Origin of the sequence: Ruegeria sp. A3M17, from assembly GCF_003318255.1 — a bacterium.
Taxonomy (GTDB): Bacteria; Pseudomonadota; Alphaproteobacteria; order Rhodobacterales; family Rhodobacteraceae; genus Ruegeria.
Map to the genome: position 1 here is coordinate 1 of NZ_QOCF01000035.1, position 229,865 is coordinate 229,865.

General features: G+C 58.0%; 220 protein-coding genes, 1 other RNA gene, 1 pseudogene and 2 riboswitches (1 of these 224 running past the window's edge). Of the genes and pseudogenes, 89 read left to right on the forward strand and 133 right to left on the reverse strand.

Features of this window, described 5'->3' with window-relative positions:
• Positions 1–165 precede the first annotated feature (165 nt).
• The 10 genes from DS906_RS18535 to ybgC all read right to left on the reverse strand — a co-directional run bounded on the left by DS906_RS18535 (position 166) and on the right by ybgC (position 9,633).
• Complete coding sequence (locus DS906_RS18535) at positions 166–741, reverse strand: sulfurase (RefSeq protein ID WP_113791565.1); 576 nt, start codon at positions 739–741, stop codon at positions 166–168.
• Between the two features lie 108 nt (positions 742–849).
• Complete coding sequence (gene ftsH / locus DS906_RS18540; protein WP_113791566.1) at positions 850–2,766, reverse strand: ATP-dependent zinc metalloprotease FtsH; 1,917 nt, start codon at positions 2,764–2,766, stop codon at positions 850–852.
• 76 nt (positions 2,767–2,842) lie between these two features.
• Positions 2,843–4,096, reverse strand: coding sequence for a tRNA lysidine(34) synthetase TilS (gene tilS, locus DS906_RS18545; protein ID WP_113791567.1), 1,254 nt, complete (start codon positions 4,094–4,096; stop codon positions 2,843–2,845).
• Positions 4,093–4,917 (reverse strand): tol-pal system protein YbgF, encoded by an 825-nt coding sequence (ybgF, locus tag DS906_RS18550; protein WP_113791843.1) that lies wholly within the window; start codon positions 4,915–4,917, stop codon positions 4,093–4,095. Before ybgF ends, tilS begins: the two co-directional genes overlap by 4 nt.
• A gap of 4 nt (positions 4,918–4,921) precedes the next feature.
• Positions 4,922–5,425, reverse strand: a complete 504-nt coding sequence (gene pal / locus DS906_RS18555) for a peptidoglycan-associated lipoprotein Pal (RefSeq protein WP_113791568.1) — start codon at positions 5,423–5,425, stop codon at positions 4,922–4,924.
• Positions 5,426–5,514: 89 nt separating this feature from the next.
• A complete protein-coding gene (tolB, locus tag DS906_RS18560; protein ID WP_113791569.1) occupies positions 5,515–6,834 on the reverse strand; it encodes a Tol-Pal system beta propeller repeat protein TolB in 1,320 nt (439 codons plus the stop codon).
• On the reverse strand, positions 6,831–7,931 hold the full coding sequence (locus DS906_RS18565; RefSeq protein WP_113791570.1) for an energy transducer TonB: 1,101 nt from the start codon (positions 7,929–7,931) through the stop codon (positions 6,831–6,833). The genes tolB and DS906_RS18565 overlap by 4 nt, the downstream gene beginning before the upstream one ends.
• Positions 7,932–7,940: 9 nt before the next feature.
• Positions 7,941–8,417, reverse strand: coding sequence for a protein TolR (tolR, locus tag DS906_RS18570; protein ID WP_113791571.1), 477 nt, complete (start codon positions 8,415–8,417; stop codon positions 7,941–7,943).
• A 1-nt stretch (position 8,418) separates the two neighbouring features.
• Positions 8,419–9,114 (reverse strand): protein TolQ, encoded by a 696-nt coding sequence (gene tolQ, locus DS906_RS18575; protein ID WP_113791572.1) that lies wholly within the window; start codon positions 9,112–9,114, stop codon positions 8,419–8,421.
• A gap of 111 nt (positions 9,115–9,225) precedes the next feature.
• The gene (gene ybgC / locus DS906_RS18580) at positions 9,226–9,633 is read right to left on the reverse strand and encodes a tol-pal system-associated acyl-CoA thioesterase (RefSeq protein ID WP_113791573.1); all 408 of its coding nucleotides are present in this window, start codon (positions 9,631–9,633) and stop codon (positions 9,226–9,228) included.
• 191 nt (positions 9,634–9,824) lie between these two features.
• Between ybgC and DS906_RS18585 the strand changes: the two genes are divergently transcribed.
• The gene (locus DS906_RS18585; protein ID WP_113791574.1) at positions 9,825–11,531 is read left to right on the forward strand and encodes a SulP family inorganic anion transporter; all 1,707 of its coding nucleotides are present in this window, start codon (positions 9,825–9,827) and stop codon (positions 11,529–11,531) included.
• 16 nt (positions 11,532–11,547) lie between these two features.
• Here DS906_RS18585 and DS906_RS18590 read toward each other — a convergent pair whose 3' ends face one another.
• From DS906_RS18590 to ruvC, 4 genes are all read right to left on the reverse strand, one after another.
• Positions 11,548–12,171 carry a hypothetical protein gene (locus DS906_RS18590; protein ID WP_113791575.1) on the reverse strand — a complete coding sequence of 208 codons (624 nt, stop codon included), beginning with the start codon at positions 12,169–12,171 and terminating at the stop codon, positions 11,548–11,550.
• Between the two features lie 63 nt (positions 12,172–12,234).
• Positions 12,235–13,254: a Holliday junction branch migration DNA helicase RuvB gene (gene ruvB / locus DS906_RS18595; RefSeq protein ID WP_113791576.1), complete on the reverse strand. Its 1,020-nt coding sequence runs from the start codon at positions 13,252–13,254 to the stop codon at positions 12,235–12,237.
• A 4-nt stretch (positions 13,255–13,258) separates the two neighbouring features.
• Positions 13,259–13,936, reverse strand: coding sequence for a Holliday junction branch migration protein RuvA (gene ruvA / locus DS906_RS18600; protein WP_113791577.1), 678 nt, complete (start codon positions 13,934–13,936; stop codon positions 13,259–13,261).
• Positions 13,933–14,430, reverse strand: coding sequence for a crossover junction endodeoxyribonuclease RuvC (gene ruvC, locus DS906_RS18605; RefSeq protein WP_113791578.1), 498 nt, complete (start codon positions 14,428–14,430; stop codon positions 13,933–13,935). The genes ruvA and ruvC overlap by 4 nt, the downstream gene beginning before the upstream one ends.
• A gap of 334 nt (positions 14,431–14,764) precedes the next feature.
• Here ruvC and DS906_RS18610 point away from each other — a divergent pair, with 334 nt between their 5' ends.
• Positions 14,765–14,977: a DUF1127 domain-containing protein gene (locus DS906_RS18610; protein WP_113791579.1), complete on the forward strand. Its 213-nt coding sequence runs from the start codon at positions 14,765–14,767 to the stop codon at positions 14,975–14,977.
• A 100-nt stretch (positions 14,978–15,077) separates the two neighbouring features.
• On the opposite strand, the gene DS906_RS18615 is transcribed toward DS906_RS18610, so the two are convergent.
• The 4 genes from DS906_RS18615 to DS906_RS18630 form a co-directional block, all read right to left on the reverse strand.
• Positions 15,078–15,422 (reverse strand): hypothetical protein, encoded by a 345-nt coding sequence (locus DS906_RS18615; RefSeq protein ID WP_109312601.1) that lies wholly within the window; start codon positions 15,420–15,422, stop codon positions 15,078–15,080.
• A gap of 103 nt (positions 15,423–15,525) precedes the next feature.
• Entirely contained in the window at positions 15,526–16,398 is an 873-nt protein-coding gene (locus DS906_RS18620) for a 50S ribosomal protein L11 methyltransferase (protein WP_113791580.1), read from the reverse strand.
• Positions 16,399–16,464: 66 nt separating this feature from the next.
• A complete protein-coding gene (locus tag DS906_RS18625) occupies positions 16,465–17,697 on the reverse strand; it encodes an MFS transporter (RefSeq protein WP_113791581.1) in 1,233 nt (410 codons plus the stop codon).
• Between the two features lie 79 nt (positions 17,698–17,776).
• A complete protein-coding gene (locus DS906_RS18630) occupies positions 17,777–19,972 on the reverse strand; it encodes a primosomal protein N' (protein ID WP_113791582.1) in 2,196 nt (731 codons plus the stop codon).
• 90 nt (positions 19,973–20,062) lie between these two features.
• On the opposite strand from DS906_RS18630, the gene fsa reads away from it, so the two are divergent.
• From fsa to DS906_RS18650, 4 genes are all read left to right on the forward strand, one after another.
• Entirely contained in the window at positions 20,063–20,716 is a 654-nt protein-coding gene (gene fsa / locus DS906_RS18635) for a fructose-6-phosphate aldolase (RefSeq protein WP_050603155.1), read from the forward strand.
• Between the two features lie 195 nt (positions 20,717–20,911).
• A complete protein-coding gene (locus tag DS906_RS18640; RefSeq protein WP_113791844.1) occupies positions 20,912–21,619 on the forward strand; it encodes a DUF484 family protein in 708 nt (235 codons plus the stop codon).
• Positions 21,616–22,536: a tyrosine recombinase XerC gene (locus DS906_RS18645; protein ID WP_113791583.1), complete on the forward strand. Its 921-nt coding sequence runs from the start codon at positions 21,616–21,618 to the stop codon at positions 22,534–22,536. Before DS906_RS18640 ends, DS906_RS18645 begins: the two co-directional genes overlap by 4 nt.
• A gap of 85 nt (positions 22,537–22,621) precedes the next feature.
• The gene (locus DS906_RS18650) at positions 22,622–23,317 is read left to right on the forward strand and encodes a phosphatidylcholine/phosphatidylserine synthase (protein ID WP_058273208.1); all 696 of its coding nucleotides are present in this window, start codon (positions 22,622–22,624) and stop codon (positions 23,315–23,317) included.
• Between the two features lie 3 nt (positions 23,318–23,320).
• Here the strand turns inward: DS906_RS18650 and DS906_RS18655 are convergent, their stop codons facing one another.
• From DS906_RS18655 to DS906_RS18685, 7 genes are all read right to left on the reverse strand, one after another.
• Positions 23,321–23,788 (reverse strand): hypothetical protein, encoded by a 468-nt coding sequence (locus DS906_RS18655; RefSeq protein WP_113791584.1) that lies wholly within the window; start codon positions 23,786–23,788, stop codon positions 23,321–23,323.
• 76 nt (positions 23,789–23,864) lie between these two features.
• Positions 23,865–24,320 (reverse strand): methylated-DNA--[protein]-cysteine S-methyltransferase, encoded by a 456-nt coding sequence (locus DS906_RS18660; protein WP_113791585.1) that lies wholly within the window; start codon positions 24,318–24,320, stop codon positions 23,865–23,867.
• Positions 24,321–24,401: 81 nt separating this feature from the next.
• On the reverse strand, positions 24,402–27,314 hold the full coding sequence (gene ileS / locus DS906_RS18665; RefSeq protein WP_113791586.1) for an isoleucine--tRNA ligase: 2,913 nt from the start codon (positions 27,312–27,314) through the stop codon (positions 24,402–24,404).
• Positions 27,315–27,478: 164 nt separating this feature from the next.
• Positions 27,479–30,178, reverse strand: coding sequence for a DUF2339 domain-containing protein (locus tag DS906_RS18670; RefSeq protein WP_113791587.1), 2,700 nt, complete (start codon positions 30,176–30,178; stop codon positions 27,479–27,481).
• A 200-nt stretch (positions 30,179–30,378) separates the two neighbouring features.
• A complete protein-coding gene (locus tag DS906_RS18675; protein WP_113791588.1) occupies positions 30,379–31,368 on the reverse strand; it encodes a YcjF family protein in 990 nt (329 codons plus the stop codon).
• Positions 31,361–31,816 (reverse strand): GNAT family N-acetyltransferase, encoded by a 456-nt coding sequence (locus tag DS906_RS18680; protein WP_113791589.1) that lies wholly within the window; start codon positions 31,814–31,816, stop codon positions 31,361–31,363. Before DS906_RS18680 ends, DS906_RS18675 begins: the two co-directional genes overlap by 8 nt.
• On the reverse strand, positions 31,813–33,228 hold the full coding sequence (locus DS906_RS18685) for a YcjX family protein (protein WP_113791845.1): 1,416 nt from the start codon (positions 33,226–33,228) through the stop codon (positions 31,813–31,815). Before DS906_RS18685 ends, DS906_RS18680 begins: the two co-directional genes overlap by 4 nt.
• 107 nt (positions 33,229–33,335) lie before the next feature.
• Between DS906_RS18685 and truA the strand changes: the two genes are divergently transcribed.
• The gene (truA, locus tag DS906_RS18690; protein WP_113791590.1) at positions 33,336–34,103 is read left to right on the forward strand and encodes a tRNA pseudouridine(38-40) synthase TruA; all 768 of its coding nucleotides are present in this window, start codon (positions 33,336–33,338) and stop codon (positions 34,101–34,103) included.
• On the opposite strand, the gene DS906_RS18695 is transcribed toward truA, so the two are convergent.
• From DS906_RS18695 to DS906_RS18710, 4 genes are all read right to left on the reverse strand, one after another.
• On the reverse strand, positions 34,100–35,059 hold the full coding sequence (locus DS906_RS18695; protein ID WP_113791591.1) for a nickel/cobalt transporter: 960 nt from the start codon (positions 35,057–35,059) through the stop codon (positions 34,100–34,102). The genes truA and DS906_RS18695 overlap by 4 nt on opposite strands.
• Positions 35,044–35,691, reverse strand: a complete 648-nt coding sequence (locus DS906_RS18700; RefSeq protein WP_113791592.1) for a DUF1007 family protein — start codon at positions 35,689–35,691, stop codon at positions 35,044–35,046. Before DS906_RS18700 ends, DS906_RS18695 begins: the two co-directional genes overlap by 16 nt.
• 74 nt (positions 35,692–35,765) lie before the next feature.
• The gene (locus DS906_RS18705; protein WP_113791593.1) at positions 35,766–36,572 is read right to left on the reverse strand and encodes a thioesterase family protein; all 807 of its coding nucleotides are present in this window, start codon (positions 36,570–36,572) and stop codon (positions 35,766–35,768) included.
• An 8-nt stretch (positions 36,573–36,580) separates the two neighbouring features.
• Positions 36,581–37,816 (reverse strand): acyl-CoA dehydrogenase family protein, encoded by a 1,236-nt coding sequence (locus tag DS906_RS18710; RefSeq protein ID WP_113791594.1) that lies wholly within the window; start codon positions 37,814–37,816, stop codon positions 36,581–36,583.
• 127 nt (positions 37,817–37,943) lie between these two features.
• On the opposite strand from DS906_RS18710, the gene DS906_RS18715 reads away from it, so the two are divergent.
• Positions 37,944–38,879: a glyoxylate/hydroxypyruvate reductase A gene (locus DS906_RS18715; protein ID WP_113791595.1), complete on the forward strand. Its 936-nt coding sequence runs from the start codon at positions 37,944–37,946 to the stop codon at positions 38,877–38,879.
• Positions 38,880–38,886: 7 nt separating this feature from the next.
• Here the strand turns inward: DS906_RS18715 and DS906_RS18720 are convergent, their stop codons facing one another.
• The gene (locus tag DS906_RS18720) at positions 38,887–39,243 is read right to left on the reverse strand and encodes a hypothetical protein (RefSeq protein ID WP_113791596.1); all 357 of its coding nucleotides are present in this window, start codon (positions 39,241–39,243) and stop codon (positions 38,887–38,889) included.
• 175 nt (positions 39,244–39,418) lie between these two features.
• Here DS906_RS18720 and DS906_RS18725 point away from each other — a divergent pair, with 175 nt between their 5' ends.
• The 3 genes from DS906_RS18725 to DS906_RS18735 all read left to right on the forward strand — a co-directional run bounded on the left by DS906_RS18725 (position 39,419) and on the right by DS906_RS18735 (position 41,706).
• A complete protein-coding gene (locus DS906_RS18725; protein ID WP_113791597.1) occupies positions 39,419–40,252 on the forward strand; it encodes a bifunctional allantoicase/(S)-ureidoglycine aminohydrolase in 834 nt (277 codons plus the stop codon).
• An 89-nt stretch (positions 40,253–40,341) separates the two neighbouring features.
• Entirely contained in the window at positions 40,342–40,665 is a 324-nt protein-coding gene (locus tag DS906_RS18730; RefSeq protein ID WP_058273193.1) for a hypothetical protein, read from the forward strand.
• 54 nt (positions 40,666–40,719) lie between these two features.
• Complete coding sequence (locus DS906_RS18735) at positions 40,720–41,706, forward strand: type I glyceraldehyde-3-phosphate dehydrogenase (protein WP_113791598.1); 987 nt, start codon at positions 40,720–40,722, stop codon at positions 41,704–41,706.
• A gap of 94 nt (positions 41,707–41,800) precedes the next feature.
• On the opposite strand, the gene DS906_RS18740 is transcribed toward DS906_RS18735, so the two are convergent.
• Complete coding sequence (locus tag DS906_RS18740; RefSeq protein ID WP_113791599.1) at positions 41,801–42,289, reverse strand: ureidoglycolate lyase; 489 nt, start codon at positions 42,287–42,289, stop codon at positions 41,801–41,803.
• The gene (puuE, locus tag DS906_RS18745) at positions 42,286–43,704 is read right to left on the reverse strand and encodes an allantoinase PuuE (protein WP_113791846.1); all 1,419 of its coding nucleotides are present in this window, start codon (positions 43,702–43,704) and stop codon (positions 42,286–42,288) included. Before puuE ends, DS906_RS18740 begins: the two co-directional genes overlap by 4 nt.
• A 161-nt stretch (positions 43,705–43,865) precedes the next feature.
• On the opposite strand from puuE, the gene uraH reads away from it, so the two are divergent.
• Complete coding sequence (uraH, locus tag DS906_RS18750; RefSeq protein ID WP_113791600.1) at positions 43,866–44,222, forward strand: hydroxyisourate hydrolase; 357 nt, start codon at positions 43,866–43,868, stop codon at positions 44,220–44,222.
• A 33-nt stretch (positions 44,223–44,255) separates the two neighbouring features.
• On the opposite strand, the gene DS906_RS18755 is transcribed toward uraH, so the two are convergent.
• Positions 44,256–45,179, reverse strand: coding sequence for a LysR family transcriptional regulator (locus DS906_RS18755; RefSeq protein ID WP_113791847.1), 924 nt, complete (start codon positions 45,177–45,179; stop codon positions 44,256–44,258).
• Between the two features lie 96 nt (positions 45,180–45,275).
• Between DS906_RS18755 and DS906_RS18760 the strand changes: the two genes are divergently transcribed.
• The 3 genes from DS906_RS18760 (at position 45,276) to DS906_RS18770 (ending at position 52,542) form a co-directional block, all read left to right on the forward strand.
• Positions 45,276–46,499 (forward strand): urate hydroxylase PuuD, encoded by a 1,224-nt coding sequence (locus DS906_RS18760; RefSeq protein ID WP_113791601.1) that lies wholly within the window; start codon positions 45,276–45,278, stop codon positions 46,497–46,499.
• A 215-nt stretch (positions 46,500–46,714) separates the two neighbouring features.
• Positions 46,715–48,463 (forward strand): autotransporter assembly complex family protein, encoded by a 1,749-nt coding sequence (locus tag DS906_RS18765; protein WP_233494841.1) that lies wholly within the window; start codon positions 46,715–46,717, stop codon positions 48,461–48,463.
• On the forward strand, positions 48,460–52,542 hold the full coding sequence (locus tag DS906_RS18770; protein WP_233494842.1) for a translocation/assembly module TamB domain-containing protein: 4,083 nt from the start codon (positions 48,460–48,462) through the stop codon (positions 52,540–52,542). Before DS906_RS18765 ends, DS906_RS18770 begins: the two co-directional genes overlap by 4 nt.
• 12 nt (positions 52,543–52,554) lie before the next feature.
• On the opposite strand, the gene DS906_RS18775 is transcribed toward DS906_RS18770, so the two are convergent.
• The 7 genes from DS906_RS18775 to ychF form a co-directional block, all read right to left on the reverse strand.
• Positions 52,555–53,076: a thioesterase family protein gene (locus tag DS906_RS18775; RefSeq protein WP_233494843.1), complete on the reverse strand. Its 522-nt coding sequence runs from the start codon at positions 53,074–53,076 to the stop codon at positions 52,555–52,557.
• Positions 53,060–53,866 carry a cyclase family protein gene (locus DS906_RS18780; protein ID WP_113791603.1) on the reverse strand — a complete coding sequence of 269 codons (807 nt, stop codon included), beginning with the start codon at positions 53,864–53,866 and terminating at the stop codon, positions 53,060–53,062. The genes DS906_RS18775 and DS906_RS18780 overlap by 17 nt, the downstream gene beginning before the upstream one ends.
• Before the next feature lie 111 nt (positions 53,867–53,977).
• Entirely contained in the window at positions 53,978–56,761 is a 2,784-nt protein-coding gene (gene fdhF, locus DS906_RS18785) for a formate dehydrogenase subunit alpha (protein ID WP_113791604.1), read from the reverse strand.
• A 13-nt stretch (positions 56,762–56,774) separates the two neighbouring features.
• Complete coding sequence (locus DS906_RS18790) at positions 56,775–58,478, reverse strand: NAD(P)H-dependent oxidoreductase subunit E (RefSeq protein ID WP_113791605.1); 1,704 nt, start codon at positions 58,476–58,478, stop codon at positions 56,775–56,777.
• An 85-nt stretch (positions 58,479–58,563) separates the two neighbouring features.
• Positions 58,564–59,445 carry a LysR family transcriptional regulator gene (locus tag DS906_RS18795; RefSeq protein WP_113791606.1) on the reverse strand — a complete coding sequence of 294 codons (882 nt, stop codon included), beginning with the start codon at positions 59,443–59,445 and terminating at the stop codon, positions 58,564–58,566.
• Positions 59,446–59,572: 127 nt separating this feature from the next.
• Complete coding sequence (locus tag DS906_RS18800; protein ID WP_113791607.1) at positions 59,573–59,980, reverse strand: hypothetical protein; 408 nt, start codon at positions 59,978–59,980, stop codon at positions 59,573–59,575.
• Between the two features lie 15 nt (positions 59,981–59,995).
• Complete coding sequence (gene ychF / locus DS906_RS18805; protein ID WP_113791608.1) at positions 59,996–61,093, reverse strand: redox-regulated ATPase YchF; 1,098 nt, start codon at positions 61,091–61,093, stop codon at positions 59,996–59,998.
• Positions 61,094–61,291: 198 nt separating this feature from the next.
• On the opposite strand from ychF, the gene DS906_RS18810 reads away from it, so the two are divergent.
• The 8 genes from DS906_RS18810 to DS906_RS18845 all read left to right on the forward strand — a co-directional run bounded on the left by DS906_RS18810 (position 61,292) and on the right by DS906_RS18845 (position 67,868).
• Complete coding sequence (locus tag DS906_RS18810) at positions 61,292–61,777, forward strand: acyloxyacyl hydrolase (protein ID WP_058273182.1); 486 nt, start codon at positions 61,292–61,294, stop codon at positions 61,775–61,777.
• A gap of 79 nt (positions 61,778–61,856) precedes the next feature.
• Complete coding sequence (trpA, locus tag DS906_RS18815) at positions 61,857–62,648, forward strand: tryptophan synthase subunit alpha (RefSeq protein WP_113791609.1); 792 nt, start codon at positions 61,857–61,859, stop codon at positions 62,646–62,648.
• A gap of 152 nt (positions 62,649–62,800) precedes the next feature.
• Positions 62,801–63,967 carry an alpha-hydroxy acid oxidase gene (locus tag DS906_RS18820; protein WP_113791610.1) on the forward strand — a complete coding sequence of 389 codons (1,167 nt, stop codon included), beginning with the start codon at positions 62,801–62,803 and terminating at the stop codon, positions 63,965–63,967.
• A 267-nt stretch (positions 63,968–64,234) separates the two neighbouring features.
• Positions 64,235–64,891: a 50S ribosomal protein L25/general stress protein Ctc gene (locus tag DS906_RS18825; protein WP_113791611.1), complete on the forward strand. Its 657-nt coding sequence runs from the start codon at positions 64,235–64,237 to the stop codon at positions 64,889–64,891.
• 257 nt (positions 64,892–65,148) lie between these two features.
• Positions 65,149–65,829, forward strand: coding sequence for an aminoacyl-tRNA hydrolase (gene pth / locus DS906_RS18830; protein WP_113791612.1), 681 nt, complete (start codon positions 65,149–65,151; stop codon positions 65,827–65,829).
• Between the two features lie 82 nt (positions 65,830–65,911).
• Positions 65,912–67,075: a serine hydrolase gene (locus DS906_RS18835; RefSeq protein WP_113791613.1), complete on the forward strand. Its 1,164-nt coding sequence runs from the start codon at positions 65,912–65,914 to the stop codon at positions 67,073–67,075.
• A gap of 9 nt (positions 67,076–67,084) precedes the next feature.
• Positions 67,085–67,462, forward strand: a complete 378-nt coding sequence (locus tag DS906_RS18840) for a DUF2237 family protein (protein WP_113791614.1) — start codon at positions 67,085–67,087, stop codon at positions 67,460–67,462.
• An 85-nt stretch (positions 67,463–67,547) separates the two neighbouring features.
• Complete coding sequence (locus tag DS906_RS18845; RefSeq protein WP_113791615.1) at positions 67,548–67,868, forward strand: antibiotic biosynthesis monooxygenase; 321 nt, start codon at positions 67,548–67,550, stop codon at positions 67,866–67,868.
• A gap of 53 nt (positions 67,869–67,921) precedes the next feature.
• Here the strand turns inward: DS906_RS18845 and DS906_RS18850 are convergent, their stop codons facing one another.
• The 8 genes from DS906_RS18850 to DS906_RS18885 form a co-directional block, all read right to left on the reverse strand.
• Entirely contained in the window at positions 67,922–68,545 is a 624-nt protein-coding gene (locus tag DS906_RS18850; RefSeq protein WP_113791850.1) for a bifunctional 2-polyprenyl-6-hydroxyphenol methylase/3-demethylubiquinol 3-O-methyltransferase UbiG, read from the reverse strand.
• 48 nt (positions 68,546–68,593) lie between these two features.
• A complete protein-coding gene (trpB, locus tag DS906_RS18855) occupies positions 68,594–69,841 on the reverse strand; it encodes a tryptophan synthase subunit beta (protein WP_113791616.1) in 1,248 nt (415 codons plus the stop codon).
• A gap of 67 nt (positions 69,842–69,908) precedes the next feature.
• Entirely contained in the window at positions 69,909–70,244 is a 336-nt protein-coding gene (locus tag DS906_RS18860; RefSeq protein ID WP_158541344.1) for a hypothetical protein, read from the reverse strand.
• A 46-nt stretch (positions 70,245–70,290) separates the two neighbouring features.
• Positions 70,291–70,932 carry a phosphoribosylanthranilate isomerase gene (locus DS906_RS18865; RefSeq protein ID WP_113791618.1) on the reverse strand — a complete coding sequence of 214 codons (642 nt, stop codon included), beginning with the start codon at positions 70,930–70,932 and terminating at the stop codon, positions 70,291–70,293.
• 9 nt (positions 70,933–70,941) lie between these two features.
• The gene (locus tag DS906_RS18870; protein WP_199528610.1) at positions 70,942–71,292 is read right to left on the reverse strand and encodes a lipopolysaccharide assembly protein LapA domain-containing protein; all 351 of its coding nucleotides are present in this window, start codon (positions 71,290–71,292) and stop codon (positions 70,942–70,944) included.
• 7 nt (positions 71,293–71,299) lie between these two features.
• Complete coding sequence (gene ihfB, locus DS906_RS18875) at positions 71,300–71,584, reverse strand: integration host factor subunit beta (protein WP_037310872.1); 285 nt, start codon at positions 71,582–71,584, stop codon at positions 71,300–71,302.
• 271 nt (positions 71,585–71,855) lie between these two features.
• The gene (gene rpsA, locus DS906_RS18880) at positions 71,856–73,532 is read right to left on the reverse strand and encodes a 30S ribosomal protein S1 (RefSeq protein WP_113791620.1); all 1,677 of its coding nucleotides are present in this window, start codon (positions 73,530–73,532) and stop codon (positions 71,856–71,858) included.
• A gap of 248 nt (positions 73,533–73,780) precedes the next feature.
• Positions 73,781–74,056 carry a DUF6525 family protein gene (locus DS906_RS18885; protein WP_233494844.1) on the reverse strand — a complete coding sequence of 92 codons (276 nt, stop codon included), beginning with the start codon at positions 74,054–74,056 and terminating at the stop codon, positions 73,781–73,783.
• A gap of 215 nt (positions 74,057–74,271) precedes the next feature.
• Between DS906_RS18885 and DS906_RS18890 the strand changes: the two genes are divergently transcribed.
• Positions 74,272–75,747 carry a sulfatase-like hydrolase/transferase gene (locus tag DS906_RS18890; protein ID WP_113791852.1) on the forward strand — a complete coding sequence of 492 codons (1,476 nt, stop codon included), beginning with the start codon at positions 74,272–74,274 and terminating at the stop codon, positions 75,745–75,747.
• A 95-nt stretch (positions 75,748–75,842) separates the two neighbouring features.
• On the opposite strand, the gene DS906_RS18895 is transcribed toward DS906_RS18890, so the two are convergent.
• Both DS906_RS18895 and DS906_RS18900 read right to left on the reverse strand, forming a co-directional pair.
• Positions 75,843–77,531, reverse strand: coding sequence for a tryptophan halogenase family protein (locus tag DS906_RS18895; protein WP_113791621.1), 1,689 nt, complete (start codon positions 77,529–77,531; stop codon positions 75,843–75,845).
• Positions 77,532–77,840: 309 nt separating this feature from the next.
• A complete protein-coding gene (locus DS906_RS18900) occupies positions 77,841–78,365 on the reverse strand; it encodes a hypothetical protein (protein WP_113791622.1) in 525 nt (174 codons plus the stop codon).
• A 218-nt stretch (positions 78,366–78,583) separates the two neighbouring features.
• Here DS906_RS18900 and DS906_RS18905 point away from each other — a divergent pair, with 218 nt between their 5' ends.
• Complete coding sequence (locus DS906_RS18905; protein WP_113791623.1) at positions 78,584–79,063, forward strand: YHS domain-containing (seleno)protein; 480 nt, start codon at positions 78,584–78,586, stop codon at positions 79,061–79,063.
• A gap of 24 nt (positions 79,064–79,087) precedes the next feature.
• Here the strand turns inward: DS906_RS18905 and cmk are convergent, their stop codons facing one another.
• The 11 genes from cmk to miaB form a co-directional block, all read right to left on the reverse strand.
• Positions 79,088–79,714, reverse strand: a complete 627-nt coding sequence (gene cmk / locus DS906_RS18910; RefSeq protein ID WP_113791624.1) for a (d)CMP kinase — start codon at positions 79,712–79,714, stop codon at positions 79,088–79,090.
• Positions 79,715–79,719: 5 nt separating this feature from the next.
• A complete protein-coding gene (aroA, locus tag DS906_RS18915; RefSeq protein WP_113791625.1) occupies positions 79,720–81,072 on the reverse strand; it encodes a 3-phosphoshikimate 1-carboxyvinyltransferase in 1,353 nt (450 codons plus the stop codon).
• 68 nt (positions 81,073–81,140) lie between these two features.
• On the reverse strand, positions 81,141–81,842 hold the full coding sequence (locus DS906_RS18920) for a tRNA (guanosine(46)-N(7))-methyltransferase TrmB (RefSeq protein ID WP_113791626.1): 702 nt from the start codon (positions 81,840–81,842) through the stop codon (positions 81,141–81,143).
• Between the two features lie 35 nt (positions 81,843–81,877).
• On the reverse strand, positions 81,878–82,672 hold the full coding sequence (locus DS906_RS18925) for a sulfotransferase domain-containing protein (protein WP_108860958.1): 795 nt from the start codon (positions 82,670–82,672) through the stop codon (positions 81,878–81,880).
• A gap of 37 nt (positions 82,673–82,709) precedes the next feature.
• On the reverse strand, positions 82,710–83,891 hold the full coding sequence (gene metK, locus DS906_RS18930; protein ID WP_113791628.1) for a methionine adenosyltransferase: 1,182 nt from the start codon (positions 83,889–83,891) through the stop codon (positions 82,710–82,712).
• 5 nt (positions 83,892–83,896) lie between these two features.
• A riboswitch (SAM-SAH riboswitch) is annotated at positions 83,897–83,945 on the reverse strand.
• Positions 83,946–83,987: 42 nt separating this feature from the next.
• Positions 83,988–85,484, reverse strand: coding sequence for an apolipoprotein N-acyltransferase (gene lnt / locus DS906_RS18935; protein ID WP_113791629.1), 1,497 nt, complete (start codon positions 85,482–85,484; stop codon positions 83,988–83,990).
• Positions 85,481–86,368 carry a hemolysin family protein gene (locus tag DS906_RS18940; protein WP_113791630.1) on the reverse strand — a complete coding sequence of 296 codons (888 nt, stop codon included), beginning with the start codon at positions 86,366–86,368 and terminating at the stop codon, positions 85,481–85,483. The genes lnt and DS906_RS18940 overlap by 4 nt, the downstream gene beginning before the upstream one ends.
• Before the next feature lie 36 nt (positions 86,369–86,404).
• Positions 86,405–86,899, reverse strand: a complete 495-nt coding sequence (gene ybeY / locus DS906_RS18945; protein ID WP_113791631.1) for an rRNA maturation RNase YbeY — start codon at positions 86,897–86,899, stop codon at positions 86,405–86,407.
• 39 nt (positions 86,900–86,938) lie between these two features.
• Positions 86,939–87,961: a PhoH family protein gene (locus DS906_RS18950; protein ID WP_108860953.1), complete on the reverse strand. Its 1,023-nt coding sequence runs from the start codon at positions 87,959–87,961 to the stop codon at positions 86,939–86,941.
• Between the two features lie 154 nt (positions 87,962–88,115).
• The gene (locus DS906_RS18955; protein WP_233494845.1) at positions 88,116–88,871 is read right to left on the reverse strand and encodes an outer membrane protein; all 756 of its coding nucleotides are present in this window, start codon (positions 88,869–88,871) and stop codon (positions 88,116–88,118) included.
• A 193-nt stretch (positions 88,872–89,064) separates the two neighbouring features.
• Positions 89,065–90,384 (reverse strand): tRNA (N6-isopentenyl adenosine(37)-C2)-methylthiotransferase MiaB, encoded by a 1,320-nt coding sequence (gene miaB / locus DS906_RS18960; protein WP_113791633.1) that lies wholly within the window; start codon positions 90,382–90,384, stop codon positions 89,065–89,067.
• 60 nt (positions 90,385–90,444) lie between these two features.
• Here miaB and DS906_RS18965 point away from each other — a divergent pair, with 60 nt between their 5' ends.
• Entirely contained in the window at positions 90,445–91,368 is a 924-nt protein-coding gene (locus DS906_RS18965; protein ID WP_369935355.1) for a hypothetical protein, read from the forward strand.
• Between the two features lie 29 nt (positions 91,369–91,397).
• Here the strand turns inward: DS906_RS18965 and DS906_RS18970 are convergent, their stop codons facing one another.
• Positions 91,398–92,195, reverse strand: a complete 798-nt coding sequence (locus DS906_RS18970; RefSeq protein WP_113791635.1) for a phytanoyl-CoA dioxygenase family protein — start codon at positions 92,193–92,195, stop codon at positions 91,398–91,400.
• An 86-nt stretch (positions 92,196–92,281) separates the two neighbouring features.
• Between DS906_RS18970 and DS906_RS18975 the strand changes: the two genes are divergently transcribed.
• Positions 92,282–93,172: a LysR family transcriptional regulator gene (locus tag DS906_RS18975; protein ID WP_113791636.1), complete on the forward strand. Its 891-nt coding sequence runs from the start codon at positions 92,282–92,284 to the stop codon at positions 93,170–93,172.
• A 1-nt stretch (position 93,173) separates the two neighbouring features.
• On the opposite strand, the gene irrA is transcribed toward DS906_RS18975, so the two are convergent.
• Positions 93,174–93,590 (reverse strand): iron response transcriptional regulator IrrA, encoded by a 417-nt coding sequence (gene irrA, locus DS906_RS18980; RefSeq protein WP_113791853.1) that lies wholly within the window; start codon positions 93,588–93,590, stop codon positions 93,174–93,176.
• A 188-nt stretch (positions 93,591–93,778) separates the two neighbouring features.
• On the opposite strand from irrA, the gene fabA reads away from it, so the two are divergent.
• The 4 genes from fabA to DS906_RS19000 are packed head-to-tail and all read left to right on the forward strand — an operon-like array spanning position 93,779 to position 96,594.
• Complete coding sequence (gene fabA / locus DS906_RS18985; protein ID WP_113791637.1) at positions 93,779–94,288, forward strand: bifunctional 3-hydroxydecanoyl-ACP dehydratase/trans-2-decenoyl-ACP isomerase; 510 nt, start codon at positions 93,779–93,781, stop codon at positions 94,286–94,288.
• Positions 94,289–94,319: 31 nt separating this feature from the next.
• Positions 94,320–95,549, forward strand: a complete 1,230-nt coding sequence (gene fabB, locus DS906_RS18990; RefSeq protein ID WP_113791638.1) for a beta-ketoacyl-ACP synthase I — start codon at positions 94,320–94,322, stop codon at positions 95,547–95,549.
• A 5-nt stretch (positions 95,550–95,554) separates the two neighbouring features.
• Complete coding sequence (locus tag DS906_RS18995) at positions 95,555–96,346, forward strand: enoyl-ACP reductase (RefSeq protein ID WP_108860946.1); 792 nt, start codon at positions 95,555–95,557, stop codon at positions 96,344–96,346.
• A 59-nt stretch (positions 96,347–96,405) separates the two neighbouring features.
• The gene (locus DS906_RS19000; RefSeq protein WP_113791639.1) at positions 96,406–96,594 is read left to right on the forward strand and encodes a hypothetical protein; all 189 of its coding nucleotides are present in this window, start codon (positions 96,406–96,408) and stop codon (positions 96,592–96,594) included.
• Positions 96,595–96,612: 18 nt separating this feature from the next.
• On the opposite strand, the gene DS906_RS19005 is transcribed toward DS906_RS19000, so the two are convergent.
• A complete protein-coding gene (locus DS906_RS19005) occupies positions 96,613–97,041 on the reverse strand; it encodes a peptidylprolyl isomerase (RefSeq protein ID WP_113791640.1) in 429 nt (142 codons plus the stop codon).
• A gap of 128 nt (positions 97,042–97,169) precedes the next feature.
• Here DS906_RS19005 and DS906_RS19010 point away from each other — a divergent pair, with 128 nt between their 5' ends.
• The 9 genes from DS906_RS19010 to DS906_RS19050 all read left to right on the forward strand — a co-directional run bounded on the left by DS906_RS19010 (position 97,170) and on the right by DS906_RS19050 (position 105,343).
• A complete protein-coding gene (locus DS906_RS19010; protein WP_113791641.1) occupies positions 97,170–97,856 on the forward strand; it encodes a haloacid dehalogenase type II in 687 nt (228 codons plus the stop codon).
• Positions 97,856–98,683 (forward strand): alpha/beta fold hydrolase, encoded by an 828-nt coding sequence (locus DS906_RS19015; protein WP_113791642.1) that lies wholly within the window; start codon positions 97,856–97,858, stop codon positions 98,681–98,683. The genes DS906_RS19010 and DS906_RS19015 overlap by 1 nt, the downstream gene beginning before the upstream one ends.
• On the forward strand, positions 98,680–99,654 hold the full coding sequence (locus DS906_RS19020) for a threonine/serine dehydratase (protein WP_113791643.1): 975 nt from the start codon (positions 98,680–98,682) through the stop codon (positions 99,652–99,654). Before DS906_RS19015 ends, DS906_RS19020 begins: the two co-directional genes overlap by 4 nt.
• Before the next feature lie 59 nt (positions 99,655–99,713).
• Entirely contained in the window at positions 99,714–100,502 is a 789-nt protein-coding gene (pcaD, locus tag DS906_RS19025; protein ID WP_113791644.1) for a 3-oxoadipate enol-lactonase, read from the forward strand.
• Between the two features lie 12 nt (positions 100,503–100,514).
• Complete coding sequence (locus DS906_RS19030; RefSeq protein ID WP_113791645.1) at positions 100,515–101,231, forward strand: alpha/beta fold hydrolase; 717 nt, start codon at positions 100,515–100,517, stop codon at positions 101,229–101,231.
• 79 nt (positions 101,232–101,310) lie between these two features.
• Entirely contained in the window at positions 101,311–102,510 is a 1,200-nt protein-coding gene (locus DS906_RS19035; protein ID WP_113791646.1) for a TCR/Tet family MFS transporter, read from the forward strand.
• An 81-nt stretch (positions 102,511–102,591) separates the two neighbouring features.
• Positions 102,592–103,686, forward strand: coding sequence for a Zn-dependent alcohol dehydrogenase (locus DS906_RS19040; protein ID WP_113791647.1), 1,095 nt, complete (start codon positions 102,592–102,594; stop codon positions 103,684–103,686).
• A gap of 24 nt (positions 103,687–103,710) precedes the next feature.
• Positions 103,711–104,943, forward strand: coding sequence for a mandelate racemase/muconate lactonizing enzyme family protein (locus DS906_RS19045; protein ID WP_113791648.1), 1,233 nt, complete (start codon positions 103,711–103,713; stop codon positions 104,941–104,943).
• Between the two features lie 109 nt (positions 104,944–105,052).
• Positions 105,053–105,343: a helix-turn-helix transcriptional regulator gene (locus DS906_RS19050; protein WP_113791854.1), complete on the forward strand. Its 291-nt coding sequence runs from the start codon at positions 105,053–105,055 to the stop codon at positions 105,341–105,343.
• A 3-nt stretch (positions 105,344–105,346) separates the two neighbouring features.
• On the opposite strand, the gene DS906_RS19055 is transcribed toward DS906_RS19050, so the two are convergent.
• A complete protein-coding gene (locus DS906_RS19055; protein WP_199528611.1) occupies positions 105,347–108,343 on the reverse strand; it encodes a cyclic nucleotide-binding domain-containing protein in 2,997 nt (998 codons plus the stop codon).
• 243 nt (positions 108,344–108,586) lie between these two features.
• Between DS906_RS19055 and DS906_RS19060 the strand changes: the two genes are divergently transcribed.
• The gene (locus DS906_RS19060) at positions 108,587–108,946 is read left to right on the forward strand and encodes a DUF3307 domain-containing protein (RefSeq protein WP_369935462.1); all 360 of its coding nucleotides are present in this window, start codon (positions 108,587–108,589) and stop codon (positions 108,944–108,946) included.
• A gap of 12 nt (positions 108,947–108,958) precedes the next feature.
• On the opposite strand, the gene DS906_RS19065 is transcribed toward DS906_RS19060, so the two are convergent.
• From DS906_RS19065 to DS906_RS19095, 7 genes are all read right to left on the reverse strand, one after another.
• A complete protein-coding gene (locus DS906_RS19065; protein WP_113791651.1) occupies positions 108,959–109,690 on the reverse strand; it encodes a hypothetical protein in 732 nt (243 codons plus the stop codon).
• Positions 109,691–109,746: 56 nt separating this feature from the next.
• Complete coding sequence (locus DS906_RS19070; protein ID WP_113791652.1) at positions 109,747–111,051, reverse strand: FAD-binding oxidoreductase; 1,305 nt, start codon at positions 111,049–111,051, stop codon at positions 109,747–109,749.
• The gene (locus DS906_RS19075) at positions 111,048–111,722 is read right to left on the reverse strand and encodes a TetR/AcrR family transcriptional regulator (RefSeq protein ID WP_113791653.1); all 675 of its coding nucleotides are present in this window, start codon (positions 111,720–111,722) and stop codon (positions 111,048–111,050) included. Before DS906_RS19075 ends, DS906_RS19070 begins: the two co-directional genes overlap by 4 nt.
• Complete coding sequence (locus DS906_RS19080) at positions 111,723–113,273, reverse strand: trimethylamine methyltransferase family protein (protein ID WP_369935364.1); 1,551 nt, start codon at positions 113,271–113,273, stop codon at positions 111,723–111,725. It lies immediately after the preceding gene.
• Between the two features lie 2 nt (positions 113,274–113,275).
• Positions 113,276–115,678: an FAD-dependent oxidoreductase gene (locus DS906_RS19085; protein ID WP_113791654.1), complete on the reverse strand. Its 2,403-nt coding sequence runs from the start codon at positions 115,676–115,678 to the stop codon at positions 113,276–113,278.
• A 112-nt stretch (positions 115,679–115,790) separates the two neighbouring features.
• Positions 115,791–116,420, reverse strand: a complete 630-nt coding sequence (locus DS906_RS19090; protein WP_113791655.1) for a glutathione S-transferase family protein — start codon at positions 116,418–116,420, stop codon at positions 115,791–115,793.
• 17 nt (positions 116,421–116,437) lie between these two features.
• Entirely contained in the window at positions 116,438–116,935 is a 498-nt protein-coding gene (locus DS906_RS19095) for a class I SAM-dependent methyltransferase (RefSeq protein ID WP_082649262.1), read from the reverse strand.
• A 233-nt stretch (positions 116,936–117,168) separates the two neighbouring features.
• Between DS906_RS19095 and DS906_RS19100 the strand changes: the two genes are divergently transcribed.
• Genes DS906_RS19100 through DS906_RS19120 form a run of 5 tightly spaced genes read left to right on the forward strand, consistent with a single transcriptional unit; the run spans position 117,169 to position 124,390 of the window.
• A complete protein-coding gene (locus DS906_RS19100; RefSeq protein WP_113791656.1) occupies positions 117,169–118,941 on the forward strand; it encodes an ABC transporter ATP-binding protein in 1,773 nt (590 codons plus the stop codon).
• Complete coding sequence (locus DS906_RS19105) at positions 118,934–120,844, forward strand: ABC transporter substrate-binding protein (protein ID WP_113791657.1); 1,911 nt, start codon at positions 118,934–118,936, stop codon at positions 120,842–120,844. The genes DS906_RS19100 and DS906_RS19105 overlap by 8 nt, the downstream gene beginning before the upstream one ends.
• Positions 120,845–120,858: 14 nt before the next feature.
• A complete protein-coding gene (locus DS906_RS19110) occupies positions 120,859–121,887 on the forward strand; it encodes an ABC transporter permease (RefSeq protein ID WP_113791658.1) in 1,029 nt (342 codons plus the stop codon).
• Positions 121,884–123,038 (forward strand): ABC transporter permease, encoded by a 1,155-nt coding sequence (locus DS906_RS19115; RefSeq protein ID WP_113791659.1) that lies wholly within the window; start codon positions 121,884–121,886, stop codon positions 123,036–123,038. Before DS906_RS19110 ends, DS906_RS19115 begins: the two co-directional genes overlap by 4 nt.
• Positions 123,035–124,390, forward strand: a complete 1,356-nt coding sequence (locus tag DS906_RS19120; RefSeq protein WP_113791660.1) for a CoA transferase — start codon at positions 123,035–123,037, stop codon at positions 124,388–124,390. Before DS906_RS19115 ends, DS906_RS19120 begins: the two co-directional genes overlap by 4 nt.
• Positions 124,391–124,478: 88 nt before the next feature.
• On the opposite strand, the gene DS906_RS19125 is transcribed toward DS906_RS19120, so the two are convergent.
• Positions 124,479–126,854 carry a mechanosensitive ion channel domain-containing protein gene (locus tag DS906_RS19125; protein ID WP_113791661.1) on the reverse strand — a complete coding sequence of 792 codons (2,376 nt, stop codon included), beginning with the start codon at positions 126,852–126,854 and terminating at the stop codon, positions 124,479–124,481.
• A 357-nt stretch (positions 126,855–127,211) separates the two neighbouring features.
• On the opposite strand from DS906_RS19125, the gene DS906_RS19130 reads away from it, so the two are divergent.
• From DS906_RS19130 to DS906_RS19160, 7 genes are read left to right on the forward strand one after another with little or no spacing between them, the layout of a single operon-like run.
• Positions 127,212–128,426 carry a glycosyltransferase family protein gene (locus tag DS906_RS19130; protein ID WP_113791662.1) on the forward strand — a complete coding sequence of 405 codons (1,215 nt, stop codon included), beginning with the start codon at positions 127,212–127,214 and terminating at the stop codon, positions 128,424–128,426.
• The gene (locus tag DS906_RS19135) at positions 128,423–129,670 is read left to right on the forward strand and encodes a glycosyltransferase family 4 protein (protein WP_113791663.1); all 1,248 of its coding nucleotides are present in this window, start codon (positions 128,423–128,425) and stop codon (positions 129,668–129,670) included. Before DS906_RS19130 ends, DS906_RS19135 begins: the two co-directional genes overlap by 4 nt.
• Complete coding sequence (locus DS906_RS19140; protein ID WP_113791664.1) at positions 129,670–130,746, forward strand: glycosyltransferase family 4 protein; 1,077 nt, start codon at positions 129,670–129,672, stop codon at positions 130,744–130,746. The genes DS906_RS19135 and DS906_RS19140 overlap by 1 nt, the downstream gene beginning before the upstream one ends.
• The gene (locus DS906_RS19145; RefSeq protein ID WP_113791665.1) at positions 130,743–131,327 is read left to right on the forward strand and encodes a histidine phosphatase family protein; all 585 of its coding nucleotides are present in this window, start codon (positions 130,743–130,745) and stop codon (positions 131,325–131,327) included. Before DS906_RS19140 ends, DS906_RS19145 begins: the two co-directional genes overlap by 4 nt.
• Positions 131,324–132,466, forward strand: coding sequence for a glycosyltransferase family protein (locus tag DS906_RS19150; RefSeq protein ID WP_113791666.1), 1,143 nt, complete (start codon positions 131,324–131,326; stop codon positions 132,464–132,466). Before DS906_RS19145 ends, DS906_RS19150 begins: the two co-directional genes overlap by 4 nt.
• Entirely contained in the window at positions 132,463–133,218 is a 756-nt protein-coding gene (locus tag DS906_RS19155) for a polysaccharide deacetylase family protein (RefSeq protein WP_113791667.1), read from the forward strand. Before DS906_RS19150 ends, DS906_RS19155 begins: the two co-directional genes overlap by 4 nt.
• Positions 133,219–133,232: 14 nt before the next feature.
• A complete protein-coding gene (locus DS906_RS19160; protein ID WP_113791668.1) occupies positions 133,233–133,709 on the forward strand; it encodes a class I SAM-dependent methyltransferase in 477 nt (158 codons plus the stop codon).
• Here DS906_RS19160 and DS906_RS19165 read toward each other — a convergent pair whose 3' ends face one another.
• Positions 133,710–134,849 (reverse strand): alpha-D-ribose 1-methylphosphonate 5-triphosphate diphosphatase, encoded by a 1,140-nt coding sequence (locus DS906_RS19165; RefSeq protein ID WP_113791669.1) that lies wholly within the window; start codon positions 134,847–134,849, stop codon positions 133,710–133,712.
• Between the two features lie 52 nt (positions 134,850–134,901).
• Between DS906_RS19165 and DS906_RS19170 the strand changes: the two genes are divergently transcribed.
• Positions 134,902–135,585, forward strand: coding sequence for a DUF1045 domain-containing protein (locus tag DS906_RS19170; protein ID WP_113791670.1), 684 nt, complete (start codon positions 134,902–134,904; stop codon positions 135,583–135,585).
• Here the strand turns inward: DS906_RS19170 and phnN are convergent.
• From phnN to phnG, 7 genes are all read right to left on the reverse strand, one after another.
• Complete coding sequence (phnN, locus tag DS906_RS19175) at positions 135,567–136,115, reverse strand: phosphonate metabolism protein/1,5-bisphosphokinase (PRPP-forming) PhnN (RefSeq protein ID WP_113791671.1); 549 nt, start codon at positions 136,113–136,115, stop codon at positions 135,567–135,569. The genes DS906_RS19170 and phnN overlap by 19 nt on opposite strands.
• Positions 136,112–136,795 (reverse strand): phosphonate C-P lyase system protein PhnL, encoded by a 684-nt coding sequence (gene phnL / locus DS906_RS19180; protein WP_113791672.1) that lies wholly within the window; start codon positions 136,793–136,795, stop codon positions 136,112–136,114. Before phnL ends, phnN begins: the two co-directional genes overlap by 4 nt.
• Positions 136,796–136,819: 24 nt before the next feature.
• Entirely contained in the window at positions 136,820–137,590 is a 771-nt protein-coding gene (phnK, locus tag DS906_RS19185; protein WP_113791673.1) for a phosphonate C-P lyase system protein PhnK, read from the reverse strand.
• Positions 137,587–138,447, reverse strand: a complete 861-nt coding sequence (locus DS906_RS19190; RefSeq protein ID WP_113791674.1) for an alpha-D-ribose 1-methylphosphonate 5-phosphate C-P-lyase PhnJ — start codon at positions 138,445–138,447, stop codon at positions 137,587–137,589. The genes phnK and DS906_RS19190 overlap by 4 nt, the downstream gene beginning before the upstream one ends.
• 366 nt (positions 138,448–138,813) lie before the next feature.
• On the reverse strand, positions 138,814–139,905 hold the full coding sequence (locus DS906_RS19195) for a carbon-phosphorus lyase complex subunit PhnI (RefSeq protein WP_113791675.1): 1,092 nt from the start codon (positions 139,903–139,905) through the stop codon (positions 138,814–138,816).
• Between the two features lie 3 nt (positions 139,906–139,908).
• Entirely contained in the window at positions 139,909–140,484 is a 576-nt protein-coding gene (gene phnH / locus DS906_RS19200) for a phosphonate C-P lyase system protein PhnH (protein WP_113791676.1), read from the reverse strand.
• Complete coding sequence (phnG, locus tag DS906_RS19205; RefSeq protein ID WP_113791677.1) at positions 140,481–140,942, reverse strand: phosphonate C-P lyase system protein PhnG; 462 nt, start codon at positions 140,940–140,942, stop codon at positions 140,481–140,483. Before phnG ends, phnH begins: the two co-directional genes overlap by 4 nt.
• A 103-nt stretch (positions 140,943–141,045) precedes the next feature.
• Here phnG and phnF point away from each other — a divergent pair, with 103 nt between their 5' ends.
• On the forward strand, positions 141,046–141,756 hold the full coding sequence (phnF, locus tag DS906_RS19210; RefSeq protein WP_113791678.1) for a phosphonate metabolism transcriptional regulator PhnF: 711 nt from the start codon (positions 141,046–141,048) through the stop codon (positions 141,754–141,756).
• A 104-nt stretch (positions 141,757–141,860) separates the two neighbouring features.
• Here the strand turns inward: phnF and DS906_RS19215 are convergent, their stop codons facing one another.
• The 5 genes from DS906_RS19215 to phnC all read right to left on the reverse strand — a co-directional run bounded on the left by DS906_RS19215 (position 141,861) and on the right by phnC (position 146,608).
• Positions 141,861–142,481: a chloramphenicol acetyltransferase gene (locus DS906_RS19215; protein WP_113791856.1), complete on the reverse strand. Its 621-nt coding sequence runs from the start codon at positions 142,479–142,481 to the stop codon at positions 141,861–141,863.
• Positions 142,482–142,505: 24 nt separating this feature from the next.
• Complete coding sequence (phnE, locus tag DS906_RS19220) at positions 142,506–143,873, reverse strand: phosphonate ABC transporter, permease protein PhnE (protein WP_113791679.1); 1,368 nt, start codon at positions 143,871–143,873, stop codon at positions 142,506–142,508.
• Positions 143,870–144,751 (reverse strand): phosphonate ABC transporter, permease protein PhnE, encoded by an 882-nt coding sequence (gene phnE, locus DS906_RS19225; protein WP_113791680.1) that lies wholly within the window; start codon positions 144,749–144,751, stop codon positions 143,870–143,872. Before phnE (DS906_RS19225) ends, phnE (DS906_RS19220) begins: the two co-directional genes overlap by 4 nt.
• A 67-nt stretch (positions 144,752–144,818) precedes the next feature.
• On the reverse strand, positions 144,819–145,721 hold the full coding sequence (phnD, locus tag DS906_RS19230) for a phosphonate ABC transporter substrate-binding protein (RefSeq protein WP_113791681.1): 903 nt from the start codon (positions 145,719–145,721) through the stop codon (positions 144,819–144,821).
• 65 nt (positions 145,722–145,786) lie between these two features.
• A complete protein-coding gene (gene phnC, locus DS906_RS19235) occupies positions 145,787–146,608 on the reverse strand; it encodes a phosphonate ABC transporter ATP-binding protein (protein WP_113791682.1) in 822 nt (273 codons plus the stop codon).
• A 164-nt stretch (positions 146,609–146,772) separates the two neighbouring features.
• On the opposite strand from phnC, the gene rpe reads away from it, so the two are divergent.
• Complete coding sequence (gene rpe / locus DS906_RS19240; protein WP_113791683.1) at positions 146,773–147,462, forward strand: ribulose-phosphate 3-epimerase; 690 nt, start codon at positions 146,773–146,775, stop codon at positions 147,460–147,462.
• A gap of 25 nt (positions 147,463–147,487) precedes the next feature.
• Here rpe and DS906_RS19245 read toward each other — a convergent pair whose 3' ends face one another.
• Positions 147,488–148,840 carry a tetratricopeptide repeat protein gene (locus tag DS906_RS19245; RefSeq protein ID WP_113791684.1) on the reverse strand — a complete coding sequence of 451 codons (1,353 nt, stop codon included), beginning with the start codon at positions 148,838–148,840 and terminating at the stop codon, positions 147,488–147,490.
• Positions 148,841–149,261: 421 nt separating this feature from the next.
• Between DS906_RS19245 and DS906_RS19255 the strand changes: the two genes are divergently transcribed.
• Entirely contained in the window at positions 149,262–149,603 is a 342-nt protein-coding gene (locus DS906_RS19255; RefSeq protein ID WP_113791686.1) for a RidA family protein, read from the forward strand.
• Positions 149,604–149,698: 95 nt separating this feature from the next.
• On the opposite strand, the gene tuf is transcribed toward DS906_RS19255, so the two are convergent.
• Genes tuf through rpsL form a run of 4 tightly spaced genes read right to left on the reverse strand, consistent with a single transcriptional unit; the run spans position 149,699 to position 153,925 of the window.
• A complete protein-coding gene (gene tuf, locus DS906_RS19260) occupies positions 149,699–150,874 on the reverse strand; it encodes an elongation factor Tu (protein ID WP_108861257.1) in 1,176 nt (391 codons plus the stop codon).
• A gap of 57 nt (positions 150,875–150,931) precedes the next feature.
• Positions 150,932–153,049 carry an elongation factor G gene (gene fusA, locus DS906_RS19265; protein ID WP_113791687.1) on the reverse strand — a complete coding sequence of 706 codons (2,118 nt, stop codon included), beginning with the start codon at positions 153,047–153,049 and terminating at the stop codon, positions 150,932–150,934.
• A gap of 18 nt (positions 153,050–153,067) precedes the next feature.
• A complete protein-coding gene (gene rpsG, locus DS906_RS19270) occupies positions 153,068–153,538 on the reverse strand; it encodes a 30S ribosomal protein S7 (protein ID WP_113791688.1) in 471 nt (156 codons plus the stop codon).
• Between the two features lie 15 nt (positions 153,539–153,553).
• A complete protein-coding gene (gene rpsL, locus DS906_RS19275; RefSeq protein ID WP_005621086.1) occupies positions 153,554–153,925 on the reverse strand; it encodes a 30S ribosomal protein S12 in 372 nt (123 codons plus the stop codon).
• A 385-nt stretch (positions 153,926–154,310) separates the two neighbouring features.
• Between rpsL and DS906_RS19280 the strand changes: the two genes are divergently transcribed.
• Positions 154,311–155,117 (forward strand): putative rhamnosyl transferase, encoded by an 807-nt coding sequence (locus DS906_RS19280; protein WP_113791857.1) that lies wholly within the window; start codon positions 154,311–154,313, stop codon positions 155,115–155,117.
• Here DS906_RS19280 and DS906_RS19285 read toward each other — a convergent pair.
• The 6 genes and pseudogenes from DS906_RS19285 to rplJ form a co-directional block, all read right to left on the reverse strand.
• A pseudogene (locus tag DS906_RS19285) lies at positions 155,102–155,972 on the reverse strand (DMT family transporter). The gene DS906_RS19280 and the pseudogene DS906_RS19285 overlap by 16 nt on opposite strands.
• 87 nt (positions 155,973–156,059) lie before the next feature.
• Positions 156,060–156,569: a macro domain-containing protein gene (locus DS906_RS19290; protein ID WP_199528602.1), complete on the reverse strand. Its 510-nt coding sequence runs from the start codon at positions 156,567–156,569 to the stop codon at positions 156,060–156,062.
• 81 nt (positions 156,570–156,650) lie between these two features.
• Positions 156,651–160,892, reverse strand: coding sequence for a DNA-directed RNA polymerase subunit beta' (gene rpoC / locus DS906_RS19295; RefSeq protein WP_113791689.1), 4,242 nt, complete (start codon positions 160,890–160,892; stop codon positions 156,651–156,653).
• Between the two features lie 49 nt (positions 160,893–160,941).
• Positions 160,942–165,075 carry a DNA-directed RNA polymerase subunit beta gene (rpoB, locus tag DS906_RS19300; protein ID WP_113791690.1) on the reverse strand — a complete coding sequence of 1,378 codons (4,134 nt, stop codon included), beginning with the start codon at positions 165,073–165,075 and terminating at the stop codon, positions 160,942–160,944.
• Between the two features lie 252 nt (positions 165,076–165,327).
• Positions 165,328–165,702: a 50S ribosomal protein L7/L12 gene (gene rplL / locus DS906_RS19305; RefSeq protein ID WP_037314964.1), complete on the reverse strand. Its 375-nt coding sequence runs from the start codon at positions 165,700–165,702 to the stop codon at positions 165,328–165,330.
• Positions 165,703–165,781: 79 nt separating this feature from the next.
• Entirely contained in the window at positions 165,782–166,300 is a 519-nt protein-coding gene (gene rplJ / locus DS906_RS19310) for a 50S ribosomal protein L10 (protein WP_058272482.1), read from the reverse strand.
• 481 nt (positions 166,301–166,781) lie between these two features.
• Here rplJ and DS906_RS19315 point away from each other — a divergent pair, with 481 nt between their 5' ends.
• Both DS906_RS19315 and DS906_RS19320 read left to right on the forward strand, forming a co-directional pair.
• On the forward strand, positions 166,782–167,756 hold the full coding sequence (locus tag DS906_RS19315; protein ID WP_113791691.1) for a phosphotransferase: 975 nt from the start codon (positions 166,782–166,784) through the stop codon (positions 167,754–167,756).
• 200 nt (positions 167,757–167,956) lie between these two features.
• Complete coding sequence (locus DS906_RS19320; RefSeq protein ID WP_158541345.1) at positions 167,957–168,958, forward strand: Hint domain-containing protein; 1,002 nt, start codon at positions 167,957–167,959, stop codon at positions 168,956–168,958.
• Positions 168,959–169,121: 163 nt separating this feature from the next.
• Here DS906_RS19320 and rplA read toward each other — a convergent pair whose 3' ends face one another.
• Positions 169,122–169,820 (reverse strand): 50S ribosomal protein L1, encoded by a 699-nt coding sequence (rplA, locus tag DS906_RS19325; RefSeq protein ID WP_113791693.1) that lies wholly within the window; start codon positions 169,818–169,820, stop codon positions 169,122–169,124.
• 1 nt (position 169,821) lies between these two features.
• Complete coding sequence (gene rplK, locus DS906_RS19330; protein ID WP_113791694.1) at positions 169,822–170,271, reverse strand: 50S ribosomal protein L11; 450 nt, start codon at positions 170,269–170,271, stop codon at positions 169,822–169,824.
• A gap of 312 nt (positions 170,272–170,583) precedes the next feature.
• On the opposite strand from rplK, the gene DS906_RS19335 reads away from it, so the two are divergent.
• Complete coding sequence (locus DS906_RS19335; protein WP_147235315.1) at positions 170,584–171,444, forward strand: hypothetical protein; 861 nt, start codon at positions 170,584–170,586, stop codon at positions 171,442–171,444.
• Between the two features lie 26 nt (positions 171,445–171,470).
• Entirely contained in the window at positions 171,471–172,205 is a 735-nt protein-coding gene (locus DS906_RS19340; protein ID WP_113791696.1) for a hypothetical protein, read from the forward strand.
• Positions 172,206–172,337: 132 nt separating this feature from the next.
• Here DS906_RS19340 and nusG read toward each other — a convergent pair whose 3' ends face one another.
• From nusG to ccoN, 11 genes are all read right to left on the reverse strand, one after another.
• Positions 172,338–172,871: a transcription termination/antitermination protein NusG gene (gene nusG, locus DS906_RS19345; RefSeq protein ID WP_058272488.1), complete on the reverse strand. Its 534-nt coding sequence runs from the start codon at positions 172,869–172,871 to the stop codon at positions 172,338–172,340.
• 200 nt (positions 172,872–173,071) lie between these two features.
• Complete coding sequence (secE, locus tag DS906_RS19350) at positions 173,072–173,269, reverse strand: preprotein translocase subunit SecE (RefSeq protein ID WP_108861189.1); 198 nt, start codon at positions 173,267–173,269, stop codon at positions 173,072–173,074.
• A gap of 68 nt (positions 173,270–173,337) precedes the next feature.
• Positions 173,338–173,496: a cbb3-type cytochrome oxidase assembly protein CcoS gene (gene ccoS, locus DS906_RS19355; RefSeq protein ID WP_058272490.1), complete on the reverse strand. Its 159-nt coding sequence runs from the start codon at positions 173,494–173,496 to the stop codon at positions 173,338–173,340.
• Positions 173,497–173,501: 5 nt separating this feature from the next.
• Positions 173,502–175,679 (reverse strand): heavy metal translocating P-type ATPase, encoded by a 2,178-nt coding sequence (locus DS906_RS19360; RefSeq protein WP_113791697.1) that lies wholly within the window; start codon positions 175,677–175,679, stop codon positions 173,502–173,504.
• 3 nt (positions 175,680–175,682) lie between these two features.
• Complete coding sequence (locus DS906_RS19365; protein ID WP_108861187.1) at positions 175,683–176,141, reverse strand: FixH family protein; 459 nt, start codon at positions 176,139–176,141, stop codon at positions 175,683–175,685.
• A 1-nt stretch (position 176,142) separates the two neighbouring features.
• Positions 176,143–177,570: a cytochrome c oxidase accessory protein CcoG gene (gene ccoG / locus DS906_RS19370; protein ID WP_108861186.1), complete on the reverse strand. Its 1,428-nt coding sequence runs from the start codon at positions 177,568–177,570 to the stop codon at positions 176,143–176,145.
• Positions 177,571–177,670: 100 nt separating this feature from the next.
• Entirely contained in the window at positions 177,671–178,546 is an 876-nt protein-coding gene (locus DS906_RS19375; protein ID WP_113791698.1) for a LysR family transcriptional regulator, read from the reverse strand.
• A 408-nt stretch (positions 178,547–178,954) separates the two neighbouring features.
• Entirely contained in the window at positions 178,955–179,818 is an 864-nt protein-coding gene (gene ccoP, locus DS906_RS19380) for a cytochrome-c oxidase, cbb3-type subunit III (protein WP_113791699.1), read from the reverse strand.
• On the reverse strand, positions 179,815–180,051 hold the full coding sequence (locus DS906_RS19385; RefSeq protein WP_113791700.1) for a cbb3-type cytochrome c oxidase subunit 3: 237 nt from the start codon (positions 180,049–180,051) through the stop codon (positions 179,815–179,817). The genes ccoP and DS906_RS19385 overlap by 4 nt, the downstream gene beginning before the upstream one ends.
• 11 nt (positions 180,052–180,062) lie before the next feature.
• Positions 180,063–180,791, reverse strand: coding sequence for a cytochrome-c oxidase, cbb3-type subunit II (gene ccoO, locus DS906_RS19390; RefSeq protein WP_058272496.1), 729 nt, complete (start codon positions 180,789–180,791; stop codon positions 180,063–180,065).
• 14 nt (positions 180,792–180,805) lie between these two features.
• A complete protein-coding gene (gene ccoN / locus DS906_RS19395) occupies positions 180,806–182,413 on the reverse strand; it encodes a cytochrome-c oxidase, cbb3-type subunit I (protein ID WP_113791859.1) in 1,608 nt (535 codons plus the stop codon).
• 195 nt (positions 182,414–182,608) lie between these two features.
• On the opposite strand from ccoN, the gene DS906_RS19400 reads away from it, so the two are divergent.
• Positions 182,609–183,448, forward strand: a complete 840-nt coding sequence (locus DS906_RS19400) for a universal stress protein (RefSeq protein WP_113791701.1) — start codon at positions 182,609–182,611, stop codon at positions 183,446–183,448.
• 46 nt (positions 183,449–183,494) lie between these two features.
• Here the strand turns inward: DS906_RS19400 and DS906_RS19405 are convergent, their stop codons facing one another.
• Positions 183,495–183,749 carry a GlsB/YeaQ/YmgE family stress response membrane protein gene (locus DS906_RS19405; protein ID WP_058272498.1) on the reverse strand — a complete coding sequence of 85 codons (255 nt, stop codon included), beginning with the start codon at positions 183,747–183,749 and terminating at the stop codon, positions 183,495–183,497.
• Between the two features lie 64 nt (positions 183,750–183,813).
• A complete protein-coding gene (gene fnrL / locus DS906_RS19410; protein ID WP_113791702.1) occupies positions 183,814–184,554 on the reverse strand; it encodes a transcriptional regulator FnrL in 741 nt (246 codons plus the stop codon).
• A gap of 64 nt (positions 184,555–184,618) precedes the next feature.
• Here fnrL and hemN point away from each other — a divergent pair, with 64 nt between their 5' ends.
• Together hemN and DS906_RS19420 are read left to right on the forward strand one after the other, a co-directional pair.
• Entirely contained in the window at positions 184,619–185,974 is a 1,356-nt protein-coding gene (gene hemN, locus DS906_RS19415) for an oxygen-independent coproporphyrinogen III oxidase (protein ID WP_113791703.1), read from the forward strand.
• Between the two features lie 177 nt (positions 185,975–186,151).
• On the forward strand, positions 186,152–188,080 hold the full coding sequence (locus tag DS906_RS19420) for an elongation factor G (protein ID WP_113791704.1): 1,929 nt from the start codon (positions 186,152–186,154) through the stop codon (positions 188,078–188,080).
• Positions 188,081–188,100: 20 nt separating this feature from the next.
• Here DS906_RS19420 and DS906_RS19425 read toward each other — a convergent pair whose 3' ends face one another.
• The 5 genes from DS906_RS19425 to DS906_RS19445 form a co-directional block, all read right to left on the reverse strand.
• Entirely contained in the window at positions 188,101–189,678 is a 1,578-nt protein-coding gene (locus DS906_RS19425) for an ABC transporter ATP-binding protein (RefSeq protein WP_113791705.1), read from the reverse strand.
• A complete protein-coding gene (locus DS906_RS19430; protein ID WP_113791706.1) occupies positions 189,675–190,781 on the reverse strand; it encodes an ABC transporter permease in 1,107 nt (368 codons plus the stop codon). Before DS906_RS19430 ends, DS906_RS19425 begins: the two co-directional genes overlap by 4 nt.
• Entirely contained in the window at positions 190,782–191,867 is a 1,086-nt protein-coding gene (locus tag DS906_RS19435; protein WP_113791707.1) for a microcin C ABC transporter permease YejB, read from the reverse strand. It lies immediately after the preceding gene.
• Positions 191,868–191,876: 9 nt separating this feature from the next.
• A complete protein-coding gene (locus DS906_RS19440; RefSeq protein ID WP_233494846.1) occupies positions 191,877–193,781 on the reverse strand; it encodes an extracellular solute-binding protein in 1,905 nt (634 codons plus the stop codon).
• 174 nt (positions 193,782–193,955) lie between these two features.
• Entirely contained in the window at positions 193,956–194,462 is a 507-nt protein-coding gene (locus DS906_RS19445; RefSeq protein ID WP_113791860.1) for a cytochrome c family protein, read from the reverse strand.
• A 119-nt stretch (positions 194,463–194,581) separates the two neighbouring features.
• On the opposite strand from DS906_RS19445, the gene DS906_RS19450 reads away from it, so the two are divergent.
• A complete protein-coding gene (locus DS906_RS19450) occupies positions 194,582–195,415 on the forward strand; it encodes a prephenate dehydratase (RefSeq protein ID WP_113791709.1) in 834 nt (277 codons plus the stop codon).
• A 12-nt stretch (positions 195,416–195,427) separates the two neighbouring features.
• Here DS906_RS19450 and DS906_RS19455 read toward each other — a convergent pair whose 3' ends face one another.
• Genes DS906_RS19455 through nudC form a run of 3 tightly spaced genes read right to left on the reverse strand, consistent with a single transcriptional unit; the run spans position 195,428 to position 197,410 of the window.
• Positions 195,428–195,895: a GNAT family N-acetyltransferase gene (locus DS906_RS19455; RefSeq protein WP_199528603.1), complete on the reverse strand. Its 468-nt coding sequence runs from the start codon at positions 195,893–195,895 to the stop codon at positions 195,428–195,430.
• A gap of 26 nt (positions 195,896–195,921) precedes the next feature.
• Entirely contained in the window at positions 195,922–196,389 is a 468-nt protein-coding gene (locus DS906_RS19460; protein WP_113791710.1) for an SRPBCC family protein, read from the reverse strand.
• 40 nt (positions 196,390–196,429) lie between these two features.
• Complete coding sequence (gene nudC, locus DS906_RS19465) at positions 196,430–197,410, reverse strand: NAD(+) diphosphatase (protein ID WP_113791711.1); 981 nt, start codon at positions 197,408–197,410, stop codon at positions 196,430–196,432.
• A 207-nt stretch (positions 197,411–197,617) separates the two neighbouring features.
• Here nudC and DS906_RS19470 point away from each other — a divergent pair, with 207 nt between their 5' ends.
• The 3 genes from DS906_RS19470 (at position 197,618) to rsgA (ending at position 200,772) form a co-directional block, all read left to right on the forward strand.
• Entirely contained in the window at positions 197,618–199,447 is a 1,830-nt protein-coding gene (locus DS906_RS19470; RefSeq protein WP_233494847.1) for a bifunctional 2',3'-cyclic-nucleotide 2'-phosphodiesterase/3'-nucleotidase, read from the forward strand.
• A 39-nt stretch (positions 199,448–199,486) separates the two neighbouring features.
• An RNA gene (gene ffs / locus DS906_RS19475) (signal recognition particle sRNA small type) lies at positions 199,487–199,585 on the forward strand.
• Between the two features lie 158 nt (positions 199,586–199,743).
• Positions 199,744–200,772 carry a ribosome small subunit-dependent GTPase A gene (gene rsgA / locus DS906_RS19480; RefSeq protein ID WP_113791862.1) on the forward strand — a complete coding sequence of 343 codons (1,029 nt, stop codon included), beginning with the start codon at positions 199,744–199,746 and terminating at the stop codon, positions 200,770–200,772.
• Between the two features lie 8 nt (positions 200,773–200,780).
• Here rsgA and DS906_RS19485 read toward each other — a convergent pair whose 3' ends face one another.
• On the reverse strand, positions 200,781–201,638 hold the full coding sequence (locus tag DS906_RS19485) for a serine aminopeptidase domain-containing protein (protein ID WP_113791713.1): 858 nt from the start codon (positions 201,636–201,638) through the stop codon (positions 200,781–200,783).
• A 144-nt stretch (positions 201,639–201,782) separates the two neighbouring features.
• A riboswitch (cobalamin riboswitch) is annotated at positions 201,783–202,003 on the forward strand.
• An 83-nt stretch (positions 202,004–202,086) separates the two neighbouring features.
• Between DS906_RS19485 and DS906_RS19490 the strand changes: the two genes are divergently transcribed.
• Positions 202,087–202,494, forward strand: coding sequence for a hypothetical protein (locus DS906_RS19490; RefSeq protein ID WP_113791714.1), 408 nt, complete (start codon positions 202,087–202,089; stop codon positions 202,492–202,494).
• 7 nt (positions 202,495–202,501) lie between these two features.
• Here DS906_RS19490 and DS906_RS19495 read toward each other — a convergent pair whose 3' ends face one another.
• Entirely contained in the window at positions 202,502–202,999 is a 498-nt protein-coding gene (locus tag DS906_RS19495) for a dual specificity protein phosphatase family protein (protein WP_113791715.1), read from the reverse strand.
• Between the two features lie 157 nt (positions 203,000–203,156).
• On the opposite strand from DS906_RS19495, the gene DS906_RS19500 reads away from it, so the two are divergent.
• From DS906_RS19500 to DS906_RS19520, 6 genes are all read left to right on the forward strand, one after another.
• Complete coding sequence (locus DS906_RS19500) at positions 203,157–204,908, forward strand: DNA polymerase III subunit gamma/tau (protein WP_113791716.1); 1,752 nt, start codon at positions 203,157–203,159, stop codon at positions 204,906–204,908.
• Positions 204,909–205,057: 149 nt separating this feature from the next.
• Positions 205,058–205,402: a YbaB/EbfC family nucleoid-associated protein gene (locus tag DS906_RS19505; RefSeq protein WP_113791717.1), complete on the forward strand. Its 345-nt coding sequence runs from the start codon at positions 205,058–205,060 to the stop codon at positions 205,400–205,402.
• A 64-nt stretch (positions 205,403–205,466) separates the two neighbouring features.
• Complete coding sequence (recR, locus tag DS906_RS19510; RefSeq protein ID WP_113791718.1) at positions 205,467–206,060, forward strand: recombination mediator RecR; 594 nt, start codon at positions 205,467–205,469, stop codon at positions 206,058–206,060.
• A 51-nt stretch (positions 206,061–206,111) separates the two neighbouring features.
• Positions 206,112–206,534 (forward strand): hypothetical protein, encoded by a 423-nt coding sequence (locus tag DS906_RS19515; protein ID WP_113791719.1) that lies wholly within the window; start codon positions 206,112–206,114, stop codon positions 206,532–206,534.
• A gap of 69 nt (positions 206,535–206,603) precedes the next feature.
• The gene (locus tag DS906_RS22655; protein WP_255415435.1) at positions 206,604–206,735 is read left to right on the forward strand and encodes a hypothetical protein; all 132 of its coding nucleotides are present in this window, start codon (positions 206,604–206,606) and stop codon (positions 206,733–206,735) included.
• Complete coding sequence (locus DS906_RS19520) at positions 206,732–207,220, forward strand: hypothetical protein (RefSeq protein ID WP_113791720.1); 489 nt, start codon at positions 206,732–206,734, stop codon at positions 207,218–207,220. Before DS906_RS22655 ends, DS906_RS19520 begins: the two co-directional genes overlap by 4 nt.
• On the opposite strand, the gene DS906_RS19525 is transcribed toward DS906_RS19520, so the two are convergent.
• On the reverse strand, positions 207,217–207,858 hold the full coding sequence (locus DS906_RS19525; RefSeq protein ID WP_113791721.1) for a ribonuclease T2: 642 nt from the start codon (positions 207,856–207,858) through the stop codon (positions 207,217–207,219). The genes DS906_RS19520 and DS906_RS19525 overlap by 4 nt on opposite strands.
• Positions 207,859–207,986: 128 nt before the next feature.
• Between DS906_RS19525 and DS906_RS19530 the strand changes: the two genes are divergently transcribed.
• On the forward strand, positions 207,987–208,748 hold the full coding sequence (locus tag DS906_RS19530; RefSeq protein ID WP_113791722.1) for a DUF1013 domain-containing protein: 762 nt from the start codon (positions 207,987–207,989) through the stop codon (positions 208,746–208,748).
• A 53-nt stretch (positions 208,749–208,801) separates the two neighbouring features.
• Positions 208,802–209,191, forward strand: a complete 390-nt coding sequence (locus DS906_RS19535; protein WP_113791723.1) for a hypothetical protein — start codon at positions 208,802–208,804, stop codon at positions 209,189–209,191.
• 38 nt (positions 209,192–209,229) lie between these two features.
• On the opposite strand, the gene DS906_RS19540 is transcribed toward DS906_RS19535, so the two are convergent.
• Both DS906_RS19540 and DS906_RS19545 read right to left on the reverse strand, forming a co-directional pair.
• Positions 209,230–210,258 carry a permease gene (locus DS906_RS19540; RefSeq protein ID WP_113791724.1) on the reverse strand — a complete coding sequence of 343 codons (1,029 nt, stop codon included), beginning with the start codon at positions 210,256–210,258 and terminating at the stop codon, positions 209,230–209,232.
• The gene (locus tag DS906_RS19545) at positions 210,251–210,559 is read right to left on the reverse strand and encodes a helix-turn-helix transcriptional regulator (RefSeq protein ID WP_058272522.1); all 309 of its coding nucleotides are present in this window, start codon (positions 210,557–210,559) and stop codon (positions 210,251–210,253) included. Before DS906_RS19545 ends, DS906_RS19540 begins: the two co-directional genes overlap by 8 nt.
• A 134-nt stretch (positions 210,560–210,693) precedes the next feature.
• On the opposite strand from DS906_RS19545, the gene DS906_RS19550 reads away from it, so the two are divergent.
• The 6 genes from DS906_RS19550 (at position 210,694) to DS906_RS19575 (ending at position 219,686) form a co-directional block, all read left to right on the forward strand.
• Positions 210,694–212,154, forward strand: coding sequence for a PLP-dependent aminotransferase family protein (locus tag DS906_RS19550; protein WP_113791725.1), 1,461 nt, complete (start codon positions 210,694–210,696; stop codon positions 212,152–212,154).
• Positions 212,155–212,278: 124 nt separating this feature from the next.
• Positions 212,279–214,054: a sulfoacetaldehyde acetyltransferase gene (gene xsc, locus DS906_RS19555; protein ID WP_113791726.1), complete on the forward strand. Its 1,776-nt coding sequence runs from the start codon at positions 212,279–212,281 to the stop codon at positions 214,052–214,054.
• Positions 214,055–214,058: 4 nt separating this feature from the next.
• The gene (pta, locus tag DS906_RS19560) at positions 214,059–215,081 is read left to right on the forward strand and encodes a phosphate acetyltransferase (RefSeq protein WP_113791727.1); all 1,023 of its coding nucleotides are present in this window, start codon (positions 214,059–214,061) and stop codon (positions 215,079–215,081) included.
• Between the two features lie 78 nt (positions 215,082–215,159).
• Positions 215,160–217,973: a molybdopterin oxidoreductase family protein gene (locus tag DS906_RS19565; protein WP_113791728.1), complete on the forward strand. Its 2,814-nt coding sequence runs from the start codon at positions 215,160–215,162 to the stop codon at positions 217,971–217,973.
• A gap of 91 nt (positions 217,974–218,064) precedes the next feature.
• Positions 218,065–218,814, forward strand: coding sequence for a 4Fe-4S dicluster domain-containing protein (locus tag DS906_RS19570; protein WP_108861155.1), 750 nt, complete (start codon positions 218,065–218,067; stop codon positions 218,812–218,814).
• Positions 218,814–219,686 carry a DmsC/YnfH family molybdoenzyme membrane anchor subunit gene (locus DS906_RS19575; RefSeq protein WP_113791729.1) on the forward strand — a complete coding sequence of 291 codons (873 nt, stop codon included), beginning with the start codon at positions 218,814–218,816 and terminating at the stop codon, positions 219,684–219,686. Before DS906_RS19570 ends, DS906_RS19575 begins: the two co-directional genes overlap by 1 nt.
• Positions 219,687–219,816: 130 nt before the next feature.
• On the opposite strand, the gene dapA is transcribed toward DS906_RS19575, so the two are convergent.
• A complete protein-coding gene (dapA, locus tag DS906_RS19580) occupies positions 219,817–220,689 on the reverse strand; it encodes a 4-hydroxy-tetrahydrodipicolinate synthase (protein ID WP_113791730.1) in 873 nt (290 codons plus the stop codon).
• A 133-nt stretch (positions 220,690–220,822) separates the two neighbouring features.
• On the opposite strand from dapA, the gene DS906_RS19585 reads away from it, so the two are divergent.
• The gene (locus tag DS906_RS19585) at positions 220,823–222,787 is read left to right on the forward strand and encodes a lytic transglycosylase domain-containing protein (protein WP_113791863.1); all 1,965 of its coding nucleotides are present in this window, start codon (positions 220,823–220,825) and stop codon (positions 222,785–222,787) included.
• Here DS906_RS19585 and DS906_RS19590 read toward each other — a convergent pair.
• Together DS906_RS19590 and mnmD are read right to left on the reverse strand one after the other, a co-directional pair.
• On the reverse strand, positions 222,761–223,630 hold the full coding sequence (locus tag DS906_RS19590; protein WP_113791731.1) for a DMT family transporter: 870 nt from the start codon (positions 223,628–223,630) through the stop codon (positions 222,761–222,763). The genes DS906_RS19585 and DS906_RS19590 overlap by 27 nt on opposite strands.
• Entirely contained in the window at positions 223,627–224,292 is a 666-nt protein-coding gene (gene mnmD, locus DS906_RS19595) for a tRNA (5-methylaminomethyl-2-thiouridine)(34)-methyltransferase MnmD (RefSeq protein WP_113791732.1), read from the reverse strand. Before mnmD ends, DS906_RS19590 begins: the two co-directional genes overlap by 4 nt.
• A gap of 49 nt (positions 224,293–224,341) precedes the next feature.
• Here mnmD and DS906_RS19600 point away from each other — a divergent pair, with 49 nt between their 5' ends.
• Positions 224,342–225,382 (forward strand): FAD-binding oxidoreductase, encoded by a 1,041-nt coding sequence (locus DS906_RS19600; protein ID WP_199528604.1) that lies wholly within the window; start codon positions 224,342–224,344, stop codon positions 225,380–225,382.
• Here the strand turns inward: DS906_RS19600 and DS906_RS19605 are convergent.
• The 4 genes from DS906_RS19605 to DS906_RS19620 form a co-directional block, all read right to left on the reverse strand.
• Positions 225,374–226,174, reverse strand: a complete 801-nt coding sequence (locus tag DS906_RS19605; protein ID WP_113791733.1) for a MaoC family dehydratase N-terminal domain-containing protein — start codon at positions 226,172–226,174, stop codon at positions 225,374–225,376. The genes DS906_RS19600 and DS906_RS19605 overlap by 9 nt on opposite strands.
• A gap of 49 nt (positions 226,175–226,223) precedes the next feature.
• Positions 226,224–226,766, reverse strand: a complete 543-nt coding sequence (locus DS906_RS19610; protein ID WP_113791734.1) for an NADPH-dependent FMN reductase — start codon at positions 226,764–226,766, stop codon at positions 226,224–226,226.
• Positions 226,767–226,880: 114 nt separating this feature from the next.
• Complete coding sequence (locus DS906_RS19615; protein WP_113791735.1) at positions 226,881–227,552, reverse strand: OmpA family protein; 672 nt, start codon at positions 227,550–227,552, stop codon at positions 226,881–226,883.
• A 108-nt stretch (positions 227,553–227,660) separates the two neighbouring features.
• Positions 227,661–228,350 carry a YafY family protein gene (locus DS906_RS19620; RefSeq protein ID WP_113791736.1) on the reverse strand — a complete coding sequence of 230 codons (690 nt, stop codon included), beginning with the start codon at positions 228,348–228,350 and terminating at the stop codon, positions 227,661–227,663.
• A 103-nt stretch (positions 228,351–228,453) separates the two neighbouring features.
• Between DS906_RS19620 and DS906_RS19625 the strand changes: the two genes are divergently transcribed.
• The gene (locus DS906_RS19625) at positions 228,454–228,639 is read left to right on the forward strand and encodes a hypothetical protein (protein ID WP_113791737.1); all 186 of its coding nucleotides are present in this window, start codon (positions 228,454–228,456) and stop codon (positions 228,637–228,639) included.
• A gap of 2 nt (positions 228,640–228,641) precedes the next feature.
• On the opposite strand, the gene DS906_RS19630 is transcribed toward DS906_RS19625, so the two are convergent.
• On the reverse strand, positions 228,642–229,289 hold the full coding sequence (locus tag DS906_RS19630) for an RluA family pseudouridine synthase (protein WP_113791738.1): 648 nt from the start codon (positions 229,287–229,289) through the stop codon (positions 228,642–228,644).
• A 97-nt stretch (positions 229,290–229,386) separates the two neighbouring features.
• Between DS906_RS19630 and DS906_RS19635 the strand changes: the two genes are divergently transcribed.
• Together DS906_RS19635 and DS906_RS19640 are read left to right on the forward strand one after the other, a co-directional pair.
• Positions 229,387–229,797, forward strand: coding sequence for a nuclear transport factor 2 family protein (locus tag DS906_RS19635; protein ID WP_113791739.1), 411 nt, complete (start codon positions 229,387–229,389; stop codon positions 229,795–229,797).
• 2 nt (positions 229,798–229,799) lie between these two features.
• Positions 229,800–229,865, forward strand: the beginning of a protein-coding gene (locus DS906_RS19640) for an SGNH/GDSL hydrolase family protein (protein WP_113791740.1). The gene runs 645 nt beyond the window's last position; 66 of the gene's 711 nt are visible here — the first part of the coding sequence; the start codon lies at positions 229,800–229,802; its stop codon lies beyond the right edge, outside the window.

Consider the following 229,865-nt stretch of genomic DNA (forward strand, 5'->3'; position numbering starts at 1 on the left):
TGGGCAAAACCCCCGGTTGAATTCCCTGCAAACCGGCGCAGCTGGGCCGGTGCTGGTCAATCCATACCGTTGTGTACAATCCCGATGGATAGAGATTCCGACATATTCATGCCATGAAACGGCGTAGCGTCATTTCACCGGTTTCAAATCGAAAACGCTTGACGCTTAGGGCGCCCAAGCCCGCTGATCGGGCACGAACAGCGTCATCCGATCCCCCAACCGCAGCTGTCCGGGTCGTTCCACCCACGCAGTCACACCCCTTCGGCCCTGTGCCGCAGGCTTGAAGGACGCCCCGTACCCGGGTTGATCGGCTTCGATCTCACGCCCGGGAATGACGCAGGGGCGGTTTTCCATATCCACGGTTATCGTGACACCGTCGCGGACCTGCAAACGCGAGGATGGCGGAAGGTATGTAAAGTCCGGAATGCCGCGCAACAGGATGCTGACGCCCAGAAACGAAGGGTCCAGCCGATCCAGCCCCATCTCTTTAGCAGTGGCGTCCATTTCCTCGGCGGACAGAACAGACAATTGGCGCACGTTGCGGATTTCGGTGCCTTGCGGATACAGATTCTTGACCCTGACACATGAGGTCCGGTTGAGACCCTCGTGCCGCTCGCCTTTGTCCCCTGAGAAATCCAGATCCAAAACATCGACAGCTTTGGCCCGGATTGAACCACCCGCGGGCACATGACCCAGCCAAACAACTTCACCCGTGAATTCTGTTTCTCGCAATACCGGCATTTGAAATCCCCTTCGGCTGCGGGCCGTCAAAATCGTACTAAAAGTCAGACCGGGCCAAATGAAAAGCTGAAAAGAAAAGACCCGGGACTTGGCCCGGGTCTGATTTCTTTATGCCGAAGGTTCCGGCTCCATCCCGCCGTCGGGCGGGGTCTTTTTGACCTTGGTCTTGGGAATGGCGGTAACGCTGGGCGCGCTGCCCTCATCCGGCTTATCACCCTCGTCATCACCATCGGTCGGCGATTCGCCATTCATGACACGCTTGATCTCTTCCCCGGTCAGGGTTTCGTATTCCAGCAAGCCTTGCGCCAGACGTTCCCATTCCTCGTTCTTGTCGGACAGGATCTTGTGCGCGCGCTCATAACCCTGCTGGATCAGGCGTTTTACCTCTTCCTCGATCAGCTCTTTGGTATGCGCTGAAACCGAGAAGCCAGCAGTGTTGCCCGAATAGCCATCATGCGCCTCGGCATAATCAATATTGCCGACCTTGTCAGACATACCCCAGCGCATCACCATGGCTCGCGCCAACTGGCTGGCCTGCATGATGTCACCGGCGGGGCCGTTCGAGACGTGATCTTCACCATATTTGATCACCTCGGCGGCTTTGCCTGCCATGGTCATGGCCAGCTTTTGCTCACATTCGTCGCGGTGATAGTTTAGACGGTCCATTTCCGGCAACGACACCACCATACCCAATGCGCCACCGCGCGGAATAATGGTCGCCTTGTAGACCGGATCGCACAGCGGCAGCGACAAACCGACGACCGCGTGACCAGATTCGTGATAGGCGGTCTTTTCCTTCTGGTCTTGCGTCAGCACCATCGAACGGCGCTCGGCGCCCATCATCACTTTGTCCTTGGCGTTCTCAAAGTCTTCCATGGTGACAAAGCGACGGCCAACACGGGCAGCCATCAGTGCGGCCTCGTTCACGAGGTTCGCCAGATCGGCACCCGAGAAACCCGGAGTACCACGCGCGATGATGCGCAGGTCGACATCGGGACCCAGAGGTGTCTTGCGCGCGTGCACGCCCAAGATCTTCTCGCGGCCTTTGATGTCGGGGTTGCCGACAGTCACGTTGCGGTCAAACCGGCCGGGGCGCAGCAGCGCAGGGTCCAGAACGTCCTTACGGTTGGTGGCCGCCAGAATGATCACACCCTCATTGGCTTCGAACCCGTCCATCTCAACCAGCAACTGGTTGAGGGTTTGTTCGCGTTCGTCGTTCCCGCCGCCATAACCGGCACCACGATGGCGACCCACGGCGTCGATTTCGTCGATGAACACAATACAGGGTGCATTCTTTTTGGCCTGTTCAAACATGTCACGCACACGGGATGCCCCGACGCCCACGAACATTTCAACAAAGTCCGAGCCCGAGATGGTGAAGAACGGCACACCCGCCTCACCAGCAATCGCACGGGCCAGCAGCGTTTTACCGGTGCCCGGAGGGCCAACCAGCAACGCGCCTTTTGGGATTTTGCCGCCAAGACGGCTGAACTTCTGCGGGTTACGCAGGAATTCCACGATCTCTTCCAGCTCTTCCTTGGCCTCGTCGATGCCTGCAACATCGTCAAATGTCACGCGGCCATGCTTTTCGGTCAGCATCTTGGCCTTGGACTTGCCAAAGCCCATCGCGCCGCCTTTTCCACCGCCCTGCATCCGGTTCATGAAATAGACCCAAACACCGATGAGCAGCAGGAACGGCAGCAGCGTGATCAGAAACGACTGGAAGCCGGATTGCTGTTGTTTAACTGCTTCGACCGGAATCTTTTCGTCAATCAGCAGTTTTGTGACCTCGGCATCGCCGGGTTTGATGGTGACATAGCTGGCACCGCTTTGCGTGGTATAGCGAATCTGTTCGCCATCCAAGGTCACATTCTTGACTTCGCCAGCTTGAACGGCCGTTACGAAATCGGAATAAGTTCTTTCATTGCCCTGAAGCGTTCCGCCTGGTCCGCTGAACAAATTGAACAGTGCAAGGATCAGCAAAAACAGAACGACCCAGAAGGCGATGTTACGAGCGTTGCCCAAGGAAAGTCTCCCAAAAGATTTCGGCAGATGGGGGTCTGCCGGGTTGCTCTATAAAATAGAGATGATTCAAGGAGGTTCAATGCGATAAAAAAGAAGAATGAAACTCGGGCGTTCCCGGGGCCAATTCAGCCGTCCATCCATTCAACAATCTGGCGGTTGGCGCTGACACCAGTTCATCCGCAAGCCAAACAGCGGGTGAAGCCAACAAGACCTGACGTGGTTTACCCAAGTCCCGCCAATCTGGAACCCTAGGCAGGCCCTGCTCTCCTAACGGGCGGATTTGCATACCAGCAGTCGAAGGTCCTGACAGAATCCAGCGTTTGTCCCACGGCTCGCCTGGGCGCGCGATTTCGCCCTGAACTGCGTTTAGCTCTCTGCAAATCCACGTTTTATTGACCTTTGGGACAAACAAACAGCCATTGATCGACGTACCGGTACCCTCTTCAACAGCCTTCACCGCCTGATCCACTGACGTTTGCCGTGGTGGATACCCCGCTCCGGCAATCCACGCGATGCAGCCGATCACAAGCCGACGCTGGATTTCCTGTGGCAAAGACTGAAAGGCGGCGCGATCCAAGCAAACATCACCGGATTCCACCACGACGATTTTTCGGGCGGATTCCTGCGTAAAACGCTCCAATGCCTCACGCGCTTGTGCAAGGTTTTCTGCGACTCGGGTCAAAGAACTGGCCGTGATCCCCAAATCCTTGAGGTCAGACAAGGCCTGCCGCGCCTTGATCCGGTCAAACCGAAGGTCCTGATTCGAGGGATCTTCGATCCAGCCAACATCCTGATCAGACAGATAGCCACGCAATGCTTGCCTTGTGACACCCAGCATCGGCCGCAACATCGTCACGCCATCCAAAATCCGTTCAACCGGCATGCCCGACAGACCCGTAACACCAGCTGCGCGGCCTAGTCGCATCAGGAAGGTTTCGGCCTGATCATCTGCTGTGTGGCCTAACGCAATCGCGCTGATCGCATTGCGGGTGGCCCATTCGGTCAACAGCCGATAACGCGCCTGTCTGGCCTGATCCTGAAGGTTCCCCTGACCGGCCCACCCTGTCCATTTCAACGTTTGATGCGAGATACCCAAACGCGCGGCAAGCTTGCCCACATTCTGCGCCTCGTCCGCGGATTCGGGGCGCAAACCGTGGTCAACGGTTGCCGCAAACAGCTCAACCTGCTCGTTTTGGGCAATATCATTCAGCAGCAAAAGCAAGGCGGTTGAATCGCCCCCGCCAGAGACAGCCACACCTAGGCGCGATGGAAGGATTCGCGGCAAACGCGCCCTAATCTCGGCGCGCAATTCTTCAGTGATTTCGGTCAAGAACAGCCCAGGCTTGCCATTTCCTGCGTGGCATTTGTGGCCGAGGTCGAAGACGGGAACCGCACGCCCACCTCGCCAAGGGTGATGCAAGCCTGATCGGTCTGACCCAGACGCCCCAGCGCCGATCCCAACTCAAACAGCGCCTCGGGTGCGAATGCACCTTCGGAATCGCCGGTAAAGCTGGCCAGAAAGGCCCGCGCGGCCTCACGCGTGTCACCGATCCCAACAAGCGCGCGCCCCCGTTTCAGGTTGGCTTCGGGTGCCAGCGGACTGCCGGGATACGAGGTTTCGAATGTGGTGAATTGCTCCGCTGCGGCCTGAAAGTTGCCATCCGCCAGCGCCTGTGATGCGGCATCAAAGTCCGCGCGCTCACCCACTGCAAGTTCACCTTGTTCCATCGACGTTGGCGCTGCCGGTGTTGCAGGCGCCGCAGCGGTGATTTCGGAATCGCCACCCAGCGTGCTTGTCGGCTCGCCCGAGATTTCGCAGCCCGTTTCCAATTCGCACAACCGGAATTCCATATCGCCGATCCGGTTGGTCCCATCGGTGACGATGTTTTGCACACGCTGGTTCAACTGCTCGGTCTGACGGGTCAGACGCTGCAATTCAGCCTCAATGGCGTCAACACGTTCCAGAACGGAACTGCCAGCCAGATTAGGCGCCGGAGATCCGGTGGTTGAAAACTCGCGCTTGAGGCGCTGAACCTCGACGTGCAGCACCGTAAGCTCCTGACGGATATCCGCCAGTGTTTGCTGATCCTGTGCACTTGCCACGCCAGCAGTCGCCACGACCGTAGCCAGAACCCATCCTGCAATTCGCATCATCTTACCCCAAAGTTGAACCGGTCAGGACCGTCACCGAACGACGGTTTTTGGAATAGCATTCCTCGGTGCTGCAAATCTCGATCGGGCGTTCCTTGCCGAAACTGACGGTGGTCAACCGGTTGCCCGCAACCCCACGTGAAATCAGGTATTCACGCGCCGCATTCGCGCGACGCGCGCCCAGGGCCAGGTTATACTCGCGAGTACCCTGTTCGTCCGCGTGACCCTCGATCGTGGCGACAAAATCTGTATTGGCCAGTAGCCAGTCTGCCTGTCCCTGCAATATCGTCTGCGCCTGCCCGGTCAGGGTCGATTGATCGACCTCAAACAACACGCGGTCACCAACAGTTTGCTGGAAATAGGCCGGTGATTGAGGGTCGCTGGGCGAACCCGGCAGGATCGAGCCGTTACCGCCTGCGCCACCGCCCAGTGCCGTAGGATCGTTATTGGTACAGGCGGCCACTACACTTAGCACGCCCAATGCTATGACTTTGCTCAATACATTCATTTCAGGTGCCTCGTCGTTTTATTGCTTTATTGCTGTCTCTGTTATCACAGTGCAGGAAATTTGTGAACTTTTCCAACCCCCTGCCCCGATCACTTCTGCAGAGGCCCCCAGGATGGGTCACTGCCGCCATCCGGGGTTCGCACCGGGCGCAGGTTCCGACCTGAGATATCCACCGAATACAATGTCGCCCGTCCACTTGCGCCCTGCGATTCACGGGTGAACATGATGACGCGACCGTTCGGCGACCATGTTGGCCCCTCATCCAGGAAGGACGAGGTCAGCAGCCGTTCCTCGCTGCCGTCCGTCCGCATGACGCCGATATGGAACCGGCCTTTGTTCTGCTTGGTAAAGGCGATCAGGTCACCACGCGGCGACCAGACCGGAGTGCCATAACGCCCCTGCTTAAAGCTGATGCGGGTCGCCTCTCCGCCATTTGAGGGCATGATGTACAGTTGAGGTGTGCCAGAGCGGTCGCTTTCAAACACGATCTGCGACCCATCCGGAGAATAGCTGGGTGCAGTCTCAATGGCAGGTGTGTTCGTCAGCCGCACGCTTTGCCCCGAGGCCAGATCCATTTTCCACAGGTCCGTGTTGCCGCCCTGAATCAACGAATACAGAATGGAACGGCCGTCGGGCGAAAAGCGTGGCGAAAAGCTCATGGTGCCGTCTTGTGTCTTCAATTCGGTCCGTTTGACGCGATCAACGTCCAAAACATAAATGCGCGGCTGACCGGTTTCATAGCTTGTGTACAACAGCCGATCGCCCGAGGGCGAAAAGCGTGGTGCCAGAACAATCGCGGCGCTGTCGGTCAGGTACTGAACGTTCGCGCCGTCATAGTCCATGATTGCCAGACGCTTCAGACGCTGGTTCTTGGGCCCGCTTTCGGACACAAACGCGACGCGGCTGTCAAAGTAACCGCTCTCGCCGGTCACACGGGTGTAAACCTGATCGGCCACTTTGTGTGCCATGCGCCGCCAGCCATCTGTGGTCCCGGAAAACTGCAGACCATTGCCCAATTCCTGACCCGAGAATACGTCCCAAACGCGAAATCGCACAGTCAGGCGCTTGCCCGAGACATTGACTGCACCTGTCACCAGGGCCTCAGCATTGATGGCCTTCCAATCGGCAAATTGCACAGGGGCTTCGAAATTGCTGACCCGACTGATGAACGCGTCTGAAGAAATTTCACGGAACAGTCCGGTTCCCGTCAGATCCGCCGCTACGACGCGCGATAAGTCGTTTGCGTATTGTGTGGCTGCTGGCCCGTCGGGCACGAAATTCGGCACCGCAAAAGGCAAGGGTTCGATAATCCCCTGATCCAGCTCAAGACGCAGGGGTCCGCTTTGCGCATACACTGGCGCTGCCAAAATTGTCAGGCCAAGCAACAGGCTGGTCAGAAATCTCATCATTTGATCCGCATCCTCTCGGGATTGAATGTAATCTCAATATCCCGCCATTGATCGTATTTGTCAGTAGGCAGGGTGTATCCTTTGGCCCCGCAGCGCAAAATCGCTCGCCGGGCGGCCTCGTAGGCTTGTCTTGCAGACGCGTCAGTCCCGCCGGAACTGTCGATCATTTGCAGTGTACCGCCGAGCACCTTGCCATCCGGTGTCAGCGAGAACCCGACCACAACGACCGTTTGCAGTGCGTCCGTGGACAAAGAACCAACGTTCCAGCACTTCGACACAGCCAGTCGCATGGCATCCTTCTCACCCGCAGTCAGGGGTGGGCCAGACGGTTCGCTGCTCTGCCCCAGCGCCTCGGCCAGTGCGTCGTTGATCGCGGTTTCATCACTTGGCGCGGGCTCTGGTTCGGTCGGTTCTTCGGTCTCAGCCACTTCGGGCTGCGCCGGCGGCGTTGGCCGGTTCGGTCGCACCAGCGGACGAGGAGAGCTGCGCGGCGCATATTCCTTGGCTTCTTCCGCCTCGGTCACGATTTCATCCGTGGCCTCTTCGGGTGCCGTTTGATCCTGCTGTTCTTGCTGAGTTTCAGCTCCCTCGTCCAGCGATACAGCCGGGGATTCAATATCATCTGGCGTGGCCTCGGGCGGCGGCGGCGCAACAGGTTCAGGCGCTACTTTATCCGCAGGCCGCGGCTGTGCCTCGGGCCCCGGCGGGGTGGGCAAAACGACGGCCTCGGGTTCCGGGGGGGCCAATTCGGGGGGTTGTTCGATCACGACCGGTTCAGGTGGAGGGGCCAGCGGTTCCGGTTCCAGCTCCGGCTCCGGCTCATTTGGCTCTGACACTTCAGGCGTCGGAGGTTCCTGCTCCACCGGTTCAGGGGTGGGGATTTCTTCTTCGGGCGCATCAGGCTGTTGCAGGGCGGCTGGCGTAGGCACCTCTGGCGCCGCACTCTGGGCCGTCATTGCTGCGAACTGTTCAGCCGAAATCACCGAGATATCCTGAACGGGCATAGGCAATGGTTCGGACCGGAAGGTGCCGCCAAACAGAGCCCACGAAATCAAACTGACATGGGCAATTGCCGAGATCTTGGTGCCGGTATCCACCGCGCGGCCTCACTCTCCACCTTCGTCCAGCGCAGGGCCGCCGGTGTCAGTCACCAGCCCCACATTGGAAAACCCACCTGCATTCAGCGCGCCCATAACCTGCATCACCTGCGCGTATGGGATTGCACCATCCGCCCGCAGGAACACCCGGTCGCTGCTGCGTTCTGCCGCGATGGCGCGCAGCTTGCCAATCAACTCTTCGCGGGCAACATCGGTGGTTTGAATCTGAACGCGCCCTTCGGCAGTCATCGTGACTGTCAGCGGCTCTTCGTTATCGCCCGGCAACGCGCTTGCCGCCGTTTTGGGCAAGTCCACCGGCACGCCAACGGTTAGCAGCGGTGCCGCCACCATAAAGATAATCAGCAACACCAGCATGACGTCTACAAACGGCGTCACGTTAATCTCGGCCATCGGCTGCGCGTGCCCGCGACGACGGCCGCGTCTGCGCCCGTTCCCGCCTCCGTTCTGCTGAACCGCCGCACCCATCTTAGCTGTCCAACTGACGCGACAGGATGGTGGCGAACTCGTCGGCAAAAGCCTCGTAGCCACCCACAATCCGGTCACTATCAGAACTGAGTTTGTTGTAGAAAATTACCGCCGGGATCGCAGCCAACAGACCCAGGCCCGTGGCCAAAAGCGCCTCGGCAATGCCGGGTGCCACAACGGCCAGGTTGGTGTTTTGCTGCTCGGCAATCTCGATAAACGCGTTCATGATGCCCCAAACGGTCCCGAAAAGGCCAATGAATGGCGCGGTCGAGCCGACCGTCGCCAAAATGGGCAATCCTTTTTGCAGTGTCTCGGACTCTTTGGCGATCGCGACATCCATCGAACGGTCAATCCGCGCAGTGGCCCCCGCAATCAGCCCGCCATCCGTTCGGTGCGACCTGCGCCATTCGATCATGCCAGCGGCGAAAATCTTCTCGGAACTGCCGTCGGGCTGCGATCCGATATGTTCGAACAGTTCATCCAGCGGGTTGCCGGACCAGAAGGCCTCGTCAAACACCTGCGCCTCGCGGCGGGCCGCGCGGTAGTTGATCAGCTTTTGAACGATAATGCCCCAAGACCAAACAGATGCGCCGATCAGCATCAACATCACCAATTTGACGATAAAGGTCGCGCGGGCATACAGCCCCCACATGGAGAAATCGATCTCCTGCGCCAGCGCCAGCGTTTCAGCTTCCATGAACCTGCTCTTTGTTTTTTGCCTGACGGCCGTTCGTTTGGCCTTGTTTTTCCAAACGCTATCGCAGTTGGTTATGAAAAGCCAACATAACCACCCCTGACCGACAAATTGTTACATCAATGCGCGAATCTCTGCCGGAAGGCGGACCGGCTTGCCCTGCGCATTCATGCAAACAGCAGTCACCGAGGCGCGGAAGATTTCGGTCTCACCCCTTTTGACCAACTGACCCATGGTCAGCCGCACACCAGAGATTGACGACAGCCAAGTTTCAACGATCAGCTCATCATCGAACTTCGCCGGAACCAGATAATCGGCCTCGATCCGGCGCACGACCCAGACGATCCCGCCATCGCGCATCGCGTTCTGATCATTGCCCAGAAGGCGCACATAGTCAGATCGCGCGCGTTCGATAAACTTGAGATAATTCGCGTGATATACGACCCCGCCCATATCGGTGTCTTCATAGTAAACCCGGATCGGAAAGATATGCTTGTGGGGCGCATCAGCTTCATTGGCCATGATATCAGGTCCGGTCTCTCAAATATGCAACGCGCGGGGCAAATCCTGCTCTGAAACAGATGCATGGTTGCCACGGGTCCTGCAATCCCCTTGTGGGGGCAAATTTCCCACCTTCCTAAGTCCGCTCTCGAAATTCGACGATTTGCCCTCTAGGCTTTCATACATACCAGGTGAATCCGACAGGAGTTTCAATGGCTAAAGGACCAAAAGAAGAGAGGATGTTCTTTCTTCCAGTCCTTCAGGGCGTCTTGCCGTTCAACCGCGCGACTTTGCCTGCGGAAATTTTGGCAGGCCTGACCTTCGCCTGCCTCGCGATCCCCGAGGTCATGGGCTACACAAAGATCGCAGGCACGCCGGTCGTGACGGGATTGTACACCATCCTCATCCCAATGGCGCTGTTCGCGCTGTTCGGTTCGTCCCGCCATCTTGTGGTGGGTGCGGATTCTGCCACGGCGGCGATTACGGCCTCAGCCCTGGCTGGCATGGCAGTGTCGGGTTCGTCCGAGTATCTGGCGTTGGCGTCCCTGTTGGCGCTGATGGCAGCTGTTCTGCTGATTGCCGCACGCCTTATCGGCTTGGGGTTTTTGGCTGATTTCCTATCCCGGACAGTTCTTGTCGGGTTCCTGACAGGCGTGGGCATTCAGGTCGCAACCGGTGAAATACCGGGGCTTTTGGGGATCGAAAGCGACGGTCACGGGACTATCGCCAAGCTTCAGGCAACCATTCAGAACATCGACCAGTCAAGCTGGCCCACATTGACGGTGGCGGCGGCGGTTCTGCTGATCGTCGTCGGATGCCGGCAGCTGTCACCGAAACTACCCGGCCCGCTAATCGCAATACTTGGGGTAATCCTGTGCAGCTGGGCGTTCCAATTCGCCGCATCCGGCATCGCGGTACTGGGCTCGGTTCCCAGCGGTTTGCCTGCGCTCTCTGTCCCGAACATGGATTGGAGCTGGACCCTGTTCAAACAATTGCTGCCAACCGCGCTGTCCATCTTCGTTGTGATCTTGGCCCAAAGTGCTGCAACCTCGCGGGCCTACGCGGCGCGTTACGAAGAGAAGTTTAGCGAGAACACAGACCTAATCGGCCTGGGGCTTGCCAATCTGGGGGCGGCATTTACAGGTACATTCGTGGTAAATGGCAGCCCGACAAAAACCGAGATGGTGGTCAGCGCAGGTGGTCGCAGCCAAGTGGCACAACTGACGACCGTCTTGATCGTCTTGGTGGTCATACTGTTCCTGACCGGCCCACTGGCCTACCTGCCGAATGCGGCACTGTCTGCAGTCGTGTTCCTGATCGGCCTTAAGCTGATCGACCTGAAAGGCCTGATTGCAATTTACCGGCAAGCTCGATCCGAATTCTGGATTGCTGTCGCCACGGCTGCTGTTGTTGTTATCGTGGGGGTCGAACAGGGCATCATCTTTGCGATGGTGCTGTCATTGATCGACCATACCCGCCGTGGGTACCGCCCCAAAAATTCAGTAATCGTCAAAACCAAAGACGGTGGCTGGCATTCGAAACCCATTTCCGTGCCAAACCAATTCGAACCCGGGCTTGTCATCTATCGCTTCTCTCACAGCCTGTACTACGCGAATGCACAGCGGCTTTCGGATGAGATTACGACAATCACCCATAATTCAGACAACAAAGTACAGTGGTTCTGTATCGAGGCCTCGGCCATCGATGACGTGGACTTCACCGCGGGCTACACGCTGCGCAATGTTCTCAATCTCCTGCAGGAGAAGAACATCAGGCTGGTTTTCCTCCTGGTCGAACCGCATGTCCGGTCTGAATTGGACAGGTACGGAGTGACCGATTTGGTGGGCGACGACGCATTTTTCGACACGGGAAGCGATCTATTGACCGCTTTCCAACACCGCAGCACATCCAAATCGTAGATTATCTCAGCTTAAATCACTGCGACTGCTGCATTCGTGCAAACAACCGCAAGCCATGCGCCGGGTCCTGCGCTGCCCCCGGCAAAACCGGATCATAGGCTGCCCGGATCAGCCCGGCGATATCGGGGCGCAGGACAGTCACTCCCTCGGCAACCGCCAGCGGCGATTGCGTTCTGAACGCAGTGTCCGACCACAGCAAAATGGCCTGCACCACCTGGCTGAGCGCTAAAGTCTCTGCTGGAATCTTGGACAGCTCTTTGTCCATGCGCAGGAAAACAAACGCAGCCCGGATCGAACCGTCCTCTTCAAAGCGAAACACCCGATACTGATTGGCATCCGCCGCGATCAGTCGATCGACCAAAGGGGTCAGATCGGGAACCAGCCGATCTAGATCGGGAACCTCCAACAATTCCTTCCAGTCGCGGAAAAAGAACACCATGCAGTTCGCACCAAGTTCCGGATCCGTTTCAGCCATCTTATGATCGGCCAGGCTTACCACGGCCTCAAATGCGCCCTTGACGGTGGTCAGAGTTTCCACCTCGACCCCAAAGACGATGGGCACGATGGGCCGCCCCCAACGCGCGAACAGAAACTCTCCGCTTTCACGGGTGAACAACAACTGAATGTCTTCGGGGGTCACGCCCTATCCTTCATCTTTTCGAAAATACTCTCGCCGACGGCATAAAATCTATGGGCCGCAGCTTCAACCAAACAGATCGTTTTGCCCCTTGGGGGCCGCCATACCCAGATGAGTCCAAGCCTTCTGCGCCAACATCCGCCCCCGCGGCGTGCGTTGGATCAGACCTTGCTGCAACAAATAGGGCTCGATCACTTCCTCCAGCGAATCGCGACTTTCCGACAACGCAGCCGACAGAGTCTCAATCCCGACCGGACCACCGGCATAGTTCTCAGCGATCAGCTTGAGGTATCGCCGGTCGGCACCATCCAAGCCCAGATTATCCACTCCCAACCGCGTCAGCGCGCCATCCGCCAGATCCAGTGTGATACGTCCATCGCCCTCGACGATGGCGAAATCCACCACCCGTCGCAGCAATCGCCCCGCGATCCGCGGGGTCCCGCGCGATCGGCGCGCAATCTCTCTGGCGCCCGCATCATCAGCAGGCGCGCCCAGTTTGCGGGCGTTGCGCGTAACGATCTCGTGCAACTCGTCCACTGTGTAGAACTGCAACCGCGTCGGAATGCCAAATCGGTCGCGCAATGGGGTGGTCAGCAAGCCCATCCGCGTGGTCGCACCAACCAAAGTAAATGGCTGCAGCTCAATCCGGACTGTGCGCGCCGCCGGACCTTCGCCAATCACCAGGTCCAGCTCAAAATCCTCCATCGCCGGATACAGAACCTCTTCGACAGCCGGGTTCAGACGGTGGATTTCGTCGATGAACAACACATCGCGGGATTCCAGATTGGTCAGGATTGCCGCCAGATCACCTGCTTTGGCCAGAACCGGCCCCGAGGTCATGCGGAAATTCACTCCCAACTCGCGCGCCATGATTTGCGCCAGCGTCGTTTTACCCAGACCCGGAGGGCCATGAAACAGCGTGTGATCCATCGCCTCGCTCCGCATACGCGCGGATTGGATAAAGATGCGCAGATTGGCCCGCGCCTCGGCCTGACCGATGAATTCGTCCAGCCCCTGCGGACGCAGGGCGCGGTCGTTGTCCTCGGGCAAGGGCTCGGGGCGCAATGTGGGATCGGCGTCTACCATTCAGTTACCCTTTCGGAGCCAGCAACTTGAGCGCCGCCCGGATCAATTCAGCCTCGCCTGCATCCGGCAGGCTAGCGGCCGCTTCGGCCACAGCCGAGGCCGCCTCAGACGGTCCGTACCCCAAATTGCCAAGGGCTGACAGTGCCCCGGCCGAAGCTGCGGCAGACCCCGAGGCAGGTTTGGTCGCCCGCTTGGGCACTTGTGCCGGTTCAGACAGCTCAACAACTTCCAATCCGGGGCCGTCCATCGCTTCGGTCACGGTCCCGCCCATAGCCATCACACCCGGCGCTTTGTCTTTCAGATCCAGCACGATCCGCTGTGCCGTCTTTGGGCCCACGCCTTTCGCCGCTTTGACGGCACCCCAATCCCCAAGCGCAATCGCCCGACTGACCCCATCCGGACCCAGCGCGGACAGAATGGCAAGCGAGACCTTGGCCCCAACGCCCTGAACCGAACAAAGCAGGCGATGCCATTCCTTTTCGACCAGGGACAAAAACCCATAAAGCTGCATCAGGTCTTCGCGCACTACCATATCGGTATAGATCGAGACAGCCTCGCCAACGCCCGGCAACGCGGCCATGGTCCGGTCCGAGCAGTAAACGAGGTATCCGACCCCACGCACGTCGATCAACACGTGATCCGCTGCGCGATAGTCCAATCGCCCGGTCAGTTTTCCGATCATGCCCGCACCTCTTTCACGCGCGCCTGCGGCGCTGCGCCGTAATATGAATGACAGATGGCAATCGCCAGCGCATCCGCCGCATCCGCCCCTTTGGGTTTACAGCCCGGCAGTTGCAATTTGACCATATGAAGAACCTGCTCTTTCTCGGCATGTCCAACGCCCACAACCGTTTTCTTGACCCGGTTGGGCGCGTATTCACCCACGGGCAGCCCTGCTTGCACCAGCGTCAGCAACGCCACACCCCGCGCCTGACCCAGCTTCAGCGTACCAGCCCCGTCCTTGTTGACGAAGGTCTGTTCGATGGCCGCCTGGTCGGGCTGATGTTCTGCAATGACTTCGACGATCTGATTGTACAGCGACAGCAAACGCTCGCCCAAATCGTCCCCGTCAGACTTGCATAGCCCGTTGGCGACGTGGCTCAGGCGGCTGCCATGCGATTCGATGACGCCCCATCCCAGGGTCCTAAGCCCCGGATCAATGCCTAAAATCCGCATGTTTCGCCTCGGCCTGCTCGAGTTTTTGTGATCTTTTTTACGGATTAGCACGAAGCGTGAACATTTTCCAAGCGAATTGACAGAGAGCACAAAAACGACAGACCTGTTTCACAGGCGACAAAACGGCCAGTTTGCGACAGGCAAAAGTCTGAAATCGACATGTTTCATGAAGCAAAAATGGCCAATAAATTAAGGGGTTCTAATGAATCTCGAGCTCTGCAAAAAACGCATAGGACAGTTGCAATTTCCGCTCTTGCACAGCCGATTTGGCAGCACTAAATGCCGCTCAGATCGAACGATCAAAACGTAAACTTAAACCAGAAGGAAACAGGATATGGCTGCACTGGACACCACCCGCACCACCACCGGCTCATTCGGCCTCGTCGGCCGTATCGGCGCAAATTTCGCATCGGTCGTAAACGCCTTTGTCGAATGGAATGACGCCCGCGTGACGCGTAACACGCTGAGCGGTCTGACAGATCGCGAGCTGGAAGATATCGGACTGTGCCGTGGCGATATTGACGTCGTGGCCGAAGGTCGTCGTTAAGATTTAACACACCCACTCATATGCCCCTTCCCTCCCTCAGGGGCAAAGCAGAACGCCGCGCATGCAGAATGCGCGGCGTTTCTGATTCATTCGCCTGATGTCAGGGCAGCAGCCGTGCCAGCTGTTCCGAAAGCATCAGCGATACCGGGTCGATTTGCATCACCCAGGCACCGGCTTGTTCGACCGAGGTGCCCTCGTTCAATGCGTCAACCCTGTATTGATAGCCCGAAGGCCCAAGGCTGGTGAGCAAGAACGTCTTGAATGCAAACAACCCAAGCAGACACATCAGAAGAACCTTCAGGGGCAAAGCTGACTTCACCCTCTGCGGTTTCATCACAACCAACCCGTCCTTGCGCATCGTCGCGCGGTAGCCACGGCTTAGTTTTGCGTGTTTCTTGCTCAGGCGATTCACGCGCTGATCAAATTCCAGTTGTTTTCCCGTCATGGCAGCCTCCAAAACCGCCCCCCGATTCCACGTTAAGACGGTAGAAACAGAATGCGACAAAATCGAGGCAAAACTCCAGAAAGCTCCAGCAAATGGCCCAAATTTAGCCCTGTTTGCTTAATATTAGCGTCGTCCACTCACCAATTTGGTCATTTCTCTCTAAATTAAACCCGTTTTGTAGATAAACGGAAACCACATCATCGGCTTGTTCGTTAAGGATTCCGGACAAAATTGCGTACCCACCGACGCGCAGATTCGCTGCGATTTCGGGGGCCAGAGCAACCAGTGGGCCCTTAAGGATATTTGCAAAAATCAGATCGTAGGGTGCGATCGCGCCCAGATCGGGATGGTCAAAGCCCGCCGCTTCCACGCAACGGACCTTGCCTGCCATTCCATTGGCATTCAGGTTGGCTTCGGCGACATCAACGGCCACTTCGTCGATATCACTGGCGATGATCTCACCTTCCCAGACCCGCGCTGCCGCCATGGCCAGCACCGCCGTGCCGCAGCCGATATCGGCCACTTTCGTAGCCGCGAATCCGTCATTCAGAAGATGATCCAGCGCCTTCAGACACCCCAAAGTGGTTCCGTGGTGGCCAGTGCCAAAGGCCATTGCGGCTTCGATCAGCAAAGGGATACGTCCTTCGGGCAATTTGTCGGCATCGTGGCTACCGTAAACAAAGAACCGCCCCGCTTCGACCGGGGCCAATTCCCGACGCACATGGGCCACCCAATCCGTGTCGGGCAGTTCCGATACCACGAAAGGCTTGGCCTCAAACGCGGCGGCCAGAACGGCCAGAGCGGTTTCGTCCGGAGTTTCCGTGAAATACCCACCGACTTCCCACAGGCCCGAACCATCCTCGACTTCGAATACTCCAACGCCGGTTGGTTCCGGATCCAGACGCTCCATTGCTTCGCCCAGCCCTTCGGCAGCTTTTTTACCAGTCAGTGTAGTCAGCGCAGTGAATGTGGGCATGGGGGCCTCCTGTATCAATTGACACAGCGCCTATGGCGATGGCCCACCAAGGTCAAGCATTGGCGCTTATTCGGCGGGTGCCGGCGCGTATTTCGACAAGATCGTTTCATTTCCCGGTTCCGGGTGGCGCGGGACCAGCAAGGACAAACCCAGCGAGATCATCGCCATCGCAGCGGCCAGCGCAAAGACTGCACCGGGTGAGATGACCCACAGCAGGCCTAGAAGCGCGGGAAGGAACACAGCGGCGATATGGTTGATCGTGAACGCCACGGCCGCTGTCGGTGCGATATCCGCAGGGTCGGCGATTTTCTGAAAGTAGGTCTTCAGGGCAAGCGCCAATGCGAACAGAACATGGTCGATCACATAAAGGGTTGCAGCCAGTACCACGCCCCAACCAAACCAGTAGATACCGCCATAGGCCGCAAAAACGATCGCCAAGCCGGTGTATTCGAAGATCAGCGTGCGGCGCTCACCGAACATCGATACAGCCTTACCCAGCATCGGAGCCGCCGCCATGTTGATCACCAGATTGATCAGATAAAGGCTGGTCAGTTCGTGTACTTCGAACCCAAACTTCTCGACCATCATGAAGCCCGCGAAGACAACAAAGATCTGCCGCCGCGCGCCGGCCATGAACTGTAGCGCGTAATACAGCCAGTACCGACGACGCAGGATCAGTTTCTTGGTCTGTGGAGTTGGCGAGTCAAACTGCGGAAATGCGAACAGACAGAACAGCGCCAACAGGGCGGTCACACCACCAGCGGCCATGAATACAATGTTGTAGGATAGATCAAACCGGTCCCAAGTCAAAACGATCAAGCCGTAGACTACTGCGGTCGCGGCTGATCCCATGGCAACAAGCCAGCCCAATACCTGCGGCGCGCGGTCCTTGGGCAGCCATTGCAGCTGCAGCGACTGATTCACTGTCTCGTAGTAGTGAAATCCGATCGAGCTGAAGAGGGTGACAAACAGCAACCCACCAAGGCTGGGAAACCATGCTGTCAACGCAGTTGCCACGCCCAGCATCATCAGCGAGATCATCGCCAGTACCTGCTCGCGCACGAAAATGATCACCGCGATCACGCCAACAGCAAGAAATCCGGGGATCTCCCGCACAGTGTGCAGTAACCCAATGTCGGCCCCGTCAAAATTCGCCACCTCAATGACGAAGTTGTTCAGCAGTGCGCTCCATGCATTGAACGCAATCGGCATCGTCAGTGCCATCACGAACAAGAGCGTCACAGGGCGGCGCCAGAACGGAAGGCTCTGCGCCTCGGACAGGGGCATCGGTTTCAACATGGGACTCCTCTACGCCCATTTTCAGATTTTGGCGAGGGCGAAGCAGCGGGCGCACAATCGGTCTGCGCTGATGCAGAGGTCAGTAGAAACTCTGCGGGTCGATATCCACGGTCAAACGCAGGTCGCCCTTCAGGCGCAAAGGCGCGATCCAACGGGCAATCGCGTCCTGAATCGGAGCGCCCTTGGGTGCCTTGACCAGCAATCGCACGCGGTGTCTGCCGCGAATCCGCGCGATCGGGGCCGGTGCCGGACCAAACACCTGCGCGCCGATCTCGCGCAGCGGCGCATCGTTTCGGGCCATTGCATTTCCGATATCAAAAACTGGTCCAACCTCAGGTCCGGACAGGACGATCCCGGCCATACGGCCGTATGGCGGCACACCCGCCGCCTGCCGTCCGGCGGCTTCGGCCTTCCAGAAGCCCTCTTCGTCACCTGAAAGAATGGCGCGAATAACCGGATGCTCGGGCTGGAATGTCTGCAACAGGGCCTGCCCTGGCTTGTCCGCCCGGCCTGCCCGACCCGCGACTTGCCGCATCAACTGGAATGTCCGCTCAGCGGCACGCAGGTCTGCCCCGTGCAGACTGAGGTCGGCATCGATTACCCCGACCAAAGTCAGATTGGGAAAGTTGTGCCCCTTGGCAACCAGCTGCGTACCGATAACGATATCGGCATCGCCCTCGGCAATCTCTTCGATCTTAGCCTTCAGGGCGCGGGCCGAGCCGAACAAATCGGAACTCAGCATCGCGATCTTGGCATCGGGAAACGTCGCCTCGGCCTCTTCCGCCAACCGCTCGATCCCCGGACCGACCGGGGCCAACTTGCCTTCGACGCCGCATGAGGGACATTCCTCGGGCATCGGCTTGGTCTCACCGCATTGGTGACACATCAGCCGTTTCAGAAACCGGTGCTCGACCATCCGCGCGTCGCAATGATCGCAGGCAATCTGTTCCCCGCAAGCGCGGCACAGGGTCACCGGCGCATATCCACGGCGGTTGATGAAAAGCAGCGATTGCTCACCCTTCTCGATCCGCTGCATCACCGCCTGCCGCAAAGACGGAGAAATCCAAGTCCCCGGTTGCATCTGTTCGGCCCGCATGTCGATGGGTTTCATCTCGGGCAACACTGCCGCCCCGAATCGCGAGGTCAGATCAACCCGGTCGTATTTTCCCGCCTCGGCGTTGGCCCAGCTTTCCAGCGAAGGTGTTGCGCTGGCCAGAATCACCCGCCCGCCACAAATGGCAGACCGCAGAACAGCCATGTCCCGCGCGCTGTAATGCACGCCGTCCTCTTGTTTGTAAGAGGTGTCGTGTTCCTCATCGACCACCACCAGGCCAAGGTTGCGAAACGGTAGGAACAAAGCTGACCGCGCACCAATCACCATTTGCGCATCCCCCTGCCCGACCATTCGCCAGACCCGGCGGCGTTCCGTCATGGTCGCGCCGGAATGCCATTCGGCTGGGCGTGCACCGAACCGCGCCTCAACTCGTGTCAGGAATTCCGCTGTCAGAGCGATCTCGGGCAGCAGAACCAAGGCTTGTCGGCCCATGCGCAGCGCCTCGGCTACAGCCTCCAGATACACTTCGGTCTTGCCCGAACCCGTCACGCCCTTAAGCAGCGTGGTTCCATATTCCCCGGACCGCTGGCCCTTCTGCAACTTCTCAACCGCCGCCGCCTGATCGTCGGTCAAAGCTTTGCCCGGTAAATCCGGATCCAGATGCGGATAGGGCAAATCGCGCGGGCTGTCTTCTTCCCGTACAGCGCCCTGCTTGACCAACCCTTTGACGACCGAAGACGTCACGCCCGCCTGTTCGGCGAGTTCTTTCAGGGTAAATGCAAGCCCGCCATAGTCGCGCAGAACCTCCAGTACTCGGGTGCGCGCGTCTGTCATCCGATCCGGCGCGCCATTGCCCAGCCGGTAAACCTTACGCATCGACGGCGGATCACCAAGCCCCGGCGCGCGCGTTGCCAGACGCAACATTGCGGGCATCGGCGTCAGAGTGTAATCGGCAACCTTCCCCAGAAACAGCCGCATTTCTTCGCGCATTGGCGCGACCTCAAGCACGCGGATCACAGACCGCGCCTTGTTCAGGTCGAACCCGCCCTGTCCCGGCCCCCAGACGACACCCAGAACTTTACGCGGCCCCAGCGGGACCTCTACGAACGCCCCCAGAAAACAGCCCCCCTCGGGCGCCTTGTAATCCAGCGTCCGGTCCAGCGGTTGTGCGGTCAGAACCGCAACCAGCTCTCCGTGGTCGAAATACTCCTGAGTGCTCAACGCTTATCCTTGGGCTCGGGGGTTCCAGCATGGGTCTCTTTGAGGTAAAGCCATCCGCGACCAAGGCCAACCCATCAAAGGACTGCCCGCATGAAATTCTTCGTAGATACAGCCGAGATCGACGCCATTGCCGAACTGAACGATCTGGGCATGGTGGACGGCGTGACCACCAACCCGTCGCTGATCCTGAAATCAGGCCGTGACATTCTGGAAGTGACCAAGGAAATCTGTGATCTGGTCGACGGACCCGTTTCGGCCGAAGTTGTAGCCACCGAAGCTGACGACATGATCGCTGAGGGCCGTAAGCTGGCCAAAATCGCGCCGAATATCGCCGTGAAAGTTCCGCTGACATGGGCTGGCCTGAAAACTTGCAAGACGCTCAGCGACGAAGGCCAGATGGTCAACGTCACACTCTGCTTCTCGACAAACCAGGCGCTTCTGGCCGCAAAGGCGGGCGCAACGTTCATCTCGCCCTTCATTGGTCGTCTGGATGACATCAACCTTGATGGCATGGATCTGATCGCGGATATCCGTCAGGTCTATGACAATTACGGCTTTGAAACCGAAATTCTAGCCGCTTCAATCCGCACCGTGAACCACGTGACCGACAGCGCCCGCATCGGTGCTGACGTGATCACCGCACCGCCTGCCGTGATCAAGAAACTGGCCGATCACCCGTTGACAGACAAAGGTCTGGAAACCTTCCTGGCCGACTGGGCCAAGACCGGTCAGAAAATCCTCTGACCCTTTGCGCGACCGCGCGGCACCGTTAGGTGCCGCGCCCGGCCCAACTGCCAAGCCTTGATCTTTGATCAAAGCTTCGCAGGCGGGAGCCGCAGGTCACAGTGGGAATGAAATGCACCGCCAATGCATTTTTTCCAAGGAAACCGCTATAACTCATGTTATAAGCCCCTCAACAAAAAAAAGACCGAGCGGGACATGAGCAGTAACACCAAACTCCAGGACAACTTGCGCGCCGCGATTCTGGCCAAACCAGACGCTGTGCTGGACGACAAGGACCTGATGCAGGCACTTGTGACGGCCAACGAACAGGCGCGCGGCGACAATGTCATCGACCTGCGCGGCATCGCCATGCAACGGCTCGAGGAACGGCTGGACAGGCTGGAAGACACCCACCGGTCCGTCATCGCCGCAGCATATGAAAACCTTGCGGGCACAAATCAGGTGCATCGTGCCGTTATCCGCATGCTGGAACCGGCCGAGTTCGAAGATTTCCTGCGCACGCTCGGCTCGGATGTGGTCGAAATCCTGCGCGTTGATCGCATCAAGCTGATTCTGGAATCCACAGCAACGCAGGATGACCCCGCCATCGACACTCTGGGCGGCGTTCTGTCCGTAGTCGAACCCGGCTTCGTGGACAATTACCTGACCTTCGACCGCGGCGGCCCCGCCCGCGACGTGGTTCTGCGCGAGATCCTCCACCCGACGCACAGAATTTTCGGGCCCAACGCAGATCACCTGCGGTCCGAGGCTTGCTTGCGGTTGGATCTGGGTGAGGGCCGGTTGCCGGGCATGATCGTGATGAGCGCAAGGGACCGCAATCATTTCTCGCCGCAGCTGGGCACTGATCTTCTGTCGTTCTTCGCTGGCGTCTTCGAACGCTCGATGCGCCACTGGTTGTCGTGAGCCTGATCTCACCCGCCTGCCGCAACGCGTTACAGTATTGGCTGGACAGCCTGAGCGCGCTGGCGGGGCGATCGGAAAACACCCAGGCCGCCTATCGTGGTGATGTCACCGATTTCCTGTCTTTTATGACACTACATCACAGTGAACAGCAGGGATTGGCAGCGCTGGCCCGGATCACCGTGTCCGACATGCGCGCCTGGATGGCCGATCAGCGCAGCACGGGAGTTGGCGCGCGATCGCTGGCGCGCAAGCTGTCGGCGGTCAAAAGCTTCTACCGATGGCTGGCCGAGCGGGAAGGCTTCGAACCCACCGCCGTCCTGTCCACACGCGCGCCAAAGTTTACTCAAAAACTCCCCCGCCCGCTGGCCGAAGACGCGGCGCGCGCGATGATCGACACGGTCGAACTTCAGTCGTCAAACGACTGGGTCTCGGCGCGCGACGTTGCTGTCGTTACATTGCTCTATGGCTGCGGTTTGCGCATATCTGAGGCGCTGTCCCTGTCAGGAAGCGACGCACCTTTGCCGGGTAGCTTGCGTATTGTGGGAAAGGGCGGAAAGGAACGCATCGTTCCGGTGATCCCGGTTGCCCGAACCGCCGTTGATCGTTATCTGCAGCTTTGTCCGCATCCACAATCCAAAGAAAAAGCCTTGTTCCGCGGAGTGCGGGGCGGTGCCCTCAATCCGCGCGCAATTCAGGGCGTGATGGCCAAGGCACGCATGCAGCTTGGCCTGCCCGCAACCGCCACACCACACGCTTTAAGGCACAGTTTTGCCACCCACCTGCTGTCTGCTGGGGGTGATCTGCGCGCCATTCAGGAATTGCTGGGCCATGCCTCGCTTTCCACCACGCAGGCCTATACTGCCGTGGATACGGCCCGACTGATGGAAGTCTACAACCGCGCCCACCCCAAGGCCTGATCCCAGGTCCCACGATGACGTCTAGGCTGTACCCTTACCCGGCTTTTAGTTTGCATCTGCAGCGCGCATCGTCCAAGAGACACAAATGACAATAAAACTCAAAGCCCTTTCCGTACATTTGTTCACCGCGACCGGCGCCGTCTTTGCAATGTTGGCCATGCTGGCCGCGGTCGAGGAAAAGTGGAGCCTTATGTATCTGTGGCTCGTGATCTCGTTCATCGTGGACGGAATCGACGGCCCGCTTGCGCGCCACTACCATGTCAAAAAGAACGCACCGGAATTTGACGGTGTTCTGCTGGACCTGATCATCGACTATCTGACCTACGTGTTCATTCCGGCCTTCGCGCTGTTCAAATCGGGGCTGATGGACGGTTGGACCGGCTGGTTTGCGATCATCGTGATCACCTTTGCTAGCGCCATGTATTTCGCGGACACGCGGATGAAGACCAAGGACAACTCGTTCTCTGGATTTCCGGGTTGCTGGAACATGTTCGTCATCGTGATCTTCGCGCTTGAGCCCAATTTCTGGGTGATCCTGCTGCTGGTGTCGCTGCTGTCGCTGGCGATGTTCCTACCGTTGAAGTTCATTCACCCGGTGCGGACGGAACGCTGGCGTAACGTGTCACTGCCGATCGCGTTCGCCTGGACGTTCTTCGCCGGTTGGGCGGCCTGGGTCGATTTCCATCCTGAAAGCTGGGCGCATTGGGGGTTGGTAATTACAAGCCTCTACCTGGTTTCAGCTGGTATTGCGCAGCAACTTGTCCCGCTGCGCAACAACTAAACGTTACAGGATTTCCTCAACCTCGAACTCAGTGCCGTTATGGGTGAATGCATCACCCTCTTGCAGACCGGTCATGGTCAGGTAGATCGGGCTTTGGGTTGAGATGCCCATATATGTCTTACCGTCGACCTCAAAGCGAGTCGTTGAGACACAGACCACGAAACGGCGGTTGTTGAACTTGACAACAGCGCCCGGCTGAACCCGGTCCGTCAGGCTGAAATCCGTGTTCTCGATCACATCAATCTTGGCGTGATGCGCGTGAACGGGCGCATCGAACGCTGCCGCCAGATCTGCATTCTCGCGTGAGGCGGCGATGTCATCCTTGTCATGCCCTTCGCGGTCGTCCAGCTGCGAGTCCTTGAGAAATGCGTCGTAATGCGCCTGCGCAGTTGCCAGTTCCTGCTCTTCCAGCGACATCAGGCGGTCTATGATGGCCTTTTTGCGAGCGGCCGGGTCTGTATGGGCGGTCATGCAATACGGTCCTTCAAATTCAGTAACTGATATAAGTTGGGCCGCGAACTCTGGGATTGCAACTGGTTTTCGCAGCTCAGATCAGCAGGCCCGCCGCGCGTTCATGGCGCAGAAGGGCCACTTTGGTCTCGACCCCACCATCGCCCGAGAACCCGCCCAGACCATTGGCAGACAGTACCCGATGGCAAGGTATGATCACCGGAATGGGGTTCGCGCCGCAGGCCTGACCCACCGGTTGCGGTGGTTGCCCAAGCTCTTTCGCGATGTCCCCATACGTTCGGGTCTCGCCCAGCGGAATGGCATACATCAGATCGCAGACATTGCGCTGAAAGTCTGACCCGGCAACACGATACGGCAGATCGAACCGTTCGAGACGCCCCTCGTTATAGGCGGCCAACTGTGCGGCGGCTTCCTGCAACAGAGGTGTGTCCGGCCCGTCGTCCTGGCCATCCCACACAAGGCGTGTGATGGCGCCATCTGTTTCTTCAATGCCAAGGCGGCCAAACTGCGTATCAACGGAAATCATCGGCATGGACACAGCGTTTCAGATCACCGGGGCCAGTGCAAGCGAGGAAAGAAAAACCCCCGGCAGTCACGCCGGGGGTTTATTTTTTTAGCCCAGCGCTTCGTCGCAGCGCCCACACACACCCGCGTGGGAATGCCGACCAACGTCCGGCAGGATTTTCCAGCAGCGCTGACATTTCTCGCCATCTGCTTTTTCGAAGACGACGCCCACCCCTTCGATTTCAGGCACGCGGAATGCCTCGGCTGGGGCCGGGTCGCCCGAAACGGTCAGGCCAGACGTGATGCACATGTCATCCACGTCAAAGGTTGCCAGCAGGTCGCGGGTGTCACTGTCCTCGACATGCACGATCGGCGCGGCCTCAAGGCTCGAACCGATGACCTTGTCCTGACGCTGGATTTCCAACGCAGCAGTCACGGCACGACGCACGCGACGGATTTTGGACATGCCAGCCTCTAGTTCGGCGTTGCGCCAATCGGTGGGTGTATCCGGAAAATCCACCAGATGGACCGAGCTGTCATCGCCGGGGAACCGCTCCAGCCAGACCTCTTCCATGGTGAAGACCAGAACCGGGGCCAGCCAGGTGGTCAGGCGGTGGAACAGGATATCCAGAACGGTACGGGCCGAGCGGCGGCGCAGGTTGTCGCCATCGCAGTACAGCGCATCCTTGCGGACGTCGAAATAGAACGACGACAGATCGACCGTGGCAAAGGTGAACACGGCGCTGAACACACCCTGAAAGTCGAAAGACGCATAGCCTTTGCGCACCTGCTCATCCAGATCGGCCAGACGGCTGAGAACCCAGCGTTCCAGGCGCGGCATATCTTCAGGCGCGACGCGATCCGCTTCGGTGAAGTCGGCCAGCGAGCCCAGCATGAACCGCATGGTGTTGCGCAAGCGGCGATAGCTGTCGGCGGTTCCTTTCAGAATCTCCGGCCCGATCCGCTGGTCGGCAGTGTAATCCGTCTGGGCAACCCACAGGCGCAGGATATCGGCACCATATTGCTCGATCACCTTTTCCGGCACGATGGTGTTGCCCAGCGATTTGGACATCTTGTTGCCCTTGGCATCCAGCGTGAAGCCGTGGGTCACCACGTTGCGATACGGCGCACGACCCTTGGTGCCGCAGGCCTGCAGCATCGATGAATGGAACCAACCGCGGTGCTGATCGGTGCCTTCCATGTAAACGTCTGCGATACCGTCTTCGGTGCCATCCTCACGGTCGCGCAGAACGAAGGCGTGGGTCGAGCCCGAGTCGAACCACACATCCAACACGTCGAATACCTGCTCGTAATCATCCGGGTTGGTGATACCGTCGAGGATCTTCTCTTTAAAGCCGTCCGTGTACCAGACATCTGCACCGTCTTTCTCGAACGCCGCCTTGATGCGGTTGTTGAGCTCTTCGTTGCGCAGCAGATAATCCGCGTCGGTGGGCAAGGCCCCTTTCTTGGTAAAACAGGTCAGTGGCACACCCCAGGCGCGCTGGCGGGACAGAACCCAATCCGGGCGCGCTTCGATCATCGAATACAGACGGTTGCGACCGGTCTGCGGCGTCCACTTCACCAGCTCGTCGATTGAGCGCAAGGCGCGTTCGCGGATGGAATCGCCCATCTGACCCATGCCGTCATCTAGCTTGCGGTCAACGGATGCAAACCACTGCGGCGTGTTGCGATAGATGATCGGTGCCTTTGAGCGCCAAGAATGCGGATAGCTGTGCTTGATCTTGCCACGCGCCAGCAGGCCCCCGACCTCGACCAGCTTGTCGATGACGGCCTTGTTCGCGTCACCTTCGCCGCCCTTGCGGGACAGGATGTACTTGCCGCCAAAGAACGGCAGATCGGCGCGGAAAGAGCCGTCATCCATCACGTTATAGGTGATAACCTGCTCAAGCATGCCCAGATCACGGTAGAGTTCGAATTCCTCCATACCGTGCGACGGCGCACAGTGGACGAAGCCGGTTCCTTCGGTGTCGGTTACAAACTCAGCCGCGCGGAAGTCGCGGATGTCGTCCCATTCGCCATTGCCACCTTCGGCCCCGGCCAGCGGGTGAGTCAGTTGAACGCCTGCCAGCTCATCCGCAGACACGTCACGTACGCGCGTCCACTGATCGTCGTTCAGGCGAGCGCGGCCCAGCACATCGGCGGCCAGATTGTCGGCCAGCAGGAACTTGTCTCCGGCACTAGCCCAGCATTCTTCTGGAGCTCCAGTGACTTCGTAGAGGCCGTAAGAGATGTCCTTACCGTACACGACCGCCTTGTTCGACGGCATCGTCCATGGCGTCGTTGTCCAGATCACAACAAACGCGTCATCCAGATCGCCCGCGTTCACGACCTCGAACTTCACCCAGATGGTGAAGCTTTCCTTGTCGTGATACTCGACCTCGGCCTCAGCCAGGGCGGTTTTCTCGATCGGCGACCACATCACGGGTTTCGAACCCTGATAAAGCGTGCCGTTCATTAGGAACTTCATGAACTCGTCAGCGATCACGGCCTCGGCGTGATAGTCCATGGTGATATAGGGGTCAGGCCAGTTGCCGGTGATGCCCAGACGCTTAAACTCTTCGCGCTGGACGTCGATCCAGCCTTCGGCGAACTTGCGGCATTCCTGACGGAAGTCGACAACGTTCACCTCGTCCTTGTTCTTGCCCTTCTTGCGATACTGTTCCTCGATCTTCCATTCGATCGGCAGGCCGTGGCAGTCCCATCCCGGCACATAGCGCGCGTCATGACCCATCATCTGATGGCTGCGTACGATCATGTCCTTGATGGTCTTGTTCAGCGCGTGGCCGATATGCAGGTGACCGTTGGCGTAGGGGGGGCCGTCATGCAGGGTAAAGGGCGTGCGGCCCTCTTTCTCGCGCAGACGGTCATAGACGCCGATCTCTTCCCAGCGATCCAGCCATGCGGGTTCGCGCTTGGGCAGGCCAGCGCGCATGGGGAAATCGGTTTTGGGCAGGTTCAGCGTGTCTTTGTAGTCAGGTGTTTCGGTCGTGTCGGCGCACATTGGGGGCGTCCTCAGGATGATCTTGACGTGTGTGGATCGAAGCGGTCAGTGCGAATTCTCAAGCACCTTTGCCCGGCGTCTCGCGATATCAGAGCGCCGGGGATATAATTCGAATAATGATGGCCATCCGGTCATACATGGCCGCGCTTATAGGACGCCCACGCCTAATGGTCCAGAGGTTCCGCCCCATGCGGCGAATGGCGTAGCGTTGCCCACCGATTCAGCCACGCCAAACCGGCCAGCGCGAGGCCCAGTGCCAGCAGTGAGAACACCCGGATAAGCCCCCCCAAACCAGCGATATCGACCAGGAACACCTTGGCCACGGTAAGCCCAATAACGACCAACCCCGCCTTGCGCATCATGTCCGACCGGCGGGCGAATGACTGGTAGAACAGCCCCGCACCGATCAGCAGTAAGGCCATGGTATAGGAGTAAAGCTCGGGCTGGGTCACGCCGTTGCCTTCATACATACCGCTGGCCCCTTGCCAAACATGGCGAATGGTCAGGCCCAGCCAGATTGCACCCAATGCCGCCGCCAGACCAAAGCACACCTGTTTCCATCGCGGGTGTAGTGCGGGCAGCCAAGCAGCCGACAGGGCCAAAACAATGGCGGGCAACAGGTAAGCCACGGCGAGGGTATTCAGTATTGGCACCCCAAGTACCGGATCAGCTTGCGCATTCAGCAATGGGTTCGCCTCGGTCAGCGCCTGCGACAGGCGAACAACACCATGTGCTGCAAAGAACAACGCCAGCCCATAGCGCGCATAATTCAGTTTCCCGCCCAGTTCGAACCGCCGCACCTGCGCGCAGGCCAGCAGCAGCCAGATCAAGGACAAAAGCCCCAACCCCCAGTGGCTGTCATGGGCACCGCCGTCGCCAAACCCTTCGAGCCAGCGCAGCAACAGCAAAGACAGCAAGATACCAGCGGTCGCCCAGGCAGCGCTTTCCAGAAGCAGCGCGATGACCGGACGGTTCAATGGGCGCAGGATGGTCCAAGCCGCAAGAAATCCAACAGCAGCTGTGGCATAGACAAGCGCCATTTCCGCGACCGGTGCCGAGTTTGCCCAATCCAGACCGGGGTTCAGTACAAGTCTGAGCGTGACAGTGAACACGCCTGCCCAGATGAACCAACCCATCGGTGGAAGATCAAAGCGCCGATCCAGCACCGCGGCGGCCACGATCAAAGCCACAAAAGCAATAGTCAGGGCAGCCGAGCTTAGGACAATCACGCAGGCAAAGGTCAGGCAGGACAAAGCTGACAAGGTCACCAAAGCCGCCCGCAGTCGGTTTTCGCCATCGATCCGTGCGAAGCGCCCGGCCAGAACGACCATCATCACCGCCAATGCAACCGCATGCAGCGCCCACGGATAGGCTCCGATGACCTCATCGGGATGCCATCCAAGCTCCAGCGCGATTGCCAACACCGGTGCAAAAACTGCGGCACCGCCCGCCCATACAGCCCGGTACTCGGTTGCGCGAAGCGATCGCCATGCCGCAAGGCCTGAGATCAATGCGCCCAAAGCCACCAACAGGGTGACCGCCCACGGGATATCAGCCTCGGCGGTTTCGGCATAGGTTTCGGCGAACCGGCGCGCGACGGCGCCATGGTCCCACCCATGGATCAGTACGAACCAAGTTAGACCAGCGGCGGGGAGTATGGTCAGGTCTTGCAGGGCCCGCGCTTGACTTGCCCAGGTCAGCAAACCCAGTGTCAAGCCTGCCAACAGCATGACACTCAGCCAGAATTCTGCCGCCGAGTCCGGCCAGTGTATCGCCAGGATTACCGTGGTGACGCTCACCGCACCAAAAGCAAGGCGGGTGGGAAACTCTGGCCACTGGAGGCCTTTTTGGATCGCAATGATTTCGCTGATCATGCGCCCCTCGTGATCCGGCCAGATCCGCCGCACGGGGATCGCGATCGCGATGACCGCCAATGCAGTTACGCCGACAAGATACCCCGGCTCGGTCGCGGGTGCCGAGAGCACCAAGAGCAGGCACGCGGAATAAGCCCCAACTAGCGTCAGAACGGATATCCACGCCCAGCGCCGCACGGTGTCGATCCCCAAGCCAAGGACGGCGATCACAAAGAAATAACCGTACAACCAGCCGGGATCGGTCGAAGTCCCGCCCACCACGAAGGGTGACGCAAACGCACCTATCAAACCGACGGCCGCCAGCAAAGGGCCGTGGAACCAGCCCAAAACAAGCCCCACAAGCGCAACAGCAATCATGGCGATTAGGGCCGCTTCGGGGCCAATCAGATCGTACAACTGCCTTGCAGCCAACAAGCCGCCGAACAGCGTCACCAGCCCTGCGCCGGAAGAGACCGATGGCAGGTAAGCCGTGGCTGAAGACTCGTCATCGCCATACTTCCGGCGGATCACCTCACCCACGCCAATCAGCGTCGCCCCGAACATCAGGGCCGCAATGACGCGCATCGTTGGCGACAATAGCCCGCTTTCGACCCCGTATTGGACCAGAAAAACACCCGCCAGCGCCAAAGACAGGGCGGAAACCGCGTAGAACCAGTTCTCTCGCAGCCAAGCCCCCAATGCAGCGATACGATCGTCACGCACTGTCATGGGTGCGGGTGCTTTCTGTGGCTCGGGTGCTGAGTCGCCCTCGTCCGTGACAACCTCGGGCGATTTTTGTTGGATGACCGGCCACGGAGAGCCCTTTTTTTCAACGACTTGCGTTGGTTCAGGGGCCGTCTCCTGCGTTGGCAAATCGCCCCCAAGCACGCGAATCTGCTGTTCAAGCTGCTCCACCCGGCGGCGCAGTCGAACCTGGGATACCAACAGAACAAGGATGGCCACCGGGATGGCTAGAACGATCAATCCAACGAGTACGAGCAGCGATTCCAACTGAGGCCTCCGGGCAAATGTGCCGACAAGCTAACCGGCTGTCGATCTGCGCAACAGTCCGAAAAACCGTGTTTTTTGCGGGCACCAACGATCAGTGTGACGTAGCCCTAGCCAAGTGGGGGCGATCTGTTGCTGGCTGTGTCCGTAATCGGCCATGGCTGGCTGACATCGATGTGCCAAGCAACTGAACCGTGGTCAGGTTACGTTTTGGAAAACAGGCCCGCCAGTGCGCGTTTGACGATGCTGCGGGTCGATGGCTTGTGCCGATCCGAGAAGGGCAGCGGACGGCAGACCTCCATCGCGGCGACCCCTACCCGCGCACTTAGCGCGCCGTTGACAAGCCCCTCGCCAAACCGGCGCGACAGCTTGCTGAGGATCGATCCGCCCAGAACCGGTTCCAGCAGGTCGTCCCCGACGGCCACGGCCCCGGTGGCCACAAGGTGCACGAACACGGCCCGCGTCAGTCGCCAACTGCCCAAAAACCCTGCACGCCCGCCATAGATTTCAGCGATGCGCCGGATCATCCGCAACGAAGCGGCCAGCGCGGTTGCAACATCCGCAAGCGCCAAGGGCACCAACGCCGTCACCGTTGCAACCTGCCGCGCGGCAGCCTCGACTTCGCGGCTGGCAGCGACATCCAGCGGGGCCAGCAACTCATCCTCGGCCAGGGTCAGCAGACCAGACGCGTCAAATTGTTCGTCGATCCGTTCGGACAGCCGATCGCGCCCCCAACGGGTTTCGTCTCGGCCTTTGTAAAACGAGATCAATCGGTTCGTGACTGCGCGTGCCTGCGCCAGATTGTCTTCGGCCAAGGCAGTATCGGCGGCGCGCCGCATCCCGTCCACACGGGACAACCGCCCGATTGCGGCCAGCTCGCGCACAGCGATGATCAATGCGACCAGCACCAGCGCTGCAAACAAACCCGTAATCACCCATCCTATGATCGGCGCGCGGAGAATCAGGGAATTCACAAAGTCCCAAGCCGCCACTGAAACAACAGCCCCAAGCGCGGCCAGCGCCAAACCCCAGAACCACCGCGACAGGGCCGAAGGTTTGCGCGCCGCCAAACGCGCCGCACCTTGCATCGCCTGACCCTGAGGCTGTGCGATATCCGGGACCGGAGGTGCTTGCGACACATCAGCCGCGGGTTCATCGCCCTCCAGATCAATCAGAACCGGCCCCTTAGCCATTGGCTGCTCCTTCACTGTTCCAGACATACTTTATGTCGGGAAGGTTCTCGTCATTGTCAGCGCCGTCGCTGCGTGCGACCTCGGCAAAGCCATTGCGCTCATAGAACCGGCGCGCTAGATGGTTGGCCTGAAACGCAAACAATGACAATTCGGATCGGCGGGACTTGGCAAGCTCAAGCAATTGCCGACCGATCCCTTGCCCCCGTGCGCCAGGTGCCAGGTACAGTGAGTGGATTTCGGCACCGTTGAGCGCCAAAACCCCGATCACACCCTCGTCGGTTTCGGCCACCGTCACCCAATCCAATTCAATCATACGGCCACAAAACGCGATGGTTTCCGCGCGTGAGTGCAGCTCCGGCATCCATTCGTTTTCGCGGGCGAACCCATGCAAAATCTCTCCGGTGGCACCGGCATCCGTGCTGCGGGCGGGGCGAAGAATGACATTCACAGCCGGTCTCCGATCAGGAACTGGGCCGCGCGGTCCAGTCGAATATGCGGCGGACCATCCCCGGGACGCAGGGTCAGGTGTGCCGGCGCGAAGGCCATGAACTCATAATCCTCGCCCAGCCAGCCTTCGGACCCGTTGCGCGCCGAGCCAAGCAAATGCGACGGGTCTTCGGGCAGATCACCGGGATAGAAAGCGGCCTGCTTGCCGCTGTCCAACAATGTACCTCGCACGCAGGGCAGCTCGGCCCCGTTATGCGTTCGAATTTCCTCAGTCGTTGCCCTTAACGAGGCCAGCGACAGCGCCGCCGTCTCTGCTCCGGCGAAACTTGCACGGTCGCGCGCATCTCGAGTCAGGGCCTCCATGATATTGGTCAGGCGATGGTGTTGCAGGTGATGCAGATGGTCCGCCTTGGTGGCCGCAAACAGGATGCGTTCAACCCGTTTGCCCAGCAGCAACTGGCTAAGCCACGCATTTCGTCCGGGCCGAAACGCCGACAGGATATCAGCCATCGCGCGACGCATATCCTCGACCGCCTGTGGCCCGTTATGGATCGCGCCCAGCGCATCCACCAGAACCACCTGCCGGTCGATCCGGGAAAAATGATCGCGGAAAAACGGTTTCACGACCTGAGACTTGTAAGCCTCGTACCGCCGGGCCATCTCGCGGTGCAGACTACGACGCAGGCCGTGGCCGTCCACGGGCAAGGGAGCAAATGTCAGCACCGGTGAGCCCGCCAGATCACCCGGCAGCAGGAACCGCCCAGGCGTGCAGTCGTAGAACCCTGCATCGCGCGCTGCGTTCAGGTACGAAGCGAATTCTTTGGCCAGTGATTGGGCCTTTGGTTCGTCGTGGCTGTCAGTTGGGTCAACAGCCATTGCTTGCGACAGAAACGCCGTGGCCTCGGTGCGATTGGCGATGCGCTCCAGCGTTTCCTGCGACCAGACCTCATAGGTTTTGTCCAGCAACGCCAGATCCAGCAGCCATTCGCCGGGGTAATCCACGATATCCAGATGGATGGTGCGTGGTCCCTGCAACCCTGACAAAAGCCCCGCGGGACGGGCTTTGAACGACAAACGCAGTTCTGACACTGCGCGCGTACTTTCGGGCCAGTGTGGCTGAGGCCCGGTCAGCGCCGCCAAGTGATTTTCGTAGTCAAACCGGGGCACGGTGTCGTCTGGTTGAGGCTGCAGGTATGCCGCGTTGATCCGCCCTTCTTGCTGCGCCACGAGGCCCGGCATCCGCCCTCGGTCCAGCAAGTTCGCAACCAGAGACGTGATGAATACTGTCTTTCCTGAACGCGCCAACCCGGTGACGCCCAGTCGGATCACCGGCTCAAACAATGCCTCAGACACGCGGTCACCCACGGATTCGACGCCGCGCGCCAGACTGTCTGCCAGAGATGAGATGACCAAACCGTCGCCCCGCTTTTTTCGTTTTCCCAAAGATAGGTAGCAGCTGTCGGACATACCAGCGCTTTCCCACTCTTGCCCGTTGCGGCACGGCGCGTTACCAGCAGCCCATGCCTAGATACGCGCTGAAAGTCGAATACCAGGGGAAACCGTTTGCCGGATGGCAGCGGCAAAAGGAATTGCCTTCTGTTCAGGGGGCAATCGAACAGGCCCTGTCGCGCATTCAGCCCGGCGATCACACCATTGCCGCAGCTGGGCGTACAGACGCGGGCGTTCACGCGCTGGGACAGGTTGCGCATTGTGATCTGGTCAAAAACTGGGACCCGTTTCGCCTGTCTGAGGCGCTGAACTATCACCTTAAACCGCAGCCTGTTGCCATCGTTAAGGCGGCACGGGTAAATGATGATTGGCACGCACGGTTTTCAGCGCTGAAACGGCAATACCTGTTCCGCATCCTGATGCGCCGCGCACCCGCTGCGCATGACGCCGGGCAGGTCTGGCGGATCAAACATCAACTGGACGTCGGCGCGATGCAGGCGGGCGCGGATATGCTGATCGGACGGCATGATTTCACCACGTTCCGATCCTCGATTTGCCAGGCCGCAAGCCCGGTCAAAACCCTGGATGAACTGCGGATCGAGGAAGCGGACGGCTTTTCCGGACCGGAGGTTCATTTTCACGTTCGCGCCCGGTCTTTCCTGCACAACCAAGTGCGCAGCTTTGTTGGAACGCTTGAACGTGTTGGTGCCGGAACATGGTCGCCCGAAGATGTACGGGATGCGTTGGAGGCCACCGATCGCGCCGCCTGCGGGCCGGTGTGTCCGCCGCAAGGGCTGTATCTGGCGCGGGTCGGGTACCCGGAGCCCGTGTTCGATTAAATCGCGCGCAACAGCAGACCGCTTGCAATCACGGCGATCAGCAACCCCGCCACCAGTTCAATCGTCGGAGCCAAGACCGAGGCAAATCGCGTCGCCGAGGCTGAGGCCAGCAGCCCTCCGCGCAGTCCGAACGAAGTCCACCCGACCAAGGTCGTGACGGTCGCTGTCCCCAGCGCCATGGCGAAAGCACCGGCAATGCCAACCATTGCGATGCCCATCTGCCAGGTCAGGATCAGAACAAACAGCGCTCCGGTACAGGGGCGCGCGGCAATTCCCGCGATCAGCACCGCGGCTTCGCGCAGGCTGCCAACTTGGGCCACTTCGTCGGCGGTAGGGCCATGGCGATGCCCGCAGTCTGCGCAGACGCCATGGTCATGGTCATGGTCGTGATGTTCGTGACCCTCGTCGTGCGGGTGGTGATGGTGGTGCGTATTCTCATGATGAAGCGCTTTTTCGCTACGATGACGCCGCGCAAAACTGCGAATGGACCGAAAGATCAGCCACAACCCAATCGCCGCGATAGCGCCATAGCTGATCGGGGCCATAACCCGTTCAGTGGTATCGACAAGGCTTGCCCGGGACATCTGGAACACCAGCACACCAGCATAGACCAGAACAACCGCAGTGACTGCCTGTCCCAGGCTGGACAACAAGCTGATTGCAGACAAACGCAGGAACGCCACGTTGCGTCCCAACCCATAGCCACCAATCAAAACCTTACCGTGACCGGGGCCGATGGCATGGAAAAAGCCGTAGGCGAAACAAACTGTCAGCAGCGTCGCTACAGCCTCGGGCTGTTCCGCGCGGGCTGCGCGCAGGGAACGTGCGATCTGATTTTGGAACTCGCGCTGCTCACCCGCAGCCCATGCGGCCAAGTGGTCAAAGCCACCGCTGCCCCAGAACCACAGCAGCAAACCAATGGAGATGGCGACAGGAATAATCAGGTACTTGGACATGAAAGGCGGATCTCGGACGCAAAGTTTTCCCCAACCAGCGGGATATCGTTTTCTTCAAGGTCATAGTCGGCATCCAGGGTCTGCAGGAACGCCTGCATCTGCGCCAGTTGCCCGTCAATATCCGCGTCAATCCGGTTGATCTGACAAGAGGTGGGTCCAGATACTGACACCGGGCGGGTCACTTCATAAGCCGTGTAGTAAGATTCATCATATGCTTTTGCGACGACTGCGGTCGCGGGTACTCCGCCGCCTTCCACCGCGCGCAGGTGGGTTGTCACGATACGGCCATCCTCGGTGGTCGCTTTGGCCTCCATCGGCCCCGACAAGACGACCGGCGCGCCATCGGCCAACACCACAAGATCGCCGTTATATCCTTCGACCCACTGGGCATCAAAGCCGGACAGAAACTTTTCTTCGCTCTCGGTCAGAATGCCATCAGAATCCTGATCCAGCTTCATGTCTTCAAGCTGAAACAGCGAGAAAAGCTCATCATACGCCCAAGTTACCCTGACATGGGTCAACTGGCCGCTATCATCCACAATAAATTCCAGCCCGGTGTCGATAAAGACATGCGGGTGGGCCAATGCCGGAACCGGCAGGCAACAGGAGAAAAGGGTTATGAGCCATCGCATAGGCGAAAGATAGGGGCTTGGCCCGTGCCCGGCAACGTGTTTCGGCAGACCCGTGCAGGAACTGGCCAAACCAGTCACTTCGGCGGGAACAAAACCAGTGTCTGCAACGCTGTTCCGACCGGGCCTTCGGTGTCGAACAGAACCGATTGCGACATCCCTATTCCTGAAGGTTGCCAATGAGATACGGACTGCGAGGCCAACCAGTCCGATTTGGGTTCACGATGAATCTGGACCGTCAGATCGGTGTTCATGAACCCCATCTCGGACGCCGGTGCATTCCACGAGATCCCGTTGCCACAATCCGCCAGCGGACATAGCGCCTGAATCGGCGATTGCGCCTCGCCCTCCAACAGCTTCGGGGTGCGCATCCAGATTGTCTTTGGACCGGCTTTCTGGTTGCCACCCTTGGGGTAGAGAATGTCCGAATGGTTTGCGAACCCCGGCAGGTCATGGCGCGTTTCGCCAATCGGAAACGGGCCGGTCACCGCATCGTCGAGTTCGGGCGTCGGCAACGTGATGTTCGGAACCGACCCCAAATCGCGACGCACCATGTGCATCGTGGTGGCCGTGGCACACAGCGTATCGTCCAGATCGTGCACCGCGACACGGGTTGTAGCCAGCGTTTTGGTGTGGCGCGTGGTCTCCGCCGCCACCCGCAGACCTGCTAGCGGCAGAGGGCGCAGCAAGTCCACGGTCAGCCGTGTCAGTATCTTTTCCGGCCCAACCTCTGTTTCGGCCGCGCGGACGATCAGCCCCGCGACCGGGCCCGCATGGCAATGATCCGCAGACCACGGCCCGCGCGCGGGATCATTGCCGACGAAAGCTCCGTCAGCCCGAACGTGGAAATAGGCTTGTTCCTTCAGATCCGGTTTCAGCACCATCTAGAACCTCAGACTTTTTCCTGCGTGTGCTTTTTCAACTCGGCCCGCGCCACCTGACGGCGGTGTACCGCATCCGGCCCATCGGCCAACCGCAATGTACGCACATGGGTCCAGGCCGTCGCCAGCGGCGTGTCCTGACTGACCCCCTGCCCGCCGAACATCTGAACGGCCTCATCGATGACTTTGAGTGCGACACGCGGGGCCACGACCTTGATCTGGCTGATCCAGGGTGCTGCCGCACGGGCATCGCCCTGATCCATGTACCAGGCAGCCTTCAGGCATAGCAAGCGCGCCATTTCAATCTCCATCCGGCATTCGGCAATAATATCGAAATTCGCCCCGAGTTGCGCCAGTTTCTTGCCGAAGGCTTCGCGCTGCAGCGACCGTTTGCACATCTGCTCCAGCGCCGTTTCAGCCTGACCAATTGCGCGCATGCAATGGTGGATACGGCCGGGCCCAAGGCGACCTTGCGCGATCTCGAACCCGCGGCCTTCGCCCAACAGGATGCTCTCTGCTGGCACCCGGACGTTGGTAAAGCGAATATGCATGTGGCCGTGCGGGGCATCATCGTGGCCGTAAACCTGCATTGGTCTCAGAACCTCGATCCCCGGCGCATCGGCAGGCACAACAATCATCGACTGCCGCTTGTGTTTGGGTTGCTCGCCGCCTGCCGTCTTGACCATGACGATATAGACCTTGCACCGTGGATCACCCGCCCCCGATGACCACCATTTTTCCCCGTTCAGAACAAAGTCATCCCCGTCCCGCACACAGGACATCGACACGTTCGTGGCATCCGATGACGCCACATCCGGTTCCGTCATCAAATACGCGGACCGGATATCGCCGTTCAGCAGGGGTTTCAGCCACTGCTCTTTCATCTCGCCCGTGCCGTAGCGCTCGAACACTTCCATATTGCCGGTATCGGGGGCCGAACAGTTGAACACCTCGGCCCCAAGGGGCGTTTTGCCCATCTCTTCGGCGAAGTAAGCATACTCGACCGTGGTCAAGCCAAAGCCCTTGTCGCTGTCGGTCAGCCAGAAGTTCCAAAGCCCGGAAGCCTTGGCTTTGGCTTTCAACCCTTCCAGGATTTCAGCCTGACGTTCGGTGTATTGCCAGCGGTCGCCCTTATCGATTTCGGCCTGGTATTCTTCTTCCAGCGGCATGATCTCATCCCGGATCATATCTGCCACACGTTGTAGCAGTGCGCGGTTCTCTTCGCGCAGACCGAATGACATGTTCATGAGCTTTCCTCCTCAGGCCCAAAGAGCGGGCTTTACCTTTGAACAGAGAATGACTTAGCTGCCGATAGAATGTCTAGCTGTGTGACGGAACGTCAACTCAATCAAAATGAAATTGCGAGGGTGATTCATGGCGCTATTGATCGAAACCGGTCTGACCGACTGGATAAGCGATGATGACATCGCCAAAACGATCCGAAACATCCACCCCGGCGCGGATGTGCGAACCCGGAAAACGATTGGAGATGCAAGCGAAATCACAATGATCGCTGTTGTCGGCCTGAACAACGACCACCCCAAACGGCTGCCAAACCTGCAACTGGTTCAGAAGCTGGGCGCAGGCGTCGAAACGATCGTCGGCAACCCAAACCTGCCCGATCACGTCCGTATCGCGCGGCTCAAACCCGATGCGCCGGCGCAGGGCATTGCCGAATGGTTCGTCGCCTATGTCCTTCACCACCAACGGAACATGGCCTTTCACGAAGCTGCCCAGCGCAAAGCAGAATGGGTGCCCAAAGCGCCGGTATTCACGCCGGACACCGTAGTGGGCGTTCTGGGCCTGGGCCATATCGGCGCCCGCAGCGCCAGGATGCTGCGCGCCATCGGATTTCAGGTCATGGGATGGAGCCGATCCCCGAAAGAGATCGAGGGTGTCACCTGCCTGCACGGCGAGGATGCGCTGCCGACGTTGCTAGGCCAATGCGACCACGTTTGCGCAATTCTGCCGTCCACCCCGCAAACCGTTGGCTTGTTCGATGCGCAGATGCTGGCCGCCATGAAGCCCGGCAGTCAGCTGTTGAACGCAGGGCGCGGTGATCTGATTGACGAAAATGCGCTGATCGAAGCCTTGGACCATGGAACGCCCGGCCACGCCGTTCTGGACGTAACCACTACAGAACCCTTACCGTCAGACAGTCCGCTCTGGGCACACCCCGGTGTCACAATCACTCCGCATGTTTCTGGCTGGCACTTAGGTGAAGCATTGGCGGACGTTGCCGAGAATTTCCAACGGTTGTCCGCAGGAAAGCCCTTACTGCACGGGGTCGACCGAACACGCGGCTACTGAGTCGAAATCAGGGCGTCAGAACCCAGTTCCCGCCGGCGTCCCGGCAGTTGCGGGTTCTGACTTCGCGTGATTGTTCGGCCCCCGCGGGTACGATGAAATGCTGAAGATGCACGCAATTGTCCCGGACCTCGCGCACCCGGACAGTGCCTTTTGATCCGGTATCATCGTTCGACCAAGTGCGCTCGGTTCCGACCTGAGGCGTTCCATCTGTCAACATCGCGTTGGTCGTGGCGTTGACGACACTATAGTCCTCGGGGCTCAAACCCATTTCTGCGATGATTCTCGAAAGTGGCTTGGCCTGTGCCAGTGAAACCGCGCCGATCACAACGGCTGCTGCAAAAAAGTGTGAAATCCAGGCTTTCATGATCTTCTCGCCTTGCTGAAATAAGTTTGGTCACAAGACTATACCGCCGGGGAACGGGGGCCAAGCCCCGCTGACCGACCTTCAAATAATACCGAAATAACCTATCGCGACTCGGGTGCTAGGACCTCCGGGCCAATCCCCGCATAGTGCCCCAAACACGAACCAGAGGCATGAAATGGCACAGCCCACCTATTATGCGCCCACAGGCGGACACCCCGGACAAGACCAACTGTTGACCGACCGCGCCATGTTTACCGAAGCCTATGCGGTTATCCCCAAAGGCACCATGCGCGACATCGTCACCAGCAACCTGCCGTTCTGGGAAGGCACACGGCTTTGGGTCCTGTCCCGCCCCCTCAGCGGATTCGCCGAGACGTTTTCGCAATACATCATGGAAGTTCAGCCCGGCGGCGGAAGCGACCACCCTGAAACTGACCCTCAGGCCCAGGGCGTTCTCTTTGTTGTCGAAGGTGAGGTGACCCTGACATTAGGTGGCACTGAGCATGTCCTCGATACCGGCGGTTATGCCTATATCCCGTCCGGATCGGATTGGACCCTGCACAACCGCGCCGAAAAAACCGCCCGATTCCACTGGGTTCGCAAAGCATACGAGGCCGTTCCCGACCTGCCTGCACCAGATCCGATCATCACCAACGAACGTGATGTATCGCCCGTCGAGATGCCCGGCACCGAGGGGCGCTGGTCCACAACCCGCTTCACCGATCCGCAGGATCTGCGTCATGACATGCATGTCAACATCGTCAATTTCGAACCCGGCGGTGTGATTCCCTTTGCCGAAACCCATGTCATGGAACACGGTTTGTACGTGCTGGAAGGCAAGGCGGTCTATCGGCTGAACCAGGATTGGGTCGAGGTAGAGGCCGGCGATTACATGTGGTTGCGCGCCTTCTGCCCGCAGGCCTGCTATGCGGGTGGGCCTGGGCGCTTTCGCTATCTGCTTTACAAGGATGTGAACCGGCACATGCCGTTGACACTGTCCAAACGCTAGGCTTTTAAACGCTTTATTTCGGTCAGGGGTTCACAGAAGCCTGTGAATCTGGTGAAATAACAGCAGTTTTTAGCACTGGAGATTGTTCAATGGTACTGCGTGTAACGATGCTGGCACTGGCAGCTGCAATTGGTTTGACGGCATTTGATGCAACACCTGTCGCCGCGAAGGAAGAAACAAAACAGGTTTCTGTCATGAGCCGTACCTGGGCGGTGACACAGGTCTCGGACGCTCCGGTCGTGTACCGTGCGACGCGCGACAACAACAACCTGAACCCCTTTGGCCCGCCGCCGCGCTTGCGCACCATTCAGGCCATAGCCGCCTTTCAGCAAGCGACTGGGTGCAGACCGATCGTGGCCAGCATGTACCAGAACATTTCGGGTCAGTTCTTTTCGCAGGTCAGCTGCAACTGACCATAGGTCACAACGGGCATTGAGCTATTGGCAGCGCGCTGCCATAGCTTGCGCATGAAACTTGCAATCAACGGATTCGGCCGTATTGGCCGCACAATCCTGCGGCAGCTGCTGGCTTTGCCGCAGGACACGGATATTGAGTTGGTTCTGATCAACGACATCGCCCCGCTTGAGACCTGCGCCTACCTGTTCAAATATGACAGCACCTTTGGCCCCTACGCCGGTGCAGTAGAACAGGGCGACGCGGCGATCGTCGTCGATGGGCGCACAATCCCTATGACGCACAGCCCCAATCTGGCACATGTCGATCTGTCCGGTGTCGACGTTCTGATGGATTGCACCGGCGTTGCCCGCACCTCGGATGTGGCCAGTCAGGGCCTAACCGCCGGGGCTCGCAAGGTGCTGATCTCTGGCCCCTCGCCCGCGACCGAAATCACAATCGTTCTGGGGGCCAACGAAGATCAGTTAGGCAACGCTCGCATCGTGTCCAACGCGTCTTGTACAACCAACGGGCTTGCGCCCTTGGTCAAAGTGTTGGACCAGATTGGCGGGATTGCGTCAGCCCATATGACAACGATTCACTGCTATACGAACAGCCAACCAATGGTGGACGCACCACGCGGCGATCTGGCCCGTTCGCGCGCCGGCGCGCTGTCTATGGTGCCCACCACGTCAAGCGCCACTCATCTGATCGACGAAGTCATGCCGCATTTGGCTGGCCGCATCTCGGGCGCTGCTGTTCGGGTCCCGACGGCCAGTGTATCCGCCATTGATCTGGTAGTGACACTGGATCGCGGAATGTCGCCTGGGTTGTTCGAAGCCGAACTGCGCGCGGCCGTCCAGACATCGCCCGTGCTAGGTTGGACAGATTCCCCTCTGGTCTCGTCAGACCTGCGTACACGGCCAGAGTCACTGGTTATCGCGGGACCCGAGACACGGATGGTCGGCGAACATCAGGTCCGTGTTTTTGGATGGTATGACAATGAGTGGGGATTTTCAGCGCGCATGCTGGATGTTGCCCGTCTTATGACAGATAGCTGAATTTGCGCGGGCGCAGCGGGCGGGCTCGCCCGCACGCTGCTTGGCCCAACGGGTCTCAAGCATCTTTGATGCGCATTGACCGGGCGGGAGAACCCTATCCGCCTATGATCTCAAACGGAGTGTCAAACCAGAACTCCTCCAGATTAGCCCCCCCACCAATCCGATCAATCACAGCGAATAAGCCGGGCCCGTGCAATGGGGTCAGCACCCCATGCCATGTGCCGCGAAAATAGTTCACACCCTGTCCTGGTTTGGTCACAAATGCCTGCGGATGTCCGGGCCGCCCGCCTTCATCCGGGGCCACGACAACCAGAAAAGGCTGATGTGTCATCGGTATGAAAGCCTGACTGCCATCAGGGTGACGCTCAACCATAACCAGTTGATAGGGCAAGGATCGCGGATTGGCTTTGAACAGGCTGATCCCGGCGCACCCGTCTGAAAAATCCAGTCGTGCCAGATCATGGTACCGGCCACATTGCCCCTGATTGATGATCTTATCCGGATCACCCGTCACTTCGATGACATCCCCAAACGGGGCAAATGCCGTGGCTGTCAACGGCGCGATCGTGACGCGCCCGGTCATGAGGGAAGAACGTCCCGCAACCGGAATTCGGCGATCCGCTCGACCTGACGGCAAGCCTCGGCGAATTCGGTGTCCTTATCCTGATCGATCCGCCGTTGAAACGCCTGAAGGATAGACGTTTTGTCGTGAACACGTACGGCGATGATAAACGGAAAGCCGAACTTCTCGGTGTATTTCTGGTTCAAGCCGGTGAATGTCGCACGCTCTTCATCTGTCAAAGCGTCCAACCCGGCCGAAGCCTGCTCGGACGTGCTTTCCTGCGTCAGCCGTTTGGCCTGCGCCAGCTTTCCGGCAAGATCCGGATGCGCGGTCAGGACACCCATCCTTTCGTCCGCAGAGGCGGAACGGAACATGCGGGTCAATGCGCTGTGCAGCCCTCCGGCCGTGTCATGGGCCGGTCCCAATTCCAGCTCATACGCCCGTTCAGCGATCCAGGCGGAATGCTCGAAGATGCCACCATACGCCGCCACGAACGCATCGCGATCCATCTGGGCAGGTTTCGGATGCGGCACCGCCGGATGGTGTTCCGCCCAGTGTTCGGCGATCTGCAACCGTGTTGCAAACCAGACATCAGAAAAGCCGCGCACGTATTCCAGAAACCGTTTCAACGCCATCACCCGGCCCGGTCGTCCGATCAGGCGGCAGTGCAAACCGATCGACAGCATCTTGGGCGCACCGGCTTCGCCCTCGGCATACAGCGCATCAAAGCTGTCTTTCAGGTAGGAATAGAACTGGTCGCCCGCATTGAAGCCCTGCGGCGTGGCAAAGCGCATATCGTTGCAATCCAACGTATAGGGCACGATCAACTGATCCCGCCCACCAGTCTGCATCCAGTACGGCAAGTCGTCCGCATATGTGTCGGCCACATAGGCAAAGCCACCCTCTTCCGCCACCAGCCGAACGGTGTTTTCCGAACACCGCCCTGTGTACCAACCGCGCGGGCGTTCTCCGACGACCTCGGAGTGAAGACGGATAGCCTCGGCGATTTGTGCGCGCTCTTCATCTGCGGGCATGTCTTTATGTTCGACCCATTTCAGACCATGGCTGGCAATCTCCCACCCCGCTGCCTTCATCGCGGCCATCTGATCCGGCGAGCGGGCCAAAGCTGATGCAACGCCATAGACCGTTATTGGCAAGTCCTGCATCAACCGGTGCAGTCGCCAGAATCCAGCGCGAGAGCCGTACTCATAGATCGACTCCATGTTCCAATGGCGCTGATCCGGCCATTGGGCGGCCCCCACGATTTCGGACAAGAACGCTTCGGACGCTGCATCGCCGTGCAGAACACAGTTCTCGCCGCCCTCTTCGTAGTTCAGCACGATCTGAACGGCCAGCTTTGCACCGCCTGGCCATTGGGCGTCAGGCGGGTTGGCACCGTAGCCAATCATGTCACGAGGATAGCGAGGGGGCTGCATGGCATCTTCCATTCTTAATCTTTTGAATAGCCTTACCCCAGAAACACGCCGATGATTATCAAATCAATCCGAACGCTGTTTCCGGTTCTTTCGGCATTTCCACTGTTTCAAACTTTGCGTCAGACTGTGACAAAGCAAAAGACAAATCAAAGGAGAGACCCGTGGCTGGCTATCTGACGACCCATGTTTTGGACACTGCACGCGGCTGCCCGGCTGACGGGTTGAAAATCGCACTCTATCGGGTGTCAGGGAACTCCCATCGCAAAATCGCCGAGATGGAGACCAATTCGGATGGGCGCACAGACAGCCCGATCTTGCCACAGGACTTGTTCAAAACTGGCACTTACGAACTGGTTTTCTCCGCAGGAGACTATCTGCGCGCATCGGGTCAGGCTGCTGATGACCCGCTGTTTCTTGATCAGGTGCCGCTCCGGTTTGGCATGTCTGATGCCGAGGCACATTATCACGTGCCTCTGCTGCTGTCCCCTTACGGCTATTCGACCTACCGGGGCAGTTAAACCGCGGAATGGGGCTGCCGCTAAGCCGAAGCTTTATGTATCAGCAGTTTCCGACCCACGCACGACCTTGCCGATCCGCGCAATCATGAAATCCATGAACAAACGCGCCTTGGGGTCCTGATGGCGGCGATGTGTGTATAGGCAGGCCATTTGCACAGATACCGGCGGCGTTTCGACCGCAACGGGAACCAGACGCCCCGAACTGAGGTGCTCAGCCACCTCAAAAACCGGTTTCATCGCGATCCCCTGCCCTGACAACGCCCAGTCTGTCAGCACATCCCCATCGTCACATTCAAACCGGCCAGAGACTGCGAACCGCTTGGGACCGTCAGGTGTCTCTAGCTGCCACTGAAACTCGGTCGCGCCGGGAAACCTCAGATTCAGGCATTCATGGCGCTGCGACACCAGGTCCGCGCCCGTTGCTGGCATGCCCCTGCGTTCGACATAGGCCGGAGCGGCACAAAGCACGCGCTGACAGTCGGCGATCTTGCGAATGCGCAAAGTACTGTCTTCGGGTTGGCCAATGAAAAAGGCCAAATCCAGACCTTCGGTCGTCAGATCAACAGATCTGTCCGTCAACCGCAAGCGCACATCGATCTCGGGATATTCCGCAAGAAAATCGGGCACATGCGGTGCCAAAACCCTGCGCCCCACCCCTAGTGGAGCAGCCACAAACAACGATCCACGCGGCGCTTCGGTCAGATGGACGACCTGCGCTTCGGCATCGTCCACCGCATCCAAAACAGCCACAGCACCGGGATAGAATGCCCGCCCCTGCTCTGTCGGACTGAGGTTGCGCGTCGTTCTTTGAAACAGGCGCACGCCCAAATGGTCTTCCAGCTGAGATATCCGCGCCGACGTCACCGCAGGCGAGATACGCAGGTCTCGCCCGGCGGCGGACATGCTGCCAAGGTCATAAACCCTGACAAAGGTACGGATGTTGTCGAGATAAGACATTTTTTCGTTTTTTTTGATACAGTTTGACAATATCAGGGAATACCGAAGAAAGTGCCCTTTGCCTAGTGTGACGGTAACCAATCGGAGAGCTTTCTCATGTACGACTTCGCCGTGTTCTGGGACTGGATGGCTTTTGCCGTGCGCTGGCTGCACGTTATTACCGCCATTGCCTGGATCGGATCCTCATTTTATTTCATCGCACTGGACCTTGGCCTGAACCGCGACATCCCCGGCCCGGCGGATGGAGAGGAATGGCAGGTACATGGCGGCGGCTTTTACCACATTCAAAAATATCTGGTCGCGCCCGAACGGATGCCGGAACACCTGGTTTGGTTCAAATGGGAAAGCTACGCGACCTGGCTCAGCGGGGCCGGGTTGCTGATGATCGTGTATTGGGTGGGCGGAGAGCTTTATCTGATCGACGCGCAGAAAGCCGATCTTGCGTTGTGGCAAGGTATTCTGATCTCGGCCGCCTCACTGACTGTCGGATGGCTGATCTATGACTTCCTGTGCAAATCGGGTTTGGGCGAACGTCCGACCCTGCTGATGGTGCTGCTGTTTGTGCTGCTGGTTGTTATGGGCTGGGGTTATAATCAGGTGTTTACCGGTCGTGCGATGATGCTGCATCTGGGTGCATTCACGGCTACGATCATGACAGCCAACGTGTTTTTCATCATCATGCCGAACCAACGCATCGTAGTAGACGATCTGAAGAACGGCCGTACACCTGACCCAAAGTACGGAAAAATCGCCAAGCTACGCTCGACGCACAACAACTACCTGACCTTGCCGGTGGTGTTCCTGATGTTGTCGAACCACTACCCACTGGCCTTTGCGACAGAATACAACTGGATAATCGCGGCTCTGGTCTTCCTGATGGGCGTGACCATCCGGCACTACTTCAACACGCGCCACGCACGGGCAGGCGATCCGACCTGGACATGGCTGGTCACCGCACTGCTGTTCATCGCCATCATGTGGTTGTCTACCGCCCCCATGTACAAACCCCTGGAAGAGGCCGAAGCACAGCCACTGACACCGTTTGAACAGAAATACGCTGCCGCTGACGGATTTGAAGAGGCCCATGACGTCGTTTTGGGACGCTGCTCGATGTGCCACGCACGCGAACCGGTGTGGGAAGGCATTCTGTGGGCTCCCAAGGGCGTGTTGCTGGAAACCGAGGGCGACATTGCCCGCAACGCCCAGCAAATCTATCTGCAGGCGGGGGTCAGCCATGCGATGCCCCCCGCAAACGTCACCTACATGGAGCCCGAGGACCGCGAGGCAATCATCCGCTGGTTCCGCAACGCTGGTTCCTGATCCCGAGACCGATCAATCACACAGGCCGCAAAATTCAGGCGACGCAGGATTTAGTCTTTTCCTGCAAGGACTCTGATGCTCTAACATGAACTTAATCAGCCGTTGCTTTGCACAAAACGGCAAATGTGATTTCGAGTTGAGGCAGTTGGAGCTATCAGATGTCGGGGAGCAGACCGCGCGCCTTTTTGAAGAGATGCCTTCTCGGCGCGATTGCAATGACCCTGCCGACCGCATTGGCCGCGTTGGAAACCACCCTGACGGCCCCGGGTGCCTCGAAAGAGCTTGTAGAGCGGATGGAGGAAACCTCCTCGGTTACGACGGCCGAATCCCGCGGGCTGGACACGCCGCTTGAGATCTTGTCAGCCGCGCTTTCGGATTATCGCACACTAGTCCAGATTCTCTATGACGAAGGGTATTTCAGCCCAGTCGTAAGCATCAAACTGGACGGAAAAGAAGCAGCCGAGATCAGCTCGCTCAGCGTACCGGCGCAGATCAATAGCGCGGTTATCACGGTCAACACCGGTCCCAAGTTCACCTTTGGCGAAGCCATCGTACAACCGACAACGCCGGAAACAGTTCTGCCCGAGGAGTTTGCGGTCGGCAAACTCGCGACCACCGGCGCCATCCAACAAGCCGCGTCCGCTGGCGTCCAGGGTTGGCGCAACGCGGGTCATGCCAAGGCCGAAGTCGAAGGTCAGACAGTCCTTGCCCGCCATGCCGAGGCCAAGCTGGATGCCGAGATCGACCTTACCCCCGGCCCGCGCCTGAGATTTGGCAAAATGATCATCAAGGGCGACTCCGATGTGCGCCATCGGTCGATCGAAAAGATCGCCGGCTTTCCGGCAGGCGAGGTATACTCGCCCGAGAAAATCCAGAAGGTCGGCACTCGGTTGCGGCGGACCGGGACCTTCAACGTGGTTTCGATTGAAGAGAGGGGCACTCCGAACCCGGACGGCACATTGGATTTCGACGCCACGTTTGAAGATTTACCCAAGCGCCGACTGACCTTTGGCGCCGAGATCGCGTCGCGCGACGGGGTAGACGTGACCGCGACCTGGACGCATCGCAACGTGTTCCGGCGTGCCGAACGCCTGCGGTTCGAGGCGGCAGTCCGTAATATCGGCGGTGCCGAGGATATCGATGGCCGGATCGGCTTGCGTCTGGACCAGCCCGATCGGCTTGGTCCCGATGACAACACTTTCTGGAACGCGCTTCTGGAACGGCGCAACACAGAAAATTACAATGTCACCGTTGCGTCGCTGGCCTATGGTGCCCGGCGCACGTTCTCTGATCGGCTATATGCCGAAGCCTCAGCCGGGTTTCAGTGGTCCAGCGCGGACGACGCCTATGGCGATGATCGCAGGTTCCGATATTTCATCCTTCCCTTGCGGTCGGAATGGGACGAGCGCGACAGTAAGGTCAGCGCAACGCGCGGCTTTTATCTGGACGCGCAGATCACGCCCTTTGCCGGTCTGTCCGAAACCGAAAGCGGCATACGCATGTTTTTCGACGGGCGTGGCTATACCAGCCTCGGCACCGGCGGACGGCTGGTTCTGGCCGGTCGCGTACAGCTGGGATCAGTGATCGGGCCGTCGCCGGACGGTGTAACACCAGACTTCCTGTTTTTCTCGGGCGGTGCCGGAACCGTTCGGGGCCAGCCTTACGAAAGCCTGGGCATCCCTGTCGGCACCGGTATTGCAGGTGGTAAATCCTTCCTAGGTCTGTCCGCTGAGGTGCGCGGCAAAGTCACCGAAGCCATATCTCTGGTCGGGTTTTATGACTACGGTACGGTGGACACATCCTCATTCATCGGCAGCGGCGCAGAATATCACGCCGGTGCCGGGCTTGGGGTGCGCTATGATCTGGGCGGATTTGGCCCGCTGCGGCTGGACCTTGCTGTACCTGTTCAGGGTGACACGGGCGACGGGCTGCAATTCTACATCGGGATCGGACAGGCATTTTGATTGGACGTCGCGCATATCCGTTACTGGTCTCGGGGCTGATGTTGTCTGCCCCTCTGCCGGTTGCCGCACAGGACGAAGACAGCGGCAGCATGCTGGAGAACTTTCTGCAGGATACGCTCTCCGGCGACGACCAGAACGTGACCGTCAAGGGCCTGCAAGGCGCGCTGAGCGCCCGCGCAACGATCGAAGAGATCACCGTCGCCGACGACGAAGGTGTCTGGTTGACCATCAAGGATGCCGAGCTTGACTGGAACCGTCTGGCGCTGATCCGCGGACGGTTTTCGGTCAACACTCTGACTGCGCAAGAAATCGACATTGCGCGTGCGCCCGGAACAACGACCAAGGAAGCGCCGCCTGCTTCGGTAGAGACACAGCCGTTTCAACTGCCCGAGTTGCCGGTTTCCATCGAAATCGGTGAGATTCGCGTGGATGATCTGTCCCTTGGTGAGCCGCTGATCGGTGTCGCGGCCGACCTGAGCGTGACAGGCAATCTGACGCTGGCAGATGGGGCGCTGGACACCAATCTGGATGTAATCCGACTGGATCGCGCAGGTGATGAGATCAAGCTGGCCGCTGGTTTCCAGAACTCAACAAGTGAGATCAATCTGGATTTGCAAGTGAACGAAGCCTCTGGAGGTCTGATTTCAACCGCGTTAAAAATCCCTGACAGCCCACCGATTGGCCTGACGGCCAAAGGCGCGGGCCCGCTGTCGGATTTCACCGCTGATATCGGGCTGAGCAGCGACAACCAGATGCGCGTTACCGGACAGGTTCAGCTTCAGGCGGCCGAAGGCGGCGCAGCGGATGGTATTGCGTTCACCGCTGATCTGAACGGCGATCTGACACCCTTTATGGGGGAGGACATCGATCCGTTCTTCGGCCCAAAATCACGGCTTTATGTCGATGGCCAGACCAAGCCCGAAGGCGCGCTGGACATCTCGGATCTGGAACTCACCACGCAGGCGCTGGATCTGAAAGGTGAATTGCAACTGGCTGAAGGCGGCACTTTGCAATTGGCCGCGCTGCAAGGGCGCATCACCCCGCCAGATGGGGAAGCTGTCGTTCTGCCGGTTGCAGGAGGCGACACATCGCTCAAGGCGGCACAGATTTCGGCGCTGTTTGACCGCCAGAACGGCAACCTTTGGGATCTGAGCCTGACGGCCAACGAATTCGCATCTTCGCAGGCCAAGCTGGGTGATGCCCGGATCACCGCACAAGGCACCCTGGATCAGGGCGAGGTTCTGACGGTCGATGGCGACGTACAAATCGCGGTCGGCGGAATAGACATGGCCGATGACGCGCTGACCACGGCTTTGGGCGATCGCATCACGCTTGATGGCCAATTCGACTATAGCAGCGACCAGTCCCTGAACTTGTCTGGATTCGAGCTTGTGGGCTCTGACTACACTCTGGCGCTGGATGCGCTGATTGCCGGGCTGACCAGCGGCTTGACGGTCGACGGAACGGCCAAATTGGACGCGACCGATCTGTCGCGTTTTTCGGACCTCGCCAAACTGGACCTTGGCGGGCAGGTCTCGGCCAGCGTAACCGGGAAAGGTTCGCCGCTGGAACGCAGCTTTGACGGCAAAGTCGTGGTTCAGGGCCGCGATCTGTCCACTGGTCGTGACGATATCGACCCGGTGATTGCCGGAAAGACCACAATCACTCTGGACGCCAGCCGCGGCACAGACGGCATAACAATCCGCGAATTCGATCTGGACAGCGAGGCTGCCAAAGCTGTAGCCAGCGGCGTTGTGACGACACCTGACGACAACCTGACCATTGATGGGCAGGCCCGTGTCAGCGCATCGGATTTGTCGATCTTCTCTGGCTTGGCAAAACGGGACCTTGGCGGTTCACTGCAGGCGACCGTGAGCGGCATAGGCACGGTGCAAACGCTGGAGTTTGACGGTACAGCCAGCGTGATAGGTCAAAACATAAAGACCGGCATGGCCGATATCGACCCTCTCCTGACCGGCAGAACCGAGATCGAATGGGACGGTTCCAGAACCGCAGACAGTATCGACATCCGCAGCGCCTCGGTGAATGGCCGCGCCCTTAGCGCACAGGTTCAGGCGACCGTAGACGACCCTACCGGAGATCTGTCGGCAGATGGCCAAGCGCAGTTGAATGTGCCGAACCTTTCCCTGTTTTCCGGGTTGGCCGGGCGTGATCTTGCCGGTTCGATCGCGGCAAACGTGCAAGGCAACGGTACCCTGTCTACCCGGGCATTCGATGTTCAGGGCAACCTTGATGCCAACGACATCCAAACCGGCATCGAGGCCGTGGACAAGCTGATCCAGGGCCAGACAACCCTGTCCGTAGATGCCCAGAATGGGGAAGATGGCCTTAGCATTCAAACGTTCCGCCTGAACGGAACGGCCATAACCGCCACGGCTTCGGGCAAGCTGGACCGTCAATCGGGCGGGCTGGATTTCTCGGTCCAGCTGGACGATCTGGCCCGGGTGTTGAACACGATGTCCGGTCCACTGACGTTAGATGGAAACGTTGCCCCGGCATCCAAGGGCGTGGAAGGTACGGTCAACCTGAATGGCCCCGACAGCTCGTACGCCAAGCTTGCCGGGACGGTGGACAGCGATGGGTCGGCTGATCTGGATTTTGACGCTAAATTTAACCGGATCGAGCGTTTTGTACCTGAGTTTCCGGGTACAGTGGCCGCCAATGGCAGCGCTAAGCGCAACAATGGCGTCTGGACAATCGACGCCCAGGCCGAAGGGCCTGCGGAGATTAGCGGCAAAGTCTCTGGTACCTTCGATGAAAGCTCCGGAGAAGCGGACATGAAAGCCGTTGGCGGCGTCAATCTTGGCATCGCCAATATCTTTATCACGCCCAACAAGATCGACGGCAGCGCTCGCTATGACCTGACCCTGTCGGGCAAACCCGCACTGGAATCCCTGTCCGGATCAATCACCACGTCAGGTACGTCGCTGGCAATCCCCGGCGCGGGACAGACGATCACTGGCATCAGCGGATCGGTCCAACTTGCAAATAGCCGCGCCACTATTTCCCTGAGTGGCGGACCACGGGCCGGCGGCAATTTTACCGTCAGCGGCCCAGTAGACCTCTCCCCACCATTCAATGCCAATATCACGACCGCCCTCAACAGCCTCGTACTGACCGATCAGTTGCTGTATGAAACCACGCTGAACGGGCAAATTGCGATGACCGGGGCGCTGGCGGGTAACAGCTCGATCGCCGGACAGATCACGTTTGGCGAAACCAATATCAACCTAGCGGCCGCATCAGGTGCCGTGGGGGCGGCACCCGTCCCGGATATCGTGCATGTGAATGAAAGCGGGTCAGGCTATGTGACCCGTGAACGCGCGGGCCTCGTCCAAAAGGAAGACGGCAATAAAAGCAATTCTCGTATCGCCCTGGATGTCAGTCTTTTGGCACCCAAGGCCGTGTTTGTCCGCGGACGTGGCGTCAACGCAGAGCTTGGTGGAAGAATAAACATCGGCGGCACCACGTCCTCGGTCATCCCATCGGGTCAGATCGAGCTGATCCGTGGTAATTTTGACATTCTGGGGCGCAGGCTGGCCCTGACCAAGGGCATTGTGACGCTGCAAGGGGACCTGACGCCCTATATCGAGTTCGAATCCTCGACCAGCACCTCTGACGGTACCGCAACGATCGAGATCGCCGGACCACTGGACTCGCCCGAGGTCAACGTCTTTTCCGACCCCGAGCGCCCAGCCGAGGAAGCGCTGGCTATGCTGTTGTTCGGCAATCGCTTCTCAGAATTGTCACCGTTCGTAATCGCTCAGATGGCGGCCTCGCTGGCGCAACTCAGCGGCGCTGGCGGAGACGCGACCAAAGGCCTGCGGGAGTCAACGGGCGTCGACACCGTGGACATCGGCGTGTCCGAAGGTGGTGCAGGCCGGCTCGGCGCCGGGGCGTATCTGAGCGACAACCTCTACACCGATTTCACCGTAAACACCGAAGGCGACACCGAGGTGAATCTGAACCTGGATGTTACCGACAGCTTCACCGTGAAAGGCACTGTAGATGGCCGGGGTGAGACCGGTGTTGGGGTCTTCTTTTCACGCGACTACTAAGCAGGCCTCAGCTCACTTTCTGCGGATGCCGATCGGGTGTCCGACCTCTGGGGCCGGGTCTAGCGCCGCATGATCCTTCAGCATACTCTGAAGACGTGCGACCGCCCAGTCCGGATAGGGAACCGACCTGCCGGTCGTATGGCTAACATTCATGAACAACGCTTCCTGCGTGGCGCAGATGGCGCCGTCTTTTTCAGACACCATCTGCGCAAAATAGTGGCCACGTTTGTGATCTGCGTCCAGCATCCGAAACCGGATGCTGAAGGCCTCACCTTCCAGTACTTCGCGTAGGAAATTCATGTGGGATTGCAAAATGTAAGGTCCCTGCCCCATCGCATTGACCTGTGCCTCACCCAGCCCAAGATGATCCATCATCAACAGCTCTAGCGCATTGTCGAAAGCGACGCCGTAGCAGCCCACGTTCATGTGACCGTTATAATCAATCCACTCGGGGCGCGCCTTGAACCCGCGGAATTCAAGCGGGGCATCATAGGGTCCGTCATGTCCGGCCAGCGTTTCAGGCGTCAGTTGCATCAGGTGCTCCTTCTTGGGTCTCAAAGATCGCAACCGCGCGGATGAATCCAGCTGAGGCCCCTTTGATCTTGAACGGGAAACAGGAAATCTCGAACCCAGTCGGCGGCAAGGTTTCAAGGTTCGTCAGTTTTTCCATGTGACAATAACCAACTTCCATCGAGGCCCGGTCCCCTTCCCAAATAATCGATGCATCTTGCGTTTCAGCATATTCCTGCGCGGTCAATGGAAACGGTGCGTCCCAGCTCCAGGCGTCAGTTCCGGTCACGCGAACCCCGCGTTTGGTCAGGTACAGCGTCGCCTCGCGCCCTATGCCGCATCCTTTGGCCAGATAGTCCGGATGCCCATACCGCGTGCCAGCCGAGGTATTCACGACGACGATATCCAACGGCTGCAATTCGTGGCCAATCCGTTTCAACTCGGCTTCGACGTCGGCGGCAGTCGCCACATAGCCATCGTCGAAGTGGCGAAAATCCAGTTTCACGCCGGGGTTCATGCACCATTCCAGCGGCACCTCGTCGATGGTGATCGCCCTCTCACCATTATTCATGGTCGAATGGTGATGGTAAGGCGCATCCAGATGGGTGCCGTTATGCGTGGCGATCTGAAGGCGTTCGATAGCCCAGCCCTCGCCGCCCGGCAGATCTTCTTTCCGCAGGCCCGGAAAGAAGGACATGACTTGTTCGGCGGTCTGGTCATGGGGCAGATATTCGATTTCCGGCAACATGATTGGCGGGTCCGACACGATGCCGGTTTCCAACGGAACGGACAAATCGACGAAGCGGCGCGGCATGTAAAACTCCTCCACCAAGACCGGTGACAGGGTTGGCCGCAGGTAAGCTGCTGTCAAGGAAAGAAAAAGGCGACCCAATGGGCCGCCTTTTTAATGGTGCACGTGGCGGATTTACTCCGCCGCGATGGCGTCTTCAATCTTTTCAACGCGAATGGCCGAGAACTTGAACTCGGGGATCTTGCCGTACGGGTCGATGGCCGAGTTGGTCAGAATGTTCGCCGCCGCCTCGACATAGGCAAACGGAATGAACACCATATCTTCGGCGATCGCCCGATCGGCTCGAACCATGATTTCGATCGAGCCACGACGCGTGGTCAGTCGGATCATCTCGCCCGGCTCGATCCCCATCAGTTTCAGCTGGCGCGGGTTCATCGAACAGTTTGCTTCCGGTTCCACAGCATCCAGAACGTTGGACCGGCGGGTCATCGACCCGGTGTGCCAATGCTCCAACTGACGACCCGTGGTGGCAATCATCGGGTATTCCTCATCCGGCGCTTCATCCGGCGGGATGACACTGGCCGGGGTGAACTTGGCCCGTCCGTCTGTCCGCGGGAAGCCATCACCGAACACGATCGCCTGTCCCGGATCGGTTTCACTGAGCGACGGATAGGTGATCGTCTCGGTCTCAAGCCGGTCCCAGGTGATGTTGTCGAGCGACGCCATGGTCAGCTTCATCTCGGCAAAGACCTCGGATACATCCGTGTAATCCCAGTTCAGTCCGATGCGTTGCGCAAGCTCAACGGTGATTTTCCAGTCCTCACGCGCCTCACCCGGAGGTGCCACAGCCGGACGCACACGCTGTACCTGACGGTTGGTGTTCGACACGGTACCGTTCTTTTCATACAGCGCCGAGGCGGGCAGGATGATGTCAGCATAGTTGGCCGTTTCGGTCAGGAAGATATCCTGCACGATCATCAGCTCCAGCTTGGCCAATGCTTCCCGTGCGTGACCAACATCAGGGTCGGACATCGCCGGGTTTTCACCTTGAATGTACATGCCCTTGATGTTGCCCGCATACGCCTGATCGATGATCTCGGTAACGGTCAGGCCCTTCTCGTTCGAGAAGTCGTCCGAGTTCCAGACATTGTTGAACTTGGCCCGGATGTCATCGTCCATAACCGACTGGTAATCGGGCAGGAACATCGGGATCAGACCCGCGTCAGACGCGCCCTGCACATTGTTCTGACCGCGCAACGGGTGCAGACCCGCGCCGGGTTTACCAACGTTTCCGGTCATCAGAGCCAGCGAGATCAAACAACGCGAGTTATCGGTGCCGTGGATGTGCTGACTGACGCCCATACCCCAGAAGATCAGACCTGCCTTGGCCTGCGCGAAGGTACGCGCGACACGGCGCAACTGATCCGGCTCAATGCCGCAAATCGGCGCCATTGCCTCGGGCGTGAAGGCGCGCAGATGCTCTTTCTCGGCTTCCCAGTTCTCGGTCCAGCGGTGGATGTACTGGCTGTCGTACAGTTCCTCTTCGACGATCACGTTCATGATCGCGTTGAGCATCGAGACATCAGCACCCGGACGGAACTGCAGCATCTCGTCCGCGAACTTGCGCATACCGACGCCGCGCGGGTCCATCACGATCAGCTTGCCACCGCGTTTGGTGAACTGCTTGAAGTAGGTTGCCGCCACGGGGTGGTTTTCAATCGGGTTCGCGCCGATGATGATAACCACATCCGAGTTCTCGACCTCGTTAAAGGTGGCGGTCACCGCGCCCGAGCCCACGTTCTCGATCAGCGCCGCCACGGACGAGGCATGGCACAGACGTGTGCAGTGGTCGACATTGTTGTGCTTGAAGCCCTGACGAATGAACTTTTGGAACAGATAGGCTTCTTCGTTGGTGCATTTGGCCGAACCAAAGCCAGCGACGTTGCGCGGATCTTCATCACGCAGCGCCTTCAGCTTGGTGGCCGCCAGATCCATTGCCTCTTCCCAAGTCGCCTCGCGGAAATGAGTGCCCAGATTGCCCGGATCGACATTCAACCCCTTCGCAGGCGCATCCTCACGCCGGATCAACGGCTTGGTCAGGCGGTGCGGGTGATGGATATAGTCAAAGCCAAAGCGGCCTTTGACACACAGACGGCCTTCGTTTGCCGGGCCGTTGATGCCTTCGACATATTTGACCTTGCCGTCTTTGACCTTCAGCGAGACTTTGCAGCCAACACCGCAGAACGGGCAAACACTTTCGGTTTCGCTATCGTAATCCTTGCTGTCCCCCTGCTGCTGATCGTCCAGCACAGTGGCTGGCATCAACGCACCTGTCGGGCAGGCCTGAACACATTCACCACAGGCGACACAGGTCGAATCCCCCATCGGGTCGTTCTGGTCAAACACCACTTGCGCGGTGTGTCCCCGACCGGCCATGCCAATCACGTCATTGACCTGCACGTCGCGACAAGCACGGACACAGAGGTTGCAGTTGATGCAAGCGTCCAGATTGACGCGCATTGCGACGTGGCTGTCATCCAACAGCGGGATTTTCTCGGCTTCTTTTGCCGGGAAGCGGCTGTCACTGACATCGTTCAGCTTGGCCATATCCCAGAAGTGGCTGGATTTATCGTGCGCCTCTTCGGGTTGGTCGGCGACCAGCAATTCCATGACCATTGCGCGCGATTTCTCGGCCCGGTCGCTATCGGTTTTTACCACCATACCCTCCGCCGCAGGGCGGATGCACGAGGCGACCAGAGTGCGCTCGCCTTCCACCTCGACCATACAGGCGCGACAGTTGCCGTCGGGTTTATAGCCCGGCTGCGGCTTGTGGCAGAGGTGCGGAATGGTAAATCCCTGCCCCTTGGCGGCTTCCCAGATGGTCCAGCCCTCGGGCACGGTGACATCATCGCCGTTCAGGTTGAAGGTGACGGTCTTGGTTGGGCTTGCATCAAGCATGGCTCTGTCTCCCTCAGATTTCGTCAGCGAAGTGTTTCATGACCAGGCGGATAGGGTTCGGGGCCGCCTGCCCCAGACCGCAGATCGAAGCATCGCCCATGACCTGGCACAGATCTTCCAGCAAATCCTGATCCCACTTGTCAGCCTGCATCAGTTTCACCGCCTTTTCGCAGCCTGCTCGGCATGGGGTGCACTGACCACAGCTTTCATCTTCGAAGAACCGCAGCATGTTCAGCGCGGCATCGCGTGCGGTGTCCTGATCGGACAGAACCACCACAGCGGCGGATCCGATGAAGGTGCCATGTGGCTGCAGCGTGTCAAAGTCCAATGGTATATCGTCCATTGACGCGGGCAGCAGACCCGAAGACGGCCCACCCGGCTGATACGCTTTGAAGGTCTGACCTTCGATCATGCCGCCAGCGGCCTCAATCACGTCCATAATGGTCGAACCCGCAGGCAGCAGGTAAACACCCGGCTTGGCCACCCGCCCCGAGATTGAATAGCTGCGCAGGCCCTTGCGACCATTTTTTTCGACAGAGTTCAGAATCTGTGGCCCTTCGCGACAGATCTTCGAGACCCAATACAGCGTCTCGACATTGTGCACCAAGGTCGGACGGTTAAAGACCCCGACCTGCGCCACAAACGGAGGACGGTGACGCGGCAAGCCCTTCTTACCCTCGATCGACTCGATCATCGCAGATTCTTCACCGCAGATGTAAGCACCAGCACCCCGGCGCAGGTCGATGTAACCCTTTTCGACGATCCTCGCCTCTTCCAACGCGGCAATCTCGCGGGCGAGGATTTCCAGCACCGCAGGATATTCATCACGCATGTAGATGAAGCAGGTCTCTGCCTCGACCGCCCAAGCGGCGATCAGCATACCCTCAAGGAAAACATGAGGCGCACGCTCCAGATAATAGCGGTCTTTGAAGGTTCCGGGCTCGCCCTCGTCACCGTTCACGGCCAGATAGCGGGTGCCTTCGTTCATACGAACAAAGCCCCATTTCTTGCCGGACGGGAAGCCAGCACCACCCAGACCGCGCAGGCCTGAGGACAGAACGTCTTCTTGTACTTTCTCCCAGTCGCCGCTCTCGCGCAGCTCTTTCAGCTTGGCGTAGCCACCGTTTGCCTCATAAGCAGCAAAGGTTTCGTATTCGGGCAGATGGGCGTGGGTGTCGTCGGCGGCAATTGCGGCCTGCACCTTTTCAGGGGTCGCATGGTCGATGTGGTTGTGACCAATCTCAAGCACCGGGGCCGTATCGCAACGCCCCATGCAGGGCGCGCGCACCACACGCACTTCGGATGCATCCAAGCCACCTTCCAGCGCCTTCTGCAACTGCTGGGCACCGGCCATTTCGCAGGACAGAGAGTCACAGACGCGGATCGTCAACGCGGGCGGAGGAACCTCGCCTTCTTTCACCACGTCGAAATGGGCATAAAACGTCGCGGTCTCGTAGATCTCTGCCTGACCGATCCGCATCTCAACCGCCAGTGCCGCGATATGGTCGGCGCTGATATGGCCGCATTCGTCCTGGATCAAATGCAGGAATTCGATCAGCAGATCGCGACGGCGCGGGCGGTCGCCCAGCAGGCGCACGATCTCGGCCTGCGCCCCATCTGTGAACTGACGGCCTTTGGGCGTATGCCGCCCTTTGCCTTTACCTGACTTCCAGACGCCCTTGGGTGCGCCTGATGGCTTGGTATCTAATGGTGCCATGATGCCCTCCGATTAAGGCTCCGTGTCTCATCAGAATAGCATATCGTCAAATCGCTTATCGCTATCGCACGATAACGACACCTTATCACCGTAAAGACGTCACCACAGCGCGCAAGGCTCCAACCGTCGGCAATTCAGGGTCTCGACTTAAGGTGGCCAGGCAAATCGGTTTACTTACAACAGGATCGACCAGAGGCAGCACTTTCGTACCCTTAAGATCACCCAGCGCCCGAACCAGAACGCGGGGCACAACGGTGGCTGCCAGCCCTTCACGCGCCATGACCATTGAGGCGGTAAAGCCACTGGTTTCGGCAACCACTTGGGGGTGGAGCCCCTGCTCAGCAAAGATGCGGTCCAGAATGCGACGGTTCTGCATCTGCGGCTCAAGCAGGCTGAGTGGAAACTCGGCGACCTGTGTCCACGGGATCGGCCCGGTTTCTTCGGTCATATGTGACGGGATCAACAGCACGTAAGTCTCTTCGTACAACGGCTGCACCTGCCGCAGGTCGGTGCCAATGCTGTCGCCATAGGTGATTCCCGCATCCAGACTACCTTCGTCCAACCGGTGCTGAATGGACGAGGCCGACATGGTTTCGATCCGTGTGACAACGCGCGGATGCGCCTGATGCAGCCGCTTGATCAGCCGTCCGGTAAAGGCAATCGCGGTTGGGATTACGCCCAGTTTGAGTGTCCCAGTAATCTCACCCTTCGAAGCCAGAACCTGCTGTTCCAACGCCTTTGTCTCATCCAGAATGCGTCGCGCGCGTTGGACGATCATCTCGCCTTCTTCAGTCAGACCCTGAAACCTGTTGGCGCGGCGCACGATTGAGACACCCAGCCGGTCCTCGAGATTCCGAATGCGCATGGAAAACGCCGGCTGAGAAATCCCGCATTCCTCGGCCGCCTTGGCAAAATGACGATGCCGCGCCAGAGCGTTGAGCAGTTGGAGGTCACGGATTTCGATCATTTGGAGTTTTCTCGGATGGTATGTTGCAAATTACACTATCGAGGTTTGGGCCAAAGAGAAAAGCGTGAGTATGTGGAGGGCGCACGGTCAGCGTACACTTATTCAACCGGAGTTCTGAGCCTGCTGTTCAAGGAAAAGGCGACCCGCCTTGCAAGCATTTCAACCGGCTTGAGACTTGATCCTCTTTCGAAAGCGCCATCCTTTTGCGCCCAAATATCAGACCCACACAGATGAAGTACCATCGAAAGAACCATGGGGCGACGATCGCCAATCCACCAACCCCCAGAACCGTTGAGGCTATTGCGCCAATCACGCCAGCGTTCTCAAGTAGCCAGACGCAGAAAATACCAACAGGGATCATGGGTAAAAAGAACCAAACCCATAACGTTCCAAATGTAAAAAAGCCCATAACAGGCACTTTCTTCGCAACTTTCAGTGCCCAAGCTTCATTGCGTGTGAAACGCAACTTCAGAGAGTGGGCCATCCTTCCAACAAGAGTGGAACAGTGAAGCGCAGTCTCATCAATCTCTGTCATGAAGTCGAGGTGTCCTCAGGTATTGAACAAAAAGTGCATCACATCGCCGTCTTTGACGATGTAGCCCTTACCTTCGGCCCGCATCTTGCCTGCTTCCTTTGCGCCTTGTTCACCGTTGGCAGCGATGTAGTCGTCATAGGCGATCGTCTCAGCGCGAATGAAACCTTTTTCGAAATCTCCATGGATCACACCAGCGGCCTGCGGCGCGGCGGTGCCCGTGCGGATCGTCCAGGCGCGGGCCTCTTTCGGGCCAACGGTGAAATAGGTTTCCAATTTCAGCAGGTCGTAACCCGCGCGGATTAGACGGTCGAGGCCGGGCTCTTCCAGACCCATTTCCTCCAGGAACATCTGCGCCTCGTCTTCTTCCAGCAGGCTGATCTCTTCTTCGATCTTGGCGCTGATGATGACGTGGGAATTGCCCTGAGCCGCGGCCATTTCAGCCACGCGCGCGGAATTTTCGTTGCCCTCGGCGGCTTCTTCCTCGGACACGTTGCAGACATAGAGAACCGGTTTTGTGGTCAGCAGCTGCAGCATCGTCCATGCCTTGGCGTCTTCGTCAGAGACTTCGACCAGACGCGCGGGTTTGCCGTCTTCCAGCATCGCCTGCGCTTCGGCCAGCAAGCGTTCCTGCTGCTGCGCCTCTTTGTCGTTGCCTTTCAGCTTGCGCACCAGATTGGCACGGCGCTTTTCGATGCTTTCCAGATCGGCCAACATCAACTCGGTCTCGATGGTATCGGCATCGGCCACAGGATCGACGCGGCCGTCCACGTGGGTCACATCGCCATCTTCGAAACAGCGCAGCACGTGCGCAATGGCGTCGGTTTCACGGATGTTCGCCAGAAACTGGTTGCCCAGCCCCTCCCCTTTCGAGGCACCCTTCACCAGACCGGCAATATCCACAAAGGTCATGCGCGTCGGAATGATTTGCTTGGAGCTTGCGATGGTGGCCAGCTTGTCCAGCCGGTCGTCGGGGACGGCCACATCGCCCACATTGGGTTCGATCGTGCAGAACGGGAAATTCGCCGCCTGCGCAGCTGCGGTTTTGGTCAGCGCATTGAAGAGGGTCGACTTACCCACATTCGGCAGACCCACGATTCCCATTTTAAAGCCCATGACGGCCTCCTGCATAGCATTCGAGCGCAGCTTCTATGCAGGTCGGGCACAATGCGCAAGCCAGCGGGCGCATTAGGTACGCAAGGGCGTTTTGACAACACAATTGATTGTCACGGCTTTGTGCGCTTGCTCACATTGAAATGAGAGCACTAGAATCACCAATTAGCAATTTAGAAAAATTGAATAGTGAATGCTGACATGAGATCTTTCGTTCTTGCCCTTGGGGTTCTTTTCGCCGCGACCTCCGCACACGCGCAATCAGTTGTCTTCGGTGCCGGATATGCAGATTTTTCCGAAAGTGACGCAAAAGACCAGGCCGCCTTTTCGGTCGAATACCATCACCGCCCTTTCTACGAGGCGACACGCCTGTCCGCGACATGGGGCGGTGCGCTGACGGTGGACGAAGCCGGTGACGTCCATGTGGGTGCTGGCCTGATCGGTACATATACCTTCGCTGAACGCTGGTTCGTAGAGGGCAGCGTCATGCCCGGCTATTTCTCTGAATCAGAGGAACTGAACGACCTGGGCGGCAGTTTCCAGATCCGCAGCCTGTTGGGCGTCGGTTATACACTGAACAGCGGCAACAAAGTCTCGGTGGCGATTACGCATAAATCCAATGCAAGCACGCAACAGGAAAACCCGGGCGTCAATTCCGTGCTGCTAAGATACCACCTTGCGTTCTAGGGGCCGCGCTGCGAACCGGGATTGATTTCTTTTCAAAGTTTCTGCACATCAGGTCTGAACCTGATTGCAAGGACAGCTTATGACCCGTATCGACGCCAAGTTCGCCGCTCTGAAAGAACAGGGAAAGAAGGCGTTCGTCGCCTATATCATGGCCGGTGACCCGGATTTCGAAACCTCGCTTGAAATCGTAAAGGGCTTGCCTGGCGCAGGTGTCGATGTCATCGAACTGGGCCTGCCCTTTACCGATCCGATGGCAGACGGCCCGACGATCCAAGCCGCCGGTCAACGCGCACTGGACAGCGGCATGACTTTGCAGCGGACTTTGGATCTGGCCCGAGCGTTTCGCGAAACCGACGACACCACTCCGATTGTGCTGATGGGGTATTACAACCCGATCTACAGCCGCGGTGTCGACAAATTTCTTGCAGATGCCAAAGAGGTCGGAATTGACGGTCTGATCGTCGTCGATCTGCCGCCGGAAGAAGACGAAGAACTATGCCTGCCCGCACAAGCTGCAGGTCTGAACTTTATCCGTTTGGCCACGCCAACCACCGATGACAAGCGCTTGCCCCGCGTTCTGCAGAACACATCCGGCTTTGTGTATTACGTATCGATCACCGGCATTACGGGTGCGGCCGAAGCCCAAGCCACAAATGTTGGCCCCGAGGTCGCCCGCATCAAATCCGCAACCGATTTACCCGTGATCGTCGGGTTCGGGATCAATACACCTGAAAAATCACAGGCAATCGCAACGGTTGCTGATGGTGCTGTGGTTGGCTCTGCTATCGTCAGCCAGATCGCTGCGGGCAAGCCCATCGGCGAAGTCTTGGATTTCGTGAAATCTCTGGCTGACGGCGCGCACTTGGCCTGAGTGAGGCCTGATCAATTTTCGACGCGGTCGGCCCTGTCCGGCCGCGTTTTTTGTTGCCCGGGGATACTGGCGTTGCCTCGCAACGTCCCAGCGTTGCGAGGGCCTCAAATGGTTGGTAACAAACATCACCAATACTGCGAAGGCCGAACCTCATGCCCGTCATTACCAATATCGACGATCTGAAACGTATCTACGAACGCCGCGTGCCGCGCATGTTTTTCGACTATGCCGAAAGTGGCAGCTGGACCGAACAGACCTTCCGCGACAACAGCTCGGATTTCGAAGATATCAGGCTGCGCCAGCGGGTCGCCGTGGACATGGACGGGCGCTCGACCGCATCGCAGATGATCGGGCAGGATGTTGCGATGCCGGTGGCTCTGGCCCCTGTTGGCCTGACAGGCATGCAGCACGCGGACGGTGAGATGAAGGCCGCAAAGGCTGCCGAGGAATTCGGCGTGCCCTTCACCCTGTCGACCATGTCGATCAACTCGATCGAGGATGTTGCAGGGCATACAAGCAAACCCTTTTGGTTTCAGCTTTATGCCATGAAGGATCAGGACTACGTCGGCCGCCTGATCCAGCGCGCCAAGGATGCCAAATGTTCCGCATTGGTGATCACCCTAGATCTGCAAATTCTGGGGCAGCGCCACAAAGACTTGAAAAATGGCTTGTCCGCGCCGCCGAAACTGACCGCCAAGACAATAGCAAACCTCATGACCAAATGGGCTTGGGGGATAGAAATGCTGGGCGCACATCGGCGCGAATTTGGCAATATCGTTGGCCATGCCGAGGGCGTCTCTGACGCCTCATCGCTGGGCGCGTGGACGGCCGAGCAATTCGACCCCAGCCTTGATTGGAAAAAGGTCGAAAAGCTGATGGAACAATGGGGCGGCAAGGTGATCCTGAAAGGCATTCTGGATGCCGAAGACGCCAGGATGGCAGCTAAACTGGGTGCCGATGCCATCGTTGTTTCAAACCACGGCGGGCGACAGTTGGATGGAGCGCTCAGTTCGATCCGCGTTTTGCCTGAAATCATGGACGCCGTTGGTGATGACGTCGAAGTCCATCTGGACAGCGGCATCCGATCCGGGCAGGACGTTCTCAAAGCGCTGGCACTTGGGGCCAAGGGTACTTACATCGGTCGCGCTTTTGTCTATGGGCTGGGTGCGATGGGCCAACAAGGTGTCTCGACTGCGCTGGATATTATCCACAAAGAGCTGGACACCACGATGGCCCTGTGTGGCGAGCGGGATGTGAGCAGTCTGGGTCGTCACAACCTACTGATCCCCGAAGGTTTCGGCGGCCGATGGCAAGCCTGATCTCGCAAAACCTTCCAGCAAACCATGTTAAAGGGGGCTCTGCCCCCACCGCAGCAAACTGCGATTCCCCCGGGATATTTTCTGCCAGATGAAGCAGGGGATCCGATCTTCATCTGGCCCCAAATATCCCGGAGCGCGAGGCAGAGCCTCGCAAAGTATGAAGACCCCTAAAAACCGCTTTCCAAACCTGACAAATCAAGCTAAGGACGCGGCTTCACGCGGGCATACAGCCTTGGAGGATGCCCGCCCTAACATTGGAGAATTATCATGGCTGGAGAGATTCCTGATCTCGTAGCTCTGGAACGGACGGGGACAGGCAAGGGCGCCGCTCGTCAGGCACGCCGCGACGGCATGGTTCCGGGCATCGTATTTGGTGGCGACAAAGAACCGCTGCCGATTCAGATCCCGTTCAACGAACTGTTCAAGCGCCTGAAGGCTGGCCGGTTCAAGTCGACCCTGTGGAACCTGAAGGTTGAAGGCCAGGAAGACGTTCGCGTCATCTGCCGCGACGTTCAGCGTGACGTCGTCAAAGACCTGCCGACTCACCTGGACCTGATGCGCCTGCGTCGGACCACCAAGATCGCCCTGTTCATCCCGGTTGAGTTCGTCAACGAGGAAGAAGCACCCGGCATCAAAAAGGGCGGCGTTCTGACGGTTGTCCGTCCGGAAGTCGAACTGCTGTGCACCGCAGGTGATATTCCTGAGAAGATCACAGTTGACGTCGCCGGCATGAACATCAACGACGTCGTCACTATTTCGTCGGTAGACCTGCCCGCAGGCACCAAACCGACCATCGACCGTGACTTCGTTATCGCGAACGTTTCCGCACCGACCGGTCTGGTGACGGATGATGACGAAGAGGGTGAAGAGGGCGAAGTGGCCGTAGACGAAGTTGAAGTCGTCGGTCAGGAAGCCGAAGAATAAGTTCAGGTTTCAGTATCTTGAATTTGAAACGGGGTTCCTTTGCGGCCCCGTTTTTTTTGTCGAATGCGGATCTTCGCACTAGCTTGCCGCCGGCTCCGACATTCGCTCAGGCGGGTTGAAATCACGGCCCATTCTGGCCAAGCGCGCCTCACCTGCTGCAGTTGGTGGCAGGCAATGGCAGACGAAGTCTCACTGGAATTCCTATCCAATTCGGGGCATGAGGAAGCAAGTCGTACAATGACGCGCGGAGCAGAACCATGAAACTATTTGTCGGACTGGGCAATCCGGGGCAGAAATATGCCCGGAACCGGCACAATATCGGCTTTATGGCACTGGACAGGATTTCCGACGATCACGGTTTCGGCCCGTGGAAATCAAAGTTTCAGGCAGAAATCGCCGAAGGGCGGTTGGGCTCGGAAAAGGTGCTGCTGATCAAGCCACAAACCTTCATGAACCGCTCGGGTCAATCCGTGGGTGAGGCGATGCGCTTTTATAAGCTGGACTCAACCGATGTGACCGTTTTTCACGACGAGTTGGATCTTGCACCCGGTACGGTGCGTGCGAAAGCAGGTGGAGGTCACGCCGGGCATAACGGTCTGCGGTCGATCCATGACCATATCAGCCCGGCCTATGATCGGGTTCGTCTGGGCATTGGGCATCCGGGCCGTAAGGAACTGGTCTCGCCTTATGTCCTGAGTGACTTTGCCAAGGCAGATTCGGATTGGCTTGAAGACGTCTTGCGAGGGGTTTCCGACGGTGCCGGTCATTTGGCAGATGGCGATGGTGGCAAATTCATGAACGCGGTTGCATTGCGCGCTGCGCCGCCACGGTCATCAAAAACCGCTGTGGCCACCTCGAAATCGGTCCCTGCAGCTGCGCCTGAACCCGAGGCGGATACCAGGTCAGCCATGCAAAAACTGATGGACAAGTTCAAGTAAGGCCAACGATGTTGCCGCTACGTCTCAATTGCGAACTGCGCCAGTCCGCGCTCCAATGCACACCAAAAGCTGGAGGTAACATATGCGAACCCTGATGAAATGGGTGCTGCGCATCGTTTTGATGTTGGTGCTGGCAGCAGTGGTTGTAGGCTATTGGAAGCGCGAAGAGATTCAGCGCCTGATGGCTGTGAACTCTTTGTTTTCCGAAGAAAAGATCGTTCACAACTTCTCTCACATGGATGACGCCTTCCTGACTGTCGACCTGCCAAGGGGGGAAGGTGCGACATTCGAACTGCCCTACGGCCCCGGTTTTGACCTGCCCGAGGGCACGGACAAATGGATCGAAGACCGGGCCGTCACCTCGCTGCTTGTCATGCAGGATGGGCAGATCAGGTTCGAAGAATACTATTTGGGGACCGCCCCCGAGGATCGCCGGATTTCCTGGTCGGTCGCAAAAAGCTATCTATCAGCCCTGTTCGGCATCCTGATGGCGGAAGGCGCCATCGAATCGCTGGACGATCCAGTGGTCAAATACGCCCCGAAACTGCAGGGGACGGCCTATGACGGCGCAACGATCCGCAATGTTCTGAACATGGCCAGCGGTGTGACATTCGACGAGGATTATCTGGACTACAATTCCGACATCAACCGAATGGGTCGCGTCGTCGCCCTGGGTGGAGAGCTGGATGACTTTGCTGCCTCGCTGAACGAAACGTTCGTCGAGCCCGGCGAGACATGGCAATATGTCTCGATCGACACCCACGTTATCGGCATGGTTGTTCGCGGCGCGACGGACCGGTCTGTGGCTGACTTGCTGACCGAAAAGATCATTGAACCCCTGGGCCTTGAACGCGACGGCTACTATGTCACCGACGGCGCTGGCGTGGCTTTCGTCTTGGGCGGGTTGAACTTCACCACTCGCGACTTTGCCCGGTTTGGACAGATGATCCTGCAAAACGGCGAGCACAACGGCCAGCAGATTGTACCCGCCGAATGGATCGCGGAATCTGTCTTTCCCAGCGCCCCGACCAAAGCCGGAAAGATCGGCTATGGCTACCAGTGGTGGATCCCCGTCGGCGCACATGAAGGAGAGTTTCTGGCCCGTGGCGTTTATGGTCAGTACATCTATTTCGACCAACCGCGCGGTGTTGTTATCGTTTCAACCGGAGCTGATCGCAGTTTCCGTGACGATGGCGTCAACGAAACAAACATAGAAATGTTCCGCACGATCGCCCAAAATCTGTAAGGTGTGCCCATGCAAAAACTGGACAGCATAAACGTTCTGGGGGGCGTCCTTGCCCCCTGCTCCCGCGATCCACAAACCGGGTTTTTTCGGGACGGGGCCTGTAACACCTGCGCCGAAGATCAGGGCAGTCACACGGTCTGCGCGGTCATGACGGCCGAGTTTCTGGCCTATTCCAAGTATGTCGGCAATGACCTGAGCACACCGCGCCCCGAGTTCGATTTCCCCGGTCTCAAGCCCGGTGACAACTGGTGTCTGTGTGCCGGGCGGTTCTTGCAGACCCATGACGAAGGCTGCGCGCCCAAGGTTGATCTGGAGGCCACGCATCAGCAGGCGCTGGACATCGTCCCTATTGGGATCTTACGCGAAAACGCCGTGAAACCCGATTGACCTCAGGGGCAAAAAGACATCAAAGAAACCCGCCAGCCGACACTTTGTTTAGCAAGCGCGAAACCGTCAAAAAACGAGGTAGGCTATGAGCTTTATCGCCATGAACCGCTTCAAAGTCCGTTTGGGCAGCGAAGCTGAATTCGAAACCGTATGGAAAGACCGCGAAAGCCGGTTGAAGGAACTGCAAGGATTTCAGGAGTTCCGCCTGCTGAAAGGCCCCGAGGGCGAAGGGTATCGGCTGTATTCCAGTCATGTGATCTGGGACAATCGCAGCGATTTCGAGGCCTGGACCAAATCCCAACAATTCCGGGATGCGCACAAAAACGCTGGCAACGGCAAGACGCAGTCGGCTCTTATGGGACCACCTCAGTTCGAGGGGTTCGAAACGGTTCTGCACCAGAACTGATCAGGCTATGTCGCCAACACCGGATTGATTTCTACACAGCGCGCGCCAGATTTCTACACAGCGCGCGCCAGATAGCCGCGCGATGTGCGCGAGGGCGGACCAGTTGGAAAACTGTGCTCCGCCTCCAGCAGCCACCCCGCATCTTTTAGCATCTTGGCCACCTGTTGCGGTCTGTAGGACCGGTGGCGCCATTGCAGCCAGACAATCGCGTTGCACCAGTGTGGTTTGCTGACGACCAGCCACAGCTTTGCCGCCTGCGCGGCCCGTTTCCGTATGTGTCGCAAGGCGTCGGTAGCGTCATCGCAATGTTCAAGGACATGGGCGGCCAGAATGCAATCAAACCGCTCGGTTGACTGAAAATCCTCCAACCGAGATTGCGACGTTTGTGAAGTGACACCCCTTGTCGCCAATGCATGCCTGGCCTGATTCAGCATTTTCCCGGACGGCTCGAGCAGAGTGACCCGACCTTCTGGTTGAATGACCGCACGCGCCTCGGCAAAAGCGCCTGTCCCGCAGCCTACATCCAACCCGTTCCGGCCTAATTCATCTGCTGAACCGATAGACAGAAACCCCAGATAGGCGTCAAAATAGCCCAACAGACGCATCTTATCCGCCCAGCCGGGGGCTGCGGCATCGTACTTTTGATCGAGTCTTTCGGAACTGGACGCGTCTTGCATGCCATGCAGCGTGACATGAAACACCCGGGGCGCAAAGCCCCGGGCGCGTTATCCGGCCGGACGGCCTTCGGTGTCGGACATGTCAAAGTTCAGGTATTTGGCGACCGTCTGAACGTCCTTGTCGCCGCGACCGCACATGTTCATGCAGATCAGGTGATCCTTGGGCAGTTCAGGAGCGATCTTCATGACATGCGCCAAAGCATGGCTGGGCTCGAGCGCAGGGATGATACCTTCGGTTGCACAGCACAGCTGGAACGCTTCTAGCGCCTCTTTGTCGGTGATCGAGACATAGTTCGCGCGACCGATGTCATTCAGCCAAGAATGCTCGGGGCCAATACCAGGGTAATCCAGGCCGGCGGAAATCGAATAGCCTTCGAGGATCTGGCCGTCATCATCCTGCAGCAGGTAGGTGCGGTTACCGTGCAGCACACCCGGACGACCACCGGTCAGCGAGGCACAATGCTCCATCTTTTCGTTCACGCCCTTGCCGCCAGCCTCGACGCCAATGATATTTACGCTCTTGTCATCGAGGAACGGATAAAACAGCCCCATTGCGTTCGATCCGCCACCGATGGCGGCGATAAGCGTGTCGGGCAAACGGCCTTCGGCCTTTTGCATCTGTTCCTTGGCTTCCTTCCCGATGATCGATTGAAAATCACGCACCATCGCCGGATACGGGTGCGGGCCCGCCACGGTGCCGATGCAATAGAACGTATCACGCACATTGGTCACCCAGTCGCGCAGCGCGTCGTTCATCGCGTCCTTCAGCGTGCCACGGCCCGAGGTCACCGGAATCACTTCGGCACCCAGCAAACGCATACGGAACACGTTGGGCGCCTGACGCTGTACATCGTGCGCGCCCATGTAAACGATGCATTTCAGGCCGAATTTGGCGCAGACGGTAGCTGTCGCCACGCCGTGCTGCCCTGCTCCAGTTTCAGCGATGATCCGCGTCTTGCCCATACGCCGCGCCAGAATGATCTGGCCCAACACGTTGTTGATCTTATGCGCGCCGGTGTGGTTCAGCTCATCTCGTTTCAGATAGATTTTCGCACCACCCAGATGTTCGGTCAGGCGCTCTGCGTAATACAGCGGCGAGGGGCGACCCACATAGTTCGCCCAAAGATCGTCCATCTCGGCCCAGAAGGTCGGATCATCCTTGGCCTTCTCATATTCCTCTTCAAGTGACAGGATCAGCGGCATCAGCGTTTCGCTGACAAACCGCCCGCCGAAGATGCCAAAACGGCCCTGTTCATCAGGACCGGACATGAAGGAATTGAAAAGATCGTTGGCCATGGGTGTCTCCCTCGTCGTACCCGTTGTTCATAGGAGGTAGCGGATGGTTTTGCCATGGCAAAACGTATCATTTCGCGGGTCGATAGCGATGCTTCCATATCCGCAGGGCCTGCTCTTCGGTCGGCACCGCGATGCATGAGAAATGGTGGAACTCATGCGTAACGGACAACCGGTCCGGCGCCGCAAGAACGCGCCTGTGTGGTCCCGAATGGGCAAATGTCAGCATGGCCTCGGCGTCTTGCCAAACACTGAGTGAAAAGTAGAGCCCACCGTGAGGGAACATCTGCGCATGCTCGCATAATGGATCCCCTCGCGCCTGCTTCAACGCTTGCCCGGCCCGCCAAAAGAACTCTGGCGCGTTGTACCAATGTTGCAGGGAAACCCCACCAATCGCTGCAATCATCTTTGTTCCTCCCCAGCATTTTATACGGGGGAGGTCAGCGATCAGATCAATGAGCGGCGGATACGAATTCAGAAATCTTAATGGTATCTTTAACTCCCGGCGCGCTTTCGACACCCGAAGACACATCGACCTGTTTTGCGCCGGTCATGCGGATCGCCTCGGCAACGTTGTCCGGCGTCAGCCCTCCGGCCAGCATCCATGGCTTTTGCCAGTATTTCCGGCCGGCCAACAGCCGCCAATCAAAGGCCAACCCATTGCCGCCCGGCAATTCGGATGTACGCGGAGGTTTCGCGTCGATCAGCAACTGATCTGCAACCTCGGAATACAGGTCAATTGCGCTCAGATCTTCGGCCTCGGCGATGCCGATTGCTTTCATCACCGGCAAGCCAAACCTGTCGCGAACCTCAGAAACCCGCTGCGGCGTTTCCTTGCCGTGCAGTTGCAACATGTCCAAGGGCACGCTTGCGACGACGCGGTCCAGTTCCTCGTCCGTCGCATTTACGGTCAGAGCAACCTTGGCCACGCCTGCAGGTACCAGTTGTGCCAGAGACGCGGCTGCATCAATGGCCAGATGCCGTGGCGATTTTGAGAAGAAAACAAACCCAACATACCGCGCGCCAGCATCAGCCGCAGCGCGCACGTGATCAGGTGCGGTCAGCCCGCAGATTTTGACAGCTACGTTCGTCATAAAGGTGCCTTAGCTGGCTTCGTCCAGCAGAGCCAGAACGTCGTCCTTGCCCTCGTTCTGCTTTTTCTTGAGCTTTTTGACCTCACGCTCAAGCTTGCGCAATTCGCCTGTTTTGGTCGAGGCATCGCGGCGGTGTTTGTGCTCGCGCAGCCATTCCCACAGGAACCCGATGATCAACCCGGCTACAACGCCGCCCAGCACCACGACAAACAATGGCATTGACGTTGAGAAATTAAGCCCCAGCAACTCGGCCAGGGCATCCGGCATCAGTTTCAGTTCGACCATCTGGCGATTGGCCAGCGAGATCGACACAAGAACGATCCCGAGGATCGCCAGGAAAGCATATCGAAGGTAACGCATCATGGTGTCAGGCTTTACCGTTCAATCGGTCCCTTAGCAACTTGCCAGTTTTGAAGAATGGAACACATTTTTCTTCGACCTGCACAGTCTCACCCGTACGAGGATTGCGGCCGACGCGCGCATCCCGTTGTTTGACCGAGAACGCGCCGAAGCCGCGCAGTTCGACACGGTCGCCACGCGCCATGGCATCTGTCACTTCTTCGAACACGGTATTCACAATCCGCTCGACATCACGCTGATAGAGATGCGGGTTTTCGTCGGCGATTTTCTGAATCAGTTCTGAACGGATCATGAGTGTTACCCTCCCAGGCGACCGGTTAACCATGTCTATACTTCTGGACAGTATAGGAAAAAACCGTGATCGGGGGAATGTAAACTCTGTGTGCAAAGCATTCATTTTACAGCAAAGTCGTGCGATTTTTTGCTTGTTCGCGCAATTTCCGCTCCTATAGCGTGAACGACTGCCAGAATAAGCTCAAAAATCGGAACATATTGATTCGCAACAAAAACGGCCCCGCGCGTCTGCACGGGGCCGCAAATTCGGCTGGAATTCCAGCCTGAACTTAGTCGCCGGATTTCAGCGCTGCACCCAGGATGTCGCCCAGCGATGCGCCCGAGTCGGAAGAACCGTACTGTTCCACGGCCTCTTTCTCTTCGGCGATCTCACGTGCCTTGATCGACAGACCCAGACGACGAGTCTTGCTGTCGACATTGGTGACGCGGACGTCAATCTTGTCGTTGACCGAGAAACGCTCGGGGCGTTGCTCTGCGCGGTCGCGCGACAGGTCGGAACGACGGATGAAAGACTTCATGCCTTCATACTCGACCTCGATGCCGCCATCTTCGATCGCGGTGACTTCGACAGTGATGATCGAACCACGCTTCACGCCGCCCACGGCTTCGGCGAACTTGTCACCGCCAAGGGCTTTGATCGACAGCGAGATACGCTCTTTCTCGACATCCACTTCCGAAACGACAGCCTGTACCACGTCGTTCTTGTGGTAGTTCTGGATGGCCTCTTCGCCACGTTCGTCCCACGAAAGGTCGGACAGGTGAACCATGCCGTCGATGTCGCCTTCGAGGCCAATGAACAGACCGAATTCGGTGATGTTCTTGACTTCGCCTTCGACTTCGGTGCCCTCGGGGTGTGTTTCTGCAAACACTTCCCACGGGTTGCGCATGGTCTGCTTCAGGCCCAGAGACACACGACGCTTGGCGCCGTCGATTTCCAGAACCATGACGTCGACTTCCTGGCTGGTCGAAACGATCTTGCCGGGGTGGACGTTTTTCTTGGTCCAGGACATCTCGGACACGTGCACCAGACCTTCGACACCGGCTTCCAGCTCGACGAACGCGCCGTAGTCGGTGATGTTGGTGACGCGACCCTGATGAACCGAGCTCAGCGGATATTTGGCAGCAACCAGATCCCACGGATCTTCCTGCAGCTGCTTCATGCCAAGGCTGATGCGGTGGGTCTCTTTGTTGATCTTGATGACCTGAACGTTGATGGTTTCACCGATCGTCAGGATCTCGGACGGGTGGTTCACACGGCGCCATGCCATGTCGGTGACGTGCAGCAGGCCGTCAACGCCGCCCAGGTCAACAAACGCACCGTATTCGGTGATGTTCTTGACCACGCCTTCGACGGTTTGACCTTCGGTCAGGTTGCCAATGACTTCGGCACGCTGTTCGGCACGCGATTCTTCCAGGATAGCGCGACGCGAAACAACGATGTTGCCGCGGCGGCGGTCCATTTTCAGAATCTGGAACGGCTGCTTCAGGCCCATCAGCGGGCCAGCGTCGCGTACTGGGCGGACGTCAACCTGCGAGCCGGGCAGGAACGCAACTGCGCCACCCAGATCGACGGTGAAGCCACCTTTGACGCGGCCAAAGATTGCACCTTCGACGCGCTGGTCGTCGGCATATGCTTTTTCCAGACGGTCCCATGCCTCTTCACGGCGGGCCATCTCGCGCGAGATGACGGCTTCGCCACGGGCGTTCTCTGCGGCGCGCAGGTAAACTTCTACCTCGTCACCAACAGCGATTTCAGGGGCTTCGCCGGGATTCGCGAATTCTTTCAGATCAACGCGGCCTTCCATTTTGTAGCCAACGTCGATGATGGCTTGGCCGGCTTCGATCGCCAGTACCTTGCCTTTGACAACAGAACCCTCTTCGGGCGTGTCCATTTCGAAGCTTTCGTTCAGGAGGGCTTCGAATTCCTCCATGGTTGTATCAGCCATCTGGCAGTGTTTTCCTTTACATACGTTTTTACTGGCCGAGCGGTTGTCTCCGCCGGTCTTGTTTCCTGATGTCATCGGACGTGATCCGGTGCGCCCCTGAGCAAACAAACACAAAGGGCCGAGGTGACCCGGCCCTGCTCAGTAACGTCATCCGGACGTTGACCGCCCTTGTGTTGACAGCGCGCGTATATGCGGAATTCCCGCCATGTGCAAGAGGAAAGCCTTGATATACAGGGCATCGACCGCCGTCACACCCGCCGCTCCATGTCCCAAACGCGCCCGTCCCGTTGCAGCATGGATTGCTCAATCGCATTCAAACGCGAATAGGCATCATTGGGATCATTCGCTCCGCCTACCTTATGCCAAATGCGCAGCGCCGAGGCCGGACTCCACGGCAGACAAGCCGAGGCAAGCCACCATCGCAATTCGGCAGGCAACGCATCATAGGCCTGCATTGGCGATCCCGTCCGCCGGCGGCGTTTGATCCGGCTGCGCAGGTTTCGGTTCTTTCGGCGGTCAGTCATTGTGCGCTCCTTTCATCGGCGCGCACGAACCTAGGCTTTCAGGTGTCAGTGGATATCGCCATGCTCGCTCGATCATTTTGATATGTTATTACATTATCAGTATCGATATGCAACCGCTCTCGTTGGGCGCATTTCCCGATTCCTGCGAAGAATGTCGTGTTTCGAACAGCAAAGTCTGCGCCAATTGCGAAGCTTTGAAAAAGTCGGAGGATCTCATGCGTCAAGACCTGAACTTTCTCGTCATCATTTCAGACGAACACCGCAAAGACGCGATGGGATGCGCTGGCCACCCGATTGTCAAAACGCCCAATCTGGATGCACTGGCCGCGCGTGGCACGATGTTTCAGTCCGCCTACACACCCTCACCCATGTGCGTTCCCACACGGGCGGCGCTTGCGACCGGAGACTGGGTTCACACAACAGGAAACTGGGACAGCGCAACCCCCTATGACGGGCACCCGCGCAGCTGGATGCGGCAGGTGCGTGACGCAGGGCGCGAAGTCGTCTCTATTGGAAAATTGCATTTCAGGTCCAACGAAGACGACAATGGCTTCTCGGAGGAAATCCTGCCGATGCACGTGGTCGGAGGTGTCGGCTGGGCCGTTGGGCTTTTGCGCGAAAACCCACCAGACTATGATTCGGCATCCGAGCTGGCGGGCGATGTGGGCGTCGGGCCCAGCACCTATACCGATTACGATCTGGACATTACTGCCGCAGCCGAGGCCTGGCTGGCCGATCCCACGCGCCAGGACAAACCCTGGGCAGCATTTGTGTCGCTGGTCAGCCCACACTATCCCCTGACTTGTCCCAAGGAATGGTACGACCTTTACGATCCAGCTCATATGGATTTGCCGGTCGGGTATGGCAAAGGGCTGCCGGATCATGAAGAGCTGCGCAACATCGCCGCGTTCTTTAACTACGACGACTATTTCAACGAACAGAAAATGCGCGCAGCCAAGGCGGCTTATTATGGCCTGACCTCTTTGATGGATGATTGCGTGGGGCGGATCCTGCAAGCCTTGTTCGACAGTGGTCAGGCCGAAAATACGGTCGTGATCTATGTATCCGACCACGGTGACATGATGGGGGATCAGGGGTTTTGGACCAAACAGGTGATGTATGAGGCCAGCGCAGGCATTCCGATGATCGCGGCGGGTCCGGGTATCCCGTCAGGGCGACGTGTCACCACATGTACCAATCTGACAGATATCGCTTCCACCGCCCGGAACGTCTGTGGCGTCGAAGACGACGACGGCAACGCTGGTCAGCCCGGCTTGTCTCTGATCGGGTTGGCCAATGCGCCGGACGACCCCGACCGAACCGGTTTCAGCGAATACCACGATGGTGGGTCAAGAACCGGCAGTTTCATGGTGCGATGGGGCGAATGGAAATACGTCTACTATGTCGGTCAGCCCCCACAATTGTTCGACCTGTCAACCGATCCGCAAGAACAGACCAACCGCGCGCTGGATCGGGTAAATGATCCGCAGGTTCAGACCGCGCTGGTCGAAGGGGAACGCCGTCTGCGCGAAATCTGCGACCCCGAAAAGGTCAACGCCCGCGCCTTTGCCGACCAGCGCCAGAAAATCGAAGACCTGGGCGGAGAAGAAGCCTGCCGCACGGCCTTTGTCTTCAATCACACGCCCACCCCGTCCGAGCAGGAAAAGCTACGTGAAGGCCCCGCGCTTTAGCGCAGGCATTTTGCATTTCTCCAGTGGGTCCTTGGCCCGCGCAGCACAGTTTAACGCTGCCATCACCGCAAAACTGCGCGGAGCGTTCGGAACGTCTAAAACAGTTGCAGATCTTTCCGACCACTTTGGATTTCGGCAAGATTCGGCATGTTCTGGATCGCCACAGGTGCAAGTTGTTCACCCGGCATCGCGACGGTCGGTTGCATCGCTGCCGCCTTACCGAAGGCTGGGGGTTGCTCCAGCTCTCCTCGGATATCGCGCAGCAGTGTTTTGTGATCCGGCATCGCCTTGAGGATCTGAGCAAGATCCACTTTCGCGCCCTTCCACCACTGGAACCAGATCGGTTTCTTCAACGGTCGCAGACGATCACGAATGCCGGTTCCATAGCCGGTATCATAGACCTGCTTACCCAAAAGAACCGCCTGATAAACGCGGAAGTTAAACAGCGTCGCGAATTCGATATCGTGTTCCATGGGCAGGCGATGTTGCCACAATTCCAGGTTTTCGGCCAAACGATCCGGTATCTTCATCTCTGTGCGTGCGTCGATCCAATATTGGTCGTCCGTGCGGTTGCCCAATCGGTAATGCAGACAGATGAAATCCAGAACCTCGTCATAGAGATTGTTCATTTGCCGATTGTACCTTGCCCGCAGCGATGGCTCGATGTCGCGCGTGGGCAAGTGTTCTGCGAACCAGCGCACTGCATGATCAACCATATGGATTGCGGTACTTTCCAACGGTTCAATGAACCCGCCGGACAAACCGATTGCCAGACAGTTCTTGACCCACGCATTGCGCGCACGCCCGATGCGCATCGGGATCACGCGCGGTGTCAAACCCTTGCCACTGTCGCCCAACCATTCGAGATATTCTTCTGCCGCCTGATCATCCGTGCGATGCGCCGATGAATACACATAGCCCGTGCCCACACGGTTGTAGAGCGGCACCCGCCATGTCCAACCGGCGCCCAGCGCGGTAGACCGGGTGACGCTTTCGATTTTCTCTGGGTCGGGATGTTCGATCTGCAATGCCATGGCGCGGTCGTTGGGCAGGTATTCCGAGTAATCCATAAACGGCTCACCCAGAGCCTTGTTGATGATCAACCCGCGGAACCCGGTGCAATCTATGACCATCTCGATGTCGTGGCGGCCCTTACGCTCTAACATCAGATGGCTGACATTGCCCTGTTCATCCAGCTCAACCGCCTGCACCTCGTCCTGAATATGCTCGACGCCGCGCTTGGTGCAGACCTTGGAGAGCATGCCTGCAAATTTCACGGCGTCCAGATGATAGGCATAGCCGAACCGCTGTTCGAACTCGGGCTGACCCAGCGGTCGCCCCCCTTTGCACAGGCGGGCCAGATCGTCATGCGGCGAGATGGATTGCGTAAAGTCCCGATCGCCATTGCCAAAGCGCAAGAAGTATTCGGCGGCTTCCAATCCTTCCAACAACTGACCGTGGGCAAAAGGGTTCACATAATCGATGCGATTGCCCTTTGCGTCCTTGTTCCAATTGCAGAACTTCACGCCCAGCTTGAACGACGCATTTGTCTCGCGGAAAAAATCCCGCTCGGAAATGCCCGCTTGGCGCAGCGTGACCGGCATGCGCGGCACCGTGGCCTCACCGACGCCAACGGTGGCGATATTGGGGCTTTCGATCAGGCAGAGGCGCGGACGATCCTTGGGGGCCGAGGTGCGTGAAAACACCATGTCCAAGATCAGCGCGGTCATCCAACCCGCCGTGCCGCCACCTACGATGGTGATTTTACGCAAACGATTATTCATATTGTTCTGTCCCTGTTGGCTTGAGGGATTTATTGGCTGCTTCCCCTTTTTGTTTTTGAGGATTGTATGGCAGCCTTCCCTTCTGGCATGGGCAAAGCATAGCAGGTTTCCTGCATCCAGCTAGGGTCTTGGAGGCTCTGAACTGAATGCATGTTCCTGCTTTGGGCAAAGCGTCGCACGGTCACCCGCCCCCCTGGCCCAGGGCAGCACACATAGCCGCAAAGCGTTCAAGGCAGCCCGGGCCGCCGATGCACCGCAGCTTCTGCGAGGCAACTTGAAATCAGAGCAAACGCAATCCCCGGGCGCGTGTCAGATTTCCTCGCCTTTTTTCAGAAGTTCTTTGATCAGATCGCGCTGTAGATCCTGACTGTCGCCCCCTCCGAATTCCGCCGCGCCACCGGTGTACAAGGTGCCATAGGTCTTGGCGATGTTCACTGTCTGGGCCAGCCCCGAGATCAGCTGGTTCTTGTCCAGCCGCGATAGCGGATGGATGTACGCAGCCCACAAGATATCATTCGCGAGCGCGTAACGCGCGTCCAACGTACTGTCAAAATTCGCCTGCATCATGCGTTCAAGGTCCGCAGGCGACAAGTCTTCGGCGCTGCCGATCGCGACCATGGCCCGCATCCGGTCTGCATTGATATCCGTAACGACCAGCACTGTTACGTCCCCAACTTTCAGCTCGAACCCCGGTCCAAACGGTTTCGCGTCAGGATCGAGCGCAAAGATGATCTTTCCCAACCGCTCATACGTCATTGGGGGTTCCGGCTCAGGCGTCTCTTGAGCCAATGCACCACCGGCAAGGAAAATCATCAATAAGGCTAGTCGGATCATGGCATCGCTCCTGCAGGCTATAGGTCGACAATAGGGTCGAGGCGAAGACCTGACCAAACAAAGCTTGGTGAACAGTATTTCGAAGGCACCCACAGCTTTGAACGATCTGCAAGATACTCGGGGCTTTCTGCGATAGCTCGTTCAGAACCGAGTTCCTAGCTTTGGTTCAGCGGCTGGCAGACCTGCTGGCCGGATACTGAACCGGAAAGGAAACACAAATGAAGTCTCTCGTTCTTACCACCCTGATCGCCACATTGCCCCTGATCGCAGCCCCGGCCTTTGCTGCGGATGAGATCAACGTATCAAATGGTATTTCTGCTGCCGGTGCGCCGCTTGCCGCACATGGGGTCGATCTTGTAGCCCTCGTCAACGACGGCAACCCGGTCGATGGCTTTGCCACCCATTCTGCCACTTTTGACGGCGCATCTTACTATTTCACCAGCGCCGCCAACCGCGAAGCGTTCGAGGCCAATCCGGCGGGGTACCTGCCACAGCATGGTGGGTTCTGTTCGTTCGGCGTTTCTGTCGGTAAAAAATTCGACGGTGACCCGGATCAATACCTGGTAGCAGACGGTAAGCTGCATCTGTTCCTGAACGCAGAAACCCGCGCGGCTTTCCTGAAGGATGTCTCTGCCACATCCAAAACCGCTGACGATCAGTGGTCAAATATCAAAAGCATCGCGGTCGGAGAGCTGTAATCTGACAACCAAAGGCCCGCGAAATTACGATTTTGCGGGCCTTGCCTTCTTGATGATCTCAATGGCTTTTTCCAACGCGGCTTGGATGCTCAGGTCTGACGTGTCTAGCAAGACCGCGTCTTCTGCCGGTTTCATCGGCGCGGTGCTGCGTTCTGTATCCCGCGCGTCGCGTTCTTTTACATCCGACAGCACCTGTTCACGCGTGACATCGCCGCCTTTCGCGTTCAGTTCAAGATAACGACGCTCAGCCCGAACTTCGGGGCTGGCGGTGACGAAAAGTTTCACCTCGGCCTCGGGACAAATCACTGTACCGATGTCGCGACCATCTAACACAGCCCCCCCGCTCCGACGTGCGAAAGCGCGCTGGAAATCGACCAACGCGGCCCGAACCTCGGGGATCACGGCAACTTTTGAGGCTGCTTGTGCAATTTCGGCCGTGCGCAAATCGCCCTGCTCCAACTCTTCAGCGGTCAGGGCTTGTGCAGCCGCAATCGGTTCCAGTCCCTGCAAAGTCCGCCTGCCGACCGCGCGGTACAAAAGCCCGGTGTCCAGATGCGCGAAGCCAAACCGGGCCGCGACCGCTTTTGAAATCGTGCCCTTGCCTGCCGCCGCAGGCCCGTCAATGGCGATTGTGAACTGAGAATTCGACATCAAACCTACCGATTATTACGCTGCAGTTTTGCACCCAACGTCGCCATCAAAGGTTCAAAAATCGGGAACGAGGTGGCGATCGGGCCCGCATCGTCGACGGTTACACCTTTTTTGGCGCCCATCCCCAAAATCATGAACGACATGGCGATCCGGTGGTCAAGAAAGCTCTCGCACGTGCCGCCGCCAGGGACGTTGCCGATGCCCAGCCCCTCAACCGACCACCATTCATCACCTTCTTCGACGGTTACACCGTTGGCGCGCAGGCCCCGGGCCATTGCGTCGATCCGGTCACTTTCTTTCACGCGCAGCTCTTTTACACCGCCCATCATCGTGACGCCGGCGGCATTTGCCGCAACGACTGACAGCACAGGGTATTCATCGATCATCGAGGCTGCGCGTTCCGGTGGAACATCGATCCCCTTCATATTCGGCGAATATTTCGCGCGCAGATCGGCTACGGGTTCACCGCCCTCTTCGCGCTCATTCTCGTATGTCAGATCTGCGCCCATCTCGCGCAGCGTGGTGAACAACCCTGCCCGGGTGGGGTTCAGGCCGATGCCCGGCACCAGAACGTCCGACCCCGGCGTGAGCAGCGCCGCGCAGACCGGAAAGGCCGCGCTGGACGGATCGCGCGGAACGGCAATGACCTGCGGTTTCAACTCGGGGCGACCGGTCAGAGTGATAACCCGGCCCTCATCAGTGTCCTCAACTGTGATTTCCGCGCCAAAGCCCGCTAGCATCCGTTCAGAATGGTCGCGTGTGGCTTCTTTCTCGATCACCACAGTTTTGCCGGGGGCATTGAGACCAGCCAGCAGCACCGCAGATTTTACCTGGGCGGAAGGCACGGGTACCTCGTATCGCACCGGAGTGGAGTCAGCCGCACCAACGATGGTCATCGGCAAGCGCCCTCCTGAACGGCCCACCGATTGCGTTCCGAACAAAGCCAGCGGATCTGTGACCCGCGCCATGGGGCGTTTATTCAGGCTAGCATCGCCCGTAAAGGTCGCCGAAATCGGACAGGTCGCCATCGCGCCCATAATCAAACGAACTCCGGTGCCCGAGTTGCCGCAATCAATCACCTGATCGGGTTCGGCAAAGCCACCGACACCTACACCATGCACAGTCCATTCGCCGCCGCCATGGTCAGTGACCTCGGCCCCGAAGGCGCGCATGGCCTTGGCGGTGTCCAGAACGTCTTCGCCTTCCAACAGGCCCGAGATCCGGGTCTCGCCCACGGCCATCGCACCCAGGATCAGCGACCGGTGCGAGATTGACTTGTCACCGGGCACCTCTGCCGTTCCAGTCAGCGGGCCGCAGGGGTGCGAGGTCATCGGGATGGGCGTGCCGTGTCCGGACATGGGGGCTCCTGTTTTCGCTATCAGTTCAAGGCGGATTAGCGAATTGGGGCCGGTTGGTCCAGCCGCAATCAGTCTTTGCGGCGGAAGGTCAGGTAATGTGGCGTACGGCCTTCACGCAGGGCTTTCTGTTCATAGCGGGTGGAAATCCAGTCATCCCACGGCTCGCGCCAGTTGGCAGGGCGCTCGGCCAGCCATTCGAACCCGGCGCGGGGCACTTCTTCCAACGTCTGGCGCACATAGTCAGGAATGTCCGTAGCAACGCGGAAAATAGACCCCGGCTTCAGGGCGCGGGCCAATGGCTCCAGATGTTCCTGCGTCACAAAACGGCGCCGGTGGTGCCGCGTTTTGGGCCATGGGTCGGGATACAGCAGGAAGGCGCGTGAGATGCTGGCCTCAGGCAGAACATCGAACAGATCGCGCACATCGCCCGGATGCACCGCCAAATTTTCGACCCCGGCCTGACGAATCTTACCCAACAGCATCGCGACGCCGTTGATATACGGTTCGGCCCCAATAATGCCGATATCGGGGCTGCTGGCAGCCTGGTGCACAAGATGCTCACCCCCACCAAAGCCGACCTCAAGCCAGACGTCCCTGCCTCCGAACAGAGCTTTCAGATCCAGCGGATGGCGTTCGGGATTGGTTTCCCAATCCACCGCACCCGGTGACAGTGCATCAAGGTCTTCGTTCAGATACGTCTTTTGGCTGGGCTTCAGGGTTTTTCCCTTGAAGCGGCCATAGAAGTTTCTGCGCGGGCGATCGGGTATCATGAGCTGTTTTCCAAACTTGGCAGAGCGCACACCCCTTACGACAACGCGTATCCAAAGCCAATCAGTTGATCGCCTGCTCGATCTTCAAAACGTTTTGCATCATCAACGCTCATTTCATCCTGAAACGAACCCACTTTCCCGCGACGGAAGAACTGCTTGTCTTTTGGCCAATCTTTGTTCTCCAAGCCATGTTTTTTCTCTTTGTCCTTGAGAACCGAAAAAGTCGTCTGAGCCGCAATTTCCGAAGCGCGCGTAGCGGTTGCGTCAGCACCGATGAAGTCAGCTATTCGCGCAATTTGATTTTCGGCATCATCAAGCAGATCTTCATACCGCAGCAACATTTTTTCGGCGTTGAACTTATTGTCGTTCCAAGCTGCTGCGTGGCCCCACCACGTAGAGTAAACGTCACTGTTTTCATCCATCAATTCGTTCAGCGTACCTTTGAACCCCAGTGCCTTTCTGAAATGATAATATGACACCATCGCGTCGCGCCCGTCGCGAACAAGATGAATAACCTTTCTGAAATTTGGCTGAGGCAGATTGTGGGATTTCACAATCATCTGTTCGGAGTACCGCCTGACGAATCGAGACCTGTGAACATCCGGAACCAGATCTTGTACAATTTTGTCCGACGCGATCGAAGTGTCGACACCGTAGTAAAGGTTTGCGACTATAAACTGGCACCAGCTGTTGCCCGATTTGGGCCATCCGACGAAGGCGACATCAATCGGCTGAACAGCCTCAGCACTACATCTGCGAAAGCCGTCCTCAGCGAGGATGGCTTCCACTTGTTTGTCTTTCCAGTTCTTGACTAGGCGTTTAAGGCCCATCGGTGCCTCCAACTGCCTCTGGGATAACGGTCGTATCTTAAACCGTTGATTGCAACGCGTCGACCAGATTCGTCCGCTCCCAGCTAAAGCCACCGTCGGCTTCGGGTTCACGCCCGAAGTGACCATAGGCCGCCGTGCGCTGATAGATAGGCTTGTTCATCTGCAGGTGCTGCCGGATGCCGCGCGGGGTCAGATCCATGACCTGACCAACAGCCTTTTCGATTTCTGCGTCCGGGATTTCACCAGTGCCGTGAGTGTCGGCATAGATCGACAGTGGCTTGGACACACCAATCGCATAGCTCAGCTGGATCGTGCAGCGTTCTGCCATTCCGGCGGCCACAACGTTCTTGGCAAGATAACGCGCAGCATACGCAGCCGAGCGGTCTACCTTTGTCGGATCCTTGCCCGAGAACGCGCCACCGCCGTGCGGGGCTGCGCCACCATAGGTGTCTACGATGATCTTGCGCCCAGTCAGACCTGCGTCACCATCCGGGCCACCGATCACGAATTTGCCCGTGGGGTTCACGTGCCACTCAGTTTCGTTGCTCAACCACCCTTCGGGCAGTGATTCACGAATGTAAGGTTCGACAATCGCGCGGATGTCGGCCGAGCTCAGCGCTTCGTCCAGGTGTTGTGTCGACAACACGATCGAGCTGACACCGACTGGCTTTCCGTCACGGTAAACGACCGACAACTGCGATTTTGCGTCAGGACCCAGCGCGGGTTCGCTGCCATTCTTGCGCACTTCGGCAAGGCGGCGCAGGATCGCGTGTGAATACTGGATCGGTGCCGGCATCAGCGCAGGCGTTTCCGTGGTCGCATAACCGAACATGATGCCCTGGTCACCCGCACCTTCATCCTTGTCTGCAGCTGCATCCACGCCTTGAGCGATATGCGCGGACTGTTCGTGCAGCAGGTTCGTCACCTCGACGGTTTCGTGGTGGAACTTGTCCTGCTCGTATCCGATGTCTTTGATACAGGCGCGCGCAATCTCGTCGATGCGGCCCATGTAATCGTGCAGCTTTTCCTGATCAGACAGACCTACTTCGCCACCGATGACGACCCTGTCGGTCGTAGCAAAGGTTTCGCACGCCACGCGCGCTTCGGGTTCTTCATTCAGAAATGCGTCAAGCACGGCATCAGAAATCCGGTCACAAACCTTATCCGGGTGCCCTTCGGAAACGGATTCCGAAGTAAATGTGTAGTTCTGTCGGGACATGAAAGTGCTCCATTAAGGTTTTCCCATCACGCCAGGAAGCCGTTGTGATGAGCATGCAAGGGGATACGCACCATGAAACACAGCGTCAATCCGAAATTACGGTAGTTGCCTTCTGGCGTTGCGCGAAAGCAGCGCAAAAAGCGCCAGCAACACAATCAAGACCGGTGCGTCACCTATTCGTGAATACACAGTCGAGGACAGCGCCTTAGGCAATGTCGCATCGACAAAACCGGCCTGCCCCAACGGCAATGCCTCCGTAACCCGGCCCAGCGGGTCAATCATCGCTGAAACTCCGGTATTGGCCGACCGCATCATCGGCAACCCCTGCTCGATGGCGCGCATCTGAGCTTGTGCCAGGTGCTGATACGGTCCGGATCGGGTGCCGAACCACGCGTCGTTGGTGATCTGCAAAAGAATATCGGCGCGACCCGGTGCAGACAAGACGTCCTGAGTAAAGACTGCCTCATAGCAAATAAGTGGCAGGGCTTTCCCCAGCTTGCCAGCGTCCATCAGCGAAGCACCCGGTCCGGCACTAAAGCCATTGCCAGTAGTGGCAGCCATTCCGTAAACTCCGAACTGGGCCAAGATGTCGCCAAAAGGCACATATTCCCCAAAGGGCGCCAGGTGATGCTTGTCATAAAGCCCCTGCTGCCGGCCATCTTCATCCAGATAGATCATCGAATTGTAAATGCGCGGGCCGTCCCCTCTCTGAATTCCCAGAAATACGGGCGTCCCCTGCGCGGCATCGGCGATTGCAGTCAGATAAGGCTGCGCACTGCCCAGCCATGCAGGAACCGAGGTTTCCGGCCAGACAATCAGATCGGGTCGCGGGGCCGCCGCTGTGAACTCTAGTTGACGGGCAAAAAACAACGGAGCGTAGTCCGGATCCCATTTCTGATGCTGGGGCGCATTTGGTTGAATGAGGCGAACAACATTGTCAGTGTCCGTAACAGCCGGGCGCGACGCGGCATAAATCAATGTGAAACACGCGGCTCCAACGGTCAGGCCTAACGGCACCACGTAGCCGTTGCGCTGCGACAGCGCGGCCCCAAACGGCAAAGTCGCTAGCAAAGTCACCGCGCCCAGCCCATATGGCCCGAACAGAGACAAAAGCTGCGCGACCTGTGTGTCCACCCAGACCTGCGCCAGTCCCGCCCAGGGAAACCCCGTCAGGACATACCCTCGGGCAAATTCCAGCAGCGAGATTGAAATCGCCAGAAACACGGCCTGTGATACGCGATTGCCGTCAGGGCGTCGCACCAGCCAAAAAGCAAGCGCCCAAAACAGCGCGAGGCCGCCTGCCATGAATGTCAGGGCAAAAGGCGCCATCCATCCGTGACGCTGGACATCAACAAGGAACGGCTCGACAATCCAACTGAGCGCATGCGCAAAATACCCAGTCGCAAAGGCCCAGCCCAACCACGCCGCCCTCGCCCGCGTCTCAGTCGTAAGAAACAGAGGCGACAGCAGGACCAATGCGATCACTGTTGCCGGCCAAATACCGAACGGAGCAAGCCCAAAAGCCGCGACCGCGCCCAGCAGAGCTGCGGATATTAACCGCAACCAAAACGGCCAGCCCTGCGCAGGGTTCATTCAACGCGATCCGGCAACATGACACGCAGACGCTTGATCCGGCGCGGGTCGGCGTCGATCACCTCGAACTCGGGACCTTCGGGATGCAACACGACCTCGCCCCGTGCTGGGACGCGACCTGACAGCATGAAGACCAATCCACCCAACGTGTCGATCTCTTCCTCGTCTACGTCTTCGTGACTTGTCAGAGATCGCCCGATCTCAGCCTCGAACTCTTCCAACGGAACGCGGGCTTGCACGACATAGTAGCCGGGCTTTTCCTGTATCCAAAGCTGGCCTTCGTCGGCATCGTGCTCATCTGCAATCTCACCGACCACCTGTTCGATCAGATCCTCGATCGACACCAGACCATCAACACCGCCGTATTCGTCAATCACCAGCGCCATATGGCGGCGTTCGGTCTGCATCTTCGTCAACAACACGCCAATCGGCATCGATGGCGGCACAAACAGCAAAGTGCGCAGCATCGAGACCAGATCAAACTCTGAACCCGTGCCATTAAATCCGTGCGTAAGCGCAAAATCCTTCAGGTGTACAAACCCCAAAGGCGTATCAAGCGTTCCCTCGTAGACGGGAATACGGGACAGGCCGCTGTCGCGGAAAACCTGGGCCAGCTCATCCTTGCTGATTGTCGAGGGCACGGACACGATTTCCGCGGTGGGGATAGCCACATCTTCGACCCGCATTCGTCGCAGGTTGATCATGCCGCGAGGCTGAACCATGTCGACCTCATGTCCATTGGTCGCGCTGACCTCTTCGTCGCTCTGCGGCGAGAACGCGTCCACTATTCGAGAAAAGAAGCCAGCATTTTTGCTGGCATGTTCACCGCTGTCCTTCGGTTGCGCGCTCTGCGCCGCCATAGAACTGCCGTCTGTATCGCCCATAATCCTGTTCCAAATGATCGGCCAATGCGGCCACTATTACATACTATATGGGTCATCTATACCCATTTTGCCAAGTATCTCGACCTCGACCCCTTCCATCAAAGTGGCGTCGGGGTCACGGATGTGGTCATAGCCCAGCAAGTGCAACACTCCGTGAATGATCAGATGCGTGACGTGATCGTCCATAGTTTTGCTGGCGTCGGCTGCTTCGCGTGCGCAGGTGTCGAAAGAGATCGCAATGTCGCCCAGCGCGATTTCGCCCGTGAAGTCTGGCGTCGGACGGGCAGGTCTCTGCCCCGCTTCATCAGCGGCCAGATCTTCGGCTGGCCAACTCAGCACATTGGTCGGAGTGGGCTTTTCCCTAAATTCCGCGTTCAGGTCAGCAATTCGCGCATCATCGCAGGCCAGCAAGCTGACTTCGCACAGCTCGGCGTCCATATCGCAAAAGTCCAAAACAGCCATTAACGCGCGCGCGGCCAACGGTTCAAGCTGTTGCCAGCGCGCATCTTCGATCGTCACTTCCAGGTTCATCTCACCGTGTCCAAAGCCCTGTGGCCGCAATCGGGACGACTATGCTTTCTCGCGGCCCGAGTCGGCCTCATACGCTTCGATAATGGCGGCCACAAGCGGGTGGCGCACAACATCCTTGGACGTGAAGTAGTTGAAGCTGATGTTTGGTATCGTATTCAACAAACGCTCGGCATCGGCCAGCCCTGACTGAACACCGCGCGGCAGGTCAACCTGAGAGCGGTCACCGGTGATCACCATTCGGCTTCCTTCACCCAGACGCGTCAGGAACATTTTCATCTGCATCGTCGTGGCGTTTTGAGCCTCATCCAGCACAACAAACGCATTCGCCAGCGTGCGCCCCCGCATGAAGGCCAACGGCGCAATTTCGATTCGCTTTTCTTCGATCAGCTTGGCCAGTTGTTTGCCCGGCAGAAAGTCATTCAAAGCGTCGTACAGCGGTTGCATGTAAGGATCGACCTTGTCCTTCATGTCACCGGGCAGATAGCCCAGCTTTTCACCGGCTTCGACTGCAGGGCGGCTGAGAATGATCCGATCTACATGGCCGCCGATAAACATCGACACGCCAGCGGCGACGGCAAGGTAGGTCTTACCTGTACCCGCGGGGCCAATTCCGAAGGCCAGCTCATTGTTGAACAAGGACTGGACGTATGCCTTTTGCGCATCCGTGCGCGGCTCGACCAGTTTTTTGCGCGTCTTGATTTCGACCGTACCGCCTCTGAACATCTCGAGCTGGTCACCGTCGCGGCTGCCGGTTCCCGTCTCTGAGCCACCCATACGCAGCTCGCGGTCCACATCGGCCGCTTCGACGTCACGTCCGCCTTCCAAGCGCGTGTATAGCGCCTGCAAAACCTCGATGGCCTGCTTCTGGGCGTCTTCGTCACCCATCACGGCCAGCTGATTCCCGCGGCGCACGATCTGAACTGAGAGCTTTTGCTCAATATCTGTCAGATTGCGGTCATATTCCCCGCACAGGTCAATTAATAATCGGTTGTCTGGAAACTCAACAAACGCTTCGCGCTGAGGCATTTCATCTTGCGGTGGGTTTAGGGCACCGATGGCCAATCCGCTCTCCTGTCTTGGCGTTTCACCTTGAGCGTAGACAGGAAGTCTTGGTGGGCGCAAGCCACAGTTTCATTTTTTCCGCCCAAATGGCAAAACCGCCAATGCGCCTGGTCCGTGAGCGGCACCTGCTGGCGCCGCTGTTTTAGTCAGCGTGTCAGAACCGATAGTTCAAACCCAGCTTCAGACCGCGATATTTCGGTGTCGATCTGGTTGAGGTTCCATTGCCGAAATCCACGTTTTCAGCGCTGAACTGAACGTATTCGAATTCACCAGTGATCGACCAGTGTTCGGTCAGGTTATGTTCGGCTCCGATGCTGGCGGTAAAGCCGCTGCGTCGGCCGCCACTTTCGAAGAATTGAGACCCCCCCTGGACGGCCTGTCTGCTTGTTGTGTTGATGTCGCCATTCACATATCCAGCCGACACAAAATACAACACTGTACCGCTTTTGTTGGTCAGGCCATTGCGCAGCCGAATCGAGAACACGTCCGATATTTCGGACCCGCCCGTGACCGTCTGGCCGTTGATCTGGTTGGAGGCGTCATCGCTAAGCGAGCCAAACTCATACCCAAGCTCAAATCCGTAAACATAGTCGCGCCCGCCGCGCGCAGGCAAAACGCCGCGCCACCCGGCACGCACGCCACCCAGCGAACCGCTCAGGTCCAGGTCGCCAACTTCCGAGGTTCCGCCGGGGCCCGTCAGCCCAAATCGATCGTCGCCCCCGAAAGCGTACGCGCCCGTAGCACCCAGGTAAAAGGCGCTGACGTCACTGCCGAACCGTTTTGGGTTGACGACGGGAGGGTCAGAAAGACCTTGATCCAGATTGCCTGCAGCGGTCACACCGGGAAGCACCGAAACAGCGATCGCGGTGGTAAGGGCGGATTTCAACAGCCGCCCTGATAAACGTTTCAAAGTCTTCACTCGTACCCTTTCCATTCACCGACCTGCTCTTCCCGCCGGCAAGAGATGAGGTTTCCCAAAGGCACAAAACACTCGCCCCTTAAGCAACCTGATTTTTCTCGGAACATAATTCCGAGTAATAAATCAAGGGTAAATTTGGAATTAACAAAACCGTATGGTTTCCAAAATCCAAATAACGGACACGTTACCGCAACGCACCCGCCAATGAATTTGCGCCCGAGGACATAATCCGGACATCGCGCAATTCGCCCACCGCAACATCAGCGTCAGACACGTGAACCGAATGAAGATACTCGGATTTTCCGACCATCTGACCTGGCAGACGGCCCGGTTTTTCAAACAGCACTTTGACGTCCCGGCCAACCATCGCGTCCTGAATCTCGCGCTGGTGACGGGTAATCAGCGCCTGAAGCCGCTGCAGACGGTCGTCCGCAGCCTTAGGATCAACCTGAGACCGCTCAGCCGCCGGTGTTCCGGGGCGGGTCGAGTATTTGAACGAATACGCATATCCGTATTTGACCTCTTCCACCAAATCCATGGTGGCCTGAAAATCCTCTTCGGTCTCTTCAGGGAAGCCAACGATAAAATCGCCGGACATCACGATATCCGGACGCGCGGCGCGTATACGCTCGATCAGGCGCAGATAGCTTTCGGCTGTGTGGCTGCGGTTCATTCGCTTGAGGATACGATCCGAACCCGACTGAACTGGCAGATGCAGATAAGGCATCAGCTTGTCGCACGTCCCGTGCGCCTCGATCAGGTCATCGGCCATGTCGTTGGGGTGTGAAGTGGTGAACCGGATCCGCTCTAGCCCGTCGACCTTGTTCAGCTCCCAGATCAGACCGGCCAGCGTCATGTCCCCATTCGGACCAGCGCCGTGATAGGCGTTGACGTTCTGCCCCAGCAGAGTGATTTCGCGCACCCCGCGTTCGACCAGATCGTTCGCCTCGCGCAGGATACGATCGGCGGGACGGCTGACTTCGGCCCCCCGTGTATATGGAACCACACAGAAGGCACAGAATTTGTCGCAGCCTTCCTGCACCGTTAGAAATGCGGTCGGTCCGCGTTTTGCCTTGGGACGGTTTTTAAGTTTTTCGAATTTGTCTTCTTCGGGGAATTCCGTGTCCAGCGCCTTGGCACCGGTGCGCGTCTTCGCCTCCATCTCGGGCAGGCGGTGATAGCTTTGCGGGCCGACAACAAGGTCAACAATTGGCTGGCGGCGCATAATCTCTTCGCCTTCCGCCTGTGCAACACATCCCGCAACGCCGATCTTGAGGTCGGGCTTTTCGGTCTTCAAACCTTTGAACCGGCCAAGTTCGGAATAGATTTTTTCCGCGGCTTTTTCCCGAATATGGCAGGTGTTCAGCAGGATCATATCCGCATCATCGGGACTTTTGGTTTCCACGTAACCCTGACCGCCCAGCGTTTCCGCCATACGCTCGCTGTCGTACACATTCATCTGGCAACCATAGGTCTTGATGTACAGCTTTTTGGGTTCTGACATGAAAACGGCCTTTGCATTCGCGGGATCGGCGTCGTCTATACCCTACGAACGCCGCTTGCAATGGCGACGCGATTACCCGATTTTGACCCGAAACTCCAGCAAGGCGGCAGCGGACAGGCAATGCAATACGAATCTCTCGACTCTTTCTTGCAAACGGGCAAGGCCGCTTTGGCAAAGGGACCCCTCGCGTTGGTTTTTGTCGAAGATGACGTCGAAACTGATAGCACCATCCGTCACCATCTGAATCTGGGCTTCAAGTCCCTGATCGTGTTCATGCCGCAGGAATTTGCGCTGGACCCCGAACTTGAGGACCGAGTTCACCGCGTCTCTCTCAGCTGCGTCCCCCGCACCGTCGTGTTTGAGACGATCAACAAGATCATTCAGGCGGCGCCAAGTTTGTGGATGTATTACTGCTTCAACGCCGAGTACCTCTTTTTTCCCTTTTGCGAGACGCGCACAGTCGGTGAAATGCTGGCATTTCACACCGAAGAACGCCGCGACTCGATGCTGAGCCATGTTGTCGATCTTTATGCCGAGGATCTCAACGAATTCCCGAACGGCGTGGCACCTGAACACGCAATGATGGATCGCACCGGGTATTTTGCCCAGGCGCGACTGGATTCAATAAAGCACCCGAAGGAGCGACAGCTGGATATGTCTGGTGGTTTGCGATGGCGGTTCGAAGAACACGTTCCCGCACAAAGCCGCCGAATTGATCGGATTGCCTTGTTCAAATCCAAACAAGGATTGTCATTGCGACCGGATCACACGTTTAACGACGAAGAATACAACACGTATTCCTGCCCGTGGCACCACAACCTAACGGCTGCGGTGTGCTCGTTCCGGGCGGCCAAAGCCCTGAAAACCAACGCAGGATCGACTTTCGACATTCCGACATTCCGCTGGCGCAATTCGATCCCGTTCGAATGGGCGTCAAATCAGTTGCTTGAGATGGGGTTGATCGAAACGGGCCAGTGGTTCTGACGCGCATCATTGTCCCATCTGGTGTCTGATCACCGCCGCAGCAACATCGGAAACCAATCCTCGCGCAAGCGCTGGCCCGGAATCATGTCATGCCCCGGAAACGGCGGTGAGGTCCGGCCCGGCCGCTCGACATATCGCGCATCGTCACCAACCAGACGCAGTGAAAACGCGCGGCGCCGGCTATCAGAGTTGTTGCCCCGCGCGCCGTGAAGCGTTCGGTAGTTGAAGGCAACCGCGTCGCCCGGCTCCATCTCGAACTCGACAACCCGCATCCCTTCGGCATCAGGGTCCGGAGCCGGGATGTACTGGCCTTCGTCGGGAAAGAACCCATCTTCCGAAACCCAGCGGGTCGGCAGGACCTCTTTCTCCCACCGATGCGAGCCTGCCACACAGCGCAGTGTGGCTTGCGTGACCGGATCAAGCGGCGACCAAAAGCTGATCGTTTGCTGCCCTTCAACGAAGTAATAGGGCCCATCCTGATGCCACGGCGTCGCCATCGAGGTTCCGGGCTCTTTGACCAAAACGTGGTCGTGAAACATCTGCACTGTATCCGACTGCATCAAATCTGCCGCGACTTCTGCCGCCGGGGATTCGCGAATGACCGTCTGAAATTGTTCAATGCGCGACCAATTGCAATAATCGTCGAAAAACCGACCCGTCTGGCCTTTTTTCTTGTTCTCGGATGCATAAGGTCCGGGATCCGCCATATTCACTGCCACCCCTTCGCGCAGGGCCTCAACGTGATCGGCAAATAGCCCTTTGATCAGGACCACGCCGTCCCGTTGATAGGTGTCGATCATTTCGTGAGTAACCAAGGGGTGCGTCATGTCTGTCTCCGTGCCGGTGGTACGACGATCTGCACATGGATGACCCCTCTGTTCAAATAATATCTTTCTAAGGTAGATTTAATTTCATGTTATATATTTCACTTCGCCAATACGAATATGTCTGTGCTATCGGCCGCTTCGGCAGCTTGTCTGCCGCGGCGCAACAGCTGAATGTCTCACAACCGGCGCTGTCCACCGCTCTGACGCGCGTCGAATCGCATCTTGGCCATCCGTTATTTTCGCGAAAACGCGGGGCCGCGCTGGCGCTGACCCCGCAAGGACGCAGATTTATCGAAGACGCGGAAAACTTGCTGACCAATGCGGCCCGGCTTGAGAAAGCGGATCAAGTCAGTGCAACCAGGGCACAGTTGCGATTGGGGTGTTTCGTGGATTTGGCCCCGTTTTTGCTGGCCAAGGCGCTGCGCCCACTGCGCATGGCACTGCCGGATTTGACCATTTCGTACAAGGTGGACGGGTTCGAAGGGCTGATAACCGACCTGATCGACGGGCGCATAGATTTGGCGCTGACTTACGGCCTGAGCATGGATGCCGGATTTCAACAGCAGACCCTTTTCCCCATCAGGCCAAACGCCATCATGGCCCCGGACCACCCATTGGTGCGCGCGCCGTCTGTTTCGCTGAGCGAGCTGGCCGCCCATCCGCTGATCCTGTCAAACGAAGGCCTCTCATCACAGCACGTGCTTGGGCTGTTTCGGCAGATCGGATTGCGACCTTCAGTGGCACACCGGGCGGCAACACTGGAAATCCAGCGCAGTCTTGCCGCTCATCATGAGGGGGTTGCGATCAGCTATGCCACCTCACCCTCGGACCTCAGCTATGACGGAATGCCCCTTGTCAGCCGTCGAATCCTGGATGACATCGCTGCCGAACCTGTGGTTCTGGCGCGCCACGGCACGGGCCCTACAGAGCCGCACATTGCGCAGGCCGAACAGATTCTGATGGAGTTTTTAGTCTGAGTTATTTTTTCCGCAGACGGATCACCACATCGACCGACGCGATCTCAACGCCCTCGGGCGCTTCGGGCAGGCGTTGAATCACCAACTGGTCCGACGGCGCATCACTCAGGCGGCTTTCGTCTTCCCAGAAAAAGTGCGGATGATCGTGGGTATTGGTATCAAAATAGCTTTTCGAACCATCAACCGTGATCTCCTGCAGAACTCCAGCCTCACAAAACGCGCGCAGCGTGTTGTAGACCGTTGCCAGAGATACGGCGTCCCCATTCTTTTTGGCCGCGTCAAACAGGCTTTCGGCAGTGACATGCCGATGGCGACCATCGCCGACTAAAAGCTCGGCCAAAGCGACACGCTGGCGCGTTGGGCGTAGCCCCGCGTCAACCAACCAATCTGTGGCTCTGTTCTGGCTCTGAGGTGTCATCAATCCGAAACCCAATTGTTGCTGAACCATATATAGGTGCTGTGTTCGGGTAATTTCAAATGAAATTCATTCGCAAAGAATGCCGTCTGCACAACAGGATGTGACGTGCTGCTCTTGCAGGACCTTGCATACGGGTGCTAGACGAGGCCAGATATAACGAACGGACCCCTGGCAGGAGAGGCGGCAGAATGGCCCAATTCCCGAGCAGCTTTGACAAGGACGATCTGCTGAAATGCGCCCGTGGCGAATTATTCGGCCCCGGTAATGCGCAATTGCCTGCACCTCCGATGCTGATGATGGATCGGATCACCGACGTCTCGGCCGATGGTGGCGCGCATGGCAAAGGCCACATATTGGCCGAATTCGACGTCACCCCTGACCTGTGGTTCTTTGATTGCCACTTCCCCGGCAACCCGATCATGCCCGGTTGTCTGGGACTGGACGGCCTATGGCAGTTGACCGGTTTCAACCTGGGCTGGCGTGGCTGGCAGGGACGCGGCATGGCCGTAGGCGTCGGCGAGGTCAAGCTGACCGGCATGGTCCGCCCTGACCGCAAGATGCTGACCTACAAGATCGACTTCAAAAAAGCGATCCAGACCCGCCGTCTGACCATGGGTGTGGCAGATGGTATCGTCGAAGCGGACGGTGAAATGATCTATGATGTCAAAGACATGAAAGTCGTTCTGTCCGAAGCCTGAGCCTGACTGGCCCGAAATAAGGAGCACGCACATGCGTCGAGTAGTTGTCACCGGTTTGGGGGTCGTGTCCTCCATCGGGAACAATGCCCAGGAAGTAATGGCCTCTCTCAAGGCCGGAAAGTCCGGCATCGAGGCCAACGAGCAGATGGTCGAACACGGCTTTCGCAGCCAAATCGCCGGAACGCTCAAGATTGATCCGGCTGAGCATGTAGACAAGCGTACCCTTCGCTTCATGGGTCCCGGTGCAGCATACGCACATATCGCCATGAACCAGGCAATCGCCGACGCGGGCCTGACAGAAGACCAGGTCGTGAACCCGCGCACCGGATTGGTGGCCGGGTCCGGTGGTCCGTCGACCAGCGCAATGCTGACGGCGCATCAGACTGTTCTAAAAACCGGTGCGACCAAGCGTATCGGCCCCTTCGCCGTGCCAAAATGCATGTGTTCGACGATCTCGGCCAACCTTGCGACCGCGTTCAAGATCAAGGGCATCAACTACTCGATCACATCGGCTTGCTCGACCTCGCTGCATTGCATCGGCAACGCAGCCGAACAGATCATGCTGGGCAAGCAGGACGTCATGTTCGCTGGCGGCGGAGAAGAGCTGGACTGGACACTGTCCTGCCTGTTCGACGCAATGGGCGCGATGTCATCGAAATACAATGACACGCCGGACAAAGCGTCGCGTGCGTTTGACCAGGACCGTGATGGCTTCGTCATCTCGGGCGGCGGCGGGATGGTCGTTCTAGAGGATCTGGAGCACGCGCTGGCCCGTGGCGCAAAGATTTATGCCGAAGTGACCGGATATGCGGCCACATCGGATGGCCACGACATGGTGGCCCCGTCCGGTGAAGGTGGCGAGCGCGCGATGCGTCTGGCTCTGTCGACCATGCCCGAAGGGCGCAAAGTCGGCTATATCAACGCCCATGGCACTTCGACCCCGGTTGGAGACGTTGGCGAAGTTGAAGCCGTGCGCCGCATCTTTGGTGAAGGCAATGTGCCCCCGATCTCATCGACCAAGTCGATGACCGGACACGCACAGGGTGCGGCAGGCGCGCTTGAGACGATCTTCTGCCTGCTGATGCTGGACAATGATTTTATTACGCCGTCGATCAATGTCGACACGCTTGCCGAAGGCATCTTGCCCGGTGAAATTGCAACTCAAGTAGTTGAAAACGCAGGATTGGACAGTGTGATGACCAACAGCTTCGGCTTTGGCGGCACCAACGGGTCCATGATCCTGTCGAAGTATAACGGGTGAATGTAATGTCGGATCTTCTAAAAGGTAAACGCGGCCTGATCATGGGCGTGGCCAATGACCGCTCGATTGCGTGGGGCATTGCCAAGGCCATGCATGAGGCCGGTGCCGAACTGGCATTCACGTATCAGGGCGAGGCGTTCGGTAAACGTCTTGAGCCGTTGGCCCAAAGCCTGGGCAGTGATTTCATGGTGGACGCGGACGTCACGGATGACGCCTCGCTGGATCGCGCATTCGAAGAGCTTGGCGCGCGCTGGCCCACCATCGACTTCGTGGTTCATGCGATCGCATATTCGGACAAATCCGAACTGACGGGACGTTTTCTGAACACCACGCGTGCCAACTTCAAGCACTCGCTGGACGTGTCGGCGTATTCCTTCATCGAGGTCGCGCGCCGCGCCTATCCCCTGATGCAAGAGAATGGCGGCACGCTGCTGACCCTGACGTATCAGGGATCGAACAAGGTTGTGCCGAACTATAACGTCATGGGTGTGGCCAAGGCCGCGCTGGAATCTGCGACCCGCTATCTGGCCAACGATCTGGGCCCGGAAGGCATTCGCGTCAATGCGATCTCGCCCGGCCCGATGAAGACGCTGGCAGGTGCCGCAATCGGCGGTGCCCGCAAGACTTACAAGTTCTGCGATCAGAACGCACCTATGCGCTCGAACGCAACGCTCGAGGCTGTTGGCGGCACGGCCGTTTACCTCACTTCAGACGCGGGCGCATGCACCTCGGGCGAGATCATTCGCGTCGATGGCGGCTTCCATGTTCTGGGCATGCCGCAGCCCGATCACATGTGACTCGATCTTTCCCTGCCGGTGCCAAGATTTCACCATCTTTCACGGGCAGGGATATCGGCATGAGCAAAGCCGAACATATCCTTAGCAGCAACACTCGCAGCATCCGGTCACGCCGCAGAACTGGATTTCTGGGCACGCGCGGCATTGTCGCGTTATTGGCCCTGACCACCCTTTTGTTGTTTGTGTTTTTCACACAGCCGCAAATGCAGGAAACCGTTGAAGCCTGGATCAGCCTCATATCAGGCTGATCCGACTCGTTTCATGGGTCAGTTGATCGAAACGACCTCGATATCAAATATCAGATCCTGACCGGCCAATGGGTGGTTGGCATCCAGCGTGACGGTTGCTTCGTCAGCCTCGACCACCGTTACCGGAACGGCCTGTCCGTCCGGTGTTTGCATCTGCAATTGGGTGCCGGGATTCAGCGGAATATCGTCCGGAATGCCTTCGCGCGGGATTTGCTGGCGCGCTGAGGGGTTAATCGGGCCATAGGCGTCAACGCAGGCGATCTCGACCCGCTTCTTGTCCCCAATGTTCAAACCCGGCATCGCCGAATCCAAACCCGGGATAATCTGGCCCGTGCCAACGACGAATTCCAGCGGGTCACGTCCTTCGGAACTGTCAAAGACGTTTCCGTCCAACAGCGTTCCTGTGTAATGGATGCGAACCGTGTCGCCTTGTTTGATTTCGGTCATATTGGTCTCCGGCCTCTTTTGGGGTTTTGCGGCCAAGCCTAGGAGGTCACACGACATTGTAAACCCCACCCTCTTTCATGCCCGTTATTGTTGTGCAAACCTGCGCCGGACGATCAGGAGGGGACCGGATGCCAATCACAACCTGCATTTTCGATGCGTATGGAACGCTGTTTGACGTGGCCGCCGCCGCGCGGCAAGCAGCCGGGGAACCGGGCTTTGAGAAACTGCAACAGAAATGGCCCGAACTCGCCAATCATTGGCGCCTGAAACAATTGCAGTACACCTGGCTGCGCGCGGTCACGGATGCTCACGCGGATTTCTGGGATGTCACGCAGGATGGCCTCGACTGGGCGCTTGAGGCGACTGAGCTGGACGGCGACGCAGAGCTGCGGCAGCGGTTGCTGGATCTCTACTGGGAATTGCAGTCCTATCCGGAAGTTCCGGAAATGCTGCGCGCATTGAAATCGGGTGGATTGCAAACAGCGATCTTGTCGAACGGCTCACCACCGATGCTGGATGGCGCGGTCCAGTCTGCGGGTATCGGAGAGGTTTTGGACGATGTGTTGTCGGTGGAAAGCGTCGGCGTGTTCAAGCCGGACTCGCGTGTCTACGACCTTGTGCCAGAGCGTTTCCGCTGTGCCCGCGACGAGGTGCTGTTCGTCAGTTCAAACGGCTGGGACGCGGCCGGTGCCAGCGGGTATGGCTTTGTAACCGCCTGGGTCAATCGCGCCGGGGAACCGATGGACCGCTTGCCATGGAAACCTGCGCATGTACTGTCCGACCTGACGACGATTCCGCAACTGGCTGGACTTTAATGGCATTTTTCACTTCGTCAGATGACAGGCGTCTTTTTTTCGAGGACACCGGCTCTGGTGCACCTGTCCTTTGCCTTGCTGGGTTGACCCGCAACAGCAAGGATTTTTCGTTCCTCACGCCGCATCTGGGCGACATGCGGGTAATTGCGATGGATTACCGCGGTCGCGGACGCTCGGACCATGACCCGGACTTCATGAACTATAACGTCCTTCGCGAATCTCGAGACGCGATCGAGTTGCTGGACCATCTTGGTTTGGACCGTGTGAATGTCATAGGCACGTCGCGTGGGGGACTGATTGCCATGGCGTTAGCCGCCAGCCATCCCGAACGGTTGTTGAGCGTTGTTCTGAACGACGTCGGTCCGGTGCTGGAACCATCGGGCATCACCAAGATCATGGAATATGTCGGCAAACAGCCCGTGTCCAAAACATACGACCTGGCGGCGCGCGCGCTGCAACACGTCATGGAACCTCAGTTCCCCGGTGTGCCACTTGAGCGTTGGCGGCAGCAGGCGGAAGTCCAGTTCGATGAAACGGCTGATGGACTGACACTCAGCTATGACCCTGCGTTGCGCACAGCGCTTTTGGAACAGGCCGGTGCTGGGCCTGCCCCCGACCTGTGGCCACTCTTTGACGCGCTGCAGGGCATTCCGACAGGCGTCCTGCGCGGCGAGAATTCGGACGTTCTGGGCAAAGACACGCTGACTGAAATGCACAATCGCCATCCCAATCTTATATCGGCAGAATTACCCGACCGTGGTCACCCGCCATTTCTGGACGAACCACAGTCGATTGAACTCATTCGCAAGGTACTGGTCACCGCATGAGCACACTTGAAATGATCGAGGCCGCCGCTGAGCGACTCAAAGGGCATGTTCGCGAGACGCCGATTCTGACATCGCCGTTTCTGGATGAAATAGCGGGACGCCGCGTGCTGGTGAAACCCGAGTGTTTGCAACATACCGGCAGCTTTAAGTTTCGCGGGGCCTGGTCGGCCATATCGGCCCTTGGTGATGCGGACCGGCAGCGCGGTGTCATCGCCTATTCCTCGGGCAATCATGCGCAGGGCGTGGCCTATGCGGCCGCACAGCACGGGATTTCGTCGGTCATCGTCATGCCCTCTGACGCACCGCAGCTAAAAATTGACAACACCCGCGCGTTGGGGGGTGAGGTTGTCTTGTACGACCGCGCGAACGAAAGCCGCGAAGAGATTGGCGAGGCGTTGGCGTCCCAACGCGGCCTGACCCTGATCCGACCTTACGACGAACCGTTGGTCATCGCAGGTCAGGGCACCGTCGGGCTGGAACTGGCGCGGCAGGCGGCCGAAATGGGCGTCGAAACGGCAGACGTTCTGGTGTGTTGCGGTGGCGGCGGGTTGACCTCGGGCATTGCGCTGGCATTGGAAGGTCACTCGCCGTGGCTGCGGACCCGCCCGTGCGAACCTCAGGGGTTCGATGACGTCAAACGGTCTTTGGCCACGGGGCATATCCAAAGCAACAACGCCGCATCGGGCAATATCTGCGATGCAATCCTAACGCCGCAACCGGGCCAAATCACTTTTCCGATCCTGGATAGGCTGTGCGGTCCGGGCTTGTCAGTGTCCGAGGAAGATGCGCTGCGCGCCATGGCGCAGGCATTTTTGCGTCTCAAGATCGTGCTGGAACCAGGCGGGGCGGTGTCGCTTGCCTCGGCCCTGTATCGCGCGGAAGAAATCGAAGGCGATGCAGTGATCGTGGTGGCATCGGGCGGCAACGCTGACCCCGAAGTCTTTGGAAAAGCGCTGGAATACCTGACCTGACAAGTCGTTCAGGCTGGGGCAACCTGACATGTGGGCGTATGACGCCAGGGGATTGAGTCGTGCAGATCGCAGACATTGGAAACGTTCAAATCCACTATCGGATCGATGGTGATCCAGACGGCGCGCCAATTGTGTTTGCCAATTCTTTGGGAACCGATCTGCGGCTTTGGGACGATGTGTTGCCGCACCTGCCTGCAGGGCTGCGTGTGATCCGCTTTGACAAGCGCGGGCATGGTCTTTCGTCGCAACCCCCGGCCCCCTATTCGATGGGTGCGCTTGTGCGGGACGTGGAAGGATTGCTTGATTTTCTAGAAGTGCGAGATTGCGTGTTTGTCGGCCTTTCGATCGGCGGTTTGATCGGACAAGGTTTGGCCGTCAAACGCCTGGATCAGGTCCGCGCCTTGGTGCTGTCCAACACCGCAGCCAAGATCGGTATCCCTTCGATCTGGCAGGACCGCATGGACGCGATACGAAAGGGCGGGATCGAGGCCCTGGCTGATGCAACCATGGAGCGCTGGTTCTCAAAGACGTTTCGCGCATCACCCAGGCATCTGCTTTGGCGCAACATGATGGTGCGTCAGCCGGTGGATGGCTATCTGGGCTGCTGCGCGGCAATCTCCGGCACAGATTTCTACACCCCCACCAGCGGCCTGCGCCTGCCGACCCTCGGCATCGCTGGCAGCGAGGACGGATCGACCCCGCCGGATCTTGTGCGGGAAACCGTTGACCTGATCCCCGGCTCTCGGTTCGAGCTGATGCGACGCGCTGGACACTTGCCTTGCGTTGAACAACCGGCAGAATACGCGGAATTGCTGCACAGCTTTCTGACCGAAATCGGACATGTTTGAAGGAGCCTTGGTTTGGCCGATCTTCTATTAGTCCATGGGTCCTGCCACGGTGCCTGGTGTTGGCGCGATCTTATCCCAGCGTTGGAAGCGCTGGGGCACGAGGTCCGCGCCATTGATCTGCCCAGCCACGGCTCGGATCCGACGCCCGTTGCCGATGTGACGTTGGACAGCTGTCGCGACACAATTTTGGATGCGACCTCGCCCAATACAATCATTGTCGGTCATTCCTGGGGTGGCTACCCGATCAGTGCTGCGGCAGAGGCGGAGCCAGATACCATGCGCGCCCTTGTCTACCTTGCCGCCTACGTCCCGCAGGATGGTCTTTCGATGGTGGAAATGCGCAAACGATCGCCCCGGCAGACGATCCATGATGCGGTCGAAAAATCAACGGACGGCCTCTCGTATACGGTTGTACCAAGCAAGGTGCATGATCTGTTCTACCACGACTGCCCACCCGAAACCGTGCCATTCGCATTTGCGCGTTTGTGCCCGCAAGCCATCGCACCGCAGGACACCCCCCTGCGCCTGACCGGCAATTTCGACCGGGTTCCCAAGGCATATATCCGGACAACCGATGACCGGACGATCCCGACCGAATACCAGGAACAGATGAGCCGCAGCGCCCCCGCGACGATGCGTCATACGATTGACACGTCGCATTCCCCGTTCTTTGCACAACCGCAAAAGCTGGCTGAATTGTTGGACAAAATCGCAAAAGACCTGCCTTGATCACAGGTCTGAGCGCCCCCCTTACAACCTGCATTTTCTGCGGGTAAGGTCCGCCCAAATTCTCATCCTCGCGGTTCAAATGCGTCTTCCCTTTTTCTTCGTCCTTCTCACGGTCATGATCGACGCCATGGGCATCGGCCTTGTCCTTCCTATCATGCCTGAACTGATCGTCGAGGTTCAGGGCGGCACGTTGGCGACGGCTGCGATCTGGGGTGGCATCCTCAGCACCGCGTTTGCAGCAATGCAGTTCGTGTTCGGGCCAGTTCTGGGTAACCTTTCGGATGCTTACGGGCGACGGGTGGTATTGTTGGTCTCGCTGTTCGTCATGTCACTGGATTACGTCGTCATGGCGCTTGCGGGCAGCATCTGGTTGCTGTTGGCCGGGCGCATCGTCGGAGGCATTACAGCGGCCACGCATGCAACGGCGGCGGCCTTCATGGCCGATGTGTCGAAACCCCACGAAAAGGCTGCAAACTTTGGTCTATTGGGCGCAGCGTTTGGGGTCGGGTTTGTGTTCGGCCCAGTACTTGGTGGGTTGCTGAGCGAATATGGCACACGTGCACCATTTTGGGCTGCCGCAGGTTTGTCTGCCCTGGCCTTCGTCATCGGTGCATGTGTCATGCCCGAGACGGTCACCGACAAGACACGCCGGGCCTTCAGCCTGCGTCGGGCAAACCCAGTGAACTCGCTGCGCGCGATTGCTGCGTTGCCCGGTATCCGGCCGATGCTGTGGGTCTATCTCCTGTACTCTATCTCGATCTATGTCTACCCGGCAATTTGGGCGTATTTCACAACCGAGCGGTTTGGCTGGTCGCCACAAATGATCGGCGTGTCACTGGGCGTCTACGGAATCGGCATGGCGGCCGTTCAGGGTGGCCTGATCCGGCCCGCAACCAAATACTTGGGTGAACGCGTCACAATCATCTACGGTATGGCGTTCGAGCTGTTTAGCTTTTTTCTTCTGGCCTTCCTGACCAATGGGATCATTGCCCTGATGCTGATCCCAATCACCGCGATCGGAGCGGTTGTGACCCCTGCCCTGCAGGCCCTTATGTCGCGCAAGACGCCTGACTCGCAACAGGGTGAACTGCAGGGTGTGCTGACATCCTTGCACGCTTTGTCGATGGTCATCGCACCGTTGCTCATGACCAGCGTGTTCGCACAGTTCATCAAACCCGACGCGGCGATCTACCTGCCGGGCGCGCCATTCCTCTTGGCATTCGTCATGATGGTGATCTGTCTTCTTGTGTTTTCCCGTTCACGTGGGGTCATGGCATAACTACGACATCCCTTTGACGGATTCCGCCTTGCAGCGTCCCCATAAGCGCGCCACCGTAGCGCAAAGGGAGAGAGGGACAGCATGCAAACCATCAAAGCCGCCGTGTGCCGGGCGTTCGGCGAACCTCTGATCATCGAAGACATTCAAATCGCACCGCCCAAGTCAGATGAGGTCGAGGTGACGTTGGATGCGGTGGCAATTTGCCATTCGGACATTTCATTTGCCGGTGGTGCGTGGGGCGGACACCTTCCTGCCGTCTATGGGCACGAGGCTGCGGGCATTATCACTGCGGTCGGCGACTCGGCAGGTGAATTTCAGGTCGGAGACCCGGTTGTCGTTACCCTGATTCGGGCATGTGGCTCGTGCCCCTCTTGCGCGGGGGGGAAACCAACTGTCTGCGAAACGCCTTATGACAAGGTCAACGGGCCGTTGCGCACAGCAGATGGCGGACCACTGGAGCAGGCTATGGCCTGCGGAGCCTTTGCAGAAAAGGTTGTGGTCAGCCACCGGCAGATTGTCAAAATACCACAGTCGATGCCCAAAGACGTCGCCAGCTTGCTGTCCTGCGGCGTGATCACGGGCGTCGGCGCCGCCGTCAACGCCGCCGGGCTGCGGCCCGGACAGGATGTGGTGGTGATCGGTGCCGGAGGTGTCGGGCTGAACGCAATTCAGGGCGCCCGCATCGCCGGTGCACGCCGCATTGTGGCCGTGGACATCACCGAAGAGAAGCTGGCCATTGCCAAGGAATTTGGCGCGACCCACGGCGTTTTGGCCGATCAGAAAGCCCCCTGGAAGGCCGCCTACAAGGCGCTTGGGGGTCGCGGCGCGGACGCCGTGTTGATCACTGTCGGCGCGATTCCTGCCTACGATCAGGCCCCTCGTTACTTAGGCCCGGGTGGCAAGGCGGTAATGATCGGGATGCCGCATTCTGGAGATATGGCAAGCTACGAGCCGGTGGTTCTGGCCGCGCTGGGTCAGGGTTTGATCGGATCAAAAATGGGCGATGTTGTCATTCAGCGGGATATTCCGTGGATGATCGACCTTTACGATCAGGGACGCCTGAAACTGGATGAACTGATCTCGGGCCGATGGTCGCTGTCGCAGATCAACGAAGCGATCGAGGACACCAAAACCGGATCCGCCAAGCGTAACGTGATCGTTTTCGACAGGGATTAACCCGGCAGGGCAGGAGACCACCTGATGAAACTGCAAGACCTCGACATCATTGTCACAGCCCCTCCTGCGCCCGGATGGGGCGGGCGGTATTGGATACTGGTTAAAGTCACAACCGATACCGGGATCACGGGCTGGGGGGAATGCTATGCATCCTCGGTTGGCCCCGAGGCGATGCGCCATGTCATTCGGGACGTGTTTGAACGGCACATGCTGGGAGAGAACCCCGAAAACATCGAGCTGATGTTCCGCCGAGCATACTCCAGCGGGTTTACACAGCGTCCCGATCTGACGGTCATGGGCGCCTTTTCAGGACTGGAAATCGCCTGCTGGGACATCCTAGGCAAGGATCGCGACCGCCCGGTCTATGCCTTGCTTGGGGGGCTGGTGAACGAACGCATTCGAGCCTACACCTACCTATACCCCCTGCCTCAACATAACCTGAACGATTTCTGGACGTCGCCTGAACAAGCGGGCGAATGTGCCGCTGAAATGGTCCGTCGCGGGTTCACAGCCGTCAAGTTTGACCCCGCCGGGCCTTACACTGTTCGGGGCGGGCACATGCCTGCGATGTCCGATATCTCGATGTCTGTTGCGTTCTGCAAAGCGATCCGAGAGGCCGTGGGCGACAAAGCCGATCTGCTGTTCGGCACCCACGGCCAGTTCAACACCGCGGGCGCAATCCGATTGGGTCAGGCACTTGAACCCTATTCACCGCTTTGGTTCGAAGAACCGACACCTCCGGACATGATCGAAGACATGGCTCGTGTCGCGCGAAACGTTCGGATCCCGGTCGCAACCGGTGAACGCATGACCACCAAGGCCGAATTCGCGGCCGTTTTGCGGGCTGGGGCGGCGGAAATCCTCCAACCAGCGCTGGGTCGTGCCGGCGGGATTTGGGAGATGAAGAAAGTGGCCGCAATCGCCGAAGTCTTCAACGCCCAGATGGCCCCACATTTGTACGCCGGTCCGGTTGAATGGGCCGCCAATATCCATCTGGCCGCCTCCATCCCCAACCTGCTGCTGCTTGAGACCATAGACACGGCGTTTCACGATCAACTCATCAACAGCTCATTGCAGGTTGAGGCCGGATTTGTCCCTGCGCCGACCGCACCCGGCCTTGGTATCGAGGTGAACGAAGATCTTGCCCGGGCGCACCCTTTCAACGGTGACGGCCTGCATCTGCAGATGCAGGAAGAGCCCTGTGATTACGTGAACGGAAACGCCTTTCAAGGTGGTGCCCCTGCAACCGAGGGGTGACAACCCATTAGATCTTGGGGCACATTGACCCAACCCATAGATGTTAAACAGGCCACGCGTGACACTTGAAGACGAACAAACCGAACAAACCGAAGCTGCGCTATCTGAAATGAAAGAAAGCGCGGCTCGGGCCTCTGCGTTTCTGAAAACGCTCGCGCATGAGGGTCGGTTGATGATCTTGTGCCATCTGGCCGACGGCGAAAAATCCGTGGGTGAGTTGAAGGCCTTGTTGCGTATCCGTCAGGCTGCAGTCAGTCAGATGCTGGCGCGCCTACGCGCTGAAAACATTGTTGCAACGCGCAGGGACGGAAAGTCCATCTATTACTCGCTGAACAACGACGGTGCGGCGCAGGTGATCGCCGTTCTTTACGATATGTTCTGCAGCCCCGACAGCGAATAACGCTTAGTTCGATACGTAGCCCGCGATCACCTGCAACAATTTGAACGCAGTTGCGGCATCATTTTCGACCACGGCCAAGAATTCCTCTTCACCAATACGCAGGCACGACAGTTCCGTCTCGGCGATCATGCTCAGCGCCCGAGGTTCCTTGCGGATCAAACCCAACTCTCCGACCAGGGCACCGGGGCCAACCGTGGCAATCAACTGATCCACTCCGTCGGTTTGCGGAAGGTACAAACCGGCCTCCCCGTCCAGCACCACATAGGCGCCATCGGTTGGCTGATCGTCTTTGAGGAACACGACCTCTCCTGCTTTGGCATCGAACCAGCGCGCACCAAAGGCCAGCAGGCGCAGCTGTCGGCGGTCCAGCCCGGAAAACAGCGGTGTCTGTTCCAGCGCGCGCAGCTTGCGCGAAAGGTCAGCCGAGGCGGCACTGTCTTCTTCCACGTCCGCAGGTCCTTCGTCCGAGACGACCCGACCTTGCCTGATTTCCACATACATGTCGAACACGCTCGGGTTTTCAAACTGGTCGTTCAGGTAGATCACCGTGGTATCCGGCAGCAGCGCCCGAAGGTTTTTGTACACGGCCACTTTCGAGGCCATATCATAACTGGCCAGCGCATCCTCAAGGATCAGGATATCCGGCTTCTTGATCGTCGCGCGTGTAAAGGACAGAGGTTCGGCAAAAACCGCGGGCAAGTTTTGCCCGCCAAGCGACACCGGGACGTCATAGATCAGCTCAACCACCAGCGGGCGCGCGCCGTTTTCATTCAGAACATCCACGATCACTTTGCGCGCCTCGTCCGAACGGGCGCCGCCAATCTGACTGACCTTTCCGAACAAAGCGTTTTCCAGAACCGTCAATCCGGGCGCAAATTTTGTTTTGTCCAAGGGCACAAATACATCCAGCAACCGTTCCAGCAGCTTCTCGGAATGGCTATGCCGCAACTCAAGAATGCGGTCCTTGAGGTCGTCGGTGAATGCCGGACCAATTTGTTCCGCGGAAATCACAAACGGAACGGCCAGCAGGTTTGCCAGCTGTTCATCATTCAGCCCCGATACGCCCTCGTTCCGGGTTTTTTCAACCAGCTCGACCGCAGCCTCGTACGTTTGCGCTTCTAGTCCCAGTTTACGAAACAGCGGATGATCGGTGCCGTCCAGTCCAAAAATCTGGCGCAGCATTTCAATCACATCGCGTGTCAGGCTGACCAGTGTTTCGTCCAGACCAAATTCGCGCAACTGCTCAAGGAACACGGTCTGCTGCGCCAATAGCTCTTGGGTAACGGGCACTTTGGGGGTGGCGAACAACAGGTTTTCCGCAACTGGCAAGGCAGGATTATAGCTGTTGCGGTCAAAAATCAGGGCTTGCTGCTCCAGCCCTGATGCTTTCACTGCATCCTGAACCAAAGGCCGCAGTTCGACTAGTTTGCTGGCCAGCTCAGGGTGCTCGGCAGCATCAAAGACCTGCTCAGCCCCGCGCAGGAACAGCGCCGCGCCAGAACCCATCCCGTCAATCAGTTTCAACCACCAGTCGCGCACCTCTTCAGCACTGTCCAATCCCGCAGTCGTCGGGTCCAACCAATTTGCCTTGAAGGGGTCCGGGCTATTGCCGGCACGCAACGTCTCATCATATCCGGGGTCGTTTGTTTCGGTTGTCTGCGGCTTGAACCGCATCGGCATCATGACGTTATCGCCCAGCGTACCCTGGAACATTACGGGCCGTGACGAAGCATACCCAATACGGGCGGCCACGACGCTTTGATGCAACTCTGACAAACGGATATCACCGATCCGCACCCGACCCGAGCTGGGCAGAATTTCTCGCGTCAGCAACTCGGCCATGGCGCGGCGATCTTCTTCGCTGGGGGCCGCGATCCCGATGATTTTTCCACTGGGAAAGGACAGGTCCAAATCATCCAGAATCTGATTGCCGTCCATATCGCGGACCGAGACATGGTCGAGCACTATGTCACCGTTCAGCCTTGGCGTAGCCTCGGGTTCGCCATCGAACAGTTTTTCTTCATGCATTCCGGAAGGTGCAAACCGTTCCGTCACCACGTCCCAGCGCAACGACATGTCCTGTGTCTGGTTATAATAGGTCAGCAATTCCTTCCACGGCGAGCTGAGGTCCTTATACGCGGCCAACGCCGCGACCAATGCACCCAGCGAAACCGACCCCTGCAGGACCAGAAGACCACCGACCAGATAGAACAGGAACGGCGTCATTTGCGAGATGAAGTTGTTTATGAATTTCATAAAGAACTTCTTCTGGTAGATCTCGAACCGGATACCAAACAGGCGCCCCAGCTGCTCGGACACCATCGCCTGGCGGTATCGCCACCCACCATTGGCACGCAAAGTGGACGCGCCCGCCGCGTTCTCGCCGATCTGGGCGGCCAGCAAGCGAACCTCTTGAATGCGTTTTTTATTCAGAAGGTTGATCTGACGCTGCAATTTCGGAATCAACCAGGCCTGCAGCGGGATCAGCGCGACTGCCGCCAACCCGAACCAAAAGCTTTGCAGAAACAGGAAGGACAGGATTGTGATCATCTGACCGGCCTGCAAAACCGGTTGGCTGATTGCGTCCCCCATGAGCCCGCCCATCGGTTCGCTTTCGGCGGTGACCATCGACACCAGCTCGCCTTGGCTGACGCGCTCAAAATAAGGTTGAGGGAAACGTAGCGCGCGACTGATCAGCACGTACCGGAACCGGCGCAACATACGCTCGCTCAGCACGCCTTTCATGGTGTTAATGCGCATTTTCACCAGGCCATGCACCAGCACCGCAATCAGAAACCCGATACACAGAATGATCAGGAATGTCGTCTGCGGCAGGCTATAACCCCAGACGTCCACAACCGGGCTAGCCGCGCCAATAGCATCGTTGATGATGCGTTTGGGCAATTCGAGCGTCAGATAAAGCAGCGGAAACAACGTCGACGTCACGGCCAGCAGAATCAACTGGTCGCGTTTCGAGTATTTCCAAATAAACTGGAAAATTGAACGTTCTATGGAACCTGCCCCTACTACGGATCACTGAAACGATCTTGACGAAAGTGCCGTAAACCCAACACTCTGAATTTACCTTAGTCCAGCCAAAAGAGGCAAATAGTTTCCAATTTGATCAGTTAATTGCCGAGTGTGAACAAGTTCATTTGCGCAACCACAGATTAGTGCCTAGACTCCGTTTGGGACGATTTCGGGAGGACTCATTTGACTGCCAGTATAGGCGCAGTGCTATTGATGCTCTGCTTGTTGCAGATCAAACATATGTTTGCGGATTTTTTTCTCCAGACTCCGAAAATGTTGGCAGGGCGCGGTGAGTATTTCCACCTGGGCCGCGCGCAGCATGCGGGCGTGCATGTCATCGGGTCAGTGATTGTCTTTTTGATTTTTGGCGCGCCGTGGTCGTTTATTTTGATCATTGCTGCACTGGAATGGATTGTTCACTTCAATATTGATTTCGCCAAAGCCAGCTATTCAGACAAAAAGAAACTGATGCCGACGCAGGCTGCGTTTTGGCGCGCTGCTGGACTGGACCAATGCCTGCACAACCTGACCTACATCGCCATGGTCTGGGCCTGGGCTGAATTCGCGACCTAATCAGCGATTGATTCAGGCGACGTTTTCCAGGGATTGCGGACAATACGCGTCCAGCCACATTCGATCCAAATGGTCAATTCTAGCGGCGTCGAAACGTTCCTCTTCCTTCCAGTAGCGACCAGACGAAACGAAGTAATTCAGCTGAGCCTCCGCCTGCAGTGCCGCTTGCATACCCTTTGTCGAAGGCAGCGCGGCAGACATTAGGGTGTCAGTCGTCACCGAAGGAAAGACCAACCGGCTTTCGCCCTGCGACAGTCGAACCACGCGGCAGTTCTGCGCGGCACCAAACAAAGCCAACCGGGCGGATTTTGCCTCAAGCGATCGCAGCGTCACATCAGCGCGCAAAGGGTCGGCTGCTCCGTTGCCGTAAAAATGGGTCTTGCCGGAATTAGGGTAAATCATGTCACAGCCAAAAAAGGCCAAGACGGCTGGCTGAAGCGCGGCCAAGGCCCAGTAACCAGCCGTAAACGCCATCGTGCCCCCGGCATAAACAAATCCGCCAAACTTATTTTGATGCGGAACGTATTCATCCGCCTCGACGATGCTTTGACCGCGCGCCAGTACGTCTGGACGGTTGCGCACAGGGAAGTCCTCGGGATGGATGAGGAAATCCCAATCGTCGCGGATACGCCAGGCGTTGTTGATTGCAACGATGTGGGTAAACGGATCCCGCGACCACTCCCGAGCTGCAGCGGCGGCCGGTGCACTTCCAAGTATCAAAACGCGATGCGTCGGTTCGGCCATTCTGGGCCCTGCCCTTTTCCAGTTCCCCGGAAGGATAGGGCGATTTTTTTCCTTAACTACCCCAGTACAGAAAAACTGCTTTCTTCGTTGATCGGGCGCTTGCGAGAATAGAACCCGACATCAATGCTCCGCCCGATATAGGGAAGTTCATATTGCAGCGGCTGCGCATCGTGATCCGCGCCCCCTTCACAATACGCGATCAGGGCCGTCATCATCTTGCCTGCGATCGGCGCGTTTTTGTACTGGTTCCCACTTGTCCCGCAGGCCATGTAAAACCCTGGCAGGCTGGATTTGTCATAGATCGGTATCCAGTCTGTGGATGCGTCATACAGGTCCACAACTCCGCGCGTTTTGGACGGGATGCCAAGACTTGGGACGCGCTGCGCGTATCGCATGGCCTGTGTTGTCCACTGGTCGGTGAAGTCGTGGTTGTAATCCACATCATCCTCGCACCACTGATGCGGGTCACATTCCGGATCTTCCGAGCCAACCAGAATGTGGTTGCCGTGCTCGGGTCGGCAGTAGCAGGCAATATCGCTGTCCGAGACAATCGTTCCGTCGTTTTCGAAGTCAAACCCCTCGGGTGCGGGGACGTGCACAACCTCTTGCCGCAAAGGGCGGGTTTCGATCGTCATATCATCCAGGACACCCGCCATCTTGTTGATGATCGCCGAGCCGGGACCCGCGACGTTCACGACGACTTTTGCGTGGATTTCTTCGCCCGAGGCAAGTTTGACACCCGAAACCCGACCGTCGCTGGACAATATCTCGACCACTTCGGCACCAGTGCGCACTTCTGCGCCATGCAGCTTGGCAGCATCCATCAAGTTCTGCGCGGACAAAGCCGGGTCCGTGACATATCCCGCCTGCGGCCAGAACACGCCGCCCTGCATCTTGCGCCCGTTCGGGTGCCCGAATTCCGAATCATCCATCCGGCGCGCCGGCGCGAAACTGTCCTGCGAGTAGATCGGCAGGCGCTCACCGACTTTATCAGGTGACCATTCTTCGAAAGGGCAATCCAGATCGGCGCTGTTCTTCATGTGCTTTTCAAGCAAGCCATTGGCATCAGTCTTCATCACCAGACAGCCAGTCTCGCGGAATTGAGCCAGATTGGCGTCCTCGGGCAGGCCGAGGTAGTCGGCCCAATCGCGCCAATAGTGGTAACCTTCCCACGCAAACGCCGTTCCGTCGAAGGTCGAATAGTGCATTCGGACAATGGCGCATGACCCCGCGGTCGAACCGTGGCCAACCTGACTGTTTCGATCCAACGACAGGGTTTTCCAGCCTGCTTTGGCCATTTCAAAGGCAATGGCCGCGCCGATCACACCTGTTCCAATGATGATTGCGTCAGGTTGACTCATGAGACTTCTCCCTTCCAATAGCGCATTGAATACGCGCTGAATTCTTCGACTTCCTCGGGCTTGGGCTCAACCCCGGTAAAGACATAAAGGTAATGCGGAACCAGTGCGATCCGCGTAGACATGGGTTCATTCAACTGGGCCAGATCATACCCGATCTGCATGTAGTACAGTACGCGCGCGCGGGTTTCGGCCTCGACCTCGGAATAACCATAGCGCGCGAACATGGCGTGAAGCGCTTCGAGCCTGCGCGCATCCGACTGATCGAGCGCCCTCCGCACTTTGCCCGATTTGCGCGCCCAGTCCCGGACGGCAAAATCCAGAGCGGTATCAAACAATTCGGTGTTTACCACGCAACGGTGCACGTTGCAGACGGCTGCGGTTATCGTATCCGCCGGGGCCTTGGCCTGCGCGACCAAAGCGGCCGTATTTGTCGCATGCCAGCGCGCCAGCAGAGCATCCAAAAGCTCTTGCCGGGATTTGAAGTACCAATAAAAGGAGGATCGTGACACGGCCATTCGTTCAGCCAGGTTCAGGACCTTGATCTGATCTACACCGTCTGAAATCAGCACATCCATAGCCACGTTCAGCCAGTCGTCACGCGTGACCTTGATATTGCCGACCAAAGGCTCGGCTTCGGGGTCGTCCCTGTGCAGGATGGGCTTGGTACTCATTCAACTCTCCGGCGGGGCGCCGCCCTCAGCGGTGCGGCGCGCAATGAACTCGTGCAAGGCACCCATGCGGTCGCTGTCACATAAAGGCGCTTTGAAGTCTGACAGAATACTCTTCCAAACCGCGGTCGCGCGATGATTGGCATCCACCGATCCGCGTTCCGTCCAGGTTCCGAAATTGGCATAAGCATGCAGATGCGGTTCGTAGAATTCGGTGTTGTACCGCTCCATCGTCTGGCTAGAGGCAAAAAAGTGCCCGCTAGGTTCAACTTCACTTAGGGCGGTGTCGAAACCGATCTCTGCCGTGCTCGCCTGCGCTCCGGCACAAAGCTCGGCGACCATGTTCAGGACCTCGGCGTCGCAGATCATCTTCTCAAAAGAAACGGTCAAGCCACCCTCCAGCCAACCGGCCGAGTGAATGATTACCGTCGACCCTGCCATCAGACAGCCCCAAAGACCAAACTGGTTTTCATTTGCTGCCTGCACATCGTTGATATTCGACGCTGATCCGGCAGCCGACCGCCATGGCAGGCCCAGATGTCGGGCCAATTGACCTGCGGCAAGCGAGGCCTGGAAATGTGAGGGTGTTCCAAATGCGGGCGCACCCGATTTCATATCCACGTTGCTGGTGAACGTGCCATAACACACCGGCGCACCCGGCTTGGTCAGCTGTGTCAGCGTCAGCGCCGCTAACGCCTCGGCATGTGAAAGTGTGATCGCGCCGGCCACGGTGATCGGGGCCATTGCGCCCATCAGAGTGAACGGCGTGATGATTGACATCTGACCATTGCGGGCGAAATCTATCAGCCCCTGCGCCATCGGTATGTCCAGCGTGCGCGGGCTGTTCGTGTTGATGATCGTGTAACAATGTGCGCCCGCCTGAAACTCATCGTCCGACAGGCCCCGCGCGATGGACAGCATTTCAAAGCAATCCATCACCTGCGGCGTTCCGCGTGAGAAAAAGAACGGGAACTTGTCGGTCAATTCCATCTGCGCCTGCGTCGTGAAGTAGTGGCGCAGATGGGTCGGAACGTCCTGCGGTTCGACCTGAGGCGAGATCATCTGGAACACATCGAAATGATGTGTAAGCTTGAGGAACTCCAGATAGTCCTGCCCCGAGGCCGGGCGACGCCCGCGTTCAAGGTCCGTCGCGTTCGGTGCCCCTGCCCCCGGCTGAAACACCAGACTGCCCAGCTCAAGGATGAAGTCCCTGTGCCGCGCGCCAGCGTTGCACGCAATCGACTTTGGCGCTGATGCAACAGCGGCCTCAACAATGTCGCGGCCGATAAAGACCATCTCGGTGTCATCATCCACACGCGCGCCAGCCTTTTCAAATATGCGCCGCGCTTCAGGCAACAGACATTTGACCCCTAGCTCTTGCAGTGTCCGCAGGGCTGTCTCATGCATGTCTGCAATCTGATCCGCCGGGAAAACCTCCATCAAAGGAAACGGGTTTTTGAGTTGACGGTAGTTCACATCGCGTGTCGGGCCAGTGGCGGCATCGGTGCTGCGTCCGCGCCTTCGTCGCCCGCGTTCAGGTGTTTGCGACATCATCGTCAGCCCCTCATCGCTTTGCCTTGTGGATCATAGGGCGACGGCGAGATGATCCGCGCCGAGCGCTCAACGCCGACCACGTGCACGGACAATTCCGTTCCCGGCTCGGCCTTGTCGCGGTTGACCAACGCCATTGCCAGTGACTTCCCAGTGTAGTGCCCGTACCCTCCCGACGTTACAAAGCCCACGCGCTCATCGCCCGCCCAAACGGGTTCGTATCCGCTGGCGTCCGCGTCTGCGGCGTCCACTTCCAGTATTACCTGAATTTGCGCCGGACCATTGCCGTCACGTTCTGCGACCGCGGCATCTTTGCCGACAAATTCCTTGTCCCAGTCGATCCAGCGATCCATTCCAGTCATGCCCGGCGTGTAGAGCTGCGTGAATTCTGCCGACCAGATGCCAAAACTCTTTTCCAGCCGCGTCGACAACATGGCGTTGAAGCCGCATTCACGAATGCCCTCATCCGCCCCTGCCTCCAACAGCATCCGGCGAAGCTTGATGTGATCTCCGTAGCGGCAGTTGATCTCGTATCCTTTTTCGCCGGTCACCGACATGCGGGCAACACGTGCGCGCACCAACCCGATGTCAAAATCCCCACAGCCCATGAATTTGAGGTCCGAAATGTCCTGTTCGGCCAGTTTTTCGACAACCGCTTGCGATTTGGGACCGACTACGGCGAAACCGCAATATTCCTCGCCCAGATCACGAACATTGACGCCATCGATCATGTGATCGTCAAACCAGCGCATGTGCCAAGCCCGCAGGTAGTAGCTGCCCATGATCCACCATGTACCATCGCCCCAGTTCAGAACGGTCAGATCCCCCTTAAGCCGCCCATTTTCACCCAGCATAGGCGCCAGCTTCGCCCGACCTGGTGCGGGAAGTTTTGAGGCCATGATTTTGTCGAGCCAGATCTCGGCGTTCGGGCCGCTGACCTCGAACCGTGAAAAACCCGAGATATCCATAAGGCCGACGCCTTCGCGGATCACCTTGCATTCGTCGGCCACGATCTCATGCGCGTTCGAGCGTTTCAGCGTCGGTGTTTCCTCAAACCCTTGCGGCGCGAAGTAAAGCGGCACCTCAAGATCCCAGCTGACGCCCCATTTGCAGCCCGCATCCGTCATCGCGTCATGGGCTGGGGCCATTTTCAATGGACGGCCTGCAGGCAGTTGCTCGTTGGGATATGTCATCACGAAGCGACGGGAATAAAACTGGCCTGTGGTTTCACGGATGTACCGCTTGTTCTGCGCAAAATCGCCAAAACGCGCCACGTCCATCGGCCAGGCATCTGCCTCGGGCTCGCCATGGATCATCCACTCGGCCAGCGTCTTGCCGACGCCACCGCCCTGCAGAAAGCCCGCCATCACAGCGCAGGCCGACCAGTAGCCGCGCTTACCCGGCACCGGACCGACCAGCGGGTTGCCGTCAGGGGCAAAGGTAAAGGCACCGTTTACCCATGTCTTGATGCCCACGTTCTGAATCGACGGATAACGTTCAAAGCCAAGCGTCAGCTCATTCTCGATCCGATCAAGCTGTTCCTGAAACAACTCTTCGCCATAGTTCCACGGCGCGCCGTCCATCGCCCAGTGTTCATGATCGACCTCATAAATGCCGACCAGAACGCCTTTCTGATCCTGCCGCATATAGGTGAACCCTTCGAGGTCGACGGTCATCGGCATCTCGAAATCTGCCCCAGCGACCTCGGGGACTGTGTCGGTGATCAGATAGTGGTGTTTGAGCGGTGAAACCGGAAGCTCCACCCCCGCCATACGCCCCACTTGCTTGGCCCAAAGGCCAGCGGCGTTAACCACGTGTTCACAAGTGATCGTGCCCTTGTCGGTGACAACCTGCCAGCCATCGTCGGTCTGGATCAGCTCCTCGACCTTGGTTTCTTCGTAATACGCCGCGCCCCTCTTTTTTGCGGCTGTCGCATAGGCCTGTACCGTGCCAGTCGTGTCGATATGCCCCTCGCGGTCTGCCCACATCGCACCCAAAACGCCGTCGGTCGACATGATCGGGCAGCGCCGTTGCGCTTCTTCCGGGCTCAGCAACTCGCAATCGTCAATGCCGATAGACTGGAAAATGCGATAGTTCGCCTGCAGCCATTCCCACCGTTCGGGCGTGCCGGCCAACGTCAGGCCACCGGTCATATGCAAGCCTATGTTCTGACCCGATTCCTTTTCGATCTCGCTGAGCAGGTCGATTGTGTAGGCTTGCAGGGATGCCATGTTCGGGTCCGCGTTCAGCGCATGAATACCGCCGGCCGCGTGCCAGGATGAGCCCGAGGCCAACCTACGTCGTTCCAGCATAACCACATCTGTCCAGCCAAACTTGGCCAGATGATACAGAACCGAGGCGCCCACGACGCCGCCCCCGATGACCACAACGCGATACTGAGATTTCATCCTGCGCTCCCCTGCATGATTAAGGAAGGACGCTAGTGGCACTGTTCACTTCTGTCTAGACATTTCTGTACAGTTCTGCGCGAGCGAAGAAACGGCCTCGGATCAGCAGTTTCTAGAGCCGTGCGCTGGGACGGGATGCAACCTTGTCGAACCATGCCAAAGTGGCAGTATTTTCTTGTGGAATCCGTTTCTTGATCACGCGGGCAAAGTCCACAAAGACAAAGGTGGAAATGTCCGCCAGAGTGAAGTCGGCGCCTGCGATAAACGCGCTTTCGGCCAGCCGCTGTTCGAGCAACGAAAAGAAATGATCAACCCGCGCGGACCCTCGCTGAGCCAGTTCCGGGATTTGCGGGTGGTTCACCGGCCCCGGAATCGCCCTGTCGGCAAAGGCAGGATGAGTATTGCGCAACGCCTCGGCTACAGGCGCGCCGCCCTGTTGCTCAACGATGCTGTTCCACATCAGAACCTGCCCCTTCTCATCGGGTGTGCGCCCCATCAGCGGTGGCTCGGGAAACCGCGCCTCAAGGTAAGCAGCTATCCCAAGATTCTCGGTCAACGCGATGCCCTCATCCGTCACCAACACGGGAATGGTTGCGTTCGGGTTCACCGCGCGAAATTCATCGCTGAGTTGCTCACCTTTGCCGATCGAGATTTCTCGGGTTTCGATGTCCAAACCCTTTTCGGCAATGAACATGCGCGCGCGCCGTGGGTTGGGGGCCGTGGAACAATCATAAAAAAGCATCGGACTCTCCTGCCCTGTCAGCGGCGATAAATGAAACAGCGGCCCTCGACGGCCCCTTCAGGAAGGGAAACTTCGGTCAAGGTATCGAAATACATCCGGTCGCTGGACACCATCAAACCACCCTCGGCCAATAGCGGCTCGATCAATGGTGAGACAAACCTGGCGAAGTCGTCGTTCTTTTTGCGGTTGTGACCGCCCAAGTCCGCGTGGATCAGACTGGCCGTGGCTCCGAACCGATCCACCGAGGCCGGTAGTGTTTCGCGCACATCCCCCAAAATCACCCGATCTGCGGGCGGCGTGGAATCCGGATGCGACGCCACGGCGCGCTCGAATACATAAACAGGTCGACCTGAAATATACTGCACCATGTGATGATAGGTGCGCCCATTGCCCAACCCCAGTTCGAACACTGGCCCAGGCATTCCTTTGGTTTCAGAGATGGCAAAATCCAGACAGGCCCGTTGGGACACCATACGGTCGATGAACAGATCCAGGCGGCTTTGGTTGTCGGGCACGGGGAAATCTCTCCTTGATATCAGTCAGCTCATGATTTGGGGCCGACACCGCATGTGATGACAAATCCTCAAGGATTTGTGTAGGTAAATTGGCCTAAGTTTCACATTTTCGCGACAATTCGGCCCAAGAACGGGTTTGACTACACAGGCACAACCGCGCGAGACTAAGTCAAAAAACACAGGGAGTTGAATACGCCGATGTCGAACCACGGACGAACGGGTGGAAAACCCGCATGACTGCGTTGTTGTCCGTCAGAGACCTCAGCATCGGTTTTGGTGCGGGCGACTCAGTTGTCAAAGGAGTCAATTTTGATGTCGAGGCCGGGCAGACATTGGCTCTGGTTGGCGAATCCGGGTCAGGAAAAACCATCTCGTGCCGGGCAGCCTTGCGTATTCTGCCACGTGCCGCGCAAATCCGCAGTGGCACTATTACCCTGAACGATTCGAAAGGCTTCGAGGATCTGACCAAGATCAGCGAGCGACAGATGCGTGACATTCGCGGCAATCGAATATCGATGATTTTTCAGGAACCGATGCGATCACTATCCCCGTTGCACAAGATCGGCAATCAGGTCAGCGAGGTCTTGTGGCTGCATCGGAGCGCGTCCGAGGCGCAAGCCCGCAAAGAGGTCCTGACCCAATTCGAACGCGTAGGCTTTCCTGATCCGCAGCGCGCCTATGATTCTTACCCGTTCGAGTTGTCGGGCGGCATGCGCCAGCGCGCCATGATTGCGATGGCCATGGTTTCCAAGCCGGAACTGCTGATCGCGGATGAGCCGACGACCGCGCTGGACGTAACGACACAAGCGCAGGTCCTGGGGCTGATCAAGGAGTTGCAGCGCGAAACGGGCATGGCCCTGATCCTTGTGACACACGACCTTGGCGTAGTTGCCAACATGGCGGAGCAGGTCGTTGTCATGCACAAGGGCCGCGTGATGGAGGCAGGGGCAGCCGCCCCGATCCTAAGCGCCCCGGCGCACCCCTACACACAACAATTGTTCAACGCGGCCCCTGCAATTCCCGACGAAGATTCGGTCGGGCTGCCAATGCCGGATGATGACCTCATTCTACAGATGAAGGGGGTGTCCAAGACCTACACCATGCGGTCCAGTCGAGGCTGGCAGGGCGACAAGCTGATCCATGCCTGCCGAGGTGTGGACCTGAATCTGGCCCGCGGCAAAACACTGGCAATCGTAGGCGAAAGTGGTTCAGGCAAAACAACGGCTGCGCGGATCGCTCTTGGCGCAGAACTGCCCGATCCGGGTGGCGAGATTCTGTTTCGCACCGCGCCAGGCGAAGACCCGATCACTGTGCACCACATGACCCGCTCTCAGCGCACGGCCTTTCAACGCAAGGCTCAGATGGTGTTTCAGGACCCGTACAGCTCTCTCAGTCCGCGGATGCGCATTCAAGACGCGCTGACCGAGCCTATGGAAATTCACTCCATTGGTTCGACTGCCGAACAACGGGACAAAGCGGTCGAGATGCTGCAGCGTGTGGGGCTGAATGGTGATATGCTCAAACGCTATCCCCATGCCTTTTCCGGCGGCCAGCGGCAACGCCTGTCGATTGCGCGGGCGATGATGCTGGACCCGCAGCTGATTGTCTGTGACGAGCCGACATCGGCACTGGATGTATCGGTTCAGGAACAGATCCTGACCTTGCTGGAAAACCTGCAGGACCGGTTGAACCTGTCCTACCTATTCATCTCTCACGACCTTGCGGTTGTGGCGCGCATTGCCGACGAAGTGGCCGTGATGCGCCGGGGTCTTGTCGTCGAACAGGCCCCGCCCGAGACGCTGTTTTATAACCCCCGACACCCTTACACCAAGGCGCTGATTGCCGCCCAACCAGAACCCGACATCAACCGGCCCATCGACCTTAAACTGGTTGCGTTGGGCGCTGGTTCACCAGACAGTTGGGATGACACCTTCCGATTTACGGACTCCGTGATACCCTCACTGGTAGAGATGGAGCCCGGCCATAAGGTACGATGCCATGTTTAAAACCACTCGCCCGCTTATTCTGGCTGCCACGTTGGCCGCCACTTTGGTCCTGCCCGCCACGGCAGGAACACCGACCCCTCAGGAAAGCGAATTCTGGAAAGCCGAGGTCAGCGCCGGGAACCTGCCGCCGGTCGCAGAGCGCCTGCCAGCCGAACCTCTGATCGTGGATTTGGCAGCCAAAGGCCGCGAGTTTGGTGCCCCCGGTGGTACCCTGCGCACCATGGTGACCCGCTCAAAAGACATCCGCCAGATGGTCGTCTATGGGTATGCCCGACTGGTTGGGTTTGACGAAAACTACGAAATCGTCCCTGATCTGCTGGAGTCCTATGAAAACGAAGGTAATCGAAAGTTCACTCTGCATCTGCGTGACGGGCACAAGTGGTCCGATGGATCGCCGTTCACATCCGAAGACTTTCGTTATTGGTGGGAAGACGTTGCCAACAATGAAATGCTTAGCCCTTCTGGCCCACCTGACTTCCTGATTGTTGAAGGTAAAACGCCAACCGTGACCTTCCCGGATGAGACAACTATTGTCTTTGAGTGGGAAAACCCAAATCCTGATTTTCTGCAGTCGCTGGCCCAAGCGCGCCCACCGTTCATCTACCGGCCGTCTGAATTCCTCAAACAGTATCACGAGAAATTCGCAGATGCTAAAGACCTCGCCTTTCAGGTCGAAGACGCACGGGTCAAAAGCTGGGCGGCGCTGCACAACAAGCTGGATAACCTCTACAAGTTCGACAACCACGAACTCCCGACGCTGCAGCCTTGGCTGAATGCAAGTTCGGGCAAGAAGATCCGCCACAATTTCGTTCGCAACCCATATTATCACCGCATCGATTCCAACGGCGTTCAGTTGCCCTATATCGACATTGTCGAGATGGAAATCGTCGCTGCTGGCTTGGTCGCAGCCAAGACCAATGCTGGCGAAACTGATCTGCAGGGGCGCGGTCTGGCGTTTCGCGATGCATCTATCCTGAAAAAGGGCGAAGCCGGCGGAGACTACAAAACTCTGCTGTGGAAGACCGGCGTCGCATCGCAAATCGCGATCTACCCGAACCTGAACTACTCGGATGAGGTCTGGCGCGACGTTCTGCGCGATGTTCGTGTTCGGCGGGCGCTGTCCCTGGCCATCGACCGCAAAACCATCAATCAAGCGCTCTATTTCAAGCTGGCCCATCCTGGTGCGATGTCCGTTTTACCCGCGTCTCCGTTCTATGACGAGGAAAACGCAAAAGCCTGGGCGCAGTATGACGTTGAGATGGCCAATGCCCTTCTGGACGAAGCTGGCCTAGCCAAGCGCGATAAAAACGGCGTTCGCCTGCTGCCGGATGGCCGCCCGATGGAATTGATCATCGAAACCGCAGGAGAACGGCAAGAAGTTGAGAACGCGCTTCAGATCGTCACCGATACATGGCGTGAAATCGGCGTGGACCTGATCATGCGCCCACTGGACCGGGACATTCTGCGCAACCGTGTTTTTTCTGGCAACACCATGGCCTCGGTATGGTTCGGTTGGGATGACGGTATCCCGCAGGCTCACACTTCCCCCTCTTATTTGGCCCCCACGGATCAGGTGTTTCTGGCCTGGCCCAAATGGGGACAATTTTACCAGACCGGCGGCGATGTTGGTGAAGCGCCTGACATGCCCGAGGCTGAACGCCTAATGCAGCTGGCCCATGATTGGGAGGTAGCTACCACCGACGAAGAGCGTTCGGCAGTCTGGTCAGAAATGCTGAACATCCATGCTGATCAGCTTTTCGCCATCGGAATTCTGAACGGCGCACCGCAGCCCATCGTAGTGTCCAACCGTCTGCGCAACGTGCCCAAACAAGGTATGTGGGCATGGGAGCCCGGCGCACATTTTGGCATTCACCGCCCCGACGAATTCTTTTTCGCCGACTAATCAGGAGCAGCTAAATGGTAATGCTGCGCTACGCGGTGTATCGCTTTTTCACGATGCTGCTGACTTTGCTGGTGGTGTCGGTTCTGATCTTCGTGATCATCAACCTGCCGCCCGGCGATTATCTGAGCAATCAGATCGCGGAATTGCAGGCCTCGGGCCAATCCGCAGGTGTTGCCAAGGCTGAATTCCTGCGCGCAGAATACGCCCTGGATCGTCCCGTATGGGAACAGTACCTGGTCTGGATGGGATTCTGGCCCGGACCGCACGGGTTTGAGGGTCTCCTGCAGGGAAATTACGGTTGGTCTTTTGAATTCGACCGTCCCGTCGCCGAGATCGTTGGCGACACCCTATGGCTAACCGTTGTGGTCAACCTGGCCGCTATCCTGTTCGTTTATGCCGTTGCCCTGCCACTGGGCGTCCTCGCCGCAGCAAAATCGCGAACCTGGATTGACTATACGTCGGCCTTTGTTGGCTATCTTGGTTTGGCGACGCCCAACTTCCTACTGGCACTGATCCTGTTCTATTACGGACACCGCTACTTCAACCTGCCCATCGGCGGCCTGATGGACCCATCCTTCGAAGGTCAGCCAATGAGCTGGGAAAAGCTGAAGTCCATTCTTGTCCACCTGATCGTGCCGACTTTCGTCATTGGCACATCTGGCGCCTCGGCGATGATGCAGCGCCTGCGTGCGAACATGCTGGATGAACTGGGTAAACCTTATGTGGAAACGGCCATTGCCAAGGGTATGGCGCCATCGAGAATGCTGACAAAGTATCCGCTGCGCGTGGCGTTCAACCCCTTTGTTGCGGATATCGGGAATCTTCTGCCGTCGATGATATCCGGATCGGTTCTGGTGTCTGTCGTGCTTGGCCTGCAAACCATCGGCCCGACCTTGCTGACCGCACTCAAAACCCAGGACCAATTTCTGTCTGCCTTCATTCTGATGTTCGTGGCCTTGCTGACCCTGATCGGCACCATGATCTCTGATATCCTGCTGGTCATGTTAGACCCGCGCATTCGGTACGAGGGGCGTGAAGCGTGACCAAACACACCGACGGTCGCTTTGTCGACGATGCACCTTTCGACGCGGACGCCGCGCTGCAACAGTTAGAGCGCGCCGATCTGGACGCACCCAACTGGGTTCTGGTCTGGCGCAAGTTCAAAACCCATAAGCTGGGTTTGATTTCAGGCGTTTTTCTACTGTTCTGCTACCTGATGCTGCCCTTCGCTGGATTCATCGCCCCCTATGGGCCGAATGAGCGAAACGGCGAACACCTTTACGCCCCGCCACAAAGCATCAATTGGTTCCACGATGGCTCCTTCATTGGCCCGTATGTCTATCCGATCGTGGCCGAAGCCGATCTTGAGACCTTTCAGTGGAAATTCGTAGCCGATACGGAAGATCCTCGCGCAATCCGCTTTTTCTGCGAGGGGGCCGAGTACAGGCTTGCCGGGCTGGTGAAATCAGACACCCACCTGTTCTGCGCGCCAGAGGGCGCAACGCTGTTCCTTTGGGGGTCCGATCGTCTGGGCCGCGATGTGTTCAGCCGCATTCTATACGGCGCGCAGCTGTCGCTGACGGTCGGGCTGATCGGCATTTCGGTATCGTTCACCCTTGGCATCTTTTTTGGATCAATCGCCGGGTATTTCGGCGGCAAGATCGATTGGGTCATCAACCGCGTGATCGAGGTCTTGCGCTCGCTACCTGAACTGCCGCTCTGGCTTGCCCTATCGGCGGCGGTGCCCTCAAACTGGAGCCCGGTTGCTGTTTTCTTCATCATCTCGATCATCCTCGGGATTCTCGATTGGCCTGGCCTCGCCCGTTCTGTGCGCGCGAAATTCTTGTCCCTCAGGGAAGAAGAATACGTCCGTGCCGCCGAGATGATGGGTGCAAGCTCTGGCCGTGTCATCCGCAAGCACCTGCTGCCGAACTTCATGTCTCACCTGATCGCCTCGGCTACGTTATCGATACCGGCTATGATCCTCGGGGAAACCGCGCTCAGCTTCCTGGGTCTTGGCCTGCGAGCCCCGGCCGTCAGCTGGGGCGTGATGTTGAACGATGCGCAGAACCTGGCCTCGATCGAGATCTACCCCTGGACGGCAATCCCGATGCTACCGATTATCGTTATCGTGCTGGCCTTCAATTTCCTGGGTGACGGGCTGCGTGACAGTCTGGATCCATACCAGCAATGAGCTTGATTTCAGCCCTTCCCGCAACCGACGGATACCGTAAAACGGGCACTGGGGCTTGGTCCAGTGTCTATGCGGCATCTGAACTGGCGACGGCAACTTTTGGCGCGGTGGGTCAGGAACTGGCACGTCTGACGACGGCGCTGAACCTGTCGCCCAGCGCACCGGACGTGTCTGTGGATCACCGGCTGGCCTCGCTTTGGTATCAATATTCTTTCAAGCCCAACGGTTGGGAGATGCCCAACCTCTGGGATGCAGTCGCGGGCGACTACCAAACTGCGGATGGTTGGATCAGGCTGCACACCAACCTGCCCCGCCACCGGGCGGCGGCACTTAAAGTTCTTGAGGTCAAAGCAGATCGGGACGCGGTCTCTCAGGCGGTGCGGCGATGGTCCGCCAGCGAGCTGGAATCGGCAATCGTGGCCCAGGGTGGCGTTTCCGCAGCCATGCGCAGCCGGGCAGTGTGGTTAGAGCATCCGCAAGGTCGGGCCGTGTCCCGCGATCCACTGATCGGTTGGCACAGCCCGCGACAGATCAAACTGCGAGATCGATCCGAGGCTACGGCTGAGCGCCCTTTGGCAGGGCTGCGCGTCCTCGACCTGACGCGCGTGCTGGCTGGGCCGGTTTCAACGCGAACCCTCGCCGGTTTTGGTGCTGACGTTCTGCGTGTCGACCCGCCCGGTTGGGACGAGCCCGGTGTCATACCCGACATCTCATTGGGTAAATCCTGCACTTACCTCGATCTGAAATCGCCCTCAGGTTTGGAAAAGCTGAAGGAGTTGCTGTCACAGGCCGATGTGTTCGTCCATGGGTATCGCCCCGGTGCTTTGGATGCGCTCGGCCTGACCAAGGCCAAGCGCGATGAATTGGCCCCAAACCGGGTCGAAGTCACATTGGACGCTTATGGCTGGCAGGGCCCATGGGCCGCGCGGCGCGGATTCGACAGCCTTGTCCAGATGAGCGCAGGCATCGCGGATGCAGGCCGTGACTGGGCGAATGCGGACAAACCAACTCCGTTGCCGGTTCAGGCGCTCGATCATGCAACCGGCTATCTGATGGCCGCCGCCGTGCTGTCCGCCTTGGCTGAGGCCGCCTCGGGGAACGCGATCATGCTGGGCCAGCTCTCTCTTGCGCGCACGGCCGAGTTGTTGGCCATTCTCGGCAAGTTCGACACGAAAGAGGTCATCACCGGTGCCAGTCCGTCAGACTACAGCCAAGCTCTCGAAGAATCTGGCTGGGGCTCCGGTCACCGCCTGAAACCTGCTCTGACCGTTGGCGACGCCAAGATGTTCTGGGACAAGCCTGCACCTAAACTAGGCACGTCGGCTCCGGTCTGGGCCACGGCCTTCACCTAAACCAACCGCCGCGCAGTACGCGCGGCCCGGCCCAACGCTTTGGGTCACGTCTCGCCAGAGACGTCACCCAAAGAGGCGCGAGAACCCGTCAGCGATCGTCCCCACCCGGACCGATATCGTCCAGATAATCCTCGTCAATCGCCGCCTGCACCGCACCCGTCACAGCTTCGCGCTGCTTGGGTGTCAGATCCTCGGGGTCCTTGCCTTCGGCCAGGCGCACGGTGACCTCACGGTGTGCGAACTTGATGCCTTCGCGGGCGAACAATTCGCGGATATCCTGATAGACTTTCTTGCGCACCAGCCATTGATCGCCCGGCTTGGTCATGAACTTGACCCGAATGATCATCGCAGAGTCCTGCATTTCGATCACGCCTTGCGACTTCAGCGGCTGGATAAAGTTGTCGCCGATCACCGGGTCGCTCAACAACTCTTGACCCAACTTCTTGATCAGCTTGCGCACCTTCTCGACATCGGTGTCATACGTCACCCGTAACGGCAGTTTCATGATCACCCAGTCGCGGGAATAGTTGGTCAGAACTTTGATCTCACCAAAGGGGATGGTGTTCAGCGCACCCAGGTGGTGACGCAATTGGAACGACCGGACCGAGATCTTTTCGACCGTTCCCTTCACGTCGCCGATGTCGATGTATTCACCCTTGCGGAACGCGTCATCCATCAGGAAGAACGCCCCCGAAAAGATATCGCGGACCAATGTCTGCGATCCAAAGCCCACGGCCAGGCCCACGACACCAGCACCCGCGAATAGCGGACTGACATTGATACCCAATTCCATCAGGGCAATCAGCGCTATGGTCACAACAACTACGGCCAGAATGGCCCCGCGGAACAAAGGCAACAATGTTGCAAGGCGGCTTTGCCCACCTTCTCCGCCTTCATCGCCCAGCTCAGCCTCACCACCGCCGTCGTCAATCTCCTGCGCGATCTTCGAGTCGATCCCGATACGGAAAAAATGGAACAGGATATAGCCCATGAAGAGGATCACCATCACATCCAGTGCCCGCTCGATCGGCAAGTCCTCGCTCCAGCTGGCATCCGGATTCCAGATGACCACCAGCGCATATAGACCGACAACAAAAGCCAGAATACCGGCAACCCGCCGCGCCAAATCTTCGTAGGTCAGGATCGAGTGCTTGCGCATCTCGGCCTGCGGCGTTTCGATCGCTTCAACCTCGGCATCCGCCTCATCACCATCGGCATTCATCGCGTCCAGCTGGTTGTTGCGATTGAAATACCGTTCCAGAAGATAGTTCATGGCCCCATAGGCAACCACGACCGACATGAAGATGGCATAGCTGCTGGCCACGATCGGGATCGAGTTTTGATTTTCCAGCACCAGGTCGACGGCCAGTTTGAACCAGCTGAACACCATGTAAAGGATCAGCACCGGCGCCCATGCGAACGAGATTAGGCGCAGAATCCACGACACCTGATCCGGTGATCGCCCGCCGCGGATAGCGTTCGAGATGGCGCGGGCGTTGAACAGGATCATCAGGACATTGCCGATCGCACCAAACATGGTCAGGCCGCCATAGACCAAGGCGTAGACGTTATAGTTCAGCCCAAAATCAGCTACCCAAGTGGCAAAAAGCACCACGGTAATGTCGTAGGTCGCCAGCGCCGAGGCCCAAATATACAGGCGTTTGGCGTCACGATCCGAGAAAGGCGGCAGGCGGTATTGGCTCAGATACGGCGATAGAACCATACGCCACAGATCAGACACCGTACGCGACAAGAAGAAGGCGGTGAAAATTGCTGTGACCGTGAACTGGATCGAGATGTCCTCAGCCTCGCCGAAAAACACGAAACCGACGATAAGCGCCATCACCATGGCAAATATTGTGGCGCCTATCCCCATCAGGAACCGGAACACCAAAAACGGCATCTTCTCACGATAGCCTTGTGGATCTTCTTTGGATCGCGCGACGACGATTCGCTTTGCGATACGCTTGCCGTAGATTTCAATCGACAACCATCGTCCGATCAAAAGGAAGAGAACGTTCCAGAACAGGACCTCGACATAGGTCTGTATTCGGCCATCCGGGCTGGTCTGACGCAGGATGTATTCCACCTCGAAGATCGAATAAGGCAGCGCCTGAAGCCGTGAATTCATCGAGTCGCGAAATTTCGAAAACCGCTCCTGCGCTTTCATAAGCTGCGAACCGTCGCCCATCGGATCCCCGGGTGCAGCCTCCGGGGTGACACTGTTTTGCTGGCCGGAAGACACGATTTGCCCGGCGCTGTCGATGACGATCACACTGGCCCCGGCTTCGGTCGCGGAACGGATCGCAGTAGCCAGATCGCTGTCGCTGGCTGTTTCCGAGCTGCTGCCCCCGGCTGAGGGATACCCCGGTATCAGAGAGGTCTGCGCAACGGCACCGGTGACCAGCGCCAGAGTAAGGGACCAGATTACAAACGTTAATCCAGCCAGCAATGTTCGTGTCATCGGATATTATTCCAGTTCGCCATTCGTAACACAGGTTATCGAAGCCCGGTGGCGGGTTCAAATATTCAACCCCCGCAGCCTCAACATCGTATCAAGCCGTGTTCCCCGCACCATGCTATGAACAGAAGTGTTTGCAACCCGGAAAAAACTGAATATGACCAACCAGACGCTGTCATCATGACGGATGGGCAGGAAATTTGATGTAGAACAGGGCGCAGATGCGAAACCCACGGTTAGAATCGATACAAGCCGGTAACGACTGGTGGGATCAGTGATTTTGCACTCGGCTGAAAAAAATATATACGATACGGGTGCAAGCGCGCGGAGTTGCACCAGAACACTGAATTGGGCAAAGGCATGAGCCTAGGAAGACAAAACGATACAACCGGCCGTGCGCCGCGCATCTTGTTCTACAGCCACGATACGTTCGGGTTGGGTCACCTGCGCCGATCCCGTGCACTGGCTGGTGCGATGACGCAGGCTGACCCTTCGGCATCGGCGCTGATCCTGACCGGGTCACCCGTGGCCGGGCGGTTCACCTTTCCGCGTCGCGTCGACCACGTGCGTTTGCCAGGTGTGACCAAACGCGCCGACGGGTCTTATGCATCCCAAACAATTGGCATGGGCATCGAAGAAGTGACCGAGCTGCGGGCGGGTCTTATCCAGACGGCGGTTCAGCAATTCGATCCTGACGTTCTAATCGTCGACAAGGAACCAACCGGTTTCCGCAGCGAGTTGTTGCCCACCTTGGAAAATTTGCTGCGGTCCCGCCGCACCAAAATGGTCCTGGGCCTGCGTGACGTTCTGGATGAACCCGAAGTGCTGGCTGCCGAGTGGGAGCGGAAAGAAGCCATTGCGGCGACTGAGAGGTTCTACGACGAAATCTGGGTGTACGGCCTGCGCTCGATCTATGATCCGACCGAGGGCCTGCCGCTCAGCGCCGCCGCGCAGTCGCGCATCCATTGGACTGGTTATTTACGCCGCGATCTTGGGCCGATAGGCGATCCGCCGGAACAACCCTACATCCTGATTACGCCGGGAGGCGGCGGCGACGGCAAAGCCATGGTGAACCAGGTTTTGTGCGCCTATGAAAAAGACCCCAACCTGTCACCGCGCGCTGTCCTTGTCTACGGCCCCTTCCTGTCGGGCGAACTGCGGGAAGATTTCGAAACCCGTGTTGCTGCGCTGAATGGTCGGGTCACGGCTGTTGGCTTTGAATCGCAGATCGAAACGCTGTTTGCCGGCGCTGCAGGTGTGGTCTGCATGGGCGGCTACAATACGTTCTGCGAGGTGCTCTCGTTCGACAAACGCGCCGTCATCGTTCCGCGCACAACACCGCGGCTGGAACAGTGGATCCGCGCCTCACGCGCCGAGGGTCTGGGTCTTGTCAGAATGCTGGACGAAAACCGTGACGGGTTAACGGCGGACGCGATGATTGAGGCTATTCGCAATCTGCCCGATCAGCCCCTGCCTTCTCAGGCAATCCGCGACGGCCTGCTGGATGGTCTGGACTATGTCACAAGCCGCGTGGACGCGCTGCTTGGTGGGGAACGGGAACGAGCCACCGGATGACTTCAGGAAAACCCAAGCTCGCGGTGCTGGTCAAAGGATGGCCGCGCCTTTCCGAGACGTTTATCGCACAGGAACTGGTCGCCTTGCAGGACGCGGGCCACAGCTTTGACATCTGGTCCCTGCGCCACCCGACCGACATCAAACGCCACCCGCTGCATGACCGGTTCAAGGGAAAGGTCCACTACTTGCCCGAGTACCTGTACGAAGAACCTGATCGCGTCTGGGCCGCGCGCCACCTCGCGCAGACCCTGCCCGGCTATGCCGAGGCTCACAAGGTCTGGCGCACTGACCTGCGGCGCGACCCGACACATAACCGCATCCGGCGTTTCGGGCAGGCCTGTGTTCTGGCCGCCGAGCTGCCCGATGAAACGCAGGTGATGTATGCGCATTTCATGCATACACCATCGTCGGTCGCACGCTATGCCGCCATCATGCGCGGTCTGCCCTGGAGCTTTTCGGCACACGCCAAGGATATCTGGACGTCACCCGACTGGGAGAAAGCCGAGAAACTGCAAGCCAGAACCCATGGTGCCGCTTTTGGCGCAACCTGTACTGCCATCGGGGCCGAACACTTGCGAAGTTTGGCCGATGATCCGGCTCGGGTCGATCTGATCTATCATGGCTTGGACCTGAACCGTTTTCCCGATCCGCCGACCCGCGCAGCTCGGACACCGGATGGGCCGTTTCACATGCTCTCAGTCGGTCGTCTGGTCGAGAAAAAGGGCTTTGATCGCCTGATAGATGCGTTTTCCCTGCTGCCGAGTTCACTGGATTGGCACTGGACGCATATTGGAGGCGGTGCGCTTGGTGATGCGCTGCGCGAACAGGCTGAGGCCCAAGGTATCGCGGACCGGATTACCTGGAAGGGGGCCTGTGACCAACCCGAAGTGATCGAGGCGATGCGCGCCTCTGATCTGTTCGTGCTGCCCAGCCGGATCGCAGATGACGGCGATCGCGACGGCTTGCCAAATGTTCTGATGGAGGCTGCGTCTCAGCTGTTGCCGATCCTGTCGACACCGGTTTCCGCCATTCCGGAATTCATAGAAACCGGGACGCATGGCGTTTTGTCCGACGACAACCCGGCCGCACTTGCCAGCGCGATCACCGAAATGGCCGCCGCTCCTGAGCGTACTGCATCTATGGCCAACGCTGCCTATTCCCGCCTGATTGCCGAATTCCGCATGGACCCGGGCATTGCCCTGTTGTCCAAACGGCTCAGCGCATTGGGCGCGGGCAAAGACTGATGGCCCGCGTCGCTTTTTTCTCACCGATGAAATCTCCGGACAGCCCGGTGCCATCGGGTGACAGGGAAATGGCGCGTAATCTGATCAGGGCGATCGGGGCGCAGGGGGATGAGGTCAATCTCGTCTCGGACTTGCGCATTTATGACAAAACGGGCGATCCGGCGGTTCAACAACGTCTCTGCTCCGAAGTCGATGCCGAAGCCTGGCGACTGATCACGGACATGACCCACGACACGGATTTGTGGGTGACGTATCACAACTACTACAAGGCCCCCGATCTGCTGGGCCCTAAAGTGTGCGCCGCTCGGGGCATCCCCTATGTGCAATTGGAAAGTACCCGTGCGACCAGCAGGTTACGCGGCCCATGGTCCGGCTTTGCGCAAGCCGCACATGAAGCCTGCGACGCAGCGGACGTCATTTTCTACCACACGGCCAACGATCTGATCACGCTGGAGCGTGAAAAATTCGAGGATCAGCGTCTGGTCGAATTGCCGCCCTTTTTGCCAATTTCGAGCCTGCCGCCCGCTTCCTCATGTGACGGGCCGATGCTGGCGGTGGGAATGATGCGGCATGGCGACAAACTGGCGTCATACCAGCTGCTGGCGCAGGCCCTGTCGCATTTGAACGGGGATTGGGCTTTGGATATTGCAGGGGATGGACCTGCTCGGGCTGAGATCGAAGACCTTATGACACCGTTTGGCTCGAAGGTCCGGTTTCTTGGGCAACTGGATCGTGACGCCTTGCAAAACATATACGCAAATGCGTCCATCTTGGTGTGGCCCGGCGTGAATGAGGCATATGGCATGATTTATCTTGAAGCGCAGGCCAGCGGAGTTCCGGTTGTTGCGCAGAACAGGCCCGGTGTCCGCGATGTTCTGGCGCCGACCGACTACCCCGCGGTCGATGCGGGACCCGAAGCGCTTGCTGCCAGGATACAGACGCTGCTTGGCGACCCTGCCCTGCGCCGTTCGCTTGGCGAGACGGCCCGAGAGTATATATCCAACCGCCACCTGATGCCCGCAGCAACCGAACGGTTCTGGCAGGCTGCGCGGCCTTTGATCGGAGGCACCGCATGAGACAACTTGCTCTTTTGCGCCACGGTCACACCCATTGGAACCGCGCAGGCCGTATTCAGGGCCGCAGTGACATTCCGCTGGACGATGACGCGCGTAACGAATTGGCCGGATATGAACTGCCCGAGCCGTGGAACAAAGCCGCGCTCTGGTCCAGCCCCCTGCAGCGCGCCAGCGAAACCGCAGCATTGGTAGCAGGGCGAGAGCCCACGGTGTCTGAAGCCCTGACCGAGATGAACTGGGGCGACTGGGAAGGCAAGCGCGGCGTCGACCTGATTGCGGATACCGACAGCGGATATCGCCATATCGAGGATTGGGGCTGGGACTATTGCCCGCCGAACGGCGAAAGTCCGGCGGAAGTGCGGGCGCGATTGCAACCCTGGCTGGACGGATTGCAGGGCGACACCGTCGCCGTGTGTCACATCGGGATCATGCGCGTCATTCTGGCCTCGGCCTGGGGATGGAACTTTGATGGCACCGCCCCGTTCAAGATCAAGCGCAACCGCCTTTATGTCATTGATCTGGATAGTTTTCAGCCGCAACCCGAACCGGTTCGACTGCTGCGACAAGGCCCCCGCGAATGAAGGTCATGATTGTTGTCACCCACCTGTTGGGCACCGGGCACCTGAGCCGCGCGTTGACGCTGGGCCGGGCCTTTGTCGCGGATGGGCATGATACCTTCGTGGTCTCTGGTGGGATGCCTGCTCCCCAATTGGACACGACCGAAATGACGTTGTTGGGACTGCCCCCTTTGCGCTCGGATGGCACTGATTTCACCCGTCTTTTGACACAAGCCGGAACGGTGGCGGATGAGGGGTACTTCGCGGCGCGCAAGACTGCTCTGGTTGAAGCAATTCGCAGCTTTGCACCGGATGTTCTGATCACCGAGCTTTATCCGTTTGGCCGCCGGTCTCTGGCAGGTGAATTTTCAGCCGCGCTAGAGGCGGCCCGTGATATGCGCCCGCGCCCGGTAATTCTGGGATCGATCCGTGACATTCTGGCACCGCCCTCGAAACCCTCAAAGTCAGAGCGGGCGGAGCAGATTATCGCAGATTATTACGACGGCATCCTTGTCCATTCGGACCAGAGCGTTGTGCCGTTGAACGTCAGTTGGCCTGTGTCTGAGCAGCTGGAGGGCCGCCTGTTCTACACGGGTTTCGTAGCTCCACTAGCCCCAACACCGCACAAGGATGCAACCGGCAAAGGCGAAGTGCTTGTCAGCGCAGGCGGCGGTTCGGTTGGTCAACCGATCTTTCACGCGGCCATCGAGGCCGCCCGAAAGATGTCCAACAGGCACTGGCGCCTGTTGATCGGCGGACAGGATGCAAATTCGCGCATTACCGAACTGCGGAAGCAAGTGGCGGATGCCCCTGTCACTTTGGAACCGGTGCGGCCCGATTTTCGCCAGATGCTGCCCCACGCGGCGGCTTCGGTCAGCATGTGTGGCTACAATACAGCATTGGATATTCTGCAGGCAGGAACCGCTGCCGTGTTTATCCCATTTGATGATGGCAATGAGGTCGAGCAGAGCCTGCGCGCCCGCACCCTTGCGGAAATGCCCGCCATAGATGTCATCCCAAGCAAAGATTTGAACGGAGATCTATTGGCCCAGGCCGTGGGTCGTGTGATTTCATCGGAACCTCGTCCGGTCTCAGATCAGGGGTTCGATGGTGCAGCGCAATCCGTGCGCATCGCCAAGGGACTTTTGGAGCGCCGCAGATGAGTGTTGACTGGCGCAGTTTGACGGATGAGCTGGATATCTGGCGTCAACAAGGACTGGCGCTGCCTTTGTGGTGGCGCGACGATGACGCGGTTTCCACAACGCCGCAACTCGACCATTTGTCCACGATGTCAGACCACCTTGGGGTGCCCGTTCATCTGGCGATCATCCCCCGCGATGCCCAAGACCTGCTGATCGAATATGTAACTTCCCATCCAAACCTAATCCCGGTCGTGCACGGTTGGGCCCATCAGAACCACGCACCACCGGATGAAAAGAAATCCGAATTCCGCCTGCACCGGCCAATGGACGATATCACTGGGGATATCGGCTCAGGGATATCGCGGCTGCGCACCCTGTTTGCAGATCGATTGTGCCCGATGTTCGTGCCGCCATGGAACCGCATAGCGCCAGAAGTGGTTCAGGAATTGCCCGCAGCGGGGTATCGTATCTTATCGACCGCCACACCACGGTCCAGCCCGCAGGCAGCGCCTGGATTGGCCCAGATCAACACGCATCTGGATCCAATCGACTGGCGCGGATCACGCGGACTGGCCGACCAGGACATGTTGATCGCGAAAACCACTCAGCTGCTGCAAGATCGCCGCGTGGGTCGCGCAGACAACACCGAGCCCTTTGGCATCTTGACCCACCATCTGGTTCATGATGAGGACATCTGGGCCTTTACCCACGACCTGCTGAACCGGCTGCTGAACGGGCCGGGCTTTGTCTGGTCAGCCCCCCAAGCCGATTGAAAACGGAGATCTGAATGAGCCGACTGGATTCCATGCTGCGCCGCCTGACCGCACAACGTGACGGTTTGAATTGGGCTGTCGATCAGATCGCAGACACTGCGGGCGACGTGCTGGATATGGGCCTTGGAAACGGGCGCACTTATGATCACTTGCGGGAAATTCTGCCGGATCGGAGGATCTGGGTCATGGACCGCGTGCTTCAGTGCCATCCGTCCAGCACACCGCCAGCAGAGGATTTTTTGCAGGGTGAGGCCGAGCCGATGCTGCAGAAGCTGGCAGAAGGTGGACCCAGGATCGCTTTCGGTCACTACGATTTCGGGCGAGGTGTCAAGGAAGAGGACGTTGCCGAAGCCGCGCGCCTCAGCCCACTGATTGCGCAGGTGATGTTGCCCGGTGGTCTGCTAATCTCGGGCCAACCTTTGGTTGGCTTTGAACAGATCAGCGGCCCGGACACCATCGCGCCGGACCGTTACTTGTTCTACAGGGCCTGATCAGGCCACGCGCCGTCCGCGGGACCAAACGCCATTCAACGCAGGGGTGCCTTCGCGCATCCGGAACCGGATGACGTCCGCACGTGCACCCGCCCGCAACTCACCACGATCATCCAGCCCAACGACCTCTGCCGGTGTCTTTGTCACGGTTTTCAGACCGCGGGCAAAATCGCCCCACATCTCGCCCAGTTTCACAGCAGACAGCAACAATGCGGATGGCACATAGTCCGAGGACAATATGTCGAGATGACCCAGCTGCGCCAATTCATGCGCAGCGACATTGCCGGAATGCGACCCGCCTCGGATCACATTGGGTGCGCCCATCATCACCTTGATACCATGATCATGACAGGACTGCGCAGCCTCGACTGTGGTCGGGAACTCGGCAAGGGTGATTCCGTGACCGGCCGATACGCGCACCTGTTCGTCCGTCGTGTCATCATGGCTGGCCAGCATCGCACCAAACCGTTTGGCCGCCTTTACCGTCTCTACCTCGTGCAGATCACCATAGCGGTCGCGCATCGCCTTAAGGTCGGCCACGTGTTGCAGAAATCCATCTCCCTCAAGCCCCAGTTTGCCTTTCAGATAAGCTTCCAGTTTCGACAAATCGCGGAACTGCCGTTGTCCGGGCGTGTGGTCCATGAGTGAGACCAGACCAACACGGTCTTCGGGCCCAAATTCGTTTAATTCTTCGGCCAGGGTTTCCGAGCAGACCTCGGCCCGCAAATGCAGAAAATGGCTGATCTTCAGCGCATCCTGTTCCCGCAACTGCCACAGCTCACGCGACAGACCGCGCGCGTATTTGACATAGCGTTGCCCGGACGGGATCGAGCCTATCCGCATCGCGTCGAAAACAGTCGTGATCCCGGTACTGGCCAGTTCGGCATCATGGGCCAGAATAGCGGCTGCATGAGGCCAGTCGACCTTGGGTCGCGGCTGAATGTGACGCTCAAGGTTGTCGGTGTGCAGTTCGACCAGACCGGGGCAAACATAATCGCCTTCGCAGTCAATTGCACCAGCGGGAACAGTTGCGCCGGTCGCGACCTCGGCAATCGCATCCCCTACAATCCGAATGCTGCCCGCGATCGTCTCATCGGGAAGAATAAGCGTGGCATTGGCAAGTATCATTTCTTCTGTCATCTGAACTTCACAAGGTTTGAGCTATTGGGAAGGCCACGCATAGGAGGCCAATGTGACATTCACGCGATACGCGATCTATTTTGCGCCACCGGCTCAGGCCGAATGGACAAGCTTTGCGACCAAATGGTTGGGCTGGGACATGGAAACCGGAACTGAAGTTGCGCATCCAGTCATTGACGGCGTGGACGTCGCAGCCGCGACCGATGTTCCGCGAAAATACGGCCTTCACGCGACGTTGAAGCCACCATTTCGCCTGAACAAGGGGCAATCTCTGACCGATTTGCAAGACGCCTGCAAACGGTTGGCCGAAATGCAACCGCCCGTCACGCTGGACAGGCTTGAGATCGCCCGGCTGGGTCGTTTTCTGGCCCTGCGGCCCTTGGGCGATACCGACGCGCTGAACGCGCTTGCAGCGGCTTGCGTCCGCGAACTTGACGGCTTTCGCGCCCCCACGTCCGCCGCGGAACTGGACCGCCGACGTGCCTCGGGCCTGACGCCGGAACAGGACGCCAACCTGCTGCGTTGGGGTTACCCTTACGTGATGGACACGTTCCGTTTTCACATCACCCTTAGCGGAAAGCGGGACAAACCCACGCTGAAAACCGTTAAGGCCGCATTGGAGGACCATCTGGTCCCCCTGCTGCCCGCCCCGTTTCAGGTTAAGGATCTGGCGCTTATGGGCGAAGCCGAAGATGGGAGGTTTCATCTGATCCATCGCTACGCCCTTTCCGATTGAAGCCCGGCAAGGGTCGCATCAATCGTGACTTCCAGCGGCCCGGAGTTATCAACTTCGATCACACGGTTCAGGCCGTCGGGCAAGGGCATACCAGCCCGTCCCAGACGACGCGCCTGATCAGAGGCGCTTTCCCGCCCGCGTACAGAAAGGCGCTTCGCCAGCACCTCGGGATCAGCTGTCAGCGAAACCACGATCAGGTCCCCAAAAACCTCCTGCGCGTTCAACAAAACCGAACGGGACAGATTGACCAACAGCGTGTTAGCCGATTGCCGTTGGTCTTCGATTTCAATCGGGATACCATAGTGCAGCCCGTGCGCGCTCCAGTGCAACGCAAAGGCTCCATCCAGCACCATCTGCTCGAAGATTTCGACCGACACCCGGTCGAAATCTTCACCTACTTCGCCTTCGGGGCGGGTAATCACCCGGCGAACCCGCAGGAAACCCGGCGACCGCGCGACCAACGCCTCCATGACGCTGTCTTTGCCCACACCTGACGGACCAACAACCGCGATAATCGGTGCAGCGTTCATGCGGCCATTCCTGGAGTGAATTCGGACACGTTGATCTCGCGATCACAGACCCGGCTGCGCGCTTCGATATCGTGGAAGATGCCAACAATCGCCGCGCCGCGTGCTTTGGCCTCTTCAATCAAAGACAGCACCGTTTCACGATTTTGCGCATCCAGTGAGGCAGTCGGTTCATCCAACAGCATCGCAGGGTAATCATGCGCAAAGCCACGTGCGATGTTCACCCGCTGCTGCTCACCGCCTGAAAAAGTGGTCGGGCTCAGGCTCCACAGTCTTTCGGGAATGTTCAACCGCCCCAACAAACCCGCCGCCTTATCCAGCGCCGCTTGCTTGTCGCAGCCAACGGCCAACAGCGGCTCGGCCACCACCTCAAGCGTCGGAACTCTGGGAACAACACGCAGGAACTGACTGACGTAGCCAAGCGTCTCACGCCGCAACGCCAGAATTTCACGCGGTTCGGCCCTGGCAACGTCGAGATCACCGACAAGAACCCGACCTGATGCGGCCAGGTAATTCCCATAGATCACCCGCATCAGCGTTGATTTGCCTGCGCCCGAGGCCCCGGTCAGGGCGACGCATTCACCTTCGGCGACTTTCAGCGATGCACCCTGCATCACCGGAATTACGGCGCTACCCTGATTATGCAGGGTAAAACTTTTGCTGACATTGATAAGCTCAATCATAGCACTTCATCTTTTTCCAAATACTCAAACCTGCAGAACGCTGGACACGAGCAACTGCGTGTAGGCATGTTGCGGATCGTCCAGAACCTGATCGGTCAACCCGGCCTCGACCACATGACCGCTTTTCATCACCATCAGCCGATCCGCCAGCAGGCGCACGACGGCAAGGTCATGGGTGACGATGATCGCGCTCAGCCCCATCTCACGCACCAAACCGCGCAACAGATCCAGCAAACGTGCCTGAACGGAAACGTCCAGCCCGCCGGTTGGTTCATCCATGAACACCAGGCGCGGCCCCGTGACCAGATTGCGGGCGATCTGCAATCGCTGCTGCATCCCGCCAGAAAAGGCCGACGGTCGGTCATCCACACGGGATTCCTCAATCTCAACCCGGCCCAACCAGTCGATCGCACGGTCCCGGATGTCGCCATAGTGACGATCCCCCACCGCCATAAGACGCTCACCAATATTGCCGCCAGCACTGACCGACATCCGCAGGCCGTCTCGCGCATGCTGATGTACAAAGGCCCAGTCCGTACGGCCCAGCATCCGACGTACCGGTTCGGACATGGTGACCGTATCCACTGGACCATCAGCGCGGGTGTCAAAGATCACCTGCCCTGCATCGGGTTCCAGATGACCGGCCATGCAATTCAACAGGGTCGACTTGCCCGATCCGCTTTCACCCACGATCCCCATCACTTCTCCAGGGAAGAGATCAAAACTCACATCCGCGCACCCGATCCGCGCGCCATAGCGCTTTTCGATGCCTTTGACCTGCAATAGGGGGGTCATGCCGTATTCTCCTCGACCAGTCGGCCAACATGGCCCGCCTCGCGGCGAGACCGGCAATAATCAGTGTCGGAACAGACGAACATCCGGTTGCCCGCATCATCCATGATCACTTCGTCGAGATAGCTATCTTCTGCCCCGCACAGATCGCATGGGTGATCGGCCTTGGTGGCCTCAAACGGGTAATCCTCGAAATCCAGACTGACGACCTTGGTATGCGGCGGAACCGCGTAAATCCGCTGTTCACGTCCCGCACCAAACAGCTGGATCGCGTCCATCTCAAGTTTTGGGTTGTCGAATTTCGGGATCGGCGACGGATCCATCACATAGCGGTCCAACACTTTCACCGGATAGGCATATGCGGTCGAAATCGCCCCGTGCTGGCTGATGTCCTCGTACAGCTTCACATGCATCAGCCCATATTCTTCAAGGCTATGCATCTTGCGTGTCTCGGTCTCACGCGGTTCCAGAAAGCGCAGAGGTTCCGGGATCGGCACCTGATAAACGATGATCTGATCCTCACGTAGCTTCGCCTCGGGGATGCGGTGGCGGGTCTGGATGACTGTGGCTTTTTCGGTTTCCTCGGTCGTTTCCACACCTGCCGTGTTCTCAAAGAACTTGCGGATCGACACAGCATTGGTGGTGTCATCGGCACCCTGGTCGATCACTTTAAACGTGTCCTCGGGCGTCAATGTAGCGGCTGAGACCTGCACTCCACCGGTGCCCCAGCCATATGGCATCGGCATTTCACGGCTGGCAAAAGGGACCTGATAACCGGGCACAGCCAGACCTTTCAGAATGGCGCGACGGATCATTCGCTTGGTTTGTTCGTCCAAATATGCGAAGTTATACTCATTCATTTTGATGTATCACTTTGTTTTTGGTGTTTTTGTGGACGTATTTCTGTTGGGCGCACTGTTATTGGCGCTATTGGTGTATCTTTTCTTTCACTCTCGTCATGCGAAGCGACGACGTCGTGCGCAAAAGCGGGATCCAAATGGCGAATGGAGTACGGTTGGCGCGCGCACGGACTCGCCGCCCGGTAGAAACCTGCGACGCCCGTAAGGTAGGTTTGGCAATTCTTCAGCCTAGTTTGCCCAAGTGGGGATGCAGACGCAGTCCAGCTCATAAGCGACCCCTTGCACAAAGCTCGACCGCCAACGCGTTGACCCGTGCGTGGAGTTGCCAGTCGAGCAGCAGATCACCGATATTGAACACGGCAGCCATCATTCTGCAGCCTCCTTTGGCGTGATCCGTTCTTCGGCTTCGCGGCGCAGTTTGCGGACCAGTTCCAACTCGGACTGGAAGTCCACGTAATGCGGCAGTTTGATATGTTCGAGGAACCCGGTCGCCTGAATGTTGTCCGCGTGGCTGAGGACGAATTCCTCATCCTGTGCGGGGGCACCCAAATTGTCTTCGCCCAACTCTTCCCAACGTAGGGCGCGATCCACCAGAGCCATCGCGATGGATTTCCGTTCAGACTGACCAAACACCAAACCATAGCCACGGGTGAATTGCGGGGGTTCCGTCTTGGAACCCTTGAACTGGTTCACCGTCTCGCATTCGGTCAATTCGATTTCGCCGATGTCGATGGCGAAACCCAGCTCCGGGATGTCCATTTCCACTCCGACCTTACCGATCCGCAGCTCACCGACGAATGCATGGTTGCGGGCGTAACCGCGTTGGGTGGAATAGGCCATGCCCAGCACAAACCCCTCATCCCCGCGGGTTAAGGATTGCAGACGCAACGGGCGGTTCGACGGAAACTCCATCGGTTCGCGGGTCAGATCACCCGGGGTGGTGTCACTGGCGGGTTCATCCTGAATGATGTCCTCGCCCTTCAGGAATTCAGTGATATGCGGCGTCGCCTCGGTGCGGGGTTGTGCCGTAAGCGCAGCCGGAACCTCACCTTCGGCGGCCAATTTGAAGTCCAGCAAGCGGTGCGTGTAATCAAAGGTTGGCCCCAGCACCTGCCCGCCCGGCGCATCCTTGAACGTGGCCGAAATCCGGCGATCACACGCCATTTCACCGGTCTTAACCGGGTTCGAATAGCCAAATCGCGGCAATGTCGTCCGGTAGGCCCTGATCAGAAAGATCGCCTCGATCAAATCGCCACGCGACTGCTTGATTGCCAGGGTCGCCAAATCGGGGTCGTACAAGGACCCCTCGGCCATCACACGATTGACCGCCAGACCCAGCTGTTCCCGGATTTGGGCGATGCTCAGTTCGTCAATATCGGTTGCGCCGCGTCTTTCTTCAGCCAACCAGGCATGTGCGTTTTCGATGGCCGTCTCGCCACCCTTGACTGCAACATACATTGCCTAGGCCTCCACATTGATCTGAGTACTGCGCGGCAGGGCCGCCACCCGGTCGCTGCAGGTAAAAAAGAAGTCACATCCAAGCGGGTACAAAGCCGCGTTGGCCTGCAATGCCGGAGCATCCGGCAAGGACAGCCGCGCAGTGTCTTTGATCCCCGGACCACTTAGAATGGCACCTGCTTGTTGCAGCGCGTCACATTCAACAATCAAGGTGGTCGACCGATCCGGGTATTCTGCGGTACCGATACGATATGTGCTCAATGGGCTGAGCTCGGCCCAGCTCCCTACGGCAAAATCTGCACCAGCAGCCTGTGAAATGGGCGCACCTGTGTGAAAGGTCAGCCACTCGCGCAACGCATCGGTGTTGAACGCGCCCGCCAGATGGACCTTTGTCTCGGGGTCACACAAAGTCAGCAGCAAGGTTCCCGCTGCGATCGACAAGGGCTTTGGCGGTTGCGCACCCTTCAGGTCACGGATTTCTCCGGGTCGGGCCATCACGGTCATAGCGGCGCGGAATGCATGCGCGGCCTGGACAGGTGCGTTCTGAAAACCCCCGGAAAACTGGGTCTGCGCCGTCATGTGTCCTCTCCCCTTACCATGGTGAAAAACTCAACCTTCGTCGCTGCGGCTTTGGACGCCCGATCTGTTCTGTCGGTCTGCATCTGACCCTTGAGCGGCGCGATCACTTGGTCATGAACTGCACCCGCAGCCGAGGTCTGCATCAAGGCATCAATCAACGCAGCCGCCTGCGCCTTGGGCTTGGACCGGCCCTGCACGTATCCATGCCCAACCGTTCCATCGTGCAGCACCAGGGAACACCGTGTGACGGTCATTTCGCCAAGGTTGAACCGAGCACCGGTGCCACCAGTGCGCCCGCGTACCATGACGCCACCCACTTCTGGGCTGCGCAGCCATTCAAAATTCGGGCGTCCTTCGTACTTATCCCAAAGGGGCATCAGCGCACTTTCAGGCGCACGCGCCAGTAGGCCCATCCAGTCCTGCCGCGTCGCCTTAGAATTATTTGTTTGATCTGTCATCAAAGCCTCTTGGCCAGGTTGTCTACTTAGACTATACAACTAGACAAATACTACATCCCGTTGCTTGGGCTGGCAATCCGCAACCTTGTGAAGATTTGATGACATGAGAAAAACACCCGTCTGGAAAAGCATCGCGCTGAACCTGACATCCGACATTGCAGAAGGTCGCTACAATACTGGCGACCGCCTACCGACCGAGGCACAATTGGCGGCAAAACACGGGGTCAACCGCCACACGGTACGGCGTGCACTGTTGGATCTGGCGGACCAAGGTCTGGTGCATGCCCGTCGCGGCGCCGGTGTCTTTGTGGCGGCCCGTCCGACCGATTATGCCATCGGCAAGCGCGTCCGATACCACAAGAGCATCTCGGCCAGCGGTAAAATCCCCGGCAAAAAGATCCTGACACTCACAACGCGCGCCGCAGATGAAACTGAAGCGAAGGCTTTAGAAATCGCTTCAGGCGATCAGGTGAACGTATATGACGGACTGTCTCTGGCGGATGGGCAGCCGATCGGGCTGTTCCAAAGTGTCTTTCCCGCAGACCGCTTGCCCGGCATTCTTGAGGCGCTGTCCGAAACCGAATCAGTAACGAAGGCTTTGCAGCACTGCGGTGTGAAGGACTATACCCGCGTCTCGACACGCCTGACTGCGCGCGCGGCGACAGCAACACAAGCCCTGCACCTGCGATTGACCGAAGGTGCACCCGTTCTTTATTCCGTCGGCGTGAATGCAGATTCGAATGGTCTACCGGTTGAATTCGGGCGCACCGTGTTTGCCGGAGATCGGGTCACCCTGACCCTGAACGAGGACTAGGCCGCAACGACCCTCCCGCCCGTCTCGACCTCCTGAACGAGGTCTCATCCCGTTGGTCATAGCCAATGCGGGTGCGGGCACGGGAGGTTTCGGTTCTTGCCTATTCAAGTCAGCTCGTATTTTTCCAGGAAAGCCTCGGCGCTCAATATTCGGAAATCCGGCAGGGCCGCGCGCAGACGGGCATTGTCCCAATCCCACCAGGCCAGGTCCATCATCCGCTCAGCCACGCCAACCGGATAACGGTTGCGGATCGGTTTGGCCGTAACGCCGCCCACAATTGTATAAGGCGCAACGTCCTTGGTGACGACAGACCCCGAGGCGACCACCGCGCCGTGCCCAATGGTCACTTCAGGTTTGATAATTGCCGCATGTCCAATCCAGGTATCATGGCCGATCCGGGCGGCGCGACTGGCGCGATGATTGAACCAATCCGCATCATCCTCGGCATCATCCCAGTAATCTGCCGAGCGATACAGGAAGTGATGCAATGACGCCTTTTCCGTCGGATGATCTGTCGCGCCTATCCGTGTGAAACTTGCGATATTGGCGAACTTCCCGATCTCGGCATTCGCAATGTCACAGGTCCGGTCGCAATACGAATAGTCACCGAAAGCAGAGTTCACAACGCGGCTTCCCGCACCAATTTCGACAAATTCGCCGAAGGAACCACCCGAGATTTGGCAATCAGGATGGATAAACGGTTGGTCGGAACGCAGTCGCGCCATGGTTTTGTGGTCCTTAGTCATGAGTCACGGTAAAAAGAACGACTTTGCCTTTGTGTCCCTGGCTTTGCGTATCTTACCTGTCTCTCCCTGGATAAGCCGTCGGCGCAGCCAGCCCGAGAACCAGTCCATCAGCATCACCATCAGGATGATCAGGACAATGTAATAGGCAACCTCTTCCCAATCCTTCTGGGTGATGATCGCTTGCGTCAGCAACAGACCGATGCCACCGCCGGTGATCGCACCGATCACCGTGGCGCTACGGGTGTTGGATTCAAGGAAGTAGAGTAACTGACTCAGCAGCACCGGCGTCACCTGTGGGATCACACCATAGCGATAGCGTTGCGGTGCATTCGCCCCGGTGGATTGCACACCTTCGATCTGCTTTTCGTCGACGTTTTCCAGCGCTTCCGAGAATATCTTGCCGAACGTGCCGGTATCGGTCACCAGAATGGCCAGTGCTCCCGTCAGCGGGCCGGGTCCAAAAGCGCGGGCCAGAACAACCGTCCAGATCAGCGCGTCCACGCCGCGCACAAAGTCGAACACACGCCGTGTCAGAAACCGGACGGATTTGAGCGGGTTGAAATTGCGCGTGGCGAGAAACGCCAAAGGCAATGCGATCATACCCGCACCTAACGTGCCGAGAAATGCCATCAGGATGGTTTCAAAGATGGCCCATGCAACGTCTTGATGCCGCCACATCTTGTTGGTCCAAAAGTCGTTTAAGATTGCTCCAGCCTCACCCCGCGCAGCCAGTCCGGCCAATTCCGGAAACGGCTTACCATAGTAAGGGCTATCAAGCGTGAACCAGAACAGCTCCCACCCGTTGAAATAGCGAAAGACCTCGGACCGGTTGCGGGTCACGGTCAGACGCCCCGCATCCGTTGTAATCGCCATGCGGTTTTTTGAGACGTTGATCCAATCCGGCACCTCGCCTGCGGGCAGTTCAGCCTGAACACCAGCAGAACGGATCGGTGTCGCGCGAACAATGCCAAAGCCGGGGATTTCGTACTCGATGATCTTTGGGCCAAATCGGACGATGTGGCCGTCTTCCAGATCAATGACCGTAGTTTCGCCTAAACTCACCCAGTCCGGAGCCTCACCGTCGGGGTAGCGGCCTTTGCGTTCACCTTCGATCGCGGTTGAGACCTCACCAGTGCGATTGTCACGCGAAACATGCGTTTTGTAGCTGTAGCTGTCTGCGATCAGCGTTTTACCGTTTTCCCAATTCGCACGCTGGGCCATTCCAGACACGTCGAAAGCAAAGAACACGTAAACCAGATAGACAAAAACAAGCGCGGGCAATCCAAAGTTTGTCAGCCGTTTGCGGTTGAACAGACGGTCGGCCTCGGCCTTCAACTCGTCGATGGTCAGGTCAGTGGCAAAGGTGCTCATGCCAGTGCTCCTTTCTCGGAACCATGGGTCAGACGCTCACGCAGCAGGCCCGACATCTGATCGACAACAACAATCGTGACGAACAGCAGAAGGAAGATAGCTGCTGCTTCGTCATAACGCCCCTGCCCCCAGGACATCGCGTTGCGCAGCTCGTATCCCAGCCCGCCCGCACCAACAAAACCCAGAATGGCCGAGGCGCGAATGTTGATTTCGAACCGCAGCAGCGCATAGCTGACATAGTTCGGTCCAACCTGCGGGATCACGCCCAAATACATCCGCTGAGACCAGTTTGCGCCAACCGAATGAAGCCCCTCGACCGGTTTCAGAGAGGCATTTTCGTTCACTTCCGAGAACAGCTTGCCCAGCGCACCCGCCGTATGAATGGCAATGGCAATCATTGCGGGCACCGGACCACCGCCCAGCACAAAGATCAAAACCAAAGCGATAACGATCTCGGGGACCGCGCGAAAAACATCTGAGATGCGGCGGAATAGTGGAATCAGTGTGGGCCACAGTGCCATTCCGCGTGTCGACATCAACGCCAGAAACGTACCTAAAATTGTCCCGATCAGGGTCGAAGCCGCAGCGATGTTGAGTGTCTCAAGCAGCGCCGGAAAGAACTCTACCAGATTGGCAGGCAACGCGCCGATCTTTTCCCAAGCCTCGGACAGTACCTCGGCGGGGTAATCAAAGATGCGGCGCCAGCCATCTGTAAAGCTGCCTGCGTTTCGGCTGTCGGCGGTGCGAAAGCCGGCGGCCATCATCGCCACGAATACGATCAGAAGGATACCGCCATAGACCCGCTTGCGCCGGGTCATCTCGGTATAGTCGGTCCGGATCTGGTCGACGCTTGGGGACCCGGTGGTCAGGTCTGTCATGGAATACTCCTGAGTGGAAAAACGGGGTCCGGTTGTGCGCCGGACCCCGATCATTGCGCGTACGGGCTTAGTTGGACTTCAGCTTGCGCGCTTCGATGATGATTTCGTAAGCGTCGTGGGTGATCGGCATCAGGCCTTTGGATTCCCCCCCCAGAACGTTGTACATGCAGTCCGGATCAATCGAATTCATCGAGGCCAGCATACCGGTCATCTTGATTTTGACATCCTCGGGCAGTTCGGTGCGCAGAACGAACGGGCCTTCGGGGATCGGAGCGGATTTCCAAATCTCGACCAGGTCGTTCATGTCGACCAGACCGGCATCCACGGCACGGCGCAACGCACCGGACTGATAACCGTCTTCCCAGTCCCCTAGGCCGTCGGCCCATGTCACCCCACCGTCGACGTCACCGTTGTTTACGGCCACAATGGTCTGCTCATGACCACCGGTGAATTTGACTTCACCAAAATAGTCGCCCGAAGTCATGGTTGCGCCGGTTGCCTGCGGAATTTCGATTGACGGGATAAGGAAGCCCGAGGTCGAATTGGGGTCGCCAAAGCCAAAGGTCTTGCCCTTCATGCCTTCCAGCGCAGCAATGCCGCTGTCCTTGCGGGCAAATCCGATCGAATAGTAGCCATAGCTGCCATCGGTGTTGACTTTGACCAGAACAGGCTCGACCGCCTCAGGATCGCTCAGGTAGGTTTTGGCGTACCCCGATGCACCCAGCCAGGCCATGTCGATAGTGCCGCCAAGCAGCCCTTGAATGACACCGTTATAGTCCGCCGGTGCAAACAGTTTGGTTTCAACGCCCAGCAATTCCTGGGTCTGCTCGCGCAAGCATTCCTGCTTGCTCAGACGGTCCTGCGCGTTTTCTCCGCCCAAAATACCAATGCGGAATTCAGAAATCTCTTGCGCCATGGCTGGCGCGGCTATCGCAGTTGTGGCCACCAGGGCGGCAATCAGTTTTTTCATCTGTCTCTCTCCGGTTTGATGCGCCGGCCTTTCATCGGCCGGTCGATGAAAGGGTTGGGTCTGGCCTAGATGGTCGCCTCGGCTTCCATCAGCGCATTTTGGGTCGCGTCGAGTGTTTCGATCTGGGTCGAAGTTGCCTCTTCCGAGAAGCTGGCGTCGGCACCATAAATTTCGCGGGCCACGCCAGTTGTCAGTTGCTCGGGCAACCCGTCGAAAACGATACGTCCATCGCGCATACCGACGACGCGGTCGCAATAACGGCGGGCGGTATCCAGCGTATGCAGGTTAGCGATGATGGTGCGGCCGTCTTCCTCGTGGATGCGGCGCAGCGCCTGCATCACGACCTGCGCGTTCATCGGGTCAAGCGAAGCAATCGGTTCGTCAGCCAGAATGATCTTTGGGTCCTGCATCAGGGCGCGCGCGATGGCGACGCGCTGTTGCTGACCACCCGACAGCGCTTCGACGCGTTTGGGCGCGTGCGCGGCGATGCCGAGGCGATCCAGAATATCAATCGCCCGGTGGATATCTTCCATCGGGAACAGGTTGAACATGGTCGCCAGTGTCGAGTGGCGGTTCAACGTGCCATGCAGCACGTTCGACACCACATCCATACGCGGCACCAGATTGAACTGCTGAAAGATCATCGCGCAATCAGCCTGCCATGCGCGTTTATCACGGCCTTTCAGCTTGGTGATATCACGACCTTGAAACAGGATCTCGCCATCGCTTGCACCCGTTAGACGATTGATCATCCGCAACAACGTCGACTTGCCCGCGCCGGACCGCCCGATGATGCCAATCATGCATGGCTTGTCTACATCCAGCGTCGCTGCATCAACGGCCACGTTGTCGCCAAAGCGCTTGGTCAGTTTTTCTATCCGCAGCACGTGCCACCCCCAATTCGTGTTGGCGACTAGCTACAGGCGGGATTCAACGGCTTTGTGTCGGCACAGTGAAAGTTTTGTAAACACCCCTGCGCACCGAAGGCCTACCCATTGGCGCGTATCGCCGCTATACGCTGTGCCAACACGCTATCTATATGAGGCCATTCATGAGCTTTGACCGCAGCATCAAGATCGCCCCGTCGATCCTATCCGCAGATTTCGCAAATTTCGGTGCCGAGATTCAGGCCATCGAAGCCCAGGGGGCGGATTGGGTCCATATCGACGTCATGGACGGCCATTTCGTGCCCAACCTGACCTTTGGCCCACCCGCCGTCAAAGCGTTCCGCCCCCATGTCAAAACAGTCATGGACGTGCATCTGATGATCACACCGGTTGATCCGTACATTCAGGCCTACGCGGATGCAGGCGCCGATATCCTGACTGCACATATCGAGGCCGGGGCCCATACCCACCGTACTTTGCAGGCGATTCGCGCCGCTGGCATGAAGGCGGGCGTTGCGTTGAACCCCGGCACCCCGGCCGACGCGGTTGAACACCTGCTGGACCTGACCGATCTGGTTTGCGTCATGACAGTGAACCCCGGCTTTGGTGGCCAGAAATTCATCGACATGACCAGCAAGATTCGCAAACTGCGATCGATGATCGGAGACCGTCCGATCCATATCGAGATTGACGGTGGCGTCGACCCCAAGACCGCCCCGTTGGTGGCCGCAGCTGGTGCGGATGTGCTGGTCGCAGGTTCAGCCGTATTCAAGGGCGGTTCGGTCGATAACCCGGACGTCTACGGCGCAAACATCAAAGCGGTGCGTAGCGCGGCGGAATCGGCGATCTCGTAAATATCACTGCATTCGAAGTGACGCGCTAGTTCGAACGTTGCGCATCACTTGTCGCATCCGGTTGGCGGTTTTCGTACCGAGCACGCATCTTGATCGCTTGCATGAACCGTCCCTCGGCTACCAAAGCGACCAGAAAATCGCCAAGGTAGTCCTGATGCAGGCCTGCGGCGGTGGCAGAATCGAACATGCTTTCTGCTGCATCGAACCTGTCTTCAGCCAGCATCACCAGTGCATTCGTATATTGCTCAAACTCTCCATCGGGATGGAGTCCAAGCGCCTGATCAATGGCATCACGCGCCTCGTCCGTGTGGCCCAGACCTAACGCAATATCCGCATGCAGGCGGTGGTCAAAGCGGTCGGCACCCTCAAGCGCGACACTGCGTCGAATGTGAAAAAGTGCAGCTTCATAATCGAGGTCGTCCGCCAACAGGTTGGCCCGCCAATAAAGCAGATAGCTGCCCGGCCCCACCCGGCTTTCCGCCAGCTCCAACACCTCATGCGCCTGTGATCTTTGGCCTAGGTCCGACAGCGCCCGCGCCTTTCGCACGTAGCCGTCCGTGTCATCAGGTTCGGCCTCAATCACCGCTTCTGCATCTTTCAATGCTTGTTTGGGCCGATCCAGCATCAGCAGGATAAGGGACCGGCGCGATAATGCGGTCACGAAATCCGGCTTCAGTTCCAATGCCCGGCTTACATGGTCAAACGCGGCTTCCCAATCGTTCTGCTCGGACAACAGAAAGGCGACTCCGTATTCCGCATATGGATCATATGGATCGAGGTCGCTGGCGGTACTGAACATGCTCAGCGCTTCGTCCTGCCGGTGATGGTCCACCAATTTCCAGGCCAGTTCCCGCATCGCCCAAGTGTATTCCGGGTTCAGGGCCAGAGCGGTTTGCATCAACTCTTCGAAATCGGCAAAATCCATCTCTCCGGCCCGGCGCGCGCTGGCGGCCAGACCAGCCATGTTGCTTGCATTGGGCTTGCGCGATACGGCTTGCCTAAACAACGCGGTCGCAGCCGCATAATCATCGCGATTGTAATGCACCCACGCCCGCCCCTGCAGCCCAAGCTCGGCATCGGGATTCAAGGCCAGGATTTCGGCAAACGCGTCATCGGCCTGATCCATATCATCGAGATCATAGTAGGCCCATGCCAGCTTATCCAACATCTCAATACGCTGCCGATCAGACGCGCCGACATCACCCAGCCCGTGCTGGCAGACTTCGATGATACGCTCTAGTGTGTCACTCTGATCCAGGCAGGCGGAAACATAGGTTTCCTGAGAGTTCGTAAGCAAAGGCTTGGCCTGCCCTACGCCAGCAATCGCGATCATTGCTGTTAGGGAAAATCCGGTGAATTTTGTTAACAATTTGATCATGCTGCCGAAAACCTGAATGTCTGCCGCAAGAATACTGACAATTGTGAAAAGAAAAAGACCGCCCCGGGTGACGCGGCCAAAAAATTCGCCTGTGTGCCGAAGGAAGCCCCCCGCAGATCTTTCAGAGATTTTACGGAAGGGCTGGCGGTGGCAGTTTTGTTGTAGGTATCAACGGCCTTTACAATCCACGCCGAGGCCACTCAGCGCCGGCATGGAAAAGCCCGTTCGCGTTTGAACGGAAGAAAGCAAAAACAAGCAATCGAGGCGGCACGAATGCGTGATAGATCCACGCGCTTTCAGATTACGTTTGTTTCCTGTGTATTAAATTTCTCTGAAACGCACTCAAACGGTTTCCGTTTGCCATACTGGTGGATTGTGGCCATGAACGACCGTATCCGACACCAGAAAACGAGAATACCCCATGATTGAACGCATCGACACCGGCGAACGGTCCTCCAAAATTGTGAAACATAACGGCGTGGCCTACCTGACCGGGCAAGTCGCCGAGGGCGAGACGATTCAGGAACAGGTCCGAATTTGCCTCGACAAGATTGACGCCCTTCTCGAACAGGCTGGCTCATCGCGCGAAAATATGCTGTGCGTAACAATCTGGCTGGCGGACATGAAGGATTTTGCCGGATTGAACGAGGTCTGGAATGCCTGGGTTCCAAAGGGCCATGCCCCTGCGCGGGCTTGCGGCGAAGCCAAATTGGCGCGCGCCGAGCTGAAAGTGGAATTCATCGTCGACGCGGCCTACGATTAATTCCTTTCCGCACAACGCGTGCTGACCATAGCAGGAATGCAAACAAAAAAGGGCGTCCCGAGGGACGCCCTTTTCGTTTGGTATCTCGCGAGCGCTTACTCGACGATTTTCGACACGACGCCGGCGCCGACGGTGCGGCCGCCTTCACGGATGGCGAAACGCAGGCCGTTTTCCATTGCGATCGGTGCGATCAGCTCAACCTCGAACGACACGTTGTCGCCAGGCATAACCATCTCGGTGCCAGCTGCCAGGGTCACGGTCCCGGTCACGTCAGTCGTACGGAAGTAGAACTGCGGACGGTAGTTCGCGAAGAACGGAGTGTGACGACCGCCTTCTTCCTTGGTCAAGATATAGGCTTCGGCTTCGAACTTGGTGTGCGGTGTAACCGAACCCGGCTTACACAGAACCTGACCACGCTCAACGCCTTCACGGTCGATGCCGCGCAGCAGGGCGCCGATGTTGTCGCCCGCTTCGCCGCGATCCAGCAGCTTGCGGAACATTTCAACACCGGTACAGGTGGTTTTCTGAGTGTCACGGATGCCGACGATTTCGATCTCGTCGCCAACGTTGATCACGCCACGCTCAACACGGCCGGTCACAACGGTACCACGACCCGAGATCGAGAACACGTCTTCGACCGGCATCAGGAACGGCTGGTCAACAGCGCGCTCAGGCGTCGGGATGTACTCGTCCACGGCAGCCATCAGCTTGCGGATCGATTCTTCGCCGATTTCCGGCTTGTTGCCTTCCATCGCGGCCAGAGCCGAACCTGCGATGACCGGAATGTCGTCGCCGGGGTAGTCATACGAAGACAGCAACTCGCGGATTTCCATTTCCACCAGTTCCAGCAGCTCTTCGTCGTCAACCTGATCCACTTTGTTCATGAACACGACCATGGTCGGGATGCCAACCTGGCGACCCAGCAAGATGTGCTCGCGCGTTTGCGGCATCGGGCCGTCAGCAGCGTTCACAACCAGGATCGCGCCGTCCATCTGAGCGGCACCGGTGATCATGTTCTTGACGTAGTCGGCGTGGCCGGGGCAGTCGACGTGCGCATAGTGACGCGTGTCGGTCTCGTATTCCACGTGGGCGGTCGAGATGGTGATGCCACGTGCTTTTTCTTCAGGCGCGCCGTCAATCTGATCATACGCTTTGAAGTCACCGAAATACTTGGTGATTGCTGCAGTCAGCGTGGTCTTGCCGTGGTCAACGTGGCCAATCGTGCCGATGTTGACGTGCGGCTTATTACGCTCAAACTTTTCCTTTGCCATGATGGCCTCCTGTCATTGATTAGGGGAAGAGGCCAAACGCCCCTTCCCCGATTTCGCTTATGCGTATTTCGCCTGAATCTCGTCCGAGATATTCTGCGGAACCGGATCGTAGTGGTCGAACTGCATGGTAAACTGGGCACGGCCCGACGACATCGAACGCAGAGTGTTGATGTAGCCGAACATGTTGGCCAGCGGAACGAACGCGTCGATCGCGATGGCGTTGCCGCGGTTTTCCTGACCGGAAACCTGTCCCCGACGTGATGTCAGGTCGCCGATGATGCCGCCGGTGTATTCTTCCGGGGTGATCACTTCGACCTTCATGATCGGCTCAAGCAGTTTCGCACCGGCTTTGCGCATGCCTTCACGCATACCCATACGAGCCGCGATTTCAAACGCCAGAACCGAGGAGTCTACGTCGTGGTATTTACCTTCGATCAGGGCAACTTTGAAGTCGATCACGGGGAAGCCAGCCAATGGGCCGCTATCCATGACGGATCTGATGCCTTTTTCGACACCCGGGATATATTCCTTGGGTACCGAACCACCAACAACGCGGGATTCGAACGAATAGCCTTCGCCCGGTTCTGTCGGCGAGATGATCATCTTCACCTCGGCAAACTGACCCGAACCACCCGACTGTTTCTTGTGGGTGTAAACGATCTCGGCTTCGTGACCGATGGTTTCGCGATAGGCCACCTGCGGCGCACCAATGTTCGCTTCAACCTTGAATTCACGCTTGAGACGGTCAATCAGGATGTCCAGGTGAAGTTCGCCCATGCCCTTCATGATGGTCTGACCGCTTTCGATGTCAGTTTCCACGCGGAAGGACGGGTCTTCTGCAGCCAAACGGCCCAGACCCTGGCTCATCTTTTCCTGGTCAGCCTTGGTTTTCGGCTCAACCGCAATCTCGATCACCGGATCGGGGAAGGTCATCGTTTCTAGAACCACCGGATCGCCGGTCGAACACAGAGTGTCGCCCGTGGTGGTGTCTTTCAGACCTGCCAGCGCGATAATGTCGCCTGCGAATGCTTCCGTGATTTCCTCACGATCATTCGAGTGCATCATCATCATCCGGCCGATACGCTCTTTCTTACCCTTGGTCGAGTTCAGAAGCGTGTCGCCCTTGCCCAGAGTACCCGAATAGATGCGGGTAAAGGTCAGCGAGCCAACAAAGGGGTCGTTCATGATTTTGAACGCCAGGCCCGAGAACGCCATGTCATCATCCGCGCGGCGGGCGATGTTACGGGTTTCTTCTTCGTCACCGGGTTTGAAGCCCATGTAATCAACAACGTCCAGCGGGCTGGGCAGATAGTCGATCACAGCATTCAACAGCGGCTGAACGCCTTTGTTCTTGAACGCCGAACCACCCAGAACCGGAACAAACGCGATTTCCAAAGTACCTTTGCGCAGCAGGGCGCGCAGGGTCGGAACGTCGGGCTCATTGCCTTCCAGGTATTCCATCATCGCGTCGTCGTCCATTTCGACGGCCGCTTCGACCATTTTACCGCGCCATTCGTCGGCCATGTCTTTCAGGCTATCGCGGATCGGAGCTTTGATCCAGGATGCACCCAGATCTTCACCCTGCCACAACCATTCTTCCATGGTGACGAGGTCAATCAGACCTTCCAGCTCGGTCTCTGCGCCGATCGGGATACCAACCGGAACAGCACGTGCGCCGGTGCGGTCTTCGATCATTTCAACGCAGTTGAAGAAGTCGGCGCCGATCTTGTCCATCTTGTTGACGAACACCATACGCGGAACCTTGTAGCGGTCAGCCTGACGCCACACGGTTTCGGTCTGTGGCTCAACACCGGCGTTTGCGTCCAGAACACAGACAGCACCGTCGAGAACCGCCAGAGAGCGTTCAACTTCGATGGTGAAGTCAACGTGACCGGGGGTGTCGATGATGTTCAGGCGGTGCTTGGGCGAGTCAGGTGTTTCACCATCTTCGGTGCGTTCCCAGAATGTGGTGGTCGCAGCCGAGGTGATGGTGATTCCGCGTTCCTGCTCCTGCTCCATCCAGTCCATGGTGGCTGCACCGTCGTGCACCTCACCAATGTTGTGGGATTTGCCGGTGTAATACAGGATACGTTCCGAGCAGGTGGTCTTACCTGCATCGATATGCGCCATAATACCGAAGTTACGGTAATGGTTAAGTGTATATTCGCGTGCCATTTTGATAAGCCTCTGGAATTACCAACGGTAGTGGCTGAAGGCTTTGTTCGCCTCGGCCATCTTGTGGGTGTCTTCACGCTTCTTAACGGCGGTACCGCGGGACTGTACGGCGTCCATCAGTTCACCAGCGAGGCGTTCTTCCATTGTGTTTTCGTTACGGCCACGCGCAGCAGTGATCAGCCAGCGGATGGCCAGTGCTTCGCGGCGCTCGGGGCGCACTTCGACCGGAACCTGATAGGTTGCACCACCAACCCGGCGCGAGCGAACCTCGACCGACGGTTTGATGTTGTCGAGTGCTTCGTGGAACACTTCGACAGGAGCGCGCTTGATCTTGCCTTCAACGCGGTCAAAGGCGTTGTAAACGATGCGCTCTGCAACCGACTTTTTTCCGTCGATCATCAGGTTGTTCATGAATTTTGTCAGTACCTTGTCGCCAAATTTGGCGTCAGGCAGGACTTCGCGTTTTTCGGCGGCGTGACGACGTGACATATCAGCCTCTCCTTCTTATTTGGGACGCTTCGCGCCGTATTTCGAACGACGTTGCTTACGGTCTTTGACGCCTTGGGTATCTAGAACACCGCGCAGGATGTGGTAACGGACACCGGGAAGGTCTTTTACACGGCCGCCACGGATCAGAACAACCGAGTGTTCCTGCAGGTTGTGGCTTTCACCGGGGATGTACGAGATGACCTCGAACCCGTTGGTCAGGCGCACTTTGGCAACCTTACGCATCGCCGAGTTCGGCTTTTTCGGTGTGGTGGTGTACACGCGGGTACAGACGCCGCGCTTTTGCGGGCACTGCTCAAGGTGCATCGACTTCGAGCGTTTTACTTTGGGCTGCCGCGGCTTGCGGATCAGCTGTTGGATCGTTGGCATTCCGGTTATATCCCCGTTTTGCAACACATATGACATGCACGCGCGATGCGTGCGGTTAAATTCGCTGCACTCATGCGTCCACAAGCGCAAAACCCGCGAGCGTTCCCATTCCGAGGTGAACGTCGCGGTTTGTTATCAGAGGGCGCGAACGATAAAAGTGTCCAGGCCTTGACCAGTTCATTACTGGAATCGGTTGTGGGGCGGCCCCCGGCACCGAGATGACGCGCGTATATGGGGAGTCGGCCCGAGTGTCAACAGCACATACCCGCCAAGCCAATTGGCAGCGTTTTATCAAGACTTAGCTGCAGCTTCCAGTGCCACTCGCCCGTTGCCGGCAATTGCGGACTTCTGCATAGTGGCCGCGAAACTTTTCGATGGACGAAACATGCAAGTCATTGGCCTGTGCCGCTTTTCCTACCCCGCAATCGGCGGCTATCAGGTTGAACACGAAACTGTCGAAGAGCGTCGTCAATACCTGTATAACCCAGAGCGGCTGGAAGAACGGTTTCGTCTGTTTGAAACCACCACCCTGCCCGGTTTTCGGGAACAGACAGACGAGGACTTTGAACTGGTGGTGCTGATCGGCGAATGTCTTCCCCAAAAGTCCATGGACCGGCTGTATGATCTCACCTCGGGCATTAGACAGATCCGCATCGTCAAGCGTACACCAGCCCGGCACCGCCCGGTCGTCAAAGAGGTTCTGCACAGTGCCCGCACCGACCCGGATAAGCCGTGCCTCCAGTTTCGGCATGACGACGATGATGCCGTCTCGGTCGACTTTGTCGTACGTCTGCGCCTTGCGGCGATTGACGCAAGAGGACTGACCCGGAATAGCCGAACGGTCGGGCTGGATTTCAACAGCGGGTTTCTGGCGCGGTTTGGACCGGATGGCACTCAAGCTCTCCCGGTGTTCCGATCCCTTTTGGGCGTTGGTCTGGGGATGTATATTGCCGGCGGCTGCAAACACACGATCATGAGTTTCACGCACCACAAGATCGGTCGTTTCATGCCCGTGATCAGCTATCCCGACGCGCCCATGTGGGTGCGTACGCTGAACAACTTCAACGACTCCCCCCATGCCCGCGCCAGCAAGACCGAGCTGTCCCCACTGACACCGGAACAAGAAGGCGAGTTCATTGCGCGATTTGCCATTGAACAGGACAAGGTGCGGCGGGCTCACTCAGCTGGTTGAGACTGACGTTCCCGGAACAGGGTGAACAGCCCCGCACCCACAACCAGAACAGCGCCGAACATCGTGATCGTATCGGGCCAATCGCCAAAAATGACCCAACCCAACCCCAAAGCCCAGATCAGGCTGGAATACCGGAACGGCGCGATAAACCCGACGTCGCCTTCGCGCATGACCATGACGCTGCAAAGATATCCGGTCAGAACAAAGACCGCAGCTGAGGACACCATTATCCCAGCCCCCAGTGTAACCGGCTCCCACCCTGTGACTGCAGTTGCGATCCCTGCGGCCAATGTAATGGAAACCGTCGTCGCCAATGTGACCGTCAAGGAAGGAACATGCGTCGACATGCGCCGGGTAATCAGATCACGCGCGGTGACGGATGCCACGGCAATCAGAGCGTAAATCGCGTAAATACTGAACCCATCAGGCCCCGGCCGTACGATCAGCAACATTCCGGCAAAGCCCATCCCGATCGCTAGAATGCGGCGCCAGCCGATATGCTCACCAAAAAACAGTACGGCGCCCAACGTCACCGTAAGTGGCAACGCTTGAAGAACGGCCGTTACATTCGCCAGCGGCATATGTAAAAGCGCTGTCAGAAAGAAGAATGTGGCCGACAACTCAGCTAAGCAGCGTGCAGCAACAAGCCACTTGTCATGGCGCGGAAAGTTCAGGTGAAGCGCCCCAAGATGACGCGCCATCAGAAACACCAATAACGTCGCCAAGACTCCGCGGATCGCAACCATCTGAAACAGCGGCAATTCTGCCCCCCGCAACCTTGATCAATGCGTCATTCACGGTAAAGGCGGCCATGCTGCCCATCATCAGCATAGCGCCCTTCACATTCGGGGTCATAGTGGCGGATTCCAATACTTAAAAGAAACTTGGCCCATTGGCCGTAAGCCCGTGAACGATGTCAATATGCAACGTCGAGCCTGCTGATCAGCCAGGCAAGATCACCAACGTGTGGTCCATACCCGCAAGAGCTGCTTCAATGAGCGGCGCGACCTCTGCCCAATCGCCACCGGCCAGACCAGCACCGATCATCGGATAGCCGATCCGCGATGCGGGGAATGCGCGTGCAATCTTCGAAAAACAACCCGAGATCGCGTCATATTCCACAAGTCGCCCCGGCCCCTCCCAATGAAACTGGGTATAGGCATTAACCACTACAAATTCGGTCGTGCCCCGCGTGATCTGGACCGAAGAAATCGTTCCGAGTTTTGATCGGGACCCAAGGTCCGTCTGCTTGTCGGCCTCAAGCGCATCAGGGAATTCCGCCGCAATCGCCCGTGCTATCCCGGCCCCCATCGCATGGAAGCAATTGCAACCGTGAATGATGACATCAAACTCACCATTCAGCGCAAGCTGTATCAAATCACCCTTGATTGTAGGCATCATGCATCCCTTGATCAGTGGGTCGCTGTCTTCGAGACTATTCAGTTGTATCATGATCGGGCGAAAGCACACCAAGGGCAAAAGAAAAGGCCCCGCGAAATCGCAGGGCCTTTCCGTATTTCTATGATGAGTAAGTTACTCGCGGCTTTCCGGCGTTTCCACCAGAACGTCCAGCTCGTCACCGACCATATCGTCATCCATGACCGGCGCGGCCAGGGCAGCGGCCGCTTCGGCCTCTTCCCGGCGGGCTTCGATCACGACGTTGTCGCGGCCTTGCGCAACCTGGCGCACGGCCTGAGTGGCCCCACCGGTACCGGCTGGGATCAGACGACCAACGATGACGTTCTCTTTCAGGCCAACCAACTTGTCCTTCTTGCCCTGAACCGAAGCCTCGGTCAGAACGCGGGTGGTTTCCTGGAACGACGCCGCCGAGATGAACGAACGTGTCTGCAGCGAGGCTTTGGTGATCCCCAAGAGGATCGGTTCGCCCTGAGCCGGACGACCACCACGCGAGAGTGTTTTCTCGTTGGCCGCGTCAAACTCCTGCTTGTCGACATGCTCGCCTTTCAGCAGGGTAGTGTCGCCTGAATCCAGGATCTCCCACTTCTGCAGCATCTGACGCACGATGACTTCGATGTGCTTGTCGTTGATCTTCACGCCTTGCAGACGGTAAACATCCTGCACCTCGTCGATCATGTAATCCGCCAGCGCTTCGACACCCATGATGGACAGGATGTCATGCGGAGCCGGGTTACCGTCCATCAGGTATTCACCCTTCTGGATGAAGTCGCCTTCCGCGACCGGGATATGCTTACCCTTGGGCACCATATACTCGATCGTTTCCATCGACTCGTCCGCCGGTTCGATGCTGATGCGGCGCTTGTTCTTGTAGTCGCGGCCAAAGCGCACGTAACCATCGGCTTCTGCGATGATCGCGTGATCTTTCGGACGGCGGGCTTCGAACAGTTCAGCCACACGTGGCAGACCACCGGTGATGTCCTTGGTCTTGGCGCCTTCACGCGGGATACGCGCAACGACTTCACCAGCCTCGATTTTATCACCGTCTTCGATCGACAGGATCGCATCCACCGACATCGGATAGTGAACCGGGTTTCCCGCATCGTTGCGAACCGGCTCGCCATCTTCACCAACCAGAATGATCTCGGGCTTTAGGTCGCTGCCTTTGGGGGCGGCGCGCCAGTCGATCACGATTTTCTGGGTCATGCCGGTTGCATCGTCGGTCTCATCGCGGACAGCAATGCCCGAAACAAGGTCGACATACTTCGCGGTACCGGCTTTTTCGGCGATGATTGGCAGAGTATAGGGATCCCACTCGTACAGCTTGTCGCCACGGGCAACCTTGGCGCCGTCCTTGACGAACAGTTTGGAGCCGTAGCTCAGCTTGTGGCTGGCACGTTCCTCGCCGTGTTCGTCCTTGATCACCAGCTTCATGTTCCGGCCCATAACCAGGATTTCGCCTGCGGAATTGGCCAGAACCTGCGGGTTCTCGAACGAAACCACACCGTCTTGGCTAGCTTCCTGGAACGACTGCTGACCACCTTGGGCAACACCGCCGATGTGGAAGGTCCGCATCGTCAGCTGTGTACCAGGTTCACCGATGGACTGGGCGGCGATGATGCCGACAGCCTCACCCGTGTTGACCCGCGTACCACGTGCAAGGTCACGACCATAGCAGGTGGCACAAACGCCTTCCTCGGACTCACAGGTCAGAGGCGAGCGGATGCGCATCGACGCGACAGCAGCCTCGTCAATGATGTCGGCCATGCGTTCGTCGATCAACTGACCCGCGGCGACCAGAACCTCATCCGTACCCGGACGCAGAACATCATCGGCCGAAACACGACCCAGCACACGTTCGGCCAGCGAAGCGACAACCTCACCGTCGTTGACCGCAGCTTCGGCAGTGATCGCACGTTCAGTACCACAGTCGATCTCACGAACGATGCAGTCCTGCGCCACGTCCACCAGACGACGGGTCAGGTAACCCGAGTTCGCCGTCTTCAGAGCGGTATCCGACAGACCCTTACGGGCACCGTGGGTCGAGTTGAAGTACTCGAGAACAGTCAGACCTTCTTTAAAGTTCGAGATGATCGGCGTCTCGATGATGTCACCGTTCGGCTTGGCCATCAGACCGCGCATACCGCCCAGCTGTTTCATCTGAGTAACCGAGCCACGCGCACCCGAGTGGGCCATCATGTAGACCGAGTTTGGTTCTTGTTCGGAACCATCCTCTGCCCGATCCGAAGACGAGATCGTGCCCATCATCGCATCGGTTACGCGGTCGTTACACTTCGACCAGGCATCGACAACTTTGTTGTACTTTTCGCCCTGCGTGATCAGACCATCCATGTACTGCTGTTCAAAGTCTTTTACCTGACTGCGGGTCTCATCAACGATGCCCCACTTGTCATCAGGGATGACCATGTCGTCCTTACCGAACGAGATGCCCGCCTTGAACGCTTCTTTGAAGCCCATCGACATGATCTGGTCACAGAAAATAACCGACTCTTTCTGACCGCAGTAGCGGTAGACGGTGTCGATTACCTGCTGCACTTCTTTCTTCCGCAGCAGACGGTTGACCAGTTCGAACGGTGCCTTGTTGTTCGTCGGCAGCAAGGCGCCCAGACGCAGACGACCTGGCGTGGTCTCGAAACGCTTCTGTACTTCGTTGCCTTCATCGTCGATCTGCGTGACCCGCGCGGTGATCTTGGTGTGCAGGTGAACTTCGCCTGCATCCAACGCGTGCTGAACTTCGTCGATCGAACCAAAGACCTTGCCTTCGCCCGGCATGCCTTCGCGTTCCAGCGTCACATAGTACAGACCCAGGATCATATCCTGCGACGGAACGATGATCGGCGCGCCGTTTGCAGGCGACAGAACGTTGTTCGTCGACATCATCAGAACACGGGCTTCCAGTTGCGCCTCAAGGCTGAGGGGCACGTGAACCGCCATCTGGTCACCGTCGAAGTCAGCGTTGAAGGCCGAGCAGACCAGCGGGTGCAGCTGAATCGCCTTACCTTCGATCAGAACCGGCTCAAACGCCTGAATGCCAAGACGGTGCAGCGTCGGCGCACGGTTCAGCATAACAGGGTGTTCGCGGATCACCTCGTCGAGGATATCCCACACTTCGGGACGCTCTTTTTCGACCAGTTTCTTCGCCTGCTTCACGGTCGAAGACAGACCCTTGGCTTCAAGGCGCGAATAGATGAACGGCTTGAACAGCTCCAACGCCATCTTCTTCGGCAGACCACACTGGTGCAGCTTCAGCTCGGGACCGGTCACAATAACCGAACGTCCTGAGAAGTCGACGCGCTTACCCAGAAGGTTCTGACGGAAGCGGCCCTGTTTCCCTTTCAGCATGTCCGACAGCGATTTCAGCGGACGCTTGTTGGCGCCGGTGATTACGCGGCCACGACGGCCGTTGTCAAACAGAGCGTCAACGGATTCCTGCAACATCCGCTTTTCGTTGCGGACGATGATGTCAGGTGCGCGCAGTTCGATCAGACGCTTCAGACGGTTGTTCCGGTTGATGACGCGGCGATACAGATCGTTCAGATCCGAAGTCGCGAAACGGCCACCATCCAGCGGAACCAGCGGACGCAGTTCCGGCGGAATGACCGGGATCACGGTCATCACCATCCACTCGGGGCGGTTGCCTGACTCGAGGAAGGATTCAACAACCTTCAGACGCTTGATGATCTTCTTGGGCTTCAGCTCGCCGGTTGCTTCTGCCAGATCAGCGCGCAGCTGTTCGGCTTCGGCTTCCAGATCGATCTGGGCCAGCATCTCACGGATAGCTTCGGCACCAATGTTCGCAGTGAACGCGTCCATGCCATAGGCATCCTGCGCGTCCATGAACTCTTCTTCGGTCAACATCTGGCCATAAGACAAGTCGGTCAGACCGGGCTCAATGACGACATAGTTTTCAAAGTACAGAACACGTTCCAGATCGCGCAGCGTCATGTCCAGCATCAGACCGATGCGGGACGGCAGCGATTTCAGGAACCAGATGTGCGCAACGGGCGCTGCCAATTCGATGTGGCCCATACGCTCGCGGCGGACTTTCTGCAGGGTGACTTCCACACCACATTTCTCGCAGACAACGCCGCGATACTTCATCCGCTTATATTTGCCGCACAGACATTCGTAATCTTTGATTGGGCCAAAGATACGCGCACAGAACAGACCGTCACGCTCGGGCTTGAACGTCCGGTAGTTGATGGTTTCGGGTTTCTTGATCTCGCCATAGGACCAAGACAGAATCCGCTCGGGCGACGCCAAGGAGACTTTGATCTCGTCAAAGACTTTCGGCGGCGTCAGCGGGTTGAACGGGTTATTGGTGATTTCCTGGTTCATTTTGCGTCCTTACAAATTGGGATGGGATGAGTGTGGGGCGTTGCCGCCCCTACTCTTCCTCCGCATCCAGGAGTTCCATATTCAGGCCGAGGCCACGGACTTCTTTAACCAGAACGTTAAACGATTCCGGTACGCCCGCTTCAAAGTTATCCTCGCCCTTGACGATCGACTCATAGACCTTGGTCCGGCCGGCGACGTCATCCGATTTAACGGTGAGCATCTCCTGCAGGGTGTAGGCTGCGCCGTAGGCTTCCAGAGCCCAGACTTCCATCTCACCAAAGCGCTGACCACCGAACTGCGCCTTACCACCCAGCGGCTGCTGGGTAACCAGGCTGTACGGCCCGGTCGAACGCGCGTGGATTTTGTCATCCACCAGGTGGTGCAGTTTCAGCAGGTACTTGATGCCAACGGTGACCGGACGCGCGAATTGCTCACCCGTACGACCGTCGAACAGAACCGACTGACCGCTTTCCGAGAAGCCCGCACGCACCAGCGCATCGTTGACGTCAGCCTCTTTGGCACCGTCAAAGACCGGGGTCGCGATCGGGACACCGCGGGTCACGTTGCCCGCCGCCTCGATCAGATGACCTTCGTCCATGCCGGCAATGCCTTCTTCATAGACATTCTCGCCATAGGCCAGCTTCATCGCTTCGCGAACCGGGGTCAGGTCGCCGGAACGGCGGTATTCACCCAGTGCCTCGTCGATGTTCAGACCCAGACCGCGTGCGGCCCAACCCATGTGGGTTTCAAGGATCTGACCAACGTTCATACGCGAAGGCACACCCAGCGGGTTCAAACAGAAGTCAACCGGCGTACCATCGGCCAGGAACGGCATGTCTTCCATCGGAACAACCTTGGAAATCACACCTTTGTTCCCGTGACGACCGGCCATCTTGTCGCCCGGCTGCAGCTTACGCTTCACGGCGATGAAGACTTTGACCATCTTCATCACACCCGGCGGCAGGTCGTCACCACGACGGACTTTTTCGACCTTGTCTTCGAAACGGGCGTCCAGGGCGCGCTTGAGCACTTCGTACTGCTCGTTCAGAGCCTCTACGATCTGGGCGTCCTTCTCGTCTTCCAACGCCAGCTGCCACCACTGACCACGGGTCAGCATGTCCAGCAATTCCTCGGTGATCACCGACCCTGCCTTGACACCTTTCGGGCCTTTGACAGCGGTTTTACCCAGGATCAGACCTTGCAGACGCGCATAGATGTTGCGGTCAAGGATCGCCAGCTCGTCATCCCGGTCACGGGCCAGACGTTCGACTTCCTCACGCTCGATCTGCAGCGCACGCTCGTCTTTCTCGACGCCGTGACGGTTGAAGACGCGGACTTCCACGACCGTACCGTAATCACCCGGCTTCACGCGCAGCGAGGTGTCGCGCACGTCAGATGCTTTTTCACCAAAGATGGCGCGCAGCAGCTTTTCTTCCGGGGTCATCGGGCTTTCGCCCTTCGGAGTGATCTTGCCGACCAGAATATCGCCCGGTTCAACATCCGCGCCGATGTAAACGATGCCAGCCTCGTCGAGGTTGCGCAGCGCTTCTTCACCGACGTTCGGGATGTCGCGGGTGATCTCTTCCGGGCCCAGCTTCGTGTCACGAGCGGCGACTTCGAATTCCTCGATATGGACCGAGGTAAAGACGTCATCACGCGCGATACGTTCCGAGATCAGGATCGAGTCTTCGTAGTTGTAACCGTTCCACGGCATGAACGCGACGACCACGTTCTTACCCAGTGCCAGTTCACCGATATCGGTGGACGGACCATCGGCGACAACCTCGCCTTTCGTGACGGTGTCACCCACTTTCACCAGCGGACGCTGGTTGATGCAGGTGTTCTGGTTCGACCGCTGGAATTTGCGCAGACGGTAGATGTCAACGCCAGCGTCGCCCAGTTCCAGATCTTCAGTAGCACGGATAACGATACGCTGGGCATCGACCTGGTCGATGATACCGGCACGTTTCGCCTGAATCGCAGCGCCTGAGTCGATGGCCACCTTTTCCTCGATCCCGGTGCCGACCAGCGGCGCCTCGGCCCGCAGCAGCGGAACCGCCTGACGTTGCATGTTCGAGCCCATCAGAGCGCGGTTGGCGTCGTCATTTTCAAGGAACGGGATCAGCGATGCAGCAACCGATACCAACTGTTTCGGGCTGACGTCGATCAGGTCCACATTCTCGCGCGGGGCAAGGGTGTAGTCGCCGGACTGACGGGTCGAAACCAGATCGTTGATGAACTTGCCATCCGCATCCAGTGTCGCGTTCGCCTGCGCCACAGTGTGACGCATTTCCTCGGTCGCGGACATGTAGTGAACCTCATCGGTCACCTCGGCGTCTTTGACGACGCGGTATGGTGTTTCGATGAAGCCATACTTGTTCACGCGGGCAAAGGTGGCCAGCGAGTTGATCAGACCGATGTTCGGGCCTTCCGGCGTTTCAATCGGGCACATCCGGCCATAGTGGGTCGGGTGTACGTCGCGCACCTCAAAGCCCGCACGCTCTCGCGTCAGACCACCGGGGCCAAGCGCCGAAAGACGGCGTTTGTGGGTGACTTCCGACAGTGGGTTGGTCTGGTCCATGAACTGCGACAGCTGCGACGAGCCGAAGAATTCGCGAACAGCAGCAGCGGCCGGTTTCGCGTTGATCAGGTCCTGAGGCATGACGGTGTCGATCTCGACCGACGACATACGCTCTTTGATCGCGCGCTCCATGCGCAGCAGACCGACGCGGTACTGGTTTTCCATCAGTTCGCCGACCGAACGGACACGACGGTTACCAAGGTGGTCGATATCGTCGATGTCACCTTTGCCGTCGCGCAGCTCCACCAGCGCCTTGATGCAGGCCACGATGTCTTCGCGACGCAGGGTGCGCAGGGTATCGGGTGCATCCAGAGCCAAGCGCATGTTCATTTTCACGCGGCCAACGGCGGACAGGTCATAGCGCTCGCTATCGAAGAACAGCGTGTCGAACAGGGCCGAGGCCGCTTCGACGGTGGGCGGCTCACCCGGGCGCATGACGCGGTAGATATCCATGAGCGCGGTGTCACGGCCCATGTTTTTATCTGCAGCCATGGTATTGCGCATGTAGGGACCGACATTGATGTTGTCGATGTCCAGAACCGGGATGTCGGTGACGCCGGCATCAATCAGCTCTTTGACAGTGCCGCCGATCAGATCGCCGTCCTTGTCGTATTCCAGCGTCAGCTCATCACCGGCTTCGACATAGATCGCTCCGGTTTCTTCGTTGATGACGTCTTTGGCGACGAATTTTCCAACGATATGATCGAATGGAACCAGCAGGTTGGTGACAGAGCCTTCGTCGATCAATTTCTTGACGGCGCGCGGAGTGACTTTCTTGCCAGCTTCGGCAATCACTTCACCCGATTTCGCATCAATCAGATCATAAGTCGGACGGGTGCCGCGCACACGTTCCGGGAAGAACGGCGCAATCCAACCCTTCTTCTTGTCCAGCTTGTAGGACACGGTGTTGTAATACGCATCCATGATCGCTTCCTGATCCAGACCCAGCGCATACAGCAGGGTGGTCACAGGCAATTTGCGGCGACGGTCGATACGGGCGAACACGATGTCCTTGGCGTCGAACTCAAAGTCCAGCCAGCTGCCACGATACGGGATGATGCGGCAAGCAAAGAGCAGTTTTCCCGAAGAGTGGGTCTTGCCCTTGTCGTGGTCAAAGAACACGCCGGGCGAACGGTGCATCTGGGACACGATTACACGCTCGGTGCCGTTCACGATGAACGTACCGTTGGGCGTCATCAGGGGCATGTCGCCCATGAATACGTCCTGTTCTTTGATGTCTTTGACGGATTTGGCGCCGGTGTCCTCGTCGACATCGAACACGATCAGACGCAGAGTGACTTTCAGCGGCGCGCTGTAGGTCATGTCGCGCTGCATGCACTCTTCGACGTCATATTTGGGTTTTTCCAGTTCGTATTTCACGAACTCCAGAACGGAGGTTTCGTTGAAATCCTTGATCGGGAAGACCGATTGGAACACGCCTTTGATGCCTTCGCCGTCTGTGGGCACATCTGCATCGCCGGAGCGCAGGAATAGATCATAAGAAGATTTCTGGACCTCAATGAGGTTCGGCATCTCCAGCACTTCGCGGATTTTGCCGTAATATTTACGAAGACGTTTCTGGCCAAGGAACGTTTGAGCCATGTCAGATGTCACCTTTCGATGTTCTCAGCGGACAAAGACACCGTCGGGCCCCGGTGCCTTGCACATTAGAGACGACACGTCCGGATCAATTCGTGGCCACCGTCCCGAATGGCAGCCTCCCGATCCGCGAACCGCGTCTTAGAAAACACCCCCTTTATCAGAGGTCCTTTCTAAGACAGGTTCGGCTGGACCCGGAATTTTCCGGATCCAGCCAAATTTTCCGGTGCATCAGCAATGCACCTGTCGAATGGCTCAGGCCAGCTCGACTTCGGCGCCAGCTGCTTCCAGCTTGCCTTTGACTTCTTCGGCTTCGTCTTTCGACACGCCTTCTTTGATCTTGCCGCCAGCTTCGACCAGTTCCTTGGCTTCTTTCAGGCCAAGACCGGTGATGCCGCGAACTTCTTTGATCACGTTGATTTTCGAAGCGCCGGCGTTCTTCAGAACGACGTCGAATTCGGTTTTTTCTTCCTCAGCTGCGCCACCGGCGTCGCCACCGGCTGCCATGACAACTGCGCCGCCTGCTGCGGGCTCGATGCCATATTCGTCTTTGAGGATGGTTTTCAGTTCTTGTGCTTCCAGCAGGGTCAGACCCACGATGCTTTCTGCGAGTGCTTTCAGATCAGCCATTTTATCAGCTCTTTCCGTTTACAGTGTGTGTTCCAACGTCAGGGTAGTTACCCTACGCAGATCATTCAGTGCCAACCGCTTACGCAGCTTCCGCCTTCTCTTCGATGGTGGAAAGGATGCTTGCGATGTTGCTTGCAGGTGCGCCAATTGCGCCAGCGATGTTCGAAGCAGGTGCGCCCAGCATGCCCGCGATAGTAGCAATAAGCTCCTCGCGCGAAGGCATTTTGGACACGGCTTCGACGCCGGCACGATCCAGAGCGTTCTCACCCATTGCACCGCCAAGAATTTCGAACTTTTGGTTCTCTTTGGCGTAGTCCTGGGCCACTTTGGCTGCTGCCACAGGGTCCTCGGAATAGGTTAGAACGGTCATACCCGTCAGCAGGTCGGCAATGCTTTCACATGGCTTTCCGTCGAGGGCGATTTTGGCGAGCCTGTTCTTGGCAACACGCACGGAGCCACCCGCGTCACGAGCACGTGCGCGAAGGTCCTGCATCTCGGCAACTGTCAGACCGGCGTAGTGCGAAACCACTACGACGCCAGAGCTTTCGAAGATTTGGCCGAGTTCCTCGACCACTTTCTCTTTCTGGGCTCTATCCACAGTTCTCTCCAAGTTTGGGGCGATATCTCACCCCGGCTCATATTAGCCGCAGCTTTCGCTCCGGCGTTCAGGTCCGTTGTTACGGGATTGGCCAAAATGCGCCCGAGGGTTGGACCCCCCAGAATTCTTTGGTCTTACCCGTCTCAGGCAGGGAATTAAGGGGCCATATGACACCACCCACCGTCTTGGACGAAACAAAATAAAGCGCACGACGAATCGCACGCTTTACTTCGTAGCCTTACTTAGGGCAGATGGGGCCGGTTTCCAAGGGGTAAATTGCGGTTTCCGCAGGTTCGCAACAGCATCTGTCGAAAACGATTTTCACCCCGCTCGGGGCTTAGCGTGCACATAGGCGCGGATTTGCGGAATACAACGCGCAAACGCCAAATCAAGCAGGTCCAAGCATCGACTTTCCGTTGACACGGGCATCGCACTGTTATCCTGTCCGGGGACTGGACAATAACACTCAGGACTTGGCTCGTTGGCTGGAACGCTGCCCCTTTCAGACGAAGAAGATGCCCGCGTCGCTTTGTTTATCGACGAGTTTTCAAACCAGTTCCTGAAAGAGCCCATCCGCCGCTATGAATGTATCTACCGATCGCACGCGTTCGACGACACGCGATCCGTCGTGATCCTGCATACCGCAGCGCAGGCTTTCGCCCTTAAGATCGATACGCAATCGCCAGACACCGGGCGGTTGAAGAACGAATACGACCTGCTCGTCGAACTGTACCAATACTTTGAGGGAAATGAGACTTCGCGCGTTGTCCGACCCGTTTACCTCTCGCCAGGTGGTGCTTTTCTAGTCACCGAATACATCAATCGGCCAACTGCCGTTGACCTGATCTACAACAGCAAGGACGACGATCAGGTCGCCCAGGTGTACCGTCGCGCGGGGTCGTGGCTGAACGATCTTCACAGTCGCAACCCGCCTGTTCGTTACGCCTTTCGCCCCAGGTGGATGACAGACAGCCTGAAAGAGCTGATGACGGCCGTTCCCAACAAAATCGCGAACCAAAGCCGGACAATGGTGAACCTAATGCTGTCCGAAGGGACCCTCCTGAAGGGCACCGAGGACCTGCGCGTGTTTTCACATGGCGATTATCACGGGCAGAACCTGATTGTGGGACAAGGGAAAACGATTGGTCTGGATTTCACCGAAGCCCGCGACAAGCTGGCGGTCTACGATATCGTCGATTTTCTGAAGGCGGATATCTTTCGGAATGGCGGCGCATCGGGTGTCGACCGAAGCGGTATCCTCAAAAGAAACAAGGACATGTTCTTTCGCCTTTATCGACATCCTGTCAATGTTGAGGTCTTGGATTATTGTCTCCGTGGACGGCTGCTGAAAGACTGGCTGGCCTTGTGGCGAATTGACCACGAATGCAGCGAATTCGAAAGAGACAAACGGCAAAGACTGGGCGATCGCCTGCAGGTCGCATTACAACACCGTTGAGCTGGATGGATGGTCAGGCCAAATGACGGGATTGTGAGCGGAATCGCGAAAATCTTAGTTGACCGCACACTCTTGAAAAACTGTTATCCCAAACCATCGAGCATGCGGCCTTTGTCAGTTAGGGTCGGCAACAACCAATGCACAGAAGGTAAATCGCTTACATGGTTCTCCGCAGTTTTTTTGCTCAGGACAGCTCCAGTATGGTCGCTGTTTTCGTCCCAGATACGGCTGACGGGGACGACATCGTCGTCGGCGGTTCGATCATCAACAACTCGGACACACCGGACGGCACTATCTTTACCTATTCGGGCGGCACCGGAACCACCATCACCTTGGATGACACAGCTGGCAGCCCCGACGTTTTTGAAGATGATCTTCCAACGGGCCACATCATCACGGATGGCGGTGGCATTGTGACAAACGGAACGCAGGTTGAATCCGAGTCGACAATCACTGTGCGCGCTCTGGACGACGATCTCAATCCGACCGGGCCAGAGATCACAATCTATGTGTTTTCCCAGAATGGGATTACTCAGGACGTTTGGGGCTTTGCCACATCCGCCCCCTTGGACACTGGGACGTCGTATATCAAAACCGGTGGTTCGAATGCCGGGTCGTCGGCTTATACGGACTATGTTACCTGTTTTGGGCCGGGAACCCTGATCGAAACTGCCGACGGTGCCGTAGCGGTTCAAGAACTTACAATAGGCCAGCTTATCTGGACCCGGGACAGCGGATTTCAACCGATCCTCTGGATCGGAACGACCGAGGTTCATGCCCAAGGGTCATTTGCTCCGGTGGTGATCGAGGCCGGCGCTATCGGGAACACGAAAGAGCTGGTGGTTTCGCAACAGCATCGAATTCTGATCGGCTCACCTGCCACTGACATGCTTTTTGGATCATCCGAAGTGTTCGTGGCCGCCAAGCACCTGTGTGGTCTTCCGGGGGTTTCGATCCGCCCGACAGATCGCATCACCTACACCCACTTCATGTTCGACCGACACCACATTGTCCGGTCCAACGGCGCACTGACGGAAAGCTACTACTACGGCGACAACGCAAAATACGCGCTGTCGTCCCCGCAACGGTCAGAAATCCTGGCGCTGTTCCCGTCGATCGAGGATATCAGCAATGCGTTTCGACGCACCGCAGCCCCAACAATCAGCGCGCGTGAGGCCGGTGTATTACGCGCATATATCTAAGCCGTAGAAGTCAGACGCGCGCAGTCTTAAACCGCAGCTTCCGCCTGGCGCAGACTACTTGAATGCGGCCTTCACACGGACAGCCTGATCATCTTTAAGCACAAAAAAATCCCGGGCGGTTCGCACCACCCGGGATTTCATCTTCGCGTTGCAGCAATAGGGCTTATTCGCCCGAAGCGGCAGCAACATCCAGAGTCACGCCAGGGCCCATGGTCGAGCTCAGCGCGATTTTCTTCATGTAGGTGCCTTTGGCGCCTGTCGGCTTGGCCTTGGCCACGGCCGAGATAAAGGCGCGGACGTTTTCGACCAGCTTGGCTTCGTCGAAGGACGCTTTGCCAACACCGGCGTGCACAACGCCACCTTTTTCTGCCTTGAACTGAACTTCACCGCCCTTGGCTGCTTCTACGGCCGCTTTCACGTCCATGGTCACGGTGCCAACTTTGGGGTTCGGCATCAGGTTGCGGGGGCCCAGAACTTTACCCAGACGACCGACGATCGGCATCATGTCCGGGGTGGCAATGCAACGATCGAATTCGATGGTGCCGCCCTGGATGGTTTCCATCAGGTCTTCTGCGCCGATGATATCCGCGCCAGCTTCTTTCGCTTCGTCAGCCTTGGGGCCACGAGCAAAAACAGCAACGCGCATCGTTTTACCGGTGCCATTGGGCAGGCCGACAACGCCACGAACCATCTGGTCTGCGTGACGGGTGTCAACACCCAGGTTCAGAGCGATCTCGACGGTTTCGTCAAACTTCGAAGTTGCGTGGGCTTTAACCAGTGCAACCGCTTCTTCCACCGACAGATCTGTCTTGCCAGCGAAAGCTTCGCGCGCGGTGCGCGTACGTTTACCGAGTTTTGCCATCTTACTTCACCTCGATGCCCATAGAGCGGGCCGAGCCCAGGATGATCTGCATTGCGCCTTCGACGTCGTTGGCGTTCAGATCTTTCATTTTGGCTTCGGCGATTTCACGAACCTGCTTCGTGGTCACGGTTGCCACGGTCTCACGACCTGGGTTTTCCGCGCCGCGAGGACGGTTACGCTTGCCAACCGGCTTCAGACCAGCCGCTTTTTTCAGGTAGTAAGACGCGGGCGGCGTCTTGATGTCCATGGTGAAGGACTTGTCCTGATAATAGGTAATCACGGTCGGGCAAGGCGCGCCTTGCTCCATGTCTGCGGTCTTGGCGTTGAACGCCTTGCAGAATTCCATGATGTTGATGCCGCGCTGACCCAGCGCCGGACCAACTGGCGGCGACGGGTTCGCCTGACCTGCAGGAACCTGCAGTTTCATTGTACCAGCAAGCTTCTTGGCCATTTGGTTTTCCTTTCAACGTAGGCAGGACGCGTCCCACCCGGTTTATGTTGCGTGGTCCGATCCGGGATCGCGATCCCAGCAACCTCCCACGAGAGAATCTCGCCCTAAGACGATAGAGGCGGCATTTATAGAGGAATGGTGGGGTTGGCAAGTAGCTCGCACCTTATTTCCAAAGGGCGCGTTTGTGTCCTGGAGGAGCCCCTGTGACAGTTGAAACCAGCAAAACAAAATAAATAAATTGAATACATAAGTTGCTAAAGAAACGCAGGCGGGTATCTTGGTACAGCTTGGACACAGAAGAGGTGGTCAGGGATGGCATCATCTCGACTGAACAAGGGGCTATTGGTCTGCATTCTTTTTGCTATGCTGCCTGGCTGTGGCAGCAAGGCTCAGGATCAGGGCACTGAGCCGAAGGCGGTCACCCAAACCGGCGGATCCAACAGTTCTTCTTCATACTCTTCGACGGGAATTGATCCCGCCACCTATGCCGGTCGGTTTCAGATCAAATTGACTAAAGAAGTCCCGCTGCGCGATATTCCCGTTCCCTTCACTGTCTATGGTGGCCTTGAAGAAGCCAGCCCAACCCGTTTGCAACTGCGCGCCTTTATGGATTTGCGCGGATTGCAGGAAAAAGCGCCTCAAATATTGACCGGTCCTTTGGAAGAAAGCTGCAAACGTCAAATCTACCTCGAGATCCGTAACGTCACCGCCAAAGATGACACAGTGCAGATTGAAGGCTCTGCCCGAGCGCGGTTTACTACCTGCAATCGGCGTGAAGAACCTGGCTTTCGATACTTTGGGGCCACTGTAGACGCGGTCGCGGTCGCTAAGGCCGAGGTGAAGGGCCAATGCCTGACATTCAGCATCGAAGGCGTTGACCTAGATCCGCGCGGTTTTATTGGCGCTGTCTCCAATCTTTTCGGCCTGACCAACCGCATCAACGAAGCCGTCCTCGAAAAAGGCGGGGAATTTCTGGCGGCACACCCGGTCTGCCCGCCATTGCCCGCAGAGTTCACTTTACTCGACCCGATTTACGAGTCCGGAGGCACTCGGGAAATTGCGCCTGGCGGGATGGGTGCTGCCATTGTCGGATCTGCCGATGTCAGCGCCGAGACAATTATCGAAGTCCTTGGGGGGCTGAAGGAGCTTGGCGTATTGGAGTTTGCTGAATGAGACTTTGGTTAATTTTTCCAGTCTTAATGGCAGTTGTTCTGGGAGCCCGAGCACCAGACGCGCAGCAGGTAGATTTTGTCATCGACGCAACGCTGCCAGTTCGTGATACGGAATTGCCGTATACGCTTGATCTGAACCTCACCGCTGCTGCCCCTACCCGGATCGGGGTGGGTGCCCTTCTTGATCTGCGCGAAGTACAGAAAACTGTACCTGAGCGACTGGCTGAAAACGCGATAGTCGACAATTGCGGCCTGCAAGTCCGACTGGATGAATTCAGCTTTAAAGCCCAAGACGACGCGATAGATCTGGACGGGCAAGTTACCATCACGATCTTTGAATGCAGCAGAACCAGTGAGCGCGACTTTCAGCGGGGTGAACAAAAAAATGCTATCCAGGCAAACATGTCCACCGAAGCGACTGTCGAGTTGCGGGACAACTGTGCCTATTTCGAACTTATCGACCTCGTGCTCACGGCTCCCGAAGCGCAGCGCGAAAAACTCCTTGAGGACGACACGCTCGAGTCCGTCAAGAAGCTGATGTTGGCCGCCGTAGACCTTGTTTTGAACGAAACCCCTTTGTGTCCGGAACTGCCGGCAGAGCTCGCGTCTCTTGATCCGGTTTATGACACTGGCGGCCCACGAGAGATCGGAGAGGGTGGACTTGGCGTACTCTTGGACGGTTCGGTAGATGTCAGCCCGTCGACAATTCTGGACATCCTAACAGTTCTTCAACAACAAGAACTAATTCCCGGTCCACCCTAGCTGCAAAGCTCTTTCTTTCCGGTCGTGATCTTCCGCCTTTCGCCCGTGAACCTGAAAAGCTGATGCCAAAAAAGCAAAAAACGCCGCGTTGCTCCAAGCATCGCGGCGCTCCAAAATTTTCTGAAGTGGGTTTTAGCCCTGCTTCGTAACCTGTGTAAAGTCCAGTTCGACCGGTGTTTCGCGGCCAAAGATCGAAACCGAAACCTTCAGCTTTTGGGCTTCGTCGTCGACACCTTCGACCATACCGTCGAAATCCTCGAACGGGCCGTCGTTGACCTTGACCTTCTCGCCCACTTCGAACGAGATCATCAGTTTCGGTGCGTCTTCACCTTCCTGAACACGGTTGAGGATCTGGTTCACCTCGGCGTCGCGCATCGGCATCGGACGGCCCTGCGGACCCAGGAAGCCGGTGACCCGGTTGATCGAGTTGACCAAGTGATAGCCCTGATCCGACATTTCCATATGCACCAACACGTAGCCGGGCATAAAGCGGCGTTCGGTCGTGACCTTCTTGCCCCGGCGCACTTCGATCACCTCTTCGGTGGGCACCAGTACTTCGTCGATATCGTCCTCAAGGCCTTGCTCAGCCACGGACGTGCGGATCTGCTCTGCGATCTTCTTTTCGAAGTTCGAAAGAACGCTGACCGAGTACCACCGTTTCGCCATGAACCTGTCGTCCTTGTTTGCCTTCGGTGCGTTCGGAATGCCGCAAGCACCGTCATTGAAATTCTGTCACGTCACCCGGAATAAAAAGCGGCGCACAGCCCGAATCGCCGCACGCCCATTCCGAATAGTACTGTGTCAACTACTCTGACATCCCGCGCTGTGCAAGGGGGCTGTGGCGTTTCCGCCCTGCCCAATCCGGTTTAACCGAATGCGCCCAGGATCAGTTGCAGACCGCCGCGAATACCCAGATCGACCAGCGCAAAGAACACGGCGGTCAGTGCCGCCATGATGAACACCATGACCGTGGTCAGCAGAACCTCGCGACGCGTGGGCCAAACGACCTTTGCGACTTCGGCGCGGACTTGCTGAATGAACTGGATCGGATTCACTGTTGCCATTTGGCTTGGTTCTCTCTGCTAGCGGATGGGCCGGACATAACCGGGCATTGCGGCAATTTCAAGAGTGGTCAGGACTTGGGCTTGTCATCCCATTCATCGCTGAGGATACGCCGCGCGTCACCTTCGGGATCATCATACTGGTTCGACCGCACCGTGTAGATAAACGCCACAAGGCCAACCCCGCCCAAAAACAGGGAAATCGGTATGAGATAGGCCAGAACTTCCATATCAACTACCTCAGGCGCAGGGCATTCAGGGACACGGTAATGGACGAGGTCGACATCGCCAATGCCGCGATCAGCGGCGTGGCGAACCCGGCTACGGCCAAGGGTACGGCTATAATATTGTAAACCGTAGCGATGCGAAAGTTCTCGCGAATCCTTTTGGTCGCCTTCACCGCTGTGTCACAGGCATCTGCAATCGGGGACAGATCGTTGCCTAGCAATACGATATCGGACGCGACCCGCGCTGCGTCCAGCGCCGAGGCGGGCGAGATTGACACATGCGCCGCCGCAAGTGCGGCCGTATCGTTCAGCCCGTCCCCGACCATCAGAACATGGTGGCCTCGATCGCTGAGGTCTTGCACATGGGCGGCCTTGTCCTGAGGCAGCGCCTCGGCAATCCATGTTTCAATCCCAAGCTTATCTGCCAGCGTTTGAACCGCGCCTCGTGTATCACCCGAGATGAGAACGACGCTCTTTCCGCCGTCACGGAACGCCTGCACGGCTTCAGCCGCGCCCGGACGCAGTGAATCCGAGAACAGGAACGCAACCGGTGACTGCCCCGTGACGGCCAACCAAGCTGTCGTCTGATCACCCTCAGTAGCGCCGGTCCAACCGGCGCGTCCAAGACGCACGGGCTGACCTCGGTACATCCCTTCGGTCCCATACCCCGGAACCTCGACCACATCCTCAAGTCTGGCAGGCTTGATCCCGGCATCTCTGGCGGATTTGGCAAGCGACACCGACAACGGATGCGAAGACGCCTCGGCCAGCGCCAGTGCAATCTCAAGATCCGCGCGGGAATGATCCTCAAGATTGGTCAATTCCGGAGTGCCGGATGTAAGCGTTCCGGTTTTATCAAAAACGACCGTATCGACCTCGGCCAGACGTTCCAGCGCAGTAGAATGTTTGATCAACATCCCCTTGCGGAACAATCGCCCCGAGGCCGCCGTCGTCACCGCAGGTACCGCAAGCCCCAGAGCACAGGGGCAGGTGATGATCAGAACCGCCGCAGCGATGTTCAGCGCGGTTCGGATATCGCCGGAATAGATGTACCACCCCACGAAACTGAGCGCGGACAGAATATGCACCCCCGGCGCGTATAGCTTGGCCGCCTTGTCAGCCAGCGACGTATAGCGCGATCGACCGGATTCTGCGATGGCCACCAGATCTGCCATACGGTGCAGTGAAGTATCCTCACCGACCGCTGTGGTCCGGATCGTCAGCGGGCCGGTCAGGTTAACCTCGCCTGCGCAGACCGCAAGACCGGCTTCGGCAAAAACAGGTAAGGTCTCGCCCGTCAACAAAGACCGGTCGAGCTCCGATTTGCCCGATACAATCTCACCATCCACCGGCATACGGCCACCGGGGCGAACGATAATCAGGTCACCAACGGCCAGGCTTGCGACGGACACCTCTTCTTCGGCCCCATCAACTAAGCGAATGGCACGCGGCACTTCCAAAGCCGTCAGCTCTTCGGCTGCTGATCGCGCTGCGGCGCGGGTGCGATAGTCCAGATATCGGCCCGCGAGCAGGAAGAAGGTCAACGTCAGCGCGGCGTCGAAATACGCATGCTCTCCGCTAAGCGCGGTTTCCCACAGCGACGTCATGAGCGCCAACAGAATGGCCAGCACAATCGGCACATCCATGTTCAATCGTTTGACGCGCAGTGCACTCCAGGCGTTGGCAAAGAAGGGCTGTGCGGAAAAGGCAATCGCAGGCAGTGCAATTGCCGCAGATATCCAGTGAAACAGGTCCCGCGTCGCATCCGTGGCCCCAGACCAGACCGACACCGATAACAGCATCACGTTCATCGACGCGAAACCAGCCACCGCCAGTCGCATCAGCAAATCACGCCCGGCCTTGTCGGATTGGGTTGCCGACAAAGCGCCCGGGTCCAGCTCATGCGCCTCGTACCCGGCGCGCTCCAATACGGGGATCAGGTCGGCAGCGTGTGTCTCAGCGGCTGCTTTGATCATTGCACGCTTGAGCGTCAGATTGACCCTCGCGTCCTCGACACCCGGATGCGCATTCAGCGCGCGCTCGACATTCGCAATACAGGCCGAGCAGTGAATGCCGGGCAGGGATAGGGCAATCTGCACATCTTCAGGAACGGGCCGCGCTGGTTCCGCCGGTGCTGCGATGCAACCGGGGCACGCCGCCGTACCTGAGCTGAGCTGAGCGGTCATCCCCTACCCTTTCACATACAACGGAACCCGCTGCGCAAATTCGGCACCGCTGTTGTCTTTGGCCACCAGACGGATGTTCCAGTTCCCCTTGCCCAGCGCTGCGGGCGTGGAATAGGCGGTCCCGTCAAAAGTGAAATCCGGTGTGAAATCCTCTTTCACATGTGTCGCCCGGCCAACAACTGCCTGCAGCTCGGCCACCTTGACCGGCGCACCGGTTTGGTCGGTGATGTGCAGGATCAAAAGACCGCCATTGGTCTCAGCCCGGATTTCCCAACCCAAGGCCTGTTGCACCTTCAAGCGCTCGTTGAACTCCTGACTGGCGACGTAAGAGTTTTTGACCTCGAGCCCGGGAAAGGTTTTGACAGCTTTGTAGGCCAGCACGAGATTCACGGAAATGATCACCCCGAAAGCAGCGACAAAGATCGCTAGAAAGTGCTTTCCGGTAAATTGACGCTCGGCCATCTCAGTTTCCTCGTCCATTGAACGTCGTGTCCTTGTAAGCGCGCTCACCGCTTTCAATATCCTCGATCCAGATCCGAACCGGTGTCGCGTCCGCCGCTGCCGGATCCGTGTCTTTCGAGGCAATAATATAGACCCGCTGCAATTGCGCAGTATCCGCCGTGACATTCACGGTATCAAGTGGCGTGCCTTCGATCACGATCCGCATCGCGGGATCACCGGACAGAGACAGCTTGAACAGCCGTTCTTCGCCATGTTTGTTCCGCACGCGCACGTCATAGGTATTGCGGATCGTGCCGTCGGACAGGGTGACAAAGGTCGGGTTGCGAACCGGGGCCACGGTAACTTCGATGTCGGACCGGATGAACAGGGCAAACAGCAGCCCAAAGCCGACAAGTGACCAAAGGGCCGTGTACAGGATGGTCCGGGGCCGCAGGATATGTTTCCAGACATTTTTTGGAGGCTTGCCTGCCCGCTCGCTAGTTTCATCGCTCAGCGCCATATAGTCGATCAGGCCGCGTGGTTTTCCAATCTTGGCCATCATGTCGTCACAGGCGTCGATGCACAGCGCACAGGTGATACACTCCAATTGCTGCCCGTCGCGAATGTCGATCCCAACCGGGCAGACGTTGACGCAAGCCATACAGTCGATGCAGTCCCCCAGCTCGGAATCCGCAGTACGTTTACCCTTGCCGCGCGGCTCACCACGCCATTCGCGGTACCCGACGACGAGCGTATCCTCGTCCATCATCGCCGCTTGGATCCGCGGCCATGGGCAAGCATAGATACAAATCTGTTCGCGCGCGAAGCCACCGAACAGGAAAGTCGTTCCCGTCAAAATCAGTATTGTCGTATAGGCAACCGGATGGGCATTTCCGGTCACAAGGTCCCGCAGAAGTGTCGGCGCATCGGCAAAATAGAACACCCAGGCGCCACCGGTCGCCAGACCGATCAAAAGCCAGGTAGTCCATTTCGTCAGTCGCAACCGCGCTTTACGAAAGTCTAGCTTTTCCTGCCGATGCAGACGCAACCGCGCGTTCCGATCCCCTTCAATCCAGCGTTCGACAAGGATGAACAGGTCAGTCCAAACCGTCTGTGGGCAGGCATATCCGCACCACACGCGCCCCAGCGCCGAGGTGAATAGGAACAGACCGAGCCCCGCCATGATCAACAGACCGGCAACAAAATAGAATTCATGCGGCCAGATCTCGATCCAGAAGAAATAGAACCTGCGGTTGGCCAAATCCAGCAACACCGCCTGATCCGGTAGGCTGGGCCCCCGGTCCCATCTGATCCACGGGGTGATGTAATAGATCCCCAATGTGACCGCGAGAATGATCCATTTCAGATTGCGAAACGGCCCGGACACGCGACGCGGAAATATGGGTTCTCGTGCGGCGTAAAGGCTGGGTGCGGGGTCGGAATCGCTCACGGGCTGGCTCCAGATGTGGCTATATCACGGTGTCTTTTTTCAGAACACAAAGGTAGCCACTTTGACATGGGTCAAAAGCGCATCGTGCAGACACCTTTTGTCACATCTTACCAGCTTGCCGCCTGAGCCATGCAATAAAAGTTTTTGCCGCCAGTCGCAGAGGGAAATCGCCAGTAACAAGGTGATATCCGCTGTTTTCGGGCTCGCGAAACAATTCGATGATTTGGCCCGACGTGATTTCTGCTTTGACAAAATGCCGCGCCGTGACCGTTACGCCCTGCCCCGCGCGCAACCCTTCCAAAAGCAGATTGCCGGGCAATGAGATTCGCCCTGCGTTTGGCCCGTGCCCGACACCACGTCGGGCCAGCCATTTGGTTGCCTCGGTGGTGCCGAACTCTTCCAACCAGGGCAGTTCGCTGAGCTCGTCTGGCGTCCACGACGGTTTTTCCCCCACCAGATTGCGGGCCGCGACGATCACCATAGGGCTTTGCAGCAACATTTCTGTACGGACACCGGGCCATGTGCCCGCACCATAGCGGATGGCCACATCGACACCGCCGGGATCCAGGCTGACCAGTGCAGGCGACGGATCAAGCGCCAATTGGATATCCGGGTGTTCGGCCTGAAATGCAGGCAGGCGGGGCATCAGCCATGACGCGGCAAATGACGATGTCAAAGATACGTGAACCGGACGATCCTGTTTGGATTGGGTCAGTTCGACCAAGGCATCGCCAATCGCACCGAACCCAAGATGCAGTGCGCGCGCCAACCTTTCACCTTCAGGTGTCAAGGTCATGGATTTGCCGGTGCGGTCCAACAGCGCAATCCCGAGGTGCTTCTCAAGCGCGCGCAATTGCTGGCTGATGGCAGCGTGACTGACATTCAGTGAGTTGCCCGCTTCCACAACGTTCCGTGTCGCCGCAAAAGCGGAAAAAGCTCTGAGCGATGCAAGCGGCGGCATTTCCATCCAGTTCATATGTAAGCCCTGATTACATATAGGAATGCTAATTGAGTCGCATTTTGCGGCCTGAAAATCAATCCTGATGACAGAAGAAACAAAACTCAGGAGATGTCAGATGCTCTCAATCCTTGCAAAGTCATTCATGATCGCCACCCAAACACATGAGCTGGATGAACCAAAATCGTCGGATCGATCTGACAGACAAAAGCAACGCTGGTTGCCGGAAAGTCATTGGTGGAGGCAACACAAACGCGCCAGTTTCTCGCAATGCGAATAGCAAACCGAAGCCCGCGTCTGGACCGCCTCGCTGGTGATTTGTAAGGTAGAGAAGCAGCACCGGCTGTTCAGGAAACGCGCGAACAGATGGAACAGCCGGTGCCTCAACCTTCGGACGGCGAACCGTCCGAAGGTATTCTTTTGCGGTTACTGCCCGCCACCCAACTGGTGGACATAGGCGGTGACAGCGCGGATTTGCGCATCAGTCAGGCGATTTTCCCATGCAGGCATCACACCAAAGCGGCTGTTGGTCACCGTTTCTGTCAGGGCTTCCTGGCTGCCGCCATATAGCCAGATCGCGTCGGTCAGGTTCGGAGCACCTTGGGTAACGTCACCCTTGCCGTCTTCGCCATGGCAGGATGAACAGTTGTCTTCAAAAACAACTTTGCCCGCCTGCGCCGCCGCATCGTCGCTTTGCGCATTGGTCAGAGACATGACGTATTGCACGACCTGGGTGACCTCTTCTTTTTCGAGGATTTCACCGAAGGCTGGCATCTCAGAATAGCGCGCGTCGTCGCTTTCTTCATTCCGAATACCATAGGCAACGGTGGCCTCGATATCTTCCAGCGAACCGCCCCAGAGCCATGCGTCGTCCAGCAGGTTCGGGAAACCCGACGCACCCTGCGCGCCCGAGCCGTGGCACTGCGCGCACCATGTCCGGAATACCGCGCCGCCCGCGTTGACCGCATATTGCTGCAGCTCGGGATCTTTCGAGACATCCTCAAGCGAGGTGTCAACCAGTTTGGCGTTCCACGGCGCGTTGGCTTCTTCGAAAGAAACGATCTCTTCCTGCACCAATTCTCGCGATGACCAGCCAAGAACACCGGCGGTTGCGGACTGAACCAGCGGCCAAGCAGGATACATGATCGTATAGATCACGCCCCAGATAATGGTGACGTAAAAGGTCCACAGCCACCAGCGCGGCATCGGGTTGTCGAACTCTTCGATGCCATCCCAGGAGTGTCCGGTTGTGTTTGGATCGCCCGGCTGTTTTTCAGGTGTCTTGCTCATTGCCGCGCCTCCTTGGATGTGGCGGGTTTGTCGCCCCCATGGGGCGCAGCTGATTCTTCGCCCCCAAGGGGCGCTGGGGCATCTTCGTGCCGGAACGGGATGTTGGCAGTGTCCTTGTATTCTTTGCTGGCTCCGGGACGGAAAACCCAGATCACGATGCCAACAAAGAAGGCAAACAGCACCAACAGCATCCAGCTATCCGCGAATTGCCTGAGGATTGTGTATTCTTCCATCACACCCTCCTTTAGCGGCTCGGATCCGGGGTGAAGGTCGAGAAATCGACCAACGTTCCCAGCATCTGCAGATAAGCAACCAACGCATCGGCCTCGGTCAATTCCGGCTGACCGTCGAAGTTACGAATGCTGACCTTGTCACCGTACCGTTCCAACAGACCGTCATAGTCGCTGTCCGGGTCGGCCTGCGCACGGAAGTCGGCCTGTGCGTTTGCCAGCATCTCTTCGGTATAGGGCGTGCCCACAACAGCATTCGCCGCCATGACATCACCGATATACTTGCCGTCGATCTTGCGATGCTCGAGGAAGCCGTATTTCGGCATTACCGATTCAGGCACCACCGACTGCGGGTCACGCAAGTGATCAACATGCCACTGGTCGGAATAGCGGCCACCCACACGGGCCAGATCAGGACCGGTACGCTTGGAGCCCCATTGGAACGGGTGGTCATACATCGATTCAGCCGCCAGCGAGTAGTGGCCATAACGTTCGACCTCGTCCCGCATCGGGCGGATCATCTGGCTGTGGCAGGTATAGCAGCCTTCGCGGATATAGATGTCACGGCCCGCCATTTCGAGAGGGGTGTAAGGGCGCATGCCCTCCACCTTCTCGATGGTGTTCTCAAGATAGAACAGCGGGGTGATCTGCACGATGCCACCGATGGTCACGACCAGAAAGCTGAAGATCAGCAGAAGGGTCGCGTTGGTCTCGAGGATCTTATGTTTGTCGAGAATTGCCATTGCTCCGGCCCCCCTTATTCAGCCGGGACCGCGACGGTCAGGCTGGCCTCTTTGGCCGGCGCTTTCCGCACAGTCATCCACAGGTTGTAGCACATGATCACAGCACCAGCGACGAACATCACGCCACCCAGAGCACGCACCACATACATCGGGAACTTGGCAGCCACGGTGTCAGCGAACGAGTTCACCAGGAAGCCGTTTGCATCCACTTCGCGCCACATCAGGCCTTCCATGATACCGGTGACCCACATCGAAGCGGCATAAAGAACGATGCCGATAGTGGCGAGCCAGAAGTGCCAGCTGACCATCTGCAGCGAATACAGACGCTCACGCTTCCACAGGACAGGCACCAGGAAGTACAGCGCACCAAAGGTGATCATGCCGTTCCAACCCAGCGCGCCCGAGTGCACGTGACCAATGGTCCAGTCAGTGTAGTGACTGAGGCTGTTGACCGCACGGATCGACATCATCGGCCCTTCGAACGTGGACATGCCGTAGAAGCCGACCGAGATCACCATCATCCGGATCACCGGGTCGGTACGCAGCTTGTCCCAGGCGCCCGACAGGGTCATCAGGCCGTTGATCATGCCACCCCAGGACGGCATCCACAGGATGATCGAGAACACCATGCCCAGCGTCGACGCCCAATCCGGCAACGCAGTATAGTGCAGGTGGTGCGGACCGGCCCAGATATACAGGAAGATCAGCGCCCAGAAGTGGATGATCGACAGCTTGTAGCTGAAGACCGGACGCTCGGCCTGTTTCGGGATGAAGTAATACATCATGCCCAGGAAGCCCGCGGTCAGGAAAAAGCCCACGGCGTTGTGGCCGTACCACCACTGGATCATGGCATCCTGTACACCCGACCAGACGATGACCGATTTAGAACCCCAGATACTGACGGGGACGGTCATGTTATTTACCAGGTGCAGCATGGCGACTGTGACGATGAAAGCCAGATAGAACCAGTTTGCCACGTAGATGTGGGGTTCTTTCCGTTTGACGATCGTCCCCAGATAGACGGCAAGATAGGCCACCCAGACGATGGTCAGCCACAGGTCGACGTACCATTCGGGTTCAGCGTATTCCTTGGACTGGGTCCCGCCCAGAACGTAGCCGGTTGCGGCAAGCACGATGAACAGCTGATAGCCCCAGAACACAAACCATGCCAGATTTCCGCCCCACAGGCGCGCGGCGCTGGTACGCTGCACCACGTAGAACGATGTCGCGATCAGCGCGTTGCCGCCAAAGGCAAAAATCACCGCCGAAGTGTGCAGCGGGCGCAAACGGCCAAAGTTCAGATAACCTTGCGCCCATTCGAAGTTCAGCACCGGAAAGGCGAGCTGAAAGGCGATAAAGGTCCCCGCAAGGAACCCGACCACCCCCCAGAAGGCAGTTGCGATCACGCCATAGCGGATCACGTCATCCATGTACTCGGCCGAACGGTCTACGAGGATATCTGGCTCATCCGTATTTCGCAGCGTCCAGATGAACAATCCACCGGCGATCAGCATCACCAGAATTGCGTGCACCTGATACGCCAAATCGCGTGCGTAATTGGTTCCGATCGCCGCGAATATCGCGATCAGACCAAGCACGATCAGCTTGATGTAATTTGACATATTGCGTCCCTTTGCCATGCCCCGCGCGATTCTTATTTGTCGCGGAACCCTTTTGACTGGCCGTTGTTTTGTCTGACAGCGGCCAATCTTGCTTTGATCTGTATCAAAACATTAACCCGAAATCTGTGACAATCCTAAGCCTTAGACTGAGCTGCGTAGCCGCAGGTGTCTCAGCCCCGAAGACAAGAGGTCAAAATGGCGTACAAATCTCTTCTCACAGTCGTAACCGACTCGGAACAATCACAATCTGCGTTGGCGCAAATGGCCGCGCTGGCAAATGCACAGGATGCGCATGCCGAAGCATTGTGCCTTGGCGTAGATCGCAGCCAGGCGGGCTATTACTATGCAGGCGCCAATGCGCTGGTTCTGCAAGAAACGCTGAGCCGGGCCAACGCAGACGCTGAAGAACTGCTGACGCACACACAGGAATACCTAGGGAAATCCGGTATTCGCTGGTCTGCCGAGAGCGGGGTCGCTCAGATCGCCGATATCGGTCGCCACGTGGCGCATCGTGCCAGATTCTCGGATCTGGTCGTCCTGCCGCAACCCTATGGCAAAGACCGCAGCGCCGAGGCTGAGCCGATTGTCGAAGCCGCCATGTTCGAAGGTCACGCACCCATTCTGGTCACGCCGGATAACGCAACGCCATTTGAGCGCCCCGGCACCATCATGATCGGATGGAACGAAAGTGTCGAAGCCATGCGCGCCATCCGATGCGCCCTGCCCTTTCTGACGCAAGCCGATCTGGTTCGGATTGTCGTCATTGATCCGCCGCGCCACGGTCCTGACCGCTCTGATCCCGGCGGGCTGTTGTCTCAGATGCTGGCCCGGCACGGGACCAAGTGTGAGATCGACGTGCTCAGCAAAACCATGACCCGTGTGTCAGACATCCTGAACAGGCACGCCGCCGACAGCGAAGCGGACATGATCGTCATGGGAGCTTATGGCCATTCAAGATTCCGCGAAGCCATTCTGGGCGGGGCAACCCGAAACATGCTGGAACAAGCCTCGGTCCCAGTGTTTCTGGCACACTGACTGTAAGTATTTCCGATTCGGGGGGCCATCCGTTCGAACGGGTGGCCTAAACGCGTTTTATGAGGCCAATCACAAACAACAGAATGACCGCGCCGATGGTTGCGAAGAGTATCGCCGAAAACACACCACCACCGACCGAAAAACCCAGCGCCGGGAAAATCAAGCCTGCAAGAAAGGCGCCGACGATTCCGACTATGATGTTTCCGATCAGGCCGAACCCGCGGCCTTCCATGATTTTGCCCGACAGCCATCCGGCGATCGCGCCGATGACAAGCATTGCCAAAATGCTACTGAATTCCATGCCTTGCTCCTGCGTGGTTCATTCACAGGTTCAGTAAATCACGACTGTACGCAGCAGAATAGGCTTAAACCAGAAAACCGCCATCCGAGTCGTCGCCAGCCTCATCCATCAGGCGCCGCATGTCGGGGATTGTCACGTGGCGTTTGCCTTCCAATTCGATAACCCCCTCTTTCTTCAGGGCCGAAATCTGGCGGCTTACAGTTTCCAAGGTCAATCCCAGGTAATCCGCCATAGCCTCACGTGTCAGAGGAAGATCGAAAACGATCGGGCCAGGTTTTTGCTTGGGCGCAATTGAGGCGTCCCGCCGGGCAATGATTGACAGCAGGCTTGCAATCTTCTCGCGCGCGGTCTTGCGCCCTAGAACCAACATCCATTCACGCGCCGCGTCCAGCTCATCCAGTGTCATCTGCAGCAGACGGTGGGCGATATGTGGGGTGCTGCCCATCAGGGTTTCGAACGGTTTCTTGCGAAAACAGCACATGACCAAATCGGTTGTGGCCAACACGTCGTAGGGTGCTGTTTCCCGACCGGGTCGTCCAACAAAATCGCTGGGCAATAGCAGGCCGACCATTTGCGTCCGACCATCTTCCATCGTCTGGGTCAACGAGGCGATTCCCGACACAACAGAGCCCACAAAATTCATCTGATCCCCCGACCAGATAACCGTTTGGCCTGCCTCAAAGGTCCGGTAATACTTTATGCCTTCAAGCGCTTCCAATTCATCGACATCACAATGCGCACAGACGGCGCGATGCCGAATGGGGCAGTCCGAACAGTTGGTATGGTCAAATTGCGCTTTTAACATCGTTCGCGGTTCCACTTGATCTCAGTCAAGGTTTCGTAGACGGCCGTGCCTTAACGGTATCGGTATGATAGTGAAACCGCAATTATCAAAGCTTGGACTATTTGACGCGAAAGTCCCGCGTTACACAAGCTATCCCACCGCCCCGCATTTCAGCAATGATGTGGGGCCAAGTCTTTTTGGCGACTGGATTTCCGGGATCAAGCCCGGCAGTTCCGTGTCGCTGTACGTCCACGTCCCGTTCTGCCGCAGGCTGTGCTGGTTCTGCGCCTGCCGGACGCAAGGCACCCAGACCGACAACCCGGTGATCGCCTATGTGGATGTCCTCAAGGCCGAGCTGGACCTGCTGGCCGCCCACCTTCCTGCGGGTGTAACCCTTTCGCGCCTGCATTGGGGCGGTGGTACACCCACCCTGCTGAACCCCGATCTGATGCGCGACCTGGCCACCCGGATTCTTGAGATTGTCCCACTGGGGCCGGATGCAGAGTTCTCGGTCGAAATCGACCCGAATGAGATTGACGAGGGTCGGCTCGATGCATTGGCCGAGGCCGGCATGAACCGTGCGTCTATTGGCGTGCAGGATTTCGACGACGAAATCCAGAAAACCATCGGGCGCATCCAAAGTTACGACACCACCCGCAAGGCCATAGAAATGATCCGCGCGCGTGGTATCGCCAGCCTGAATGCCGATATTCTGTATGGTCTGCCGCACCAGACCAAAGCCCGGATGACTGAAAGCGTGCAGAAATTGCTATCGCTCAGCCCGGACCGGGTGGCGTTGTACGGGTATGCGCATGTGCCGTGGATGGCCAAGCGGCAACAGCTGATCCCGACGGATGCCCTTCCAACGCCCGAAGACCGCCTGGATCTGTTCGATACGGCCCGGCGCCTGTTTCTGTGGGACAAGTACGCCGAAATCGGTATTGATCACTTTGCCACGCAGGATGACGGGCTGACGCACGCACTGAACACGGGAAGGCTAAAGCGCAACTTTCAGGGCTACACCGACGATCAGTCCGACGTTTTGATCGGGATTGGTGCGAGCTCAATCTCACGATTCCCGCAAGGATACGCCCAGAACGCACCCGCGACGTCGGCGCATACCAAAGCGATCCGCGAGGGCGGGTTCTCAATATCCCGTGGGCACTTGTTCAAAGGCCAAGACATCTTGCGCGCCCGATTGATTGAAGCGTTGATGTGCGATTTCCGGATAGATACCGCCGAGATTCTGCGCGACCACAACATCACCGCCGCGGAATTGCAGGAGATGTATCAGACTGCAAACGCAACCTTTGACGGGTTGCTAAGCGTCTCTGAAGACGGCCTGTTCATCCCGCCCGAGGCGCGCGCGCTGACCCGAATGGTCGCCCGCACCTTTGACGCCTATGATCTGAGCAAGGCGGGACACAGCTCGGCGATCTGATACCGACGCAGGACAGGACTTGACGCGGAGGGTGGGTTTTCCCCACACTTGTAGGGCGGGTGGATATCCGCCCCGTGCCTGAGGCAGGCAGAGTACCAGACAGTATGTGCCGACGCGTTCGCGCTCGACCGCCTTTTTCGTGCAGCCGTTCTGCAACTTGAAAGAGGGACTGCATTCATGCGCGTTTTTTCTGTCCTCGGCCCCAGCCACTCGGGCAAAACAACACTGGTCGAGGCCATCAGCCGCCTTGATGGCCGGCCAACCACATTCGACGTTTCCGGAACCGTGCATTTGCACGGTTTTTCTTACTTGGACGAACCCTGGTGTGCCATCGACGTGAATGGTGGCAGCGACACCATGGCTTATGTAGGCCCTGCCATGGCGATCTCGGATGCTGCTGTCGTTGTCGTACCGCCCGACCCGGACGCCGCCGTGCTTTGCGCCCCTTATCTGCGGCTGGTCGAAGAGGCGGGTATTCCCTGCTTTCTGTTCATCAATCGCATGGACACCCCAAACGGACGTATCCGCGATATCATCGCCGCTCTGCAAACCTACTGCACACACCACATCGCATTGCGGCAGGTTCCAATCCGCGATGGCGAGGCGATCATCGGCGCGGTCGACCTGATCTCGGAACGGGCATGGAAGTATCAGGAAGGGCAACCCTCGGCCCTGATCGAACTTCCGCAGTCCGTCGAAGACCGGGAACAGGAAGCCCGAACCGAATTGTTGGAGACGCTTTCAGATTTCGATGATCATCTGCTGGAACAACTGATCGAGGACAAACAGCCGCCCAGCGCAGAAATCTATGATCTGGCCGCGCAGGTTCTGCAAAGCCACCAGTTGATCCCGGCCTGCCTGGGGTCTGCCAGCCACGGCAACGGGCTGACCCGTTTGATGAAAGCGCTTCGTCACGAAGCCCCTGAATTCAATATCGCCGCCGGGCGGGACGAAGCAGCCGAAGACGCGCGCGCAATTGCCGGGTTCGCGGATGTCAAAAAGCACATCGGAAAAATCATCGTGCTGCGCGGTCTGGGCAAGGGCGTCAAAGCGCATGAAGCCCTGGGCGGGGAAACGGTTGGCAACCTGACGACACTGGACGCAAAAACCCAAATTTCGGAATTGGAAGCTGGCCAGATCGGGCTGGCCGTGAAATCCGACCACCTCAACCCCGGCAACCTGTACGACAGCACCGGAACCACACCGTTACCGGAGTGGGCCGAGGCCCATCCGGCCGCCCACCGGCAAATTGTGTCGCCGGCACATGAACGCGACGATGTACGCCTGTCCAACGCTTTATCCCGACTGGTCGAGATCGACCCCGGCCTGCATCTGCAGCACGATGAACTGAGCGGCCATGCGGTTCTGGGATCGCAAGGGCCTCAGCATATGCGCCGGGTCAGCGCCAAACTGGCTGAAGACTTCGGTATCGAGATTGAGACCCAGACGGTTGAGACGGCCTATCGCGAGACCATCCGCGCACCGATCGAACATCGTCATCGCCACCGCAAACAATCCGGCGGCGCAGGACAATTTGCCGATGTGGTGATCTCGATCGCACCGACCCCACGTGGGGCCGGGTTCGAATTCGAAGAGATCGTCAAAGGGGGCGCTGTGCCCAGAAACTATATCCCATCGGTCGAACACGGGGCCAAAGATGCTCTGGTCCAAGGGCCTGAAGGGTTCCCGGTTGTGGATGTTAAAGTCACGCTCAGCGACGGCAAGCATCACAACGTCGACAGTTCTGACTATGCGTTCCGCACTGCGGGCAAGAACGCGGTTCGAGAGGCTTTGCCGCAGGCGAAACCGGTGGTCCTGCAACCCATCCTGAACGCCGAAATCCACTTGCCCTCGGATTTCGTGGGCGACCTGGTGCCTACAATCAGTTCGCTGCAGGGTCAGGTTCTGGGCTTTGAAGGCAACCCGAACACCTCGGGTTGGGAGATTTTCAACGCACAACTTCCGGCCGTGGCCGAAGGCGAGTTACACCGCACCCTCGCCAGCGCCACACGTGGAACTGGTTGGGTTAAGTTGAGCTTCGATCACTATGAAGAATTGCGTGGACCGGTCCCAAAATCTGCGGCGCGTGAAACGGCGAATGCCTGAAGGCCTTGGGCGGGCTGGTTTCAGCCCGCCGCCGCTATCAGTTCGCGGGTGTAGTCGGTCTGGGCGTTCTCAAACAGGTCTTCGGCCGCGCCCATTTCGATCACGTCCCCGTTTCGCATGACAATCACGTTGTGCGACATCGCGCGCACGACTTTCAGATCGTGGCTGATAAACAGGTAGGCCAGCCCGTATTTACGCTGAAGGTCGCGCAACAGGTCGACGATCTGAACCTGCACAGTCATGTCCAGGGCGCTAGTCGGTTCATCCAAAACCAGCAATTTGGGCCTGAGGACCATGGCGCGCGCAATGGCAATACGCTGACGCTGTCCGCCCGAGAACTCGTGCGGATAGCGGTCCATCGCAGCCGGGTCCAAGCCCACCTCGGTCATCACTTCGGTCACCAGTTCCCGCGGTGAGCGGTGCGGGTCGACCTTGTGGATCGCCAGCCCCTCGGCAATGATCTGCTGGCAGGTCATCCGCGGACTGAGGCTGCCAAACGGGTCCTGAAATACAATCTGCATATCCTTGCGCAAGCGCCGCAACTCTCGCGTCGACCAGCGGCGTACATCCTGATCGCGAAAGGTTATCGCCCCTTCGGACGCAATCAACCGCATGATGGCCAGCGCCAGCGTTGTCTTACCTGAGCCGCTTTCGCCAACAATCCCTAAGGTTTCACCGGCGCGCACGCTGAGCGTGGCATCATTCACTGCCTTCACATAGCCAACGGTACGTTTCAGGAAACCGCGCTGGATCGGAAACCAGACCTTAAGATGATCGGTGCGCGCCACTTCTTCGGCGTCGGGTGCCACAGGATCGGGGTGACCGGATGGTTCCGCCGCCAGCAGCTTGCGAGTATAAGGGTGTTTGGGGTTGTCGAATATCTCCTGGGTCGCGCCGGTCTCGACAATCTCACCGTCCTTCATCACACAGACCCGGTCAGCGATACGGCGCACGATCCCAAGGTCATGGGTGATGAAAAGCATCCCCATATTCTCGGATTTCTGAAGCTCGGCCAGCAGTTCCAGGATCTGCGCCTGAATGGTCACATCCAGGGCCGTTGTCGGCTCATCCGCGATCAGGATATCGGGCTTGTTGGCAAGTGCCAGGGCGATCATGACGCGCTGGCGTTGGCCACCTGACAGTTGATGCGGGTAGCTGTCCAGACGCTCCTCGGGATCGCGGATGCCGACCTTTGTCAGCAGTTCGACAATCCGGGCCCGTGCAGCATCACCTGTCAGACCCTGGTGCAATGCCAGCGACTCGGTCATCTGTTTCTGGATCGTGTGCAGCGGGTTGAGCGAGGTCATCGGTTCCTGAAAGATGAAACTGATATCGTTGCCGCGCACATCCATCAGGCGTTGGTCAGACGCGCCGATCATCTCTTGCCCTTCATATGTGACCGAGCCCTCGACAATCGCACTGTCACCCAGCAAAGACACTGTCGACAGCGCGGTCACCGATTTTCCAGATCCGGATTCGCCTACCAGTGCAACCGTTTCACCCCGATCCACAGTAAAGGACACGCCCTTGACTGCTGCGCTCACCTGCCCGTCCTGACGGAACGAGACCTTGAGGTTATTCACATCCAGCAGGCTCATGAAAAGGTCTTTCTGGGATCAAATGCATCGCGCACGCCTTCGAAGATGAAGACCAGTAGCGACAGCATGATGGCAAAGGTAAAAAAGGCGGTAAAGGCCAGCCACGGTGCCTGCAGGTTCTGCTTGGCCTGCAAGGTCAACTCACCCAAAGACGGGGCAGAGGACGGCAGGCCGAAGCCCAGAAAGTCCAGTGAGGCCAGGCCGCCGATGGTACCCGTCACGATAAAGGGCATGAAGGTCAACGTAGCGACCATCGCATTGGGCAGCATGTGGCGGAACATGATTGTCATGTTGCCCACACCCAGCGCTCGCGCGGCGCGGACGTATTCCAGATTTCGCGCCCGTAGGAACTCGGCCCGGACAACGCCCACAAGCCCGGTCCAGCTGAACAGGATCATCAGAGCCACAAGCAGCCAGAAACTTCGACCCAGAATGGCGAACATGATGATGATGACGTAAAGCGAGGGCGTGGCCGACCAGATTTCGATAATCCGTTGGAAGATCAGGTCCAGCCAACCGCCAAAAAAGCCCTGAATGGCCCCGGCGAATATGCCGACCAGGCTGGCCACACCCGTGACCATAAGCGTGAACAAAATCGACAATCGGAAGCCATAGATCACCCTGGCCAACACGTCGCGCTTGGTGTCATCCGTGCCCAGCAAGTTTTGCCCGTTGGGCGGCAGCGGCGCTGCACCGGGACGATCAACGCTGGTGTTGAAGGAATACGGGATCAGCGGCCAGACGGCCCAGCCACGCTCGTACCCATCCGCCTGGAATGTACCGGCCTTGATTTCGTCGATAATCCCCTCGGGATCTTCAAAACAGTCTTCGATGCCACCGCTGTCGATCAGGCACTGCACCTCGGGGTCGCGATAGATCGCCTCGGTCTGGAAATCACCGCCGAATTCGGTTTCCGCGTAGAAATTGAAGATCGGTGTGTAGAACTCACCGCGGTATTTCACGAGGATCGGTTTGTCATTGGCGATGAATTCGGCGAACAACGACAGGCCAAACAGCACGGAAAACACCAGCAGCGACCAGAACGCGCGCCCGTTACGACGGAAACTGCGCCAGCGGCGCTGGTTGAGAGGAGAAAGCGCCATTTACCCCTCCCGCTTTTCGAAATCGATGCGCGGGTCGACCAGCACATACATCAGGTCACTGATGATGCCGACAACCAACCCCATCAGGCCAAAGATGAACAGAGTGCCGAAGATCACCGGATAGTCCCGCGCAACAGCGGCCTCGAACCCCAGACGGCCCAGACCGTCGAGCGAGAAGATCGTTTCGATGATGATCGACCCCCCGAAAAACACACCTATGAAAACCGCAGGGAATCCGGCGATCACGATCAGCATCGCGTTACGGAAAACATGGCCGTACAGAACCTGACTTTCGCTCAGCCCCTTGGCGCGGGCGGTCATGACGTATTGCTTTTTGATCTCGTCCAAAAACGAGTTCTTGGTCAGCAGAGTCAGCGTCGCAAAGGCCGAGATTGTCAGGGCGATGATCGGCAGGGCGATGTGCCAGAAGTAATCAACGACCTTGCTAAACAAGCTGAGACTGTCCCAGTTGTCCGAGGTCAGCCCCCGCAGCGGGAAGATCTGCCAATAAGATCCACCGGCAAACAGAACAAGCAACAGGATGGCGAACAGGAACCCTGGAATGGCGTAGGCAACAATGATCATGCCACTGGTCCAGGTGTCGAATGTCGAACCGTCCTTGATCGCTTTGCGAATACCCAATGGGATCGACACCAGATACGCGATCAACGTGGACCACAGACCCAGCGAGATCGACACCGGCATCTTCTCCAACACCAGATCGGTTACGCTGATCGACCGAAAATAACTCTCACCAAAGTCCAGCGTAAGGTAATTACCCATCATGTCGAAGAACCGCTCAACTGGCGGTTTGTCGAATCCGAATTCTTTTTCCAGCTCTTCGATAAACTCGGGCGGAAGGCCACGCGCACCAATGTAGCGGTCATTCGTGCCGCCGGTCTGTTGCTCGATGTCACTGCCGCCGCCGGCAATCCCTTCGAACACATCACCGCCACCTTCCAACTGGGCGATGATCTGTTCAATCGGACCGCCAGGAACGAACTGAACCAGCGTGAAGTTGACGATCATGATCCCAAGCAGGGTTGGGATGACCAGCAACAGTCGTCTAAGAATATATGCTCCCATGGGGGCGGATTACCTCAAGGCGCCGGAGGATTTCAACTCGGCTTCTTTCTCTTCGTTGATCCACCAGAGGTCTTCAACACCCAATGCGTAAGGCGGCAGATTTTCCGGGTATTCGTACATGTCCCAGTAGGCAACCCAGTGCTTGCCCAGATACCACGTGGGAACCATGATCCGTTTCGCGCGCAGGACGCGGTCCAATGCGCGGACATTTGCAAACAGCTCTTCGCTGTCTTCGGCAGAGGCAATGTTATCGATCAGCGGTTCGATATCCGGGCCATGCACACCCGACGGGTTGAAGACCGAGTATGAGGCCGCTTCGGTTCCGAACTGCTGGTACAACCCGGTCGATGGCTGCAACGACCGCGGGTACCCGCCAACAATCATGTCGAAATCACGGTCCCGGCGGCGCAGGGTGAACTGGGCGTTGTCCACGCGGTTGTAGCTCGCATCAATCCCCATTGCCCGCAAATTGGAGACAAAGGGTTGAATAAGCCTGTCCAGCGTTGGCTGGTCGGACAGAAATGCAACAGACAGCACCTCTCCCTTGTCGTTGCGACGAATGCCGTCATCCCCAACAAGCCAGCCAGCTTCGTCCAGCAGTTTCATCGCCTTACGCAAGTTGCCACGGTCATTTTGGCGGGCGGCTCGGGATTCATGCGCCGAGACCGGTTCCTGGGTCAGGATGGCAGGGTCCAGCGCGTCGCCCAGCTCTTGCAATACCTCAAGCTCGCGCCCTTCGGGCAGGTTGGTCGCCTCAAGATGCGTTCCTTCCCAGAACGAACTACGTTGCTGGAATAACCCATATTGCAGGCTCTCATTCGTCCATTCGAAGTTATATGCCAGCTGAATAGCTTCGCGAACGCGGGGATCCTGAAATTTTGGCCGGTCAAGGTTCATGATGAAGCCCGACGCCGACGGTACATTTCCGTCTGCCAGTTCAGCTCGCACGACAGAGCCATTCGCAATTGCCGGGAAATCATAGGCCGTTGCCCAGCTTTTTGAGTTGTTTTCCTGCCGAAGGGTAAACGTGCCCGCCTTGAACCCCTCCATCGCAGCAATGGAATCGGCGAAATACTCAACGCGGATGGTGTCAAAGTTGTTGCGGCCTACGTTGACGTTGACATCGTTGCCCCAATAGTCGGGGTTGCGCTTGTAGACGATGCGCCGGTTGATGTCATAATCATCCAGAACATATGGCCCCGAACCGATACCCGGGTCCAGCCGCGACTTGTCCAACCGGCGGTTTTCAGGGTCTTCCTCGAACCATTTCTTAGAGAAAATCGACGTGGCCCCAACTTGAGAAATCCGGCCTCGGCGGGGGAAATCTGGTGAGAAGTAGAACTTTACACGATGGGTATCCAACGCCTCGGCCTTGGGGATCCGTTGGCGAATTGCGTCGGCATAAGATTTCAGCCCTTGGTCCAGCAGCAGATTATGGGAAAATACCACATCCTCGGCCGTCACCGGTGTGCCGTCGGAAAACCGCGCCTCGGGGCGGATGTTGAAGATCACCCAATCATAACTTTCGGGGTACTCCAGGCTTTCGGCTAGCAGGCCGTAATAGGCCGCTGGCTCGTCATAGGACGGAACCAGCAGACTTTCGTAGTGATCTGCCGACCGCGCACCAGCCCGGCCCTGCCTGGTATAGGGATTAAAGCTGTCGAACGTGCCTTGCGCCGCATAGGAGAGTTCTCCACCACGTGGCGCATCCGGGTTCACATAGTCGAAATGCGCAAAACCGTCCGGATACTTCAAATCACCGAATTCCGAGAACCCGTGTGATTTGATTATCTTTTCCTCAGCAAAAAGCTGAGTTGCGGTGACCGCGCAGAGCAATGCCCCCAATGCCAGTATGTGAAATAAGCGTCCGAAATCCTTTGTTCGCGCTAAAGCGGTAACTCGATTGGATTTCATGTGGCTCATCCCCTGCTCGTTGACGTCTTTAATATTGTTTGCGCCAGCTAAAAGACCAGCACTGCCAGTTTCAAGTTTAGAGTGCGTGAACACTTTGTGAAGATTTACTTAGACAAAAAATAAAGCCGCTGCACGGGGCAGCGGCTTTTGAATGCGTCAAAACTGAGCGAAAGATCAGTTGATGGTCTGCAGATAAGCAATCAGGTCTGCCCGGTCTTGCGGTTTTTTCAGACCGGCAAAGCTCATGGACGTACCCGAGATATATGCGCTGGGCCTAGTGATGAATGCGTCCAGCGCCTCGGGAGTCCAGTTGCCGCCATGCGCCTGCATCGACGCTGAGTAGCCGGTGAAGCCTTTGGCCGAAGCAACCGGGCGATCCACGATTGCAAACAGGTAGGGGCCTGTGCCGTTCGCGCCGTCTTCCAACTTGTGGCAGGCAGTACACTTGCGGAAAACCCTCGCGCCCTTTTCGGGGTCTGCGGCGGCCAGCATGTCTTCGAACACCACTTCTTCGCCGTCAGCGCTTTCGCCAGAGCTTTCGGTTTCGATAATATACGAGGCCGTCTCACCATGCCCATCCGCATGGTAAAGCGTTTCGGCACCCCATTTGGCTAGAAGCAGCACTAGGAAGGTGCCAAACAGGCCTGCTGCGGCCTTGGTAACTGTCATCGTGTCGAACATTGATCGCGAGTCCATTTCAGCTGTCTGCGGGGTGTCTAAGGCTTCCCCTTACAAGAGGCAAGGTATAGACACCGCGACTAAACGCCCAATTATCGAACTTGTTGCACGGAATCGACCAAATGACCAAACGTATTGCATTTCAGGGAGAACCCGGCGCCTACAGCCACGAGGCCTGCCGCAATGCCCGCCCCGATATGGAGGCCCTGCCCTGCCGGACTTTCGAAGATGTGATCGAATCGGTGCGCGTAGGTGAGGCTGAATTGGCAATGCTGCCGGTCGAAAACACCACGTATGGCCGGGTCGCCGATATCCACCGTTTGCTTCCCCACAGCGGGTTGCACATCATCGAAGAAGCGTTCGTGCGCGTTCACATCAACCTTCTTGCCGTACCAGGGGCCAAAATCGAGGATGTCACCGAGGCACACTCGCACCTGGTTCTGCTGCCGCAATGCGCCGGGTTTTTGAAAGAACACAACATCAAAGGACGTGTCAGCCCCGACAACGCACGTGCGGCCCGCGAGGTCTCGGAACAAGGCGAGGTGCATTCAGCAGCATTGGCCAGCGAGTTGGCCGGCGAAATCTACGGGTTGAACGTACTTGCCCGGCACATTGAAGACCGCGACAACAACACCACGCGCTTTCTGGTGATGTCACAGCAGGCCGACATGTCACGCCGTGGAGAACACGGCATGATCACCAGTTTTGTTTTTCAGGTGCGCAACATTCCGGCTGCGCTTTACAAAGCGATGGGCGGGTTTGCGACGAACGGCATCAACATGACCAAGCTGGAAAGCTACATGGTCGATGGTTCGTTCACCGCGACCCAGTTTTATGCCGATATCGTGGGCCACCCGGACGACCGGAACGTACAGCTGGCGATGGAAGAACTGGAACACTTCACCACGAATGTCGAGATTTTGGGCGTCTACCCGGCCGCTCAACCGCGCGGCTGAAGCGACCCCGGCTCAAGTCACAGAGAAGCTTTTGCACAGGGCACCCTCGTGCTGCCGGGAATCCACAAAGCCCATCGCCGAATAATAGGCCAAACCTTCGGCGTTTGTGGCCGAAATGGTTGCATCAATGGCCGGTAGGCCACTTTGCCGTGCCGCCAAGAGCGTCGCACGAAACAGGGCACGCCCGACACCGCACCGGGCGGCCGACGGGCGAATATGCGTTCCAATGACGCCCCACCCGACCGGCGCACCATATGGGTTGTTTTCGACCGCCCATTTCAACGATTGAAACCCCAGAACCTGTTCCTCCTGAACAGCGACGGAACATCTGATCCGGTCGGGGTCGGCCACGTAATGCTCGCGGGCAAAATCAACGTCGCAGCGCTTGTTACGCTTTCCGGCCGCTGCGATATCCTGCAGTACCTCTGAGATACCTTGGGCATCCGTCAACACCGCCTCACGAACAATAATGCTATCCATCTCGTTCCCACCAAAGCATTGGGTAATCAGCCACCATGAATGTGACGTTGTTCCATTTCCCGTGCGAACTCGGTCAGGCGCAACTGAAACTGTCGGCGAAACCGGGATTGCCCAAGCCGGAGCGATTGTAACAGCAGCCGCGCAGGCAGGGATTTGGCTGACAGGGACATATCAACGCTTATACGCGTGCGGCGCTGCGACAGGGCCAAAAGTTCGACCGTGGTGATGCCGTTCATCCCCTTGCTTGCGGCTTCGAACCGCATCAGCGAAGGCGGGTCGCATTCAGCCATCTGCACGGAAATCTGACGTGGCTTTCCGCGTAACCTGAATTCTGTCTCCCAACTGGTGCCCGGAACAACGCCCAATTCGCCCGAAATCCGCCGGACCTCGATCCCGCGCCGCATTGCGATCCGTTCGAATCGGTCAAAGTCGGCCACCATTTCGAACACCGAGTTGATGGGAGCTTCGATATCTTCGCGCACTGTAAACTGCATTGTGGTTCGGGGTTCTCTCGCTTTTCAGAACAGTATTTTGTCAGTCCAATGTATCCGCAAGCCAGTTTTGCAAAAGAAAATGCGCAATCGCACCCTTGCGGGCCGGCAGCAAAACGGGGTGTTCACCGGCAAAGGCCTGCATCATCTCGGATTTGGTAACCCACATCGCATCTTCGATTTCGACCGGGTCGATGGTGATGTCGCGTGACAACGCCTCACCCGCGCAGCCGAACATCAACGAGGCCGGAAACGGCCAGGGTTGGCTGGACAGATAACGGACCTCACCCACGGGCACCCCGGCCTCTTCCATCACTTCCCGGCGGACCGCGGCCTCAAGCGTTTCACCCGGTTCAACAAACCCTGCCAACAGCGAATACATCCCTTCCGGCCAACCCGGTGAACGTCCCATCAGCACTGAATCGCCATGGGTAATCAACATTATGACGACCGGATCGGTACGCGGAAAATGCTGCCCGCCGCAGGACGGACAACTGCGCTGCCACCCGGCCTGCGCAAGTTCGCTGGCTGCGCCGCACCGGGCGCAAAACCGATGCGTTTCGTGCCATGAGGTCACCGCTTTGGCCGAGGCCGCCAGTTCGGCGTCACGCGCCGACAAACGGGTCATGATCCGGCGCAGCTCGGCGAAGACATGGCCGTGGGGCAAGTCCGGGTGCTGTTGCTCTGACTTATCGATAAAGCCTCCGACACCGGACACGTCCAACCCATCAGCCGTCCAGCCCGAAATATCAGTGGCAAACACCGGCGCGTCATCTGATAGTCCCAGGAATACAGGCTGCTCGACGGAATCGCCCGGCCCGGTTTCGACCAGCTTGTGCGACATCGCGATCAGCCCCAACTGATCCAGCGCCTCACCCTGAACCAATACCTTACCGCGCCACAAGAGCAGGCATTTTGCATTGGGATGCGCCCGCGCCCGCGCGATCGTATCAGCATCACCGCGAATATGCGCCGCACGATCCAGCCCCGAGCTACCAAACGTCACATATTCCGCATTTTTCATAAGTTATCCTTAGGCTTGTTCGCACAGGGCTGCCATGTCGACCAATCAGTTGCAACGGTATTTCACCCCCAAATCCACAGGTCGCCATCGAATGAACACAGCTAAGCCTTGCAATTCACTGTGATTAATCTTTTTGTTGAAAATGACTAAGACAAAACTGCCAAAAGTAGAAATTTGAAACCTTCCCCTTCTCTGCCTTCGCAGACCGTGCAGATCCGAATACTGGCCACCACGGATCTTCATATGAACTTGAGGGGTTTTGATTACTATTCTGACACCCCTGAACCCACAATCGGCCTGACCCGAACTGCCAGTCTGATCCGTGAAGCCCGAACTGAGGCGCAGGCGGAAGACTCGGTCGTGTTACTTTTTGACAATGGCGATTCGCTGCAAGGAACTCCGATTGGAGATCTGGCCGCCGAGCAGGCGGATAAGCCGCATGCGCTGATGCAGGCCTTTGGCGCGTTAGAGTATGATGCGATCGGGTTAGGCAATCATGATTTCGGGTTCGATCAAGATATACTGGACCGCATCCTTTCGCAGGCCCCCTGTCCGGTGGTTTGCAGCAATGTTCATCGCCCGAGCGCCAACGAGGTCTGGCAGGATCAGGCAGTTCTAACCCGCCGGGTTGAGGTCGCGGGGCACCTAGCCTCGATAACTGTCGGCGTCTTCTCGGTCGTTCCGCCACAGACCCGGAATTGGGAATCTCATCGGCTGGGTGATGACGTCCGGATAGACGACATCCTGACCTGTGCGCGCATTAAAGTGTCTGAGCTTCGATCCCATGGCTGCGACGTGATCATCGCGCTGGCCCATACGGGGCTGGGGCCCGCCGACCCCGCGCCCGATCTTGAAAACGCGATAATCCCCCTTGCCGCGATTGAGGGCATAGACGCCATCGTCGCAGGGCACACGCATCTGACCCTGCCGGGGAAATCGCACGCTGGGCTGAAACACGTCGATGCCACTGGCGGTATGGTGCATGGCACACCCGTCGTCATGCCGGGATCTGCCGGATCTCATCTTGGCGTGATTGATCTGACGCTGACTGCCACGACTGAAAAGGGCTGGTCGGTCACTGCGCATCGCACTGAAATGCGCGCGGTATCAGGTGTTGAACCGGCAGCCGAGGACCCGCCGTTGGTGGCGTTATTTTCAGACGTGCATTCCGCAACACGAAAACGGGCCGAGGAACCGATTGGGCACACGGATCAGCACCTGCACAGCTATTTCAGCTTTTGCGCCAAGGATCGCGGGCTTGCGATGGTGGCCGCGGCCCAGGCTGCGGCTGTGCGCCAGAACCTGAAGGGTACAGTCCATGACGCGATCCCCATGCTATCTGCCGTGGCGCCTTCGAAATTTGGGGGTCGCGCCGGGCCTCGTTTTTACTCGGACATTCCTGCGGGCGTACTGCGCATGCGCCACGTGGCCGATCTGAACATCTTTCCAAACGAACTTCGTGCAATCGCGGTGTCAGGAGAGCACATCAGTGATTGGCTTGAAATGTCTGCAGGCGTTTTCAATCAGGTGAAACCCGGCGCGCAAACCGAATTGATCAATCCTGATCGAGCTGGACACAATTTCGATGTTCTGTTCGGGCTAAGCTACGTGATCGACCTGAGCGTACCGCCTCGGTTCGATGCGGATGGACATCTGGCAAATCCGGCATACCGGCGTATATCAGATCTTCGTTTCCAAGGCCACGCGGTGACGGCCGAACAACGCTTTGTTGTTGCACTGAACAATTATCGGGCCAGCGGCGGTGGGCATTTTCCGTTTATACGGGACGCCGAAATCATCAATGTTCCAGCTTTGCCAATCCAACACGCGCTGAAGGATTACCTGACCGGTGCATTGACCACGGAATCGCTGGAACAGGGCCCCTGCCCATTCCGTTTTGCGCCCTTTCCGGGGTCCTCTGTCCTGTTGAAGACCGGTCCAAAGGCACAGCGTCACCTCGCAGACATCGCAGAGTTCAGCCCAAAGCTGGCTGGCACGGAAGCCGAGGGGTTTTTGCACATTCAACTCTCACTGTGACGGGTTGTCATTTCTACGTGTCTTCCCTATATCGAATTTTGAGAGGTTGGCGCGGGCGAGCGCCTCGCCAACCTGGTCAGGTCCGGAAGGAAGCAGCCACAACGAGCCCCGCTTGGGTCGATGTCCAACCTCTCACTTACTTGAACCGTCAGCCGCAGGAGGGCTTTTATGATTGTAGCAAAAACCCTTTGGGCAGAGCGTTTCTGAGGCCGACCCTCACACCTGCCTGAACACATCACCGCTGGATGCGCGACCGCCATCCAGACGGATTGCTGTACCTGAACACAGGCAGAACAATGTCTTTTACACTTTCGGACCTGGGATGGTCCTCACACTTTGCCGCACAACATGCGGTCAATCCTTCATGCGTTCCCTTTCGCATCACAGCGGTTCACCGTGATCGCCTGATCGGCGCAAGCATCAATGGTGAAACACCGCTGCTCACCCTAAACCAGCCGACGGGCGACTTTGCCGTCGGAGATTGGGTATTGGCAGATGATCAAAACCGGGTTCAACACCTGCTGGAACGCCGCAGCCTTTTGAAACGCCGCGCCGCCGGAACCGGGGCCGATGCCCAGTTGATCGCCGCCAACGTGGATGTGCTGTTCATCGTCAGTTCCTGCAATGCCGACTTCAATCTGGCCCGGTTGGAACGGTATTTGGCTTTGGCACACCAGGCCGGGTGCTATCCGGTGATCGTTCTAACCAAGGCCGATACCTGCGCCGATCCTGGTAATTACTCCAAAGCCGCCGAGTCGCTGGCTCCGTTTCTGACCGTGCTTGCAATCAATGCTTTGGATGCCCTGGACGTGCAGCAAGTACTGTCATGGTGCTCCACCGGGCAGACCGCTGCACTGGTCGGCTCATCCGGTGTCGGCAAGACAACATTGGTCAACGCCATGACTGGTCTGGATGAGGCAACCTCCGGCATTCGCGAGGACGACGCGCGCGGGCGGCACACGACAACGGCGCGCGCGTTGCATCCGATGCAGAACGGAGGCTGGCTGGTCGATACACCCGGTATGCGGGCCTTTCGGTTGCTGGATGCGCAGGATGGCGTCGACGAGGTCTTTTCCGACATTCTGGAATTGGCCCAATCCTGCCGCTTTTCCGATTGTCAGCATCAGGCTGAACCGAGCTGCGCCGTACAGGATGCGATTGCCAACGGATCACTAGACACAGCGCGGCTGGAACGTTGGCGAAAACTGCGACGCGAAGATGAAAGGAACTCGGAAACCGTGGCGCAGTCTCGTGCCCGCGACAAGGCCTTTGGTAAGATGGTACGATCGGTGATGCAGGACAAGAAATCCCGCAAAAAGCTGTAAGTACCGGCTCAGGCGATCAACCGGGGCCATATGGCCGCATTTCGGCGCGCAAATGCGCCGATGTGGCCAACCTCGGCCAATCCAAAGTCCTTCGGCGACAACTGATGCCGGCGGGCTTTGGGACCGTAAAGATCGGCCAAGCGCCAAACCGCGTTCGGCGGCACCACCTGATCATCGTCCATTGTGAACAGATCAACGGGTGTTTCTGACGCAGCCCAACGGGCGTCTGGAAGGCTGTTGCCGATATCCGGCACGTAGTTCAGCGCAGCGGTGCACCATTTGCGCCACTGCCAGTAGACGCGTGCCGGAAGGTCCGAGCCAAAACCCAGCGCCTTGCCCGGCAGGTATCCCAATGCCTTTACCAACAGTGGCGGGTGGCCGTACCAGAACATTGTCGCCAGTGCGCGATACGGCCAGGGGTGATCGGATACCGTCACCAAACCTGAACAGACACAGATCATCCGGTCGATCTGCTCAATATCGGGCTGAATTGGCCCCAGCATTCCACCCACCGAATGTCCAATGCTCCACTGCTGGGCGGCGGGAAATCTGCGCCGCATTTCAGCGCGGGCAGCGGGCATGTCGATCAACGCCCAATCGGCCATCGTGGCCTGCGAATCGCGCAGACGCCCCCGTAGAGAGTGGCCAAAATCGCGATAGTCATAGGTTAGACAGGCCATACCCTGTTCCGCCACCAACCATCGCGCAAAATGCTGGTAATAATCGCGTGGTACGCCGGTAGCTGCATGAATCACAACCGCCACATCAGGTGCCGAGGCGGGCAAATACAGCCGTGCCGACAGGTTGGCCTCTCCGGCAGAAAACGTGAAATCTTCGGTCAAAACGACCGGAGTGTTGTCCAACATGGCGCCCTCGCAAGCATCTGAACTATTCGGTTCACATATGGCATATCGGCGCTTTTGCGCGACTAGAGTCAACAGATTTTCAAAGTGACCACGCGTCCGCTTGCACGACGAGAAACAGCCCGCTTGACTCAAGCCACCTACAACCGCTAGCGATGACGTGATGGTTCTCGTCCTTATATTGGGGCGGGATGAAAAGGGAACTCGGTGCGGTCCAGCCCGGCAATGCCGGAACGGACCAAGGCCGCGACTGCCCCCGCAACTGTAAGCGGTAAGCAATGCCGAAATACCACTGGCCGAATGGCTGGGAAGGTCGGCAAAGCAATGACCCGCAAGTCAGGAGACCTGCCATCAAAGTAAAAACCGAAACTCGGGCGGGGTGTCCGGGCAGGTCTTCAGTGCGCTGAGTTCCCTGTTCCACGTCCCCCGTTCACCGCGCGGAGGGCGCATTATGATCTGGAAGACAACGACCCACGAGTTCACCGCCACCCTGTGCCAGAAAACGGGGAAAACCTGCCCCGCATTGGCCCAAATGGCTCGGGCCTTGGCCGAGGCGATGGCAACAGCACAACCGATGACGACCAGCGAATTTGAGGTGGACGGCTCCAGCGAACTGACCCATTGCGATGAGGGCTGCACCGCACGGTTTCGCGCCAGCCCGGCCCGGATCAGGGTCTATTGCGGGGCAAACACGGTCGACTCGGCCGACACGCTGGACGATTACGCCGATATGTTGTTCGGCCCTGACTTTTCCACTCTGCCTGCTGGTGTTTTGGCGGCCTTGCCTTGCGCCATGCTTCAGGCATCGGCCCTTGCACCGCGTCCATCGCATCAGGTTGTTCAACAAGCCACGGCCTGATCCTAGTTCACCGATCACTCTGGGCCGGTTTCATGGCCCAGGCCATCTGCTCATCCGTTTCCACCGCGCATGGTCGGGCCAAGCGCAACCGGTTTAGCGCGTGGTTTGGATCTTCGCCGCATTCCACCATGAGCCTCAGCGCGACCATCCCCGACCGCCCACAACCGCCCCGGCAATGCACCAGCACGCGTCCACCGTCGGACAGCGCCTGCCGGGTCGCTGCGCTGGCTTGGGGCCAATGAGTTTCGATTGGCGGAGGCGGCGTGCCAAAATCCTCGACCGGAAGATGCACCCAGGTCGCGGACCTGCTTTGAACGTCCCGACCAAAACCGCCTGCACCGTCCTGCTGCATCTCGGCCTCAGTGGTCATGGAAATCACCAGATCGGGGTTCCAGTCCTGTATCACCCTCAGATCATCAACATACCCACCGCCGCCGCCAGGCAAGGGGGACAGCGCCAAGGTGCCTGAGCCAACAGGCAGCGCGTAGATTGCAAATTTTGCCAAAGCTTATGCTCCTACTGCCACCGGCCCACCCGATTTTCAAAGCCGGTTTATCCCGCTTACAGACGCCGTCCAAACCGAAATTCCACAAAGCCTGCTGTGGACGCGAGCGGCCCGGGTCTCTACGCTGCATTTCTGACACGAATCTGACAGAGCAGACATGACCGAAACGCCCAGCCCCGCCTATCAGGTTCTTGCCCGCAAGTACCGCCCTGAAACCTTTGCAGATCTGGTTGGACAGGACGCAATGGTGCGCACGCTAAAAAACGCGTTCGAAGCGGATCGGATCGCGCAGGCCTTCATCATGACCGGCATTCGCGGTACAGGTAAAACCACCACTGCCCGGATTATCGCCAAAGGCATGAACTGCATCGGCCCCGATGGCGAAGGCAAACCAACGACCGAACCTTGTGGCCAGTGCGAGCATTGTGTGGCCATCATGGAAGGACGCCATGTCGACGTGATGGAGATGGACGCCGCCAGCCGGACCGGTGTGAACGACATTCGCGAGATTATCGACAGTGTCCGATATCGTGCCGCCAGTGCGCGTTATAAGATTTACATCATCGACGAAGTTCACATGCTGTCGACCAGCGCCTTCAATGCGCTGCTGAAAACGCTTGAAGAACCGCCCGAGCACGTAAAGTTCATCTTCGCCACGACCGAGATTCGCAAAGTTCCGGTGACTGTGCTGTCGCGCTGCCAGCGGTTTGACCTGCGCCGGATTGAACCCGAAGACATGATCAGTTTGCTCAACAAAATCGCCGCAGCGGAAAACGCACAGATCGCAGAAGACGCGCTTGCTTTGATCACACGCGCGGCCGAAGGCTCTGCGCGCGATGCGACCTCGCTGTTGGATCAGGCGATCTCACATGGTGCAGGGGAAACAAGCGCCGATCAGGTTCGGGCAATGTTGGGCCTTGCAGATCGCGGGCGCGTTCTGGATCTGATGGACATGATTTTGCGTGGCGATGCGGCTGGGGCATTGACCGAGTTGAGCGGCCAGTATGCCGAAGGGGCCGACCCCCTGGCCGTTCTGCGCGATCTGGCCGAGATCACCCATTGGGTTTCCGTGGTCAAAATCACGCCCGATGCCGCCGATGACCCCACCGTCTCACCGGATGAACGTGCGCGCGGTCAACAGATGGCCGAGGCGCTGCCGATGAGGGTGTTGACGCGCATGTGGCAGATGTTGCTGAAGGCGCTGGAGGAGGTCTCTGCAGCACCCAACGCGATGATGGCCGCCGAAATGGCAATCATTCGTCTGACCCATGTGGCCGATTTGCCCAGCCCCGAAGAACTTATCAAACGACTACAGGATGCGCCTCCACCACCACCGAACGAGGGACCCGGCGGTGGCGTGGCCGTGCCAACTCATGCACCTGCACAGACGACATCCTCTACGCATCTCTCGGCACAACGCGGGCCTGCAGGGGCACCCACCGCAGCGCTTGCCCAGGACATCCAGGCCGCGCTGGCACGCTATCCAACCTTCGAATACGTGGTCGAACTGATCCGCACCAACCGGGACGTAAAACTGTTGGTTGAGGTCGAAAACGGTGTGCGTCTCGTCTCGTATTCCCCGGGACGGATCGAGTTCACACCGACGGACAAAGCGCCGACCGATCTGGCGCAAAGGCTTGGGTCGGCCTTGCAACGCTGGACCGGAAACCGATGGGCCGTCTCAATCGTGGCCGATGGGGACGCGGCAACAATCGCCGAGGTTCGAGACGCGGCTGATCTGGCGTTGAAAGCGCAGGCCGAACAACACCCACTGGTTCAAGCCGTTCTGATGCAGTTTCCGAAAGCGCGCATCAAACGGATCGAAACCCCTGAGCAACGCGCAGCCAAGGTCGAAACCGAAGCCCTGCCGGAGGTCGAAGACGAATGGGATCCGTTCGAGGAGGATTGATCCGAACGACCAAAGCGGAAACACTGCCGGGCCCAACGGGAGGAAAGGTCTTGCCACAGACCTCGACGACGGGCGGGAGAAGCTCTCCCCTTGTACCCTACCGGCAGCATCCGTATTTAGGCGGCAAACCGATTTGCAGGAGAAAAGCAATGCTCAAAGGACTCGGCGGTCTGGGCGATATGGCCAAGATGATGAAATCCGCACAGGATTTGCAGACCAAGATGACGGACATGCAGGAAGAACTGAACAACCTGATGGTTGTCGGCGAATCCGGTGCAGGGCTGGTGAAGGCCACCGCCACCGCAAAAGGCGAGCTGAAGGGTCTGGACATCGATCCGTCGATCTTCAACGGCGATGATAAGGAAGTTGTCGAAGATCTGATTCTGGCCGCTATCAAGGACGCGCAGACCAAAGCGGCCGAACGCTCTCAGGCAGAGATGGCAAGGCTGACCGAAAGCATGGGTCTGCCCGCAGACATGAAGCTGCCGTTCTGATAGACACTCCTGACGACCCAAAGGCCGGGCACAACTGCCCGGCCCTTTTGCAGGAGCGCACGCCGTGAGTTCGAACAGCGATATCGACAATCTGATCGATCTGATGGCCAAACTGCCCGGCCTCGGCCCCCGCTCGGCCCGCCGCGCAGTGCTGCACCTGATCCGCAAACGCGCCCTGCTGCTGACGCCCCTGTCGGACGTAATGCAGCAGGTGGCCGCCACCGCCCGCGAATGCCTGAATTGCGGCAATGTCGGCACCACCGATATCTGCGACATCTGCGATAGCGAGGATCGCGCGACCGGAGAGCTGTGCGTGGTCGAAGACGTCGCCGACCTCTGGGCGATGGAGCGCGCTGCAGTTTTCAAAGGTCGCTATCACGTTCTGGGCGGCACGCTATCTGCCTTGGACGGCGTCGGCCCGGACGAACTGCGCATTCCCCGGCTCAAGGATCGCGTAATGGCCGAAGGGATTTCTGAGGTCATTCTGGCCCTGAACGCCACCGTCGATGGGCAAACCACCGCCCACTACATCGCGGATCAATTGGAGGGACAGGTCCGTCTGACTTCACTGGCGCAGGGTGTGCCGATTGGGGGCGAGTTGGACTATCTGGATGATGGGACGATTACGGCGGCGTTAAAGGCGCGGAAGGAACTTTAGTCTTTTTTGGTATGCCTAGATTATGTTGCATACATAGAATTAGGAGCGCTTATGAAGGCAATTTTTGGGGCAGTTGCTACATTATTTTTTGCAGTTCAATGCACAACCGGGACGGCAAATGCCGAAGACGGGGTTAAACTTAAACTAATTGTTGTCTCTGACTGGCAAAAAGACCAGCTAGATGCATTCTACAAAATAGTTTCACGGAAAAGCCCGAGTATTGATCCTAACTCGAGGCCTGATCAGTTCGCTCATGCGGACGTAGCCGTTGTTATCTTGGACGAATGGAAAGACGTGGATCAACTTGTTGAAGATCCTCGCGGGCCTATCTGGCAAAAAATCCGTAACTCCCCACCAAATGTCACGCGATTTAGGCTGGTTCTTGAAAAAAAGACTGGCGGAACAACTGAGTTCATACTGTTTTCTCGAGATGGTCCCGGTGACGAGACACTCATCTGCTATGCTGATACTTAAGTTGGTATACTCAACGAGAACTCCGATGGGTCGTTTCCACCTAGCTGCAAATAAGGCAAATAGACACCAATGAGCCATGCTGTTGAGGAAAAAACTGTAAGTCGCGTGGTGCAAAAAGCTGTCAAAACGAGCCTGTTCCTTGCCCAAACAGGATTTCTAGGGCTTTCTGCCCAATTAGAACTATCAGGATGCAATCAATGACCCGCCTTCTCGCCCTCACCTTCGCCGCCTTCACCGCGACCGCCGCATGGTCACAACAACTCATCGACAAAGGCTTTGTCGAAGGCTGGAACATCATGATGGATCCCGCGCTTGGCAATGGGTGCCTGATCCAGACGATCTATCAGGACCTCTCGGTCGTGCGGCTGGGCTATGACGCGCTGGACAATCGGGGATATTTTGCCGTCTACAACAAGGCGTGGGGCGATATCAAACAGGGCGAGAGTTATCCAATCCGGTTCGATCTGGACGGCAAAAGTTATGACGCCACTGCCATCGGCTTCAATCAGCGCGATGTGCCCGGCGCAACCGTGTTTTTCACCGACCGCAGCTTCGTGGATGCGATTGCCCAGAACAAAACCATGACCGTCTATAACCCCGCGGGTGAGACGGTGATGGCGATTGATCTGAAAGGCACGGCCAAAGCGCTGGAATATGCGCGGGAATGCCAGAACAAGAAACTCTAACGAATCGGGTCGAACAGCGCGTCTTTGGCCGTACAATCGCGGATCACGTCTCGCCCACAAGGCACGGGTTCAAGGTCGCGCGACAAGCACAGGCGGACCTCTTCTATATAGCCCTGCTTGCAGGTCACAGTGATCATGTCGCGCTCAAGGCCGGGGTTGGCTTTCAGAAAGGCTTCTTCCACGACCGATGCAGGCAGTTTGACCGAGGCGTCCAGCTTGCGGAATACCTGAGGACGCTCAACCGCCTCATACGCCTGCCGGGACAGCGCATAATAGTCGGACGCGCTGAAGCCCGAGCAGGTCCCGTGCTTTTTCCACTGATGCCACGCCAGACCGGAACTGCCCTGAATATCGGTCATTTTGCGTGACATAGCGCGCGATGGCGGTGCCTCGGGCGTGCGGCAGAAGGCGGGCCAACCCTGATGGTACTGAGGCCACAGACCATGCAGGATCCAGCCATGGTCATGCCGGGTGTCGCATTGATCTGATCCGCGCGCGTCGCCTTCGCGGGCGCACCAGTTTGGCGACCAGCTGAGCGACAAGACATAATAGTCAAACTCGCCCGCCTTTTCGCCATCACCCAGCGCCGCCATTGCACCGAAAATCCACGGAACCAGCCCCAAAACAACCCAGCGCATTCGCCTCTTCCCTTCTTGTCTTGGCGCGACTATATACGGACCAAGTTCCCCGACAACGGAAACCTGCCCCAAAAAAGGGGCCGCCGAATTCCGGCGACGGGAAAGATGTATTTATAGGAGACGGGCTGATGGCAAAACCGCTTATGGCCAAGGCAACAGCCGTATGGCTGGTGGACAACACCACGATCAGCTTCAAGCAGATCGCGGATTTCGTAGGCATGCACGAGCTTGAGGTGCAGGGCATCGCAGACGGCGATGTGGCCGCTGGCGTGAAAGGCTTTGACCCCATCGCCAACAACCAGCTGACCCAGGACGAGATCGACACTGCGCAGAACAGCCCGCTGTACAAGCTGAAGCTCAAGTTCAACCCTGCCGCAAGCGGCGAAGAAAAGCGTCGCGGTCCGCGCTATACTCCGCTGTCCAAGCGTCAGGACCGTCCGAACTCGATCCTGTGGCTGGTCAAGTTCCACCCGGAACTCAGCGACGGTCAGATCGCCAAGCTGGTGGGCACCACCAAGCCAACCATCCAGTCGATCCGTGAACGGACCCATTGGAACATTTCCAACATGCAGCCGATCGACCCCGTTGCCCTGGGCCTGTGCAAACAGTCCGAGTTGGACGCGATCGTGCAGAAGGCCGCAGCCAAGAAAGCTGCCGAAGGTGGCGTCATGAGCGATGACGAGCGCCGCAAGCTGGTCTCGACCGAACAGTCGCTGGAAATGGACGCGGCGCCGAAGATCCCGACTGCCATCGAAGGTCTGGAAACCTTCTCGCTGTCGGACGAGCCTGCGGAAGAGAAAGAAGAAGAACCGATCCTCGACGCGGACAGCTTCTTCAACCTGCCCAAAGGCGGTGCTGACGACGAAGACGAAGACGATCCGCGCCCCTAAAGCACAGACAGCCCCGGCCTGAACGGACCGGGGCTTTTTTTTACGAGAAAACCATGCTGAACGTTCTTTCCAAACTATTTGGACCGCATCGCGCCGTTTCGATCTATGCCTTCCTGAAGACCTGGGGTTTGCCCGTGGCAGGCGGTGTTGGTCTTGTTGCCGTCGCTGCTGGTTTGCTGATCTTCAACGACAGCGGCGAGCACGAGCATGAGGCATTTATGACCGTCAACGTCCTGTCAGCGACACCCATCAACGGGGACCTCAAGAACGGCGTCATTGCTTCGGTCCGGCTGCCGGACGGGTCTGCGACCTCGGTCACTTCGACCGAAGCTCCGGTCTCACAAACCGTTGGCACCACGGCCTGCATTGAAAAACGAGTGTATGTTGACAGTGGTGAAGCCCGGTATCGGTTCAAACTGCCCCGCCACTGCGAAGCAGGATAAGAAAAGCCGCCCGGCAAGTGCACCGGGCGGCTTTGGTTTCAGATCATCTGGAACAGAATGCCAGCGGTGATGGCCCCAGTGATCCCCAGCCCCAGATAGGTCGCAAAGACCCGTGGTTTGACCAATGACCAGACGGCGGCCATTGCTGGGATCGAACTGACGGCACCCGCGACCATGAAGGACATCGCGGCCCCTGCGCTCATCCCCTGTTCCATCAGGCCAGCCAGCAGCGGCGGTGCGACGTAGGAATTCAGGTAGGCAGGCATGCCGACAAGCGCTGCGATCACGATGGGTACAACACCTTCGCCGCCCACCACGCGCGCGATCAGATCGGCGGGTACATAGCTGACCAACAGCGCCTCGAGCACATAGGCCAGAGCCAACCATTTCAACAGGAACAGGCTGTTGTGAATGAACTCGGACCGGAAGCGCTGACGGCGCTCGGGTTCCTGCCAGAACTTCCAGACAGGTTTGTCCTCTGTTTTAGGTCCGCAGCCGCAGCCAGCCGGTTTGTATTCGCGCAGAGGCTGGGCAAACGCACCACCTCGCATCAGGGCACGGACGGCAAAGCCACCAAACAGACCGAGTGCGACCGCTGCAATGGCCTTTCCGATCGCAAATGGCCAACCCAATGCACCTGCCGTGATCAACAGGGTAGGTGGATCAATCAAGGGCGAGCTGAGCCAGAATGCCATAACAGCCGACAAAGGCGCACCAAGCGCCAGCAATCCGGCAATGAACGGAATGACTTCGCAAGAACAGAACGGAGCGAGCCCGCCGAAGACCGCGGCCAGAAAGATCATCCGCGTCTCGCGCCCCTCAAAGGCGCGCGCGACCATCACCTCGGCACCTGTCGCCTTGAGGTAAGACAGCAGCAAGACGGCGAACAGAATATACTGGCCAGTATGGGCAAGGGCTTTGCCCGCAAAGGTTACGACCTCTCCCCAATTGCCGGGGTTAAGGACGGCCACAAGCGTCAGAATGGCCACGATCACTGCCCATGGGGTCTTGATCAGATCAACGGCCACCTTTGCCGGTGCCTTTGGGTTTTGTGTCAGCTCAGCCATCGTTCGCAGCCTTTCCCACTTCGTCCGCGCAGCATTCGCTAAGGATGAACTGCGCGAGGCCTCTCAATTCTTCGTAATTTGCGCGGTTGATCGTGGCGCGCCCGATTTTCTCTTGCTCGACGACCCCGCCGGCTGCGAGGAAACGCAGGTGGTGGGCCAATGTCGAAGGCGCAATGCCTGTGCGGTTCTGGATTTCCCCAACGGTCAACCCAGCCTCGCCAGCCCGAACCAATGTCTTGAGAACCTTCAGTCGCGCTTCAGAGCCCATGGCCGAGAATCCTGCTGCAGCTGTTTCCCACATCTGACTCCTCCATTAAACTAGGTTTCTAGTTTTTTAGATGAGTCGTTCTTATTCGTCAAGCGCCTTGTTCACGAATTCTCGAGGCGAGATTAAGTCCAGATTGCCCTCACCTTAAGTCCACCCTATAAGGCGCTATGGGAATATCGGTCGACACATTCTTTCTGGAACTGAACGGACAAGGCACGCTGCAGGCGCAAATCCAGCAGATGATTGCCGAAGGCATCTTGTCTGGCAGGTTCCACGTTGGGGAAAAGCTGCCCTCGTCTCGCAAATTGGCGGCGCATCTGGGTGTTAGCCGGATCACGGTGACACTGGCGTATACGGAACTACTGGCCAATGACTACCTGACTGCCAAAGGCCGGTCGGGATATTTCGTGTCGCAAAACGCGCCCGTGCCACCCAAGTATTCGCCTGTTCAAAAACGCGATGAAAATGTCGACTGGGACACGGCCTTGGCACGCAGGTTCTCGGATGGGGACGTGCTGCCCAAGCCCAGTAATTGGCGCGATTACAAATACCCTTTCATCTATGGTCAGGCAGATCGGAAATTGTTCGACCACGCCAACTGGCGTCTCTGCGCGGTCCGTGCGTTGGGTCACAAGGATTTTGCATCTCTGACCGGGGACTACATGGATCAGGATGATCCGCTGCTGATTGAATTCATCGCCCGTCACACGTTGCCGCGCCGCGGAATCGCCGCTCGCCCCGAAGAGATCCTGATCACCATGGGGGCTCAAAACGCGCTGTGGCTGGCCTCACGCATCCTTTTGAACCGCAACCGCACGGCCGTGATCGAAGACCCATGCTATTATGCGCTGCGGGATTTGCTTAATCACTCCGACTGCAAGGTTTCGCCACTGGCCGTCGACCGCGACGGCCTGACCCCGGACGCGTTGCCGGATGAAACAGATGTGATTTTCACCACCCCCAGCCATCAGAGCCCGACAACCGCGACCATGCCTGTTGATCGCCGCCACGAGTTGCTGAAACGCGCCCGCGAACTGGACGCTATGGTGGTCGAGGACGATTACGAGTTTGAAATGGCCTTTCTGGGATCCCCGTCCCCGGCCCTCAAGTCAATGGATCGCGACGGACGGGTGATCTATGTAGGCAGCTTCTCGAAGTCGCTATTTCCCGGATTGCGCCTAGGCTACATTGTCGGGTCCGAACCCTTTATTCGCGAGGCTCGCGCTTTGCGTTCGTTGGTACTGCGCCACCCGCCGGGCCATATCCAGCGCACTGCGGCCTATTTCCTGTCGCTGGGCCATTATGATGCTCAGATTCGGCGTATGTCCAAGACCCTCGCCCGGCGCCGCGAAGCGTTGGATGCTGCAGTCGAACAGTACGGGCTTACCGCTGCCGGACGCGGAATCATGGGCGGCTCGTCGCTTTGGATGTCGGCCCCCGAGCGTGTGGACACGACCAAACTTGCCCAAAAGTTGCAGAGCCAGGGCGTCCATATCGAACCAGGCGCCCCGTTCTTCAACGGGTTGCACCGGCCGCGCAACTTCTATCGCCTTGGATACTCGTCCATTGGCCGAGACCGCATCGGGCCGGGCGTGAAACTGATCGCGGATGCCATCCGGTCCGCCTAGCACGACTCTGGACATATCCCGCCTAACGTTCTGGCCCTAACGCCGCTTCGCCCCTTGCGCCAAAACCGTGTCAAAGGCGGGTGCTGTGCCCGAACCTTTCTTCAATTGTGCGGAGAACACTCAGATGAAAATGACCACAGAAGAGGCCTTTGTTAAGGTTCTGCAAAAGCACGGGATCGAACATGCGTTCGGAATCATCGGCTCGGCCATGATGCCGATCTCGGATATCTTCCCAACCGCAGGTATCAATTTCTGGGACTGCGCCCATGAAGGTTCCGGCGGCATGATGGCAGACGGCTACACCCGCGCCACCGGCAAGATGTCGATGATGATCGCGCAGAACGGCCCCGGCATCACCAACTTTGTGACCGCCGTCAAAACCGCATACTGGAACCACACTCCGGTTTTGCTGATCACGCCGCAGGCGGCCAACAAGACCATCGGTCAGGGCGGCTTCCAGGAAATGGAACAGATGCGCATGTTCGCGGACTGCGTTGCCTACCAGGAAGAACTGCGCGACCCCAGCCGTATCGCCGAAGTTCTGAACCGTGTCATCCTGCAAGCCAAGCGCGCCTCGGCGCCTGCTCAGATGAACATCCCGCGTGATATGTGGACCCAGGTTGTCGACATCGAACTGCCCAAGATCGTCGAATTTGCCGCAACTGCTGGCGGCGACGAAGCGCTGGACGAAGCGGCTGCCCTGCTGTCCGACGCCAAATTCCCGGTCATCCTGAACGGTGCCGGTGTTGTTCTGTCCGGCGCGATCCCCGCATCCGCCGATCTGGCCGAACGTCTGACCGCTCCGGTTTGCGTTGGCTACCAGCACAACGACGCCTTCCCTGGCTCGCACCCGCTGTTTGCCGGTCCTCTGGGCTATAACGGCTCGAAAGCCGGTATGGAGTTGATCTCGAAGGCTGACGTTGTTCTGGCTCTGGGCACGCGTCTGAACCCGTTCTCGACCCTGCCCGGTTATGGCATCAACTACTGGCCGACTGACGCCAAGATCATTCAGGTTGACCTGAACCCAGACCGCATCGGCCTGACCAAAGACGTCAGCGTCGGCATCGTGGGCGACGCCAAAAAAGTGGCCGAAGGTCTGCTGGCACGTCTGGGCGACAACGCCGGTGAAGCCGGTCGCGAAGACCGCAAGAACCTGATCGCCACCACCAAATCGGCATGGGCGCAAGAACTGAGCTCGCTGACCCACGAGAACGACGATCCGGGCACCACCTGGAACGAGCGTGCACGTGCAGCCAAGCCCGACTGGATGAGCCCCCGCATGGCATGGCGCGCAATTCAGTCCGCCCTGCCGACCGAGGCAATCATCTCGTCCGACATCGGCAACAACTGCGCCATCGGTAACGCGTACCCGTCCTTCGAAGAAGGCCGCAAGTACTTGGCACCTGGCCTGTTTGGCCCCTGTGGTTACGGCCTGCCTGCCGTTGTTGGCGCGAAAATCGGTTGCCCGGACGTTCCGGTTGTCGGTTTCTCGGGTGACGGTGCCTTTGGTATCGCAGTGAACGAACTGACCGCGATTGGCCGCGAAGAATGGCCAGCCGTGACCCAGATCGTTTTCCGCAACTACCAGTGGGGCGCTGAAAAGCGTAACTCGACCCTGTGGTTCGACGACAACTTCGTTGGCACCGAACTGGACCAACAGGTCTCTTATGCCGGTATCGCAACCGCATGTGGTCTGAAAGGCGTCGTTGCACGCACCCAGGACGAGCTGACCGCGGCCCTGAACCAGGCGATCATCGACCAGAAAAATGGCATCACCACCCTGATCGAAGCCATGATCAACCAGGAACTGGGCGATCCCTTCCGTCGCGACGCCATGAAAAAGCCGGTCCGTGTTGCCGGTGTCGACGCGGCTGACATGAATTCGTCGGCCGGGGCATAATCGCGTGAAGCCATTGCGCACAATTCTCGGAGCTGCCAGCAGCTCCGACAAGATCATCGCCCTCGCTGAGGGCGATGATCCACGTGTTGTTGAAGGTGCTTTGAAGGCCCGTAATGAAGGTGTTGCGCGCATCATTCTGGTTGGTGACAAAGCCAAAGTAACTGCCCTGCTGGCCGAACAGGCTGGTCAGGATGTCGACGGCATCGAAATCCACGATCCATCGGACTCTCCCCATGCCGAAGCGTTTGCAGCTGAGCTTTTCGAGCGGCGCAAGCACAAGGGCATGACGCCTGAAAAGGCCGCTGAAGAAATCAAACACCGCCTGAACTATGCCGCGATGCTGGTTCATACCGGGAATGCCGACGGAACTGTCGGCGGGGCTGTTGAGACCACATCGGCCACAGTGCGCGCCGCTTTGCAGATCATCGGCAAAGCGCCCGACGCGGCCATGGTTTCCAGCTTTTTCCTGATGCTCTACTGCCGGGATCATCACACAGTACGCGGCGCACATATCTTCGCAGATTGCGGTCTGGTCGTTGATCCGAACGAACAGGAATTGGCCGAAATCGCCCGGGCATCTGCCGCGTCTTTCAAGGCGCTGACGCATGAGACACCCCGCGTTGCGATGCTGTCCTTTTCCACCGGCGGCAGCGCCAATCATCCGAAAGTCACGAAGGTCAGCGAGGCCACGCAGATTGCAAAATCGGCCGACCCCGATCTGTTGATCGACGGCGAGCTGCAGTTTGACGCCGCATTCGTCCCCGAGGTGGCTGCAAAGAAAGCCAAAGACTCGCCCCTGCGCGGCGAGGCAAATGTCTTTGTGTTCCCGAATCTCGACGCAGGCAACCTTGGCTATAAGATCGCGCAGCGTATTGGGGGTGCCGAAGCAATCGGCCCGGTCCTTCAGGGGCTGGCGAAACCGGCCAACGACCTTTCACGCGGATGCTCCGCCGAGGACGTTCTGCACATGATCGCGGTTACGGCCGTGCAAGCAGAAACATCCAAAACCCGGACAGACGCCTCGTAAATCCGGCTAAAGCGAAATACTGTTCCGATTGATCTCTGCTCATGAGAATAATCGGATCAAAAGCCACAGGGACCAGAAATGAACCAGCCAATCATTAATACCTCTCCCAAGGTCTCTGACGAGGTCAGAAAAACAACGTGCTACATGTGCGCCTGCCGCTGCGGCATCAACGTACACATGAAAGACGGTAAGGTTGCCTATATCGAAGGCAACCGCGATCACCCGGTCAACAAGGGTGTTTTGTGCGCCAAGGGCTCGGCAGGGATCATGCAGGTCAATGCCCCGTCCCGCTTGCGCGCGCCACTGAAACGCGTCGGTCCGCGTGGTTCGGGCAAGTTTGAAGAGATCAGCTGGGACGAGGCGCTGGACATCGCCGTTGGCTGGCTCAAGCCTATCCGCGAAGATAACCCAGAGAAACTGGCGTTTTTCACCGGTCGGGACCAAAGCCAAAGCTTTACTAGCTTTTGGGCGCAGAATTTCGGCACCTGTAACTATGCAGCGCACGGTGGCTTCTGCTCCGTCAACATGGCTGCAGGCGGCATCTATACGATGGGCGGTGCGTTCTGGGAATTCGGCCAGCCTGACTGGGACCACACCAAGCTGTTCATGCTGTTCGGTGTTGCCGAAGACCACGACAGCAATCCGATCAAGATGGGCATCGGCAAGATCAAGGCCCGTGGCGCACGGGTGATCGGCGTCAACCCGATCCGCTCGGGCTATAACGCGGTGGCTGACGATTGGGTTGGGATCACTCCTGGCACCGATGGGTTGTTCATCCTGTCGATGATCCACGTGCTGATGAAGGCCGGCAAGATCGATCTGGACTATCTCAGCCGTTACACCAACGCGCCGGTTCTGGTCGACGCCTCCGAAGGCCCCACCAAGGGTCTGTTCCTGCGCGATGGGAATGGCAAGCCACTGGTTGTTGATCGCAACACGGGCGAGCTGACGGCGTTTGACAAACCGGGTGTCCGCCCCGACCTGTCAGCGACCTTTGAGAAGGATGGCGTTACCCACCGCCCCGTGTTCCATCTGATGGCGGAACGCTACCTCAGCGACGAATACGCGCCCGAGAAGATCGCCGAGCAATGCGGCATCCCCGCCACCCGTATCCGCGCCATCGCGGGTGAGCTTGCCCGCGTTGCCTTTGACGAGGCGTTCGAGCTGGAGCGCGAATGGACTGATTTCCGCGGCGAAAAACACACCAAGATGATCGGTCGCCCGGTTGCCATGCACTCGATGCGCGGTGTCTCGGCCCATGCCAATGGCTTCCAGACCTGCCGCGCACTGCACGTGTTGCAGATCATCCTCGGCACGGTCGAAGTCCCCGGTGGTTTCCGCTTCAAACCGCCCTACCCCAAACCGGTCGAGGCGCACCCGAGACCGCACTGTAAGGTGACCCCGAATACGCCGCTGGATGGCCCGCATCTGGGCTTTGTCCAAGGGCCCGAGGATCTGGCGCTGAAGGCAGACGGCAGCCCGGCGCGGATCGACAAGGCATTTACGTGGGACAACCCGATGTCCAGCCACGGGCTGATGCATATGGTAATCTCGAACGCACATGCGGGCGATCCCTACAAGATCGACACGCTGTTCATGTACATGGCCAACATGTCCTGGAACTCATCCATGAACACCAAAGGTGTCATGGAAATGCTGACGGACAAGGATGAGAACGGCGATTATGTGATCCCGCATATCATCTACTCCGACGCCTATTCGTCGGAAATGGTGGCCTATGCCGACCTGATCCTGCCGGATACCACCTATCTGGAGCGCCACGACTGTATCTCGCTACTCGATCGCCCGATCTGCGAAGCGGATGCTGCAGCCGACGCAATCCGCTGGCCGGTGATTGAGCCCGACCGGGATGTCAAAGGCTTCCAGTCAGCGCTTGTCGAACTGGCCAACCGCTTGGGCCTGCCGGGCTTCACCAATGAAGACGGCAGCGCCAAATGGACAGATTACGCCGACTATATCGTCAATCACGAACGCAAGCCCGGCATCGGCCCGCTTGCCGGTTTCCGTGGTGAAAACGGCGATAGGGAAGGCCGCGGCGAGGTCAACCCTGACCAGTTGAACCGCTATATTGAAAACGGCGGCTTCTACGTGGCCCACATCCCCGAAGGCGCGGATTACTACAAACCATGGAACGCTGCCTATCAAGATTGGGCTGTCGGCATGGGCATCTATGACAGCCCGCAGCCATACCTGTTCCAGCTCTATTCCGAGCCGATGCGCAAGTTCCAGCTTGCTGCCGAGGGACATGGCGAACGTCAGCCGCCGGAACACTTACGGGAACGCATCAAAGAGACGTTGGACCCGATGCCCATCTGGTACGAAACCGACCAGACCGGCAACGAAGGCTTCACTGTCAACGCTCTGACCCAACGCCCCATGGCGATGTATCACAGCTGGGGCACCCAGAACGCATGGCTGCGCCAGTTGCACGGACGCAATCCTTTATATGTTCCGACCAAGCTGATGCGCGAGAACGGCCTGCAGGACGGTGATTGGGCCAAGGTGACCTCGCCACATGGCGAGATCACGGTTCCGGTCATGGAAATGGCGGCCCTGAACGAAAACACCGTCTGGACCTGGAACGCCATTGGCAAACGCAAAGGTGCATGGGCGCTGCAAGAAGACGCGCCCGAGGCCACCAAAGGGTTCCTGCTGAACCACCTGATCCACGAGCTGCTGCCGCCCAAAGGCGATGGTCTGCGGTGGGCCAACTCTGACCCGATCACCGGTCAGGCCGCATGGTTCGACCTGAAAGTGAAGATCGAAAAAGCTGACCCACCAACGGATGCGGAAAGCCAACCGGAATTCCCACCGATTGAATCTCCGGTCGGAACTGGACCGAAGGATTTGGCATGGAAGGTAGGCAAATGATCCGATCCCTGCTTCATCTGGCTAAAAGTATCCCGGGGTCTGGGGCAGCGCCCCAGCCCGCCCTCACCACAAAAGCGGAGGCAAGGTAGTCATGACCCAGCTCCCCACATCCACCGACCGCAAGATGGGTCTGGTCATTGACCTGGACACCTGCGTTGGCTGCCACGCCTGCGTCATCTCATGCAAAGGCTGGAACACCGAAAACTACGGCGCACCGCTATCCGATCAGGACGCGTATGGCGCCAATCCGTCGGGCACTTTCCTGAACCGGGTGCACTCTTACGAGGTGCAGCCTGCGGAAGGTCATGCCCAGCTGATCCACTTCCCAAAATCCTGCCTGCACTGCGAGGACGCGCCTTGCGTCACCGTTTGCCCCACAGGGGCTAGCTACAAGCGGGTCGAGGACGGCATCGTTCTGGTCAATGAAAGCGACTGCATCGGTTGTGGCCTGTGCGCGTGGTCCTGCCCCTACGGCGCACGTGAACTGGATCAGGCCGAAGGGGTGATGAAGAAATGCACCCTCTGCGTTGACCGTATCTACAACGAAAACCTGCCCGAAGTAGACCGTGTTCCGTCCTGCGTGCGTACCTGTCCCGCAGGGGCACGTCACTTTGGCGATCTGGGCGATGCGGACAGTGATGTCAGCAAACTGGTCGCCGAACGCGGTGGCATGGACCTGATGCCGGAAATGGGCACCAAACCCGTCAACAAATACCTGCCGCCACGGCCCAAGGACAACGTCGAAGATCAGATCGACATCCTGGCACCGTTGCTGGCACCGGTCGCTGAAGAGCCCAAAGGGTTCCTTAGCTGGCTGGACAAGACCTTGGAGAAGCTCTGATGCATCCAGCACCTTCCGTCATCATTTTCACCACCCTGTCGGGTCTTGGCTTTGGACTGTTGTTCTTTTTGAGCCTCGGTCTGCCAGACGTCTCTGGCTGGGTTGCTTTCGTCTTTTTTGCTATCGCATACGCCCTTGCCGTCGGCGGTCTGATGGCGTCCACCTTTCACCTTGGCCATCCCGAACGGGCCTGGAAGGCGTTCACACAATGGAAAACAAGCTGGCTCAGTCGTGAAGGCTGGTGTGCGGTCATTGCCCTTGTTGTCATGGGGCTTTATGCGATTGGCGTTATCTTTCTGGGCCAACGCTGGAGCCTTCTTGGCTGGATCGGTGCCCTGTTTTCGCTACTGACCGTGTTCACCACGTCGATGATCTACACGCAACTCAAAACCATTCCCCGCTGGAATATGAACCTGACTCCGGCCATGTTTCTCAGCTTCAGCCTGGCAGGCGGTGCACTGCTGGCCGGGCAGGTCCGAGTGGCGCTGCCGCTGCTGCTGATCGCCGCGCTGGTGCAGATCCTGTATTGGAAAAAGGGCGACAAAGCGCTGGAGGAGTCCGGCACAAATCTGGGCACGGCCACCGGATTGGGCGATCGCGGCACCGTGCGTGCATTCGAGCCTCCTCATACCGGCACCAACTATTTGCTGCGTGAATTCGTTCACGTCGTTGGCCGCAAGCATGCTGAAAAGCTGCGCATCATCTCGTTTGCGTTGGCGTTTGTTCTGCCGGTTATCCTGCTGCTGTTGCCATTCGGCCATCTCTTCGCGCTGCTGGCTGTGCTGTCCCATCTGGCCGGTGTTGCGACGTCACGCTGGCTGTTCTTCGCACAGGCCGAGCATGTCGTCGGGCTGTATTACGGAAAACGATAGGGGGCTCTGCCCCCGTCGCGGCAAGCCGCGACTCCCGTGGGATATTTTTGGCCAGATGAAGCCTAGATCCGGAACAAAAAAAGGCGGCGCTCGAGGTTCGAGGCCGCCTTTTTTTCTTTTTGAATTCGCCTTAGATAAGGCCTGCGTGCTGAAGCGCCGCGTCGATCGCCGACTTGGTGCTGCCATCCAGCCCTGACAGGGGCGAGCGGACTTCTTCGCTGCACAGACCCAATTTGCTGAGCGCGTATTTGGCACCCACCAGGCCTGGCTCGATAAAGATCGCTTCGTGCAAGGGCATCAGGCGGTCTTGATACTCCAACGCCTTGGCGTAATCGCCGTTCAGCGTCGCCTGCTGGAATTCGGCACACAGTTTGGGCGCGACGTTCGCCGTGACCGAAATACAGCCAAATCCGCCATGCGCGTTGAAACCAAGCGCCGTCGCGTCCTCGCCGGACAGCTGGCAAAAGTTCGGGCCGCAGGAGGCGCGCTGTTGGCTGACGCGAGCCAGATCTCCGGTCGCGTCCTTCACACCCACAATGCGCGGCAGTTTCGCCAACTCACCCATGGTTTCAGGGGTCATGTCGATGACCGAACGGCCGGGAATATTGTAGATGATGATCGGAATATCCGCGCAATCATGCAGCGCACGGAAATGCATCAGCAGACCCTTTTGCGTGGGCTTGTTGTAATATGGCGTTACAACCAGAGCTGCATCCGCACCCACTTTCTGCGCGAATCGCACAAACCGGATAGCCTCAACAGTGTTGTTTGACCCAGCACCCGCGATCACAGGTACGCGACCAGCCGAGGCCCTTACAACCTCATCCACAACAGTTTCATGCTCTTCGTGGCTCAGGGTGGGGCTTTCGCCGGTGGTGCCAACGGGAACCAGCCCCGTAGAGCCTTCCTGAATCTGCCATTCCACCAAGTGTTTGAGCGTCTTCAGGTCCAACTCGCCGTTGCTAAACGGTGTGACGAGGGCTGGCATAGAGCCTTTGAACATGACACGCTCCTTAGGTGCAGTTTGTAATTTTTACGCCTCGGTTTGCCAGAAATCTGTCTTTCTTGAGTTGAACCCGACGGCGCAAGCTTTATCCTGAATGGCTGTATCCTTGGTTGGTTGGGAAATGCAAGGGATGACACGCTTTCTGGCGTTTTTGACGGTCGTAATTCTGATTTCGGGCACACAAGTGCGGGCCGACGCCGCAGGTGATCTGCGGGCCGGCATGAATGATATGCGCAAGGGGGACTGGAATGAGGCCCTGCGTGTATCTGGTGCGCGGGGTTCAGTGTCTCGGGACATCATCGTTTGGCACTGGCTGCGCGAAGGGTTTGGCAGTTCGGGTGACGTTCTGGTGTTTTTGGACCGTCGTCCAGACTGGCCGGGTCTGGCCTGGTTGCGGCGCAAAAGTGAGCCCGCCTTTACTGGCGCTGATCCGGACCGCGTTCTAAAATTCTATGCCGAACGGCCGCCGCAAACCGCAGAGGGTGCGTTGAACTATGCAGTCGCATTGAAGGCAAAGGGTCGTCAGGGAGATGCAGAGGCTGACATCGTCGCGGCATGGCGGACCATGCCAATGGGTTCGGGTCTGCAAAAAGACTATCTTGAGAATTTTGGCAAGCTGCTGAAACCCCATCACGGTGCCCGTCTGGACCGGATGCTATGGGACAACCATCTTGTCAGCGCAGGTCAGATGCTGCCGCTGGTCAGCGCCGATCAGCGCAAACTGGCTGAGGCGCGGATCGGCCTTCAGAAACGGCAACCCGGCGTCGACAGCAAGGTGGCGGCGGTTCCGAAATCGCTCGGCGATTCACCGGGCTTGGCTTTTGACAGGTTCGTCTGGCGTGACAGGAAAGAGCTGGACGACAGCGCGATTGACTTGATGCTGGCGCGCTCTACCGGCCCTGATGCGTTGGGGGAACCTGACAAATGGGCCGAAGGCCGCCGCCGGTTGGCCCGGCTTGAGATGCGGAACGGGGACCAGAACCGCGCCTATCAGATTGCTGCCAATCACCACATGACGCCTGAAATGGGCTATGGCTATGCGGATCTGGAGTGGCTATCCGGGTTTCTGGCCTTGCGGAAGCTGAATGATCCGGCGACCGCGATCCGGCATTTCCAGAACTTCTCGGACGCGGTGAAATCGCCGATCTCGAAAGGGCGCGCCGGGTATTGGTTGGGCCGTGCCTATGCGGCCCATGGTGACGCCGAAAAAGCCTATGACGCTTATGCGATGGGTGCGGATTACCAATCCTCTTTCTACGGCTTGCTGGCTGCAGAGCAGATCGGGCGTCCTTTCGATAGTGAACTGGCCACCCCCCGCCGGGCGCCACACTGGAAACAAGCTGAGTTCTCCAATTCAAGTGTGCTGGAGGCCGGGCTACTGCTGCTGAAAGCTGACGAAGACACCCTTTCTGAGCGATTCCTGACTCATTTGGTGGAAGGGCTGGACCCGGTTCAGGCCAATCAGTTGGGCGATTTGGTGATCGAGTTGAAGCAGCCGCATCTGGCCGTGATGATCGCCAAACGCGCTGCAACAGTCGGCCTGGTTTTGCCAGCCGCCTATTACCCGGTGCATCCGGTGGCCGACATGGGTTTGCCCATGGCCAAAGAAATGACGCTGGCCATTGCCCGTCGGGAAAGCGAGTTTGACCCCGTTGTGATCAGCGGTGCCGGTGCGCGCGGGCTGATGCAGGTCATGCCGGCAACGGCAAAGCTTGTTGCCAAGGAATTGGGTATCCTAAGCGGCCACAAGACGATCAAGCTGACTTCGGATTGGCAATATAATGCCAAGCTGGGTGCCAATTACCTGTCCGGTCTGGCCGCTGATTTCAACGGAAACGTCGTGATGATGGCTGCCGGATATAACGCAGGTCCACGTCGGCCGATGTCGTGGATGGATCGCTATGGCGACCCGCGCGCAGGTGAAATCGACGTGGTCGACTGGATTGAGGCGATCCCGTTCAGCGAAACCCGCAACTACGTGATGCGTGTGTCGGAAAGCCTACCGGTCTATCGCGCCCGTCTTGGCCAACCTGCCTTGCCGATCCCGTTCTCGCAGGAACTGGTCGGGTCAACGCTGGCGTCTTTCGCGCCATAGGGTGAACAGCCCGGCGGCGACAACCAGCGCTGCGCCTATGACCACTTCAGGGCGCAGCGTTTCACCAAAGACCGAGATTCCCAGGATCGCGCTCCAGACCAGGTGGAAATAGGCGAAGGGCTGCACCGCGCTGGCCTCGGCCATCTCATAGCATTTGATCAGCAACCAGTGCCCCAGAACGCCGCTCACGCATAGCAGCGCCATCCAGGCCCAATCCGTCTGTGCCATCGGCTCCCAGAACCACATTCCCACTAGCGTCATGGCGACGGCACCACTGACGCCTGTCCAGAAAAAGCTGGTGGCGGAATTGTCCCGGCGGGACACGTAACGGGTCAGCAAACCATAGACTGCAAACATGAAAGCCGAGATCAGCGGTACAATGGCCCAAGGGTTAAAGACACCTACGCCGGGCTGCAGGATGATCAGAACACCGATGCACCCAACGCCGATCGCGGCCCAGCGTCGCCAGCCGACCTGTTCGCCCAATACCGGCCCGCTGAGAGCGGCGATCAACAACGGGTAGCAGATGAAGACAGCCATCGCGTCGATCAGGCCCAGCACAGTAAAACTGAACACCGCGACGCAGATTTCGGCCGCCAACAGCAGGCCACGAAATATCTGCAGCTTCAGCTGGCTTGTCTGGGTAGTGGCCTTCAATCCGCCGGGCGCACGTGCGGCCAAAGCGATGACAAAGGCGGCGAAGAACCAATAGCGGATCATCACGACCATGTATGTGTTGTATGTTCCCGCTAGATGGCGCGAAATACCGTCCTGCAGTGCAAAGACGATGGTCGCCCCGACCATCAACGCAATCCCGGCGCGAGTATTGTTCTGCTGCGTCATGATTTGACCGCCCGGGTCATGTGGCGCTTGCGGCCATAACCGGGTGTGCGCGTAATAGTGAAACCGGCATCCTCAAGCCCCCGCCGCACGAACCCGGCGGCGGTATACGTCGCCGCCGTTCCGCCAGTGGCCGTGTGGTCGGCGACCTGCTGCATCAGGTCTGCACCCCATAATTCGGGGTTCTTAGCCGGAGAAAACCCATCCAAAAACCACGCATCGGCGGCACCTTCCCATGCTTGCAGGGTTTGTCGCGCATCGCCTTTAACAACCTCAAGCCGCAGGGTGCCCAAATCACATGTGCCGCCCTCCCATTGCGCAAGGAACCGGTCAGACCAAGGCGCAAGTTCAGGAAAGGCCGCCAGCGCTCGGGACATGTCCGCGGGCCTCATCGGATAGGCCTCAAAACTTGTAAAGGTCAGGGGCGTGGTCTGGCCCGATCTCTCCCATTCGGACCAGACGGTCAGCATGTTCAATCCGGTGCCAAAACCCAGCTCTGCAATGTGAAACCCCGGTGTAAACCGTACGGGCAGGTCATTGCCTGCCAGAAACACATGGCGCGTCTCTTCCAACCCGTTCTGCAACGAGTAGTACGGATCGTCGAAACGGTCCGAGACGGGGATCTGATCCTCTGTCCACGTCAGTTCGGCGCGCTGGTCTGCCATCGGGGAATCCTGTAGCTAAGCGGCGCGACACTGAACAAGGTAAAGGGGAATGGCAATGGTCGATGTGACGGTGCGTGGTGCAGGGATTTTCGGCCTTTCCATCGCGTGGACCTGTGCGCGGCGCGGCGCAAAGGTGCAAATCGTCGATCCCTTTGGCCCCGGTGCTGGTTCCAGCGGTGGTCTGGTTGGCGCGCTGGCCCCGCATGTGCCAGAAAACTGGAATGCCAAGAAGGCATTTCAGTTCGACAGCCTGATCATGGCTGAACCGTTCTGGACACAGGTCGAGGCCACAGGCGGCGTTTCACCCGGATATGCGCGGCTGGGCCGGTTACAACCCATCGCCGACACCCGAACGCTGGAACTTGCCCATGCTCGCGCCGAAACGGCGGCTGAACTGTGGCAGGGTCGGGCTGAATGGCGGGTTGTTGAAACAGCCGCAGTCGGCGCATGGTGCCCACCCAGCCCCACTGGTTTTGTCATCCATGATACGCTGAGCGCCCGCATGCATCCGCGCCGGGCCTGTGCGGCCTTGGTTGCGGCATTGGCTGTGATGGGCGTCGAGGTCGTAGCCGACGCACCGGATCGTGGGCAGGTTGTCCATGCAACCGGGCTTGCCGGACTTCAGGAACTGAGCGAGGCGTTTGGCAGAACAGTTGGCAACGGTGTCAAGGGTCAAGCCGCGCTGCTGCGGTTTGATGCGGGTGAAGTCCCGCAGCTGTTTGCAGACGCGATCCACTTCATACCGCATGCGGACGGGACATTGGCAATCGGATCGACCTCGGAGCGTGACTATGACGATCCGACCAGCACGGACGCGGCTCTGGATGACGTTTTAGACCGGGCGATGCGGGCCGTTCCCGTCCTGCATGGCTCAGAGGTCATCGAACGATGGGCGGGTGTACGGCCGCGCAGCAAAAGCCGCGCACCGATGCTTGGCGCGCACCCGGTACACAAAGGTCAATTCATCGCCAATGGTGGTTTCAAGATCGGTTTCGGTATGGCCCCGAAAGTAGCCGCGGTCATGGCGGATCTGGTTCTTGAGGACCGGGACGCAATCCCGGGTGACTTCAGACCCGAAGCATCACTCTGATCGCGGGACGGCCTCGGCGGACATGCATTGCCGCCCATCAGGTCCGCGCGCCCACATCGCTTGGCCATTCCGGCACAAGGTTGCCGTTTCAAAGTGCATCAGCGGCGATGACGCACGAAATGAGAAATGAGCCAAGGGACCTGCCATATCCTCGGCAAACAGCATCAATAATTGTGCCAGCAGCGGGCCATGAACGACCAGACCGTCATACCCTTCGACATCCCGCGCGTAGTCCAGATCGTAATGGATATGGTGCCCATTGAAGGTCAGCGCCGAGTATCGGAACAGCAACGTGCTGTCGAAGGTGACGTCTCGCCTGTCGGTTTCATCGGTACGGGCCATAGGTGACTTGGGCTTGATGTCAGTATCCGAAGGGTCAGGCCTATAAACCAGATCCTGCCGTTCGCTCAGACACAATTGACCGTCCTGAGAAATCTCGTGTCGCAGGGTAACAAACCCCAGCGGTCCCGTCCGTCCGGTTTTTGTTGCCGCACTTTCAAGAACAGACCGGCGCACGGCTTTTGAACCCACGACCAGCGGAGTGTGAAACTGCAATCGTCCCCCGGCCCACATCCGACGTTGCAAGCCCATATCGGGGATTAGGCCGTCCCCAACCTTTGGATGCCCGTCCCGTCCCAAACTGGCAGGCACCTGAGGCGACCAGAAATACAGCTGGTGAAAGAATGGCGGCAGTTGATCGCCTGCTGCGACCCTGTCGTTAGATCCAAGCGCTGCCAGCAGCGCGGAGGCGCGAGCCGGGTCCATCACATCTGTCTGTATATCCTCATTCATGTCGGCAGATTATGCAGACGGACCTGACCCGGCAAGCGGCGTCTTGATCTTAGAACCCGGCCTCGGCCCGCAGTTTCTGCATCAGCGTCCGCAGAGAACTTTCGTAACGGTCGCTCAGCAATTTGCCCTGCTCGTCAAACTCGTTCGAGCTGCTGGCCAGGTGGATTTCCGGTCCCTGCAGGATGCGTGGTTGGAACGGAACCATGTAGCCGCGCAGAACCATCTGTGCCCGTTCGCCACCTGCGCGTCCTGCGGCGGCCGACATCACGGCAACCGGTTTGTCGGCCCAGGGGCGGCCATCGGTTCGGCTGACCCAGTCCAACGCATTCTTCAGAACACCAGACGGACCCTTGTTGTATTCCGGGGTCGAAATGATCACGGCATGGGCTTGAGCGATCTGATCGGACAGAGTTTGTACGGCTTCGGGGATGCCCTCGCCATCTTCAAGATCACCATCATAAAGCGGCAGGTTCAGATCAGCTTCGATATGCGTTCCCGGCTCGAACAGCCGTGCCGCTTCGCGCAGCAATTTGCGGTTGGTGGCACTTTGGCGCAATGAGCCGGACAGACTCAGAAGGATGGGTTCAGACATTGGGAAACTCCGCTTTGGTGTTTCCCAATAGCTAACTCAACTTTCGGGCGCACCAAAGACCGGATAACGCGCAGTCAATGTGCAAAAAATGGGCACCTGAAAGTGCCCATGTCGTTATGTGTTTCCGTTCGGAATGATCTCGATGTCGACCCGACGGTTCTGGGCCTTCCCCTCGGGCGTCAGGTTTGACGCAATTGGGCGGTTTTCGCCCTGACCGATGGTTGAGATGCGTGCACTGCTTACGCCATTTGCCTGAAGAATATCCGCGACAGACCGCGCCCGGCGTTCAGACAGGCCCTGATTATATGCGGCGTCGCCGTCGCTGTCGGTATTGCCGATAACCTGCACGTTCGAGTTGGGATAATTCACCAGATTCTGCCCCACCCGGACCAGATCGGCCCGCAGTGCCGGGCGCACGGTCGCGCTGTCGGTATCAAAGGTGATGTCATTCGGGACGGTCACAATCAGCCGGTCACCCGCGTTCGTAACGATGATGCCCTGATTGGCCAGTTGCTGACGCAGTTCTGTGGCTTGCCTATCCAGCTGGTTGCCGATCAGGCCACCCCCTGCCGCACCGATCGCACCACCTGCCACCGCGCCCAAAAGCGGATCAGATCCATTGGCAATCGCACCGACACCTGCGCCGATCAGACCGCCGAGGAGTGCACCCTGCTTGGCGTTCTGGTTCGGGTCCGAGGGCAGGTTCAGTGTGCCGGGGTCCGTACAGGCCCCCAAAAACATGGCCGAACACAGCCCTGCGGCAAGAACACTCTTGGAAATCGTCATGAATTCACCTTCTGCTCAGGGGTCCGTTCACCGGACCCGCTTTGTTTGGCGCAGTATATCGCGTCACCTCAACATAGGCTCAAGCAACAATCGGGTGAAGTCGGCAAATTACCGCCGTTCAACAGGATCCAATTGGTTCTGGTCTTGCCAGATCGCCCGTAGAGGCTCCCCCTGCCCGCAGAAATGATCGTCTGTCACGTCACAGGCCCAGATGCGATCCGTACGAAAATGGCGGAATCCATTCCTCAACTCACACCACGCCGCCAACATCGTGCATTCGATGTGGTAGATCAGGGCGACGGGCCTGACGATCCGCTCAGTTCGTTCACCTTCGGCATTCACATAGGTGATGCGAATTTTGCGTTCAGAGCGGATGGCCTCGCGATAGTTTACGACGGGCACGCACCCCTTGGCCGGATCATCCATTGGCGCGCCCCATGGGGCGACCTGCAGCCAATCCGCAGGCGCGCGCAAAGCGTCGATCTTGCGGCACACCCGATCCGCAGCCTGTTGCAGGGTGCTGTCCCCTGTGCGCGCCAGCATCGACAACCCAACCCACAGTGCTTCGACCTCTTCGGCATCGAAATTCAACGGTGGCAAGTCGTACCCGCGCCGCATCAGGTATCCCACCCCGGCTTCCCCCTCGATCGGGGTCCGCTGTGCCTGCAAAGCGGCGATATCGCGATAGACGGTACGCGCTGACACTTCGAGCTTTTCTGCCAGTGCCTCGGCCGTCACGGGCACATCGGCCGAGCGCAGGATCTGGATGATTTCAAACAGGCGGGTCGAGCGGCGCATTGGGTTCTCCAGGCAATCTGCTGACACACTAGCACACGCCACTGACAGGGTGGTGTCAGGAGTGATCAGCGATCTTTGGAAAACAAACCAAAGGAGGTCGACCATGCCATACCTCGACAATCACGTAATGATGACATTGAAACTGGACCGCTGGGCGCAGGATCACACCTTGCGCGCGTTCGAGATCGAACGTGAAATCATGGCTGCCCGTCAGCCCTGCGCGTCGCGCAAACGGACCAAGCGTTTCTCGCTGGGCAACCTGAAGATGCTGTGGACAAGCACGGCCTGAGGTCAGAAATCAGCCGGGGCGCGGAATTTCATCGAAACTCCGCCCTCGGGGCTCTTCAGACGCAATTCCTCAGAATGCAGCATCAGACGCGAGAAATCGCGCGCAGGTCCGTCTGCGTAGAAAGGGTCGCCCAGAATCGGGTGGCCCAGCGCCAGCATATGAACGCGCAGTTGATGCGACCTGCCCGTTTTTGGGAACAATCGGACGCGCGTTGTCTCACCTTCGAATTTCACAAACCGCCAGTCGGTGACAGCGGGCTTGCCGGTCTCGTGACAGACCATCTGACGCGGGCGGTTGGGCCAATCCACGATCAACGGCAGATCGACGGTTCCGGACTTTTGGGCGATGCGCCCCCAAACGCGCGCAACATAGGTTTTGCGGGTCTGGCGCTTTTCAAACTGCATGCTCAGATGCCGCTGTGCGTGCGGTGACTGGGCAAACACCATGACACCCGAGGTATCCCGATCCAGCCGGTGCACCAGAAGGGCCTGCGGAAATGCCGCCTGCACCCTGTTCATCAGGCAATCGGCCAGATGCTCGCCACGCCCAGGTACAGACAACAACCCCGAGGGCTTGTTCACCACGATCAGCTGCGCATCCTCATGCAGCACTTCCAACGGCGTATTCGGGGGATCATAGGTCTCGCTCATGCGCGCCTGCCTATCGCACGGCGTAGGTTCCCGCAACGTCGGCCTTGCCTGAACGGATCGGTTCAGCAACTCTCAGACCCAAAGCGGAGGAGAATCCATGCACCCCACAATCGAGCGCATGCAAGACGTTGTCGCCAAGGGCGATGAAACCCTGATCCACGAATTGCTGGCCGAAGACGTACGGTTTTCCCCGCCAACTTACTTCAGCACTTGGACCGGACGCGAACCGGTGGCGGCCGTGCTGGGCCATGTGGGGCAAGTGTTTTCCGACTTCCGCTATCGCCGGATTATGGGTGAAGGCAAGGATTGGGCGCTGGAGTTTCAGTGCAAGGTCGGGGATTTGGATGCGGTTGGCGTCGATCTGATCACCCTGAATGACGCCGGTTTGATCGAAAACTTCGAAGTGGTCATGCGCCCTTATAAGACCATTGGTGCCCTGCGTGAGGCGATGATGGCCCGGGTTATGACGGACGCCCGCTTCCTCGAATACAAAAACGCGCTCAGCTAACCATGACTGCCCCGATTGCCGCAGATCAGATATTGCGTGTCCCGCTACTGCCGGTTCTGGCAGCACAG

What these genes read in the sequence shown, in the direction of transcription:
- DS906_RS18655 (WP_113791584.1), bottom strand. Translation starts at nt 23,788, where the DNA reads ATGACCGCCCATACAGACCCGGCCGCTCGCAAAAAGGCCATCATAGAC.
- DS906_RS18650 (WP_058273208.1), top strand. Translation starts at nt 22,622, where the DNA reads ATGACAATAAAACTCAAAGCCCTTTCCGTACATTTGTTCACCGCGACC.
- pth (WP_113791612.1), top strand. Translation starts at nt 65,149, where the DNA reads ATGAAACTATTTGTCGGACTGGGCAATCCGGGGCAGAAATATGCCCGG.
- DS906_RS18940 (WP_113791630.1), bottom strand. Translation starts at nt 86,368, where the DNA reads ATGGGCGATACAGACGGCAGTTCTATGGCGGCGCAGAGCGCGCAACCG.
- DS906_RS19065 (WP_113791651.1), bottom strand. Translation starts at nt 109,690, where the DNA reads ATGGCCGAACCGACGCATCGCGTTTTGATACTTGGAAGTGCACCGGCC.
- trpA (WP_113791609.1), top strand. Translation starts at nt 61,857, where the DNA reads ATGACCCGTATCGACGCCAAGTTCGCCGCTCTGAAAGAACAGGGAAAG.
- puuE (WP_113791846.1), bottom strand. Translation starts at nt 43,704, where the DNA reads ATGCAGCCCCCTCGCTATCCTCGTGACATGATTGGCTACGGTGCCAAC.
- DS906_RS18765 (WP_233494841.1), top strand. Translation starts at nt 46,715, where the DNA reads ATGACCCTGCCGACCGCATTGGCCGCGTTGGAAACCACCCTGACGGCC.
- DS906_RS19425 (WP_113791705.1), bottom strand. Translation starts at nt 189,678, where the DNA reads ATGAGCCTGCTGGATGTGAATAACCTCAAGGTCTCGTTCCGTCAGGAC.
- DS906_RS19575 (WP_113791729.1), top strand. Translation starts at nt 218,814, where the DNA reads ATGCATCCAGCACCTTCCGTCATCATTTTCACCACCCTGTCGGGTCTT.
- DS906_RS19450 (WP_113791709.1), top strand. Translation starts at nt 194,582, where the DNA reads ATGACCAAACGTATTGCATTTCAGGGAGAACCCGGCGCCTACAGCCAC.
- DS906_RS19550 (WP_113791725.1), top strand. Translation starts at nt 210,694, where the DNA reads ATGGGAATATCGGTCGACACATTCTTTCTGGAACTGAACGGACAAGGC.
- DS906_RS18760 (WP_113791601.1), top strand. Translation starts at nt 45,276, where the DNA reads ATGTACGACTTCGCCGTGTTCTGGGACTGGATGGCTTTTGCCGTGCGC.
- DS906_RS18825 (WP_113791611.1), top strand. Translation starts at nt 64,235, where the DNA reads ATGGCTGGAGAGATTCCTGATCTCGTAGCTCTGGAACGGACGGGGACA.
- fabA (WP_113791637.1), top strand. Translation starts at nt 93,779, where the DNA reads ATGGCCCAATTCCCGAGCAGCTTTGACAAGGACGATCTGCTGAAATGC.
- ruvB (WP_113791576.1), bottom strand. Translation starts at nt 13,254, where the DNA reads ATGGTAGACGCCGATCCCACATTGCGCCCCGAGCCCTTGCCCGAGGAC.
- phnF (WP_113791678.1), top strand. Translation starts at nt 141,046, where the DNA reads ATGAGAAAAACACCCGTCTGGAAAAGCATCGCGCTGAACCTGACATCC.
- DS906_RS19130 (WP_113791662.1), top strand. Translation starts at nt 127,212, where the DNA reads ATGAGCCTAGGAAGACAAAACGATACAACCGGCCGTGCGCCGCGCATC.
- phnN (WP_113791671.1), bottom strand. Translation starts at nt 136,115, where the DNA reads ATGAACGCTGCACCGATTATCGCGGTTGTTGGTCCGTCAGGTGTGGGC.
- DS906_RS18840 (WP_113791614.1), top strand. Translation starts at nt 67,085, where the DNA reads ATGCAAAAACTGGACAGCATAAACGTTCTGGGGGGCGTCCTTGCCCCC.
- DS906_RS19630 (WP_113791738.1), bottom strand. Translation starts at nt 229,289, where the DNA reads ATGAGCGAGACCTATGATCCCCCGAATACGCCGTTGGAAGTGCTGCAT.
- DS906_RS19120 (WP_113791660.1), top strand. Translation starts at nt 123,035, where the DNA reads ATGAGCTTGATTTCAGCCCTTCCCGCAACCGACGGATACCGTAAAACG.
- DS906_RS19615 (WP_113791735.1), bottom strand. Translation starts at nt 227,552, where the DNA reads ATGACGATTTCCAAGAGTGTTCTTGCCGCAGGGCTGTGTTCGGCCATG.
- phnD (WP_113791681.1), bottom strand. Translation starts at nt 145,721, where the DNA reads ATGAAAAAACTGATTGCCGCCCTGGTGGCCACAACTGCGATAGCCGCG.
- aroA (WP_113791625.1), bottom strand. Translation starts at nt 81,072, where the DNA reads ATGTCCGGACACGGCACGCCCATCCCGATGACCTCGCACCCCTGCGGC.
- nusG (WP_058272488.1), bottom strand. Translation starts at nt 172,871, where the DNA reads ATGGCGAAACGGTGGTACTCGGTCAGCGTTCTTTCGAACTTCGAAAAG.
- DS906_RS18820 (WP_113791610.1), top strand. Translation starts at nt 62,801, where the DNA reads ATGCCCGTCATTACCAATATCGACGATCTGAAACGTATCTACGAACGC.
- DS906_RS19155 (WP_113791667.1), top strand. Translation starts at nt 132,463, where the DNA reads ATGAGTGTTGACTGGCGCAGTTTGACGGATGAGCTGGATATCTGGCGT.
- DS906_RS19160 (WP_113791668.1), top strand. Translation starts at nt 133,233, where the DNA reads ATGAGCCGACTGGATTCCATGCTGCGCCGCCTGACCGCACAACGTGAC.
- DS906_RS19080 (WP_369935364.1), bottom strand. Translation starts at nt 113,273, where the DNA reads ATGATGTCGCAAACACCTGAACGCGGGCGACGAAGGCGCGGACGCAGC.
- ruvC (WP_113791578.1), bottom strand. Translation starts at nt 14,430, where the DNA reads ATGCGGATTTTAGGCATTGATCCGGGGCTTAGGACCCTGGGATGGGGC.
- miaB (WP_113791633.1), bottom strand. Translation starts at nt 90,384, where the DNA reads ATGTCAGAACCCAAAAAGCTGTACATCAAGACCTATGGTTGCCAGATG.
- phnG (WP_113791677.1), bottom strand. Translation starts at nt 140,942, where the DNA reads ATGACAGATCAAACAAATAATTCTAAGGCGACGCGGCAGGACTGGATG.
- DS906_RS18675 (WP_113791588.1), bottom strand. Translation starts at nt 31,368, where the DNA reads ATGGCTAAGGGGCCGGTTCTGATTGATCTGGAGGGCGATGAACCCGCG.
- phnH (WP_113791676.1), bottom strand. Translation starts at nt 140,484, where the DNA reads ATGACGGCGCAGACCCAGTTTTCCGGGGGTTTTCAGAACGCACCTGTC.
- DS906_RS18725 (WP_113791597.1), top strand. Translation starts at nt 39,419, where the DNA reads ATGGCACAGCCCACCTATTATGCGCCCACAGGCGGACACCCCGGACAA.
- trpB (WP_113791616.1), bottom strand. Translation starts at nt 69,841, where the DNA reads ATGGCCAACGATCTTTTCAATTCCTTCATGTCCGGTCCTGATGAACAG.
- ccoS (WP_058272490.1), bottom strand. Translation starts at nt 173,496, where the DNA reads ATGGAAGTTCTGGCCTATCTCATACCGATTTCCCTGTTTTTGGGCGGG.
- DS906_RS19340 (WP_113791696.1), top strand. Translation starts at nt 171,471, where the DNA reads ATGGCAGTTGTTCTGGGAGCCCGAGCACCAGACGCGCAGCAGGTAGAT.
- DS906_RS18610 (WP_113791579.1), top strand. Translation starts at nt 14,765, where the DNA reads ATGGCTGCACTGGACACCACCCGCACCACCACCGGCTCATTCGGCCTC.
- DS906_RS19255 (WP_113791686.1), top strand. Translation starts at nt 149,262, where the DNA reads ATGATTGAACGCATCGACACCGGCGAACGGTCCTCCAAAATTGTGAAA.
- DS906_RS18720 (WP_113791596.1), bottom strand. Translation starts at nt 39,243, where the DNA reads ATGAAAGCCTGGATTTCACACTTTTTTGCAGCAGCCGTTGTGATCGGC.
- tolB (WP_113791569.1), bottom strand. Translation starts at nt 6,834, where the DNA reads ATGATGAGATTTCTGACCAGCCTGTTGCTTGGCCTGACAATTTTGGCA.
- DS906_RS18970 (WP_113791635.1), bottom strand. Translation starts at nt 92,195, where the DNA reads ATGACGCACCCCTTGGTTACTCACGAAATGATCGACACCTATCAACGG.
- cmk (WP_113791624.1), bottom strand. Translation starts at nt 79,714, where the DNA reads ATGTCGAATTCTCAGTTCACAATCGCCATTGACGGGCCTGCGGCGGCA.
- DS906_RS19015 (WP_113791642.1), top strand. Translation starts at nt 97,856, where the DNA reads ATGGCATTTTTCACTTCGTCAGATGACAGGCGTCTTTTTTTCGAGGAC.
- ccoO (WP_058272496.1), bottom strand. Translation starts at nt 180,791, where the DNA reads ATGGCAATTCTCGACAAACATAAGATCCTCGAGACCAACGCGACCCTT.
- DS906_RS18735 (WP_113791598.1), top strand. Translation starts at nt 40,720, where the DNA reads ATGAAACTTGCAATCAACGGATTCGGCCGTATTGGCCGCACAATCCTG.
- DS906_RS19375 (WP_113791698.1), bottom strand. Translation starts at nt 178,546, where the DNA reads ATGAACTGGATGGAAATGCCGCCGCTTGCATCGCTCAGAGCTTTTTCC.
- phnK (WP_113791673.1), bottom strand. Translation starts at nt 137,590, where the DNA reads ATGACCCCCCTATTGCAGGTCAAAGGCATCGAAAAGCGCTATGGCGCG.
- DS906_RS19515 (WP_113791719.1), top strand. Translation starts at nt 206,112, where the DNA reads ATGAAGGCAATTTTTGGGGCAGTTGCTACATTATTTTTTGCAGTTCAA.
- DS906_RS18775 (WP_233494843.1), bottom strand. Translation starts at nt 53,076, where the DNA reads ATGCAACTGACGCCTGAAACGCTGGCCGGACATGACGGACCCTATGAT.
- DS906_RS19085 (WP_113791654.1), bottom strand. Translation starts at nt 115,678, where the DNA reads ATGAAATCTCAGTATCGCGTTGTGGTCATCGGGGGCGGCGTCGTGGGC.
- tuf (WP_108861257.1), bottom strand. Translation starts at nt 150,874, where the DNA reads ATGGCAAAGGAAAAGTTTGAGCGTAATAAGCCGCACGTCAACATCGGC.
- DS906_RS18660 (WP_113791585.1), bottom strand. Translation starts at nt 24,320, where the DNA reads ATGCCGATGATTTCCGTTGATACGCAGTTTGGCCGCCTTGGCATTGAA.
- DS906_RS18895 (WP_113791621.1), bottom strand. Translation starts at nt 77,531, where the DNA reads ATGAATAATCGTTTGCGTAAAATCACCATCGTAGGTGGCGGCACGGCG.
- DS906_RS19010 (WP_113791641.1), top strand. Translation starts at nt 97,170, where the DNA reads ATGCCAATCACAACCTGCATTTTCGATGCGTATGGAACGCTGTTTGAC.
- DS906_RS18705 (WP_113791593.1), bottom strand. Translation starts at nt 36,572, where the DNA reads ATGGTGCTGAAACCGGATCTGAAGGAACAAGCCTATTTCCACGTTCGG.
- DS906_RS19610 (WP_113791734.1), bottom strand. Translation starts at nt 226,766, where the DNA reads ATGTCTGAACCCATCCTTCTGAGTCTGTCCGGCTCATTGCGCCAAAGT.
- DS906_RS19245 (WP_113791684.1), bottom strand. Translation starts at nt 148,840, where the DNA reads ATGATCAAATTGTTAACAAAATTCACCGGATTTTCCCTAACAGCAATG.
- secE (WP_108861189.1), bottom strand. Translation starts at nt 173,269, where the DNA reads ATGGCAACAGTGAATCCGATCCAGTTCATTCAGCAAGTCCGCGCCGAA.
- ileS (WP_113791586.1), bottom strand. Translation starts at nt 27,314, where the DNA reads ATGTGCGCCGACACGACCGAAACACCTGACTACAAAGACACGCTGAAC.
- DS906_RS19190 (WP_113791674.1), bottom strand. Translation starts at nt 138,447, where the DNA reads ATGAATGAGTATAACTTCGCATATTTGGACGAACAAACCAAGCGAATG.
- DS906_RS19000 (WP_113791639.1), top strand. Translation starts at nt 96,406, where the DNA reads ATGAGCAAAGCCGAACATATCCTTAGCAGCAACACTCGCAGCATCCGG.
- phnE (WP_113791680.1), bottom strand. Translation starts at nt 144,751, where the DNA reads ATGACAGACCTGACCACCGGGTCCCCAAGCGTCGACCAGATCCGGACC.
- DS906_RS19125 (WP_113791661.1), bottom strand. Translation starts at nt 126,854, where the DNA reads ATGACACGAACATTGCTGGCTGGATTAACGTTTGTAATCTGGTCCCTT.
- DS906_RS19145 (WP_113791665.1), top strand. Translation starts at nt 130,743, where the DNA reads ATGAGACAACTTGCTCTTTTGCGCCACGGTCACACCCATTGGAACCGC.
- DS906_RS19430 (WP_113791706.1), bottom strand. Translation starts at nt 190,781, where the DNA reads ATGGCGCTTTCTCCTCTCAACCAGCGCCGCTGGCGCAGTTTCCGTCGT.
- DS906_RS19440 (WP_233494846.1), bottom strand. Translation starts at nt 193,781, where the DNA reads ATGAAATCCAATCGAGTTACCGCTTTAGCGCGAACAAAGGATTTCGGA.
- DS906_RS18975 (WP_113791636.1), top strand. Translation starts at nt 92,282, where the DNA reads ATGTTATATATTTCACTTCGCCAATACGAATATGTCTGTGCTATCGGC.
- DS906_RS19090 (WP_113791655.1), bottom strand. Translation starts at nt 116,420, where the DNA reads ATGCTTTTTTATGATTGTTCCACGGCCCCCAACCCACGGCGCGCGCGC.
- rplK (WP_113791694.1), bottom strand. Translation starts at nt 170,271, where the DNA reads ATGGCCAAGAAGCTTGCTGGTACAATGAAACTGCAGGTTCCTGCAGGT.
- DS906_RS19505 (WP_113791717.1), top strand. Translation starts at nt 205,058, where the DNA reads ATGCTCAAAGGACTCGGCGGTCTGGGCGATATGGCCAAGATGATGAAA.
- DS906_RS18920 (WP_113791626.1), bottom strand. Translation starts at nt 81,842, where the DNA reads ATGATACCCGATCGCCCGCGCAGAAACTTCTATGGCCGCTTCAAGGGA.
- DS906_RS19545 (WP_058272522.1), bottom strand. Translation starts at nt 210,559, where the DNA reads ATGTGGGAAACAGCTGCAGCAGGATTCTCGGCCATGGGCTCTGAAGCG.
- DS906_RS19400 (WP_113791701.1), top strand. Translation starts at nt 182,609, where the DNA reads ATGGCGTACAAATCTCTTCTCACAGTCGTAACCGACTCGGAACAATCA.
- DS906_RS19165 (WP_113791669.1), bottom strand. Translation starts at nt 134,849, where the DNA reads ATGACAGAAGAAATGATACTTGCCAATGCCACGCTTATTCTTCCCGAT.
- DS906_RS18740 (WP_113791599.1), bottom strand. Translation starts at nt 42,289, where the DNA reads ATGACCGGGCGCGTCACGATCGCGCCGTTGACAGCCACGGCATTTGCC.
- ybgC (WP_113791573.1), bottom strand. Translation starts at nt 9,633, where the DNA reads ATGGCCAATGAAGCTGATGCGCCCCACAAGCATATCTTTCCGATCCGG.
- DS906_RS19135 (WP_113791663.1), top strand. Translation starts at nt 128,423, where the DNA reads ATGACTTCAGGAAAACCCAAGCTCGCGGTGCTGGTCAAAGGATGGCCG.
- DS906_RS19605 (WP_113791733.1), bottom strand. Translation starts at nt 226,174, where the DNA reads ATGAATGAGGATATACAGACAGATGTGATGGACCCGGCTCGCGCCTCC.
- DS906_RS19280 (WP_113791857.1), top strand. Translation starts at nt 154,311, where the DNA reads ATGCAAGTCATTGGCCTGTGCCGCTTTTCCTACCCCGCAATCGGCGGC.
- DS906_RS19445 (WP_113791860.1), bottom strand. Translation starts at nt 194,462, where the DNA reads ATGTTCGACACGATGACAGTTACCAAGGCCGCAGCAGGCCTGTTTGGC.
- rsgA (WP_113791862.1), top strand. Translation starts at nt 199,744, where the DNA reads ATGTCTTTTACACTTTCGGACCTGGGATGGTCCTCACACTTTGCCGCA.
- DS906_RS19525 (WP_113791721.1), bottom strand. Translation starts at nt 207,858, where the DNA reads ATGCGCTGGGTTGTTTTGGGGCTGGTTCCGTGGATTTTCGGTGCAATG.
- phnE (WP_113791679.1), bottom strand. Translation starts at nt 143,873, where the DNA reads ATGAGCACCTTTGCCACTGACCTGACCATCGACGAGTTGAAGGCCGAG.
- DS906_RS18700 (WP_113791592.1), bottom strand. Translation starts at nt 35,691, where the DNA reads ATGCGATGGCTCATAACCCTTTTCTCCTGTTGCCTGCCGGTTCCGGCA.
- DS906_RS18535 (WP_113791565.1), bottom strand. Translation starts at nt 741, where the DNA reads ATGCCGGTATTGCGAGAAACAGAATTCACGGGTGAAGTTGTTTGGCTG.
- DS906_RS18790 (WP_113791605.1), bottom strand. Translation starts at nt 58,478, where the DNA reads ATGGCACCATTAGATACCAAGCCATCAGGCGCACCCAAGGGCGTCTGG.
- DS906_RS19005 (WP_113791640.1), bottom strand. Translation starts at nt 97,041, where the DNA reads ATGACCGAAATCAAACAAGGCGACACGGTTCGCATCCATTACACAGGA.
- DS906_RS19195 (WP_113791675.1), bottom strand. Translation starts at nt 139,905, where the DNA reads ATGTATGTTGCAGTCAAGGGTGGCGAGACGGCCATCGAAAACGCACAT.
- DS906_RS19105 (WP_113791657.1), top strand. Translation starts at nt 118,934, where the DNA reads ATGTTTAAAACCACTCGCCCGCTTATTCTGGCTGCCACGTTGGCCGCC.
- DS906_RS19600 (WP_199528604.1), top strand. Translation starts at nt 224,342, where the DNA reads ATGGCAATGGTCGATGTGACGGTGCGTGGTGCAGGGATTTTCGGCCTT.
- tolR (WP_113791571.1), bottom strand. Translation starts at nt 8,417, where the DNA reads ATGGGTGCGGCGGTTCAGCAGAACGGAGGCGGGAACGGGCGCAGACGC.
- DS906_RS18780 (WP_113791603.1), bottom strand. Translation starts at nt 53,866, where the DNA reads ATGCCGCGCCGCTTCGTCGATTTGTCCGTTCCGTTGGAAACCGGCATC.
- DS906_RS19060 (WP_369935462.1), top strand. Translation starts at nt 108,587, where the DNA reads ATGCTCTGCTTGTTGCAGATCAAACATATGTTTGCGGATTTTTTTCTC.
- ruvA (WP_113791577.1), bottom strand. Translation starts at nt 13,936, where the DNA reads ATGATCGGAAAACTGACCGGGCGATTGGACTATCGCGCAGCGGATCAC.
- DS906_RS19620 (WP_113791736.1), bottom strand. Translation starts at nt 228,350, where the DNA reads ATGCGCCGCTCGACCCGCCTGTTTGAAATCATCCAGATCCTGCGCTCG.
- DS906_RS18905 (WP_113791623.1), top strand. Translation starts at nt 78,584, where the DNA reads ATGAAGTCTCTCGTTCTTACCACCCTGATCGCCACATTGCCCCTGATC.
- DS906_RS19070 (WP_113791652.1), bottom strand. Translation starts at nt 111,051, where the DNA reads ATGAGTCAACCTGACGCAATCATCATTGGAACAGGTGTGATCGGCGCG.
- DS906_RS19140 (WP_113791664.1), top strand. Translation starts at nt 129,670, where the DNA reads ATGGCCCGCGTCGCTTTTTTCTCACCGATGAAATCTCCGGACAGCCCG.
- DS906_RS18900 (WP_113791622.1), bottom strand. Translation starts at nt 78,365, where the DNA reads ATGATCCGACTAGCCTTATTGATGATTTTCCTTGCCGGTGGTGCATTG.
- rplL (WP_037314964.1), bottom strand. Translation starts at nt 165,702, where the DNA reads ATGGCTGATCTGAAAGCACTCGCAGAAAGCATCGTGGGTCTGACCCTG.
- DS906_RS19110 (WP_113791658.1), top strand. Translation starts at nt 120,859, where the DNA reads ATGGTAATGCTGCGCTACGCGGTGTATCGCTTTTTCACGATGCTGCTG.
- DS906_RS19020 (WP_113791643.1), top strand. Translation starts at nt 98,680, where the DNA reads ATGAGCACACTTGAAATGATCGAGGCCGCCGCTGAGCGACTCAAAGGG.
- pal (WP_113791568.1), bottom strand. Translation starts at nt 5,425, where the DNA reads ATGAATGTATTGAGCAAAGTCATAGCATTGGGCGTGCTAAGTGTAGTG.
- DS906_RS19585 (WP_113791863.1), top strand. Translation starts at nt 220,823, where the DNA reads ATGACACGCTTTCTGGCGTTTTTGACGGTCGTAATTCTGATTTCGGGC.
- DS906_RS19405 (WP_058272498.1), bottom strand. Translation starts at nt 183,749, where the DNA reads ATGGAATTCAGTAGCATTTTGGCAATGCTTGTCATCGGCGCGATCGCC.
- mnmD (WP_113791732.1), bottom strand. Translation starts at nt 224,292, where the DNA reads ATGGCAGACCAGCGCGCCGAACTGACGTGGACAGAGGATCAGATCCCC.
- DS906_RS19570 (WP_108861155.1), top strand. Translation starts at nt 218,065, where the DNA reads ATGACCCAGCTCCCCACATCCACCGACCGCAAGATGGGTCTGGTCATT.
- tolQ (WP_113791572.1), bottom strand. Translation starts at nt 9,114, where the DNA reads ATGGAAGCTGAAACGCTGGCGCTGGCGCAGGAGATCGATTTCTCCATG.
- DS906_RS18695 (WP_113791591.1), bottom strand. Translation starts at nt 35,059, where the DNA reads ATGTCCAAGTACCTGATTATTCCTGTCGCCATCTCCATTGGTTTGCTG.
- DS906_RS18925 (WP_108860958.1), bottom strand. Translation starts at nt 82,672, where the DNA reads ATGGGCCTTAAACGCCTAGTCAAGAACTGGAAAGACAAACAAGTGGAA.
- rpe (WP_113791683.1), top strand. Translation starts at nt 146,773, where the DNA reads ATGAGCTTTGACCGCAGCATCAAGATCGCCCCGTCGATCCTATCCGCA.
- DS906_RS18615 (WP_109312601.1), bottom strand. Translation starts at nt 15,422, where the DNA reads ATGACGGGAAAACAACTGGAATTTGATCAGCGCGTGAATCGCCTGAGC.
- DS906_RS19290 (WP_199528602.1), bottom strand. Translation starts at nt 156,569, where the DNA reads ATGATACAACTGAATAGTCTCGAAGACAGCGACCCACTGATCAAGGGA.
- fabB (WP_113791638.1), top strand. Translation starts at nt 94,320, where the DNA reads ATGCGTCGAGTAGTTGTCACCGGTTTGGGGGTCGTGTCCTCCATCGGG.
- DS906_RS19385 (WP_113791700.1), bottom strand. Translation starts at nt 180,051, where the DNA reads ATGGAAGAATACACAATCCTCAGGCAATTCGCGGATAGCTGGATGCTG.
- DS906_RS18995 (WP_108860946.1), top strand. Translation starts at nt 95,555, where the DNA reads ATGTCGGATCTTCTAAAAGGTAAACGCGGCCTGATCATGGGCGTGGCC.
- irrA (WP_113791853.1), bottom strand. Translation starts at nt 93,590, where the DNA reads ATGACACCTCAGAGCCAGAACAGAGCCACAGATTGGTTGGTTGACGCG.
- hemN (WP_113791703.1), top strand. Translation starts at nt 184,619, where the DNA reads ATGATAGTGAAACCGCAATTATCAAAGCTTGGACTATTTGACGCGAAA.
- DS906_RS19360 (WP_113791697.1), bottom strand. Translation starts at nt 175,679, where the DNA reads ATGACCGCTCAGCTCAGCTCAGGTACGGCGGCGTGCCCCGGTTGCATC.
- DS906_RS18885 (WP_233494844.1), bottom strand. Translation starts at nt 74,056, where the DNA reads ATGACTGACCGCCGAAAGAACCGAAACCTGCGCAGCCGGATCAAACGC.
- DS906_RS18585 (WP_113791574.1), top strand. Translation starts at nt 9,825, where the DNA reads ATGGCTAAAGGACCAAAAGAAGAGAGGATGTTCTTTCTTCCAGTCCTT.
- DS906_RS18835 (WP_113791613.1), top strand. Translation starts at nt 65,912, where the DNA reads ATGCGAACCCTGATGAAATGGGTGCTGCGCATCGTTTTGATGTTGGTG.
- DS906_RS19335 (WP_147235315.1), top strand. Translation starts at nt 170,584, where the DNA reads ATGGCATCATCTCGACTGAACAAGGGGCTATTGGTCTGCATTCTTTTT.
- DS906_RS19635 (WP_113791739.1), top strand. Translation starts at nt 229,387, where the DNA reads ATGCACCCCACAATCGAGCGCATGCAAGACGTTGTCGCCAAGGGCGAT.
- DS906_RS18890 (WP_113791852.1), top strand. Translation starts at nt 74,272, where the DNA reads ATGCGTCAAGACCTGAACTTTCTCGTCATCATTTCAGACGAACACCGC.
- DS906_RS19540 (WP_113791724.1), bottom strand. Translation starts at nt 210,258, where the DNA reads ATGGCTGAGCTGACACAAAACCCAAAGGCACCGGCAAAGGTGGCCGTT.
- ychF (WP_113791608.1), bottom strand. Translation starts at nt 61,093, where the DNA reads ATGGGCTTTAAAATGGGAATCGTGGGTCTGCCGAATGTGGGTAAGTCG.
- DS906_RS19590 (WP_113791731.1), bottom strand. Translation starts at nt 223,630, where the DNA reads ATGACGCAGCAGAACAATACTCGCGCCGGGATTGCGTTGATGGTCGGG.
- rpoC (WP_113791689.1), bottom strand. Translation starts at nt 160,892, where the DNA reads ATGAACCAGGAAATCACCAATAACCCGTTCAACCCGCTGACGCCGCCG.
- fsa (WP_050603155.1), top strand. Translation starts at nt 20,063, where the DNA reads ATGAAATTCTTCGTAGATACAGCCGAGATCGACGCCATTGCCGAACTG.
- DS906_RS18640 (WP_113791844.1), top strand. Translation starts at nt 20,912, where the DNA reads ATGAGCAGTAACACCAAACTCCAGGACAACTTGCGCGCCGCGATTCTG.
- DS906_RS19435 (WP_113791707.1), bottom strand. Translation starts at nt 191,867, where the DNA reads ATGGGAGCATATATTCTTAGACGACTGTTGCTGGTCATCCCAACCCTG.
- DS906_RS18730 (WP_058273193.1), top strand. Translation starts at nt 40,342, where the DNA reads ATGGTACTGCGTGTAACGATGCTGGCACTGGCAGCTGCAATTGGTTTG.
- DS906_RS19075 (WP_113791653.1), bottom strand. Translation starts at nt 111,722, where the DNA reads ATGAGTACCAAGCCCATCCTGCACAGGGACGACCCCGAAGCCGAGCCT.
- ccoN (WP_113791859.1), bottom strand. Translation starts at nt 182,413, where the DNA reads ATGTCAAATTACATCAAGCTGATCGTGCTTGGTCTGATCGCGATATTC.
- rplA (WP_113791693.1), bottom strand. Translation starts at nt 169,820, where the DNA reads ATGGCAAAACTCGGTAAACGTACGCGCACCGCGCGCGAAGCTTTCGCT.
- DS906_RS19420 (WP_113791704.1), top strand. Translation starts at nt 186,152, where the DNA reads ATGCGCGTTTTTTCTGTCCTCGGCCCCAGCCACTCGGGCAAAACAACA.
- DS906_RS18625 (WP_113791581.1), bottom strand. Translation starts at nt 17,697, where the DNA reads ATGTTGAAACCGATGCCCCTGTCCGAGGCGCAGAGCCTTCCGTTCTGG.
- DS906_RS22655 (WP_255415435.1), top strand. Translation starts at nt 206,604, where the DNA reads ATGAGCCATGCTGTTGAGGAAAAAACTGTAAGTCGCGTGGTGCAAAAA.
- rpsA (WP_113791620.1), bottom strand. Translation starts at nt 73,532, where the DNA reads ATGGCTGATACAACCATGGAGGAATTCGAAGCCCTCCTGAACGAAAGC.
- metK (WP_113791628.1), bottom strand. Translation starts at nt 83,891, where the DNA reads ATGTCCCGACAGAACTACACATTTACTTCGGAATCCGTTTCCGAAGGG.
- DS906_RS19100 (WP_113791656.1), top strand. Translation starts at nt 117,169, where the DNA reads ATGACTGCGTTGTTGTCCGTCAGAGACCTCAGCATCGGTTTTGGTGCG.
- DS906_RS18755 (WP_113791847.1), bottom strand. Translation starts at nt 45,179, where the DNA reads ATGTCTTATCTCGACAACATCCGTACCTTTGTCAGGGTTTATGACCTT.
- DS906_RS18845 (WP_113791615.1), top strand. Translation starts at nt 67,548, where the DNA reads ATGAGCTTTATCGCCATGAACCGCTTCAAAGTCCGTTTGGGCAGCGAA.
- DS906_RS18710 (WP_113791594.1), bottom strand. Translation starts at nt 37,816, where the DNA reads ATGAACATGTCATTCGGTCTGCGCGAAGAGAACCGCGCACTGCTACAA.
- ccoP (WP_113791699.1), bottom strand. Translation starts at nt 179,818, where the DNA reads ATGAGCAAGACACCTGAAAAACAGCCGGGCGATCCAAACACAACCGGA.
- DS906_RS19625 (WP_113791737.1), top strand. Translation starts at nt 228,454, where the DNA reads ATGCCATACCTCGACAATCACGTAATGATGACATTGAAACTGGACCGC.
- DS906_RS18795 (WP_113791606.1), bottom strand. Translation starts at nt 59,445, where the DNA reads ATGATCGAAATCCGTGACCTCCAACTGCTCAACGCTCTGGCGCGGCAT.
- DS906_RS19045 (WP_113791648.1), top strand. Translation starts at nt 103,711, where the DNA reads ATGAAACTGCAAGACCTCGACATCATTGTCACAGCCCCTCCTGCGCCC.
- dapA (WP_113791730.1), bottom strand. Translation starts at nt 220,689, where the DNA reads ATGTTCAAAGGCTCTATGCCAGCCCTCGTCACACCGTTTAGCAACGGC.
- DS906_RS19365 (WP_108861187.1), bottom strand. Translation starts at nt 176,141, where the DNA reads ATGGCCGAGCGTCAATTTACCGGAAAGCACTTTCTAGCGATCTTTGTC.
- DS906_RS19530 (WP_113791722.1), top strand. Translation starts at nt 207,987, where the DNA reads ATGGCAAAACCGCTTATGGCCAAGGCAACAGCCGTATGGCTGGTGGAC.
- DS906_RS18860 (WP_158541344.1), bottom strand. Translation starts at nt 70,244, where the DNA reads ATGATTGCAGCGATTGGTGGGGTTTCCCTGCAACATTGGTACAACGCG.
- DS906_RS18715 (WP_113791595.1), top strand. Translation starts at nt 37,944, where the DNA reads ATGGCGCTATTGATCGAAACCGGTCTGACCGACTGGATAAGCGATGAT.
- DS906_RS19565 (WP_113791728.1), top strand. Translation starts at nt 215,160, where the DNA reads ATGAACCAGCCAATCATTAATACCTCTCCCAAGGTCTCTGACGAGGTC.
- DS906_RS18965 (WP_369935355.1), top strand. Translation starts at nt 90,445, where the DNA reads ATGGCGACGCGATTACCCGATTTTGACCCGAAACTCCAGCAAGGCGGC.
- DS906_RS19485 (WP_113791713.1), bottom strand. Translation starts at nt 201,638, where the DNA reads ATGTTGGACAACACTCCGGTCGTTTTGACCGAAGATTTCACGTTTTCT.
- DS906_RS19535 (WP_113791723.1), top strand. Translation starts at nt 208,802, where the DNA reads ATGCTGAACGTTCTTTCCAAACTATTTGGACCGCATCGCGCCGTTTCG.
- DS906_RS19455 (WP_199528603.1), bottom strand. Translation starts at nt 195,895, where the DNA reads ATGGATAGCATTATTGTTCGTGAGGCGGTGTTGACGGATGCCCAAGGT.
- rpoB (WP_113791690.1), bottom strand. Translation starts at nt 165,075, where the DNA reads ATGGCTCAAACGTTCCTTGGCCAGAAACGTCTTCGTAAATATTACGGC.
- DS906_RS19460 (WP_113791710.1), bottom strand. Translation starts at nt 196,389, where the DNA reads ATGCAGTTTACAGTGCGCGAAGATATCGAAGCTCCCATCAACTCGGTG.
- lnt (WP_113791629.1), bottom strand. Translation starts at nt 85,484, where the DNA reads ATGAACCCTGCGCAGGGCTGGCCGTTTTGGTTGCGGTTAATATCCGCA.
- rpsG (WP_113791688.1), bottom strand. Translation starts at nt 153,538, where the DNA reads ATGTCACGTCGTCACGCCGCCGAAAAACGCGAAGTCCTGCCTGACGCC.
- DS906_RS18620 (WP_113791580.1), bottom strand. Translation starts at nt 16,398, where the DNA reads ATGCCCACATTCACTGCGCTGACTACACTGACTGGTAAAAAAGCTGCC.
- DS906_RS19035 (WP_113791646.1), top strand. Translation starts at nt 101,311, where the DNA reads ATGCGTCTTCCCTTTTTCTTCGTCCTTCTCACGGTCATGATCGACGCC.
- rpsL (WP_005621086.1), bottom strand. Translation starts at nt 153,925, where the DNA reads ATGCCAACGATCCAACAGCTGATCCGCAAGCCGCGGCAGCCCAAAGTA.
- DS906_RS19050 (WP_113791854.1), top strand. Translation starts at nt 105,053, where the DNA reads ATGAAAGAAAGCGCGGCTCGGGCCTCTGCGTTTCTGAAAACGCTCGCG.
- DS906_RS18870 (WP_199528610.1), bottom strand. Translation starts at nt 71,292, where the DNA reads ATGCGTTACCTTCGATATGCTTTCCTGGCGATCCTCGGGATCGTTCTT.
- DS906_RS18810 (WP_058273182.1), top strand. Translation starts at nt 61,292, where the DNA reads ATGAGATCTTTCGTTCTTGCCCTTGGGGTTCTTTTCGCCGCGACCTCC.
- ybeY (WP_113791631.1), bottom strand. Translation starts at nt 86,899, where the DNA reads ATGAACCTGGAAGTGACGATCGAAGATGCGCGCTGGCAACAGCTTGAA.
- nudC (WP_113791711.1), bottom strand. Translation starts at nt 197,410, where the DNA reads ATGAAAAATGCGGAATATGTGACGTTTGGTAGCTCGGGGCTGGATCGT.
- DS906_RS19215 (WP_113791856.1), bottom strand. Translation starts at nt 142,481, where the DNA reads ATGGCGCGACTGCGTTCCGACCAACCGTTTATCCATCCTGATTGCCAA.
- xsc (WP_113791726.1), top strand. Translation starts at nt 212,279, where the DNA reads ATGAAAATGACCACAGAAGAGGCCTTTGTTAAGGTTCTGCAAAAGCAC.
- fnrL (WP_113791702.1), bottom strand. Translation starts at nt 184,554, where the DNA reads ATGTTAAAAGCGCAATTTGACCATACCAACTGTTCGGACTGCCCCATT.
- DS906_RS18850 (WP_113791850.1), bottom strand. Translation starts at nt 68,545, where the DNA reads ATGCAAGACGCGTCCAGTTCCGAAAGACTCGATCAAAAGTACGATGCC.
- DS906_RS19320 (WP_158541345.1), top strand. Translation starts at nt 167,957, where the DNA reads ATGGTCGCTGTTTTCGTCCCAGATACGGCTGACGGGGACGACATCGTC.
- fusA (WP_113791687.1), bottom strand. Translation starts at nt 153,049, where the DNA reads ATGGCACGCGAATATACACTTAACCATTACCGTAACTTCGGTATTATG.
- DS906_RS19040 (WP_113791647.1), top strand. Translation starts at nt 102,592, where the DNA reads ATGCAAACCATCAAAGCCGCCGTGTGCCGGGCGTTCGGCGAACCTCTG.
- DS906_RS18865 (WP_113791618.1), bottom strand. Translation starts at nt 70,932, where the DNA reads ATGACGAACGTAGCTGTCAAAATCTGCGGGCTGACCGCACCTGATCAC.
- DS906_RS19490 (WP_113791714.1), top strand. Translation starts at nt 202,087, where the DNA reads ATGATCTGGAAGACAACGACCCACGAGTTCACCGCCACCCTGTGCCAG.
- DS906_RS19500 (WP_113791716.1), top strand. Translation starts at nt 203,157, where the DNA reads ATGACCGAAACGCCCAGCCCCGCCTATCAGGTTCTTGCCCGCAAGTAC.
- DS906_RS19150 (WP_113791666.1), top strand. Translation starts at nt 131,324, where the DNA reads ATGAAGGTCATGATTGTTGTCACCCACCTGTTGGGCACCGGGCACCTG.
- ybgF (WP_113791843.1), bottom strand. Translation starts at nt 4,917, where the DNA reads ATGCGAATTGCAGGATGGGTTCTGGCTACGGTCGTGGCGACTGCTGGC.
- truA (WP_113791590.1), top strand. Translation starts at nt 33,336, where the DNA reads ATGCCTAGATACGCGCTGAAAGTCGAATACCAGGGGAAACCGTTTGCC.
- phnL (WP_113791672.1), bottom strand. Translation starts at nt 136,795, where the DNA reads ATGATTGAGCTTATCAATGTCAGCAAAAGTTTTACCCTGCATAATCAG.
- DS906_RS18800 (WP_113791607.1), bottom strand. Translation starts at nt 59,980, where the DNA reads ATGACAGAGATTGATGAGACTGCGCTTCACTGTTCCACTCTTGTTGGA.
- fdhF (WP_113791604.1), bottom strand. Translation starts at nt 56,761, where the DNA reads ATGCTTGATGCAAGCCCAACCAAGACCGTCACCTTCAACCTGAACGGC.
- ihfB (WP_037310872.1), bottom strand. Translation starts at nt 71,584, where the DNA reads ATGATCCGTTCAGAACTGATTCAGAAAATCGCCGACGAAAACCCGCAT.
- DS906_RS19520 (WP_113791720.1), top strand. Translation starts at nt 206,732, where the DNA reads ATGACCCGCCTTCTCGCCCTCACCTTCGCCGCCTTCACCGCGACCGCC.